Source organism: Paraburkholderia sp. USG1 (assembly GCF_031570135.1).
Taxonomy (GTDB): domain Bacteria; phylum Pseudomonadota; class Gammaproteobacteria; order Burkholderiales; family Burkholderiaceae; genus Paraburkholderia; species Paraburkholderia dioscoreae.
In genome coordinates, this window is sequence record NZ_JAMWXW010000003.1 from 172415 (window position 1) to 393410 (window position 220996).

At 62.9% G+C, this 220996-nt stretch carries 205 protein-coding genes (1 of these 205 only partly in view); 86 read left to right on the forward strand and 119 right to left on the reverse strand.

Translation table 11 applies throughout. The features are described 5' to 3' along the window. Both NE850_RS05440 and NE850_RS05445 read left to right on the forward strand, forming a co-directional pair. Positions 1-825, forward strand: partial view of a cation-translocating P-type ATPase gene (locus NE850_RS05440; protein ID WP_007176685.1) — the end only. It extends 1857 nt beyond the left edge of the window; 825 of the gene's 2682 nt are visible here — the last part of the coding sequence; its start codon lies off the left edge, out of view; its stop codon occupies positions 823-825. Continuing rightward, positions 822-1928, forward strand: coding sequence for an AI-2E family transporter (locus NE850_RS05445; protein ID WP_007176684.1), 1107 nt, complete (start codon positions 822-824; stop codon positions 1926-1928). The genes NE850_RS05440 and NE850_RS05445 overlap by 4 nt, the downstream gene beginning before the upstream one ends. A gap of 114 nt (positions 1929-2042) precedes the next feature. Here NE850_RS05445 and NE850_RS05450 read toward each other — a convergent pair whose 3' ends face one another. Continuing rightward, entirely contained in the window at positions 2043-3581 is a 1539-nt protein-coding gene (locus NE850_RS05450; protein WP_007176683.1) for an EAL domain-containing protein, read from the reverse strand. A 463-nt stretch (positions 3582-4044) separates the two neighbouring features. Next, positions 4045-4224, reverse strand: a complete 180-nt coding sequence (locus tag NE850_RS05455; RefSeq protein WP_232292829.1) for a hypothetical protein — start codon at positions 4222-4224, stop codon at positions 4045-4047. A gap of 1209 nt (positions 4225-5433) precedes the next feature. Between NE850_RS05455 and NE850_RS05460 the strand changes: the two genes are divergently transcribed. Further along, entirely contained in the window at positions 5434-7503 is a 2070-nt protein-coding gene (locus tag NE850_RS05460; protein WP_007176680.1) for a bifunctional diguanylate cyclase/phosphodiesterase, read from the forward strand. A 110-nt stretch (positions 7504-7613) separates the two neighbouring features. Then, the gene (locus NE850_RS05465; RefSeq protein WP_007176679.1) at positions 7614-8420 is read left to right on the forward strand and encodes a hypothetical protein; all 807 of its coding nucleotides are present in this window, start codon (positions 7614-7616) and stop codon (positions 8418-8420) included. A 12-nt stretch (positions 8421-8432) separates the two neighbouring features. Here NE850_RS05465 and NE850_RS05470 read toward each other — a convergent pair whose 3' ends face one another. The 4 genes from NE850_RS05470 to dapA all read right to left on the reverse strand — a co-directional run bounded on the left by NE850_RS05470 (position 8433) and on the right by dapA (position 11638). Continuing rightward, complete coding sequence (locus NE850_RS05470) at positions 8433-8867, reverse strand: polymer-forming cytoskeletal protein (RefSeq protein ID WP_007176678.1); 435 nt, start codon at positions 8865-8867, stop codon at positions 8433-8435. A gap of 127 nt (positions 8868-8994) precedes the next feature. Further along, entirely contained in the window at positions 8995-9393 is a 399-nt protein-coding gene (locus NE850_RS05475; RefSeq protein ID WP_165188071.1) for a hypothetical protein, read from the reverse strand. After that, positions 9386-10372, reverse strand: coding sequence for a M23 family metallopeptidase (locus NE850_RS05480; RefSeq protein ID WP_007176676.1), 987 nt, complete (start codon positions 10370-10372; stop codon positions 9386-9388). Before NE850_RS05480 ends, NE850_RS05475 begins: the two co-directional genes overlap by 8 nt. A gap of 342 nt (positions 10373-10714) precedes the next feature. After that, positions 10715-11638, reverse strand: coding sequence for a 4-hydroxy-tetrahydrodipicolinate synthase (dapA, locus tag NE850_RS05485; RefSeq protein ID WP_165188066.1), 924 nt, complete (start codon positions 11636-11638; stop codon positions 10715-10717). Positions 11639-12024: 386 nt separating this feature from the next. On the opposite strand from dapA, the gene NE850_RS05490 reads away from it, so the two are divergent. After that, positions 12025-13317, forward strand: a complete 1293-nt coding sequence (locus NE850_RS05490; protein WP_007176673.1) for an aspartate carbamoyltransferase — start codon at positions 12025-12027, stop codon at positions 13315-13317. Between the two features lie 69 nt (positions 13318-13386). Here NE850_RS05490 and NE850_RS05495 read toward each other — a convergent pair whose 3' ends face one another. Both NE850_RS05495 and NE850_RS05500 read right to left on the reverse strand, forming a co-directional pair. Then, complete coding sequence (locus tag NE850_RS05495; protein WP_165188064.1) at positions 13387-14238, reverse strand: alpha/beta hydrolase family protein; 852 nt, start codon at positions 14236-14238, stop codon at positions 13387-13389. Positions 14239-14371: 133 nt separating this feature from the next. Beyond that, positions 14372-15235, reverse strand: coding sequence for an NAD(P)H-dependent oxidoreductase (locus NE850_RS05500; protein ID WP_165188061.1), 864 nt, complete (start codon positions 15233-15235; stop codon positions 14372-14374). Positions 15236-15306: 71 nt separating this feature from the next. Here NE850_RS05500 and NE850_RS05505 point away from each other — a divergent pair, with 71 nt between their 5' ends. Further along, positions 15307-16215, forward strand: a complete 909-nt coding sequence (locus NE850_RS05505) for a LysR family transcriptional regulator (protein ID WP_165188059.1) — start codon at positions 15307-15309, stop codon at positions 16213-16215. A gap of 115 nt (positions 16216-16330) precedes the next feature. Here the strand turns inward: NE850_RS05505 and NE850_RS05510 are convergent, their stop codons facing one another. Then, on the reverse strand, positions 16331-17197 hold the full coding sequence (locus NE850_RS05510; protein WP_165188057.1) for an aldo/keto reductase family oxidoreductase: 867 nt from the start codon (positions 17195-17197) through the stop codon (positions 16331-16333). 103 nt (positions 17198-17300) lie between these two features. On the opposite strand from NE850_RS05510, the gene NE850_RS05515 reads away from it, so the two are divergent. After that, positions 17301-18203: a LysR family transcriptional regulator gene (locus tag NE850_RS05515; RefSeq protein ID WP_165188055.1), complete on the forward strand. Its 903-nt coding sequence runs from the start codon at positions 17301-17303 to the stop codon at positions 18201-18203. Between the two features lie 152 nt (positions 18204-18355). Continuing rightward, complete coding sequence (locus NE850_RS05520) at positions 18356-19573, forward strand: sensor histidine kinase (protein WP_310698512.1); 1218 nt, start codon at positions 18356-18358, stop codon at positions 19571-19573. A gap of 121 nt (positions 19574-19694) precedes the next feature. Here the strand turns inward: NE850_RS05520 and NE850_RS05525 are convergent, their stop codons facing one another. Both NE850_RS05525 and NE850_RS05530 read right to left on the reverse strand, forming a co-directional pair. Then, positions 19695-20066: a hypothetical protein gene (locus NE850_RS05525; RefSeq protein ID WP_007176666.1), complete on the reverse strand. Its 372-nt coding sequence runs from the start codon at positions 20064-20066 to the stop codon at positions 19695-19697. Positions 20067-20077: 11 nt separating this feature from the next. After that, positions 20078-21118: a hypothetical protein gene (locus NE850_RS05530; protein ID WP_310698513.1), complete on the reverse strand. Its 1041-nt coding sequence runs from the start codon at positions 21116-21118 to the stop codon at positions 20078-20080. 389 nt (positions 21119-21507) lie between these two features. Here NE850_RS05530 and NE850_RS05535 point away from each other — a divergent pair, with 389 nt between their 5' ends. From NE850_RS05535 to NE850_RS05560, 6 genes are all read left to right on the forward strand, one after another. Beyond that, positions 21508-22749 carry a helix-turn-helix domain-containing protein gene (locus NE850_RS05535; RefSeq protein WP_310698514.1) on the forward strand — a complete coding sequence of 414 codons (1242 nt, stop codon included), beginning with the start codon at positions 21508-21510 and terminating at the stop codon, positions 22747-22749. 666 nt (positions 22750-23415) lie between these two features. Continuing rightward, complete coding sequence (locus NE850_RS05540) at positions 23416-23691, forward strand: hypothetical protein (RefSeq protein WP_007176663.1); 276 nt, start codon at positions 23416-23418, stop codon at positions 23689-23691. Next, positions 23688-24737 carry a multidrug transporter subunit MdtN gene (gene mdtN / locus NE850_RS05545; protein WP_310698515.1) on the forward strand — a complete coding sequence of 350 codons (1050 nt, stop codon included), beginning with the start codon at positions 23688-23690 and terminating at the stop codon, positions 24735-24737. The genes NE850_RS05540 and mdtN overlap by 4 nt, the downstream gene beginning before the upstream one ends. After that, positions 24718-26748, forward strand: a complete 2031-nt coding sequence (locus NE850_RS05550) for an FUSC family protein (RefSeq protein ID WP_007176661.1) — start codon at positions 24718-24720, stop codon at positions 26746-26748. Before mdtN ends, NE850_RS05550 begins: the two co-directional genes overlap by 20 nt. Then, positions 26735-28300, forward strand: coding sequence for a TolC family protein (locus NE850_RS05555; protein WP_310698516.1), 1566 nt, complete (start codon positions 26735-26737; stop codon positions 28298-28300). The genes NE850_RS05550 and NE850_RS05555 overlap by 14 nt, the downstream gene beginning before the upstream one ends. Before the next feature lie 65 nt (positions 28301-28365). After that, positions 28366-29787 carry a mechanosensitive ion channel family protein gene (locus NE850_RS05560; RefSeq protein WP_310698517.1) on the forward strand — a complete coding sequence of 474 codons (1422 nt, stop codon included), beginning with the start codon at positions 28366-28368 and terminating at the stop codon, positions 29785-29787. 79 nt (positions 29788-29866) lie between these two features. Here the strand turns inward: NE850_RS05560 and NE850_RS05565 are convergent, their stop codons facing one another. The 4 genes from NE850_RS05565 to NE850_RS05580 form a co-directional block, all read right to left on the reverse strand. Further along, entirely contained in the window at positions 29867-30160 is a 294-nt protein-coding gene (locus NE850_RS05565; protein ID WP_007176658.1) for a DUF4148 domain-containing protein, read from the reverse strand. A 66-nt stretch (positions 30161-30226) separates the two neighbouring features. After that, a complete protein-coding gene (locus tag NE850_RS05570) occupies positions 30227-31231 on the reverse strand; it encodes a tripartite tricarboxylate transporter substrate binding protein (RefSeq protein ID WP_007176657.1) in 1005 nt (334 codons plus the stop codon). After that, the gene (locus NE850_RS05575; protein ID WP_007176656.1) at positions 31228-32094 is read right to left on the reverse strand and encodes an MBL fold metallo-hydrolase; all 867 of its coding nucleotides are present in this window, start codon (positions 32092-32094) and stop codon (positions 31228-31230) included. Before NE850_RS05575 ends, NE850_RS05570 begins: the two co-directional genes overlap by 4 nt. Before the next feature lie 82 nt (positions 32095-32176). Then, positions 32177-33181: a LysR family transcriptional regulator gene (locus tag NE850_RS05580; RefSeq protein ID WP_007176655.1), complete on the reverse strand. Its 1005-nt coding sequence runs from the start codon at positions 33179-33181 to the stop codon at positions 32177-32179. 91 nt (positions 33182-33272) lie between these two features. Between NE850_RS05580 and NE850_RS05585 the strand changes: the two genes are divergently transcribed. Then, positions 33273-34670 carry an FAD-binding oxidoreductase gene (locus NE850_RS05585; protein WP_165188049.1) on the forward strand — a complete coding sequence of 466 codons (1398 nt, stop codon included), beginning with the start codon at positions 33273-33275 and terminating at the stop codon, positions 34668-34670. Here NE850_RS05585 and NE850_RS05590 read toward each other — a convergent pair. The 3 genes from NE850_RS05590 to NE850_RS05600 all read right to left on the reverse strand — a co-directional run bounded on the left by NE850_RS05590 (position 34663) and on the right by NE850_RS05600 (position 37281). After that, entirely contained in the window at positions 34663-35646 is a 984-nt protein-coding gene (locus tag NE850_RS05590; protein WP_007176653.1) for a 2-hydroxyacid dehydrogenase, read from the reverse strand. The genes NE850_RS05585 and NE850_RS05590 overlap by 8 nt on opposite strands. A gap of 91 nt (positions 35647-35737) precedes the next feature. Further along, positions 35738-36319 (reverse strand): amino acid synthesis family protein, encoded by a 582-nt coding sequence (locus NE850_RS05595; protein WP_007176652.1) that lies wholly within the window; start codon positions 36317-36319, stop codon positions 35738-35740. A gap of 53 nt (positions 36320-36372) precedes the next feature. Then, complete coding sequence (locus NE850_RS05600) at positions 36373-37281, reverse strand: NAD(P)-dependent oxidoreductase (RefSeq protein WP_165188046.1); 909 nt, start codon at positions 37279-37281, stop codon at positions 36373-36375. 488 nt (positions 37282-37769) lie between these two features. Between NE850_RS05600 and NE850_RS05605 the strand changes: the two genes are divergently transcribed. Both NE850_RS05605 and NE850_RS05610 read left to right on the forward strand, forming a co-directional pair. Then, a complete protein-coding gene (locus NE850_RS05605) occupies positions 37770-38930 on the forward strand; it encodes a porin (protein WP_007176650.1) in 1161 nt (386 codons plus the stop codon). A 95-nt stretch (positions 38931-39025) separates the two neighbouring features. Further along, on the forward strand, positions 39026-39346 hold the full coding sequence (locus NE850_RS05610) for an NIPSNAP family protein (RefSeq protein WP_007176649.1): 321 nt from the start codon (positions 39026-39028) through the stop codon (positions 39344-39346). A 13-nt stretch (positions 39347-39359) separates the two neighbouring features. Here the strand turns inward: NE850_RS05610 and NE850_RS05615 are convergent, their stop codons facing one another. Genes NE850_RS05615 through NE850_RS05625 form a run of 3 tightly spaced genes read right to left on the reverse strand, consistent with a single transcriptional unit; the run spans position 39360 to position 41607 of the window. Then, positions 39360-40247: a 2-keto-4-pentenoate hydratase gene (locus tag NE850_RS05615; protein ID WP_310698518.1), complete on the reverse strand. Its 888-nt coding sequence runs from the start codon at positions 40245-40247 to the stop codon at positions 39360-39362. Next, a complete protein-coding gene (locus tag NE850_RS05620; RefSeq protein WP_007176646.1) occupies positions 40234-40590 on the reverse strand; it encodes an NIPSNAP family protein in 357 nt (118 codons plus the stop codon). Before NE850_RS05620 ends, NE850_RS05615 begins: the two co-directional genes overlap by 14 nt. A gap of 36 nt (positions 40591-40626) precedes the next feature. Further along, positions 40627-41607 carry a peptidyl-alpha-hydroxyglycine alpha-amidating lyase family protein gene (locus NE850_RS05625; RefSeq protein WP_007176645.1) on the reverse strand — a complete coding sequence of 327 codons (981 nt, stop codon included), beginning with the start codon at positions 41605-41607 and terminating at the stop codon, positions 40627-40629. Between the two features lie 381 nt (positions 41608-41988). On the opposite strand from NE850_RS05625, the gene NE850_RS05630 reads away from it, so the two are divergent. After that, positions 41989-42960 carry a tripartite tricarboxylate transporter substrate binding protein gene (locus tag NE850_RS05630; protein WP_007176644.1) on the forward strand — a complete coding sequence of 324 codons (972 nt, stop codon included), beginning with the start codon at positions 41989-41991 and terminating at the stop codon, positions 42958-42960. Positions 42961-43046: 86 nt separating this feature from the next. Here the strand turns inward: NE850_RS05630 and NE850_RS05635 are convergent, their stop codons facing one another. The 5 genes from NE850_RS05635 to NE850_RS05655 form a co-directional block, all read right to left on the reverse strand. Then, positions 43047-44015, reverse strand: a complete 969-nt coding sequence (locus tag NE850_RS05635) for a peptidyl-alpha-hydroxyglycine alpha-amidating lyase family protein (protein ID WP_007176643.1) — start codon at positions 44013-44015, stop codon at positions 43047-43049. A 145-nt stretch (positions 44016-44160) separates the two neighbouring features. Continuing rightward, positions 44161-45126: a tripartite tricarboxylate transporter substrate binding protein gene (locus NE850_RS05640; protein ID WP_007176642.1), complete on the reverse strand. Its 966-nt coding sequence runs from the start codon at positions 45124-45126 to the stop codon at positions 44161-44163. A gap of 101 nt (positions 45127-45227) precedes the next feature. After that, positions 45228-46082 (reverse strand): oxidoreductase, encoded by an 855-nt coding sequence (locus NE850_RS05645; RefSeq protein WP_007176641.1) that lies wholly within the window; start codon positions 46080-46082, stop codon positions 45228-45230. Between the two features lie 46 nt (positions 46083-46128). Beyond that, on the reverse strand, positions 46129-47007 hold the full coding sequence (locus NE850_RS05650) for an SMP-30/gluconolactonase/LRE family protein (protein WP_310698519.1): 879 nt from the start codon (positions 47005-47007) through the stop codon (positions 46129-46131). A 23-nt stretch (positions 47008-47030) separates the two neighbouring features. Beyond that, positions 47031-47927 carry a TauD/TfdA family dioxygenase gene (locus NE850_RS05655; RefSeq protein ID WP_007176639.1) on the reverse strand — a complete coding sequence of 299 codons (897 nt, stop codon included), beginning with the start codon at positions 47925-47927 and terminating at the stop codon, positions 47031-47033. 352 nt (positions 47928-48279) lie between these two features. On the opposite strand from NE850_RS05655, the gene NE850_RS05660 reads away from it, so the two are divergent. After that, the gene (locus NE850_RS05660) at positions 48280-49170 is read left to right on the forward strand and encodes a LysR family transcriptional regulator (RefSeq protein WP_007176638.1); all 891 of its coding nucleotides are present in this window, start codon (positions 48280-48282) and stop codon (positions 49168-49170) included. 189 nt (positions 49171-49359) lie between these two features. Continuing rightward, positions 49360-50235 (forward strand): SMP-30/gluconolactonase/LRE family protein, encoded by an 876-nt coding sequence (locus tag NE850_RS05665; RefSeq protein WP_007176637.1) that lies wholly within the window; start codon positions 49360-49362, stop codon positions 50233-50235. Positions 50236-50331: 96 nt separating this feature from the next. Here NE850_RS05665 and NE850_RS05670 read toward each other — a convergent pair whose 3' ends face one another. The 7 genes from NE850_RS05670 to NE850_RS05700 all read right to left on the reverse strand — a co-directional run bounded on the left by NE850_RS05670 (position 50332) and on the right by NE850_RS05700 (position 58067). Further along, entirely contained in the window at positions 50332-51324 is a 993-nt protein-coding gene (locus NE850_RS05670) for a tripartite tricarboxylate transporter substrate binding protein (RefSeq protein ID WP_007176636.1), read from the reverse strand. Between the two features lie 59 nt (positions 51325-51383). Continuing rightward, positions 51384-52943: a tripartite tricarboxylate transporter permease gene (locus NE850_RS05675; RefSeq protein WP_007176635.1), complete on the reverse strand. Its 1560-nt coding sequence runs from the start codon at positions 52941-52943 to the stop codon at positions 51384-51386. Positions 52944-52949: 6 nt separating this feature from the next. Further along, positions 52950-53438: a tripartite tricarboxylate transporter TctB family protein gene (locus NE850_RS05680; RefSeq protein WP_007176634.1), complete on the reverse strand. Its 489-nt coding sequence runs from the start codon at positions 53436-53438 to the stop codon at positions 52950-52952. Between the two features lie 130 nt (positions 53439-53568). Next, the gene (locus tag NE850_RS05685; protein WP_007176633.1) at positions 53569-54441 is read right to left on the reverse strand and encodes an oxaloacetate decarboxylase; all 873 of its coding nucleotides are present in this window, start codon (positions 54439-54441) and stop codon (positions 53569-53571) included. An 88-nt stretch (positions 54442-54529) separates the two neighbouring features. Next, positions 54530-55303: a 2-keto-4-pentenoate hydratase gene (locus NE850_RS05690; protein ID WP_007176632.1), complete on the reverse strand. Its 774-nt coding sequence runs from the start codon at positions 55301-55303 to the stop codon at positions 54530-54532. Positions 55304-55533: 230 nt separating this feature from the next. After that, entirely contained in the window at positions 55534-57036 is a 1503-nt protein-coding gene (locus NE850_RS05695) for an aldehyde dehydrogenase family protein (protein ID WP_310698520.1), read from the reverse strand. A 65-nt stretch (positions 57037-57101) separates the two neighbouring features. After that, a complete protein-coding gene (locus tag NE850_RS05700) occupies positions 57102-58067 on the reverse strand; it encodes a peptidyl-alpha-hydroxyglycine alpha-amidating lyase family protein (protein WP_007176630.1) in 966 nt (321 codons plus the stop codon). A gap of 384 nt (positions 58068-58451) precedes the next feature. Between NE850_RS05700 and gcvA the strand changes: the two genes are divergently transcribed. Both gcvA and NE850_RS05710 read left to right on the forward strand, forming a co-directional pair. After that, entirely contained in the window at positions 58452-59390 is a 939-nt protein-coding gene (gene gcvA, locus NE850_RS05705; RefSeq protein ID WP_007176629.1) for a transcriptional regulator GcvA, read from the forward strand. Between the two features lie 151 nt (positions 59391-59541). Continuing rightward, positions 59542-60447 carry a TauD/TfdA family dioxygenase gene (locus NE850_RS05710; protein WP_007176628.1) on the forward strand — a complete coding sequence of 302 codons (906 nt, stop codon included), beginning with the start codon at positions 59542-59544 and terminating at the stop codon, positions 60445-60447. A gap of 106 nt (positions 60448-60553) precedes the next feature. Here the strand turns inward: NE850_RS05710 and NE850_RS05715 are convergent, their stop codons facing one another. Continuing rightward, positions 60554-61456: an SMP-30/gluconolactonase/LRE family protein gene (locus NE850_RS05715; protein WP_165188034.1), complete on the reverse strand. Its 903-nt coding sequence runs from the start codon at positions 61454-61456 to the stop codon at positions 60554-60556. A 346-nt stretch (positions 61457-61802) separates the two neighbouring features. On the opposite strand from NE850_RS05715, the gene NE850_RS05720 reads away from it, so the two are divergent. Beyond that, positions 61803-62774 carry a tripartite tricarboxylate transporter substrate binding protein gene (locus tag NE850_RS05720; protein ID WP_310698521.1) on the forward strand — a complete coding sequence of 324 codons (972 nt, stop codon included), beginning with the start codon at positions 61803-61805 and terminating at the stop codon, positions 62772-62774. A 119-nt stretch (positions 62775-62893) separates the two neighbouring features. Here NE850_RS05720 and NE850_RS05725 read toward each other — a convergent pair whose 3' ends face one another. Further along, positions 62894-63799, reverse strand: a complete 906-nt coding sequence (locus tag NE850_RS05725; RefSeq protein WP_171915711.1) for a TauD/TfdA family dioxygenase — start codon at positions 63797-63799, stop codon at positions 62894-62896. Positions 63800-63857: 58 nt separating this feature from the next. Between NE850_RS05725 and NE850_RS05730 the strand changes: the two genes are divergently transcribed. Beyond that, a complete protein-coding gene (locus NE850_RS05730) occupies positions 63858-64802 on the forward strand; it encodes an alpha/beta fold hydrolase (protein WP_310698522.1) in 945 nt (314 codons plus the stop codon). A gap of 68 nt (positions 64803-64870) precedes the next feature. On the opposite strand, the gene NE850_RS05735 is transcribed toward NE850_RS05730, so the two are convergent. After that, positions 64871-65629: an SDR family NAD(P)-dependent oxidoreductase gene (locus NE850_RS05735; RefSeq protein ID WP_165188030.1), complete on the reverse strand. Its 759-nt coding sequence runs from the start codon at positions 65627-65629 to the stop codon at positions 64871-64873. Between the two features lie 331 nt (positions 65630-65960). Here NE850_RS05735 and NE850_RS05740 point away from each other — a divergent pair, with 331 nt between their 5' ends. Beyond that, entirely contained in the window at positions 65961-66860 is a 900-nt protein-coding gene (locus tag NE850_RS05740; protein WP_165188028.1) for a TauD/TfdA family dioxygenase, read from the forward strand. A gap of 158 nt (positions 66861-67018) precedes the next feature. Next, entirely contained in the window at positions 67019-67888 is an 870-nt protein-coding gene (locus tag NE850_RS05745) for a tripartite tricarboxylate transporter substrate binding protein (RefSeq protein WP_232064321.1), read from the forward strand. 48 nt (positions 67889-67936) lie between these two features. Here the strand turns inward: NE850_RS05745 and dld are convergent, their stop codons facing one another. After that, a complete protein-coding gene (gene dld, locus NE850_RS05750; RefSeq protein ID WP_007176620.1) occupies positions 67937-69676 on the reverse strand; it encodes a D-lactate dehydrogenase in 1740 nt (579 codons plus the stop codon). A 155-nt stretch (positions 69677-69831) separates the two neighbouring features. Here dld and NE850_RS05755 point away from each other — a divergent pair, with 155 nt between their 5' ends. After that, on the forward strand, positions 69832-70731 hold the full coding sequence (locus tag NE850_RS05755) for a LysR family transcriptional regulator (RefSeq protein WP_007176619.1): 900 nt from the start codon (positions 69832-69834) through the stop codon (positions 70729-70731). A gap of 400 nt (positions 70732-71131) precedes the next feature. Then, positions 71132-71512 (forward strand): DUF2917 domain-containing protein, encoded by a 381-nt coding sequence (locus NE850_RS05760; protein WP_310698524.1) that lies wholly within the window; start codon positions 71132-71134, stop codon positions 71510-71512. 195 nt (positions 71513-71707) lie between these two features. On the opposite strand, the gene NE850_RS05765 is transcribed toward NE850_RS05760, so the two are convergent. From NE850_RS05765 to NE850_RS05805, 9 genes are all read right to left on the reverse strand, one after another. Then, positions 71708-72292, reverse strand: coding sequence for a hypothetical protein (locus tag NE850_RS05765; protein WP_007176617.1), 585 nt, complete (start codon positions 72290-72292; stop codon positions 71708-71710). 505 nt (positions 72293-72797) lie between these two features. After that, positions 72798-74000, reverse strand: a complete 1203-nt coding sequence (gene pcaF, locus NE850_RS05770; RefSeq protein WP_165188024.1) for a 3-oxoadipyl-CoA thiolase — start codon at positions 73998-74000, stop codon at positions 72798-72800. Positions 74001-74463: 463 nt separating this feature from the next. Further along, positions 74464-75444, reverse strand: a complete 981-nt coding sequence (gene denD / locus NE850_RS05775) for a D-erythronate dehydrogenase (protein WP_310698525.1) — start codon at positions 75442-75444, stop codon at positions 74464-74466. A gap of 17 nt (positions 75445-75461) precedes the next feature. Beyond that, the gene (gene otnI, locus NE850_RS05780; RefSeq protein ID WP_007176614.1) at positions 75462-76250 is read right to left on the reverse strand and encodes a 2-oxo-tetronate isomerase; all 789 of its coding nucleotides are present in this window, start codon (positions 76248-76250) and stop codon (positions 75462-75464) included. Positions 76251-76319: 69 nt separating this feature from the next. Next, entirely contained in the window at positions 76320-77663 is a 1344-nt protein-coding gene (locus NE850_RS05785) for an MFS transporter (protein ID WP_007176613.1), read from the reverse strand. A 71-nt stretch (positions 77664-77734) separates the two neighbouring features. Then, entirely contained in the window at positions 77735-78397 is a 663-nt protein-coding gene (locus tag NE850_RS05790; RefSeq protein ID WP_007176612.1) for an aldolase, read from the reverse strand. Further along, on the reverse strand, positions 78394-79704 hold the full coding sequence (gene otnK, locus NE850_RS05795) for a 3-oxo-tetronate kinase (protein ID WP_007176611.1): 1311 nt from the start codon (positions 79702-79704) through the stop codon (positions 78394-78396). The genes NE850_RS05790 and otnK overlap by 4 nt, the downstream gene beginning before the upstream one ends. A 13-nt stretch (positions 79705-79717) precedes the next feature. Next, positions 79718-80608, reverse strand: coding sequence for an L-threonate dehydrogenase (gene ltnD, locus NE850_RS05800; protein WP_007176610.1), 891 nt, complete (start codon positions 80606-80608; stop codon positions 79718-79720). An 80-nt stretch (positions 80609-80688) separates the two neighbouring features. Beyond that, complete coding sequence (locus NE850_RS05805) at positions 80689-81393, reverse strand: FadR/GntR family transcriptional regulator (RefSeq protein WP_007176609.1); 705 nt, start codon at positions 81391-81393, stop codon at positions 80689-80691. Between the two features lie 207 nt (positions 81394-81600). On the opposite strand from NE850_RS05805, the gene NE850_RS05810 reads away from it, so the two are divergent. Further along, complete coding sequence (locus NE850_RS05810) at positions 81601-82425, forward strand: IclR family transcriptional regulator (protein WP_007176608.1); 825 nt, start codon at positions 81601-81603, stop codon at positions 82423-82425. 50 nt (positions 82426-82475) lie between these two features. On the opposite strand, the gene NE850_RS05815 is transcribed toward NE850_RS05810, so the two are convergent. From NE850_RS05815 to phnF, 4 genes are all read right to left on the reverse strand, one after another. After that, on the reverse strand, positions 82476-83666 hold the full coding sequence (locus NE850_RS05815; RefSeq protein ID WP_007176607.1) for a M20 aminoacylase family protein: 1191 nt from the start codon (positions 83664-83666) through the stop codon (positions 82476-82478). 249 nt (positions 83667-83915) lie between these two features. Continuing rightward, a complete protein-coding gene (gene phnN, locus NE850_RS05820) occupies positions 83916-84470 on the reverse strand; it encodes a phosphonate metabolism protein/1,5-bisphosphokinase (PRPP-forming) PhnN (protein ID WP_007176606.1) in 555 nt (184 codons plus the stop codon). 2 nt (positions 84471-84472) lie between these two features. Continuing rightward, on the reverse strand, positions 84473-85195 hold the full coding sequence (locus tag NE850_RS05825) for a DUF1045 domain-containing protein (RefSeq protein WP_007176605.1): 723 nt from the start codon (positions 85193-85195) through the stop codon (positions 84473-84475). Continuing rightward, positions 85192-85950, reverse strand: coding sequence for a phosphonate metabolism transcriptional regulator PhnF (phnF, locus tag NE850_RS05830; RefSeq protein ID WP_011491167.1), 759 nt, complete (start codon positions 85948-85950; stop codon positions 85192-85194). Before phnF ends, NE850_RS05825 begins: the two co-directional genes overlap by 4 nt. A 181-nt stretch (positions 85951-86131) precedes the next feature. Between phnF and phnG the strand changes: the two genes are divergently transcribed. From phnG to NE850_RS05865, 7 genes are all read left to right on the forward strand, one after another. Further along, positions 86132-86629 carry a phosphonate C-P lyase system protein PhnG gene (phnG, locus tag NE850_RS05835; protein ID WP_007176603.1) on the forward strand — a complete coding sequence of 166 codons (498 nt, stop codon included), beginning with the start codon at positions 86132-86134 and terminating at the stop codon, positions 86627-86629. Beyond that, positions 86629-87240: a phosphonate C-P lyase system protein PhnH gene (gene phnH, locus NE850_RS05840; protein ID WP_007176602.1), complete on the forward strand. Its 612-nt coding sequence runs from the start codon at positions 86629-86631 to the stop codon at positions 87238-87240. The genes phnG and phnH overlap by 1 nt, the downstream gene beginning before the upstream one ends. After that, positions 87240-88421, forward strand: coding sequence for a carbon-phosphorus lyase complex subunit PhnI (locus tag NE850_RS05845; RefSeq protein WP_007176601.1), 1182 nt, complete (start codon positions 87240-87242; stop codon positions 88419-88421). Before phnH ends, NE850_RS05845 begins: the two co-directional genes overlap by 1 nt. Next, positions 88418-89350: an alpha-D-ribose 1-methylphosphonate 5-phosphate C-P-lyase PhnJ gene (locus NE850_RS05850; protein WP_310698526.1), complete on the forward strand. Its 933-nt coding sequence runs from the start codon at positions 88418-88420 to the stop codon at positions 89348-89350. Before NE850_RS05845 ends, NE850_RS05850 begins: the two co-directional genes overlap by 4 nt. Further along, positions 89347-90117 carry a phosphonate C-P lyase system protein PhnK gene (gene phnK, locus NE850_RS05855; RefSeq protein ID WP_007176599.1) on the forward strand — a complete coding sequence of 257 codons (771 nt, stop codon included), beginning with the start codon at positions 89347-89349 and terminating at the stop codon, positions 90115-90117. Before NE850_RS05850 ends, phnK begins: the two co-directional genes overlap by 4 nt. 8 nt (positions 90118-90125) lie before the next feature. After that, positions 90126-90890, forward strand: a complete 765-nt coding sequence (gene phnL / locus NE850_RS05860; protein WP_007176598.1) for a phosphonate C-P lyase system protein PhnL — start codon at positions 90126-90128, stop codon at positions 90888-90890. 95 nt (positions 90891-90985) lie between these two features. Then, positions 90986-92119, forward strand: coding sequence for an alpha-D-ribose 1-methylphosphonate 5-triphosphate diphosphatase (locus NE850_RS05865; RefSeq protein WP_007176597.1), 1134 nt, complete (start codon positions 90986-90988; stop codon positions 92117-92119). Between the two features lie 66 nt (positions 92120-92185). Here the strand turns inward: NE850_RS05865 and NE850_RS05870 are convergent, their stop codons facing one another. The 3 genes from NE850_RS05870 to NE850_RS05880 are packed head-to-tail and all read right to left on the reverse strand — an operon-like array spanning position 92186 to position 95484. Then, positions 92186-94009 carry a diguanylate cyclase domain-containing protein gene (locus NE850_RS05870; RefSeq protein WP_007176596.1) on the reverse strand — a complete coding sequence of 608 codons (1824 nt, stop codon included), beginning with the start codon at positions 94007-94009 and terminating at the stop codon, positions 92186-92188. Continuing rightward, on the reverse strand, positions 94009-95148 hold the full coding sequence (locus NE850_RS05875) for an extracellular solute-binding protein (protein WP_405044800.1): 1140 nt from the start codon (positions 95146-95148) through the stop codon (positions 94009-94011). Before NE850_RS05875 ends, NE850_RS05870 begins: the two co-directional genes overlap by 1 nt. A gap of 18 nt (positions 95149-95166) precedes the next feature. Further along, a complete protein-coding gene (locus NE850_RS05880; protein ID WP_157187687.1) occupies positions 95167-95484 on the reverse strand; it encodes a hypothetical protein in 318 nt (105 codons plus the stop codon). Between the two features lie 167 nt (positions 95485-95651). Here NE850_RS05880 and NE850_RS05885 point away from each other — a divergent pair, with 167 nt between their 5' ends. The 3 genes from NE850_RS05885 to NE850_RS05895 all read left to right on the forward strand — a co-directional run bounded on the left by NE850_RS05885 (position 95652) and on the right by NE850_RS05895 (position 98329). Beyond that, positions 95652-95882, forward strand: a complete 231-nt coding sequence (locus tag NE850_RS05885) for a hypothetical protein (RefSeq protein ID WP_007176594.1) — start codon at positions 95652-95654, stop codon at positions 95880-95882. 290 nt (positions 95883-96172) lie between these two features. Next, positions 96173-96955: an ABC transporter substrate-binding protein gene (locus tag NE850_RS05890; protein ID WP_007176593.1), complete on the forward strand. Its 783-nt coding sequence runs from the start codon at positions 96173-96175 to the stop codon at positions 96953-96955. Between the two features lie 258 nt (positions 96956-97213). Next, positions 97214-98329, forward strand: a complete 1116-nt coding sequence (locus NE850_RS05895) for a succinylglutamate desuccinylase/aspartoacylase family protein (protein ID WP_007176592.1) — start codon at positions 97214-97216, stop codon at positions 98327-98329. A gap of 141 nt (positions 98330-98470) precedes the next feature. On the opposite strand, the gene NE850_RS05900 is transcribed toward NE850_RS05895, so the two are convergent. Beyond that, positions 98471-99226, reverse strand: a complete 756-nt coding sequence (locus tag NE850_RS05900) for a MetQ/NlpA family ABC transporter substrate-binding protein (protein ID WP_007176591.1) — start codon at positions 99224-99226, stop codon at positions 98471-98473. Between the two features lie 213 nt (positions 99227-99439). Between NE850_RS05900 and NE850_RS05905 the strand changes: the two genes are divergently transcribed. From NE850_RS05905 to NE850_RS05940, 8 genes are all read left to right on the forward strand, one after another. Then, positions 99440-100603: a porin gene (locus tag NE850_RS05905; protein WP_165188007.1), complete on the forward strand. Its 1164-nt coding sequence runs from the start codon at positions 99440-99442 to the stop codon at positions 100601-100603. A gap of 178 nt (positions 100604-100781) precedes the next feature. Then, positions 100782-101348: a TetR/AcrR family transcriptional regulator gene (locus NE850_RS05910; protein WP_007176589.1), complete on the forward strand. Its 567-nt coding sequence runs from the start codon at positions 100782-100784 to the stop codon at positions 101346-101348. Between the two features lie 158 nt (positions 101349-101506). Beyond that, on the forward strand, positions 101507-101935 hold the full coding sequence (locus NE850_RS05915) for an organic hydroperoxide resistance protein (RefSeq protein ID WP_007176588.1): 429 nt from the start codon (positions 101507-101509) through the stop codon (positions 101933-101935). A 43-nt stretch (positions 101936-101978) separates the two neighbouring features. Continuing rightward, positions 101979-103004 (forward strand): alpha/beta hydrolase, encoded by a 1026-nt coding sequence (locus NE850_RS05920; protein ID WP_007176587.1) that lies wholly within the window; start codon positions 101979-101981, stop codon positions 103002-103004. 135 nt (positions 103005-103139) lie between these two features. Continuing rightward, the gene (locus tag NE850_RS05925) at positions 103140-103820 is read left to right on the forward strand and encodes an alpha/beta hydrolase (protein ID WP_007176586.1); all 681 of its coding nucleotides are present in this window, start codon (positions 103140-103142) and stop codon (positions 103818-103820) included. A gap of 169 nt (positions 103821-103989) precedes the next feature. Further along, on the forward strand, positions 103990-104379 hold the full coding sequence (locus NE850_RS05930; RefSeq protein ID WP_035517100.1) for a DUF6232 family protein: 390 nt from the start codon (positions 103990-103992) through the stop codon (positions 104377-104379). Between the two features lie 167 nt (positions 104380-104546). Beyond that, on the forward strand, positions 104547-104891 hold the full coding sequence (locus NE850_RS05935; RefSeq protein ID WP_007176584.1) for a hypothetical protein: 345 nt from the start codon (positions 104547-104549) through the stop codon (positions 104889-104891). Between the two features lie 247 nt (positions 104892-105138). Further along, on the forward strand, positions 105139-106230 hold the full coding sequence (locus NE850_RS05940; RefSeq protein ID WP_007176583.1) for a hypothetical protein: 1092 nt from the start codon (positions 105139-105141) through the stop codon (positions 106228-106230). Positions 106231-106338: 108 nt separating this feature from the next. Here NE850_RS05940 and NE850_RS05945 read toward each other — a convergent pair whose 3' ends face one another. Next, on the reverse strand, positions 106339-108792 hold the full coding sequence (locus NE850_RS05945; RefSeq protein ID WP_007176582.1) for a glycogen/starch/alpha-glucan phosphorylase: 2454 nt from the start codon (positions 108790-108792) through the stop codon (positions 106339-106341). A 758-nt stretch (positions 108793-109550) separates the two neighbouring features. On the opposite strand from NE850_RS05945, the gene NE850_RS05950 reads away from it, so the two are divergent. Further along, complete coding sequence (locus tag NE850_RS05950) at positions 109551-112244, forward strand: enterotoxin A family protein (RefSeq protein ID WP_310698527.1); 2694 nt, start codon at positions 109551-109553, stop codon at positions 112242-112244. 275 nt (positions 112245-112519) lie between these two features. Continuing rightward, positions 112520-113887 carry an MFS transporter gene (locus tag NE850_RS05955; protein WP_197740304.1) on the forward strand — a complete coding sequence of 456 codons (1368 nt, stop codon included), beginning with the start codon at positions 112520-112522 and terminating at the stop codon, positions 113885-113887. A gap of 104 nt (positions 113888-113991) precedes the next feature. Here NE850_RS05955 and ltaE read toward each other — a convergent pair whose 3' ends face one another. From ltaE to NE850_RS05970, 3 genes are all read right to left on the reverse strand, one after another. Further along, complete coding sequence (ltaE, locus tag NE850_RS05960) at positions 113992-114999, reverse strand: low-specificity L-threonine aldolase (protein WP_035516512.1); 1008 nt, start codon at positions 114997-114999, stop codon at positions 113992-113994. A gap of 148 nt (positions 115000-115147) precedes the next feature. Then, entirely contained in the window at positions 115148-115918 is a 771-nt protein-coding gene (locus NE850_RS05965) for a peptidoglycan DD-metalloendopeptidase family protein (protein WP_007176578.1), read from the reverse strand. Between the two features lie 154 nt (positions 115919-116072). After that, entirely contained in the window at positions 116073-116384 is a 312-nt protein-coding gene (locus NE850_RS05970) for a cupin domain-containing protein (RefSeq protein WP_007176577.1), read from the reverse strand. A gap of 249 nt (positions 116385-116633) precedes the next feature. Between NE850_RS05970 and NE850_RS05975 the strand changes: the two genes are divergently transcribed. Both NE850_RS05975 and NE850_RS05980 read left to right on the forward strand, forming a co-directional pair. After that, entirely contained in the window at positions 116634-116954 is a 321-nt protein-coding gene (locus tag NE850_RS05975; RefSeq protein ID WP_007176576.1) for a hypothetical protein, read from the forward strand. 163 nt (positions 116955-117117) lie between these two features. Beyond that, on the forward strand, positions 117118-117876 hold the full coding sequence (locus NE850_RS05980) for a DUF2968 domain-containing protein (RefSeq protein WP_007176575.1): 759 nt from the start codon (positions 117118-117120) through the stop codon (positions 117874-117876). 176 nt (positions 117877-118052) lie between these two features. Here the strand turns inward: NE850_RS05980 and NE850_RS05985 are convergent, their stop codons facing one another. The 7 genes from NE850_RS05985 to NE850_RS06015 form a co-directional block, all read right to left on the reverse strand. Next, entirely contained in the window at positions 118053-118370 is a 318-nt protein-coding gene (locus NE850_RS05985) for a DUF4148 domain-containing protein (protein WP_007176574.1), read from the reverse strand. Between the two features lie 265 nt (positions 118371-118635). Then, the gene (gndA, locus tag NE850_RS05990) at positions 118636-120045 is read right to left on the reverse strand and encodes an NADP-dependent phosphogluconate dehydrogenase (protein ID WP_007176573.1); all 1410 of its coding nucleotides are present in this window, start codon (positions 120043-120045) and stop codon (positions 118636-118638) included. Between the two features lie 148 nt (positions 120046-120193). Continuing rightward, positions 120194-120826 (reverse strand): DUF938 domain-containing protein, encoded by a 633-nt coding sequence (locus tag NE850_RS05995; RefSeq protein WP_007176572.1) that lies wholly within the window; start codon positions 120824-120826, stop codon positions 120194-120196. A gap of 14 nt (positions 120827-120840) precedes the next feature. Then, positions 120841-121446: a pyridoxamine 5'-phosphate oxidase family protein gene (locus NE850_RS06000; protein ID WP_007176571.1), complete on the reverse strand. Its 606-nt coding sequence runs from the start codon at positions 121444-121446 to the stop codon at positions 120841-120843. Between the two features lie 41 nt (positions 121447-121487). Continuing rightward, positions 121488-122357: an NAD-dependent protein deacetylase gene (locus tag NE850_RS06005; protein ID WP_007176570.1), complete on the reverse strand. Its 870-nt coding sequence runs from the start codon at positions 122355-122357 to the stop codon at positions 121488-121490. A 121-nt stretch (positions 122358-122478) separates the two neighbouring features. Further along, the gene (locus NE850_RS06010) at positions 122479-122664 is read right to left on the reverse strand and encodes an oxidoreductase-like domain-containing protein (RefSeq protein ID WP_035517098.1); all 186 of its coding nucleotides are present in this window, start codon (positions 122662-122664) and stop codon (positions 122479-122481) included. Between the two features lie 77 nt (positions 122665-122741). Next, positions 122742-123506, reverse strand: a complete 765-nt coding sequence (locus tag NE850_RS06015; protein WP_007176568.1) for an SDR family oxidoreductase — start codon at positions 123504-123506, stop codon at positions 122742-122744. Between the two features lie 375 nt (positions 123507-123881). Here NE850_RS06015 and NE850_RS06020 point away from each other — a divergent pair, with 375 nt between their 5' ends. Then, complete coding sequence (locus NE850_RS06020; RefSeq protein WP_165187999.1) at positions 123882-124739, forward strand: polysaccharide deacetylase family protein; 858 nt, start codon at positions 123882-123884, stop codon at positions 124737-124739. 89 nt (positions 124740-124828) lie between these two features. Here NE850_RS06020 and NE850_RS06025 read toward each other — a convergent pair whose 3' ends face one another. Continuing rightward, positions 124829-126241 (reverse strand): DUF2252 domain-containing protein, encoded by a 1413-nt coding sequence (locus NE850_RS06025; protein ID WP_007176566.1) that lies wholly within the window; start codon positions 126239-126241, stop codon positions 124829-124831. Between the two features lie 90 nt (positions 126242-126331). After that, positions 126332-127345, reverse strand: coding sequence for a hypothetical protein (locus tag NE850_RS06030; protein WP_007176565.1), 1014 nt, complete (start codon positions 127343-127345; stop codon positions 126332-126334). A gap of 421 nt (positions 127346-127766) precedes the next feature. Between NE850_RS06030 and motA the strand changes: the two genes are divergently transcribed. The 4 genes from motA (at position 127767) to NE850_RS06050 (ending at position 130867) form a co-directional block, all read left to right on the forward strand. Then, on the forward strand, positions 127767-128636 hold the full coding sequence (gene motA / locus NE850_RS06035) for a flagellar motor stator protein MotA (protein ID WP_007176564.1): 870 nt from the start codon (positions 127767-127769) through the stop codon (positions 128634-128636). A gap of 14 nt (positions 128637-128650) precedes the next feature. Then, on the forward strand, positions 128651-129640 hold the full coding sequence (motB, locus tag NE850_RS06040) for a flagellar motor protein MotB (protein WP_007176563.1): 990 nt from the start codon (positions 128651-128653) through the stop codon (positions 129638-129640). Between the two features lie 90 nt (positions 129641-129730). Continuing rightward, positions 129731-130414 carry a Pr6Pr family membrane protein gene (locus NE850_RS06045; protein ID WP_165187997.1) on the forward strand — a complete coding sequence of 228 codons (684 nt, stop codon included), beginning with the start codon at positions 129731-129733 and terminating at the stop codon, positions 130412-130414. 165 nt (positions 130415-130579) lie between these two features. Then, complete coding sequence (locus tag NE850_RS06050) at positions 130580-130867, forward strand: CsbD family protein (RefSeq protein ID WP_007176561.1); 288 nt, start codon at positions 130580-130582, stop codon at positions 130865-130867. 55 nt (positions 130868-130922) lie between these two features. Here the strand turns inward: NE850_RS06050 and NE850_RS06055 are convergent, their stop codons facing one another. The 3 genes from NE850_RS06055 to NE850_RS06065 all read right to left on the reverse strand — a co-directional run bounded on the left by NE850_RS06055 (position 130923) and on the right by NE850_RS06065 (position 134277). Next, the gene (locus NE850_RS06055; RefSeq protein WP_007176560.1) at positions 130923-131735 is read right to left on the reverse strand and encodes an exodeoxyribonuclease III; all 813 of its coding nucleotides are present in this window, start codon (positions 131733-131735) and stop codon (positions 130923-130925) included. Positions 131736-131759: 24 nt separating this feature from the next. Then, positions 131760-131978 carry a hypothetical protein gene (locus tag NE850_RS06060; protein ID WP_007176559.1) on the reverse strand — a complete coding sequence of 73 codons (219 nt, stop codon included), beginning with the start codon at positions 131976-131978 and terminating at the stop codon, positions 131760-131762. A gap of 175 nt (positions 131979-132153) precedes the next feature. Next, positions 132154-134277 (reverse strand): D-(-)-3-hydroxybutyrate oligomer hydrolase, encoded by a 2124-nt coding sequence (locus NE850_RS06065; RefSeq protein ID WP_310698528.1) that lies wholly within the window; start codon positions 134275-134277, stop codon positions 132154-132156. 142 nt (positions 134278-134419) lie between these two features. On the opposite strand from NE850_RS06065, the gene NE850_RS06070 reads away from it, so the two are divergent. The 7 genes from NE850_RS06070 to NE850_RS06100 all read left to right on the forward strand — a co-directional run bounded on the left by NE850_RS06070 (position 134420) and on the right by NE850_RS06100 (position 142118). Beyond that, positions 134420-135172 carry a 2Fe-2S iron-sulfur cluster-binding protein gene (locus NE850_RS06070; protein ID WP_310698529.1) on the forward strand — a complete coding sequence of 251 codons (753 nt, stop codon included), beginning with the start codon at positions 134420-134422 and terminating at the stop codon, positions 135170-135172. Between the two features lie 12 nt (positions 135173-135184). Next, complete coding sequence (locus tag NE850_RS06075; RefSeq protein WP_007176556.1) at positions 135185-136186, forward strand: xanthine dehydrogenase family protein subunit M; 1002 nt, start codon at positions 135185-135187, stop codon at positions 136184-136186. Beyond that, positions 136183-138405, forward strand: a complete 2223-nt coding sequence (locus NE850_RS06080) for a xanthine dehydrogenase family protein molybdopterin-binding subunit (protein ID WP_310698530.1) — start codon at positions 136183-136185, stop codon at positions 138403-138405. Before NE850_RS06075 ends, NE850_RS06080 begins: the two co-directional genes overlap by 4 nt. Before the next feature lie 181 nt (positions 138406-138586). After that, positions 138587-139174 (forward strand): NTP transferase domain-containing protein, encoded by a 588-nt coding sequence (locus tag NE850_RS06085; RefSeq protein ID WP_007176554.1) that lies wholly within the window; start codon positions 138587-138589, stop codon positions 139172-139174. A gap of 137 nt (positions 139175-139311) precedes the next feature. After that, complete coding sequence (locus NE850_RS06090; RefSeq protein ID WP_007176553.1) at positions 139312-140826, forward strand: UdgX family uracil-DNA binding protein; 1515 nt, start codon at positions 139312-139314, stop codon at positions 140824-140826. 327 nt (positions 140827-141153) lie between these two features. Then, positions 141154-141858 (forward strand): PIG-L deacetylase family protein, encoded by a 705-nt coding sequence (locus tag NE850_RS06095; protein WP_007176552.1) that lies wholly within the window; start codon positions 141154-141156, stop codon positions 141856-141858. A 107-nt stretch (positions 141859-141965) separates the two neighbouring features. Then, complete coding sequence (locus NE850_RS06100) at positions 141966-142118, forward strand: hypothetical protein (RefSeq protein WP_007176551.1); 153 nt, start codon at positions 141966-141968, stop codon at positions 142116-142118. Positions 142119-142151: 33 nt separating this feature from the next. On the opposite strand, the gene NE850_RS06105 is transcribed toward NE850_RS06100, so the two are convergent. Genes NE850_RS06105 through aepX form a run of 3 tightly spaced genes read right to left on the reverse strand, consistent with a single transcriptional unit; the run spans position 142152 to position 146137 of the window. Then, positions 142152-143219: a 2-aminoethylphosphonate aminotransferase gene (locus tag NE850_RS06105; RefSeq protein WP_007176550.1), complete on the reverse strand. Its 1068-nt coding sequence runs from the start codon at positions 143217-143219 to the stop codon at positions 142152-142154. 21 nt (positions 143220-143240) lie between these two features. After that, entirely contained in the window at positions 143241-144404 is a 1164-nt protein-coding gene (aepY, locus tag NE850_RS06110; protein WP_007176549.1) for a phosphonopyruvate decarboxylase, read from the reverse strand. Beyond that, the gene (aepX, locus tag NE850_RS06115; protein WP_007176548.1) at positions 144401-146137 is read right to left on the reverse strand and encodes a phosphoenolpyruvate mutase; all 1737 of its coding nucleotides are present in this window, start codon (positions 146135-146137) and stop codon (positions 144401-144403) included. Before aepX ends, aepY begins: the two co-directional genes overlap by 4 nt. 211 nt (positions 146138-146348) lie before the next feature. On the opposite strand from aepX, the gene NE850_RS06120 reads away from it, so the two are divergent. The 3 genes from NE850_RS06120 (at position 146349) to NE850_RS06130 (ending at position 150554) form a co-directional block, all read left to right on the forward strand. Continuing rightward, a complete protein-coding gene (locus NE850_RS06120; RefSeq protein WP_165187982.1) occupies positions 146349-146549 on the forward strand; it encodes a hypothetical protein in 201 nt (66 codons plus the stop codon). Between the two features lie 195 nt (positions 146550-146744). Further along, positions 146745-148286 carry a methyl-accepting chemotaxis protein gene (locus tag NE850_RS06125; RefSeq protein WP_007176547.1) on the forward strand — a complete coding sequence of 514 codons (1542 nt, stop codon included), beginning with the start codon at positions 146745-146747 and terminating at the stop codon, positions 148284-148286. 534 nt (positions 148287-148820) lie between these two features. Then, entirely contained in the window at positions 148821-150554 is a 1734-nt protein-coding gene (locus NE850_RS06130; RefSeq protein ID WP_007176546.1) for a penicillin-binding protein 2, read from the forward strand. A 29-nt stretch (positions 150555-150583) separates the two neighbouring features. On the opposite strand, the gene NE850_RS06135 is transcribed toward NE850_RS06130, so the two are convergent. Beyond that, entirely contained in the window at positions 150584-151702 is a 1119-nt protein-coding gene (locus tag NE850_RS06135) for a diguanylate cyclase (protein ID WP_007176545.1), read from the reverse strand. A 256-nt stretch (positions 151703-151958) separates the two neighbouring features. Between NE850_RS06135 and NE850_RS06140 the strand changes: the two genes are divergently transcribed. Next, entirely contained in the window at positions 151959-152216 is a 258-nt protein-coding gene (locus NE850_RS06140) for a DUF2866 domain-containing protein (RefSeq protein ID WP_007176544.1), read from the forward strand. A 42-nt stretch (positions 152217-152258) separates the two neighbouring features. On the opposite strand, the gene NE850_RS06145 is transcribed toward NE850_RS06140, so the two are convergent. Beyond that, a complete protein-coding gene (locus NE850_RS06145) occupies positions 152259-152897 on the reverse strand; it encodes a 2-hydroxychromene-2-carboxylate isomerase (RefSeq protein ID WP_007176543.1) in 639 nt (212 codons plus the stop codon). Between the two features lie 325 nt (positions 152898-153222). Here NE850_RS06145 and NE850_RS06150 point away from each other — a divergent pair, with 325 nt between their 5' ends. Continuing rightward, positions 153223-153591: a hypothetical protein gene (locus NE850_RS06150; RefSeq protein ID WP_007176542.1), complete on the forward strand. Its 369-nt coding sequence runs from the start codon at positions 153223-153225 to the stop codon at positions 153589-153591. 66 nt (positions 153592-153657) lie between these two features. On the opposite strand, the gene NE850_RS06155 is transcribed toward NE850_RS06150, so the two are convergent. Then, complete coding sequence (locus NE850_RS06155; protein ID WP_007176541.1) at positions 153658-154284, reverse strand: LysE family translocator; 627 nt, start codon at positions 154282-154284, stop codon at positions 153658-153660. A gap of 242 nt (positions 154285-154526) precedes the next feature. On the opposite strand from NE850_RS06155, the gene NE850_RS06160 reads away from it, so the two are divergent. From NE850_RS06160 to NE850_RS06170, 3 genes are all read left to right on the forward strand, one after another. Next, positions 154527-155111 carry a YigZ family protein gene (locus tag NE850_RS06160; RefSeq protein WP_165189612.1) on the forward strand — a complete coding sequence of 195 codons (585 nt, stop codon included), beginning with the start codon at positions 154527-154529 and terminating at the stop codon, positions 155109-155111. A gap of 531 nt (positions 155112-155642) precedes the next feature. Further along, positions 155643-156182 (forward strand): hypothetical protein, encoded by a 540-nt coding sequence (locus NE850_RS06165; RefSeq protein WP_310698547.1) that lies wholly within the window; start codon positions 155643-155645, stop codon positions 156180-156182. 121 nt (positions 156183-156303) lie between these two features. Further along, positions 156304-156924, forward strand: a complete 621-nt coding sequence (locus NE850_RS06170; protein WP_007176538.1) for a LysE family translocator — start codon at positions 156304-156306, stop codon at positions 156922-156924. Between the two features lie 19 nt (positions 156925-156943). On the opposite strand, the gene NE850_RS06175 is transcribed toward NE850_RS06170, so the two are convergent. The 12 genes from NE850_RS06175 to NE850_RS06230 form a co-directional block, all read right to left on the reverse strand. Continuing rightward, complete coding sequence (locus NE850_RS06175; RefSeq protein ID WP_007176537.1) at positions 156944-157363, reverse strand: serine O-acetyltransferase; 420 nt, start codon at positions 157361-157363, stop codon at positions 156944-156946. Between the two features lie 44 nt (positions 157364-157407). Next, the gene (locus NE850_RS06180) at positions 157408-158097 is read right to left on the reverse strand and encodes a WecB/TagA/CpsF family glycosyltransferase (RefSeq protein WP_310698531.1); all 690 of its coding nucleotides are present in this window, start codon (positions 158095-158097) and stop codon (positions 157408-157410) included. Positions 158098-158202: 105 nt separating this feature from the next. Further along, positions 158203-159006: a heparin lyase I family protein gene (locus tag NE850_RS06185; protein WP_035516501.1), complete on the reverse strand. Its 804-nt coding sequence runs from the start codon at positions 159004-159006 to the stop codon at positions 158203-158205. 5 nt (positions 159007-159011) lie between these two features. Then, complete coding sequence (locus tag NE850_RS06190) at positions 159012-160166, reverse strand: glycosyltransferase family 4 protein (RefSeq protein WP_007176534.1); 1155 nt, start codon at positions 160164-160166, stop codon at positions 159012-159014. Further along, positions 160163-161263 (reverse strand): O-antigen ligase family protein, encoded by a 1101-nt coding sequence (locus NE850_RS06195; protein ID WP_310698532.1) that lies wholly within the window; start codon positions 161261-161263, stop codon positions 160163-160165. The genes NE850_RS06190 and NE850_RS06195 overlap by 4 nt, the downstream gene beginning before the upstream one ends. 196 nt (positions 161264-161459) lie before the next feature. Continuing rightward, on the reverse strand, positions 161460-162287 hold the full coding sequence (locus tag NE850_RS06200) for a glycosyltransferase family 25 protein (RefSeq protein WP_310698533.1): 828 nt from the start codon (positions 162285-162287) through the stop codon (positions 161460-161462). Then, the gene (locus NE850_RS06205; protein WP_232064316.1) at positions 162284-163585 is read right to left on the reverse strand and encodes a flippase; all 1302 of its coding nucleotides are present in this window, start codon (positions 163583-163585) and stop codon (positions 162284-162286) included. Before NE850_RS06205 ends, NE850_RS06200 begins: the two co-directional genes overlap by 4 nt. Positions 163586-163624: 39 nt before the next feature. Further along, the gene (gene wecC / locus NE850_RS06210; protein WP_007176530.1) at positions 163625-164869 is read right to left on the reverse strand and encodes a UDP-N-acetyl-D-mannosamine dehydrogenase; all 1245 of its coding nucleotides are present in this window, start codon (positions 164867-164869) and stop codon (positions 163625-163627) included. 276 nt (positions 164870-165145) lie between these two features. Further along, positions 165146-167356 carry a polysaccharide biosynthesis tyrosine autokinase gene (locus tag NE850_RS06215; protein WP_310698534.1) on the reverse strand — a complete coding sequence of 737 codons (2211 nt, stop codon included), beginning with the start codon at positions 167354-167356 and terminating at the stop codon, positions 165146-165148. Positions 167357-167359: 3 nt separating this feature from the next. Then, a complete protein-coding gene (locus NE850_RS06220; protein ID WP_007176528.1) occupies positions 167360-167797 on the reverse strand; it encodes a low molecular weight protein-tyrosine-phosphatase in 438 nt (145 codons plus the stop codon). Beyond that, positions 167794-168996, reverse strand: a complete 1203-nt coding sequence (locus NE850_RS06225) for a polysaccharide biosynthesis/export family protein (RefSeq protein ID WP_310698535.1) — start codon at positions 168994-168996, stop codon at positions 167794-167796. The genes NE850_RS06220 and NE850_RS06225 overlap by 4 nt, the downstream gene beginning before the upstream one ends. Positions 168997-169150: 154 nt before the next feature. Beyond that, on the reverse strand, positions 169151-170566 hold the full coding sequence (locus tag NE850_RS06230; protein ID WP_007176526.1) for an undecaprenyl-phosphate glucose phosphotransferase: 1416 nt from the start codon (positions 170564-170566) through the stop codon (positions 169151-169153). Between the two features lie 461 nt (positions 170567-171027). Here NE850_RS06230 and NE850_RS06235 point away from each other — a divergent pair, with 461 nt between their 5' ends. Beyond that, entirely contained in the window at positions 171028-172005 is a 978-nt protein-coding gene (locus NE850_RS06235; RefSeq protein ID WP_007176525.1) for a 2-dehydropantoate 2-reductase, read from the forward strand. Positions 172006-172108: 103 nt separating this feature from the next. On the opposite strand, the gene NE850_RS06240 is transcribed toward NE850_RS06235, so the two are convergent. The 3 genes from NE850_RS06240 to oxlT form a co-directional block, all read right to left on the reverse strand. After that, on the reverse strand, positions 172109-173560 hold the full coding sequence (locus tag NE850_RS06240) for an aldehyde dehydrogenase family protein (protein WP_165189608.1): 1452 nt from the start codon (positions 173558-173560) through the stop codon (positions 172109-172111). Positions 173561-173641: 81 nt separating this feature from the next. Continuing rightward, entirely contained in the window at positions 173642-174625 is a 984-nt protein-coding gene (locus NE850_RS06245) for a LysR family transcriptional regulator (protein ID WP_035517089.1), read from the reverse strand. Positions 174626-174655: 30 nt separating this feature from the next. After that, entirely contained in the window at positions 174656-175999 is a 1344-nt protein-coding gene (oxlT, locus tag NE850_RS06250) for an oxalate/formate MFS antiporter (protein WP_007176522.1), read from the reverse strand. A 410-nt stretch (positions 176000-176409) separates the two neighbouring features. Between oxlT and NE850_RS06255 the strand changes: the two genes are divergently transcribed. Both NE850_RS06255 and NE850_RS06260 read left to right on the forward strand, forming a co-directional pair. Continuing rightward, on the forward strand, positions 176410-177357 hold the full coding sequence (locus NE850_RS06255) for a LysR family transcriptional regulator (protein WP_007176521.1): 948 nt from the start codon (positions 176410-176412) through the stop codon (positions 177355-177357). A 96-nt stretch (positions 177358-177453) separates the two neighbouring features. After that, on the forward strand, positions 177454-177759 hold the full coding sequence (locus NE850_RS06260; RefSeq protein ID WP_007176520.1) for a hypothetical protein: 306 nt from the start codon (positions 177454-177456) through the stop codon (positions 177757-177759). Positions 177760-177824: 65 nt separating this feature from the next. On the opposite strand, the gene NE850_RS06265 is transcribed toward NE850_RS06260, so the two are convergent. The 5 genes from NE850_RS06265 to NE850_RS06285 all read right to left on the reverse strand — a co-directional run bounded on the left by NE850_RS06265 (position 177825) and on the right by NE850_RS06285 (position 182090). Beyond that, positions 177825-178748, reverse strand: a complete 924-nt coding sequence (locus tag NE850_RS06265; protein ID WP_007176519.1) for an NAD(P)(+) transhydrogenase (Re/Si-specific) subunit beta — start codon at positions 178746-178748, stop codon at positions 177825-177827. Between the two features lie 63 nt (positions 178749-178811). Further along, positions 178812-179630: a fumarylacetoacetate hydrolase family protein gene (locus tag NE850_RS06270; RefSeq protein ID WP_007176518.1), complete on the reverse strand. Its 819-nt coding sequence runs from the start codon at positions 179628-179630 to the stop codon at positions 178812-178814. Positions 179631-179648: 18 nt separating this feature from the next. Further along, entirely contained in the window at positions 179649-180896 is a 1248-nt protein-coding gene (frc, locus tag NE850_RS06275; protein WP_310698536.1) for a formyl-CoA transferase, read from the reverse strand. A 275-nt stretch (positions 180897-181171) separates the two neighbouring features. Beyond that, a complete protein-coding gene (locus NE850_RS06280) occupies positions 181172-181891 on the reverse strand; it encodes a GntR family transcriptional regulator (RefSeq protein WP_007176516.1) in 720 nt (239 codons plus the stop codon). Next, complete coding sequence (locus tag NE850_RS06285; protein ID WP_007176515.1) at positions 181869-182090, reverse strand: hypothetical protein; 222 nt, start codon at positions 182088-182090, stop codon at positions 181869-181871. Before NE850_RS06285 ends, NE850_RS06280 begins: the two co-directional genes overlap by 23 nt. A gap of 318 nt (positions 182091-182408) precedes the next feature. On the opposite strand from NE850_RS06285, the gene shiA reads away from it, so the two are divergent. From shiA to NE850_RS06300, 3 genes are all read left to right on the forward strand, one after another. Next, positions 182409-183728, forward strand: coding sequence for a shikimate transporter (shiA, locus tag NE850_RS06290; RefSeq protein WP_007176514.1), 1320 nt, complete (start codon positions 182409-182411; stop codon positions 183726-183728). Between the two features lie 358 nt (positions 183729-184086). Continuing rightward, positions 184087-185490: an OFA family MFS transporter gene (locus NE850_RS06295; RefSeq protein WP_007176513.1), complete on the forward strand. Its 1404-nt coding sequence runs from the start codon at positions 184087-184089 to the stop codon at positions 185488-185490. A gap of 10 nt (positions 185491-185500) precedes the next feature. Next, positions 185501-185629 carry a hypothetical protein gene (locus NE850_RS06300; RefSeq protein WP_007176512.1) on the forward strand — a complete coding sequence of 43 codons (129 nt, stop codon included), beginning with the start codon at positions 185501-185503 and terminating at the stop codon, positions 185627-185629. A gap of 109 nt (positions 185630-185738) precedes the next feature. On the opposite strand, the gene NE850_RS06305 is transcribed toward NE850_RS06300, so the two are convergent. The 4 genes from NE850_RS06305 to NE850_RS06320 all read right to left on the reverse strand — a co-directional run bounded on the left by NE850_RS06305 (position 185739) and on the right by NE850_RS06320 (position 193195). Beyond that, positions 185739-189464 carry a YadA-like family protein gene (locus NE850_RS06305; RefSeq protein ID WP_310698537.1) on the reverse strand — a complete coding sequence of 1242 codons (3726 nt, stop codon included), beginning with the start codon at positions 189462-189464 and terminating at the stop codon, positions 185739-185741. 428 nt (positions 189465-189892) lie between these two features. Continuing rightward, positions 189893-191113 carry a sensor histidine kinase gene (locus NE850_RS06310; RefSeq protein ID WP_007176510.1) on the reverse strand — a complete coding sequence of 407 codons (1221 nt, stop codon included), beginning with the start codon at positions 191111-191113 and terminating at the stop codon, positions 189893-189895. A gap of 248 nt (positions 191114-191361) precedes the next feature. Further along, entirely contained in the window at positions 191362-191787 is a 426-nt protein-coding gene (locus NE850_RS06315; RefSeq protein WP_165187974.1) for a DUF3830 family protein, read from the reverse strand. A gap of 484 nt (positions 191788-192271) precedes the next feature. Beyond that, positions 192272-193195, reverse strand: coding sequence for an AraC family transcriptional regulator (locus tag NE850_RS06320; RefSeq protein ID WP_165187972.1), 924 nt, complete (start codon positions 193193-193195; stop codon positions 192272-192274). A gap of 181 nt (positions 193196-193376) precedes the next feature. On the opposite strand from NE850_RS06320, the gene NE850_RS06325 reads away from it, so the two are divergent. Next, positions 193377-194378 carry an autoinducer binding domain-containing protein gene (locus tag NE850_RS06325; RefSeq protein ID WP_310698538.1) on the forward strand — a complete coding sequence of 334 codons (1002 nt, stop codon included), beginning with the start codon at positions 193377-193379 and terminating at the stop codon, positions 194376-194378. A 98-nt stretch (positions 194379-194476) separates the two neighbouring features. On the opposite strand, the gene NE850_RS06330 is transcribed toward NE850_RS06325, so the two are convergent. The 3 genes from NE850_RS06330 to NE850_RS06340 form a co-directional block, all read right to left on the reverse strand. Next, positions 194477-195238: an ABC transporter permease gene (locus NE850_RS06330; protein ID WP_007176505.1), complete on the reverse strand. Its 762-nt coding sequence runs from the start codon at positions 195236-195238 to the stop codon at positions 194477-194479. After that, positions 195235-196161, reverse strand: coding sequence for an ABC transporter ATP-binding protein (locus NE850_RS06335; protein ID WP_035517087.1), 927 nt, complete (start codon positions 196159-196161; stop codon positions 195235-195237). The genes NE850_RS06330 and NE850_RS06335 overlap by 4 nt, the downstream gene beginning before the upstream one ends. A gap of 130 nt (positions 196162-196291) precedes the next feature. Next, positions 196292-196681 carry a hypothetical protein gene (locus tag NE850_RS06340; protein ID WP_157187686.1) on the reverse strand — a complete coding sequence of 130 codons (390 nt, stop codon included), beginning with the start codon at positions 196679-196681 and terminating at the stop codon, positions 196292-196294. Positions 196682-196702: 21 nt separating this feature from the next. On the opposite strand from NE850_RS06340, the gene NE850_RS06345 reads away from it, so the two are divergent. Beyond that, complete coding sequence (locus NE850_RS06345) at positions 196703-197107, forward strand: hypothetical protein (protein WP_007176501.1); 405 nt, start codon at positions 196703-196705, stop codon at positions 197105-197107. A 167-nt stretch (positions 197108-197274) separates the two neighbouring features. Here NE850_RS06345 and NE850_RS06350 read toward each other — a convergent pair whose 3' ends face one another. From NE850_RS06350 to NE850_RS06360, 3 genes are all read right to left on the reverse strand, one after another. After that, positions 197275-198945, reverse strand: coding sequence for a tannase/feruloyl esterase family alpha/beta hydrolase (locus tag NE850_RS06350; RefSeq protein WP_007176500.1), 1671 nt, complete (start codon positions 198943-198945; stop codon positions 197275-197277). Further along, positions 198942-200075 (reverse strand): OpgC domain-containing protein, encoded by a 1134-nt coding sequence (locus NE850_RS06355; RefSeq protein ID WP_007176499.1) that lies wholly within the window; start codon positions 200073-200075, stop codon positions 198942-198944. The genes NE850_RS06350 and NE850_RS06355 overlap by 4 nt, the downstream gene beginning before the upstream one ends. Positions 200076-200194: 119 nt before the next feature. Then, positions 200195-200518, reverse strand: coding sequence for a hypothetical protein (locus NE850_RS06360; protein WP_157187685.1), 324 nt, complete (start codon positions 200516-200518; stop codon positions 200195-200197). Between the two features lie 116 nt (positions 200519-200634). On the opposite strand from NE850_RS06360, the gene NE850_RS06365 reads away from it, so the two are divergent. The 3 genes from NE850_RS06365 (at position 200635) to NE850_RS06375 (ending at position 203161) form a co-directional block, all read left to right on the forward strand. Beyond that, positions 200635-201810 (forward strand): acyltransferase, encoded by a 1176-nt coding sequence (locus tag NE850_RS06365; protein ID WP_007176498.1) that lies wholly within the window; start codon positions 200635-200637, stop codon positions 201808-201810. A gap of 217 nt (positions 201811-202027) precedes the next feature. Then, positions 202028-202822, forward strand: coding sequence for a sulfite exporter TauE/SafE family protein (locus NE850_RS06370; protein WP_007176497.1), 795 nt, complete (start codon positions 202028-202030; stop codon positions 202820-202822). 84 nt (positions 202823-202906) lie between these two features. Further along, positions 202907-203161, forward strand: a complete 255-nt coding sequence (locus tag NE850_RS06375; RefSeq protein ID WP_007176496.1) for a hypothetical protein — start codon at positions 202907-202909, stop codon at positions 203159-203161. A gap of 84 nt (positions 203162-203245) precedes the next feature. Here the strand turns inward: NE850_RS06375 and NE850_RS06380 are convergent, their stop codons facing one another. Together NE850_RS06380 and NE850_RS06385 are read right to left on the reverse strand one after the other, a co-directional pair. Further along, the gene (locus NE850_RS06380; RefSeq protein WP_007176495.1) at positions 203246-205156 is read right to left on the reverse strand and encodes an ATP-dependent metallopeptidase FtsH/Yme1/Tma family protein; all 1911 of its coding nucleotides are present in this window, start codon (positions 205154-205156) and stop codon (positions 203246-203248) included. 841 nt (positions 205157-205997) lie between these two features. Then, positions 205998-206270 carry a hypothetical protein gene (locus NE850_RS06385; protein ID WP_007176494.1) on the reverse strand — a complete coding sequence of 91 codons (273 nt, stop codon included), beginning with the start codon at positions 206268-206270 and terminating at the stop codon, positions 205998-206000. A 287-nt stretch (positions 206271-206557) separates the two neighbouring features. Between NE850_RS06385 and NE850_RS06390 the strand changes: the two genes are divergently transcribed. Continuing rightward, a complete protein-coding gene (locus NE850_RS06390; RefSeq protein ID WP_007176493.1) occupies positions 206558-207598 on the forward strand; it encodes an AraC family transcriptional regulator in 1041 nt (346 codons plus the stop codon). A gap of 3 nt (positions 207599-207601) precedes the next feature. Here NE850_RS06390 and NE850_RS06395 read toward each other — a convergent pair whose 3' ends face one another. Further along, entirely contained in the window at positions 207602-208912 is a 1311-nt protein-coding gene (locus NE850_RS06395; protein WP_165187970.1) for an MFS transporter, read from the reverse strand. Between the two features lie 242 nt (positions 208913-209154). Here NE850_RS06395 and NE850_RS06400 point away from each other — a divergent pair, with 242 nt between their 5' ends. Beyond that, the gene (locus NE850_RS06400) at positions 209155-209778 is read left to right on the forward strand and encodes an ABC transporter ATP-binding protein (protein WP_035516493.1); all 624 of its coding nucleotides are present in this window, start codon (positions 209155-209157) and stop codon (positions 209776-209778) included. 141 nt (positions 209779-209919) lie between these two features. Here the strand turns inward: NE850_RS06400 and NE850_RS06405 are convergent, their stop codons facing one another. The 7 genes from NE850_RS06405 to NE850_RS06435 form a co-directional block, all read right to left on the reverse strand. Further along, on the reverse strand, positions 209920-210234 hold the full coding sequence (locus tag NE850_RS06405; protein ID WP_007176490.1) for an antibiotic biosynthesis monooxygenase: 315 nt from the start codon (positions 210232-210234) through the stop codon (positions 209920-209922). 106 nt (positions 210235-210340) lie between these two features. Next, positions 210341-211300, reverse strand: coding sequence for a hypothetical protein (locus NE850_RS06410; RefSeq protein ID WP_007176489.1), 960 nt, complete (start codon positions 211298-211300; stop codon positions 210341-210343). 252 nt (positions 211301-211552) lie between these two features. Then, entirely contained in the window at positions 211553-211903 is a 351-nt protein-coding gene (locus NE850_RS06415) for a copper-binding protein (protein WP_007176488.1), read from the reverse strand. Between the two features lie 37 nt (positions 211904-211940). Continuing rightward, positions 211941-213236, reverse strand: a complete 1296-nt coding sequence (locus NE850_RS06420; RefSeq protein ID WP_310698539.1) for a copper oxidase — start codon at positions 213234-213236, stop codon at positions 211941-211943. Between the two features lies 1 nt (position 213237). Next, on the reverse strand, positions 213238-214668 hold the full coding sequence (locus NE850_RS06425; RefSeq protein ID WP_310698540.1) for a TolC family protein: 1431 nt from the start codon (positions 214666-214668) through the stop codon (positions 213238-213240). Further along, complete coding sequence (locus tag NE850_RS06430; RefSeq protein WP_007176485.1) at positions 214665-214991, reverse strand: hypothetical protein; 327 nt, start codon at positions 214989-214991, stop codon at positions 214665-214667. The genes NE850_RS06425 and NE850_RS06430 overlap by 4 nt, the downstream gene beginning before the upstream one ends. An 89-nt stretch (positions 214992-215080) precedes the next feature. Further along, a complete protein-coding gene (locus NE850_RS06435) occupies positions 215081-215521 on the reverse strand; it encodes a hypothetical protein (RefSeq protein WP_007176484.1) in 441 nt (146 codons plus the stop codon). Positions 215522-215673: 152 nt separating this feature from the next. Between NE850_RS06435 and NE850_RS06440 the strand changes: the two genes are divergently transcribed. Both NE850_RS06440 and NE850_RS06445 read left to right on the forward strand, forming a co-directional pair. Further along, positions 215674-215871 (forward strand): heavy-metal-associated domain-containing protein, encoded by a 198-nt coding sequence (locus NE850_RS06440; RefSeq protein WP_007176483.1) that lies wholly within the window; start codon positions 215674-215676, stop codon positions 215869-215871. 123 nt (positions 215872-215994) lie between these two features. Continuing rightward, entirely contained in the window at positions 215995-216390 is a 396-nt protein-coding gene (locus tag NE850_RS06445; RefSeq protein WP_310698541.1) for a DUF305 domain-containing protein, read from the forward strand. 158 nt (positions 216391-216548) lie between these two features. Here the strand turns inward: NE850_RS06445 and prpF are convergent, their stop codons facing one another. The 3 genes from prpF to NE850_RS06460 form a co-directional block, all read right to left on the reverse strand. Beyond that, a complete protein-coding gene (prpF, locus tag NE850_RS06450) occupies positions 216549-217736 on the reverse strand; it encodes a 2-methylaconitate cis-trans isomerase PrpF (RefSeq protein WP_007176481.1) in 1188 nt (395 codons plus the stop codon). Positions 217737-217870: 134 nt separating this feature from the next. Continuing rightward, the gene (gene acnD / locus NE850_RS06455; protein WP_007176480.1) at positions 217871-220468 is read right to left on the reverse strand and encodes a Fe/S-dependent 2-methylisocitrate dehydratase AcnD; all 2598 of its coding nucleotides are present in this window, start codon (positions 220466-220468) and stop codon (positions 217871-217873) included. A 301-nt stretch (positions 220469-220769) separates the two neighbouring features. Beyond that, a partial coding sequence (locus tag NE850_RS06460) for a citrate/2-methylcitrate synthase (protein WP_310698542.1) occupies positions 220770-220996 on the reverse strand: 227 nt, incomplete at its 5' end.

Genomic DNA, 220996 nt, shown 5'->3' on the forward strand with positions numbered 1-220996 from the left:
GCGATGACCGGCGACGGTGTCAACGATGCACCTGCCCTTGCGGCGGCAAACATCGGCGTGGCAATGGGCAAAGCCGGCACTGACGTCGCGCGCGAAGCGGCCAGCGTGGTCCTGCTCGACGACAATTTCGCGACGATAGTCGCGGCAGTCCGGGAAGGCCGAAGGGTTTATGACAACGTTCGCAAATTCATCCGTTACGTATTGACCGGCAACCTGGCGGAACTTTGCGCCATCGCGCTTGCACCGCTTTTCGGTCTTCCGATCCCCCTGCTGCCGATCCAGATCTTGTGGATCAACTTGCTGACCGATGGCCTGCCGGGGCTTGCACTGGCAGCTGAGCCTGGCGAACCAACCATCATGCAACGGCCGCCCAGGCCTCCCGACGACAGTCTGTTCGCACATGGACTATGGCAATACGTGGTGCGGATCGGCATCGTAATAGCAGCCGTAACGATGGGCACACAGTGGATTGCGATGGGGCTCGACGACGCACACTGGCGCACCATGACCTTCACCGTGCTGGCCTTGTCCCAGATGGGACATGTGCTCGCCATCCGTTCCGAGCAAACGTCGATCTTCACCCAGGGTTTGCTGTCGAACCGCCCGCTGGCTGCTGCGGTTGCGCTGACTATCGCGTTGCAGCTCGCCGCGATCTACGTTCCCGCGCTCAACAACATACTCGACACCGCGCCGCTGAACGCGCAGGAACTCGGCTTTTGCCTCTTCGTGTCCGCGCTGGTTTTCGTTCTGGTGGAAGCGGAAAAGTGGTTCATCCGTCACCGGTCAGCCGGCGTATCCGCAACCGCAAGCAATCCTCGCCAATGAAGCACAATCCGACCATGCCGGACCGCAAGCGTGTTATCCAGGCCGTGTTGCTCGCCGCAATCCTGGTGCTTGGTTACGTCGTTCTTTGGCCGTTCGTCATACCTGTCGCGTGGGCGCTCATCATCGCGTATGTAACCTGGCCGTTGTACTGCCGGCTCCATGCCTTGATAAGAGGCCGCGCATGGATAAGCGCTCTGTTGATGACGCTGCTGGTCGGAATGATTGCATTTATTCCGATCGCGTCGCTGATTTCGCCCGTCTTTCGCGAGTTCCTGGCACTCTACCGCAACGTTGCCGAATACGCGGCGTCCGGCCCGCTTCGCATTCCGGATTTCATCGCGCGCATTCCGTGGCTAGGACATGCGCTACAGCAGCTTGTCAGCGAATTCGCGGATGACCCTCAAAGACTGCATGCCTATATCACGCAGTCGGGCGACCGCTGGATCGGCGAACTCGCATCAATGGTCGGCAGCGTTGGGCGTAATGCGATCAAACTTGGTTTCGCCACCCTGACCCTGTTCTTCGCGTATCGCGACGGACACACCCTGCTCAGGCAGGTTCAACGTGTGATGCGGCCGGTTCTGGGAGATCGGCTCGATGGCTACCTGAGCGCGATCGGCGGCGTCACGCGTTCGGTCGTCTATGGACTCGCCCTCACCGCGATAGTGCAAGGCGCGCTTGCCGGGTTGGGTTATTGGGCGGCGGGTGTCGAGGCGCCGCTGCTCCTGACGATCATCACGACGCTGGCTGCGTTGATTCCGTTCGGCACACCGTTCGTCTGGATACCCGTAGGCATCGGACTGATCGCAAACGGCAACACGTTCGCCGGCGTGGGACTTCTGTTATGGGGCGCGCTGGTGGTGAGCTGGGTCGACAACCTGATACGGCCCGTGGTTATCAGCAATGCCGTGCGTGTTCCCTTTCTGCTCGTCCTATTCGGCGTACTGGGCGGCATCGGCGCATTCGGGTTTATCGGGCTGTTCGTCGGGCCGGTCGTGGTTGCCATCCTGCTCGCGTTGTGGCGGGAATGGTGCACGAGCGAGCCTGAAACAGGCTCCGTGGATAGTGCAGATCAGCCGTCGTCGTTGACGCGCCGGACTTGAGTCCGGGTTGCAGTTCCGTGCCGCGCGGGGCGAACCGGCACCGCCGACGCTGATTATCTGCCTGACGGGCATGCGGTGCCCGCTGCGTGGTAATGTAGCCGGCCAGATGCGCAATCATTGCCACAGGCGCACTTTTTTCCCACGTAAAGAGTTTCCGCCAGCGTTGAGGAACGTCACGAGGAGGCTCAAGATCATTGTGCGTCCGTAGAAAAACCCCTGACCGATTTCAGCTCCGGACCGGCTGACCACCCTATGGTGGCTGGCACTCTCGACTCCCTCGGCAACCACAATCGAGCCCAACTCCCGAGCCGCGTCGACTAAAGCCGCCAACCGTTGCCGGCGTTCGCCGTCGTCGAGCGCAAGGATCCGCCGATCGATCTTCAACAGATCGAAATGAAACGCTTCGTGAAGCGTGCTGTACATCTCGACACTGGTTGCACCTGACATCGCCAATCTCACTCCCCGCGCTCTCAACATGGTGACGGCATCGAGAACGCCTTTTGTCGGTCTGGCACAGTGTTCTTCAGGCAGATGCAACACCAGGCGGGAAAGGATCGATTCAGCCGAGCCGATCACGTCCGATACGAACGTCGGACTCTCGACATGCCTCGCGGCAACCTTGATTCCGATGTACAGGGATCTCGAAGCCACCAGCGGTCCGAGTTCGCGGACCGCCGTCGAAAGAATGAAACGCGTAACGGGCCCGATGAACGAACGCTGCTCGATACGACTCATGTAGTGATGGGGGCCCAACTGCCCGTACTCCACATTGTCCCATCGTATCAACGCATCGACCCCGACACAGCGCCCCTCGCTCAGGCTGACCAGCGGCTGGTATTCCACCCGGAACTCTCCCCTCTTTATCCCCGCTTTAGCAGCGCGAATGAGCTTCGCGTCGGGTGTCAGGTGTCGTTTGTAGAACATCCACGCACAGTGGATAAGCAGGCATGTCATCAGCCATAAAGCCAGCCAGGCCGCTAGTCCCACCAACAGGCGGCGACTTACGCGTGTTCGGGCGCCTGCAACCGGGCGCACATCCGGCTCGGGCTCCGGCTGCGCCGATTCGCTCGCCTCGCCAGGCGCGGCTCCGCCTTCGCAAGCCTGGCCGCGTTCGCATCCAGTCGGCCCCGTCAGATCCAGGTCTTCTTCGGGCGGAGAAGAACTCGAAGTTTCCGGCACAAGACCGGTGAACGCGGGACCAGAGGCTACCGACGGCAAGCCGCTCATATACGCCAACTCAGCGTCGGCGGAATCCTCCACCGGACCCGTAACGGGCTGCGGGACATCGGTCGCACGACCTGGTGACGAACGTCGAACGCCGGCCTCGGGCTTTGGCACGTCAGCGGAAAAACTGCATGCCAACCGTGCGCCATCGACAAGCTTCATTGGAGTTGCGGTCGCCCCAGCGAGCGTTGCCGGGATGAGGGCCAGAGGAGGATTCATGCAATCGGTGTCCGATTGATCGGATTGCGCGGACTGCAATGAGGTAGCGGTGTCGGATATAAGCGCTCGATGCTCCTGCGCATGAGCGCCCGTCATCGTTAGGACTACCGTCAAAGCAACCGGCAGCAACCACTGCGTTCGTCCCCTCTGAAGTTCCGGCACCGCCGGATCGGCAAACTTCGCCCAAAATGATTCCGATTCCCCTTTCATAGTACAACTCAGCCCTTTTGATCGGTTGTTGTGTATTGCAGCTCTGTGAAGTTCGCGCCTTCCAGGCAATGCATTTTCACGACGCCACGCAATCGTTTGCGCACCGGCGTCAAGAATCCGGCGGCTCGATGGACCGGCACAATGTCTTATGCCGTGTGATATGAGCGTCCGTTGGAGGAATTGCGATATCCGCGACCCGGGAAGCACAGCGCGTGAACGGCCGGCTTCCGATAGATCATGGGCCGCGCGCGGGATCGACCGTAGCGGACTTAGGCCCCACGCTTCGGCTACGGCGGCAAGCGCGGCCGAAGCACCTTGATCCAGGCCCATTCAGTAAAGAAGGCGCTTTCGTCCGCGCCGGGACTACGCCAGCGATGAAGGCGCGACTACGATCGTGCGCCAGCTCCCGGCAGATGCGCGGGATAGTGCGGAGACATTTCATCGGACGGCCGGGCACGTTCGCTTACTCTTGCCGTGCGATTTGCGAGACCAGATCACAATCGGCGACCATGTTCTCGGCACTTTCAGCAAGCGCAGTAATGATGTCGCGGCCAAATTCCTCCATCGCGGCCTGCCACTCAGCGGTGCCGACCGGGAAGTCGGCCGCGTCATTCTTTTGCTGTATTTTTCGCATCGTCTTCACGGATAGAGCAAGAGCGCGAGCCGTCGTGTGAAGAGATTTATCGTAGACAAATATCAAAATGTTTCCACAATTAGGCAATATTTTTCGGCGCTTTTTACGAACATCAGGATAAGAAATTCGATCGATTTAGACGCTTTCCGTTGAGATCGATACAGCTCAATTTCTTTACGATTTGTCATTGCAATCACAACAATTGTTTGTGTCACATAGCGATTGGTCGCTTTCCCGACGCTGATGAACCGGGGTTTCACTGTAAAATTCCTCCTGCTCGACTTCGCTCAAGGAATTCAGCAGACTTAGCGTCCGCTCATGAACCAGCATCCCGATCATCCCCGCCAACGTACAGCTGTAATGGCTCGCGAGCCTTTCCAGCTGTCGTTTTGTAGCGATCGGAATTACCGCGGTCAACCGCTCGTAGCTGCCACCAGATCCGAGATTGCGTGCCCTGAATCGGCGCTGCTTTTCTGCGTTCGATATTCCCATACGAAGCGTCTCCGGCAGTGGATCCTGTTCCTGCTAACCCATGACGGTATTCAGGCGCGTTTCTGTGACAGGTCTATCGGCAGCAGAGAACGTTCCTGAAGATAACCGGATCGGTTACGCCGTAACCATCTGCAATCCATGCCATTAAATTTATCGGCCAGTACGCTTTAAATGAGTGCCGTGCTGAAACTCGGCATACGTAAAAATTACGGACCGGATAAGAATCGGGCATTCCGACACAAATAATATGAAACAAACCGCTGAAGCTGCCTTGTGTCGTCTAGCTGGCGTGGCGATGAGGCCGCCGAGGATTGTCGCTTGGCGTACGCGTTGTTCACGAGACGAGATGGAGTGCCAACTATTCAGTCACCCGTTCCAAACGGTCGCTTGTGGTCGATATGTACAAGTGTCGGTTTCCCCTTGCCGCCGGACCCAGGCTGGATTCTTGCGAACGCTGCAATCCGCCATCCTGATGTCCACCCTCGGCCGAATATGCACTCGGATGGGTTCCGCGCAAGAAGACCGACTTTGCAAACCACATTTTTTGCCAAGCTGCGCCACGCGGCGTCCTCGGGTGAATGAGGCTGGGTTCAGGCCGGCTCAACGAAGGTGTCGGCCAGACACAAGCGGCACGCGCCGCCGAAATGGATCGAAAACTAATTAAATAAATCCCTCGAACGGTCGATAACCAGTTCAGCCGCTTCCCTTCCGGCGGTTGGACTAAACATGCAGAGCTCATACAACCTTTGGCTGGTAGCCATTTCATTCGTCGTCGCGACGCTCGCGTCGTATACAGCGCTCGATCTGACCGGCCGCATTTTCCTGCTGGCATCGCCGCGTCTGCGGCATGTCTGGCGCCTGGGCGGCGCCGCGGCACTCGGCGTCGGCATCTGGTCGATGCACTTCATCGCGATGCTCGCCTTTTCTCTGCCGATTCCGCTCGGCTACGACTTCGCGACGACCGCCGCTTCGCTCGGACTCGCGGTCGCTGCTTCGTACCTGGCGCTGCACATCACGACCCGTGAACAACTGACCGCAAGCCGCCTGCTGGCCGGCGGCGTAGTAATGGGATGCGGCATTGCCGGCATGCACTACGTCGGCATGGCCGCGATGCAGATGACGCCCGGCATCGTTTATCAGCCGGCATGGTTCGCCGGCTCGCTCGCGATCGCGATCGGCGCGTCGAGCGCCGCGCTGTGGCTGGCGCGCGCGCTCAGCGACGACGACGCGCGCCACGTGGTGCGCAAGCGTCTGGCCTCGGCACTGGCGATGGGCATCGCGATCAGCGGCATGCATTACGCCGGCATGGCCGCCGCCGGGTTTCCGCCCGGCGTCGTATGCGGCGCGGCCAACGGCGTCAGCACCACGTGGCTCGCGACTTCGGTGATCCTGTTCACCTTTGCCATTCTGATCGTCACGCTGATGCTGTCTCGTTTCGATGCGCGCACCACCTTTCTGGTCGGCGCGGTGTCGAACCTGAACGGCCAGATCGTGCGGCTCGCCACGCTCGACAGTCTGACCGGTCTGCCGAACCGCAGCACGCTGACCGAGCGGATCGAACACGCGATCCATCGCGCGCAGCGGCAGCGCTCCATGTGCGCGGTCCTCTTCATGGACCTCGACGGCTTCAAGACGATCAATGATTCGCTCGGCCACTCGGTCGGCGACCAGGTGCTGACCGCGTTCGCACAGCGCCTGCTGCTGTGCGTGCGCGCGAGCGACACCGTGGCGCGACTGGGCGGCGACGAGTTCGTGGTGCTGGCCGAAGATCTTGGTTCGCGCGAAGACGCCGGCGCGCTGGCCGAAGGTGTGCTCGACCGGATGCGCATGGGCATGTGGACCGACTCCCAGCCCCTCCAGGTGATGCCGAGCATCGGCATCGCGCTCTTTCCGCACGACGGCGACACGGTCGACAGCCTGCTGAAAAACGCGGACGCCGCCATGTACGAAGCCAAACGTGCGGGCCGCAGCACCTATCGCTTCTTCGAGCGCAGCATGAACGAGGCGGCCATGCGCACGCTGCAGATTCAGAACGCGTTGCACGACGCGCTCGCGGCCGGTCAGTTCTCGCTGCACTTCCAGCCGAAGTTTCACGGCGGCGGCGAGTCGCTGGCCGGAGCCGAAGCGCTGATCCGTCTGCATCACCCGCAACTCGGCGATCTGGCGCCGCTCGAGTTCATTCCGATCGCCGAGCGCTCGGGGCAGATCGTGCAGATCGGCTATTGGGTCGTGCGCGAAACGTGCCGGCAGATTCGCCGCTGGATTTCTCAGGGCCTGCCGTCGATGAAAGTGGCGGTCAACCTGTCGCCGCGCCAGATGCTGCAGCCGAACCTCGTCGCGAACATGCTCGAGATCGTCCAGGCCGAAGGCGTGCAATGCGAGCAGATCATGTTCGAGATCACCGAAACCGTAGCGATGCAGGACGCCCCCAAAACCATCGAGATGATCCGCCAGTTCCAGGCGTGCGGCTTCGAGATCGCGATCGACGACTTCGGCACCGGCTATTCGAGCCTCGCCTATCTGCAGCGCTTTCGCGTGAAGCAACTGAAGATCGACCGCTTCTTCACCAACGGTCTCGACGTGCATGGACCGGAAGGCAGCGCGATCGTTTCGGCGATCATCGCGCTCGCACATTCGCTGGAAATGGATGTGGTAGCCGAGGGCGTGGAAACCGAATCGCAACTCGACATGCTCAGGACCATGATGTGCGATGAAATGCAGGGGTTCCTGCTCGGCAAGCCGCTCAACGCCGACGACTTCGGCAACCTGCTGCGAGAGAGAATGGTAGCTGCGTGAGCGTCGCGATCTTCTGAAGCGGGCAGCGCGGCATTGCCGTTAACCGCGCCCCTTGGCGGATCGCGATTTACAAATGAACAATAACAGGCGGCTCTGGGGTTGGAGAGTTCATGAAATTCGACGTAGCGACGTTTACTTCGTTGTGGTTGATCACGTTTTTGTGCTGCGCCCTTATTACGACTGCGCTGTCGCATATGTTCGCGCGCGTCGTCGCGTTCCGCTTCTGGGCGGTCGGCTTCTATCTGCTGGCTGCGTCTTCGGCCTGCTTCGCCTTGCATTTCAGGTGGAATTACGACGTGTTGCTGATCGCCACCGCGACGCTTGCGCTGCAAAGCCGCCTGCTGATCTGGGCCGGCACGCGCAAGCTGTTCGGCGTGAGCGCGCCGTGGCGCGCCGGGCTTGCCGGCACAGCCGTATTCTGCGCGCTGTACACCTGTGCCCTGCTGTTCAAGGTGCCGCTCATGTTGCGCGCCGGCCTGCTCGTGCTGTTTTTTCTGCCGCTTCGCGCCGCCACATTGTATGAAGTGTGCCGCCGGCGCCGTCCGCAGCTCGGGCCCGCTCGCCTGATCGCGATGATCGGCGGCACGATCGCCACGCTCAATGCAATCGTGCCGCTCCTGCTCGTGCTGCTCGATCGCACCAATCTGTCGCTGCTGCTCGGCAATCCGCAGCATACCTCGGCGCTTTACGCGGTCGTGTTCGCGGGCGACCTGCTGCTGGCGAGCGGCCTGATCGTGCTCGCTTTCAAATTGCAGATGGTCGAAATGAACATGCTCGCCACGCTGGAGCGCGGCGCCGTGGAACGTCTCGCCACAACGCGGGCACTGCGCGCGGAACGCGATATGCGGCCCGCGCGCGGCGATGCGCTCGGCCACGACACGTCGGCGCAGCGCCAGTCGCTGCCGGGGCCGGTCTGATACGCCGCCCGCCTAGCCGGCCTTGCGCTCGTCGAACGCGCTGTCGGCCACCGACACCAGATGCGGCGTCGCCACCTGCGCCACGTCCTGTTTGGTGAGCTTGCCGTCCACCGAGGCGCCGCAATCCATGCGCAACTGCTGGTAGTAGATGTTGCCCGTCACATGCGCATTGCTCTGCAACTCGACGAAGTGATCGGCAATCACGTCGCCGACGATCCTGCCGTTGACCACCACGTCGTAACCGTGCACGTTGCCTTCGATCGAACCGCGATCGCTCAATACGAGCAGCGTCTGGCCGCCCGGCTCGCCGCTGACGTTGCCTGTGACGTGGCCGTCCATGCGCAGGCCGTTGCTGAACTGAAGGTCGCCGGTGATCCGCACGTCGTGGGCGACCAGGGTGGCGAGCTTGGTCTGCTGGATGCCCGCGGCTTTTTTCTTGTTGAACATAGCAATCTCTTGTGAATGGAAAGGGTCGTCGTGCAATGCCGGGCGCGGCGTCGAACCGGGTGTGGCTGGTGTGTTTGCTGGTTGTCGTGACCAGGTGACGTGGGTGGTTCGCGTAGGCCAGGAACGATCAGCGGCCCTCGGCTTCGGTCTGTGCCGACGGCCGGCCCTTGCTCTGGCCGCGCAGAAATTGCAACTCCGCGTTGAGCCGTGCAACCTCGGCTGCGGCGCCGTCCGCCGTTTTCTGCACCGCAGCGCGCGCCGCCGATTCTTCCGCCAACGCGAGCCGCGCACGCGTCAACTCGATCTGCTCGGTGCTCCTGTCGGCGGGCGCCGCGTTGCATGGCGCGAGCGGCGTGTCCGCGCGCTTCGCGTGCCAGAACGCCAGGCCGGCCGCACCCGCACAAGCGCACAGCACGCATGCCACGGCCCACACCATCACGCGAAAACCCAGCGAACGCGCTGGCCGCAGCATATAGGTGCGGTGAGTCAGGCTGCCCGCATTGCGCCGAAGACGTCGGTCAGCCATGAGGCGCGGGCGAAAAAAGCGCGAGGTAGGCAACCGGATTGACCGGCGCACCGTTGACCAGCACTTCGAAATGCAGATGCGGACCGGTGGAGCGGCCAGTCGAGCCGACATCGGCAATATATTGGCGCGGCAGCACCAGATCGCCGACATGCACGACAATGCGCGACGCGTGGCCATAGCGAGTCATGAGGCCGTTGCCGTGATCGATTTCGACCGCATTGCCATACCCCGATTTCTCGCCGGCGAGGACCACGCGGCCACCAGCCGCCGCGAGAATCGGCGTGCCGGTTTTCGCAACCAGATCGAGTCCCGGATGAAAGCTCAAACGATGCGTGAACGGATCGATACGATTACCGAATGGTGAGCCGAAGCGTGCGCCGTCGGCAGGCATGCGGCCGGGAAAGGCGGCGAACGCGACCGCGTGCCCGGCGGTCTGCTGTTCGAGCGCCGACAGCGTCGCGGCAATGCAATCCAGTTGCTGGGCGGTGCGCTCGGCATCGGCATGGCGGCTCGGCGCCGGCGCGAGTTCGCTGCAGCGAAGCGGCGGCAGCGAAGGGCCGCCCTCGCCTTCGTCTTCGCTGTCGGTGGCGGCCGTATCGGAGGCGGGCGCCGCAGCCGGCGAGGCAGGCACGACAGGCGCGCGCGGCGCCGGCCGTGGCATGTTCAGGCGTGCTTCGAAATCGCGTAAGTTGCCGACCTGCGCGGTCAGTCGCGCGATGCGCGGCTCGATCTGCGCCACTGAAGCATTCAGCTTGCCGAGCTGATCGATCGCATAGTCGTGCTCGACGTGAGCCGTCACCGGTTCGCCGGACCCGGCAACGTGCACCGGCCAGTGCGAGCCGATCGCAAAGCCCGCGGCGAGTGCGAGCGCAGACGCGCCGCCGGCTGCGCTCAAAGACAGCGTCAACGCAGTGCGGCGCGTGACGAAGCCGACCGAGCCGCTGGCAAGCCGATTACCGGCGCGAAACACGGAAGCCATTAGCGGCACCCCGCGCGCGACGGGCTCGCTGAACGCATTCGCCCGAACATGGCGCAGTGCGTGTTCGGAATGGACAACGCGTTCAGCGCGCTAAACGTGCGCCATGTGCGACACGTACCACGCGATTGCGAGCGGAACAGAAGATCGGCCATCGGGACTGACTGCATACGGCATCGACCGGATATACGCCGGCCGCGATAATGGGCAGAGGGCGCCGATTATCACCTGGCATCACGAAGCATCATCTCAAATACCAGGAGACCGGGTAATGTATATCTGCGACACGCCGTGACCGGCACGCCGCGCCATCACCCGCACGCGGCGCTGCAGCGGCCGCTCCGCTCAAACCGATGCTTCGGTCTCCTGCGCCTCGCTCCGTTCCCGTTCGGCCAACGCGGCGAGCCGCTCGCGCAGCGCCCCGCCGGAACGCGTCATCGGCATGCGCAGTTCGTCGCGTATCAACCCTTGCGCGGCCAGCAGTGCCTTGACGGGCGCCGGATTCGGCTCGGCGAACAGCGTCTGGATCAGCGGCGCGAGCGCGTGAAAAATGCGCCGGCCTTCGTCGAGCCGCCCCGCCGCGAGCGTGCGATATAGCGCGACAAAGCGCTCGGTCCGCACATGCGCGGATGCCGCAATCGCCCCGCTGCCGCCCAGACACAAGGTGTTGAAAATATTGATGTCCTCGCCGGCCAGCACTTGCAGGCGGCCATCCCGAATCAGCGCGAGCGTGATGTCGAGCGAACCGGCGCAATCCTTCACCGCCTGAATCCGTGGATGCGCGGCGAGCGCAAACAGCGTGTCGAGTTCGAGCCGCACGCCGGTTCGATAGGGAATGTCGTACAGCACGACCGGCTTCGCGCTCGCATCGGCAAGCGCCGTGAAGTGTTCGACAATGCCGGCCTGCGAAGGCCGGATGTAGTACGGCGCGGCCATCAGCACGCCCGCGATCGGCAGCGGATTCAGTTGCTCGATACGCTCGCGCATGCTCGCCGTGTGATTGCCCGACACGCCGACCAGCACCGGCAGCGCCCGCGCATCATGCGGGTGGCGAGCGGCGGCCTGCGCTTCGTCGAGAATCGTGGCCAGCACGGCGTCCTGCTCGGCGGCATTGAGCGCGGCCGGTTCGCCGGTGGTGCCGAGCGCGACCAGCCCGGCAATGCCCGCGCCGGCATAGCGGCGCACCAGTGCGCGCAAGGCGGCGTGATCGACGGCGCCGTCGGCGAACGGCGTGATGAGCGGAACCCACATACCCGAAAAAATAGACATGTCTTTACCTCGATGACGACCGTATCGATTCCGTGCAGCGTGCGAGGGAGGAAAGACAGGAAAGTGCCCAGGCGGGCGTTGACCGGCTGTTCCGTCGCATCTGACGGAACAGCGTGCTCCGGTCAGATGAGCGGCTGTTTTTTGGCTTTGGCGCCGACGTTCGAATCACTCGCGCGCGCGATCGCGACGCTCGCATGGGCGAGACGCGTGAAGGTCGACGGGCGGAGTCTGAACGTTGGGCCGGAGTGCATGAGACGCAGTGTAACCGCGACCGGCGCGGCCTGGCAAAGCCTGTCGCGAAAATCGCTTGACTTCTGGCGCGGGGAAATTAATATACGCAAAGCGTACATCGCGCCCACCATCCCCTCCTTCCGACAGGTGCCTCCATGAGCGTCCCGCAACAAGCCTTCTTACGCGACGCGATGCGTCGCCTGAACATGACGCGCGACACGTTCGCGAGCCGCATCGGCGTGTCGCGCCGGGCGCTCGATACATGGCTCCTGCCGGACGACTCGCAGGAATCGCGGGCCATGCCGGAGATCGTGGAGCGCTTCGTGTCGGAAATCGTGGTGCACGGCGAGCCGGGCGAAAAACATACGCAAAGCGTAGACTCACAGTCGCTCGCGAGCCAAATGCTTTTCGAGGGCAAGCCGCAGTTGCTCTCGGTGGATCAATTCTCGCGCGACTCGGTGGAAGCGCTCTTCCGCGTCGCCGACATCATGCAGCCGATCGCCCGGCGCCGCAAAATCTCCCGCGTGCTGGAAGGCGCTGTGCTCGGCAATCTGTTCTTCGAGGCGAGCACGCGCACCCGCGTGAGCTTCGGCGCGGCGTTCTGCCGGCTGGGCGGCTCGGTTTGCGACACCACCGGTTTCACGTTTTCGTCGATGGCCAAGGGCGAATCGATCTACGACACCAGCCGCGTGATGAGCGGCTATGTGGACGCCCTGGTGATCCGCCATCCGGAGCAAGGCTCGGTGGCCGAATTCGCGCGCGCGACCAATGTGCCCGTGATCAACGGCGGCGACGGGCCGGGCGAACACCCGAGCCAGGCGCTGCTCGATCTGTACACCATTCAGCGTGAGTTCTCGCGCCTCGGCAAAATCGTCGACGGTGCCCATATCGCCCTGGTCGGCGACCTGAAGTACGGGCGCACCGTGCACTCGCTGGTCAAACTGCTGGCGCTGTACCGCGGCATCAAGTTCACGCTGATCTCGCCGCCTATGCTCGAAATGCCGAGCTATATCATCGAGCAGATTTCGCGCAACGACCACGTGATCGAGCAGACTCACGATCTGTCCACCGGCCTGCGCGGCGCCGACGTGGTGTACGCCACGCGCATCCAGAAAGAGCGCTTTACCGACGAATCGTTCGAAGGCTATACGCCGGATTTCCAGATCAATCAGGCGCTGGTGGACAGCGTGTGCGGCGTCGATACGCTGATCATGCACCCACTGCCGCGCGACAGCCGCCCAGGCGCGAACGATCTGAGCGTGGACCTGAACCACGATTCACGGCTGGCGATCTTCCGGCAGACCGACAACGGCATTCCGGTGCGCATGGCGATTTTCGCGGTGCTGCTGGGCGTGGAGAAACTGGTTCAGCATTCCATGCGCGATGCGGCGTGGCGCCCGCCGGTCTATCTCGGTCCGGACGACGCGGTTTTTCATGGAATCGATTGATGGATCAGCGGGCGGCCTGAAGCCGCATCAAAGCGCGCCCCACAGCACACCCCACAGCGCGGCACGGTCTCAAGCCGTGGCGCTCGTGGCGCCGCTCCCGTTGCGCTTGAACGCCCCGGCGAAAAACAGCACCTGATACTGCACCGCATTGGCCCAGTACTTCCAGGTGTGGCCGCCGGGCCGTTCCGCGTAATCGTGCGGCACGCCAAGTTCGACCAGACGCTCGTGCAGCGTCCGGTTCGACTGCACGAGCGAGTCGTTCACCCCGCAGTCGATCGTGAGCGCGATATGCGCGGCGCCGAAGCTGCGCGCATTCTCGACGATCGCCTCGTTGTTCCAGAAGTCGGCATGCCGCGCCGGATCGCCGAATACCTGGTCGATGCCGGGCTCGTCCTCACAGCCTCGCGGATCCACCGCGCCGCTGATACTGCCTGCGGCACCGAACTCGTCCGGCCGGTCCAGCGCGATATGCAAGGCGCCGAATCCGCCCATGCTCAAGCCGGTAATGGCGCGCCCGCGGCGCGCCGCGATCGTGCGGAAATGCGCATCGACATACGTCACCACCTCCGTACCCACATAGGTTTCGTAACGGCTGCGCGGATCGACCGGGCTGTCGATATACCAGCTTTCGTGGCCGCCGTCGGGCATCACGAGTATCACGTGGTAACGGTCGGCCAGCTTGCCGATCTGCGAATTCGAGGTCCAGTCGGTATAGTCGCCGCCCGAGCCATGCAACAGATAGACCACGGGAAAGCGGTCAACCCCTTTCCCGCGCGCGTACTGGTCGGGCAGCACGACCGTCGCCTCGAGCGACTTGTGCATGGCGACGCTTGGAATCGTGACGACCCGGGACTGAAATGCCCAGGCAGGCGCCGTAAAAAGCAGCGTCAGAATGAGCCAGAACGCACGAGCTTGGTTCATGGTTTGTCGCTCTTCCCTATCTAGGTGTCCGAAGAACACTGTCCGGTATCCGGCGGCAAAATCCTTTCAAGGACTCTAGCAACGGCGACTTACAACCAAATTTCAGTCAGGCATACGGTCTCGTCAGCTTCGGTCAGTCCGGGATGGCGACGGGTGATGCAGAGGTGCGGAGTCTCGCGCTTGCGCCGTATGAAGAGCCTACTGCGTACCCATCCCGCTCCTGCTCGACATGCGCACCGAAGCCGACTTGATCCGGCGCAATATCGGCCCGCAAAGTCAGTTCCGGAATCGTGTACGCGCCGCCGTTCTGAGCCCGGAACGGAATCGGCGCCGTCGTCCAGAGTTTGTCCAGACGCTGACCAAGCGCATCTTGCACAGCGGGATAATTCGTTTCATCGATACGGCTCGTCCGGTAGATCACGAACGGCGGCAACACGTCGAAGCCGGGGTAATACAGAATGCCGTGCTGAATCGGGAACAGCACGTCGTCCATCGGACCATTGATGCCTCGCGAGCTATAGTGCGATTCCCAGCCACCCGTCGTGACCACCAGCATTGCACGTTTTCCGGCGAGCCGACCCTCGCCGTAGCGTTCGCCCCAGCGCGCATCGGAGTGCTCTCCGACACCGTACGCAAAGCCATAGGCGTACACGCGCTCCACCCATCCCTTGAGGATGGCCGGCATGGTGAACCACCAGAGCGGAAACTGCAGAATGACCGCATCTGCCCACAAGAGTTTCTCCTGCTCGAGCTCGATGTCTTTGCTCTGCAGACCATTCTCGAACGCATGCTTCGAGTCGCGGGACGGATAAAAAAGCTCGCCGGGTTCTTTCGCGAGACTGTCGTGCGCGTCGAGCACTGCTTTCCACTTCATCGCGTACAGGTCGGATACCTGAACCGTGTGTCCGGCATCTTGAAGGCGTTTGACGGTAAAGTCCTTGAGGGATCCGTTCAACGATTTGGGTTCCGGGTGCGCGTAAACAAGAAGAACGTTCATGACTGGGCCTTCGTGACTGAAAGAAACCAAAGATAGACCCTGCTCCGGTATATTGGAAATGAATTCCCAATATGTCAGGTATAGCCATGAATAATCTGAGAGGGTTGGACCTCAACCTGCTGGTCACGCTCGACGTGCTGCTGTCGGAACACAATGTGACCCGCGCAGCGCAACGGCTGAACTTCTCCCAACCCTCGGTGAGCGTGCATCTGGCCAAACTGCGGGATGCCCTGGGCGACCCGTTGCTGCTGCCCGGACCGCGCGGCATGCGGCCCACCGCCCGCGCCGAAGCGTTGCGCGAAGCCTTGCGCGAAGCCCTCCAGGCACTGGAGCGCGCGGTGGCGCCGACCCGCCCGTTCAATCCAGCCGAAGCAAATCACACATGGCGCATTGCCGCGAGCGACTACGCCGAATCGACGATCATCCTGCCCTCTTTGGCCGGCTTGCGCGCCGCGGCGGCGGGCACGCGTCTCGCCATTGTCGAAGCGGCTCCGCCACGCATTGCGCGGCAGGCAGAACAGGGAGAGATCGATCTCGCTTTTCATACGAGCGAAGGGGCGCCCGAAGGTTTGCGCCGCCGGTTGCTGTTTGCCGAGCGCTACGTGCTGGTCGGCCGCGCCGGTCATCCGCGCCTGAAACGGCGGCCGACGCTCGCGCAGTTCTGCAAGCTCGAGCATGTGATCGTGTCGCCGGACGGCGGCGGCTTTATCGGCGTGACCGACAACGTGCTCGCGCAGGCCGGCCTGACACGCCGGGTCGTGCTGTCCGTGCCGCACTTTCTGTTCATGTCATCGGTGCTGGAGAGTACCGACCTGGTGGGGATGCTGCCCGCGCGGCTCGCGCGCGCCAACAGCGCGCTGCGGATGGTCGAGCCGCCGGTGGAGCTGCCGGGCTACGAAATGGCGATGCTCTGGCACGAACGCTCGCATCGCGACCCGGCGCATCAGTGGCTCAGGGAGTACATCGCGAATTCGGTGTGAGACCGGCTCCGTGCGACGGGAGCCAGTACCGCTGATAGCACCGGCCGTCTCGAGTCGCCGTCAATCTTCGCGCGCGCCCAGCGTGCGGATCGACGCGTTGCGCCACCGGCCCTGGTCAACCGCCTATCGCATCCAGTTGCGCGCGCACCTCGTCGGTAAAGCTCAACTGCGACGCCTGCAGATTTTCCCGCAGATGCCCGAGCGTCGACGTGCCGGGGATCAGCAGAATGTTAGGGGACCGATGCAATAGCCAGGCAAGCGCCACCTGCATCGGCGTCGCGCCGAGGGTTTGCGCAATGTCCGACAGCGCGGACGACTGAATCGGCGTGAAGCCGCCAAGCGGGAAGAACGGCACATACGCAATGCCCTTCCCCGCGAGTTCGTCGATCAGCGCGTCATCTTCGCGGCGGACGAGGTTGTAGTGGTTCTGCACACAGACGATTTCCGCGATGCGCTGCGCCTCCGTTATCTGCGTCGCGGTGACGTTGCTCAGACCGATATGGCGCACGAGCCCGCGGCGTTGAAGTTCGGCGAGGGCCGTCACCTGCTTTTCGAGCGAACCTTCAGCGGGTTCATGCACGTTGCCCATCATCCGCATATTGACGACGTCGAGCACGTCGAGGCCGAGATTGCGCAGATTGTCATGCACGCCACGCTCGATATCCTCCGGTTCGAGCGCCGGCAACCACGCGCCATCGCTGCCGCGCACGGCACCCACCTTGGTGACGATCACGAGGTCGCCGGGATACGGATGCAGCGCCTCGCGAATCAACTGGTTGGTAATGTGCGGCCCGTAGAAATCGCTCGTATCGATGTGATTGACGCCAGAAGCCAGCGCCTCGCGCAGCAAGGCGACAGCGGCGTGACGATCGTTCGGCGGTCCGAATACGCCGGGGCCGGCCAGTTGCATGGCCCCGTAGCCCATGCGGCGCACCGGACGGCCGGCCAGCAGGAAGGTGTCCGGGGTGGTGGGATTCGACATGGTGCTCTCCTTGGTGAGTGGTCGAGCAGAGTATGGCGGTGGTTGCGCTGTTAAATAAAGACGTCTAACGTGTACAGGTTGTTTAATAATGTGAACAGTGATCATGGAATTGAACGATCTGGCTGCATTCGTCTCGGTCGCGCGCGCAGGCGGCTTTCGCGACGCGGCGCGCATCGGCAACGTTTCGGCGTCGAGTCTGAGCATCGCCGTGCGCCGTCTCGAAGCGAAGCTCGGTTTGCGCCTCCTCAACCGCACCACGCGCAGTCTCGCTCCGACCGAGGCCGGGTTGCGTCTGATCGAGAAGCTGACGCCGCTATTCAGCGAAATGGAAGCGGCGCTGGACGTACTGAACGTCTTCAGGGACAAGCCGGCCGGCACGCTCAAACTGAACGTGCCGTCGAGCGCCGCGCGCATCGTCTTGCCGGGCATCATCGCGGCGTTCCTGAAAGCGTATCCCGACATACGCGTGGAGGTGGTAGTCGAAGATGGTTTCGTCGACGTGTTGTCCATCGGTTGCGATGCCGGCATTCGCTATGACGAGCGACTCGAACAGGACATGATCGCGATTCCGATCGGACCGCGTGTGCAACGCTTCGCCACGGCCGCGGCGCCAGGCTATCTCGACGTGCACGGACGTCCCAAGCATCCGGGTGAGTTGCTCTCGCACGCGTGCCTACGTGGCCAGTTCGCCGGCGGCGCGATGCCGATCTGGTATTTCGAGCGCGATGGTGAAGTGTTGCAGTTGAATCCGTCGGGACCGCTGCTGGTGCGCCCCGGCGCGGCAATCGACCTCGCAATCAGCGCGGCCGTCGCGGGTGTGGGCGTCATTCATCTGTTCGAAGACATGCTGCGCCCGCATCTGGATAGCGGAGCATTGGAGCCGATTCTGGAGCCGTGGTGGCAGCGCTTTTCCGGCCCGTTTCTCTATTATCCCGGGCGTCGCCATTTGCCGGCACCATTGCGCGCGTTCGTCGATTTTTTGAAGGCGCTCAATCCGGCTGCGTGAAGCAGGTTAATAGGGAATTAATACCGGCAAAATTGACCGTATCAAAGGCCCGTCGTGTAGCCGGTCGTCTTCATTGACTTCCAGTCACGCAAGAGGTGTTCCATAGCGCGCGATTGCGGTGATAATGGCGGAACCGATCCCAATGCGACACCATGACCGATATACGTACTAGCCCCCTGCGCAATTTTGCCGATTTCATTCGCGCGGAACGAACCCGACTCACCCGGCAGTGGATGAACGCCGTATTCGGCGACGCCGATCTGATCGAAGCGGACAAACTTACCTATCAGCAACTCGCCGATCATCTGCCGGAAATTCTCGAAGGACTGTGTCTGGCACTGGATGTCGAAGATCTCGAACGGGTCGAGCCGGGCATCGAGAGCGATGCGAGAAAACATGGCAAGGTGCGCTGGCGCCAGGGCTATCGTATCGAGGAACTGGTGCGTGAGCTCGATCTCTTTCATCAGACGCTCGCCGACATGCTGGAAGAATTCGCCAGTCTCGATCAATCGTTCACGCGCCGCCACGAGAGTCGGGCACGGCGCCTGATTGCCGAAACGCTCAGTATGGTCACTCTCACGTCGGTCAAGGAAGTGGTGAGCGAACGCGACCGCAAGATCGACGAATATACCGGCCGGCTCGAACGCGCCAATCACGAACTCACGCTGAAACAGCGTCTGGTGAGCGACCTTTACGAGTCGCGCATGCAGATCACGCGCAGCGTGGTTCATGATCTGCGCAACTTTCTGAATGCCTTCACCATCGCACTGCAATTGATCGCGCGCGCGCCCGGCAAAGCCGATACCGCGTTGACGCTGGCGAACCGCCAGGCAGCGGATATGAAACAGCTCGTCGATCAGATCGTCGAGTACTCCGTCGTGCTCGGCGACGGCGCTCCGCTCACACTCGAACAGGTCGAACTGCGGGAACTCTACGATGAACTGGTCGCCTCTTCGCGTCCGTCGATCGAGGCGAAAGGGCTCACGTTGCATGCAGCCTTTGATCCTGCATTGACGGCGGTCACGTCCAATCGTCTCAAACTCAAACAGATTGCCGTCAATCTGCTTTCCAACGCAACCAAGTACACGAAGTCCGGCGGCATCGAACTCAAGTTCGCGATGGCCGACGAGTCGCACTGGACGATTCGCGTCTCCGATACCGGCGTGGGTATTGCGCCTTCGGACGCGGACCGCGTGTTCGACGAATTCGAGCGCGCTGCGGGCGAAGATATTCCCGGCACGGGTCTCGGTCTCGCGATCGTCAAGGAACTGAGCCGTGTGTTGGGCGGGCAGATCAATTTTGCGTCGCGCGAAGGTGTGGGGACTACATTCGAGATCCGCTTCCCGCTGGCACTCGCGGAACCGCAATAAGAGCGCGGGAGACTGACATTCGCGAGGCTGATCGCGAATTGGCCACACGTGATATAGCCGGTCCAGTCTCAACTCCGACGCTCACGCATACGCCCTATGGAAGCAACGCGGGCGCGAGTGTTCAGCGGGAGGGCCGCGCGGTCAGCGCGGCCACCGATCCACTGCCGCCCGTCGACACACACCCGCTCATCGCGCCGCCCCTGTCGTTCAGCCCGCGCACGACCACTTCGGACGACTTGCCATCACGTCTTGCCAGTTCCGCGAGATCGAGCAGCGCCACATACCGGGCGGAGCATTCCCGCGACGATCCCATCACATCGCGCGTGCCTGCTGCTGTCCCGAAGCGGCTGATTGCAATCACCAATCCTGTCGCAACGACGATCGCTGCCAGCGTGCCCGGTTTGTAGAATCGCCCGGGCCGCAATTCATTGAAAGCCGGTCTGAACGCAGTGCTTTCACTCTGCTCAACTGTCCCACGTGATTTGACTCGCATGGCGGCTCCCATCACGACCAGTGCGCAGGCACCCAGACACGCCCGATCCAATGGCCCGGCACCCAAACCACCGGACGCGGCGCCGGTGCGACATACACCACCCGCGGAGCGACATACACGGCAGGCGGCAGAGGCGGCGGTACGTAGACAATTGGAGGCGGCGGCACGTAGGCCACCGCTGGCGCGACCACGACCGGCTTTGGTGCAACCACGACTGGCGCAGGCGACACGACAACTGCGGGTGGCGGCACATACGCGACCAGCGGCGCGACGACAACCGGCTTCGGCGCCACGACGACCGTGGTACCGCCCGTCGCCACAACACCCGTGCTCGCCACAACCGTCCCGCCCGACGTCACCGTATTGCCGTGTACGCCCGTCACGCTCGACGAGGTCGTCACGACGCCCGACGCAACGCGCGTGGCCGAACCGGAGTGACTGACGATTCCGCCATCCGGTCCGCTCACCGTGCCCGAACGCGAACATGTTGAACCGGTGCAATTCGTCGACGCCGAATGACTAACCGTATTGCCGTTCGAACCAGTCACCGATCCCGACGACGAATACTGCCCCAGTCCGGTCTTCGTGACCTCGCCGGAGGTGGCGGCCGTCTTGCCGTCCGGCCCCGTGAGGGTGCCGGTATGCGAACACGTGCCACCGGCGCAGCTGGTATCGCCCGAGTGCTGGACGGAGTTGCCGTGGCGGCCCGTCGCGGTGCCCGAATTCGAGAACTGGCCCGGCGCGGTGCGAGTCACCGTGCCGGTGTTGGTGGCGAGGCCGCCGTAGGGGCCGACGACACCGCCCGCATGCGAACAGCTGCCGCCGCCGCACGCGCCGTAACGCGCGCCGTTATAAGTGCCGCGCGACGTATATGCGGTGCCGTGTTCGGACCACGCGAACGCCGATGCGCTGCCGAGCGTGAGTACAGCCGTTGCGGCGCAGAGTATGAGCTTGCGTAGCGCGCTGCGTGCGGACGAAGGCGGCGTCACCGGGGCGGGCACGGAGGCAGCGGCGCATGCGCCGGCCGGAACGACGAACGAACGATTCTTCACGATATATCCTTCCTGGATTCGGGCCACTTCGATCACTGCGGCGTGGCAACGAACGGACTATAGAAGGACGCGCCGACATAATCGACAGGGAAGATATGTCACGCTGTTTCACCGGCAGGAGGGCCGGTGAAACAAGGGTTTTGCGGGCGTTTTCCGCACAGCGTGACATATTTCGACATAGATTGAACACGCTGTTTCATTGGGCGAAGCCACAATGGCGTTGTAGATTGTCACAATCCAATTGACTACGCGCGTTTTGTTTTCCCACTTATCATTGCGCCAGTTGCAAACCGGCCCACACGAGCTGGCACAGAATGGGCCTTTCGACGCGAACCCCCGCTCGCCTGTGCTTCAACCAACGTCGAGCAGCCCCTGGAGGAGTGCAAAGCGTGACAATCCGCATACCTGAAATCTCCCCATCCTTACGTAAGTGGACCGAGAAAGCGGCTCTGGATCACGCGAGCGTCATCGATCGGGTCTATGCGGCGTTGATGAATATCAAGCCGTATGCCGACCTTGCTTTATCCGCCAAGCTGGATATCCGCAATTCGATCGCTCTGTCTTCGAAGCTATGGTTCGGCACGCTGTTGTCCGGGAGCGCGCCTTCCGGGGAGGAGCTTGAAACGTTCCGCGAGTACGGACGCCGGCGGGTTCAGCAGGGCGTACCCCTCGAAGCGCTGTTGCGTGCGTTTCGACTGGGCTCGCGCGAATTATGGTGCTTTTATATTGAGCTCGACGAGAAAGACGACAGCCTGCGGGATGAGCTGCTATTTCAGATCTCCCCGTATTTGATGGAGTTCTTCGACATCATGGCGCAAATCATCTCGCAGACTTACCTGGAAGAACAATACAAGCAGGCCCGCTGGCGTGAATCGCTGCGATATCAGTTACACAGCATTATTTTCAACTTCCCCGAAGACACCGAAGGATTCGCCAAAACGGCAGCCGCGCTACGCCTCGACGGGACTATTCCCCGCATAGCGCTGGCCATTGACGTCGACCGGATCGACAGCAATTCGCCCAGCTTCAAAAGCGAACTCGACCGGATCGTTGCCGCGACTGCCCGGCGCCTCAAATTGCCCGTCGACGAACTCGTCGCCATCTGGTTTCGTGGACAACTGCTCGTGTGGATACCCTCACGGCTCGGCGACCTGATGAGCATCAATGATCGTCAGGTAGGCAAACAGATAGCGTCCATCGCGGAGACATTGCCTGAAATCAGGGCGATTGGCGTCGGTCTCATGGGCGAAGGCGCGGCGGGCTGGGCCACGTCCGCGGACGAGGCAAGCCGGGCACTCGGCTTTGGCCGCGCTCGCAGCGGCGAAGAGCGCGTGCGTCTGTATTCGGAGATCGTCGTCGAAGAGAGTGTGCGTGGCGCGAAGAACGCGCTGCGCTATCTCGTCTCGCTGGTCGAACAGCTTGCCAGTGAGCCGGACCTGCTCGAAACACTCGGAACCTACTTCGATCAGCTCCAGCGAAGAAAGGTAACTGCAAGCGTGCTGGGTATTCATCCGAATACGCTCAACTACCGGCTGGAGCGAATCGAAAATATTCTCGGCGCAAGACTGGACGACGCCGGCTGGGTATCGAAGCTCGACATCGCCATCAAGCTGCGCGGCTCGCCCAAATAAAGATTGCCCGGTTATCCGCGCTTGGGAACGACGACTCCGGGCGCGTCCTTCAGCGCACGATAGAGCAGGCACGAGGGTTTTTCACCGCGTGCGCTGCCTCGTCGCGCCCGCAGCCAACTCTCCCCTAACGACACGGTAATTCGTAGGCGGATCTCGCGCGTATCGGCATTGTGAAAAGAGCTAACTCCATTGTGTGTTGTTACATATGCGAGAGGTCAGGATAACTTTAAGATCTGTCGTGCTCTCCCGTCCAGAGGTGATTGTCGAGTTTCCCGCGAGCGCCGCCAGATCGCTCACAGACCGGCACTGAATCATCCCGAGATGAAAATACCTTGAGCCAGAAGGCGGTCACTGATCCGCGCACGGCAGTCTTGATGATTAGGATGGCAAATATATCTGCAACGTCATCACCGCCTGCCCATTCAACGTTTGATGATCCCGATGCTCTTCTCTGTTCCGGCAAACCCGGCATCTGACACGAACTATGCCCCGCGGTTGACGAACCGTAACAGGCGCAGCATCGCAATCGACCTCAAATCAAGCGGGTGGCCACGACGAGTTCGCCGGGGCGCCCACACCGGCGGCGCGATGGTACACTCGGTGCCGTGCATTGGCAGCGACGGCGACCGACAACGCCGTTCTCGAAACCCGAATGACAGGATGGTCATGAGGCAACGACACGCACTCCTCATATCACTCACCCTGGGCACCCTGAACGGGTGCGCCACCCGCGGCGCACCTTCTTTCGCGCTGTTCGGTGCCTTCTTTCCCGCCTGGATGTTTTGCGCGGCGCTCGGCGTCCTTGCCTCGATCGGCGCGCGAGCGCTCTTCGTGTTCTCCGGGCTGGCCGACGTCCTGCCCTTTCAGCTCTTCGTTTGCACGGCGATCGGCGTCTGCGCGGGCCTGCTCGTGTGGGTGCTCTGGTTTGGGCACGGACCATGAGGGCTGCGGGCAGCCCTCGTCGCCCGCTCTGGGCCAAGCTGATTTCGCTTGCAATCGTCGCCGCCGCCGTACTCTTTGCACTCTATGTGTTGCACAGGAGTTCGGTCATGCCGTCCACCGACGACGCCACGATCGACGCCGATGTCGTCCACGTGGCGTCCGTGGTCGGCGGCCGGATCGTGGATATTCCGGTGGCCGAGAACATGCACGTCGCAAAAGGCGATCTGCTGTTTCAGATCGACCCGGTTCCGTATAGCCTGACGGTGGCGCAGACCCAGGCGGACCTGAGCGTAGCGCAAGCCGCACTGGATACCCAGCGGCGTGTGCTGTCGACCCAGCGGTCAACCGCGACCATCTCAGCGGATCAGGTGCAACGGGCCAAGGCCAATCTCGGCCTTGCGGAGCGCACGGTGGAACGGCTTGGGCCGCTGGCGTCGAAAGGCTACGTGCCGGCCCAGCAGTTCGATCAGGCGCAGACCGCAAGGCACGATGCCACCACCTCGCTCCAGCAGGCGCGCGAACAGCAAACGGCAGCCGTCCAGGCAATCGACACGGAAGCAGGCGCCGAGGCAACGGTGCGCGCGCGGCAGGCAGCGCTCGATATCGCGCGGCACGCGCTGAACGACACGACCGTACGCGCGACGCACGGCGGGCGCGTCGTCGGACTCAGCGTGCTGACCGGTGAGATCGTTGCACCGGCGCAGACATTGTTCACGCTGGTCAACGACGATGAATGGTTCGTGGTCGCGAACTTCCGGGAAACCGATCTGCATGCCATCGCCGTCGGCGACTGCGTAACGGCTTTCTCGATGATCGACCGCGCCCGGCCCATCAAGGGCACGGTTCAGGGTATCGGCGCCGGCGTACTCGACACCGACCGGATCTCCCTGCCCCGCTCGGTGCCCTATATCGAGCGTTCGCTCAATTGGGTCAGGGTCGCTCAGCGCTTTCCGGTGCGCATCCGCCTCGAGAATCCCCCGCAGCAGCTCATGAGACTGGGCGCTACAGCCGTCGTGGAGGTCAAGCATGGCTACGCCTGTCGATAACGAGCAGGCCTTCGCGGCGGAGCGGATTCGCGCCATTGTCGAACCGTTTCCCGGCCGGCTCGAATTCGCGATCCGGCTGGCTGTCATCTGTGCGCTGACGACGCTCGTCGTCGAGATCTATCAGACGCCCGAGCCGGCGCTCACCGCCTATGTCGCCTTCTTCGTGATGAAACCCGATCGCGCGACGAGTGTCGTCATAAGCGCTGTCCTACTTCTGCTGATCACGTTGATCGTCAGCACGGTCCTCCTGATCACCATGCAGGTGATCGACGCGCCGCTCTGGCGGGTCGTCGCGATGACGCTGGTGTCGTTCTGCATGCTGTTCGCGGCGTCGGCGAGCAAGCTCAAGCCGATCGCCGCCATCGTCGCGCTGATCGCGGCTTATGCTCTCGATCTGCTCGGCACGGCGCATATCGGCGAGATCGCGACCCGCGCATTGCTCTACGCATGGCTCTTCGTCGGCATTCCGGCGGGCGTTTCGATCGTGGTCAACCTCGTCGCCGGGCCGGCGCCGCGGCGACTTGCCGGGCGCGCGCTGGCGCATCGGCTGCGCGTCGGCGCAACGCTGCTTCGCTCACCCGATGAGAACACCCGCAGGCTTTTCCTCGCATGCCTGCACGAAGGGGCCGGCGAAGTCCCGGCCTGGCTGAAACTGGCCGGCGCGGAGAAGACCTCGCCCGCGCAGGACATTGCCGCGTTGAAGCAAGCCACTCAGGCAACCGCCGCGATCCTCGCCATGTTGGACGTCATCGCGCGCGAACCCGCAACGCCGCAAACCGGGCGCCTTTGCGAGCACATCGCGCAGACACTCGACGAGATGGCGGCGATTCTCCAGACGGGCAACTATCCGGTCGACATCACGCTCGCGCAGATCGACGGCGAGAGCGCGTTGTCGCCGCTCGTGGCGGCGGCGCTGGCGGAACTGCGTGCCGCGCTGGCCGGCTTCGCCGAGCCGCCGCCGACGGCCTTGCAACCGCCACCGGCAGCGAAGAGCACCGGAGGGTTTTTCGTACCGGACGCGTTCGCCAACCCGGCCCATGTCCAATACGCGCTAAAGACGACCGCTGCGGCCATGTTCTGCTATGTCGTCTATTCGCTGCTCAACTGGCCTGGAATCCACACCTGCCTGATTACCTGCTACATCGTTTCGCTCGGCACCACCGCCGAGACTGTCGAAAAGCTGACGTTGCGGATTGTCGGTTGCCTGATCGGCGCGGCAGCCGGCATTGCGGCGATTGTGTTCCTGATGCCGAACGTCACGTCGATCGGTGCGCTGATGGCCATTGTTTTCGTCGCCACGCTCTTCTCGGGCTGGATCGCGGCAGGCAGCCCGCGTGTTTCCTATATCGGCTTCCAGATTGCGTTCGCATTTTTTCTTTGTGTGATTCAGGGCCCGTCGCCTGCCTTCGACATGACCACCGCTCGCGACCGGGTGATCGGCATTCTCTTCGGCAACCTCGTCGTCGCAGTAGTGTTCACGCAGATCTGGCCGGTCAGCGTGGCGAAGCGCATCGATCCCGCCATTGCAGCCCTGCTTCGCCGCCTGGCCGCAATGGCCGGCTCCGACACGCAGCCGAGGCGCTGGGCGCTCGCCGCCGAGGCTCAGGCAGCGCTTGGCGCCATCGAGCAGGATCTCGATCTGTCGCGCTATGAGCCGTCCTCCATTCGCCCTGCGCCTGGCTGGCTCGACCGGCGCAGGCGCGTTGCGGATGCCGTCGCACTGCTGCAGGGGCCGCTCCTCATCGACTCCGCGCGAGAGCCTCTCGCAGTTGCTGCGCTCGCGAGCCGGCTCGATCGCCTGGCCGCAACATTTGGCCCTGACACGACAGGGCAAGCGACGCTGCCGGCGTCAGAACACGCGGATTCACCGCGCTACTCCGGAGACGCAGCGAAAGCGAATGCCCTGGGTGCAACGCATGCGCTCGTCGATCCCTTTCTCGCCAGGCTGGAAGACGCAGTCAACCGGCCAGTCGAAGACGAGAACGGGAGGGCCGACTATGTGCGTGCGTAACGGTTCCATCGGTTCCATCGGCTCCATCGGCTCCATCGGCTCCATCGTCGCCGTCCTGGCGTCGTTTCTGCTGGCCGGCTGCGCGACATCGGCGCTCGATATGGCGCCGCCCCGACCGGATCAGCCCTGGTCGCCCTCGACCACATCCAGCGGCGAAATCATCGCCGGCGAACGAAACCCGGTGGCAACGGCGAACGGCTATGTGCTTCCCGTGAACTCCGCGCTGACGAATATCCCGCCTGCTCCCGCTGTCGATCCCAACGAGGTCTATTCCCTGCCCAGGCTGATCGACGTCGCTGAATCGAACAACTCGGCGACACGCATTGCCTGGAACGACGCACGACGGGTGGCGCTCGCCGCGGGCATCGCCGAGAGCACCTACCTGCCAAGGATCACCGCCACGGCGATCGGCGGTTTTCAGGGCAACAGCGGCAGCGATTCGGTGCAAGGCGTGAACTTCAACAATAGCGGCTCCGCGAACGGCACCGTCTCGGCGGTATCTCTGCAATGGCTGCTATTCGACTTCGGCAAACGCGCGGCGGTGGTCGAGGCGGCGAAGCAGGCGTCGGTCATCTCGAACATCGCCTTTAACGCCACCCATCAGCAGGTCATCTACAACGTCACCCTTGCGTTTTACACGTATGCCGCCGCCAAAGCCCGCGCCGCGACCGCCGCGCAGTCGCTGAGCGACGCGCAAGCCGTTCAGAGCGCCGCGGAAGAGCGCTACAAACACGGCATAGGCACCGTGATCGAGGTCGCGCAGGCACGCCAAGGCACCGCACAGGCGAACCTCGCACTCGTGCAGGCCACCGGCGGCGAACAGGATGCGTATCTGGCCTTGTTGACGGCGATGGGCGTCTCGCCCCTCACCCGCATCAAGGTCGCCGATGTAGCGGGACGCAATCTGTCACCGTCAATGGCGACCTCGGTGGAAGCGATCGTTTCCGAATCGCTCGGGCGGCGGCCCGACGTGCTCGGCGCTTACGCGGCACGAAGCGCAAGCCTCGCGAACATTCGGGCGGCACAAGCCGAATTCATGCCGAAAATTTTCCTGTCGGCCATCGGCTCATACAACGAGGGAGGCCTGAATCTGACAGCGCTCCCCTCGGCCAGTCAGGAACCGCCGACCGTCAACGTCAACGGGCACCGTTTCAACGGCGGCATCTTCGTCGGCCTGACGATACCGCTCTACGACGGCGGCACGCGCTCGGCGGTACTGGCCCAGGCGCGGGCCGATGCCGATAACGCCGACACCCGCCTGACGCACGTGCGCGACGAAGCAGTCCGCCAGATCGTACAAGCCGACAATGCATTGCGCACGAGTCTTTCGGCATACCAGGCATCGAAAGCACTCGCCGGCGCGGCCCAAACCACATTCGATGCGGCGCTCGCGGCGTATCACAGCGGCGTCGGCTCCATCACGGACCTGACGTTGGCGAACAGCCAGCTTCTGCAGGCACGAAACGCATCCACCGACGCATACAGCACGGCTTTGTCCGCCGCGGCCATGCTGGCGCTGGCGACCGGCACGCTCGGCACCACACCTGAATAGCGCCGAAGGAGAACGAGATGAATCTGACTCTGCTCTCCGCCGCCATGCTGGTCGCGATCACGCTCGTGGGCGTGCTCGGGCTGCGGCGCTTCTCGGACAAAGTCCGTATCACGTTCGACGTCAGCTGCTTTCTCGTCATCAGTTTCTATTTTCACAAACAGGGCATCTTCTTTCCGGTATTCCCGCCCTTGCCCGATCATGCCGACAGCGGGGCGCTGTGGCTGCGAGCGATAGGCGGCGCATGGTGGCTGCTGGGTTCGCGCATCGTGGTTGGCGGCCTCTGGTTCGCACTCCATCGCGACCGGCGCTCGCGCGGGGCCCGGCTTTTCTCGGACCTGTTCGCAGCGGCTATCTATATCGCGACCGCCGCGATCGTGCTGAACTCGGTCTTCGCGCTGCCGATTACCGGCGTGGTCGCCACTTCCGGCGTCGTGGCGATCGTGCTCGCTCTCGCACTGCAGAATACATTGGCGGACGTCTTTTCCGGCATCGCAGTCGGCATCGAGGCACCGTTCAGCGTGGGGGATCGAATCCAGATCGCAGACAAGATCGAGGGCGTCGTCGCGCAGATCAACTGGCGGTCGATCCGGATTCACACGGACGGAGACGACATGGCGATCATTCCAAATAGCCTGATTGCCAAGGCCGAGATCGTCAACCGAAGCAGTCCGAGCCAACGCAGGGCCGCATCCGTCGAGATAGTCTGCCCCGAAAGTGCGGTTCCGGAACGCGTTATCGAAACCCTGCTTCACGCGACACTGCTGTGTCCGGATATTCTTTCGGTGCCCGCGCCGAGTGCCGTGCTCACTCAACTCGGTGCAAGGCGCAATGCCTACAAGATCTCTTTCTTCGTCGGGAATACCCGCCACCTTTCTTCTACTAAAGACATCCTGCTGCGGGCCGCGCGCCGTCAACTGCACTATGCCGGCTTTCTCGACCAGGACCGCCGGGACGAAACGGCAACGCTCAATCTCACCGATGAGGCGTTGACGGTCCGCAGACTGCTTCGCGACATCACCCTGTTCGAGTACCTCGACGAACGGCAACTCGACAGTCTTGCCGATCTTTTCGAATTGCTCCGGCTCGAACCCGGAGAGGCGCTTTTCTCGGAAGACGCAGCGGACGCCGCGCTCTACATGGTAGCCGCGGGAATTCTGGAGTTGACGCGAAAATCGGGAGCCGTAGCCGGAACGGTCGGCTGCATTGGTGCTGGAGAGTATGTCGGCGAAATCGGCATGCTCACCGCGGCGCCGCACGCGGCTACCGCGGTGGCACGCACCCATTGCAGGATCTACCGGCTTCCGCGCGAAGCGATCGCACCCCTGCTGGCAAAAAACACGGAATTGGCATTCGCTTTCGACAAGTCGGTACGTCGTGGCATGGAGATACTCCACCGTGAGGTAGCCGTTCGTGCCTCGCCCGACATCGGTCCGCAAGGGCAATTGCTACAGCGAATCCGAAGTATCTTTCACTTCGGCTCCGATTGATCTCGACGCGACGGGCAAACGAATCGATCTAACGCGTCAATGCAATTCGCCGCCGCGCATATTCTCCACGCCTGAAAGCTTACTGTCCCGACGCCGGCGCCGGATGTGCCGCCGGCCCGGACTTGCGCTCGGCGTTCTGAATATCTTGCGGATAGTTGGCCTGATCCTTACCCGGTTTATAACCATTGCTCTCGAGTTGTTTGAGTTCCGCGGTCCGATTGGCGCGCGCGGCCTTGCGCTGTGCTTTTCGAACTTGCTTTGGTGAAGATGCGCTCGTGTCCGTACCCTGTGCATCAACCAGCGGCGAAAACACGAAAGCGACCGACATCAACGCAGCAACGGCGGATACCCGTGTAGAAAAAAGGCGGATCATGGTGGCGTCTCCAGATGTAAGACGGACCTTGTTTGATCCGTCGAGAGAATTTCTTATCGGCTGCTTCTACTTTGCGACAATGCCACGCGAGCGGAAGAGCGCACTCCAGCTCTGTGCCTCGGAAGCCAGCCTGCGGGCGGCAGCATCTCCGGTACTACTGACTGCGGCAAATCCCAATTGCTCGAATTCGGCTCTCACCTCCGGTGTTTGAATGGATTTCACGAGTGCGGCATGCAACCGGGCGACGATCGGCGCCGCTGTCGCAGCGGGCACGAAAATGCAATTCCAGGTTGTGAACTGATATCCCGTAAGCCCCGCTTCTTCGAGACTCGGCACGTTGGGTAGGCGAGGCGCCCGTTGACGGCTCGTCACGCCCAACGCCAGCAACGTGCCGGCCTCGATGTTGCCGGCAACATCGGTTACGCCGCTGAATTCGAGGTCGGCGAATCCGCCCAGAACCGCCATCGTGTCTTCGCCGCCGCCCTTGTACGGAATGTCGGTTAAGCGCACGCCTGTCTTCTGCTCGAACTCCAGTTTGGCAAGTGCAACCGGACTGCCGATACCTGCCGTCGCATTGGTCAGCTTTCCGGGATTGCGGGTGGCGAAGTCAACCAGTTCACGGACCGTTCGCAGCCCGAGACCAGGTCGAACGGCGAGCACATAAGTCTGTTCGGACAGCATGCTCACCGGCTTGAGGTCGACCAGTTGATAACCGATGTCTTTATAGACGAGCGGATTGGTTTCGAAAAAAGTGTTGGAGCCGAGCAGAATGGTATAGCCGTCAGGCCTCGCTCTCGCAACGTAAGCGGAAGCGATATTGCCGCCCGCGCCCGGTTGCGCCTGGACAACGATCGGCTGGCCCAGATAGGTGTTGAGTGCTTTGGCAAGAATGCGCGCCTGTGCTTCGCTCGATCCTCCTGGAAAGGCAATTACAAGCCGGATCGGTCCTTCCGGCCACTCCGCCCGCGCGTCGGTCTGCGTAAGCGCGCCCGACACGCCAAGCACGACAGTGCAGGCCGCCAGCATGGCACGCCAGCGCCAGTGTTCCGTGCCGGTTCGAGCGGAACTCATGCCGCAACCATCTCGAACGCGTCGCTTTCAGGAACGCGCAGAATCCGGCCCACCGACGGCGTGGGGAAATGCGCCGCGCAGCACAGGGTCTCCGTTTCAGCGTAGCGCTCGAGAAAACGTCGGCGGGTTGCGGTCGCGACGAGCGGATCGAAATCGCGAAGCATCGACAGTTGCGGATGCCTCAACTGCAAGGGCGAATGAATCAGATCACCCGTGACCACTGCCGAATCACGGTTCCGTCCGAGTGCGATGCCGACATGATCGACCGTATGCCCTGGCGTGGGAATGAGGCGGACATGTTCGCTACATTCATGCGTATTGCGCACCAACTCCGCACGCCCGGCCTCGATCACGGGCAGGACACTATCGATCAGGTGCGGTACGGGTTGCTCCTGGTTTCGCGCGGCCCAGAACGCCATCTCCTTCGCCGAGAACAGATAGCGCGCGTTGGGAAATGTCGGCACCCAGCGTCCATTCTCGAGGCGAGTATTCCAGCCCACATGATCGACATGCAGATGGGTACACAACACGAAGTCCACATCCGCGGGCGTCATGCCGATGCGGGCCAGCGCGCGAAGATAGGTTTCATCCCGCCTGTGATGCCAATGCGGCCGCGTCTGCCGTTCCTTGTCGTTGCCGATACAGGTATCCACGAGCACGACATGGTTCGGTGTCTGGATCAGATACGACTGAAAACACAGCACGATGCGGTCATCCGGCGAGAGCGCGCCGATTCCCTGAAGCCACGAACGGTTCGCGGCGAGCACGTCTTCGGTGAGATCGGGAAACATCGTGGTTGCCGCGACCATCGCCCCCTGATAGTCGACAATACGATGGATCTTCAGTTCGTCGCAGTGGAACATCGCACTCACTATTCGTCAGGGATGGCGGGCAATCATGCACCATCATATTCACCACACCGCGAGGCTCACAAGTTCGTTTATGTCACGCACGAGGTGACGTGCAGGCCATGTCGGCCAAACGCAGATGCAGCGCGTCGCCGTGCGTACCTGAACGCGTAGCAGCGCTAAATGCAAGCGCTTCGGCCTCGCCGCCCAGGCTGCGCACAATCTGCTCTTCCACCACGGATATCACGGCACCACGCCGACGCACGACACCGACACTGCGCCAGATTTCCGGACCATCCACCGGGTGAAAAACGGTCGATGGCGTCCCAAACGCATGCGCGCATAGCGCCGGCAGTACCGCAATGCTTCCGCCCTGCGCGGCGAGCGCCACCGCCGCATGAACGGTCGACACTTCAATGCGAGGCCCGGCGTTTGCGCGAAATGCGACGGAGTCGTCGAAGAGTCGGCGCATGCAGTTCTCCTCGGTGAGCTCGACCAGCGTTTCGCCAGCGAGCATGGACCAGTTCAACGCACGCTCGCCGTACGCAAGGGGATGATGCTTCGCCATGAGCGCGCCGAACCGATCCGACAACAGCGGGCGCGCATCGAGCTCAGGTTCGCATCCGTCGAGTGTCGTCATGCCAAACGAAACTTCACCGCTTTGCACGAGACGCCGGACATGTTGCCCGCTTGTCTCGATGACGCGCAGCGTCAGATGCGGATGGCTCTCACGCAGTGCCGCGACGACCGGCGCAAGCAAAAGCGTGACGACCGAGCCGGCGGCCGCGATGGCTACGTGAGCGCATGGCTCGCGCGCGAGCGCGCAGACCTCGATCAACACTGCATCCATGTCGGCGAGCGCACTGCGCAGTCGCGGCAAGAGCTCGCGACCTGCCGGCGTCAGCGCGACACTGCGCGTGGTGCGCTCGATCAGCAAGACGCCTAACGCGCGCTCCAACTGTCGGATATAGCCGCTGACCGCTGGCTGCGTTGCATGCAGCGCCTGAGCGGCAGCGTTGAAACCGCCGCGCTCGGCAACTTCGCAGAACGCCCTCAACTGCTTCAGTGTCGCGCGCCGCGAGACCGTGCTTCCGTCATTCATCTCGTTCCCTTATCAACGCGCCGGAATTTGCGATTTATCGCGCGCCGCGTTAGCCGGTACAGTGGCCGAACAACTCAGCACGAGGTAGCCGATGTCGACCGACTGTCTGCAAGAACTCGAAAACGCGCTCGGCCGCGCCGCCATTGTGCGCGACGAAGACCGCGCACAGTACGATGTCGACTGGCGTGGCCACCTGCATGGCCGGTCACTCGCCGTGGTGTGTCCATCGCGAGTCGAAGACGTAGGCGAGACGATACGCATCGCGAAGCGACATCAGGTTTCCGTCGTTCCGCAAGGCGGCAACACCGGTTTGGCCGGCGGAGCGACCCCGGATTCGACCGGCGGGCAACTCGTTCTATGCACACGCCGCCTGAACCGCATTCGCGGCATCGATCTGCTCGGCAACTTCATCACGGTCGACGCGGGCTGCATCCTGCAGAACGTGCAAGATGCAGCGCTAAGCCACGACCGTCTCTTTCCGCTCAGCCTCGCCGCGCAAGGCAGTTGCACGATCGGCGGCAATCTCGCCACCAATGCGGGCGGCAATGCGGTGCTGCGCTACGGCAATATGCGCGAACTATGCGTGGGCATCGAAGCCGTCGACGCACACGGCCGCCTTATCGGCGACCTCAAATGCTTGCGCAAGAACAATACGGGCTATAGCCTGCGCGATCTGCTGATCGGTAGCGAGGGCACGCTCGGCATCATCACCGGCGCGGCGCTCCGTCTGTTTCCGCGCCCCTTTGCCCACGCCACCGCGCTGGTCAAATGCGCGAACATCGAACACGCGCTGCAATTGCTCGGCGTATTGCGCGCTCACTGTGCGGACTTTCTGAGCGGTGTCGAATGGATGTCGAACGGCTCGCTCTCCAATGTATCGACGCAGTTCCCGGACACGAGAATGCCACCCGGCTTCGACGAATCCTGTCTGTGTCTCGTCGAACTATCTGGATCGACGCCGCCCGGTCTGCTGGACGACATACTCGCCAGTGCGCTCGATCAGGCCATCGCCTCGGGCTTCGCCGCGGACGCCGCGCTCGCGTCGAGCCTTGCCGAGCGCGACGCATTCTGGACTCTGCGCGAACGTCTCCCGCTGGCCGAAGCACGGTGCCGTTCGTTGAAACACGACGTCTCGCTGCCCGCCGGCAATATGGGCGAATTCGTCGCGCATCTCGAAGGCTATCTTTCGAGCATGACGGAGCGCTGCGCGTGGGCCGGCTTCGGACACCTCGGCGACGGCAACCTGCACGCCAACGTGCTGATCCCGGATGCGATGCCGAACGCGCTTTGCGACCGCATTGACGAATTCGTGTACGGCGAGGTGCTGCGACTCGGGGGCAGCATTTCGGCCGAGCACGGCATTGGCAGCCGCAAAAACAATCTGCTGCATCAGGCGCTCGATGTCGCGAGCCTTCAGGCCATGCAAGCGGTCAAGAACGCGCTCGATCCGCACAATCTGTTCAACCCGGGCAAGCTGCTCTTCAATTGACCCGTGAGAGCAGCGGCTTGCCGGCAAGATGAAGCTTCGCATTCTCGATGAAACGCACGACTGAAGCGTGAATCGCCTGCGGCGAGATTCCGCCGACATGCGGCGTGAGCACCACGTTGTCGAACTCGAACAGCACTCGCGGCGGCTCGGGTTCGCCTTCGTAGACATCCAGCGCGGCGTTGTACACCCGCCCTTCGCGCAACGACTGCGCCAGCGCCGCCGTATCGACCACTCCGCCGCGCGCGACATTCACGAGCACGCCTTGCGGCCCCAACGCATCGAGCACCTCGGCGTTCACCATATGCTGCGTCTGCGTGCCGCCGGGAACGGTGACCATCAGGTAATCGCACCACGCCGCGAGGGCAACGACGCCGGTAAAGTAGCGGTATGGCACATCGTGCCTCGGCGCGCGATTGAAATAGCCGATTTCCAGGTCGAAGCCGACCCCGCGGCGCGCGATCTTGCGCCCGATCGCGCCGAGGCCGAGAATGCCCATGCGTCTTCCGGAGACGTGCGGCGGCCGTGGGATATCGTCGCGCCAGATACCTTCGCGGCATTGCCGATTCAGTTTTGGAACGCCGCGCACCGCCGCCAGCAGGATCGCCATCGCGTGGTCGGCGACGCAGTCGTCGTTGGTGTTGGCGGCATTGCAGACCGCCACGCCGCGTTGCCGCGCATGGTCGAGCGGCACGTTTTCGTAGCCGACGCCCAACGTACAAACAATCTTCAGGTTGGGCATCGCGTCGAGTTCATCGGGGGTAATGCCGTTGGTGCCGTTCGTCAGTACCACCTCGATTGCCGGTCCATGCGCGGCGATCTGCGCCGCGCCGTTCGAACGGTCCGCACCCAGCGCGGCGTTGGGCGCATAGATCAGATCGAACGATTGCGCGACCAGTTCACGATGTGCCTCGGTGATAAACACCAGCACGAGCGCAACGGGTTTGCCGGAGTTCTGCGATGTCGGTGCGTCGCCCATGTTATTGGTATCCAGAGTGATTGAGTGCGAGGCACGTCGCGGACCGTCCTGTAAAGTTTGCGGCGTGCCGCCCGGCGCACGGTTGACCGGGTTAGCGCTGTCCGTCGTTGACCGATATCTGCTCGACGCGCAGGCCGCCGAGACGTTCATGAATACGGCTGCCGGTCGCCATCACCAGCGCGTACAGCAGTTCGTCTGGACGCGGCGCGTCCACCACGCCCATGTCGAACGTATTGAAATGGCTGCGCACGTACGCGGCGCGAATGTGATGCAACGGAATCTGCAGGTGAAAGCCGGCCGACGCGACGACCTTCGCCGCCGGCACGATCGATTTGGCTTCGGTCAGTACCGCGCGCATGGCCCAGCCACCCGCTTCATGCCAGATTGCGCCATGCTCCAGTTCGCCGTTCAGACCGACGATCGCGCCCTTCCCATACGCTTCTATTCTGTCCTTGCCGCCGAGCGCCTCGACGAGTTCGGGCACCATCTCATTGGCCATCTCGCGCGCGTCGCGCACAAGCGGACTCAGGTCTTCGACGTAGCGTCCGGCAAAGGGGTTCTCGATAATGCACGCGATAGCGCCGAGCTTCAGCGGCACATCCGCGCGCGGCCCACCTTCGTGATAGACGGTTTCGATGGTGAGCAGTTTCTTGCGTATCTTGATCAACGACATGGGAGCCTCTCCGGTTAAACGTGGCAAACGCCGGCGAACGCAACGGACAGCCGCTATTCGCCGGATGTTTCGGACGTCGATCCGAACTGCACGCGCGCCCATTTTTCGAAATGCTCGATCGTGTGCGCATAGTCCTTGCCGCCGTCGCCCTGCGTGATCGCGAACGACAGAAACGCGCGCGCCGCCGGACTGACGATCATCGGCACGCCGAGTTTCTCGGCCTCTTCGATGCACAGCTTGACGTCCTTGTGAATCAGTTCGGTCGTGAAACGCATCGGGAAATCACGGTGCAGGATGCACTGCGGAATTTTTTCGAGGGTAGCGAACGAGCGCCCGCTGGATACGTTCAGAATGTCCAGCATCATTGCCGAATCGAGTCCCGCTTTCACGCCGAACACGAGCGCCTCGCAACTCGCCACCATGCCGACGGCACACAGCGTGTTGTTGATGATCTTCATGGTTTGCCCGAGTCCGGCGCCGCCACCCAGATAGAAGAGGTTCTTGCCGATCACGCGAAGCCAGGGTTCCACCGTTTCAAACGCTTCCATCGGGCCGGCCGCCATCACCGTGAGCGTTCCCTTCTCCGCGGCCACCGTGCCCCCGCTCACCGGCGCACCGAGAAACTGGATATGACGATCCGCGAGTTTGCGCGCAATGGCATTCGATACGCTGGGCCCCGTGGTGGACAGGTCGACTACGATGCGCACGCTGCTGCCTTGCGACACGCCGTGCGGACCCGTAGCCACCTCCTCGACGACGGAAGGAAGCGGCAGACTGAGGAACACGACCTCCGCGCGCGACGCGAGATCGACCGTGTCCTTCGCGAGTTCGGCACCCAGCGCGCCGAATCGCTGCATCGCTTCGTCGCGCGTGTCGTACACCACCAGCGGATGACCCGCGGCAAGAAGCCGGGTGGCGAAATGCTGTCCGATGTTGCCCAATCCGATGAGTCCGATTTTCACGTCGTCATGCTCCCGTTAAGCGTTTGTTCTGAGATCCGTATGGACGCTCATCGTCCGTGGCCGGTGCGGCTGAACCGCTTTGCGACCGTCCGTATGGAAATCTTAGGGATAGCGGTGACTTTCGTCGCATGCAAAAACAGCGGTCGGATATAACACGCGGTTAAGGCCCGGCGTTTTTCCGTGCGGCGGATTCGCTCCGCGCATTTGACGCACAGCCCCGCCCGTATTGGCTTACAGCGATAGAGCCGTGATCGTTGCTGCGCACTCCTCGCGATTTCGTCACATTCGCTGTGACTAAAACGCGCTTTGATCCGTTCATCCGGCCTGCCTAGCATGACTACAGCCCGCTTACGGAAGCACGATATTAAAGCCGGGTCCGCCGCGTGTCGTTGCAGACAAAGTTTCGTTCGGCGAAGGTGTACGGTAATGCGAAGAGCGGCTAAAAGGCGCGGTAGCTCGTCAAGATCAAATACTAAGGAGACCATTTCATGAACATGAAATGCGCGACATCATTCGTTCTGGTTTTATGTGCCGGCGCGGCCCACGCGCAAAACAGTCTGACGCTATACGGTATCGCCGAAACCGGTATCAACTACGTCAGCAATGCCAACGGCGGGCGCCAGTTCAACATGGTCAGCGGCGAGTGGTACGGCAGCCGGTGGGGCCTGAAAGGCACCGAAGACCTCGGCGCCGGTCAGTCGGTGATCTTCCGGCTGGAGAACGGTTTCGATATCGACACGGGCAAGCTCGGACAGAACGGCCTGCTGTTTGGCCGCGCGGCGTATGTCGGCATCGACTCGAAGCAGTTCGGCACGTTGACCGTGGGACGCCAGTACTCCACCGTCTATGAGTTCGTCGGCGCGAATCTCGTGGCCTCGAGTCGCTGGGGCGGCGGCTTCATTGCTCATGCCGGCGACGTCGACAATCTGAACAATACCTTCCGCGTGAACAACTCGATCCGCTACAACAGCATCAGCTATCACGGCTTCACGGTTGGCGGTTTGTATAGCCTCGGCGGCACGGGCGGCAATTTCAACAAGAATTCGGGCTGGGGTGCGGGCATCGGCTATACGGGCGGCGGGCTGCAGGCCGCGATTGCGTACACCGATATGCAGGATCCGTTCGTTTCCGCGTACAACAACGGCGCCAACGCGCCCGCTGCGATTACGTCGCCCGTCTATAACGCTTATGCGTCGGCCCGCGCCCTCGATATATTCGCAGCGGGAGCGATCTACACGATCGGCAAGCTGTACTTCGGCGGCACCTATACAAACAGCCGCTTTCTGCAACTGGGCGCTGATCCGGGCAACGCGGGCGCGGGTGCCCGTCTGCGAGGCACCGCGGCAATCAACGATTACGAAGCGGAAGTGGGCTACCAGTTCACCCCGGCATTTTCGACGACCGCCGCCTATAACTACACCCGGCGTGCGTCGGTAAACGGCGACGTCGGCGCGAAATACAACCAGGTGTCGATAGGGGCCGACTACATCGTCTCCAAACGCACCGACTTCTATCTGGTGGCTTCGTATCAGAAAGCGTCGGGCGTCAATTCAAACGGCACGCCAGCGGTGGCCGCGCTCAACTTCCTGTCGCCGTCCTCGGTCAATCACCAGGGCGTGGTCCGGCTTGCCATCCGGCATCTTTTCTGAGCGCGGCTTTTTTTCCACTCCCTGCCGCCGGACAGAAGCCCTCGCTGCTCTCTGCCCGACGCGCGTTTCACGCATGCCGCAGGACAGGAGCGCATATGATCATTGAAGAACGGACTTACGATCTGCAGCCCGGCAGGCTGGGCGAGTACATCGAGCTCATCCAGAACGAGGGCATCGCGATCCAGCGCCCGATCCTCGGCCGACTCATCGGCTATTTCCATACCGACCTCGGCCCGCTGAACCAGATCGTCCATATCTGGGCATACGAAAGTTACGCGGACCGAGCCGCACGCCGCGCACGGCTCGCCGCCGATCCCGGCTGGATGGAATACTCGAAGAAGGTGCGCGTACTTTCCATCCGTCAACGCAACCGGATTCTGCTGCCCATGTCGTTTTCACCGTTGCCGGAAGCATGACGGTACGCAAACCCTACACGAGTTGCACACTCACCTCGCCGAGCCCGCCGATCGCGACATGAATGCGGGTTCCCGTTCTCGCGACGTTGAAGCCCGTGCGGTTTCCGGTGATCACGACCTGCCCCGCGCGCAACGGCTCGCGGTTCCGCGCATTGGCCAGCGCGACAAGCGTGGCAAGCGGATCGGCGCCCTTGCCGCTGTCCACGTGATCGACGACCGTTTTGCCGTCGAGCATCATGCGCACGCGCAAAGCCGACCAGTCGATGGCGCGCCATCCACTCGTGCCCGCCCCCCAGACGATCGCGCCGTTGCCCATGCTGTCGGCCAGTTTATGCATCAAGGACGCGGCGTCGAAATGAACCATGCGGGGATTGCCGATTTCTATCGCTGCGTGGCAGCGGTCCACGGCGTGCGCGACCTCGTCATTCGAATACGGTTGTACTCGCGGCGGCAGGTCATGTGCGAGGGAAAACGCGACTTCGCCTTCCACGAAAGCCGTGGCCTCGCCCTCCGACGGCACACAGGGCAACCGATACACGGCCGGGCTCTCTAGCACGTCCGCAGCAAAGACAGCCGCGCACGTGAAGCGCACACCCGGTATCAGGCCCGCTTTCCAGCCCGCCACCGCGGCGCCCAGACGACGGCCGACCTCGCGCTGCACCGCCATTGCATCTTCGAACGAGAGCGGCACGTCGACGCATGGCAGCACCTGCAATGGCCGGCCGCATAGACGTGCACTCGCGAGCGCCTCGGCAAGCCGGGAGACATTCAACGGGACTGGTTCTGCGGCACCTTGCGCGCCGGCGTCGGGTCCGGTGTCAGCTCCGGCTCCAGCGTCAGCATCAGCGGCGGCGCCGGCGCCGGCCTGCGCGACATCGCGCGCGCCCTCAACGTCGCGCATGCTCGTCTTCGGGTTGCCACAGCGGCGGCAGTGGCGGCGAGAACGACATGGGCAGCAGGATCTTGTTCTGCATGCGCACGAGCAACGGCTGGATGTTCTTGCGCACATACTCCTGCCATTCGGGCATGGCCAGCAGAATCGCGCGGCGGCGCGCGCGATCCTCAAGATCTTCGTAGCCCCACAGGTGGACCACCTGATTCAGCGGACCGATGTCGGTATAGAAATAGCCGATCAGCCTGCCCAGCACCGGCCGCTGGATCGCAATGCCTTCGCGCTCGAAGTGCTGCGCGAACTCACGCGCGCCGTTCGGCCGCAAATCATAGATTCGTTCCTCGACGATCATCGCTGCCTCCTGTATTTCATCTCGAACCGGCAAGGGTCATTGCGCTACGGTCTGCGGCGCGATCTTCTGAAACTTCTGCAAACTGCGCAGCGTGGTCGGCATCGGCTTGTCGGGGAACAACAGCGGCCACGACGTATACGACGTTTCTCCCACATAGATATCGCCGTGCGAGTCGACCGCGACGCCATGCACCGAAAGAAATTGCCCCGGCGCCGTACCGGCAGACGGCGTGCTTTGAATCCGCACCAGCACCTCACCCTTGTTCGACAGAATCGACAGCCGCGGACCGAGGTTCGGCGCGCCGCGATTGAAACCGTACATGGGGCCCGTCTCGCCGACGTAACACAGTGGACACTTGCCGCGCGGCATATACATGCCATTCGGACGATGCAGGTTGTGCCATTGGGTCTCGAAGCGCCCGTCGCTGTCGAAGATCTGGATGCGGTGATTCTCGCGATCGGCGACGTAGAGCCAACCGTCCTCGTCGCAGGAAATGTTGTGCGGCAGGTTGAACTGGCCGGGCTCGCAACCCGGCTCGCCCCATGATTTGATCAACTTGCCGTCGGGGGTGTACTTGTGAATGCGCGCATTGCCGTAGCCGTCCGACACGAACAGGTCGCCCGCCGGAGAGAGCGCAGTGTGCGTGCAGTGATTGAACGGCAGGCCGCTCATGAACGGCGTCGGCTCGCGAGGCACGCCCACCGTCATCAGGGTCTTGCCGTAGAGATCGCATTTGTAGACTGCGCTGGCGCCGTCGTCGGTCAGATAGATGGTGTCGTCGGGCCCCATGTGCACGCCATGCGGACGTGCATAGAAACCCTCGCCCCACGAGCGCAGAAACTGGCCTTCGCGATCGAACACGATCATCGGATGTTCGCCGCGATTGAAAACGTAGACGTTGTCGTGCCGGTCCACGCCGACCGCGGCAACCTCGCCCATCTTCCAGCCGTCGGGCAACTGCGCCCAACCGTCCACGGTCTGATAGGTAAACTCACCGCTGCCCACAATGGTTGCCATGAAGTCGATCCTCGAAAGTCGGAACAGGGACACGTGCGTGCGGCGTGCGTACACGTGAATTGCCGCTGTGCACGCAACGTGTCCAGTTCCGTTACAGTCCCACGGCGAAAGACTCGGTCGCAAGGTTATTTTTTGCACGCCGCATATGACCTTCAGGTTGCCCAAAGCGGTTGTCGGCGCGCGGCGCCGAACCGTGGCGAGGCTTCCGTTTTGTGATACTCGCTGTGACTTTATCTGGCTTGTGAAAGGCTTTCATTGCCCGTTAGCATGACGTGTATCCGGTATCTCGCCGGAGCCGGGCGGATGGAGACGCCGCGCCCTCGCAGCGGTTCAGCAATGCGATAGGGCGCCGCCCGCAGAACAACACGGAGGACTTCAGCGATGGTTTCCCGACGCCAATTCGTCGCCTCGTTGGGCGCCACGGCACTGGCAGCCTGGCCCGCCCGATATGCAATGGCGGCCTACCCCGAAAGTCCGATCCGCTTTGTGATTCCATTTCCGGGCGGCACCCAGGAAGCGCAGGCCCGGCTGCTCGCCAAATCCCTGGGCAAGTACATCGGCCAGCCCGTGATCGTCGAAGCGCATCCAGGCGCCGGCGGCAACATCGGCGCCGCCTACGTTGCCAAGGCGCGCGGCGACGGTTATACGATGCTGCTCGGCGTCAGTACCTTCTTCGAGACCAATCCGTTGATCTACAAGGACATCGGCTACAAGCTGAGCAATCTGACGCCGGTGAGCCTGTTGTCCGAACAGCCGTTTCTGCTGGTGTCGCGGCCCACGCTGCCGGTCAGCAATGTGCCCGATCTGATTCGCTATGCGAAGCAGAACCCTGGCAAGATCACGGTCGCGACCGCGGGGCCAGGCAGTCCGCTCGATCTGGCGAACCGGCAGTTCATGGCGCACGCGGGCGTGACGACGACACCCGTGCCGTACAAGGGCGGCGGTGAAGACACCATGGCCGTGATGAGCGGATTCACCGACCTTGAGTTCGGCGGCATTCCGAACGTGGTCGGCAACATACACGCGGGCAAGCTTCGCGCGCTTGGCATCACCGGCTCACGCCGACTCGCGAGCCTGCCCGATATTCCCACCATCGCCGAGGCGGGCCTGCCCGGTTTCGACTTCTCGGTGTGGAGTTGCCTGTCCGTTCCCAGCACCACACCCGCGCCGATCATCCAGCAGCTCAACGCCGCCGTCATCAAGACGATTGCGGACCCCGAGGTGCGCAACGGTTTCGCGCAATTGAACCTGATACCCGTGAGCAGTTCGAGCGAAGCGGTCGTGCAGCGCATCGCGTCGGAGACCGCGCAATGGCGGTCCATTTTCGACAAGTCCGGGTTCAAGCAGATGTGAGCGCGGCGCAGAGCTTCGCGCACGGTTGATTGGGTGTCCGCATCTTTTCGACGCCGGAGCGCCGGCCGTGGCCGGCGCTCACTCATTCATGCGCCGACGCGGGCAAACTTCTGCAGACACCGCAGCCCTTCGTCCGGCATGGGCACTTCCGGAAATAGCGACGGCCACGCCGTATAGCCGACCTCACCGACATACACGTCGCCTCGCGAGTCGACCGCAAGCCCGTGCGGCGACAGAAACTGACCCGAACCGATGCCTGCCGCGGGATTGCTCGTAATCCGCGCGAGCAGCTCGCCTTTGTTCGACAGGATCGACACGCGCGGCCCGAGGTTCGGCGCACCGCGGTTGAAACCCCAGTACGGGCCGGTCTCGCCGACGTAGCAGATCGGACACTTGCCCGCAGGCATATACATGCCGCAAGGCCGATGCAGTTCGTGCCACTGCGTTTCGAAGCGCCCTTCGCCGTCGAAGACCTGGATGCGATGATTCTCGCGGTCGGCGACATAGACCCAGCCGTCCTCATCGCAGGAAATGTTGTGCGGCAGGTTGAATTGGCCCGGATCCGAACCGGACTCGCCCCATGAGAACAACAGCTTCCCGTCGGGCGAGTACTTGTGGATGCGCCCGTTGCCGTAACCGTCGGAAACGTAAATATCGCCGCGCGGCGAGAGCGCCGTGTGCGTGCAGCGGTTGAACGGCTCGCCGCTCATAAAGGGCGCGGCTTTGCCGGGCGTCCCCAGTGTCATCAGCAGCTTGCCGTCCGGTGTGCACTTCCTGACGGTGTGATCGCCGTCGTCAGTCAGATAGACGTCGCCGTCCGGCCCGATATGCAATCCGTGCGGGCGTTTGAACAGTTCGTCGCCCCATGCGCGGCGAAAGTTGCCGTCGCGATCGAACACGATCACCGGATGCGCTCCGCGGTGGAACACGTACACATCGTCGGCACTGTCGACGCCCACCGCGGCCACGTCGCCGAAACGCCAGCCGTCAGGCAGTTTTGCCCAATTGTCGACGAGCCGATACGTGTATTCGCCACTGCCGTAAAGTCTGTTCATGTGCTTCGCCCCATGTGGAAATGCCGGTCGTGTAGCTCAACGATCACATGGGGCATGAAGCGCCGGCAAGTCACATTTTCGTACAGCCGGTACAACCACGGTGAGGCATCGGCGCCATATCAACGCCACCCACGCCATACCAACGTTATACCGGCTCGACGCCCGCCTTGCGGAAAATCTCCCGCCACATCGGCGCTTCGGTTTCGATCCGGCGCGCAACGTCGGCGCCGTTCAGATGCAGCGGGAACAGCCCCATCTGTTCGAGGCCGGCGCGGCATGCAGGATCGGCAATCGCTTTCTCCGATGCCGCCTGCAGCCGCGTCACGACCTCGTCCGGCGTGCCTGCCGGCAGCGACAGGCAGGTCCATATCGTCACGTCATAACCGGGCACGCCCGCCTCGGCGATCGGCGGGATGCTGGGGAAATTCTTCAGGCGCCGGGTGCCCGTCACGCCGAGCGCGCGCATCTTGCCTGCCTCGATATTGCCCGTCACATCCGTCACGCTGCCGAACATCATGTCGGCGAATCCGCCCAGCAGCGCGAGCGTGTCTTCACCACCGCCCTTGTACGGCACGCTCAGTATCTTCGCGCCGGTGCGCGACATGAATTCACGGCTGCACAGATCGAGCGGACTGCCGAGTCCGCCGGTTGCGTTAGTCAGCTTGTTGGGATTGGCGCGTGCATACGCCACCAGTTCCTGCACGGAATGGATCGGCAGTTGAGGCCTGACCACGAGCACGAACTCCTGCTCGGACAGCAGCGACACCGGTCGCAGATCACGCGCCGTGAAGCCCGGATTGCGATAGATCAGCGGATTGATCTCGAAGAACGTGCTGACGCCGAGCAGCATCGTATAGCCGTCCGCGCGGGCTTTCGCGACATACGCCGCGGCAATGTTGCCGCCGGCCCCGCCTTGACCTTGCACGATGATCGGCTGGCCGAGAATCTGCCCGAGTGTCTTGGCGACGATACGCGCCTGCGCCTCGCCGGAGCCGCCCGGAAAGCCGACGATCAGCCGCAACGGACTGTCCGGATAGGCGGCGCGCGCGTCGAGCGCCCAGCTCATCAATGGCACGCCGAGTCCGGCGATGAACGCACGTCTGGTCAACATGATTGTCTCCTTGCATCCCGAAGATGCGCTGGCGCGGGCGGTTCCTTGTTATCCGGCCGCCTCGCAGAGCCTTCCTGCCGACCTCGTGCGCGCGGCCGCCGTTATGTAAGCGGGTCGTCAGTCCATACGGTCGTGCTCTCCCACGCCTCGAGGTCCGCCGCCACGCGCGCCAGTTTGCTTCGCACCATCGCGAGGCCGGCGCTGCCGAGCACGAGGTGCTCGGGCGGTTCGCGGTCAGTGACCGCGGCGATGATCGCTTCGGCGGCGCGCTCGGGACTGCCCGGTTGCCGGCCGCTGCGCTCGACCACCTGCGTGCGTCGCTTGCCGGCAATCGACGCGTAGTCATCGATCGGCGTTCCCGTCTGCTTCAGCGATCGTCCCGCCCAGTCGGTTCTGAACGGACCGGGTTCGACGGCCGTCACCCGGATGCCGAGCTCCGCCGTTTCGCGCGCGAGCGACTCGCTCAATCCTTCGAGCGCGAATTTGGTAGCAGCATAGTACCCGCTACTCGGATTGCCGACGAACCCGCCGACCGATGTGACGTTGACGATATGGCCCGAGCGGCGCGCGCGCATGGACGGCAAGACCGCCTTGATCATATTGACCGCCCCGAAGAAATTGACCTCGAACATGGCGCGCATCTCGGCGTCTTCACCTTCTTCGACTGCGGCGAGATAGCCGTAGCCCGCATTGTTCACGAGGAAATCGATCTGGCCGTAGGCGTCCAGCGTCCGGGCCACGACCGTTTCGATATCGCTTGCGCTGGTGACGTCGAGTCGTGCGGCAAGCGCATGCGTTTCGCGGCCCTCGACCAGATCCGCGATCGATGCCGGATCGCGCGCCGTGACAACCGTGCGCCAGCCGCGCGCGAGCACGGCGGCAGCCAGTTCACGGCCGAAGCCGGTGGAACATCCGGTGATCAACCAGACAGGTGGGGTCTCGACGGACTCGGACATGGGCGCTCTCCTTCCGGATGAGTAAGGCAACGGGGAAGGCGGCGGATTACTGCCATCCGGCGCCCGGGACATCCACTTCGATGCTTTCGATGCGGCCGTCGCGCAGCCCGGCCATCTGCGGTCCGCTCGACGTGTTGGTGACGATATACAGAGTACGCTTTTCCCGGCCGCCCAGCGTGCAGGTGTAGGCGCCGCGGCCCTGCTCGAAGGTGATCTCCCGCGCGATGCGGCCGCCCTCGAACACGCGCAGCACGCGCTTGCCGGCAGGGTCGGCGATCCAGATCGCACCCTCGGCGTCGAGAGCGATTCCGTCCGGATTGCAGCCGTCGATCTCCGCGAAAAAACGGTGTGCTGACAGATCGCCCTTGCTGTCGATATCGAACATGCTCACGCGGTGCGCGAACGTTTCGGCGACGATCAGATGCCGTTCACCCGGCGTGATCACCATGCCGTTCGGAAAACTGACCGCGCTGCCGGTCTGATGGATCGAGCCGTCCGGGTCCACGCGAATGATGCGCGTGAGCTTCGGCGGCTCGCCGTTGTTCTTGTCGTAACCGAAGTTGCCGACATACGCGCGTCCATGCCGATCCACCACCATGTCGTTGCACGGGCCGCCTGCCACATCGCGCAGATCGGCGACGAGCCGCGTCGTTCCGTCGGAATTGATGGCGAGCAGGCAGCGGTCGAGCATCGACACGACGAGCGGCGTGCCATCCGGCATGAAGCCGAGCCCCGAAGGACGCTGCGGCACCCGTGCAACGATTTCGGCGCGCCCTGTCAGATCGATGGCCTCGACCTGGTGGGTGTACAGATCGGAAAACCACAGCCTCCCGTCGTGCCAGCGTGCGCCTTCGGCGAACGACAGCCCGCTGCGAATCGTGTGAGTGATCGTGTGGGCGATCGTTCGAGTCAAGGATTCTGGCATGACGTCCCTCGCGCTTGCGCCGGCTATCCCGCCAACGCAATGGTTTTTGGACGGACCCACGTGAGGTCGTCGATGGTGGAGGCGCGATGCATCTCGCGCACGTCGGTATCAGGAAAATGACGGCGCGCGCGATGCATCAGCGAACGGTTGTCCCACATCACGAGGTCGCGGACCGACCACTCGTGCGTGTAGACGAACTGCGGCTGCGTGGCGAATTCGGTCAGCTCGCGCAGCAGATCGAGTCCTTCCGGAATCGGCCAGCCGACGACATGCGATGCGTGTCCGGACAGGTACAGCGACAGGCGTCCGGAAACCGGATGCCGCCGCACCAGTTTTTTATGGGTCGCCGGAAAGCGCCGCCGTTCTTCTTCGTCGAAATCCGTGAAGCCGGCCACCGCGCGCGAATGCATCACGTTGTGCTCCAGCGTCAGGTCTTCGACGAGCTCCAGCCACTCGGCGGGCAGCGCGTCGTACGCCGCGCGCATGTCGGCGAACTGCGTCTGCCCGCCAACGCGTGCGACCGTATACGCGAGCAGCATCGAATAGCGGTTCGGCGTGGGCAGATAGGAACCGTCCGTGTGCCAGCGCCGGCTGCTCAGGAAATTCATCCGGCGCCGGTCGCCGGCGGGGAACGTCCGGTTGTTCTTGTCGAGGTTGGAGATGTCCGACACCATCGGCGAGAGCCGATGATCGGCTTTCGCCGTATGAAACGAAACCACCGGCTGCAGCGGACCGAAGTTCTGACTGAACGCCATCAGCTGCGCGTCGTCGATCAACTGATTGGGGAAGATCAGCACAGGGTAAATGGCGCTTGCCTGGCCGATTTCATCGACCTGTTCGTCGCTGAACGGCTGGCGCAGATCCAGACCGCGAATGCGCGCTGCGATTGTTGGATGGGCAGGTTCGATATCCAGGCTCATTTGCAGATCTCTCTGATTGGGTTAAGCGGATTCCCACGCACGAGCAGCGCCGCAGCGCGTATGCCGGTGCGATGATTCAGGACTATCGTAGGCTTGCCGGTCGCGTCATCACAAGACAGATTAATTCACAGCATGCGTGACGTCCGATCTCCGGCAGGCGCTCACTGCCGCGTTTCAATGCACACCGAAGCAATCCGGTGCGCGCATAGGCACCAACCCGACTGGACGCGCGGCCAGATTTCTGTACGCTTGAAAAAGTGGTGCCGCCGCCCGCCGGGACGCCCAGCCATCAGCCTCGAAGCACCGCCCGGCGCCGGCCCGGAACAGGGCTGCCTGCCCGCTTGGAGACGTCATGGACTTCCGGCTGCGTCAAATGGAGATATTCCGCTCGGTCATGCTGACCGGGTCGATCAATGGCGCAGCCAAGCTGCTGTTCATTTCGCAGCCCGCCGTGAGCCGCATCATTGCCCATACCGAACAGACGCTCGGCCTGAAGCTTTTCAATCGCGCGAAAGGCAAGCTGATTCCGACACCCGAAGGCGTCGCGCTATTCCGGCAGGTCGATGAGTTCTACGAACACGCGCTACAGGTCAACAATTTCGCGCGCGATCTGGCGCAAGGCGCGACCGGTACGCTCAATCTCTCGTCCAGTCCGTGTCTGAGCTATACGGTAATGCCGCGCGCCATTGCCCAGTTCATTGCGCGCTATCCGAAGATCCGGGTGGTTTATCACACGTCGCAACTGAACTGCATGGCGACCGAGGTGCTCAGCAACAAGGTCGATGTCGCTGTCGCCGTGATGCCGATCCAGCATCCGAACGTGAAAGTCGAAGTGTTCACGACCGGCAAGATGGCCTGCGTGCTGCCCAAGGATCATCCGCTCGGCAGTCAGACCGTGCTGTCGCTCGCCGACGTCTCGGCGTATCCGCTGATCGTGCATCATCCGAGCATCACGTTCGGCAAACTCGTTTCGACCGCGTTTCGCGACGCGGGCCTCGAAATGCGCTCGCGCGTCAACGTGTTCCAGACCGACGTGGCGTGCTCGCTGGTGCGGGCCGGCGCGGGTATCGCCATCGTCGACGAATACACGGCGTGCGCGGGCGCATGGCACGACCTGATGCAACGTCCGCTTGCCGAGCCGATCACGTTGACGCCGTGCATCGTGCGCTCCGCGTTCGACAATCAGGCCACGCACGCCGACAAGTTCATCGAGATCCTGCGCAGTGTCGCCCACGCGCGCTGAGCGGGCGCCGATGGTCCGCGGCGCTCGGCCGCTTTGAAGCGCCAGCGTGGTCACACGCAATGTGCGTTTATTGCGCTTGCGAGCCTTTTACCGACTCTTAAAATCGGACCGCATAGGGGGCGGCATTGAGCTGCCGGCGAGTTGCCGGACAGGGCCGCCCCTCTCCTTCATGCGCGCACCGGAGTCAAGATGACCGCCGCTCAACGCGTCACAGAAACGACCGATATTCTCGGCGAATGCCCGCTATGGAGCGAGGCTGAACAGGCGCTGTACTGGATCGACATCCGGCGGCCGGGCATCCAGCGCTGGCATCCCGCAAGCGACGCGCTGCGCTACTGGCCCATGCCCGACCTCGTCGGCTCGATTGCGTTGTGCCGCGACAACCGCTTGCTGGTCGCGTCGCGATCACTGTTTTACCTGGACACGCGCACGGGGGAAATGACCCGCTTCGCGCCGCAGCGCGCCGAAGATCCGGCGCTGCGCTTTAACGACGGCAAATGCGACCGCCAGGGCCGCTTCTGGGTCGGCACGATGAACGACCGCACGCGCGAGCCGGTGGGAGAACTGTTTCGCGTGGACGAGCGCGGTGCCGTCAGTATCGAGGCGGGCATCCGGGTGCCGAACGGCACCTGTTTCAGTCCCGATGGCCGCACCATGTACTTCGCCGATTCCGATCTGCAGACCATTTTCACTTACGCGCTCGATCCCGGAACGGGCGCGCTCGGTGAACGCCGCGAGTTCGCGAAGACGACACTGCCCGCCGTGCCAGACGGCGCGACGGTCGACGAGCAAGGCCATATCTGGATCGCGGAATACGGCGGCTGGTGTATCAAGCGCTATGCGCCGGACGGCAGCGTGGACCGTGTGTTCGACATGCCCGTGCAGAACCCGACCAGTTGCACGTTCGGCGGACGCAATCTCGATACGCTCTACATCACCACCGCTTCGCAAAGACTCACGCCGGATGAACTGGCGAAGCAGCCGTTTGCCGGCGCCCTCCTCGCGTTCCAACCCGGCGTACGTGGCCTGCCGGAGCCGCTTTTCCGCGGCAACGCCAAAAGTTGACGCGCGTGCAGGGTGCTGCGCGACGCGTGCCGCGTGCCCGCGCCGCCGCCCGCGCGCCGGGCCGGCACGCGTGACGAACCTCGCCCGCCCCGCACCCTACTGCGGAGCAACCCCCGCCTTCTTCAGAACGCCGCGCCAGACCTCCGTTTCGGTCGCGATACGGCGCGACAGTTCGGCGCCCGTACCGCTCACCGGAAAGAACCCGATTCTGTCGAAGCCCGCCTGAACCTCGGGCGAAGCCATAGTCTGCACGATCGCGGCGTGCAACTTTTCGACCACGGGCGCAGGCGTGGACGCGGGCGCCGACAGGCAGTTCCAGACGCTGAAATCGTAGCCCTGCAAGCCCGCCTCGGCGATCGTCGGCAGGTCGGGAAAATGCGGCAGGCGGCGGCTTCCGGTCACGCAGATCGGCCGCATCTTGCCGGACTGGATCCCCGCCATGACATCCGCCACGCCGCCGAACAGCATGTCGCAGAAGCCGCCGAGCACGGCCATCGCGTCTTCGCCGCCGCCCTTGTACGGCACGTTGATGATCTGCACGCCGGCGCGCACCATGAACTCCTTGCCGATCAGATCGAGCGGACTGCCGGGGCCGGCCGTGGCATTGGTGACCTTGCCCGGCCGCGCCCTCGCATAAGCAATCAGTTCCTGCAAAGAGTGAACGGGCAGCGAGGCGTTTACGATCAACAGGAACGGCTGCTCGGAAATGATGCTGACGGGTTGCAGGTCCGCAGGCTTGTAGCCGATGTCACGATAGATCATCGGATTGGTCTCGAAGAACGTGCTCACGCCCAGCAGCAGCATATAGCCGTCGCCGCGCGATTTCGCCACGTAGGCGGCGGCGATATTGCCGCCGGCGCCCGGATGAGCTTCGACGATCACCGGCTGGCCGAGCTTCGCGCCGAGCGTCTTCGCGACGATGCGCGCTTCGGCCTCGCCCGCGCCCGCCGGAAACGCGATGATGATGCGGATCGGGCTGTCCGGATAGTCCGCTCGCGCCGCCGGTATCCACGCGCTCGCGGCAAGCGCGGCGAGCGAGGCGAGACAGGTGCGTCGCGTGACGACGTTTCTGCGCGTGGGCTCATCCATCGAGCGTGTCTCCGTTGATTCGTTCGCGTTGCGCAGAATGCCCGAAGGCATGCGCGCGATTATGCGTTGTCGTGCGAGGTGGTTTGCGTCGAGCCTGTCACACGAAAGGCCTTGGGTTTGCTCTTGCGTCTGCGGATCGCGGCACGAATCGCAAAGCCCACCTGCAAGGCGATCAGCAGCACGGAGATGGCGATGAACACCGCGCTGATCGGGCGCTGGACGAACACCGCCATATCGCCGCGCGAGAGCAGCAGTGCGCGCCGGAAGTTGTCTTCGACCATCGGTCCGAGCACGAAGCCGAGCAGAATCGGCGCGACCGGAAACGCCAGCGCGAGCAGAATCGCGCCGATCACGCCGAACGCCAGGACTTCACCCACTTCGAACAGACTGTTGTTCGTGCTGTAGACGCCGACCGCAATGAACAGCAACGCCGACGGATAGAGATAGCGATAAGGCACGCGCAAGAACTTGACCCAGATGCCGATCAGCGGCACGTTCAGCAGCATCAGCAGAATATTGCCCACCCAGAAGCTGGCGACAAGCCCCCAGAAGAGGTCCGCGTGATCGGTGATCAGTTGCGGTCCGGGCTGAATGCCCTGGATCATCAACGCGCCGAGAATCAGCGCCATGACGGCGTCGCCGGGTATGCCGAGGCTCATTGTCGGGATGAAGTCGACCTGGGTTTTCGAGTGCGAGGCGGCCTCGGGCGCGGCGACACCCTCGATCGCACCCTGACCGAACTTCTTCGGGTTGCGGGAAATCTTCTGTTCGAGTGCGTAAGCAATGAAGGTGGTGATCGTCGAGCCCGTGCCCGGCATGCCGCCGAACAGCGCGCCGACCGCTGTGCCGCGAACCATCGGGAAGAAGGCCTGCTTGAGCTCCTTCCAGCTCGGGCGCATGTCGCGCAATCGCACATGCGTGGCCCGGCTCACGACCTGCAGGCGGTTCACGTTGCGCAGGAAATCGGCCACACCGAACAGCCCCAGTGCGAGCGCAACGATCTCGACACCGTCGCCGAGCTTCGGGAAGCCGAACGTAAAGCGCATCGTACCGGTGTTGATGTCGGTGCCGACAACACCGATCAGCAAGCCGAACAGCGTCATCGCCACGCCTTTCAATACCGGCCCGCGCGACATCGTTCCGCCGGCCAGAAGACCCAGCAGCATGATCGAGAACAGTTCCGCGGGTCCGAACTTGAACGCGATGCTGACGAGCAGCGGCGAGGCGAAAATCATCAGCACGATCCCGCACGACGCCGCGAAGAACGACGAGATCATCGCGATGCCGAGCGCGGTTCCGCCTTTGCCCTGCCGCGTCAGCGGATAGCCGTCCAGACACGTCACCGCGTGAGGCGGATGACACGGCAGATTCAGCAGGATGGCGCCGATCGCGCCGCCATACTGCGACCCGTAGAAGATGCCCGCCAGCATCATGATCGCGGGGACGGGATGCATGGTGTAGGTAAGCGGCAACAGCATGGAGATGGCGGAAAGCGGCCCCATGCCCGGCAGCACGCCGATCAGGTTGCCCACCACCACGCCGAAGAACGACCACGCGAGGTTATGCCACTCCAGCGCGACGCCGAAGCCATACCAGAGATCGATCAGAGACTGGCTCATGCTTGTCTAGCCCCATTGAAAGAGCGGGAACTGCAACGACAGCGCCCACCAGAACACCAACACACAGAGCACCGTCATTCCGGCGGCGAGCAGCAACGCGCGCCATATCGTGTTCTCCCGATCGCCGAGCGCGGAAATGAAGACGATCGCGAAAGTGGCCGGAACGAGACCGCCATATTTACCGAGCACGATGAACGCAACGATGCTGCCGAGAATGAAGCACCACGCCTTGCGCTCGGGCGCCAGCTTCTTTTCGCCGTCCTGCGGCGCCGCATATCTCGCCACGACCGCGATCGCCACGCCCGTGCAGACGAGCGCCACGCCGATCGAAACAGGAAAGAAACCCGGCCCCATCTGGCTCAACGTGCCGATGCTGTAGCGTATGCCGTCGTAGATCGCGCCCAGCCCCACGGCGGCCATCAGCATGCCGGCGTAGTAGTCGCGGCGGCGCGCATTCACGTGTTCGGTCGAATCGGTCGATCCAGTCGCGTCCATCGCATTGCACTCCTGTGCGGGTCGTTGCTGCCGTGCGGTCGTCGTTCCGCCATCTACCGCCGTGTACTGCCATCTACCGCCGTGTACTGCCATGTACTGCCATGTACTGCCATGTACTGCCATGTACTGCTTATGCACCACCAACCAGGTACTGGCGGGTCCACTCGTCATATTCCGGAACGCCGGTCGCCTGTTCCAGCAATTGCTTCGACGCCTGGCCGGGCAGGTGCAGCGACAGCGTGCCCGAACGCACCAGTTGCATCGAATCGTGCAGCGCCTTGAGCGCGACCGAGAAGGTCTGGTGTCCCGCCGACCACGCCTTCACCCGGCGGGTAGCAAGATAGGCCGGATCGCATAGCGCTTCCGGTGCGCCCGCCATCAACAGCGGCACTTTGACCGCGTCCGAGATCGCGTCGATCTGTTCGCGCTGCTGCGGCCCCGGCAGAAAGATCGCGTCGACGCCTGCCGCTTCGAATGCCTTGAAACGCGCGACGGCGTCCTCGATACCGTTGATGGTCGCGGCGCTCGTGCGCCCCAGCACCAGCAGGTCGGAGTCGCCGCGCGCCGCGACGGCGGCCTCGACGCGCGCCACCGCTTCGTCGAACGAAACCAGCGCCGGTTTGCCGGAGCTTCCGTAAGGCCGCGGCAGCAGTGTGTCTTCGATCGTCACGGCCGCGGCGCCCGCGCGGTCCAGTTCGTGCACGGTGCGCATCACCGATAGCGCATTGCCATAACCGTGGTCGCCGTCCACGACGAGCGGCACGTCCGACACCCGCGTGCACCGATGCACCTGTTCGGCGAGCTCAGTCAGTGTCAGCACGATCAGATCCGGCGCGCCGAGCACCGCGTACGACGCGAGCGAGCCGCCCATCAGGCCCGCTTCATAGCCGAGTTGTTCGGCAAGCCGCGCGGAAATCGGATCGAAGATGGTGGCCATCGTCACGCAATCTTCCCGATCGAGAATCTGGCGCAGCCGTCTGCGCTGTGTAGTCGGTCCCAACAAGAGCCTTCTCCCGTGTTCGTTCAACATTGATCAGCAGTGTTCGAGTTTCCTGACAGCCGCAAAACACAGCCGCAAAGCGCGCCCGCGCCTATTCCAGTGTCACCGATACTTCGCCGAGACCTTCGAATGCAACGCGCGCTTGCATGCCCGCGCGCGCCGGATAAATCCCCGTGCACGTTCCGGTAATCACGACATGCCCCGCGCGCAAAGGCTCACGCTTATGCGGTGCGTTGGCAAGCGCCACCAGCGCATCGAATGGATTGCCCGCCGCATTGCCGCCGCAGGTTTCGGTCACCACCACGCCGTCGATCGCGAGCGTCACGCGCAAGCTCTCCAGCGCAATGTCCCGCCAGTTGCGCTGACCGCTGCCGTAAATCAGCGCACAGTTGCCCATGTTGTCAGCAATCTTGTGTTCGAGGGGAGCTTCCATGAAATTTCCGAGGCGTGGCGCACCAATCTCGATGGCGGCACATACGGAACTCACGGCGTCGGCAACTTCGTCCGGTGTATAGGGTGAGGCTCGCGGCGGCAGGTCGCGGCTCAGGACGAAGGCCACCTCGCCTTCGACGGCCGGCGCAGGGGATGAGGTCAGCCGGACCCGCGCGCCGCCCGCAACACACGCGTCGCGATAGACGGGGGCATGCGTGAGCCGCACGTCGCGCACGTAGCCGACCTTCCAGCCCGCGATCGGCTGACCGAGCAGCCGCGTCATTTCGCTTTGCACGGCGAATGCCTCGGCCATCGAGACGGATGCGTCCTGCGCTGCGAGCATGGGCAGCACATTATTCGAACGCCGTGCGCCGAGTAGCGCGTCGGCAATGTGCGCTATGCGCGTCACCTGCGCTGCGTCGATGTCGGCCAAATCCGTCTCCTGTTCTGTTCGCCGCATTCGCCGGTCGAAGTCCGCAGGCGCCGAGGTCATCGGTGCCTGCGTCCGCCAGTCGGATGCGTCGCGCGGCGTGTATGTCGCGACACGTCGTGAACCCAGTTTGCTCACACGGGCATGGACCCGCAACGTCATTTATGTCACAGCGCGCGTGCGATTTTCGAAAGCTTTTTGCATGTTTCGCATGCGCGGCCGGTCAACCTCGTTCAACGTGTGGGCCGCACCATCGACTGGCTTCGCCAGTAGTCGAACAGCGTCTCGACACTGTTGACGCCGCCGCCCATGCCGCTCCTGTTCACTCCCGCATACGGCACGCCGAGTGGAAACAGGTTGTGTGCGTTGATCCAGCTATTGCCCGCCACCATCGCTTCCGCAACCCGCGCCGCGCGTCTCGGGTCGTGGCTCCATACGCTGTTGGCAAGACCGTAGTCAGTGTCGTTCGCGAGCTCGACGGCTTGCGCTTCGTCCCTGAACGGCGCAAGAAAGGCGACCGGACCGAAAATCTCTTCGCGCGCGGCCACGTTCTCGAGCGAGCCCGCGAGCAACGCGGGACTCACGTAGAAACCGTCGTGCCCGGCCACGTCGACTGCGCCGCCCTTGAGGACGGCTCGCGCGCCGTCGCGTTGTCCGCGCTCCAGATAGCCGAGCACCCGCTCGCGCTGTTTCGCGCTCACGACCGGCCCCATCTCCGCGCCGGGGTCGAGTTGATAGCCGATCTTTGTGCGCTGCAACGCAGCGACGCTCGCATCGACGAAACGCTCGAAGATCGATTCGTGCACGAGCCAGCGAGTCGCATCGCAGCAGACCTGGCCCGTGTGGAATGTGATTGCGCGCGCAAGTTTGTCCGCGGTCTCCTCGATATCCACATCGTCGAAAATCACGGCTGCGCCCTTACCGCCCAGTTCGAGTTTGCATGGCACGAGATTTCTGCCGCAAGCTTCCGCCACCATGCGTCCGACTTCCGGCGAACCGGTAAACGACATGCGCTTGAGTCCCGGATGGCGCGACAATGCAGCGCCCGCTATCTCACCCAAACCCGTCACGACGTTGATGACGCCATCTGGAAAGCCGATCTCGCGCGCGAGCCGAGCCAGGTAAATGGCCGACAGCGGCGTGTCCTCCGCCGGTTTGATGACCACCGTATTGCCCGCCGCGAGTGCCGGAGAGATATTCCATCCGATCAGCACCATCGGGAAGTTCCACGGAACGATGAATCCGCACGCGCCCCAGGGCTGCCGCGTGGTCCACGCCTCGTAGCCGGATACCGGCAATGCCGAGCGGCGCTCCGTGTTCAGGGCCAGCTCGTTGAAGTAACGCAGCGTATCGACGAAGCTCTGCACGTCGCCTTGCGCCTGCTGTTCGATCTTGCCGGCGTCGAGCGCTTCGATCTGGCCGATGATCGCCTTGCGCCGTTCGACTTCGTCCGCGAGCCGGTGCAGCCAGATCGCGCGGTCGTTCGGGTGCATCGTGGCCCAGCCCGACCGGGCGAACGCGCGCCGTGCCGCGTCGACCGCACGATCGACGTCCGCGGATCTCATCGCGGCAACCGTCGCGAGATGTTCGCCGGTGCCGGGGTCCAGCGTCTCGAAGGTGGCGCCGTCGACGGCCTGTTCATCGCGGCCGTCGATCACGCCGCCGAGCGGCCCCGCGTCGAGAAAGCGCGCGACCTCGGGCAATAGTGAAACAGAGCTAGATGTCAGAGTGTGCATGAGGATTCTCCAAGGCTAAACCGGAATGGCGAATTCAGGCGTGGATCAGCGCGTGCATAGCGCTGTCACGCCGCGATCTTTTCGAACTTCTGCAGGCATCGCAAACGCGGCGGCGGCTCGACGCCTGGAAACAGCGACGGCCATGCGGTATAAGAGACCTCGCCCACGTAGATGTCGCCGCGCGAATCGACCGCGAGACCATGCGGCCCGAGAAACTGGCCGGGGCCCGTGCCGGCCGCCGGCGTCGTGGTGATGCGCGCGAGCAGTTCGCCCTTGTTCGACAGGATGCTCACGCGCGGTCCGAGATTGGGCGCGCCGCGATTGAAGGAATAGTAAGGACCGGTCTCGCCGACGTAACACAGCGGGCACTTTCCGGGTGGCATGTACATGCCGCAAGGCCGGTGCAGGTTGTGCCACTGCGTTTCGAAGCGGCCGTCGCCGTCGAACACCTGGATGCGGTGATTCTCACGGTCCGCGACATAGACCCAGCCGTCTTCGTCGCATGAAATATTGTGCGGGAGATTGAACTGGCCCTTGCTCGATCCTGGCTCGCCCCATGACAGGATTCTTTTTCCGTCAGGCGAATACTTATGGATCCGCCCGTTGCCGTAGCCGTCGGCCACGTAAATGTCGCCGCGAGGCGAAAGCGCCGTGTGCGTGCACCGGTTGAAAGGCATGCCGCTCATGAACATGGAAGGCTCGCCGGGCACGCCGATCGTCATCAGCAATTTGCCCTCGGGCGTGCATTTGCGCACGGTGTGATCGAAATCGTCGGTCAGGTAGAGCGCGCCGTCGTGGCCGATATGAATGCCGTGCGCGTGGCGGAACAGATCGTCGCCCCACGCACGCAGAAAGTTGCCGGCCCGGTCGAACACGATCACGGGATGGCGCCCCCGGTGAAACACGTACACCTGATCGTTGCTGTCGACGCCCACCGCCGCGACGTCATAGAGTTCCCAGCCGTCGGGCAAGGTGCCCCAACCCTCGACGATCCGGTACGTCATTGCTCCACTGCCCACCACGTTGCTCATCTGGAAGTGTCCTCAAAGGAGCCAGGGCGGCCGTTCGGGAGTGAAAGCCGCATTCGCAGACACCGGTCAAGGCATGCGGCGTTTCGCGTCGAACGGTGACTCCGGCGCCCCAAGAATCACACGTGCCAAAGCGGCGTCGCAAGACACTTTTTGGCACACGCGGTATGCGCATTATCGACGGGATGCCCGAGCGGCGGGGCTTTCAATGGAAAACCCTATCTTGATAATTAGTCGCGCGAGTGCGAGCCTTTTTTAGACAGTGAGACTGCGGCGCAGTTACTCGCTGTTCGAACCGACATCGATCCGCGTCAGATTCGTCGCTCGAAATAATTGGCGCGACCGGGACAGCCCCCACTGCTCCCGGATGATTGACGGAGACACGCGATGCCCAAACGCCGACTTCCTTCATTGAATGCGTTGCGCGCTTTCGAGTCCGCCGCGCGCAATCAGAGCATGACGCGCGCGGCGGAGGAGCTGTGCGTAACGCACAGCGCGATCAGCCGCCATGTCGCGAAGCTCGAGGACTACCTCAACGCCAAGCTGTTCGAGCGCGGCCACCAGCAGGTCGTGCTCACCAAGCGCGGCGCCGCTTACGCGTCCCGCTTGCAGGTGCTGTTCGATCAGATCCAGGACGTGACCGCCGAATACTTCTACGCGCGGCCGGACAATGCGTCCTTGCGTATCGGCGTGCTGTCCACATTCGCGATGCGCTTTCTGATTCCACGGCTCGCGCGCTTCAAGAAGCTATATCCCGAGATCACCCTTCAGGTCGAAAGCGCGCACGAACACGTGTCGCCGAGAGACGAAGAGGTCGACGTTGCGATCTGGTTCGGCAACGGCGACTGGCCGGGTCTGGTCAGCGAGCATCTGTTCCATGAAGAACTCGTACCGGTCGGCAGCCCCACGTTGCTCGCCGGACACGAACTTGGCAATCCGGACGATCTCGAATCGTTCCTTCTGCTGCACGCGGCAGCGCGCCACGACGACTGGCAGCGCTGGCTGAGCGCGACCGGCGCGACACGTGTGGACGGCTACAAGGGTTTGAAACTCGAATACTCGGGCCTCGCGTATCAGGGTGCGGTAGACGGTCTGGGCCTCGCCATGGCGCAAACGCTGTTCGTGCAGGAAGACCTTGCCAACAGGCGGCTGGTCGCGGCGCTTCCGCAGCGCGTGAAGACCGGCCGATCGTATTACCTCGTGCACAACGAAATGAAGAGCGAGCAGCCGGTCATTCTGCGCTTCTCCGAATGGCTCAAGGACGAGGTGCGCAAAACGATCGAAGAGATCGACCGGACCCAGGCCGAGCACATCGAAGTGGTGTAGCGCCGCCGCCCGACGCAACCTCACACCAGGTGTTCAATAAACTCGCTTGTGAGCCGCCGCATGCGGTCGGTACGATGGAATGGAGCGAACTCGTAGCGCGCATTCGCGCGTGCCTGACGAACTCCACCCTCGTCCGATACAAGGAACATCCATGAGCCTGAACGTCGAAGCCGTCCATCCATTCATCGCTGCGCGCATCCACGGACTCGATCTGTCAAAACCGCTTTCCGATGAGCGTATCGTTGAAATCGAGCAGGCCAGCGGCCAATATCCGGTACTGATCTTTCCGCGCCAGTACATCGACGACGACCAGTTGCTTGCATTCGCCGCCGGCTTCGGTCCGCTGCAGATTGCCGTCTCATACTCGACGCGCCCGGAGGATCACCGGCTCGCCCCGATGATCAACGACATCTCCAATCTCAGCAAGGAGAACCAGACCTACCGGCCCGGCGACCGCCGCAGGATGAACAACCTCACGAGCCGCCGCTGGCACTCGGATGCCTCGTATCTGCCGCTGCCCGCACGCTATTCGTTTCTGCTCTCGTATATCGTACCGGCGGTCGGCGGTCAAACGCAGTTCGCCGACATGCGCGCCGCGTATGACAACCTGCCTGATCATTTACGCAAGGTTGTCGAAGGCCTGAGCTGCCACTACGACATCATGGCGTCACGCGCGGCCGCCGGCTTCTACGACGCATCCGACGAAGAACGCAAGGCGCTCGCGCCGTGCATTCACGAACTGGTCCGCACGCATGCCATCTCCAGGCGCAAATCGCTGTACCTGTCGAGCCACGCGACGCATGTGGTCGGCTGGCCAGAGCCGGAAGGCCGCGATCTGCTGCGCGAACTGACCGAGTTCGCCACGCAGCCGCAGTTCGTGTATTCGCACGAATGGTCGGTTCGCGACCTCGTCATGTGGGACAACCGTGCGCTGATGCATCGCGGTCGTCCGCATATTCCGGAAACCGACGTTCGCGAGATGCATCGCGCAACGACGCTCGACGACCGCACGTGGACGCGCGGCAGCAATCAGCCCGTCGCGGCAAGCGTCGCCTAGTGTTGTGCGCCTGCCCGTCTGAAAGCTCGATACGGCCACGCCCTCGCTAATGCCACTGGGTGCATCAGCCTGGGCTTCGCGAAGGTGTTTTTTGTCGTGACGCGGTCTAGTCGTGCGAGTAAGGACGGGCGCCCTGAAGCGGCACCGCGGCGCGCAGAATCTGTCCGGATTCAGACTCCGTAATGTAGACCACACCGCTGTCGGCGGGATCGAATGCCACGTTCGAAGTCTGCAGCCCGGCACACGAACACACCCGGGCAACCGGTTCGCCGATCCTGTCAAAGAGCCAAACGGCGCCCAAGCCGATGTGCGCGACCGCAAGACTGCCGTCGACGGCGCACGCGAGACCGTCCGGCCCGGTGCCGCCGGACAATTGCAGATAGTGGCCGACCCGCGCGACCGAGCCGTTGCCGAACGGATCCAGCGGCACACGCCAGACGGCATTCGCGCGCGTTACCGCCAGATATAGCGTGCGTTCATCGGGGCTCAACGCGAGTCCGTTGGGACTTGGGATATTGTCGAGCAGCCTGTCGAGCCTGCCTTCGACAGTCAAACGATAAAGACACCCGAACGGCCGATCGAGGCCGGTCTGCCCCTGGTCCGTGAAGAACAGCTCGCCGGCGCGGTTAAATATCAGATCATTGGGACCGCGAAACGGTTCGAATCCGCCGGTCTTCACCAGATCTTCGACCGTGCCGCGCAACGGGTCCAGCACGACGATTCCGCGCAATTGATCGGCAATGAAGATGCGGCCGTCCCGATGAATCGCAATGCCGTTAGGCCGCCCATCGTACTGGCAGACGAGTTCGAATTGACCGCTCCGCGCGATCCGGAAAATACGGCCATAGGGTATGTCGACGCAATACAGGTTGCCTTCGCGATCGAATGCTGGTCCCTCCAGAAATGAGTCGCGAATCACGCCGAAGCGAACTTCCGCATGATCGGTTACACGAAAGGAGGCGGGCAGACTGGCGAAGACTTCCGTCTTGATTCTGGGTACATTGAACATGGCGGCACGCGAGCAGTGAGTGGATGATTTTTCACACGCCGGCCGCCGCCCTCTCCATGCAATTCGACATGGAATCTATCCGCGGCGCGACCGTGCAAATGTCTCACGCTCGCACCGCCGCCGAAGACCCGCAAGCGACTTTTCGGCACCTCGGGCGTGCCATGTGTACATCACAGCGGTTCATCACAGCAGTCGTGACTTATTCGCGCTTGTCAGGAAGCTCACGCGACAACTAGCATCCGTGCAAGCTGTCCGCATGCAAACGCATGGAACGATGCAAACCGGGCGTCCCTTCGGCGGAGCCCCGGAAATCAGACAGCGCAATAGCCGACGGAGATCACATGCAATGAACGCGCGGCGCGCTTTTCTTGCTGCACTGGGGTCGGCCGCGCTGTCCGGCGTATCGCGCCCGGTTTTCGCGGCGAACTATCCATCAAGCCCGGTGCGCTTCGTCAACCCTTATGCGGCCGGCTCCGACGACGTGCAGGCTCGCATCGTCGCCAAAGCATTGCAGAGCCTGCTGGGTGCGCCCGTGGTGGTCGAGGCGCATCCAGGGGCCGGCGGCAACATCGCGGCCCACTACGTGGCCAATGCGGCGCCCGACGGCTACACGATGCTGCTCGGCATCAGCGCGATCTTCGAAGCGAATCCGCTGCTGTACAAAACGCCAGGCTTCAGCGCGAACGACTTCCGGCATGTCAGTCTGCTGTCCGAGCAGCAGTTCGTACTGGTGGTGAATCCGTCGGTCCGCGCGCGATCGATTCCGGAGCTGATCGCTTACGCCAAACAGAACCCGAAGAAACTGACCAACGCAACGGCGGGCATTGGCAGCAATCTCTATCTCGCCGCACTGGAGTTCACGTCGAAGGCGGCAATCCAGTTGCAGGACGTGCCCTATAAAGGAGGCGCGGAAGACACCGTCGCCGTGTTGAGCGGTATTGCGGATATGGAATTCGGCGGTGTGCCGAACGTCACCGCGCATATCCGTTCGGGCAAGCTGCGTGCGCTCGGTGTTACCGGAAAGTCGCGAGTGCCCGTGCTGCCCGATGTGCCGACCATTGCCGAAGCCGGCCTGCCCGGTTACGCGTTCGCGGTGTGGAATTGCATCTCGGTGCCGCGAGCGACGCCCGATAAGGTAGTTGCAACGCTGCACGATGCCACGGTCAGCGCCATCGTGCAGCCGGATGTCCGGCGTAGTCTCGAACAGCTCGGCTTTCTGCCGGTCAGCAGTTCGCCGGGCGAGATAGATCAGCGCATTCGCACCGAAGTGCCGCTCTGGAGTCAACTTTTTGCACAGGCGGGTCTCAGGGCGCAATAACGGCGCGTTCTTTCTGGGTTCTTTCTGCGCTCTTTCCGATAGCCAGACGTGTGACATGCGTAGCGCCGGCGGCGGTTTTCTCGCAACCGCCGCCGGCGCATGTTTTACGCCACGCCACGTCACGTTCCCGCTTCGCTGCGCACGCTGCTGTCCGCTCGCGTCCACGCAGGATCGTCCATTACCGTCGCGCGATGCATCTCGCGCGGGTCGGTATCGGGAATATGGCGGCGCCCGCGGTGCATCAACGCGCGGTTGTCCCACATCACCAGATCGCGTTCGTGCCATTTATGGGTATAGACGAACTGGGGCTGCGTCGCGAATTCCATCAATTCGCGCAACAGGTCGCGGCCTTCGGGAATCGGCCAGTCCACTACGTGCGTCGCGTGCCCCGACAGATAGAGCGTCTTGCGTCCCGACACGGGATGCCGCCTGACGAGCTTGTGCTGCGCGGGCGGCAGCTTCGCCCGCTCCTCGTCCGGAAACTCGGTGTAGCCGCTCAGCATGCGCGCCCACAAGATGTTGTACTCGCAGCTCAGATCTTCGACTACCGGGCGAAGATCTTCAGGCATCTCGTCGTACGCCGCCCGCATATCGGCGAACTGTGTCTCGCCGCCCCGCTGCGCCACGGTATACGCCAGCAGGAACGAGTAGCGCGCCGGAATTGCTTCATATGAAGCGTCCGTATGCCACCGCTTGCTGACGAAGTTGTTCATCCGGCGATGATCACCGCGCTTGAACGTCTGATTGTCCTTGCCGAGGTTCGAGATGTCGGTGATCTTCGGCTGCAACCGGTGCTCTTTCTCACGCGTCTGATACGACATGGCGGTGTGGACCGGCCCGAAGTTCGCGCTGAACGCGAGCAGTTCGTCGTCGTTGATGAACTGCTTCGGAAAGATCAGAACCGGATAACGGCCGCTTGTCTGCTCGATCGCCTCGACATCTTCCAGCGCGACGGGTTGATGCAGATCGAGGCCGTGAATGCGGGCGGCCAATAACGGGTGCACGACCTCAACGGTAAACGCCATAGCTGCTCCATGATGCCCCACACGAGGCGAGTATTCAGCCATCGTAGAAGGTGTCGGCATGGGCTCACAAGCGCATTTAGATCACACCGCGTGTGAGCGCCGCGCGCGAATGCGCGCAAGTGCGCCGGATCGAGCCGCGGATAGCAGTCAGCGTCTGCAAAAGTCAGACCGTGTGTGTAAAAAACGGGCTTGTGGGAATCGCTGCCGGTGTGGGATCGTAAAACGCAGTGGCGCGACCGGCCACGATCGCGCACGACAGCTTTCAATCGAGGACGAAATGACATTCTTCAGAAAAGGCGACGTTTCGATCCGCTATGAACAATATGGAAGCGGCTTTCCCTTGCTATTGCTTCCTCCTGGCGGCATGCGGGCAACCATCGACGACTGGCAGCGCATGGCGTTCAATCCCGTCGAGATCTTCCGCCACGACTTTCGGGTGATCGCACTCGATCAACGCAACGCCGGCCAGTCCACCGGGCCGCTCGCCGACGGCAATCCGTGGGATCAGTATGCGGCTGACCATCTCGGCTTGCTCAACCACCTTGGTATCGAGCGCTGTCACGTAATGGGATGCTGCATCGGCGCGTCTTACGCATTGAATCTTGCGCGGCTCGCACCGTCGCGCGTGGCGTCGCTGGTGCTCCAGCAGCCCATTGGTATCGACGAAGCCAACCGTCAGGTCATGCCCAATTCATGGCGCAAGTGGGCCGATGAACTGACCGCCAATCGTCAGGACCTGAGCCCGACAGCGCTTGAGGATTTCGGCCGCAGAATGTGGGCTGGCGATTTCGTCCTGAGCGTGAGCCGGGAGTTTGTCGCCTCGTGCCAGACGCCCATGCTGATCCTGCCGGGCGCCGACCTGGAGCACCCGGCGGTCATTGCGGAAGAACTTGCGCGGCTGGCTCCGAGTGTCCGCACCCTGCAACCGTGGAAAGAGCCCGCCGGCTGCATTCCTTCCGCGGTGGCCGTGGTTCGCGATTTCCTCGCGAGAAACAGCCATTGAGCTTCGCGGCAACAACGAAGCACGAAGCAAGCCGCGTATCACGCGGCGGGACGCTTCCGAATCGACCATTAGTGCGCGTAAAAATGCATGCCGCCGTCCACTGGAATCACATCTCCCGTGATGTACCTCGCGCGCGGCGACGCAAGAAATGCCGCCAGATAACCGATGTCGAGCGGATCGCCGAAGTAGCCGATCGGCACGTTGCGCGTAATAAACGCCTGTTTCGATTCTTCGGTGGGATGCAGGCGCTTTTCGATTTGCTCGCTATGAATTCTGCCCGGCGGGATAGTGTTGATCGTGATGCCGTCCGCGGCAATTTCGCGCGAGAGGCTCTTGGCCCATAGATGCAGCGCCGCCTTCGCCGGACCACTGGGATTGAGTCCACGCGGTTCCATCGAACCGCTGATATTGATCACGCGCCCCCATTTGCGCGAGCGCATTGCCGGCAGAACCGCATGTGTCATGCGTCGCGCTGCGGTGAAATTGAGCGCGAACGCCTCTTCCCAGACGTCTTCGCCCGCATCGAGCGGCGCGGGCCGCGACGCGCCCGCATTGTTCACCAGAATATCGATCTGCCCCAGCGCGTCGGTCGCCTGCGCGAGAATGCGCTCGATGTGACCGGGCGCGGTGAGATCGCCGACGATCACGATCGGCCGCATGCCGCCCTCCGCCACGATCGACGCCGCCACCTCCTCCAGCAGTGCATCGCGCCGCGCGGTGATCGCAAGCCGCACGCCCTCGCTCGCCAGCGCCCTTGCAATGCCCGTTCCAATGCCCGTGCTCGCGCCTGTGACGAGCGCCGTGCGTCCGCGAAGTTCGAGGTCCATGCTATCTCCCATGCAGTGAATAAGCGGTTCAATACGGGTCATTCCAGCGCGCTGTCACCCTCCACACGCGGCATGTGTTGCGATGCTAGGGCGCAACGCCGCTCCGTCACAAGCGCGTTAAAGTCACACTCCGCGTCACAACCAGCCGCTCCCGCTTCACATCGATATCACATCGACATCACGCCGATATCACGCCGATATCACGCCCGCTGTGACTTAATCTCGCTTGTCGCATGAAGGCGCGCGCGCCTACGCTTGATCTGACCTGGCCCGCATCCGGCCGGCCATTCCGACAAGCAGTCTTTCCGTCATCTCCATCGATGAGGCGCTCATGACCTTCGCAGTCGAAGCAATCCAGGAACCCATTGCAGCGCGTATTACCGGCCTCGACCTTCGGCAACCTCTGTCGGCTGCCGACGCGCAAGCCATCGACAACGTAATTGCACAGTATCCGGTACTCGTATTCCCGGCGCAGGATATCGACGACAATCAACTGCTCGCGTTCAGCGAAAACTTCGGGCCGGTACAGGTCTCCGTGCAATACGCGACGCGTCAGAACGAACATCGCCTGCAGCCGCGCATCAGCGACATTTCGAACGTCGGCAAGGACAACGAGACGTTCAAGGCGGGCGACAACCGTCGCATGAATACGTTTGTGAGCCGCCGCTGGCATTCGGACCAGTCGTATCAGCCCATTCCCGCCCGCTACTCTTTCCTGCTCAACTACTCGGTGCCCACGAGAGGCGGCGAGTCCCAGTTCGCCGACATGCGCCTCGTCTATGACTCATTGCCGCAGGATCTTCGCGAGACGATTGAAAATCTCTCCGCGGAGTTCGACATCCTTCATACGCGAGCGATGTGCGGCTTCACCGATTTCCCGGAAGAAGAGCGCGCGATGCTCAAGCCGTCGATCCACCGGCTGGTGAAAACGCATCCGCTGTCGGGACGCAAGACGCTCTATCTTTCGGTGCATGCGACTCACGTAGTGGACTGGCCGATTCCCGAAGGCCGCGATCTGTTGCGGGAACTGATGGAGTTCGCCACGCAGCCGCAATTCATTTACACCCACCACTGGACTGTCAAAGACCTCGTGATGTGGGACAACCGGACACTGATACACCGCGGCCTGCGCTACTCGCCGCCGACGGATCGGCGCGAGATGCATCGCGCAACCGTCATGGACGAACCGGAATGGACGCGATCCGCCTCGCCGGCGAACGTCCCCGTGTGATGTGGCGCGGTAGGGCATGGCGGTTGTAACTCACACCGAACCGGAGAATATCGATGCGCGGCGTCCGTCATTGGCTTGTCCTCGCGCTGTCGTGCATAGCTTGCACACTCGCGACAACGGTTGCGCGGGCTGAATATCCCGACCACCCGATACGGATCGTGATTCTGTTTCCTCCGGGCGGCGAGACCGATCCGCTGGCGCGCATAGTCGGACAGGAACTCGGCAAGGCGCTGAACACCTCGGTCGTGATCGAAAACCGACCGGGTGCGGCGGGGAACATTGCAGCGGCACTCGTCGCTCATTCGCCGAAGGACGGCTATACGCTGCTGTGGGGACTCGGCACGCAGTTGACCGTCAATCCCATTCTGTACAAAGATCTGTCGTACTCGGTCGAAAAAGATCTCACACCGATCTCGATGATGGCCGAATCGGGTTTCGTGCTTGTCGTCAATCCGAAGGTGCCCGTTCACTCGCTTCAGGAACTCGTTCAGTACGCCCGCGAACATCCCGGCAAACTCAACGTGTCGACCGCAGGCGTCGGCAGTCCGCTGTATCTCGCGAACATGCTGTTCATGGCACGCACCGGCACTCAGACCGTGAACATCACGTATGCGGGGAATACGGCTTTACCGGTGCTCACTGGCGAGGCCGACCTCGTGTTCGGCAGCCTGTCGAGTTCGATCGGGTTTATCAAGGCCAACACAGTCAGGCCGCTCGCGGTAACGGGCGCGCAGCGCCTCGGACCATTGCCGGACGTGCCCACCATGAAGGAAGCGGGCGTGCCGAGTTACATCATGACGACATGGCACGCATTGCTCGCGCCCGCGGGCACGTCCAAAGAGGTCGTCGACAAATTGCACGACGCATTGGTGAGAGCCCTCGCCGCGCCCGACGTGCGCGGGTTCGCGGCTTCCCGCGGCATTACGCTGGAGACCAGCACGCCGGCTCAATTGCGTCAGCGAATTCGCGACGACTCGACCATGTGGAGCAAGATTCTCCATGACGCGGGCGTTGGCGCGTTGAATTGAGCTGGCGTTCAGCCGCCCTCTTCCAGTCACCTCCTCAATCGTGGCGCTTCAACCCGCCGCTTCGCGATAATTCGCGAACTTCGACATCTGTCCGATTCCCGGGTTGAAGCAGTTGCAAGGATCGAGTTGCTGATAGAACGCGGCGAGCTGCGGCTTCGCGTGATACAGATGCCCGACGTTATGTTCCGCCGGATATTCCGCGCCGCGGCGGTCCAGCAGCGTCCACATCTTGTGTTCGACTTCGAGGCAATCGTTGCCCTTCTTCACGATGTAATCCTGGTGGAACACGTGGCACAGGAAGTGGCCGTAGTACAGCTTGATGGAAATCGTCTCTTCGATCTCGGGTGGCAGCGTCTCGATCCAGTCGCGATCGTTGCGGCGCAACGCCACGTCGAGCGCGACGATGTTCTCCACCTCACGCGGATGCACCGCGCGGTAGCGAACTGCGGCGCCAGCGGCGGCGAAGCGATGCAGGAACGCTTTCCTGCCTTCTTCGTCGGTGCATTCGAAATAACCGCCGGTCGCGCTTTCGAAATAGCCGGAGAGAAAAGCGCGCGTTTCCTCGACGCTGCCAGCCGCCACCTTCAGCATCAGGTGATGCTCGTATTTGTCGCGATACTGCTTCATGCGCGGCGGCAGATGGCTCGGAAACAGCCGGCTCGCGGCCTGCATCACGCGGTCGGTGAAATGCGAAGGGAAAAAACCAAGGCGATCGAATAGCGCGTCGAAGCGGCTTTTCAGTCCGAATAGCGCGGGCAGCCTGGAAGTGCCGAGGTAATTGATCGCGAGGAAAGTATCCTTGCCGTACTCCTCCGCAATGTCGAAGGCATCGCGATGCAGGTATTCGCCAGAGATCGGCAGATGCTTGAAGTCGTGCAGCGCGTGGCGGCGGATCACCGTAAGCTCGTCCGGCCGGTTCGTGCCGATATAGAACACCTTGGCATTCTGCTCGATCGGAAAGGTGTCGAGCCGCACGCCGAACACCATCAGCTTGCCGGCGGAGCCCGACGCTTCATGGAGGCGCTGCGGATCGGCGTTAAAGCGCGCCGGTGTATCGGCATCGATCTCACGCACGTGTGTCGCGTAGCCGTGGTCGGACCCGGCGCCCGCGTCGTGCCGGACATCGGCAGCAGAAAACTCACCGCGTTCGAGTCGGCCGAGAATCTCGTCCGGCGTCTTGCCCAGTGAGATGCCGAGATGGTTGACCAGGTTCAGTCTGCCTGTCGCATCGACCTGCGCGAATACCGCCATTTCCGTATATGCCGGCCCGCGTTGCACCAGCGCACCGCCCGAGTTGTTGCAGACACCACCGAATACCGAAGCGCCGATGCAACTCGAGCCGATCACCGAATGTGGCTCGCGGCCGAGAGGCTTCAGCACTTTTTCCAACTGATCGAGCGTCGCGCCCGGAAGGCAGACCACCTGCTTGCCGTCGTCGATGACGTACACCTTCTTCATCCGGGTCGTGCTGACAATCAGGATGTCGCGATCGTAGTCGTTGCCATCAGGCGTCGAGCCGCCGGTGAGGCCCGTATTCGACGCCTGCGTAATGACAATCACGTTCGCCGCGATGCATGCCTGCAACACCTTCCACTGTTCGACGACTGTGCCGGGACGCACTACGGCGAGCGCCCTGCCCGCGCCGAAACGAAAGCCCGTGCAATAGCGATGGGTCGCACCGTCACCCGTCAGCGTGTGCTTCCTGCCGACGATGTTGCGCAAATCCGCAACGAGCATTTGGGCCGCGTTGGCCGGCAGGTTGGCTAGTGGTGTGCGCGCTGCGGACATCGAACTTCTCCTCGGGAAATGTTGGGTGAGATACGCGTCGATCCCGGCCGGTGGTTCGGGTGCGGCCTTTGAGCGCATCGGGTTGACGCAAAGGTTAGAATGAGCGCAGTCATTAGTCCAATATCTCGAAGTCACTTTCTGGAGACGAAAAAGATATGGAATTCCGCCAGTTACGCTACTTCCTCGCGGTCGCCGAGCACCTGCATTTCACGGACGCCGCAACGCACCTCGGCATCGCCCAACCGCCTTTGAGCCAGCAAATCCTGAAGCTGGAGCGGGAAATCGGCACGCGGTTGTTCATCCGCCATCCGCGCCGCGTCGAATTGACCGAGGCCGGGCGGCTGTTTCGCGAGCGTGCCCAGCGCATCGTGGAGGATGCGCGAGAGGCGTTTGTCGAAGTGCAGAACGCGGGGCGCGGAGAGACCGGGCGGCTTTCGCTTGGGTTCGCGGGTTCCACGGTGTTTCATCCCACCGTCGCGATGACGATGCAACAGTATCGGCATGCCTATGAGCGCGTGTCCATCAGTTGCGAGGAGAGCAACAGTTCGCTGCTGCTCGACAAGGTGGCTGAGCGGCAACTCGACGCCGCTCTGGTGCGCATGCCGCTGAACTGCCGGGATCTGGTCGTGGAACCGCTGGTCGACGAAGACATGCTGGTCGTGCTGCCGGCTAGCCACCGCCTGAGCCGGCGGCGGCGCGTCGATCTGGCGGGCCTGGCGAAAGATCCGTTCATCCTCTTTCCGCGGCCGATCGGCCCGAACCTGTACGACTCGATCATCAGCGCGTGCCGTGAGGCCGGCTTTGCGCCCGCCATCGGCATGGAGTCGCCGCAGATCTCGTCGGCGGCTAACCTCGTGGCGGCGGGATTCGGAGTTGCGGTGGTTCCCGCATCGATCCGGCAGATCCAGGTGGAAGGCGTGTCGTACCACGAACTGCAGGGCAAACCGCTTTCAACAGGTATCGCGCTGATTCATCGGCAACGCGAGAAGTCGCCGACCGTGCTGAACTTCGTGAAGGTGTTGCGGCAGCAGCGGGCTGCCTCGCGTGCGGCGTGAGACCGTCGCGAATACCGCATCGAGCAATCGGTACGATCTCAGGCGGCGCATCGCGGTCGATCATTGCTTGCTGGAGGTTGCCGCGGCTTGCTCGATCAGCTTCGCAACGTGGCCGGGAGGTGAAATGCAGGTTACGTGGTTCGTATAGCCGTCTGCATGGATTGCGATTTCCTGTTGACAAGACCCGCGGCAAAACGGCACACTCAATCCCATGTTGACGCACATCTCCATCGCTAATGCGATTACACACCCGAAGCGAGCCATGATCGGCTGGCCATTGGGGGTATGCGTGCGTTAGCAGTCTAATCTGCGTAACCAATCCCCAAGGCCCCGCCGGTAACGGAAGGGGCCTTTTGTTTTGTGCGCGCCTCCGTCCGCCGGCTTGATGACGGAGAGCAAGATGGATCAGGCAAGCCCGCAGTGCATGGATGACGACTCGAGTCCGGTTGCATATCAGCAGCACGAGCGTCTACCGAAGGTGGTGGTGCATTTTTCTGTAATGCCTGGCGCTACGCTGACCTGGCGTGTCGAAGCCGACAGCACGCTTGCAGTGAAAGACGAGCGCCTCTGGCTCACACGCATCAGTTCCCCTTACGATCATTGGCTCGACCCGGGACAGACATTCCAGTTGCAACGCGGTGAGCGCGTATGGCTCAGTACGGATAGCGAATGCGCCGCGCGGGTGTCATTGAGCTATGTGCTTGCGCCGAAAGTTGGCCCGTTCAGACGCTGGCTGGGAAGGCTCGCATGGTTGAGCCTCGGACCGCCTGCGCCGCGTTAGCAGCGCTGATGAACGCGCGATCGACGAGGCTTGCGCGCGCCCGATAAACAAACACCCCTGCTATGAGGGGTGTTTCGGTACGTCTGTCTGACGGGCTTGCGGACTCAGAACGACCCACATGCCGTCTTGCATGAAGGCATTGTCACGCTCGCGCGCATAGCGTTGATGTGAACGTTAGTGCGGGGGTGACGGCGATCACTTCGCCGCGTCTTGCGGCGTGACTTCCACCGCCGCTGCCGACACGAAGACCGCATGGATCGTATCGCCCACCTTGACGTCCTTCAGATCGACGTCCGGTCCGACCTGGAGCGTTTGCGTCTGATACGCGCCGCGCAGCGTGACCAGCCGTTTCTTGCGATCGATCTTCTGCACCGTGGCGAGCACCTCGACCTGGCGTGCCGATTCGAAGCCGCCCGAGGCCGGCGCGTACACCTGCGTATCGACGCGCGCACGAACACCCTTGTCTTTACCGCTGACTTTCTCGGCCTTCACGAGCAGCGCGTTCTTGTAGAGCACGTCAACCCGGTCACCCACTTTCAACTGGTCGAAACCGGCGACCTGCTGGCTCACCAGCACGACCACCGCGTTACCGTCCGGCCCTTTGAGCGTGAGCGTGCGGCTGCCCGGATCGATGCCGACGATCTGCGCCTTCACATGCACCGGCTCCACTGCGCTGACAACGCCCTGCGCGGCACTGGCCATCGAATCTTGCGCCCACGCCGGCTGAGCTGCGGCGAATGCCGCGACCATCAACGCTGCGCCAATTGTCGCTGCCTTCATATATGTGCTCCTTGAAAAATTATTTGATTCGGCGAGACGGCAATCTGAAACTCTGGAATGCCGATGTTTAACGCCGCGAGTACCCAGGATATCGTCAGGATGATAGTTTTTTAAAAGGTACGACGCGGACGATTTTACATGGCTTGCAGCGAACTTTGATTGATTGAATTGTGATTTTCGAATGAATGCTGGCAGTGCCGTCAGGCGCCGCGGCGTTGCGCCGCAGCGAAATGCCACCCATTGACAATACTGTGACATTTCCCGGCCGCTCTTAATGACCGGCATGTCTGAAATGCGGCCAGAATTAAATACATACTGCAAGACTGGCGAATGCGAAATCAATGTTCCGTGAAATTCGAACATAATCCGAATCAGACGCAAATTCGATATCCGCCTGATCTGCGCGCGGCACAAAAAAACAGCCTCGTCGCGTGAGCGAAGAAGCTGTTTCTTTTTTCTTGAACCAAAGCTTGAACCCAAGCGCGCCGGCTCGACCGCTAAACCCTCACACCCGTTCAATCGCGATCGCAATGCCCTGCCCGACGCCGATGCACATCGTGCACAGCGCAAAACGGCCCTGCGTACGATGCAACTGATACATCGCGGTGGTCACCAGACGCGCGCCGCTCATGCCGAGCGGGTGGCCGAGCGCGATCGCGCCGCCATTCGGATTCACGCGCGCGTCGTCGTCGGCCACGCCGAGTGCGCGCAGCACGGCGATACCTTGCGAAGCAAACGCCTCGTTCAGTTCGATCACATCGAATTGATCGACGGTCATGTTCAGACGCGCCAGCAGTTTTTGCGTGGCGGGCGCCGGGCCGATGCCCATCACGCGCGGCGCGACGCCGGCCGTTGCAATACCCAGCACGCGAGCACGCGGCGTGAGGCCGAAACGCTTTGCGATTTCTTCATTGGCGAGCAGCAGCGCCGCTGCGCCGTCGTTCACGCCGGAAGCATTGCCTGCCGTGACCGTGCCGTCCGGACGCACCACGCCCTTGAGTTTCGCGAGCGCATCGAGACTCGTCTCGCGCGGATGCTCGTCTTGCGATACCGTGACCGGATCGCCCTTCTTCTGTGCGATCGTCACGCCGACGATTTCCTGCGCGAGCGTGCCGTCGCGTTGCGCGCGCGCCGCCTTCTGCTGGCTGCGCAACGCGAAAGCATCCTGATCGGCGCGGCTGATGTTGTAGTCGGTCGCGACGTTTTCGCCGGTTTCCGGCATCGAATCGACACCGTACAGTTTCTTCATCAACGGATTGACGAAGCGCCAGCCGATGGTCGTGTCGTAAATCTCGGCCTGGCGCGAGAACGCGCTGGCCGCCTTGCCCATCACGAACGGCGCGCGGCTCATGCTTTCCACACCGCCGGCCACCATCAACGCGGCCTCGCCCGATTTGATGGCGCGCGCCGCAATGCCGACCGCGTCCATGCCCGAACCGCACAGGCGGTTCACCGTCGTGCCCGGCACGCCTTGCGGCAAGCCGGCCAGCAGCAGCGACATGCGCGCGACGTTGCGGTTGTCCTCGCCGGCCTGGTTCGCGCAGCCGTAGATCACGTCGTCGATCGCGTTCCAGTCGACGTCTTTGTTGCGCTCCATCAGCGCTTTGAGCGGCACGGCGCCCAGATCGTCTGCGCGCACCGACGACAGCGATCCCGCATAGCGGCCGATAGGGGTGCGAATCGCGTCGCACAGGAATGCTTCGGTCATGATGTCTCCAATGGATGTGCTGCATGCGCTGCGCCACGACCGGAATTGCGGCGCGGCGCGGCGCAGGCTGGATGCACGGATGCGCCGGCCCGGCGTCCTGCAAGTGGACTTGAACGCGACGGGAAGCAGCTGCGGGGCAGCCCTCACGTCAACTCAGCCTCGCGCGGATGATAAACGATGACCTCGGGACTGAGGCTATTTGTTCTTTACACGAACACACGGTCATATATCGAACAACCAGCCTCGATAATAGGCGCGCGGCCGAAACCATGTCAAGCGCGGCCGCGCCCGCACCAGGGAATACGTGCAGCCTGCGACGATTCTTGCAAAAGGATCTGACGATTGACGCGCCCGTGCCGGCGCGCCTTGGTCAAGGCGCCGGCACGAGGCTGGAAGACTGCCTGCGGCGTGCATGAGGACCGCTGTAGGGCTCTGTGCGAAACCGCGGCAAGCAGAACTACGACTAGCGGATCTGGATATGCTCGTCCGCGACATAACTGCGGATCACGTCGGCAAAGCTGCGCTCGCCGCTTAGCCCCAGCGCTTGCGCACGCGACGTATCCCACCGTCCCGGCCAGCTGCCCACGATTTTTTCGACTCGCGCATCCGGTTCCCACACGATCCGCCCGACGGCCGCGTCGCCCGCCACTTCGCGCAGCGCGGCGACCATTTCGTCGACGCTCACCGAAATGCCCGGCAGATTCAGCACGCGCTGGTTGCCGAGCGCGGCGGAATCGAGTTCGAGTCCGGCGATCAGACTCTCGATCGCCTTGCGCGGCGACAGCAGCCACAAGCGCGTCGAGCCCGCGACCGGGCACACTGCCGCTTCGCCGTTCAACGGCTCGCGAATGATGCCGCTCGCGAACGACGAGGCTGCGGCATTCGGCTTGCCCGGCCGCACGCTGATGGTCGGCAGCCGCAGCACCCGGCCGTCGACGAAACCACGCCGCGCGTAATCGTTGAGCAACAACTCCGCGATCGCCTTCTGCGCGCCATACGACGACTGCGGATTCAGCGCGGTATCGTCCTGCACGACGTCGGGCAGCTCGCCGCCATACACCGCCACCGAGCTCGTGAAGAGCACGCGCGGACGGTGGCCACGCTGCCGGCACGTTTCCAGCAGCAGCCGCGACGCATCCAGATTGATGCGCATGCCGAGATCGAAATCCGCTTCGGCCTGCCCGCTCACGATCGCGGCCAGATGGAAGATCGCCGACGTCCTGTCGTCGATCACGTGCCCGAGCACGCTGCGCTCGGCGATATCGCCAACTTCCGCGCGCACGCGGCTGTCGCCGAAATCGTTGGCCTTCACCACGTCGAGCAGCACGAGTTCGGTAATTGCTTGCGGCGTGCCTTGCGTGTCCTTCAGGGAACCGCGCGCGAGCAGCTCACGCGCGAGACGCTGGCCGAGAAAACCGGCGCCGCCGGTAATCAGTACTTTCATGATGTATTTCGTCCTTGTTAGCGGTTCGCGTTCAGATACGGTTTGAGCCAGCCGAGACCGGCCGAGGTGCCCGCGCGCGGCCGGTATTCGCAGCCGATGTAGCCGTCGTAGCCGAGCGAGTCGATCAGTTCGAGCAGATACGGATAGTTCAGCTCGCCCGTATCGGGCTCATGCCGCTCCGGCACGCCCGCGATCTGAATGTGGCCGATGCCCGCCATATCGCGTTTGAGTTTGAGCGCGAGATCGCCCTCCACGATCTGGCAGTGATAGCAGTCGAATTGCACCTTAAGATTCGGCGCGCCGACTTCCGCGCAGACCGCTTGTGCTTCGTCCTGACGGGTCAGAAAAAAACCCGGCATGTCGCGCGTATTGATCGGCTCGATCACGACCGTGATGCCTTCGGCCTGCGCGGCCCTGGCGGCATGCGCGAGATTGCTCAGGTATACCTCGCGATGCTTCGCGCGCGGCTGATCCGCGCCGATCAGCCCGGCCATCACATGCAGCTTGCGATTGCCGATCACGCGCGCGTAGTCGAGCGCCGTGTCGATGCCGCGACGGAATTCGTCCTCGCGGCCCGGCAGCGACGCAATGCCGCGTTCGCCGCCGGCCCAGTCGCCGGGCGGCGCATTGAAGAGCGCTTGCGTCAGACTGCTCGCGTCGAGCCGCGCCTTGATCTCGTCGGCACGGAAGTCGTAGGGGAACAGAAACTCGACCGCTTTGAAGCCGTCTTGCGCCGCAGCGGCGAAACGGTCGAGGAAAGCGTGCTCGTTGTACATCATCGTGAGGTTGGCGGCGAAGCGAGGCATGGCAGCGACTCCTTGAAAACGGTTTGATCCCGCGCGCGGCAGCGACTCATACCGCGCGCGAGTATCGGTTTATCGGTTGACCAGTTTGGGCGGCGTGAGCCACGTGGCGATCGCGCCGATCACGAGCATGCCGGCCAGCACGTACATGCCGGTCTGCGTGCTGTGCGTGAGATCCTTCAGATAGCCGATCATGTAAGGGCTCGCAAAACCCGCGAGATTGCCGATCGAATTGATGATCGCAATGCCGGCCGCGGCGGTCGCGCCCGACATGAACGCAGTGGGCAACGACCAGAACAGCGGCGCGCAGGTCAGCACACCGGCGGCAGCGAGCGAGAGAAACACGATCGACACCACCGTGTTGTCCGCAAACGACGCTGCCACCGTGAAGCCGATCGCGCCGAACAGCGCCGGCACGATCAGATGCCAGCGGCGCTCACGGCGCTTGTCGGCGCTATGTCCCATCAGATTCATCACCACGATCGCGCACAGAAACGGAATCGCGCTCAGCAAGCCGATATTGAATGCATCCGTTACACCGGTCGATTTGACCAGCGTCGGCATCCAGAACGTGAGGCCGTATTGTCCGGTGACGAACGCGAAATAGATCAGCGACATCAACCACGTGCGCGGATCGCGGAACACTGCGCCGACGGAATGTTTCTGCGTCTTTTCCTGCGGCTGCGCGGCGGCGATTTCATCGGTGAGCAGCCGCTTTTCGCGCTCGTTCAGCCACTTCGCGCTGGAAATGCCGTTGTCGAGATACAGGATCGTGGCGATGCCGATCGCGATGGCGGGGATCGCTTCGATCAGGAACATCCATTGCCAGCCCGCGAAACCCGAGCTGTTGTGGAACGTCTGCATGATCCAGCCGGACAGCGGATTGCCGAAGATGCCCGACACTGGAATCGCCGACATGAACACCGCAATGATCTTTGCGCGCCGATGCGACGGAAACCAGTAAGTCAGGTACAGGATCACGCCGGGATAGAAACCGGCTTCGGCGAGACCCAGAAGGAAACGCAAGATATAGAACTGCATGGGCGTCTTCACGAACACGAACACCGCCGATAGCAGCCCCCACGTGATCATGATCCGCGCGATCCAGATGCGCGCGCCGATCTTGTGCATCAGAATGTTGCTCGGCAATTCGAACAGAAAATAGCCGATGAAAAACACGCCGGCGCCGAGACCGAACACTGTTTCGCTGAATGCCAGGTCTTGCGACATTTGCAGCTTCGCGAAGCCGACATTCACGCGGTCCAGATAGGCGACCACGTAGCACAGCATCAGAAACGGCACGATGCGCCAGAACACTTTCTTATAGGTGCGCTCCACTTCGGCGGCGCCGGGTTGTCCCGCGGCAGCGGCGGCGGCTGCAATCGGGCGGCTGGATGCGGTCTGATACGAACTCATGCATTGTCTCCTTGAATGGATGGCCGGCGCGGCGCATCGGGCGCGGCCTGGCTTTGTTTTGTGAGTGTTGTCTACCAGCGCGCGCCGAACACGGCGCGCAGTTCTTCGAGTGCGGCTTCATCGAGCGGCGCGGGCCGCGGGTTAGTCATCAGCCACAAACGCGCGGTCTCTTCGAGTTCTTCGAGCGCATACGCGGCTTGCGCCACCGAGCGCTCCCACACCACCGGGCCGAGACGCTCCAGCAGCACGGCGCGAACGCTATCGGCAAGCGCGGCGATCTGTTCGGCGACTTGCGGATCGCCAGGACGCCTGTAACGAATCAGGGGGACGTGGCCCACTTTCATCACGTAGTACGGCGTGATGGGCGGCAGAACGTCGGTCTCGCGCCACACGCCCGCGAGAGTCAAGGCGACCAGATGCGTCGAATGGGTATGGACGATGCCGCGCGCTTCGCCGTTGCGCGCATAGATGCCGCGATGCAGTGCCAGCGTTTTCGACGGGCGTGCGCCGGACACCGCATTGCCGTCGAGATCGACCTTTGCGATATCGGCGGGATCGAGCCGACCGAGACAGGCATCGGTCGGCGTGATCAGCCAGCCGTCGTCGAGCCGCGCACTGATGTTGCCGGCGGTGCCCACCGTATAGCCGCGTTGATAAAGACTCGTGCCGGTCACGCAGATTTCTTCGCGCACGCGTGCTTCGTTCGTCGTATGGAGTGCGGGCGCACGGGTCATTGCATGTCTCCGTCCAGATGGCGCAGTGCCTTTTCGAAGAAGTCCGTCGTGCCGAAATTGCCGGATTTCAGGGCGAGCGCGAGCGGCTCGGCGCCGGTCGTCGCGGTGGCCGGCACGCCGGGATCGATCTGCGCACCGATTCGCAGCGTGTGCACGTCGAGCGCCTGTACCACCGCGCCCGAGGTTTCGCCGCCCGCCACCACGAACTTGCGCACGCCGCACTCGCGCAGGCCGCGCGCAATCGACGCCAACGTGGCTTCGACCAGATGCCCTGCTTCGTTCACACCGAGTTCGCGTTGCACCGCCTTGACTTCGTCGGGCGTGGCGGTGGCGTAGATCAGCATGGGTTCGCCCTTGTCGAGGTACGGTTGCGCGAAAGCCAGCGCCTGCTCGACGACTTTCTCGCCACGCGCCGCGGCGAGCGGATCGACGCGGAACGCAGGTCGTGTGGCACGCCACTCGGCCACCTGGGCGTTGGTCGCCTTCGACGCGCTGCCGGCCAGCACCGCCGACAATCCCTCGATACGCGGCAGTTGCGCGGCGTCCGCCTGGTCTTCCAGCAAACCCGCACGCCGAAAATTGGCCGGCAAACCCAGCGCAATGCCGGAACCGCCGGTAATCAGCGAGAGATCGGCGCAGGCTTCGCCGAGTATGTAGAGGTCGGCGTCGGACACCGCGTCGGCAATCGCCATGCGCACGCCTTCACGGCGCAACGTATCGAACGACTTGCCCACCGCCGACACGCCTCGCGCCACGGCGTCGTAACGTACGAGACCGACTTTCGATCGGGTCTGACGTTGCAGCACGCTCACGAGGTTCGCGTCGCGCATCGGCGTGAGCGGATGGTTCTCCATGCCGGACGCGTTGAGCAATACGTCGCCGACAAACAGATGGCCGCGAAAGATCGTGCGCCCGTTCTCGGGAAATGCCGGGCAGGCAATCGTGAATGCGCCGGCATTGCCGTCGGCGGATAACGCGTCGAGCAGCGCATCCGTCACCGGGCCGATATTGCCCGCATCGGTCGAATCGAAGGTCGAGCAGTACTTGAAGAAGAACTGGCGGCATCCTTGCGCGCGCAACCAGTCGAGCGCGGCGAGCGATTGCGCGACCGCGTCGGCGGCGGGAATGGTGCGCGATTTCAACGCGACCACCACGGCATCGGCCGCGATCGTTTCATCCGATGCGGGCACGCCGATGGTCTGCACCGTGCGCATGCCGCCGCGCACCAGCATGTTGGCGAGATCGGTGGCGCCGGTGAAATCGTCGGCGATACAGCCGAGCAGCGCGCGTTTCGTATTGGCCGTCATGGCGCGACTCCGGTTACTTCGCCGCCGGCACGTCGATGCCGGGGAAAATCTTGATGACCGCCGAATCGTCTTCACCGCCGTGACCGGCCGAGGACGCCATCATGAACATCTGATGCGCCGCGGCGGACAACGGCAACGGGAATTTCGAACCACGCGCGGTATCGAGCACGAGACCGAGATCCTTGACGAAAATATCGACGGCCGAGAGCGGCGTGTAGTCGCCGTTGAGAATGTGCGGCACGCGGTTTTCGAACATCCACGAATTGCCCGCGCTGTGCGTGATGACCTCGTACAGCGCATCCGGATCGACGCCCTCGCGCAAGCCGAGCGCCATAGCCTCGGCGGCTACCGCGATATGCACGCCGGCCAGCAACTGATTGATGATCTTCACTTTCGAGCCCGCGCCGTGTTCGGCACCGAGGCGATACACCTTGCCGGCCATTGCTGCCAGCACGTCTTCGCACGCGGCATAGGCCGCCGCCGGACCGGACGTCATCATGGTCATCTCGCCGGACGCCGCGCGCGCCGCGCCGCCCGAAACCGGTGCGTCGAGCATCTGCAAACCGGCCGCCTCGATCCGCTTGCCGAGTTCGATCGCGAAGTCCGGCGCCACGGTCGCGCTCGCGATCACCACGCCGCCCTTTTTCATCGCGGCGATTGCGCCCTGCTCGCCGAACAGCACGGCCTCGGTTTGCGCGGCATTCACGACCAGCGTGACGACCACCTCGCATTGCGCGCCGAGTTCGGCTGGCGTGGCCCAACCCACGCCGCCTTCCGCGACGAACGCATTCAGGACTTCGCTGCGCAGGTCGCACGCATGCACCCGCAGACCCGCGCGCAACAACGAGCGCGCGACGCCCAGGCCCATTGCGCCAAGACCGATGACACCGACATTTCTGGACATGCTTGACCTCTATGTATTCGTTGGACGTTCGCGGCCGTAGCCGAACCCGGACGCACCGCACTGAAGCCCTGTAATGAAGCTCAGCAAATCCCCGCTTCCGCGAGACGCCGTGCCGCGTTGTACATATGGGTTCGCGCCGCATTGCGCGCCGCCATCGGATCGCCGGCCCGAATCGCGGCGGCGATCGCGGCATGCTCTTCGCGCACCTGACGCGAAAAGTCTTCGCGCAACGCTTCGTTGTGGCGCGTGACGACCGTGCCGGCTTCAAGGTATTGGTTCAGGAACGTGAGGGTCTTGAGGAAATACGGATTGCCGGTGGCCGCCGCGATCGCGCGATGGAACGCGACGTCTTCCGCCACGCCGTCTTCGCCTTCGGCCACGGCTTCGTCGATCTTCGCGAGCGCCGCATCGATCGACACCATGTCGGCGTCGCTGCGGCGCATGGCGGCCTCCGATGCAACCTCCGCCTCGATGGCCCGGCGCAACGCGAGAATCTGCACCACCGAACCCGGCTCGACCGCTTCCGCGTAATCGATCCGCAGCGGCCGGATCGCGCCGTGCGCGGCGATGAACACGCCGCTGCCCTGGCGCGGTTCGACCACGCCCTCGTTCTTCAACCGCGAGATCGCCTCGCGGATCACCGTGCGGCTCACGCCGAACTGCTGCGCGAGCACGGCCTCGGTGGGGAGCTTGCCGCCGCGCTTGAAAGTGCCTTTATCGATCTGCTTCAGCAACTGTTGCGCGACCGTGTCGCTCAACGCCCGCGCAGGAATCTTGTCGAACATCGATGCCTCGATTGATCATGTTATCGGGTCATCATACAAATTTTGGATGCGACCTGCATCCATGCAAACCCTGGCATTTTTGCTCGCCAAGCGGCAAAGTTGGCGAAACAGAAGGCTTAAGCTATCGTCACGCCTTTGAGTCGCATTGCGCCGGGTGAACATGTGCGACGCGCGTCCGCCCTTTCTCGAACGCATCTTTCAAGGTCCATGAGCCAAGCCCTGCCGCCGTCTTCCGCCGTTCCCGCCAGCGCCGAACCGGCCCCGGACAAACCGGGCGACTCCTATGTGCAGTCGTTTGCGCGCGGCCTCGCCGTGATCCGCGCGTTCGACGCCACGCGCCCCGAACAGACGCTCACCGACGTCGCCGCCGCCACCGGCCTCACGCGCGCCGGCGCGCGCCGCATCTTGCTGACCTTGCAGACGCTCGGTTATGTGGAGGCCGAAGGGCGCCTCTTTCGCCTCACGCCGAAGATTCTCGACCTCGGCTTCGCGTATCTGACCTCCATGCCGTTCTGGAACCTCGCCGAGCCGGTGATGGAACAACTGTCGGCACAGGTTCACGAAAGCTGCTCGGCGGCCGTGCTCGATCGCACCGAGATCGTCTACGTGCTGCGCGTGCCGACGCACAAGATCATGACGATCAACCTGTCGATCGGCAGCCGCTTGCCGGCGTATTGCACGTCGATGGGCCGCGTGCTGCTTGCCGCGCTCGACGACGAAACGCTCGAGGCGACGCTGAATTCGGCGCCGCTCTATGCGCATACGCCGCGTACAGTTACCGACAAGGAAGAGCTGAAGAAGCTGATCGCGCAGGTGCGCCGCCAGGGCTGGGCGATCGTCGATCAGGAGTTGGAAGGCGGACTGATTTCGTTATCCGCGCCGATTCGCAACCGGCAGGGACGCGTGATCGCCGCGATGAATATCAGCGGCAACGCGCAGCGCAATTCGGCAAAGCAGATGGTGAAGGCGTTTCTGGAGCCGCTGCAGCACGCCGCGCAAACCGTCTCGGAGATGGTGGCGAGGCGCGGGTAATTCCGGCGGCGGGCGCCGCGACGGGCGATCGGCACGACTCGATGGCCGGATCACTGCCCCAGATAGCGCTCCACCAGCCGGGTCCAGAACGCCGCGCCAACCGGCAGATTGCGGTCGTTGAAGTCATAGTGCGGGTTATGCACCATGCAGCCGTCTTCGCCCGCGCCGTTGCCGATCCGTAAAAACGTGCCCGGCCGCTTCTGCAGCATGAAGGCAAAGTCTTCGCTGCCCATCAGAATATCGGTCTGCGCGACTACCTTGTCGTCGCCAACCAGTTCGCGTGCCACCCCCACCGCGAAATCCGTTTCGGCATCCGAATTGACGACGACCGGATAGCCTTCGATGTATTCCACCACCGCCTTGCCGCCATAGCTCGCGGCCTGGCTTTCGGCAAGTTCGGTAATGCGCTTCTTCAACAGCGCGCGCACTTCGGGGCTGAACGAGCGCACGCTCAGCTCCAGCTTCGCGCTGCTGGAAATCACGTTGTTCGCGGTGCCCGCATGCATGGCGCCGACCGTTACCACCGCCGGCTGCGACGGATCGACATTGCGCGCGACGATGGTCTGCAACGCCATCACGATGCTCGCCGCCACCACCACCGGATCGACCGTCAGATGCGGACGCGCCGCGTGGCCGCCCACGCCTTCGATCGTGATGATCGCCTTGTCGCCCGCCGACATGAACGGCCCTTTGCGAAACAGCAGCACGCCCGGCTGTTCGCCGGGATGGTTGTGCATGCCGAACACGGCGTCACAGGGAAAGCGCTCGAACAGGCCGTCGTTGATCATCTTCAGCGCACCGCTGTCGATGCCGCTTTCTTCGGCCGGCTGGAAGTACAGATGCACCGTGCCGGAAAAATTGCGTGTGGCCGCGAGGCGTTGCGCCGCGCCGAGCAGCATGGTGGTATGGCCGTCGTGGCCGCATGCGTGCATCTTGCCGTGCGTGCCGCTCGCATAGGGCAAGCCGGTTTGCTCGATGATCGGCAACGCGTCCATGTCGGCGCGAATACCAATGCTGCGCTTGCCGTCGCCCACCTTCAACGTGCCGACCACACCCGTCTGGCCGACGCCGCGCGTGACCTGCCAGCCCCACTGTTCGAGCTTTCCGGCGACCAGTTCGCCCGTCTGGTGTTCCTCGTAAGCCAGTTCCGGATGGTGGTGAATGTGATGGCGGATCTCGCGCAGGCTCTCGGCGGCAGGCGCCAGGTCGGACACTTCGGTAAAACGCGCGGCTTCGCTCATTTCTATGGCTCCGTTGATTCATGGCCGCGGCACAACGCGGCGAACAAGCGAGCACTATAGCTACGCCGCTTTGTTCGAACAAGATGCTGTTTTCTCATCCTGACCAACAACCGTCACGGAAGGGCTTATCCGAACGAAGCTGCAGCAGTTGCACGCATTCGCCACCGCAGCCCCATCATCGCTGCCCGCGCGCCGCCGCGCGAGCTCCGCGTGACGCAATCGGCCGTGACGCAAACCGGATAGTACGGGTTACTGAACGTCGGCTTCCGCCTTCAGGAACGCAATCAGCGCGTGGCCCGCTTCGTCCAGCGCGCCGGAGTTGTCGATCGTGGTGCAGCGCACGCCATCCGGCAACGAGAACGGCGCGCGGCGCGCGAGCCTCGCCGCGACCTGTTCCACCGACTCGCGCGCCCGCGCGCCGAGCCGGGCTTCGAGAATATGCGGCGCGGCGTCCACGTGCACCACTTCCATGTTCGGATAACGCGCCAGCGCGTGCTGCACATACTGACGCGAGCCGTTGACGACAACCGTGCAACCGCGCGCGAGCCATGCATCCAGTTCGATACCGATGCCATAGCGCAGCGAGTGGCTCGACCATTCGAGCGCGAACAGGCCGAGCACCGAGCGCACCGCGAATTCTTCGACGCTCAATGCCACGTGCGCTTCGCCATTGCCGCTCGGCCGCGTGATATAGCGGTGCGAGAACAGAATCGGTTCGCCCATCAAACGCTTGCGCGCGAACTCCAGCAACGAGTCCTTACCCGCGCCGGACGGTCCCATTACATAAACCAAACGACCTGTCATTGTTATTTCACCTCGTCGGTCTGAAACGGCACGCGCTGCCACAACACGAACGGCTCACCGGGCGCCGGTTCGACGAAGAGCGCAGCGTGGTCGACAATCAGCGGTCCGAGCGCGGGCGTTTGCGCCTGCCACCATGCAACCAGCGTGGCACGCTCCTGCGCATCCGCGAGCGAACTGGAGAGCGTCATGTGAAAACGGAATTCGTCGAGCACATACGGATAACCCCATTCGGCCAGCAGCGCGCGTTGCCGTTCGCTCAGCGGTGCCGCCGACCGGCGGGCTACCTCGGCGGCGGATGGCCGTGCACGTAATGGATAGAGCGTTTGTAACGCGCTCGTTGCCAGCTCGCGAATGCTAGTCTCCCCTTGCGCGGTGGACGGCCTCAGTGCGACGAAATCGCCCAGCGTCGCGGCTTCCACCGGCAACACAAAGGCACTCTGCGTCCGCGCCCATTCACGTGTGGCTTGCAGGACATGTGCCTGCGTGATGCCTTCGGCAAGCCGGAACGGCGCGACCAGGGTGCCGTGCCAACCGTAGCGGCGCGGCGCCCCGGTCAACGCTGCGAGCGGACGCGTCAGTTCCGGAGGTTGCGGCGCCGCGCACCGCTCGCCGCTTTCGGCGTCGCGCTCAAGCCACGCCGAGCCGGCCTGCCACCACGCCGATTCACGCGACGGCGCGTAATACACGGCAAAACGCGCCTCCGCGCCCCATGCGGCGCCGCTCACAGGTCGTGCTCCACCAGCAGTTGCACGCGATCCGCGGCAAAGTGCGTGAAGCCGTATTTGACCGGCGTGCCTTGCAGATCCACGTCGACGTTTTCGACCCACAGCACCGGCTGCTGACGGTTGATATTCAAACGCCGCGCCACTTCCGGTTCGGGCAGCACGCTGCCAATCCTGCTCCATTTGCGCAGATAGTCGTTCACGCCGAATTCCGCCATTGCCTTGGTGATGCCGCCGGTGCGCTCCAACACGTCGGGCAGGTCCGCAAAGCGCGCCGCCGGATACCAGTTGCGCGCGAACGTGAGCGGCACGCCGTCGGATTCATGCAGCGATTCGATCCGGTAGACCGGCGCGCCGGCCCGCAGACCCAGCGCCTTGGCGACGCTCGGCTCGGCCTTCACGCGCGCGGCCGACAACATGGTGCCCGCCGCCGCGTGATGCTGCTGGCGCAGGTTTTCCGTGAACCGCGTGCGGCGGCCAATCGTATAGTCGATGGCGCCGGGCTGCACGAAGGTGCCGCGCCCCTGCTCGACGCTGACAAGGCCCAACGCCGCAAGACCCAGCATGGCCCGGCGCACGGTATGCCGGTTCACGTCGAAGCGTTTGGCCAGCTCGCCCTCGCTCGGCAGGCGCCCTTCTTCGCCGAAACCGCTGGCGGCGATTTCCGCCGCCAGAATCTGCTCGATCTGCCGCCACACGGCAACGCCCGCGCCGCGTTCGAGCATCGTGCCCGGCGTCGCGTTGTCGTTCGATGTCATGGTGCTGTCATTCCCTTGGGTTCAAATATTCGCTATGACGTGCATTGTAGTGCGCAAGCCGTGATGAAAATGTGAAACGGCTCGCAAGCGCTATACGGCTCGACAAGCATACGCCTAAACGTCTAGACGTTTAGATGAATAGATGGTCAAATGTCCACTCACTGGATCAACAGGAAATTCGATGAGCGCCACTTCCGCCTCGCCTTCCTCCGTTGCGCCCGCGCCGGTCCGGCGCGCATGGATAGCCGTGCTGGCCCGCACGCCGCGCGACGATCTCGAAGCCGCGCTCGAACGCGCATTGCGGGACATCCCCGCGCCGCCGTACGACTGGCTGCGCCCGCCTGAAATCGGCCTCGCGATGGTGCGCGGGCGTATTGGCGGCAGCGGCGACCCGTTCAATCTCGGCGAAGCCACGGTCACACGCGCCACATTGCGTTTGCGCGCGCCGGCCGGTGCCGACGCGACGGTTGGCGTGGCGTGCCACCTGGGCCGCGACCGCCGCCGCGCCGAACTGGCGGCGCTGGCAGATGCGCTCTTGCAAATGCCGGAGCATCACGCCGTCTTGCATAAGCAACTGATCGAGCCGTTAGCCGCGCAGCAGGCCGTGAAACGCGCCGGGCGGCAGCAGGACGCCGCGGCCACGCGCGTCGAATTCTTCACGATGGTCCGGGGCGACTGATGGAAAACTCACAGATTGCATTGTCCACCTTGACGCCGGGTTTCGCAGACCCGGTGCACGACACGCAGGCGGTGTTCCGCACCTTGCTCGATGCGCTATCGCGTCCGGGCACGGTCGGCGTGGTCGAAAACGTGCTGCCTGAAGTGCGCGCCACGCGTGCCGAGCTCGCCGCCTTCGCCGCGCTGCTCGCACTGTGCGACTACGCGACGCCGGTTTGGCTCGCGCAACCGGATACGGCGCTCGGCTCGGCATTGCGCTTTCATACCGGCGCGCCGCTCGTTGATGAACCGGCACAAGCCGCCTTTGCCTATATCCACGACGCCGGCACCTTGCCGCCGCTGGAAAGCTTCGCGCTCGGCGCGGCGGAATCGCCCGAGCAATCGGTCACGCTGCTGATCCGCGTCGAGGCGCTCACGGGCGGCGCGCCGGTCGTGCTGAGCGGACCGGGCATCCAGCACACCGAGACGATTGCGCCGGTGGGCCTGCCCGGGCATTTCTGGCGCGAACGCGCCGCCCTCGCGCCGCTTTTTCCCTGCGGTGTCGACTGCTATCTCATCTGCGGCGCGCGCCTGATCGGCCTGCCACGCACAACTCAAGCGAAGGTGAACTGATGTACGTTGCCGTCAAGGGTGGAGAACGCGCGATCGAAGCATCGTGGCGTCTGCTCGACCAGGCACGCCGTGGCGACATGCGGCTGGCCGAGCTCAGCGTCGCGCAGATTCGCGAACAATTGCGCCTCGCGGTGGCGCGCGTAATGACCGAAGGTTCGGTCTACGACGAAGAGCTCGCGGCGCTCGCCATCAAGCAGGCCGCCGGCGATCTCGTCGAAGCGATCTTCCTGCTGCGCGCGTATCGCACCACGTTGCCGCGTTTCGGCTACACGCGGGCGATCGATACCGAAGCGATGCAGGTGGAGCGCCGCATTTCGGCGACCTTCAAGGACGTGCCAGGCGGGCAATTGCTGGGCGCGACTTACGATTACACGCAGCGTCTGCTGGATTTCGCGCTGCTCGCGGAAGGCCATGTGGATCGCGATGCGGCGGCAAGCGCGGCGGCAGCGTCTTCTTCGATTCAAACCGCTGCGTCTAAAGCAGAAGCTGATTCTGAAGCAATGCCGCGTGTCGTCAGCCTGCTCGACAAGGAAGGCCTGATCGAACAGGAACGTCCCACGCCGAATGCGCCCGAACCCGGCGACCTGTCGCGCGAACCGCTCGCCTTTCCCGCAAGCCGCGCCACACGCCTGCAAAACCTCGCACGCGGCGACGAAGGCTTTCTGCTTGCGATGGGTTACGCGACCCAGCGCGGCTATGCGCACTCACATCCATTCGCGGGCGAAATCCGCTTCGGCACGATCGCCGTGGAGATGGAACTCGACGAGTTGGGCGAAACGGTCGAAATCGGCGACATCGACGTGACCGAATGCCAGATGATCAACCAGTTCGCCGGCAGCGGCGATGTCCCGCCGACGTTCACGCAAGGCTACGGTCTCGCGTTCGGCCACTCGGAGCGCAAGGCAATGGCGATGGCGCTCGTGGACCGCGCGTTGCGCGCCGAAGAACTCGGCGAAACACTGGCCTCGCCGACGCAGGATATCGAGTTCATGCTCTCGCATAGCGATAACGTCGAAGCGTCCGGTTTCGTGCAGCATCTGAAGCTGCCGCATTACGTCGACTTTCAGTCGGAGCTTGAACTCGTACGGCGACTGCGCGCGCAGCACGCCGCGCACAGCGAGGATCAAGGCACGAACCAGCGCCTCGATCAAACCAACGGTCAGCAGGAGCAGGCAGCATGAATGCGCCCGACACATCTCTCGCCGGCGCGTCCACTGCGTCATACGACCGCGCAGCCGACGGCTACAACTTCGCGTACCTCGACGAACAGACCAAACGCATGCTGCGCCGCGCCCTGCTCAAGGCCGTTGCCGTGCCGGGTTATCAGGTGCCGTTCGCCTCGCGTGAAATGCCGCTGCCGTTCGGCTGGGGCACCGGCGGCATTCAGGTCACCGCGGCGATCATCGGCAGAAAGGACACGCTGAAAGTCATCGATCAGGGCTCCGACGAAACGACCAACGCGGTCAACATCCGCCGTTTCTTCGCGCGCACCACCGGCGTGGCGACCACGCGCCGCACCGTCGACGCGACGATCATCCAGACCCGTCACCGCATTCCCGAAACGCCGCTCACCGAGCGGCAGATTCTGGTCTATCAGGTGCCGATGCCCGAGCCGCTCTTTCGGCTCGAACCGCGCGTCGCCGAATGCAGAAAGCTGCACGCGCTCGCCGATTACGGCCTGATCAGCGTGAAGCTCTACGAGGACATCGTGCATCACGGCAGCATCGCGACCACCTACGACTACCCGGTGATCGTCAACCACCGCTATCTGGCTTCGCCCTCGCCGATTCCGAAGTTCGATAACCCGAAAATGCACATGAACCCCGCACTGCAATTGTTCGGTGCCGGCCGCGAACGGCGCATTCACGCGATTCCGCCATACACGCCGGTGCGCAGTCTCGACTTCGACGATCATCCGTTCGAAGTGCAGAAGTGGCAGCACGCCTGCGCGTTGTGTGGCTCGACGGAAAGCTTTCTCGACGAAATGATCGTCGACGATGCGGGCAAACGCATGTTCGTCTGCTCCGACAGCGACTACTGCCACGAACGCCGCGGCGACGCCGACTTCGATTTGCCGTTGCGCGAAGCAGGCAAAGGAGAACCCGCATGACGCCGCTGCTGAGCGCCCGCTCGCTCACCAAACAATACGGCGGCCGCAACGGCTGCCGAAACGTCAGCTTCGATCTGTATCCGGGCGAGGTGTTGTGCATCGTCGGTGAATCCGGCTCGGGCAAGACCACACTGTTGAATACGCTCGCGCTGAAAACCGCGGCCGACAGCGGCTCGCTTCACTACACGGCGACTCACGGCGACCAACTCGATCTGCTGGCGTTGTCCGAACCGCGCCGCCGTCTGCTGATGCGCACCGAGTGGGGCTTCGTCCAGCAGAATCCGCGCGACGGACTGCGCAGCGGCGTCTCGGCCGGCGCGAACATCGGCGAACCGTTGATGGCCGTCGGCGCGCGTCACTACGGCGATATCCGTTACGCGGCCACGCAATGGATGGAGCGCGTCGAACTCGATTCCTCGCGCATCGACGAATTTCCGGCGGCGTTTTCAGGGGGCATGCAGCAGCGTTTGCAGATCGCGCGCAATCTCGTGACCGGTCCGCGGCTCGTCTTCATGGACGAACCCACCGCCGGTCTCGACGTCTCGGTGCAGGCACGCCTGCTCGATCTGCTGCGCACGCTGACGTCCACGCTGCATCTGTCGGTGCTGATCGTCACGCACGATATCGGCGTCGCGCGCTTGCTCGCGCACAGGTTGATGGTCATGCAGGGCGGCGAAGTCGTCGAGGCAGGTCTGACCGACCAGGTGCTCGACGATCCGCAGCACCCGTACACGCAAACGCTGGTTTCCTCGGTTCTGCCGGTTTGAGGCTCACAATGCGATCCATTGAAACAGGCACTGAAGCGCGCGCCGGTGAGCGCGCGTTCATCGACAACGCGGCGCTGATGCTGCGCGCGGTCGATATCGGCAAAACCTTTATCCTGCATGGTCAGGGCGGCGTGCGGATCGAAGCGCTCGCGGGCGTCTCGCTCGAAGTCGAGCGCGGCGAATGCGTGGTGCTGGTCGGGCCGTCCGGCGCGGGCAAGAGCACGCTGCTGCGCTGCCTGTACGGCAATTATCTGGCGACGAGCGGCTCGATCGCGATTCGCGACGCAGCAAACGGCGGCCAGCCCGTCTCGATCACCGGCGCCGAACCGCACGACGTGTTGCGCCTGCGCCGCGGCGTGGTCGGCTACGTGAGCCAGTTTCTGCGTGTGATTCCACGCGTGCCGACGCTCACGCTCGTTGCCGAGCCGCTGCTCTCGCGCGGCGTGCCGGAACCCGAAGCACGCTCGCGCGCCGCCGCGCTGCTGGCCAGATTGAATGTGCCGGAGAGGCTATGGCTGCTCGCGCCCGCCACGTTCTCGGGCGGCGAGCAGCAGCGCGTGAATATCGCACGCGGTTTGATCGCGGAGCATCCGCTGCTTCTGCTCGATGAACCGACGGCCTCGCTCGACGCGGAAAACCGCAACGTGGTCGCGGATCTGATCGTCGAAGCGCGCGAGCGCGGCGCGGCGATCGTCGGCATCTTTCACGACGAAGATACGCGCAACAAGGTGGCCACGCGCCGCCTGGAACTGAAGCCGCCGCTTCGTCACTGAATATCACAAAACCGGCGCGCGGCGGCACTACACTGACGCACGCGGCGCTGCATAAAACGCCCACACTCAAGTCTGACTGACTACGGAGCAAGTCGATGTTGATCAGGAACGCTCGCATCGTGACGCGAGACGAAGTATTCACCGGCGTGGTACGCGTCGAAGACGGCATGATCCGCGAGGTCGAGCGCGGCACGACCGCGGCGCGCGAAGCCGAAGATTGGGACGGCGACTATCTGTTGCCCGGCCTGATCGAACTGCACACGGACAACCTCGAGAAGCATCTCGCACCGCGTCCGGGCGTGCAATGGAATACCGACGCCGCCTTCGTGATTCACGACGCCCAGGTGGCCGCGGCCGGCATCACCACCGTGTTCGACGCGCTCGCTATCGGTTCGCGCACGAACGTGGGATTGCGGGGCCGCGATCTGCAGACGCAATGCGCCGAATCGCTCACGCGCTTCTCCGAGCGCAAGCTGCTGCGCGCCGAACACTTTCTGCATCTGCGCTGCGAAATCGCCACCGCCGACGTGGTGGAAGTGTTCGATTCGTTGTGCGCGCATCCGTTACTGCGGCTCGCCTCGGTGATGGATCACACGCCGGGCCAGCGCCAATGGCACGACCGCGAACAATGGCGCCGCTTCCAGGAACGCAACGGCAAGCTGAGCGACGAACACGTCGCGACCGCGCTGACCGAACTGTCGGTCGAACAGGCACGTTACGCCGACGCGCACCGCCGCGAGATCGTGACGCGCTGCAACCGGCTCGGCATTCCGGTGGCGAGCCACGACGACACCCTGATCGAACACGTCGAGCAGGCCAAGGAGGAAGGCATCGTGCTCGCCGAGTTCCCCACCACGCGCATCGCGGCCGAGGCCGCGCGCGAGCACGGCATTTCGACCATCATGGGCGCGCCGAATATCGTGCGCGGCGGCTCGCATTCGGGCAACGTGTCGGCGCTCGAACTGGCGCGCGCCGGCTTGCTCGATATCCTCTCGTCGGATTACGTGCCCTCGAGCCTGATGACCGCCGTGTTCGAACTGGTCGACAAAGCGGGCTGGACCTTGCCGCGCGCCATGTCGACGGTTTCCGCCGAACCGGCGCGTAAGGCCGGTCTGCACGACCGCGGCGCGATCGAAACCGGCCTGCGCGCGGACTTCGTGCGTGTGACGATGCTCGACAGGCTGCCGGTGCCGCGCGCCACGTATCGCGGCGGGGCCCGGATCGTTTGAAGGTATGACAGACGCCGTTGTGCGGAACGCGCGCGGGTTGAACTGCCGCGCGGCTCACGGCGAGCTTCAGGCCGTCGGCTCGGCCTCGTGTCCTTCCGGTGCGCCTTCACCGGCGCGCATATAAGGCTGCCCGGCTTGCTCAGCCTGTTCGCGCCGGCGTGCTTCGAGCACATCGTGGTAACGCAAATACGCACAGCGTCCGCCGGATTTGGCCGCGTACATTGCCGCGTCGGCGTTGAGCAGGAGTTCCTCCGCCGTGCCGCTGTCGTCGGGGAACTGGCTGATGCCGATGCTCGCGCCCACCGTCATGCTTTGCCCGTCTATCCGCACTTCTTCGTTCAACGTCGCCATGATGCGCGAGGCGATCGCGGGCGCCGCTTCTTGCGAACGCGGCCCTTCGATCAACACGATGAATTCGTCGCCGCCCAAACGCGCCACCACGTCCGCGGAACAGAGCACCTGCTTCAGGCGGCGCGCCACCGCGGCGAGCACCTTGTCGCCGACGGAATGGCCGAACTGATCGTTGATCTGCTTGAAGCGGTCGAGGTCGACGAACAGCACGGCGAGGCACTCCTGACGCCGCGCCGCTTCCTCGATCGCGTTTTCGAGCTTCTCCATGAACAGGACGCGGTTAGGCAGTCCGGTCAGCACGTCGTGCGTGGCGAGATGCACGAGCTCACGCTGCTTGGCGTGCAGCACGTCCATCTGCGATTTGATTTCGCGGCGCAGCCGCTCGAAGCAGCGCGCCAGTACGCCGATCTCGTCGGTGCGGTTGAGCGGCAGCGTATGCATGGCATGTTCGGCGAACAGATGCGTCGCTGCGTGCGCGAGAATGTGCAGCGGCTTGGTCAGCGCGCGTGCGAACAGAATGGCGAGAAACAGCGCCAGCACACTGAAAATCAGCACCATGCGCACGATCTGGTTGCCGAGCAGATTCGCGCCGGACAGGACGTCGTCGAGCGGTTTGGCGAGACCGAGCACGATGAAGCGGTTGCCCTCCAGATCGCCGAACGGTCTGCGCACGAAAGCGAGCACCTGACCCGCGGCCTGCCGCGGCTGTGCAAGACCGTTTGCCAGCACCTCGCCCTGCGACTGTTCGAAGAGTGGTCTCGTGACGGAGAAACTGTCCTGCATCAGCACGCGCCGGCCCCGATCGAAGCCGAAGGTTTTCGAGGCGTCGGGATGAACGAGGAAATCGCCCCACTCGTTGGCCAGATAGACCTGATAGTCGCTCGGCAAATCGCTTTGCAGCCGCTTGAGCAAAACCGCCAGATCGATATCGATCACGACCACGCCCACCACCTCGCCGCTCGCGTTCGACACGGGCGTACCGAGCCGCAGTGTAGGCTTGCCCTGCGCAGCATGCGTGCCGTACTCGTGGTTGACCGAAATCGGCGAGGTGTAAATGCGGCCCGGCGCAAACGTCAGCGTGTCGAACACATAGGCAAACTGACCTTTTTCCTGCAGGTTGCCCCTTTCGACCCGCACGAGGCCGTCCGAGTCGCGGTCGAAGCGGACCAGTTCGAGCCCGTAGTGCTGGCGCGTGATCAGCCGGATTTGCAGGTATTCGAGGTGATGAACCATGAAACTGGAATACACCTGTGCCAGTCGTTCGCGTGCCACGTTCGGGCCGGCGCCGTCGTCGGTCTGCGCGACCTCCGCCGTGGATGGCATGCTCGCGAGTACGAGCACGTCGGCGCCGATATCGTCGATCGAGGCGGAGAAGCGCTGACCCAACAATTCCGTCGACGTGAGCAGGCTGCGCCCGGCCTCGTTCACGAGCATCGCGCGATTGGCATGATAGGCGTAGTAGCCGGTCGCGCCGGATGCGAGCACGCCGATGCACGCGAGCAGCACGGATAATTTGAAGGTCAGCCCCGGGCGTATCATCAAAAACGCTCCGACCGGTCCCCGGACACGATTCTGGCCCACAGATCCTCGCGCCGCTGAATATTTTCCACCGGCCCGATCCACACGATGCGCGCGCTATCGCTGCTTTCCACGGGCGCCGTCAATGTGTTGGCGAGTCCCTGGCGCTGCGTGAGCAATGCGCTGACGTCCGGTTCGAGCATGTAATTGATCCATGCGAGCGCAAGCGGCGGATCGGCCGCGGCGCGCGTCATCGACCAGCAATCCAGCCACGCGAGCGCGCCTTCGTCGGGAATCACGTAGCCCACGTCGGCTCCCGCGCGGCGCAGCAATTCGACCTGCTGGGTGCCGTAGTTGCCGAACATCAGCGCGACCTTATGCTGGATGAAAAAGGCGGTCGCCTCCTCGGGCAACGTGTAATAGGTCAGCAGATTGCGGCGCAGATCGACGAGCTTGTGAGCAATCGTGCGCATTTCCGTTGGGTCGAGCTGAAAAGGATGGGGATAGCCGAGCGCCAACGCCGTGAATGAGAAATTGTGCTGCGCGCTATTGAAGTCGAGCACCTTGCCGCGGTAACGCGGATTCCACAATTCGCGCATGGTGCGCGGTGCCACGGCGACCTGCTTGCGGTCGTAGATCAGCCCCATCGACGAATATGTAAACGGAATGGCGTAAGCCTTGCCGCCCGACGTGAGGCCGCCGATCGACGCGAGCGCCTGAAAACGCGGCAATTGTTTTCGGGTGTTCGGCAACCTGGCGAGATCGAGCGGCGCCAGCAGATTGGCCTCGGTATAGCGCTGGATTTCAGCGGTATTGGCGGCGAGCACGTCGAACGGCGGCGTTCCTTTGGCATGCATCTGAGCCCACAGCGCCTCGTCGGAATCGACCAGCGTGACTTCCACTCTGGCTTTGTAACGCGCTTCGAAATGATTTACCACGTCGGCGTCCGCGTAGCCGGGCCATGCCAGCACACGCAAAACTTTGTCGTCGGCTTTAACCGGCGCCGCCGAAAAAAGACTCAGGCAGAAAACCGCGGCGATCAGAAATGTCAAAAATCCCGCACAAACGCTGCGACGCAATAAATGCGCGCGCGCACATGCGGCGATTCGAAAGTGAAAGAATCGTTTACAAAGGCGCTTTTCATCTGCCATCAACATCATGTGCATATACAACACCGTTTAGCCGAAGGCCTTGTGACGAGCGTCAACGCGCGGAATCGACCCGCGAACGGCCGCCCGGCGGCTTTCTTCATACAGATATGCTCTGCATGAGGCATTTGGCCGGGCGCGAAGAGAAACGATGATAGCGCTAAGGAAACCATTTTTGGTTTTCGGCTTCACCGGAGTCGAAAAAATTCCGTCAGGTGAGATACAGCAATCGCGCTCATCTGCATTTGACGGCAATTTATTCGGAATCTTTAGCGTGCCGCCGGGTGGTGAAAAACGCAAAACCACGAAACGCGAGCGGTCTACGTGATAACACGCAATAGCCGCCATGAAATAGCGCCATGCGGAAATCCGGCGACACCGCTTCTAAAGAACCGCGGCGCGAATGCCGATAAACGTTCTCCTGCCCAATCCGCCGCCGGCGGTTAAAGGCAGCGTCGCCCGCTGCAGGGCGGCCTGTCTTCCGGGCAGTCGACGAGCCGGACAAAAAACAGACAATGCGTTTGAGCAAAATAGAATGGATGTGGGCGGCCGTCGCGGCCGGATCGATTGCGTGCTTCGGCAGTTGGCTTCAGGGCGAGATGAACCGTGCGGCACTCGCGCGCACCCAGCGCGAAACGCAGGACATGCGCGGCACCTGCGCGGGCATGTCCGCGCAGGATGCGCAGATGATGGACAAAGGCGAACTGTGGTGCGGTGCGGTCGGCAGCAGGCGTGCGGGCAATTAGCCAACTTCATTACTATGGCTTTACATCCCGAGGCGGGGCAGGTCCGTGTCACTCAATACGCATTAGTGCCATTTTTGCCTCTCCACCACATTCAGGCTTTAGAAGCTATTCTCGTGCGCCATCCGGTGTTTCACTAGCTACCCAATCTTTTTGAACTGATAAGCTTGGCGCGCGCTGCTGGCCGCCCCGGCTGGCAGCTTCAACCCAAGCCCGGTCGTGAGTCGCGCCGGGTGCCCCGCAGCGGCACAACCGCATGCGGGCGTATTTGAACTACACCGAGGAGTAAAACAGTGAAAAAACTGCTAGCGGCTTTGACGGTTGCTCTGCTTGCTACCGTCTCGATTGGCGCACACGCTAAAGATTGGTCGACTATCCGTTTCGGCGTTGACGCCAGCTATCCCCCGTTTGAGTCGAAGGGCTCGGACGGCAAGCTCGTTGGCTTCGATATCGACCTCGGCAATGAAATCTGCGCGCGCCTGAAGGCCAAGTGCGTGTGGGTCGAAAACGACTTCGACGGCATGATCCCGGCCCTGAAGGCGAAGAAGTTCGACGGCGTGCTGTCGTCGATGTCCATGACGCCGCAACGCGCCGAGCAGATCGCTTTCTCGTCGAAACTGTTCAACACCCCGACGCGCCTCGTGGCGAAGAAGGGTTCCGGCATCCTGCCGACGGCCGACTCGCTCAAGGGCAAGACGGTTGGCGTGGAACAAGGCACGATCCAGGAAACCTACGCCAAGACGTACTGGGAGCCGAAGGGCGCGAAGGTCGTGCCGTATCAGAACCAGGATCAGGTCTATGCCGACTTGCTGTCGGGCCGTCTGGACGCGGCATTGCAAGACGCGGTGCAAGCTGAGATCGGCTTCCTGAAGACGCCGCGCGGCGCCGGCTTCGACTTCGTCGGCAAGGATCTCGAAGATCCGAAGATCCTCGGCAACGGCGCAGGCATCGGCATGCGCAAGGAAGATACCGATCTGAAGACGAAGGTCGACAAGGCAATCGCCGAGATCATCAAGGACGGTACGTACAAGAAGCTCGAGAAGAAGTACTTCGACTTCGACGTGTACGGCAGCTAAGCTGGCAACCGGGCCGGCCATGCGCGTCTGACGGCGCGCGGGTCGGTTCGCAGAAACGGGCTCCGCCACATGGCGGAGCCCGTTTTCATTTGCGGCGCCCCATAAAACCACACACTGCGTCATATCGGCTAAGATCGTGCGATCGAGGCGATCACGCGGCGCCACCCGCCGGTTCGAGCCCAACCCGTCATCAAGCAAGTTCCCTACTGTTATCAACGAGATAGCGCGGCATGCCCCCTGGCCGCGGATTTGAAAACCATGCAAACCCAAACCCATCCGCTGATTGCCCCGACGCTCGGCACCGCCCGCAACCTGACGAGCTTCCACTACGGTCCCGGCAGCGGCCAGAAGATTTACATCCAGTCGTCGCTGCATGCCGACGAACTGCCCGGCATGCTGGTGTCGTGGGCGCTGCGCCGCAAGCTGGCCGCGCTGGAAGCGGCCGGCAAGATCCGCGGTGAAGTCGTGATCGTGCCGGTGGCCAACCCGATCGGCCTGAACCAGCACTTTCTCGGCCATCTTACGGGGCGCTTCGAAACCAACACGGCACAGAACTTCAACCGCAATTTCCACGATCTGTCGGCACTGGTGCAGCCGGTCATCGAGTCGCGCCTGACCGACAATGTCGACGCCAACCGCACGGCGATTCGCACGGCCATGCGCGAGGCGCTCGACGCGCAAAGCCCGCAAACCGAACTCGAATCGCAGCGCCTCGCGCTGCAAAAGCTCTCGTACGACGCCGACGTCGTGCTCGATCTGCATTGCGACTGGGAAGCGGCAATGCACATCTACACGAACCCGGACCTGTGGCCGGAAGTCGAGCCGCTCGCCTGCTATCTGGACGCCAAGGCGTCGCTGCTCGCGCTCAATTCGGTGGGCAACCCGTTCGACGAAATCCACAGCTTCTGCTGGTCGGATCTGCGTGGCCGCTACGGCGACCGCTTCCCGATTCCGAACGGCTCGATCTCGGTCACGATCGAATTGCGCGGCCAGCGTGAAGTGTCGTACGAGTACGCTGAGCACGACGCGCAGGCGATTATCGAATACCTGACCTCGCGCGGCGTGATCGACGGCACGGCCGCCCCGCTGCCGCCGCTCGAATTCGCCGCCACGCCGCTTGCCGGCGCCGAGCCGATCGTCGCGCCGATCAGCGGCGTGCTCGTATATCGCTGCGAAGTCGGCACGTGGGTCGACGTGGGTCATGAGATTGCCGATATCGTCGATCCGCTGACGGAGCAGGTCGTCACGCTAAAGAGCAGCGTGGCCGGCGTGCTGTATGCACGGCATTTGACGCGCTTTGCAACGGCCGGCCTGGAGTTCGCGCGCATTGCCGGTTCGAAGGCGTTCCGCAGCGGCTCGTTGTTGAGCAACTAAAAGCACAACGCGGGCCGGCGGCGTTGTCGCGCATCGCGGCGCATCGCATCAAGCGCGTTCGTAAGCGCTTGAGCCGTAACGTAAATCGCCCGCTGTTTCAGCGGGCGATTTACGTTTACGCGCCTTTTATTAGAACCGTGCTCAGAAAGCCGGAATGATCGCGCGTTTGAATTGCGTGTCGATGTACTTGCGCACTTCATCCGACTCGTACGCCGCCACTAGTTTCTTCACCCACGGCTGATTGCGGTCCTGCTCGCGCACCTCGATCAGATTCGCGTACGGACCTTTGAGGTCTTCGATCGCGATCGCGTCTTTGGTCGGCTGCAGGCCGGCCTTGACCGCGTAGTCGGTATTGATCGACGCCGCGTCGAGATCGCTGAGCGCGCGCGGCAATTGCGCGGCGTCGAGTTCCACCAGTTCGATCTTCTTCGGATTTTCGGCGACATCGAGCGGCGTGGCGTTCACGCCGTTGCTGCCGACGCCCGGTTTCAACCTGATCACGCCGTACTTCTGCAAAAGCAGCAGCGCGCGATTGCCGTTCGACGGGTCGTTCTGGATGCCCACCTTCGCGCCTTCCGGCAAGTCTTTGAGCGACTTGAGTTTCTTCGAATAGAAGCCCATTGGCGACCCGTAGGTCAGGCCGACGTTGACGATCTTGTAGCCGCGCTGCCTGGTCTGGCTGTCGAGAAACGGCTGGTGCTGAAAACCGTTGGCATCGAGGTCGCCTGCATCGAGCGCGGCATTCGGCTGCACGTAATCATTGAACTCGATGACCTTGAGGTTCAGCCCTTCGCGCGCCGCCACCTTCGTCACGACCGACCAGATTTGCGCATCCGGACCGCTCATCGTGCCGATCCTGAGTTGTTTGCCGTCAGCGTGCGCGAAATCGTTTTTCACGCGCTTATATGCACGATCTGGAAAAAGCTTATATGGGCGGCCCTTGCGTGACTCCGGCTTGCGCGGCCAGGCGAGTGTCGCGCCCGCGCGACAGATTTCGAAAATAACCGCGCTGTCACATACCTTACTCTGCGTTCCCTTAAATTGCGGGCCATCGCACGACCTTACCAAAGAGTTGGCGCGCGATCGCTTACTTTTTAATCGGAGAAAGTTTTGAACAAGAAAATATTGACTGCCGCTACTCTCGCTCTCTTCGCCACTGCTGCTCACGCGCAAAGCAGTGTCACGCTGTACGGCTTGATCGACGCCGGTATCAGCTACGCGAACAATTCGAAGACCGCAACGGGCCACGACAGCATCTTCAAGTACGACGACGGCGTCGCACAAGGCAGCCGTTGGGGCCTGCGCGGCACGGAAGATCTGGGTGGCGGCCTGAAGGCGCTGTTCGTGTTGGAAAACGGCTTTAACAGCGGCAACGGCACGCTGGGCCAGGGCGGCGCGCTGTTCGGCCGTCAGGCATTCGTGGGTCTGTCGAAGGACGGCGCCGGCTCGCTGACGTTCGGCCGCCAGTACTCGTTTTCGACGGACTATCTGGGCGGCAGCTACTCGAACGGCGGCCAGACCGTCGCGGGTAACTACGCTTACCACATCAACGACGTGGACCAACTGACGTCGAGCCGTATCAACAACGCAGTCAAGTTCAGCAGCGCGAATTTCGCGGGCCTGACCTTCGGCGCAATGTACGGCTTCTCGAACCAGGCCGGCGCATTCGGCGGCGCACCGGCAACCGGCCCGGCCGCTGCACCGGTGGCGGGTTCGTCGCGCGCTTACAGCTTCGGCGCGAACTACGCGAACGGCCCGTTCGGCGTTGGCGCGGCGTACACGGATATCCGTTTCCCGGGCCAGGCATCCCCGACGTTCTCGACGGCTCTCGCCAACGTGACGACGGGCACGGTCCGCGATCTGCGCACGTTCGGCGTCGGCGGCCGTTACTCGATCGGCGCCGCGACGCTGTGGGCGTTGTACACGAACACGCGTTTCGAACCGATCTCGGGCAGCTCGACGACGTTCACCGCGTACGAAGCGGGCGCGAAGTACGCGTTCACGCCGGCACTGACGGCAGCCGCGGGCTACACGTACATGCACCTGAGCGACGCGAACACGGGCCACTGGAACCAGGCGGACCTGAGCGTCGACTACGCGCTGAGCAAGCGTACGGACGTGTATGCACTGGGTATCTACCAGATCGCTGCGGGCCGCAACAAGGGCCAGGATCTGCAGGCGCAGATCGGTTCGAGCACGAGCTACTTCAACACGTCGGGCACGGGTTCGGACAACCAGTTGGCATTCCGCGTCGGTATCCGTCACAAGTTCTAAGCGAGTCTCTTTCGCAGCGGGGAACGCGAGTTCCCCGCTGGATCGGAAGTCCGGAAAACGCCCTGCGGGGCGTTTTTCTTTTAGGGCGACACTATCAACCCGACGTACCTCGTATCGCCTCGCAACCCGATGCAAGAAAGTGCTTGACTATCTATCTAGTAGTAGATAAAGTTCAGTCATGGAAACGACCCCGACAGTTCGCGAGCAGATTCTCGATCACGCCATCACGTTGATGATGCAGCGCGGTTACAACGGTTTCAGCTACCGCGATCTGTCTGAGCTGGTTGGCGTCAAAACGTCGAGCATCCACTACTATTACCCGTCAAAAGACGACCTGGTGCTGGAAGCGGTCAACGAATACAGCAAGGAAGTGCTGGCTTCGCTGTACGCTATCGACGCCAGACTGCCGGCCAATACGAAGCTCAGCAAGTACACCAGGCTTTTCGGCCGAACGCTGGGCGACGGCGACCGGATCTGTCTGTGCGGCATGCTGGCATCGGACATCGCGTCGTTGCCGGAAAATATTCGCGAGGCGATCCAGGCGTTTTTCAAAGCCAACGAAAAATGGCTGGCGCAAGTGCTCGCGCAGGGCGCGCAGGAGCACACGCTGGCGGTGAACGGCAAGCCCGAATCCGCTGCGCGCGCGCTGTACGCCGCTTATCAGGGCAGCGTGCTGGCAAGCCGGCTGTTCGGCACGAAGGCCCGGCTGGAAGATGTAGAAGCATCGTGGAAGAAAGCGCCGTAATGCTGTCATGGAGGTGGTCGCCCGCCTCCTTGTTTTTACCCTCAAATCTATCTATACGTAGATAGATTTTAATTCGAAATCATCGGCGCGAAGTACGCGTCATTTTTTAGCGTCCTTTATCTATCTAGTAGTAGATACCCACTTGTAAGGAATTGATCATGACCCGAATCGACAACGTGCTGTACCGCGCTCATGCCAAGGCAACCGGTGGCCGTGACGGCCGCGCTGTGGTGCCCGAAAGCAACCTCGACCTCAAGCTGACCACGCCGAAACAACTCGGCGGTGCGGGTGGCGAAGGCACCAACCCGGAGCAACTGTTCGCGGCCGGCTATAGCGCGTGTTTCGTCGGCGCAATGAAGTTCGTCGCGGCGCGCGAGCGCATCGCGATCCCCGCGGACGTCTCCGTGGAAGGCAGCGTCGGCATCGGCGCGATTCCGAACGGCTTCGGAATCGAAGTGGAGTTGAAGATCTCGCTGCCCGGCATGGCGCAGGAAGCGGCGCAGGCCCTCGTCGACAAGGCACATATCGTGTGCCCGTATTCGAACGCCACGCGCAACAACATCGCCGTCACGCTCACGCTCGTCTGAATCGAGACCCTCTTCCCATTTATCGAATGTCCCGGAGTTCATCATGAAGATCAAGTTCGTCCCTGTGCTGCTGGCTTCCGCCCTCGCCTTCGGCTCCGCCTTTGCAGCGAGCCCCGCTTCGCAACCCACGCCCGACCGTGTGACGTCCGGCTTCCTGAAAGCGCTCAACAGCGGCAAGGGCCCCGCGATCAACACCTTGCCGCCTGCTCAGGCACGGCAAGTTCTGGTGGATGCACAGAACGGCGTGAAAGTCGATCTGTCGGGTATCGACGTCTCCAATCGCACCATCGAGCAGGACGGCGTCAGCGTTTCGCTGACCATCGTCCGGCCGCACGGCGCGAGCGGGACGCCGCCTGTCTTCATGTTCTTCCACGGAGGCGGCTGGATACTCGGCGACTTCCCGACTCACGAGCGTCTGGTGCGTGATCTGGTGGTTCAGTCGGGCGCCGTGGCGGTCTTCGTGAACTACACGCCTTCGCCGGAAGCCCGTTATCCGGTCGCGATCAACCAGGCCTATGCCGCTACGAAGTGGGTGGCCGCGCACGGCGACGAGATCGGCGTCGACGGCAGTCGCCTTGCGGTGGTCGGCAACAGCGTCGGCGGCAACATGGCCGCGGTGGTGAGCCTGATGGCGAAAGAAAAGCAAGGCCCGGCGATCCGCTTCCAGGGATTGATGTGGCCCGTGACCGACAATAATTTCAACGACGGTTCGTACAATCAGTTCCAGGAAGGCCACTTCCTGACCCGGCCGATGATGAAATGGTTCTGGGACGCCTACACGAAAGATCCGAAGCAGCGCAACGAGATCTACGCGTCGCCGCTCCGTGCAACGACGGAACAACTGAAGGGCTTGCCGCCCGCGCTGATTCAGGTTGCCGAGTCCGACGTGTTGCGTGACGAAGGCGAAGCGTATGGTCGCAAGCTCGACGCAGCCGGCGACGAGGTGGCCACCGTCCGTTACGACGGCACGATTCACGATTTCGGCTTGCTCAACGTGCTGGCCGAAGACGCGCCGACCAAAGCAGCCACGCGGCAACTGGCCAACGAACTGAAGCAACGTCTGCAGTAACGCCTTTGGCAGGCGGCCGCGGCGCGGGTATCGTCGATACTCGCGCCGCGGCCGATCTGGTTCGTACGTCATGCGGTATCGTGTTCGTTCTGATCCCGCTCATCCGACCATGCCGACGCCAGGGAGTAGCACGCCATGAACAGTACGCCGCAGACCATCGAAATCGAAACCGCACCGAATCCTGAATTCGCCGTGATCCTGCTGCATGGTCTCGGCGCCGACGCCAACGACTTCGTGCCGCTGGTTCCGGAACTGCGTCTCGGCAACGGACCCGCCGTGCGTTTCGTGTTTCCCAACGCGCCGGAGATGGCCGTGACCGCGAACAACGGCTACGTGATGCGCGCGTGGTACGACATCCGTTCGTTCCAGTCGATCGAACGGCAGGTCGACGAGGCGGGCATCGAAGCGTCGTGCGCGACCGTGAGGCAACTGATCGCCGGGCAGAACGGGCGCGGCATTCCGACCTCGAAAATATTCCTCGCGGGGTTTTCGCAAGGCGGGGCGATGACGTACTCAGCGGGGCTCACACATCCGGCCACGCTCGGCGGGTTGATCGTCATGTCCGGTTATTTGCCCTCAAGAGCCTTCATCGAGAGCCGCCTCGCGCCCGCGAACCACGGCACGCCGATCTTTGCCGCTCACGGCGAGTACGACCAGATATTGCCGATCCAGCTCGGCGAGACCGCTCGCGACTTCGCGCTGGCGCAGGGCAGCAAGGTCGAGTGGCATGCGTATGCGATGGAGCATTCCGTATGCGGCGAAGAAGTCGCCGCACTGCGCGCATGGCTCGATGAGCGTATCGCGGCACTGGCCTGACGTGGCGGGCGGTTTGGGTTCGCCGGATTTTGTCGTGATTCTGCGCGGGCGGCGGGAAGCCTGGCGCACGGCCCTCGCGCTCTGCCTGACGGACATCAAAAAATCCGGCAACTTCATGCATTTGAAGTCTGGTACGCTGCGCCCTTTGCTACCGCTTGAATTGGACCCGATGGAAACCCCTTTCAATGATCGTGGCGTGTCGGTCACGCGCAACGCACTCTCGGCTGCCGGCCAGGTCTTTCCGCTGCGCGACATCGTGGGCGTGCAGGTCGTCACCGTGCAGAAGAACAAGGTCTTGCCGCTCACGATTTCGCTCGTCGGCCTCGTCGGCGCTATTGTCGGCGCGATATGGCGCTCGCCGGTGGGCATGGTGTGCGGCACGATGCTGGCCGTGGTCGGCTGGCTCACCTGGGTGACTCAGGACATCACCCATCGTCTGATGGTGCAAACCGCAAATGGCGAGCGCGAAGCGCTGATGAGCACCGATCGCGATTTCGTCGAACGCGTCGGCGCGGCCGTGAACGAGGCGAAGGGCGCAGCCGCCGCGCCGAAGGTCTGATACCGCAGTCAGCCGGGCAGCGCGCCGCATGGTGTGCGTCGGATTGCCACCCCACGCGTTAACACAAAATTGATTCGCCGCGCGGCAGCTTTTGCGTGTCCTTGAGACGCGCGCCGCTAGAGTGAACGGGTGTCAACAACGCGCGCCGCCTGCCGGGCGGCGCAATCATGATGCTCACTTCCGTCGCAACGTCCGATCTCCCCGTCACGCGCAACTCGCGCACGCCGCGCATGGCGCGCCGCACGCATGTCGTCGTGCCGCTCGTCATTATCGACGTCACCGTGCCCGGCACCTCGTCGGCAAACGGACGGCGCGCGCTGCACGCCGCGCTCGGCGACGATCTGCGCCTGTATATCGTCACCGTCGACCAGCAACACGAGCGCGTGACGTTTCGTGTGGAAGTGACTTCCCGCACCCTCGACGACGTGATCGGCCTGCTGACCGCCGCACTCGATCACGCCACGCTCGGCCGCGCGCACACGACCGTGATTCGCCGTCCCCGCGACCATTGACGCGGACGAAACCCGCACGCGCCCGCTGCCGGCCGCATGCAAACCCGCATCAAGCCTTCACACATCTTTGCAATTGCACCCGAGCGGCCATGTAGAGTCGCCGCTCCTGTTATTGCGTGTTCCCTCCCGCAGACCTGCGGGCGTCGCGGTTTCACTGCCCACGCCGCGGCAATCCGGTGGGATTGCCTCGACGTGCTTCGCGACGCCTGGACTTCGCCAGGGAACACCTTTTTGCAAAGCGTAATCTATGTTCCTGTCGTCTCATGGTGCCGCGCGCCGGCATTTGCGTCCCAGCCGGCGCCGTTTCGGCGCGGCCGCGCTCGTCGTCACCCTCGCGCTCGTTGCGCTAGGCGGTTGCGCCGTTACCTTCCCCACGCCCACGCCGCCTGCGCCGGCTGCCTCGCTGATCAACGGCGGCAACGACGGCCTACTGATTCCGCTGCAAGTGGATCGTGGCGACAAAGATCAGGCGCGCCTCGGACTGCCCATCCAACTCGACGGCAAGCCGGTGTATGTCGCGCTGGATACCGGTACGCAAGGCGTGCGCGTACTGAAGTCAGTCTTGCCCAACACGAACTATCCGAACGCCGGGCCGGTGAGTTCGCTGCCCTTGACGAACGGCGCACAAGTGTCCGGCGCGACCGTAAAATTGCCGCTGAGCATCGCGGGAACGAAGCCGGCGCAAATCGACGCGCAGGCCGTCGACGTGGTCAACTGCCAGTCCACCTCCCGGCGCTGCGTGGGCATGGACGGCTACACCGCCGAATTCGGCTGGGCGTTTTCGGGTCTCTTCGGCATCGGCGCAGCGCAACCGGACGACACATGCTGCACGCAACCGCTGCGTGCTTTGCCCGGCAACGTCGGGCAGCGCTATCTGGTGCATGCGAACTTCGCGAAGCCTTACCTGGTGCTGAGCCCGTCGAAAGCGATCACGAAGGACTACACGATGGTGCCGATGACCGTGCTGCAGGACGGTACGGCGCAATGGCCGAGAGGTTGCGTCAACGTGGCCGACAAGATGACCTTTTGCGCGCCGCTGGTGTTCGCCACCGCCAGCACCGACATGATCCGCATCGAAATGGACAAGGCGCCGAACTGGACCGGCGACGACGACGTCGGCAAGGTACTCAATCAGGGCAACTACAATGCGGCGATCGGATCGGGCAAATGGATGCACCGTTATGAAGGTGCGCAAGTCACGATCGTCAAGGTCAAACCAGGTGCCAACCGCATCGTGATCGGTCTGATGGGCATGCAGAATATCGACGTGCTCTTCGATTTCCCGCAGGGCCAGCTGGGCCTGCGGGCCGCGCTCGAGGCCGAGAAGCTCGTGCAGTAGCCGCCGCAAAGACGACAACGAGAGCCGCAACTCGCGGCAATGGAAAAGGCCGCGCTGCACAGTCACGCGGCCTTTACGCTTCAGAACCCGAACGAGGCAGTCCGCCCGCTATTCGATATTGAGCGGATTCACATGCCAGATGTCGCGGGCATATTCGCCGATGGTGCGGTCCGAAGAAAACTGCCCCATGCCCGCCACGTTCTCGATCGCGCTTTCGGTCCATGCACGCTTGTCGACGAAGCGCGCGTCCACGTCGTCCTGCGCCTTCGCGAACGCGGCAAAATCGGCCAGCACCATGTAGTGATCTCCCCAGTCGACCAGCGTGTGGAAAATATCCGCGAAACGCAGCGGATCGTCCGGCGAGAAGAAGCCCGAGCGGATCTGGTCGAGCGCCATGCGCAGTTCCGGATTCTCTTCGTAGATCTGCCGCGGCCGGTAGCCGGTGGCACGCAGGCGGTCCACTTCGTCCGCCGTGTAGCCGAAAATGAACATGTTCTCGCGCCCCACCGCATCGCAGATTTCGATGTTTGCGCCGTCCATCGTGCCGATCGTCAACGCGCCGTTGAGCGCGAGCTTCATGTTGCCGGTCCCGGACGCTTCCGTGCCGGCCATCGAAATCTGCTCCGACAGATCCGCAGCCGGAATGATCAGCTCCGCCACGCTTACGCCGTAGTTCGGCACGAACACCACTTTCATGCGATCGCCGATCAGCGGATCGTGATTGACCTTCTCGCTCACGTCGCCGATCAGCTTGATGATGGTCTTGGCCATCCGGTAAGCGGACGCGGCCTTACCGGCGAACAGCACCACGCGAGGCACCCAGTCGCGCTCGGGGTTCGCGCGAATCTGGTTGTAGCGCACGATCACATGCAGCACGTTGAGCAACTGCCGCTTGTATTCGTGAATGCGCTTGACCTGCAGATCGAACAGCGCATCGGGATCGAAATGCAGTTTGGTGTGATGCGCGAGGCGGTGCACGAGCCGCAGCTTGTTCTGCCGTTTCGCATCACGGAAAGCGTCGATAAAGCCGTTGTCGTTACGCAGTTCGCGCAACTGCTCCAGCTCGAACAGATTGGTGCGCCAGTGCTTGCCGATCTTCTGGTCGATCAGCGACGACAGCGGCGGACTCGCCTGGGCGAGCCACCGGCGCGGCGTGATGCCATTGGTGACATTGGTGAAGCGGTCCGGATAGATGCGCGCGAAGTCGGCAAAGATATCGCGAGTCATCAGTTGCGAATGCAGCTTCGATACGCCGTTCACCTTCTGGCTCGCCACAATTGCCAGATACGCCATGCGCACGCGCCGCTGCCCGTATTCGTCCACGAGCGAAATGCGGCGAATCATCTCGCCGTCATGACCCGACTGCTCGCTAACGAGCTTGAGGAACTGCGCATTGATCTCGAAGATGATCTCGAGATGCCGGGGCAACAGGCGCGCGAGCATTTCGACGTCCCACGTTTCGAGCGCTTCGGGCATCAACGTGTGGTTCGTGTACGAAAAAATCTGCGTGACATGCTTCCACGCCTTGTCCCACTGCAGATGGTGGACGTCCACCAGCAAACGCATCAGCTCGGGAATCGCCAGCACGGGGTGCGTATCGTTCAGATGCACCGCCACTTTTTCGGAGAAGCGCCCGAACGTGCTGTGCGTGCGCTGATAGCGGCGAATCAGATCCTGCATGGTCGCCGAAACGAAAAAGTATTCCTGACGCAGACGCAGTTCGCGGCCGGCCGGTGTCGAGTCGTCCGGATACAGCAAACGCGAAACGTTCTCCGACATGTTTTTCGTGTCGACCGCGTTGCGGTAGTCGCCGCGATTGAACGCGCCCAGATCGAGCTCTTCGGTCGCGCGCGCCGACCACAGACGCAAGGTGTTGGTCGCGTCCGTGTCGTAGCCGGGAATGACTGTGTCGTACGCGGTGGCGTTCACGTGCTCGGTGTCGATCCATTCGACATGGTCGCCACGCTGCACCGTGCGGCCGCCGAAATGAACCATGTACGTGACTTCTGGCCGCGGAAACTCCCACGGATTGCCCGCGCGCAACCAGTAGTCCGGCGCTTCGACCTGCTCGCCGTTGACGATCTGCTGACGGAACATGCCATATTCATAACGGATGCCGTAGCCGAAACCCGGAATGCCGAGCGTCGCCATCGAATCGAGAAAACAGGCCGCGAGCCGGCCGAGGCCGCCGTTGCCGAGCGCGGCGTCCGGCTCGATATCGGTCAACATCTGCATGTCGACGCCCAGACTCGCGAGCGCCTCCTTCATCTGGTCGTGGATACCGAGCGCCAGCAAGGCGTTCGTAAAGGTCCGGCCGATCAGGAATTCCATCGACAGGTAGTAGACGCGCTTCACGTCCTGTTCGTATTGCAGGCGCGTGGTCTTCATCCAGCGCGCGACCAGCCGGTCGCGCACGGCGAGCGCCGCGGCGTGCAGCCAGTCGTGCGGATGCGCGGTGACGGCGTCCTTGCCGACGCCATACATCATGCGGTTGGAAATTGAGCGCCGTAGCGCGTCGACGGTACTGTTGAGCTGGTCGAATTCCAGATCGACGGCTGTCATCGAAGCCTCCGGGGAAATGAGCGACGCGGCATACGCGAACCGCACAGATGACGGACGGGAGGCGCGTGCCGGTCAGGCGGGTTAAGAAACAGAGTAGGACATTTTACGACCACCGGAGACCGGCGAGCGCGAGCGCTTCTCACGCACATGCCATGCCCGGCTGCATAGGGCGGCGCGCCGTTTTTCCGCACACGAGCGGTGCAAGCCGCGCCTACATGGCACTGCGCGCGTGCATCGGCTGCGCAAACAAGACCAACGACTGCGAATCGCGTGATGCGCATTGGATGGGACACAACACGATTATTTTTTAGCGGCGTGACGCGCGGATGAACGACCCGATGGGCTCGATGCGTGTTCAAATCAGGGCGCCTAGCCTGCCGGGCGGTTGTGGAGCAAGGGCGTGCAGTACGCGGGGTGCCGGTCAGCTTGTGGACGCTGCGCGAACTTGACCGTTAGTTGCATTAATCAGGACTTTCTGACTTACCCCGTTACTACCTGTCACTCCGTCGTGTCTGGTTTCATGGTCACAGTTGCCCGCTCCGCTCAAGGGCGACGCGACCTGTGAGAAACCAGCGAGAGGTGCAGCGATGACGATTTCGGCAGCAGGTAACCGCCCCACGAATTTCAACGATACGAACCCGAATGCGACGCCGGACGGCCAGCTAACGGACCGGCAAACACGAGCCCCGTCATTTGGCGCATCGCGCGGCGCACGAACCGGAGAGGACGAGCGGAAGGGTTCGACGCAAATTCAAGGTGTGACGTCCCAGACGCAGAACGCAAGCACGCTCGCGCATCAGCCCCGCCCCCCATCCGCCTTTGCGAGCCTCGTCTTCAAAACGCGCCGGGCCGCCGCGACCATGCACCCGTCCGGCGCGGCACCATTGCCTCCGGACGTCGCCCGAAGGGAAGGGTCGGCCCACGGTGTCCGACCGGGCGCAGACGCTGCGGCCAACCGGCCGGCAGCGCCTCTGGTTGCGAGCGGTACGCCTCCCGACGCCCGGGTCAAGCGGCAGACGCCTCCCGTTCACGATCCGTTTGAGGACACTTACCAGGCTTACGCGGGTTCCGCCGCAGGAGAGAATGGCCTGAATATAGAAACCCTCGATTCGGCGGCCAGGCAGCCGGATGTGCTGGATGATCAGTGCGCGGGTCTGTCCTGGCTGGCCATGCACAAGATCATCGAGGGTCGCTCGCTCGACTTGATGGGAGCGACCGACGCTGTTTATCGGCGCCTTCTTGCGCCCTCAACGCGGTCGTCGACACTCGACGAAATTCACCGTCTGCAAACGGCGCACGAGGATGCGCCGCCGAGTGATGTGCCAGGCTACGAAATGCGCCAGGGCCGCAATGAATTGACAACCCCCGGAGCTCTCGTCAACGATTTGCAACGTCACTTTTCGACCCCACTTCCGTCGCACGACGGGTTGGGCACGGCGCAGGATACGTTCACGGACGTGACCTTGAGCTTTGGGGACGGAAGTCACCATGCGATCATCATCCAGCGAGTCAACCGGTCGGCAGACTACCGGAACGATGAATACCAGCTTTACGACACAAGTCACGGCGCGTTCAGATATCAAGGCTTCGACTCGCTCGCCACCGCCATCAACGCGCTCTACGAGCATGGTTACGCGAATTTCGGCGGCGTTACCGAGGCATGGACGACCTACTATGCAGACCCGCTCACCTGGCGCGCCTATACCGGCGTCGCGCCGGACGCCCACCGGGAAATGATGCAGAATGCCGCGCTTCGCGCTTTCGGCAACGAGCGGCCCCCCGTGCTCGCGCCGACGGATCCGGGCCAACTGCCTCCGCCTCCGGATTTCGACCAGCCGGACCCGTCAGGCTGGGACGGCGGACCACGTACCGAATTCAGGCGAGCCACCGGCGTGGACCAGCCTGATCATCCATTCGCGCTTTTCCGGCCGTCGCAGACGAGTCCCGCTCAGCTCAAGGAGCAGCAGGGCTTTTCGGTCGAAGACACCCCGCTTCACAATACCAACCTTGACCTGCACGACTCCATCGTGGCGGGCAACCCGGCGGCCACCGACGGCGGCGGCTACGTCGGCACGTTCACCGGACGGGCCGCGGCGCAGGCGCGTATCGATGCGACGGCCGCGAAGAAGGGCTACGTCTATTACGTTGCTCCGTCGCCCAACATGGTCGACGTACAGGGCAGTCTTGGCAGCGAGCACGCGCGTGCCCCGCGCGACGGCGAAGTGGCTGCAATGGGCCATCTCGACTACACGCAGATCCGCGGCTGGCAGAAGTACGAGAACGGCAAGCTGGGGCCGTACGTCGCCAACCCGGACTATCGCTGGGATATCTATGACGAGACCCGCACTGCCGGTGCGCAACCGCAACTGGCGCATTTCTCGCCGGACAACCCGGCGTGGGCCGACGCCGAGCATCGTCCGTTCGTCACCCCGTTCCAGCAGGACGGTAAGACACTCTACCGGCCGAACGAGAATCCCGCCCTGATGCAGGCGAGGTTCTACCAGCATGCAAATGCCGACATACAGCAAAGAGTGAATGACCAGGCGAATCATCTCGCCTATCGGGGCCCCGTGACCATCGGAACGGACTGGGCCAATGGCGGCGCCGACAATCAGGCGCGACTGAACTTCGCCGCAGGCTATCCCTCCATCGACCGGTCGCCGGCCAACGGCGGAGAAGACCGCTTCCGCATGGGCGACGACGGCCGCATCCATCTGGCAAGCGATTACAACAAGGTGCTGCGCATCGACGGCGACGGGAATGCATACATCGGTTCGAATCCTGGCGCCGGCAGCCTCAACGGCGTGTTTTTCCATGATCCGAAGACCGGTGCCATGATTCACGTCGAGGACCGCAAGCTGCTCACGGAAGGCGCCGTAGCCTATACGCCCTACGTCGCGCCGCCCCAGGGGCGGTCCGGACTGACGGCCCGGCAGAGCTGGCGGTTCAGCGATTCGTCCGGAAACAACGTGGAACCTCCGGTCCCCCTCGCCACGTTCAGGAACTCCACGGCAGGCAGTCCCGAGCAGCTTTACCGGTTCTACCAGAACCCGGACAGCGCGTTGCCGGACGGCGTGTCGCATTTCGTCACCAGCGTGCCTGGCGTGAAGTCGCAGCAGGGCTCCGGTTTCCTGTTTTATCCGGATCACATTGCGCAGGGCAATGCCGCCGCCGCCCGCCAATGGCTTACGGCGCACAACGCCGCGTGGCTGTTCAAGGATGGCTTCTACGCCGTAGCGAGCGGCCCCACTACGCTGGAGGTGCGCACGTTAGGCGGCACGCCGGTATGGCGCGCGCAGATCGATCCAGCGACGGGGCACGAAACCTACCTGATGCTGCAAAACGGGATCACGTCGAATTACGACACGCCCGCTCGAACGTGGCAGCGTGTGCTGGACAACGAGAAGCGGGACGACTTGCTGCGCCGGCGCACGGGTCAGAGCTACATGTGAATTGCCTGTGAGTGCCCGCGGTCGATAGCGGGAAATTCCGGCACGCTCAGCACGATTTCCGCGTCTCTGTAACAATCGCTACATTCGCCGCGCGCCCGCCTGAAAGCCTCGAAAGCCGTACTCAGGCCGTGCGCGCCTCACGCCACACAACCCTGCCGCTCCCGCGCCGCGCTCCTCGACTCGTGCGGTGCGTCGGCATGCTTAACCCGACGAGCCACGCCTTGTCCGACAAACCCAGTCTCTCCGCCACCCGGCCTTTCCCTGCGGACGCCCCGCTGTCCGCCGCCAACCGCCGAGCATTGGCCGCGATCATGCTCGGCGTCGCGCTCGCCACACTCGATACCGCGATCGCCAATACCGCGCTGCCCTCCATTGCCGCGGATCTGCATGCGGCGCCCGCGGCGTCGGTGTGGATCATCAACGCATATCAGCTCGCGATGGTCGCGACTCTGCTGCCGCTCGCCGCGCTCGGCGATATCGTCGGGCATCGGCGGATCTGCATCAGCGGGATTGCGCTCTTCACGCTGGCGTCGCTGGCGTGTTCGCTGGCGTCGACGCTGCCGCTGCTCGCTGCCGCCCGCATCATGCAAGGGCTCGGTGCGAGCGCGATCATGAGCGTGAATACCGCGTTGATCCGCTACCTGTATCCGCCCCACCGGCTCGGACGCGGCCTCGGCACCAACGCGCTGGTCGTCGGCGTATCGTTCGCGGTCGGGCCGACGGTGGCGTCACTGATTCTGTCGGTCGCGGCATGGCCGTGGCTGTTCGCGGTCAACGTGCCGCTCGGCCTGCTGGCGCTGGGTTTCGCATGGCCGGCGTTGCCGCACACCGAGCGCGGCAAGCACAACTTCGATCCGGTCGCGGCGCTTCTGAACGTCGTTACTTTCGCTGCGTTGATCTTCGCGCTCGGCGAGGCGGCCCAGCGTGCTTCGACACAACTGGTGCTGAGCGCGGCGGCGATCGCGGTGGTGTTCGGGCTCCTGCTGATTCGCCGCGAAACCGGCCACCCGGCGCCGATGCTGCCGGTCGATCTGTTCAGGCGGCCGGTGTTCGCCCTGTCGGCGGTGACGGCCGTATGCTCGTTCGCCGCGCAAGGGCTGGCGTTCGTCTCGCTGCCGTTTTACTTCGAGGGTGTACTGCATCGCAGTCAGGTCGAAACCGGCTTTCTGATGACGCCATGGCCGGTGGTGGTCGCGCTGGCCGCGCCGCTGGCGGGCAGCCTGTCCGATCGCTATCCGCCGGGCTTGCTCGGCGCGATCGGCCTCGCGGTGCTGTCGGCGGGCATGGCGTCGCTGGCGCTGCTGCCGGTTCATCCGCATGTTCTCGACATCGGCATCCGCATGGCGGTTTGCGGCGCGGGCTTCGGCTTCTTCCAGTCGCCGAATCTGAAAGCATTGATGGCGAGCGCACCGCCCGAACGCAGCGGCGGCGCGAGCGGCATTGTCGCGACCGCGCGGCTGCTTGGGCAGACCACCGGCGCGGCGCTGGTCGCGTTGAGCTTCGGGATTGCCGGCCGGCATGGGCCGACGCTGGCGCTCGGCAGCGGCGCTTTCTTTGCCGGCGCGGCAAGCCTGGCGAGCGGGTTGCGCCTGCTCGTGCCGTCGCATCGGTCGGGCGGGCATGCGAAAGCGTCGATGAAATGAAAAAACGGGCGCGCTGGGGTGCAATTCAGTGCGTCCGCTTTGTTCTGGCTGATTCCTGCGGCTTTACCTAACCGCGCCTAACCGCGCGCGACCGTGCCAAACACTCAGCGTGCCGCGAAATACGCTTTCACCGCGGCAATAAACGTATCGATATCCCCACGCGTCACATCCTTATGCGTCACGAATCGCGACGCGTACAGCATCTGCGTGAGAATACCGCGCTCCTTGAGCCACGCTTCGAGCGGCGCGCAATGCTGCTGCGGAAACTGCGCGAACACCATGTTGGTGGCGACCGACTGCACCTTGACATGCTCGATGCCTTCCAGACCCGCTGCCAGATGCGCGGCGTGTGCGTGGTCGTCGGCGAGACGCGCCACATTGTGATCCAGCGCGTACAGGCAAGCCGCCGCCAGGATGCCGGCCTGACGCATGCCGCCGCCCAGCACCTTGCGCCAGCGCTGCGCCACGTCGATCAGCGCCTGGCTGCCCACCAGCACTGAGCCGACCGGCGCACCCAGTCCCTTCGAAAAACAGATCGAGATCGAATCGAACGGCTCGCACAATGCGGCGACCGGCTTGCCCGAAGCAACGGCCGCGTTGTAGACGCGCGCGCCGTCGAGGTGAGCCGACAGGCCGCGCTGACGCGCCAGATGCACTGCCTCGTCCACATAAGCGGGCGGCAGCACCTTGCCGCCGATGGTGTTTTCCAACGCCAGCAGCCGCGTGCGTGCGAAGTGATTGTCGATGGGCTTGATCGCGGCGGCGATCTTCTCTAGCGGGATCGAACCGTCCGCGGCATTCTCGAGCGGCTGCGGCTGGATGCTGCCGAGCACTGCCGCGCCGCCGCCTTCGTACTTATAGGTATGCGCGAGTTGGCCGACGATGTATTCGTCGCCGCGCGCGCAATGCGCCATCAAGGCGGCCAGATTGCTTTGCGTGCCGCTCGGAAAGAACAGGCCCGCCTCCTTGCCGGCGCGCTCGGCAACCGTGGCCTGCAGACGCAGCACGGTGGGGTCGTCGCCCCAGACGTCGTCGCCGACTTCAGCGGCCGACATGGCCGCGAGCATGGCGGGAGTCGGACGGGTTACGGTATCGCTGCGCAAATCGATCATTGTGTGTCCCTGTGCGTCCATGAATGACCGCCTGCGGCGGCCGGTCGCCGCCGCTGCGCCGCTATCGACGCAGCGAACCTGCCGCAGGCAGTTTAGCCACACAGTATATTCAATTCGCGCAGCGCCGAAATCGCGCTAAAAAGATGCGTCACCCACCCGACTTCGGCAGCCACGCGAGCGGATCGACCGGCTGGCCGTTCTGACGGACCTCGAACTGGATCGACGCCACGCCGCGGCTGTCCACCCCGACTTCGCCGATGGTCTGCCCTTGCGCGACCGCGTCGCCCTCCTTCACCAGCAGCGTGCTGTTCTGCCCATACGCGGTGATCAGCGAATCGTCGTGTTTGATGATGATGAGCGGGCCATACGCCTCGATACCCGAGCCCGCATAGACGACGCGGCCGGTGGCGGCAGCCTTGACCGGATCGCCCGGTCTTCCGCCGATCACGATGCCGTTCGACTTGCCCGGCGCGAAGGCTTTCAGCACCGGTCCACGCAGCGGCCATTGCAACACGCCTTGCTGCGGTCCGGCGGACGCCGTCGGGGCGCCGGGCGCCGCGGGTGAACCATTCGGCCCGACGGCGACCGGCGGCGTCACCACGCTGCCCGAGGCCATCGGCGGAGACACCCGCAATACTTGCCCTGGAGTAACCGCGGCGTTGACCGCGAGGCCATTCCACGCGGCGATTTCCTGGGGTTTGCGACCGTAGGCCGATGCAATGCCGCCGATCGTGTCGCCCGGATTGACCCGGTAGAAACCGGCAGGAACGGGAACCGTGCTGAGCGTGGTCGGACGTGACGGCGTGCTGCTGTAAAACGGCGTGCTCTCCCACGGCATGGTCGTGCAGCCGCTGAACATCACGCCGAGCGCGGCCGCTGTGAGCCACCGGATCCCCGTTAATTGCCATGGTCTTGTCATGTGATTTTCCTCGACTCTTCGTTCAATCAATCGGATTCAATCGATGGCCAAGCATTTGCCATGCCGCCCGTCTCGAAGGCCCGGCAGCGGTTAACCATTATGCCGCCGTGCGCGGCGACGACCGCCCCACATGGCATCGGCCTTCCGCCAACGTTCAGACGCTGCCCTCTGCCTCCACCACCAGAATGCGCGCCGCGCCGAGCGGATGGGCCACATGTTCGGTGCCCACCGCAGCGTAAAACACGTCGCCCGTTTCGAGAACGGCCGACTGTTCGACACCGCCTTCGCGATAACGCATCTCGACGCGGCCATCGAGCACGGCAAACACTTCCTCGCCATCGTTGACATGCCACTTATAGGGCTGATCGGTCCAATGCAGGCGCGTCGTAATGCCGCCCATGTTGGCGATATCGAGCGCGCCCCAGGCGCGCGTCGCGGTGAAATCCCTGCTGCGAATGATCTTCATGGTCACCAGGCCGTGGAGGAAAGACAACGTCGCCAGTCACGGCCCACGGGGCATGGCGGGCCGCTCATGCCAGCGCGAGTCATGTATGGCTGGCCTCATTATAGGTGCGGCGGCTCGCCTGCTCGCTGGCGTCGGGCCGCGCGGCCCATTCGTGTGATTATTGAATCCTTTGAGCCCTGCCCTATACTCAGTCTTGCTGCCACGGCCCGCCGTACGCAAAAACGTCTGAATTCTGCAAGGGAGTTGAGGATGAACAAAGCCACTTTTCTGGCCGTGCAGCTCAACGTGGACGACATTGCGGCGTCGCCCGGTCTGGTGGAACTCCTGAACACACACCTGGTTTTCGCCGCCGACGTGGCCGAGGCCGCCGACGCGCTGGTACAGTTGGCAAGCATCGCGGGATTGTCGAGCGGCGTCGAAGCCAGCGTCGAGATCCCTGCCGTGGCGATCGAGCGGCTGCGCGAGGCGCTCGACAATCTGAGCGGCTACGACGAATCCTGGCTGCTCGCGCTCGAACCCAGCCGTGCGCTGTTCGATGAAATAGGCCGCCGGCATCGTCCGCTGCATTAGACGTTCGTTCCCGATTACACCCGCATTGCCGCGCACCCGGCGTCCGCTCACCGGCGCCGCTGGTCCGCCCCGTTTCACTCACCGCCTGGCCTGCCACACTACCCGGCCTGCTTCACTGTCGGCACCGTTTGCAGATTTCGGGCGACTCAACCGGAGGACCGCCGTGAAAAGTCTCCTGAACCGCCGCAGCGTGCTGGCAGGCCCATCGCATCTCGTGCAGGATGCGCGAGCAAGCGCCTGCGCTCCTTCATCGCCCGACGACAACGAGGGGGCAACGCTTGCCGCGGCAGCCGAGGCGGCTTGCGCGGACGCCGCGGCGCCGGCCTCGTCGCCGAGGCCGGCCCGTCCCGTGACGACCTTGCGGCCGGTGCCCGTGGTGCCGTCGCAGGTCAGCTCACGCGGCGTGCAGATCGCCGACACGGCGGAGGTCGAGTGGCTCGCCGAAGAAGAAGCGCTGACGCCGTTCCGCGTGTTCCGCAGCTTTGCGTATTCGGTCAGCCTGCTGTTTCACGCGAAGGAACTGGCGTACTACGTCGCCCTGTATCAGGACGGCTCGCTGTGGCGCGCGCTCAAAGCCGCCGATCTCGAAGCCGCCGAAGCCGCCTTTCATCATTTCGAAGAACAGGCGACGCGACTCTCGGACGGCGAAACGCGCCGCGCCCAGTTGGAGGCGCAGAACGAACAGCTGGCGCGGATGATCGCCCGGTCCGAGGTACAGGCTGAGCGGCTGCGCAGCGAGCTGCAAAGGCGCGGCACGCAGGAGCAGACGGTAGCGAGCCGGCAGCATCAGGTGCGCAAGGATGTTTCGCAACTGGAAGCACAACGCGTAGCCGCGCAGGCGCATCTGAACAAGACGCATCGGCAGATTCACCAGCTCAATCTGACTAGCAACGAAGCGATTCCGCATCTGCCGAGCCGCTGAATCGCCGGCGGCGAAAACCATGCGCCGCTGTTCGCAGCAATAGACAGATAGCGGCACATGCCTGCGGCCGTGCCGCGCCGTAAACGACAAACGCCGCCCGGCAATCCGGACGGCGTTTCCATTTGCGCGCCGCCTGCTATCCAGGCAGGCGGCGATTCCAACAGTTTCGGCGTGAATTAGTTGCCGAAGTAGACCGAGTTACGGTCGGTGCTGCTCACCGGGCGGCCAGCTTGCGAGGTGCCGACGGCGGGGGCGCCGTAACCGCTGTTCACGGCCTGAGCGGTGCCGTTTTGAGCATCGACACGCGCTTGGGCAGCCTGGATATTAGCCGGGTAGTTGATCTGATCGCCCGCCGGGTTGTAGCCGGCCTTTTCCAGTTGAGCCAGTTCAGCGCGAACTTGAGCGCGCGTAACCGGCTGATTCGATTGAGCAAACGAAGCGACCGGGGCAACCAGAGCGGCGGCAACGACAACTGCAGAGATAAGGGACTTCATGATGTAAACCTCCAGAACTTGTTTTTAATGCGCTTCGGACTTAGTGTCTCGCAGCGGTTAAGTAGAAGTTTAGGAGTGTCGACACCTAGGGGAAACCCCTAAAACGACGAAACTCTATTTCGAAAATCGCAATAGTAGCCGACGCGCCACGCCGTGCGGCTATCTGCCCAATAGCTTTCAGCAATAATTCGCTATCTCAATTTCAAGCACTGGCGCTGCCCGGCGCGCCTTGTCATAAGGACGCGCCGGGCAGCCATTCAAACGCTCAGCTCCAGTTCGCGTGAAAGCTGCCCGGCTTGTCGATACGTTCAAAAGTATGCGCACCGAAGAAATCGCGCTGCGCCTGCACGAGGTTCGCCGGCAGGCGTTCTGAACGATAGGCGTCGAAGTACGCGATCGCCGACGCGAAAGCCGGCACCGGCACGCCCGCGTTGACCGCCGCGATCACGACTTCGCGCAAGGCCGACTGGTAGTTCTTCGCGATGTCGCGGAAATAGGGATCGAGCAGCAGATTGGCGATCGCTTTGTCCTTCGTATAAGCGTCCGTGATCTTTTGCAGGAAGCGGGCGCGGATAATACAGCCGGCGCGGAAAATCTTTGCGATCGTGCCGTAGTCCAGATCCCACTTGTACTCTTCCGAGGCGGCGCGCAGTTGCGCGAAGCCTTGCGCGTACGAAATCACCTTGCTGAAATACAACGCGCGCCGCACCGATTCGATGAACGCCTCACGCTCGGCGCCGAGCGGCTTGGCCTGCGGCCCTTCCAGCACTTTGCTCGCGGCCACGCGCTGCGTCTTCAGCGACGACAGCACGCGCGCGAACACGGCTTCGGTAATCAGCGGCAGCGGCGCGCCGAGGTCGAGCGCGTTCTGGCTGGTCCACTTGCCGGTGCCCTTCTGCGCGGCGCGATCGAGAATCACGTCGACCAGATCCTTGCCGGTTTCTTCATCTTTCTTGCTGAAAATCTTCGCGGTGATTTCGATCAGATAGCTGTCGAGCTCGCCCTGATTCCACTCCGTGTAGACCTTGCCGAGCTCCTCGTTCGAAAGTCCGACCACCTGCTTGAGCACCGCGTAGCTTTCCGCGATCAGCTGCATGTCGCCGTATTCGATGCCGTTGTGCACCATCTTCACGAAGTGGCCCGCGCCGTCCGGTCCCATGTAGGCGACGCATGGCTCGCCGTCCGGCGCCTTCGCGGCGATCTCGGTGAGAATCGGGGCCACGAGGTCGTAGGCGTCGCGCTGGCCGCCCGGCATGATCGACGGGCCTTTCAGTGCGCCTTCTTCGCCGCCCGACACACCCGTGCCGATGAAGTGCAAACCTGACTTCGCGAGATCCTGATTGCGCCGGATGGTGTCGGTGAAATGCGTGTTACCGCCGTCGATCAGAATGTCGCCCTTGTCCAGCAGCGGTTTCAACTGGTTGATCGTGGCGTCGGTGCCCTCGCCCGCCTTGACCATCAGCAGAATGCGGCGCGGCTTTTCCAGCGACTCTACGAATTCTTCCAGCGTGAAGGCCGGCACCAGCTTCCTGTCCGGATATTCGGCGATGAGTTCGTCGGTTTTCTCGCGGCTACGGTTGAACACCGACACCGCATGGCCGCGGCTCTCGATGTTGAGCGCCAGATTGCGGCCCATGACCGCCAGCCCCACCACGCCGATTGCCTGTTTGCTCATGTGAATTCTCCAGAGTCCAAAAAATGTCGTGACGCCGCGCCGGAAGGAACATCAGCGGGACGTCGAGGGTGAAAGAATAAAAGAAATGCCGACTTGCCGCTGACCGGCAGCCGGTGGGCAGCGCGCCACTCGCTGCGTCGAACGTTTGTCAGACCCGCGCCGCGTCCGTGCGTTTCCGGAACACCAGACTGAAATTGTTGGCCGGCATGGCGAGCGGCTCATCGCACACGAATCCGACCGAAGCGCCCAGGCCCACCACGGTTTCCATGTCGCGCACGCCCCATGCCGGGTCGCGGCTGCGCAACTGCTGATCGAAAGCATCGTTGCTCGGCGACGTATGCGCGCCGCCGCGTTTGTAAGGACCGTACAGATACAGCACGCCGCCGCCGACGAGACGGCGGCTCGCCCCCGCGAACAGCGCCTGCGTCGCGCTCCACGGCGAGATGTGAATCATGTTGATGCACACCACGGCGTCCAACGTGTCTACGCCCCAGTCGGGCTGATGCACGTCGAGCGCGAGCGGCGCGCGCACGTTTGCGAGCCCTTCGTGCGCGATCCACGCGGCGATCGAAGCGCGCGCGGCAGGATCGGCATCGCTTGGTTGCCAGTCGAGACCGGGCATGGCGCGGGCAAAGCAGACGGCATGCTGGCCCGTGCCGCTCGCGATTTCGAGCACGCGGGCGGTGGCCGGCAGTGCTTCGCGCAGCACGGCGAGAATCGGTTCACGGTTGCGTTCGGCGGATGGCGAACGTTGCCGCAATGCCGCTTGGGAATCCGTCATGTTCACCTTAGGTTTCAGTACAAGGCCGTGCGCACACGTTCAGCGAGCTCGCGGTCATAGGTGGCCGCGTCGAACTGCATGCCGTTGATGCGCCGGTGAATCTCGCCCGCGCTCGGCAGCCGCGAACGTTCGACGTAATGCGCCGGATCCCACAGTTTCGAGCGCACCAACGCTTTCGAGCAATGAAAATAGACGCTGTCCACGTCGATCAGCAGCACGGTGCGCGGCAGTTTACCTTCGACGGCAAAACTGTCCAGCCATTGCGGATCATTGGTAATGCGGCCGCGGCCGTTCACGCGCAGGCTCTCGCCCACGCCGGGAATGATGAAGAGCAGCGCCAGACTCGGCTCGGCGATGATATTGCGCAGACTGTCGAGCCGATTGTTGCCGATACGGTCCGGCAGCGCGAGCGTGCGTTCGTCGACGATGCGCACAAAACCCGGCGCGTCGCCGCGCGGCGAACAGTCGAGGCCTTCCGGCCCGGCGGTGGCGAGCACGGCGAACGGCGCGACTTCGATGAACGCGCGATAGTCTTCATTGATGTACGGGATCTCTTTACGCACTGCGCGCTCGTGCGGCTGACCGTAGAGGGCTTCGAGTTGCGCGATCGTCGTCAGCATGGGTTGTCCTTTCGAGGTGCGTTTCTGTCGGAGCAGCCTGTTCAATCCAGCGCCAGCCGGGCGGCCAGCTCGGTCAGCGTATCGGCGCACGGCGCCGCGATTTTCAGCGACAGCAGCGGGTCCGCGCGCGTACGCCCCAGGTTGATCGCGACCACCGGCTTGCCCTGCTTCTGCGCCCACACGCAAAAGCGGAAGCCGGAGTAGACCATCAGCGACGAGCCGACCACCAGCACGGCGTCCGCCGCGTCAAGCGCATGCGAAGCCGCTTCTACGCGCTCCTTCGGCACGCTTTCGCCGAAGAACACCACGGCCGGCTTCAGCAAGCCGCCGCAGTTCGGGCAGGCCGGAACGCGGAAGCCGGCAAGATCGTGCCATTCGAGATGCGCGTCGCCGTCCGCGGCGGTTTCGGCCGTCACGTTCAGAAGCGCGGGATTGTCCGCTTCGAGCGTCTGCTGGATCGACGCGCGCGAGTGTTGCATGCCGCAGTCCAGACACGTCACACCGTTGATACCGCCGTGCAGTTCGATCACCTCGCGGCTGCCCGCCCGCTGATGCAAACCGTCGACGTTCTGCGTCACCAGCGTCGGCACGTGACCGGCCGCTTCGAGCCGGGCGAGCGCGGTGTGTGCCGCGTTGGGCTCGGCATGCGCGACCACCGGCCAGCCGACCATGCTGCGCGCCCAGTAGCGCTGGCGCATGGCGGGCGTGCCGAGAAACTCCTGGAGCGTGATAGGTGGCGAACGTTTCCATTCGCCATTGTCGTCGCGATAGCCGGGAATGCCCGAATCGGTGCTGATGCCCGCGCCGGTCAGCACGAACAGCCGTGGATAACGTTGCACGAAACGATGCAGATCGTCCAGCGTATGCGATTCATTGAGAGGTTCGAGAGGCGCGGACTGAAGGTCGGTCATGACGGAGCATGGTGAAGGGCTGCGGCGCTCGAGGCGAAACCCTGAGCGCCGTTCAACGGCGCGTGCGCGGCTTGCCGCGCCGCGCTGCCGTCATGCGCTGCGCTTGTTGCACCTATTGCACCTATTGCGCCTGTTGCCGTGTGTGCTGCCGCGCTTGCCATGCGGCGAACGCGACTCGATAACGTTCCAGCGCTTCGTCGTAGAGATCGAAAACACACGGATTGCAGCCGCTATGACAACAGTCGTCGAGATCGGGCTGCGCGGGAGGCACCGGCTGCGGGTCGTCCTCAAGTGTGGTTCGGGGCACGGCGAATCGCAATCCATCGGAGCGGAAAGCGCCCAGTATAAGTGGATCCCGCGCGGCTTGCTGTGCGCGCCGCGCCGTCAACCCCGGCCGACGAACGGCATCTTGCTCGCCATGATCGTCATGAACTGCACGTTCGCCGTGAGCGGCAGTTCGGCCATGTGCAGCACGGCGTCGGCCACATGCTGAACATCCATCAGCGGCTCGACCGCGATCTCGCCGTTGGCCTGCGGTATGCCGCGCGCCATGCGGGCGGCCATTTCCGTCGCCGCATTGCCGATGTCGATCTGCCCGCAGACGATGTCGTATTGGCGGCCGTCGAGCGACACGGCTTTGGTGAGGCCGGTAATGGCGTGCTTGGTCGCCGTGTAGGCAATGCTGTGCGGCCGCGGCGCATGCGCCGAGATCGAGCCGTTGTTGATGATGCGCCCGCCGCGCGGACTCTGCGTTTTCATCAGACCGAAGGCCGCGCGTGTGCACAGGAATACGCCGGTGAGATTGGTGTCGACCACCGAGCGCCATTCGTCGATATCCAGTTCGTCGATATCGACGGGCGAACCATTGCGGCCCGCGTTGTTGAACAGCACGTCGAGACGGCCGCGCCGTTCGCGGATCGTGTCGAACAAGGCGGCGACGCTACCCGCGTCGGTGACGTCGCACGCCACGGCGAGAGCGTCGCCGCCGAGATGCTGCGCCTCCTCGACCACGGCATCGAGCAGTTCCTGGCGGCGGCCGGCCAGCACCACGCTATAGCCGTGCTCCAGCATCCTGAGCGCGCACGCCCGGCCGATCCCGCTGCCCGCGCCCGTTACCAGCGCGACCTTCTTGATTCCCGTTCCCGTCACGACACGTCTCCTCGTTGTACAGATGGTGCGATTTAGCACCATACAACAGCGGGTCGTCCATCACAAATGCACGCGCGGCCGGTCTTCAAGTCGACGAACGATTCCGCGCGGTCTTCTGCGCTGATCAGGCGCACGTTCGTGTCCTTCTGATCGTTCGTCTGCCGCAACAGGCTCTCCGCGGAAGAGTGCCCACCCTGGTCACCGGCCTGCGAATCCATGCCGCCTTGTCACGTCTTTCAGCGCGCTTTCATCGGTAACTGTTCCTGCGGGCGGGCGCGTCGCGGTACGCATCGATGGTATCGTTTGCTGTTGCGCGTCACGCGCGCAATTCAAGGCCTTCCCAGGAAGGAGGAAGGAAGACAGGAAGCACGTTTTATGAAAGAACTCTCCACGCCGCCGCACGGCGCCCGCCACGCGCCGCTGTCCCGCTGGCCGCGCACCGGCTATCCCGCGATGCTCACGGCCACCGCCGCATGGCACGTGTTCGTGCTGGCCGGATGGCTGCTCGCGCCCGCCGCGTGGCGCTGGTGGCTAGCCGCGATTTTTGCGAATCACGCCATTTTCACGGTGGCCGGCCTGCTGCCGCGCACCTCGCTGCTCGGCCCGAACTGGACACGCCTGCCCGCTGCCGCGCGTAATGCCGACGCGATCGCGCTGACCGTCGACGACGGTCCGGATCCGCTCGTCACGCCGCAAGTGCTCGATCTGCTCGACGCCTTCGGCGTGCGCGCCACGTTCTTCTGCATCGGCGCAAAGGCACAGCTTTACCCGGACCTGACACGCGAGATCGTCGCGCGCGGCCATGCGCTCGAAAACCACTCGCAGGTTCACACGCATACGTTTTCCGTGACGTTTCCCGGCGCGCTCACGCGTGAGATCGACGCCGCGCAACGCACGCTCGAAGCACTGAGCGGCGAGCGGCCCATGTTCTTCCGCGCGCCGGCCGGCTTGCGCAACATCTTTCTCGAACCGGTATTGCGCAACCTCGACCTGCGGCTCGCGGCGTGGACGCGGCGCGGCTACGACACACGCGAGCGCGATCCCGACGTGGTCACACGGCGCCTGCTCGACGGCCTCGCGCCGCGCGACATTCTCCTGCTGCACGACGGCAACGCAGCGCTCACGGCCGAGGGCATGCCGCTGATCCTCGCAGTCTTGCCGCGCGTGATCCGCGCGGCAAGACTGCGGCATCTGCGTTTCGTGACGTTGCGCGAGGCGCGTCTCGACAACTGAGCACGAGCACGCACGTGTGTAAGGCGCAGCGCATGCTGGCTGCGCGGCTCGCTCGCAAAGCAGCCCGGCGAGCCATGCGAAAGCGGCGGCTACACGCGGAAATCCGCCGCCATGTCTTCGTCCGTGCGCGCTTCCAGCTCACCACCGCGGCATGCCTTCAGGAACACGTCGTAATCGCGTTCCACCTGGTCCGCGTAAGTCATCGCATATCCCGCGAGCGCTTCCGCGAACTGGTCGCCACGGCCGATATACGCGCTCACTTCGATTGCCTGCCCGCTCGCCTTCGCATGCGCGCGCGCCATGATCCAGCCGCATAGGCGCGCGTAGCCGTCCAGCAGGTCGTTGTCGAATAACTCGATGTTCGCCGACAGCTTCATGTCGCGTAACTGGCGAAAGTAAAAGTGCCGCCCGAGCGGCCCCGCCGCCCAGCCGAGAAAGATATCGCTTGCCGCCTGCAGCATGCGTTGTCCCTGCACGACGCGTTCGCCCTCATGCCTGATGGCCGGCGACTTGTAGAACTGCGCGATCACAGAGGGCCGCGCCTCCTTGATTTGCAGGAACAGCGGCTTGCCCATGTGATCGACCATCAGCATCACCAGGCAGCGCGTGCCGACGCTGCCGACGCCCACCACTTTGAACACGAGATCCTGCGCGGTGAAATGGTCCAGCAGTTCGCGCCGGTCGTGCGACAGCGTCTTCACGTAGTCACCCCACATGCGTTCGAGCATCTTGCGCCAGTTCGAGCCTCGGAACGCTTCGGTCTCCTCCGGTGTGAACAGCGTGTTGGCGCCCAGTACGTGAAACAGGGCCGGTGGCGCGTCGCGGATCGTCCAGCGGCCGCCGTCGTGCTCCGCCATTTTCTCGAGCAGGCTTTCGTGCGTCCGGCTCGCGGCCTTTTCCATGCCGCGCCGCACAGTGCGGCGGCGTTCGGGCGTCAACGCGGTCTCCGCCATCAACTCGAAGGTAATGCGGTCGTACCAGAGTTCGAGCGCGCCGCACTGCGCGTACTGTGCCATGCGATCGCGATATTCGGTAACCGCCGTCATCACCAGACTCTCCGCCGTGCCCCGGCTCAGACGCATGTGACGCGCGGCGACGACGAGGCTCGCGGTGAGACGTTTCAGATCCCACTCGAACGGCCCGACCGACACCTCGTCGAAGTCGTTCAGATCGAAAACGAGTTGCCGCTCGGGCGTGGCGAAACCGCCGAAATTCATCAGATGGCCGTCGCCGCAGATCGGCATGGTCAAACCCGTGTCGCCCACCTTGCTGAGATCGTGTGCCTGCAAGATGGCGGTGCCGCGAAAGAACGTGAAAGGCGACACAGCCATGCGTCCATAACGCAGCGGCACGAGGTTATGCACGCGGCCTTCGCTGCTTTGCTTGAGCAACTCGATCGGATTGCGATGCAGTTCGCCTACCGCTTTATGGCTCGAACGTTTCGAGTGCTCACGGGCGGCGCGGCCACGGGCCTCCCGCTCGGCGATGGTGCTGGCTTTCATGCTGTTCTCCGTTGTTCCGAGTCTTGACTTGCGGTTCGAGAGACTGCTTCTGCTGGCACGACAACACTTGACGCCTGACGCCGTGAGCCTTCACCAACGATAGCCCAGACCACCGAAAATCACGTCCGAATCACGATCATAGCGGGTCACGACGCGGTTCCATTCGAGCCGCGCGTCCCAGTGGTCGCTCAGGCGATACGAGCCCGCGATCGTAACGAGGCCGGAGAACTTGCCGGCGCCCGGTCCGGGCGTCGCGCTGTTCTCGTTCTCGTTGATCGCATAGTAGGCGCCGAGGCCGAGCGCCAGCGCGACCTTGTCGTTGAGAAACGCGCGGGTGGCCCACAACTGGCTGGTGAAACCGTCGCGGCGCGCCACCTTGCTGCTGCCTTCGTGAAGATAGCCGACCGTTACGTCGAGATACTTCGCGAGGCCGCGCCGGTACTCGATCGCGCCGCCGAACGCGCTCGGCGAACTGGTCGAATTCACAATGGTTTTGCCGAGATACAACGCCACTTCGTTGTTGGTGACCTTGTGCGTGCTGCCGCTTGCCCAGTCGCGCGGACCGGGCGAGCCCGGAGCGTCGAGTTGATAGCCGACGCCGAACATCACGCTGGTCGCATCCGGTCCGCGCTGCACATGCACGCGATTCAACTGGAGTTGCGTGATCCAGCGGCTCGACGCGTAGTACGCGGCGCGCACGCTATACACCACGCCCCAGCCGTGAGTATCGGAATAACTGCCGCCCTGGCCGGCGGTGGTCGTGTCGAAATACCGGTACGGGCCGACGCCCGCCTGCAGAACGAATTGCGGGCTGCCCACGGGAATGCGCCCCCACAACTGGATCATCTGACCGTCGCGGTGGTGATCGGGAATGTGCCCTTCGTTGAGCCACGTGAAGCTGGCGGCGAAATATTGCCCCAAGCCTTCCTGATAGTTGAAGGCCCACGTATAGGTGTTGGTACTGCCCGCACGCGAGCCGCCGCCGAATAGCGAGAACTCCTGAGCGTGACCGGGCGTTGGGACGAACAGCAGACTGAGGCCCGTCATGCCGGCGGCCGCCGTAGGCACCAGCCAACTTTGGACAGCAGATCTCAGTTTCCGCATGCGGCAATTCCTCCCCGGTTGAGTCGCTAGCGCTGCCGGTGCCGATAGACGACGGGGCCATCACGCGACGAAGCGCCGCGAGAACGGCCGTCGGTACAAATCGATCGTCATGCTACCAGACCGGTCGGTAAAAAGGTTACCTATCCGTTCTGGCAACAGCGGCATATTGCCCGGGCTTTTAGCGGAACAGCAAACACGAATTGCGACGGCGACATCGCAAGACGCGGACGAATTTACCTGCGTATAGTCAAAAAATTAACCGATCAGTGAACTTATTTCCCGTTTCAGCCAGACCAGCACTTCAGCACCATCGGATCACGCCGTTTACCAGTACATACAGAGATTTGTGACGCACCGGAAAACCCTTGAAGCAAGGGCTTTTCTGGTCGAACGTGGGCCGCGCAAGATAATCGGAGAGAGTATGTTTGTTGCAATCGGCTGGGTTTTGGTGATCGGTTCCGTGTTAGGCAGTTTTATCGGCGTGGGCGGCCATCTGCCGGCGCTCATTCAGCCATTCGAACTACTGTGCATCTTCGGCGCGGCAATCGGTGCGTTTGTCGTGAGCAACCCTACTTCCACGCTGAAGAAAACCATCAAGGCGATTCCGTCATGCTTCAAAGGCGGGGGCTATACCAAGGAAAAATACCTTGAACTGATCGCCCTGCTCTACGAGTTGCTTCAGAAGGCGCGCAAGGAAGGCATGATGTCGCTCGAAGCCGAAGTGGGCGCGCCGAAAGACAGCGTGATTTTTCAGAAGTATCCGCATGTGCTGGAGGATCATCATCTGCTCGACTTCATCGTCGACTATCTGCGCATGATGTCCGGCGGCAATGTGAACGTGCTCGAAGTACAGGATCTGATGGATGAGGAACTGGCCACGCATCACGCGGAATCTGCAGTCGCGGCCAACGCCATTCAGAAAATGGCGGACGGCCTGCCCGCTTTCGGCATTGTCGCCGCGGTCATGGGCGTGGTGCACACCATGGGTTCGGTCGGCGCGCCGCCCGCCGTGCTCGGCGAGATGATTGCGGGCGCGCTGGTTGGCACGTTCCTCGGCATTCTGCTCGCGTATGGCTTTATCGGCCCGCTGGCCGATCTGCTCACCGCCAAAGGCCGTGCCGAAGGCAAGCCTTACCAGTGCGTGAAGGCCGTGCTGCTCGCGTCGCTGTCCGGCTACGCGCCGGCGATCGCTGTCGAGTTCGGCCGCAAGGTGCTGTTCACCGCCGACCGCCCGAGCTTCCAGGAACTCGACGACGCCGTGCGCGCCACCAAGACGCCGAAGTCGGCCTGACGCGGAGCAGCATGATGAGCGAAAAAAACTCGCGCGCGTCGCAAGGGGAACAGGCGCTGGCACCTGTGATCGTGCGCCGCTCGAAGAAGGGCGAGGATCATGGCGGCCATCACGGCGGCGCATGGAAAATCGCGTACGCCGATTTCGTTACCGCGATGATGGCGTTCTTCCTGCTGATGTGGCTGCTCGGCTCCACGTCCAAGTACGACAAGCAGGGTATCGAAGACTATTTCAACACGCCGCTGTCGAGCCTGATCGGCGGTAACGAAGGCACGGCCGCGGCGCGGCCGAGCGTGGTGCAAGGCGGCGGCCGCGACATCTCCGATACGCGGCCCGGCGACGGCAAAAAGAGCCAGACGCAGCCGACTCCGCCCGCCACCGCCGCGCCGACGGTAGCGCCATCCGACGCGGCGCGCCTCGAACAACTGAAGGCGAAGCTCACCGCGCTGATCGAGCAGAGCCCCGCGCTGAAGGCGTTCAAGGATCAGATCCGCATTTCGATCACGAACGAAGGGCTGCGTATCGAGATCGTCGATTCGCAGAACCGGCCGATGTTTCCTTCCGGCAGTTCGAAGCTGCAGCCGTATGCGGAGACGATCCTCACGCAGATCGGCGCGGCGCTCAACGACGTCGACAACCGGATTTCGATTGCCGGCCACACGGATGCCGTGCCCTACACCGCGGGGCCGGAGGGTTACTCGAACTGGGAACTGTCGTCCGAACGCGCCAATGCCGCGCGCCGCGCGCTGGTCGCCGGCGGCATGCATGGCGAAAAGCTGCTGCAGGTGCGCGGACTGGCGGACGTATTGCCGCTGAACAGCAATATCGCCGATGAGCCGACCAACCGGCGCATCAGCATCCTGGTCCTGAACAAGGCCGCGGAACTGGCATTCTTTCATGACGGCGGGCGCACCGCGATCGACGAAGCCGTGCCGGCGAGTTCAGCGATTCCGGCGGTAGTCGGGCGCCTGCAGCCGGTGACCGGTTCGCATGGCACGCCGTAGTATTCTGTCGGCCTCGCGCGAGGCCGGTTCGGCGCATGCGCCCTGCAGCACGCACTGCAAAGCGCATGCGGTGTGTATAGAATCGAACGCATGCGCCCTGTCCTTTCCGAGCCGCGGGAGCCCGAGCTTCCGCTGCATACGCCCAGTGTTTCGTCGGTGACGCTGGCGGCGATCGTCGCCGTCATTGCGTGGATTTCCATCGTCGCGCAAGCCGACGTGACGATCGATCGCACGCTCGCGCGCGGGCTGACCGTGTTCGACGGGTTTGCGCGTATGAGCAGTTACCTCACGAATCTGACGGTACTCGCCTGCGCGATCTGTTTTACCTGCGTGGCCTTGCGTTCGCACAGATCGGCGCCTGCGCGGTTTTTCCGGCAGCCTACCGTCGTCACCGCCGTGGTTGTCTATATGGTGTTCGTCGGCATCGCCTATAACCTGCTGCTGCGCGGTTTGTGGTCGCCGGCAGCGTTCCGGTTGCTGCTCAACGAATCGCTCCACAGCGCCCTGCCGATGCTGGCCGCGCTCTACTGGGTGCTGTTCGTGCCGCGCTTTCATCTGAAGCTGCGGCATTGCCTGTTGTGGCTGGTATATCCGCTGGCCTATCTCGGGGTGACCTTCTGGCGCGCGAGTCTGTCGGATTTCTATCCCTATCCGTTCATCAACGTCGAGATGCTTGGGCTCAGGCATGTCGTGGTGAATTCGGCCCTGCTGTTCGGCGGCTTTATCATGCTGATGGCCGTATTCGTGGGAATCAATTCGCGGCGCCGGCGCTGACATCCGCAGCCGCTTTGCGGGTTCCTCCTTTGGCGGGCGCGCTTCTTGCGCCCTGTTTGGTGGACGTGAGCCGCGCTTTCCGGGCGGCATGCGCGAAACCCTGGTGTGGGCGTATTGCGCGCTGCAGTGGCTCACACGTAAATATGACAATGGGAGCAAAATCGTATGGACACCAATTCGGCAGCCAATTCGGCAGAAGGCGCAGTCAAGGAAGTCGCGGGCAAGGTTCAGGGCGCGGTGGGCGACGTATTGGGCGATCCCGGCACGCAATTGGCCGGCAAGGCTAGGGAGCTCAGCGGCAAAGCGCAGCAACTGTGCGCCAGCACCACCAGCCTCGTGCGCGAGACCACGGCGGAAAGCCCATTCACCGCCATTGCGGTGGTCGCGCTTGCGGGTTTCGTGGCCGGCGCGCTGTGGGCACACGGCGCCTCTGAGCGCGACTATCGCCGTTGATCTTCAACGCGGCCGATACCGGGCGATCTGCTTCACGCGATCGCCCGTTCTGCTTTCATGCGCCGCTTTTCTTGCGGCGTCCCGCACCCACCTCCAGTTCGACCCACGCCGGCGCATGATCGCTCGCGTGCGGCTCTCCGCGCACCCACCGGTCGACGCCCGCATCGCGCAAGCGCGGCGCGAGGTCGGCACTCAGCAGCACATGGTCGATGCGCAAGCCGGAATTCGTCTCCCAATGCCGGCGAAAATAGTCCCAGAAGGTGTAGACCCGTTCGGCGCCGAAATGTGTTCGCAGCGCGTCGGTCCAGCCCTGCGCAAGCAGTTGCCGGTAGCGCTCGCGGCTTTCGGGTTGCAGCAGCGCGTCTTTCAGCCAGGAGCGCGGGTTGTAGATGTCTTCGTCGGTCGGAACCACGTTGAAGTCGCCCGCCAGCACGACCGGATGACCGCTTTTGTATAGCTTCGCCGCGTGCCTGATCAGATGACCGAACCATGCGAGCTTATAGTCGAATTTCGGTCCCGGCTGCGGATTGCCGTTCGGCAGGTAAAGGCACGCCACCACGATGCCGCCGACAGCGGCTTCGAGATAGCGGCTGTGAGTGTCGTCCTCGAAACCGGGCAGGCCGCGGCGACTCTCCAGCGGCGCCTCGCCTTTCGCCAGGATCGCCACGCCGTTCCATGCGCTCTGACCTTGCCAGATCGCGCCATAACCGGCATCACGCAGTTCCTCGACGGGAAAGGCGCTGTCCGCCGCCTTCAATTCCTGCAAACAGACAATGTCGGGCGCCTCGCGTTCGAGCCATTGCAAGAGCGCCGGCAAGCGCGAGCGGATCCCGTTGATGTTGAAGGTTGCGATTCGAAGCCTGGCCACGACTTGCCCTCCCTGCAATGCGCTCTATTGCGCCGCCGCGTCGCACCACTCCATTGCCCACGACTTCGCGCATGAAATGGCATCGGCTTCGTTGACAAAGCCGTCGATGTCGCCGGAATCGTGCGACTGGACGTGCTCGTTTTTGCGCGGCACGCGAGTGATCTTCGCTCTCGCGTGGTACAGGCCGTCTTCCGCGTGACGCGCGCGGCAATCGATATGGAAGTGTCTGTAGTCGAACTGCATTCGCTCTCCTTTGAACGCGGTTTATTTCATCTGCCCTAGCATCGCTTATACCCGGACCCGCTTGCTCGCAGGCAACGATTCACGCATGCCGGCTCGCATGTGTGATCGCCGCTGCGAGCCGGTGCGTGCAGTCCGCGCGAGTCGGACTCAATTGCGTACGCTCAGCCGGGTACGCTTAGTTCGGCACATTCACCACGCCATTGGCCGCGGTGATCGCGTTGATGCCCGGACTCGCCGCGATCGGCGGCAGATTGGCCGTGGTCAGCGGCGGCGCGGCGCCGGGCGTGCCGCCGCGCGGTACAGTGTGAATCACCTGCGACGGCGGCAGCGGCGTGCCGTTTTTCAGATGACTCCACATCAGATTGAGCGCCTGAAGGTTGTAGTAATGCAGCGGCACGAAGCGCGAATCGAAGCCCGCCACGCCGAGGAACGCATCGAAATGCTGGGCGTTCGTCACTTCGTAAAACGACAGCTTGCTCGCCGCGCCTTCGCTTAGCTGATTCAAGCCGAGATACGGCCGCGACGCGTGGTTGATCGGCACCAGTGCATCCGCGCGGCCCTGCACGATGATGGCAGGCTTGCCATGCAGATTCGCATTCACGCGAATAGCGTCGACGCTGCCGGTCAGCGTGCCGTTCGTCCACAGCGTGCGCAGACACGAGGCGCCCGCATAGCTGCCGTCGGCGGTCGCCAGCCGGTGATCCGCCGCGCCTGCGCCCGAGTTGAAGACGAGGTTGATGCCGTTGGTCGGCGGCACCCCGTTGCCGTTGCCGAACACCGTGAGCATCGGCGACACCGCGGGTGTGACGCCCGCGGTCCCAGCCGCATTCGTCGTGCCGAAGCTGAAGTTGCAAAGGTTCGCGGTGACACTCGCTTTCGCGTACGCGTCGGCATAGGTCACGGCGACAGCCGGCACCGCTTGCGAGTCCCACATCGGCGCTTGCAGCAGGTCGGAGTCGGTCTGGTAGCCGTTCTGATGCAGCAGCGCAAGCGCGTTGGTCGCCTGGGTCGTCGCGTCCGCACCCGCGATCACACCGGCGGCCGCCAGCGACGCGCATCGCGCGGTGCGAATCGAGGTGGTCGTGGCACTCGGCAACGCCGTCAGATACGGCGCGCCGGCCGCGGCGGGCGCGAGCGCCGCGCACGGTTGCAGCATGTTGGCGAGCGTCATGTAGTCGGCGAGCGGTTTGCCGAATGCGCCGACCGGCACGCCGCCCTGCGCCACCGAGACCTGCTCGGGCAGCCGCAAATTGATCTGCGGCTCGCCCACGACCACCGCGGTGATCAAACCGGACGTGTCCTGTTCCGCCGCCGCGAGCGACGCGCCGCCGCCGTTGCTCACCGAAGCCGCGATGGTCGTGATACTTCCGCTCGCGTAACGCACATTACGCGTCGAGCCGTTGAGCGTGCCATAAGAATCGTTGAGCGCCCAGTACGCGAACTGGATCGCCTGCAAGGTATTCCTGCCCCAATCCTTCTCCGGATTCTGCTGCGAGTGCGCATGCTTGAACGCGTAGCGATTCGGGAACCTGCTGTTATAAGACGCGAGATCCGTGTTACCGAGGTTGGCCGTGAAGAGACTGGCCTTGCCCGCCGCGGTAGCGTCCTGCAAGGTGCCGTCGATCAACGTGACCAGGTTGGATGACAACTTATGCGCGCCGTTGCCGCTGCCTTTATCGGTGTAAGCCACCGCGCAGCCGCGCTTGAGACCCCACTCGCCGGCCGCCGAAATCGCGCCGTACACGCCGCGCGAACCGGACGACGTTGTCGTGACGATGCACGGCTGATCCGGATTGAAGCTCGCCGGAATCTGCACCAGCACCGTGACGTTCTGCGTGCCGCTGCCGTCGTCGGCGAAGGCGAGGTATTCCTTGCCGGCGATCTTGCCTTCGCCGAGCGTATCGTTGCCGTTCAGATCGACATTAGGTCCCCAGAAGCGTCCATAGCCGCCGTTCGCGGTCATGTCGACGAGCGCGCGATAGTTCGACCAGATGGCAAGCCGCCGCAATTCGGCGGCAGTGGGTTGCGCCGCGTTGGCAATGGCCGGCGCCGTGGCCGACGCGAGGCCGGTCTTGCCGAGGCCAGCGGTGAGCAGGTCGTCGGTGTTGCCATCGTAGGACTGGGTTCTTACCGAAGAAGCGGTAATAAAAGCCGGCAGCGCATTGGCCTGCGGCGGCGGATGATTGTCACTGCCGCCGTGGCAGGCAGTCAGCACGACTGTCACGGCCATCATGGCCGCCACGGTTCGCACCACGGGCACATGTCCTGACGCGGATCTGACTCTGAAAACTGATGTCATCTTGGCTGTCTCCGATATTTTCTAATACCGTTGTGTCTGCAACGGCACCGAAATTGCTGCGTGATGTCCAATGATCGCGACGCTTCGGATACCGACGCATCGCTAGCCTGCATCGACCTTTCAACGGAGTCAACAGAACGTCATGTCCACGCATAACGAATGTCAGGATCCGAGTGACGAGTCCGCCACCACCCCACCCCAACCTTCACGCCGCCGCTTCCTTCAATCGGCTGCTGCCGCAGCCACGGTCGGCGCCGCGCCGCATCTGCGCGCGCAAACCCAAACCCCACCCGCGCCGCCCGCTCAGCTTCAGCAAGCCGTACCGCCGCGCCCGGTCACGCTGACCGTGAACGGCCGCGCGTACACGCTGCAACTCGAGCCGCGCGTGACCCTGCTCGACGCGCTGCGCGAATACGCAGGCCTCATGGGCACGAAGAAAGGCTGTGATCGCGGACAATGCGGCGCATGCACCGTGCTCGCCGACGGCCGTCGCATCAATTCCTGCCTGACGCTCGCTGTGATGCACGAGGGCGAGAACATCACAACGGTCGAAGGACTCGCCACTAACGGCGCGTTGAGTCCGATCCAGCGCGCATTCATTGAACACGACGCCTTTCAGTGTGGTTACTGTACGCCCGGGCAGTTGTGCTCCGCGACCGCCCTGCTCAATGAATTTCGTACCGGCACCGCCAGCACTGTCACGGCCGATGTCCGCAGCCGCCCCGCCCAGCTCTCCGACGATGAAATCCGCGAACGCATGAGCGGCAACATCTGCCGCTGCGGTGCGTATGCGAATATCGTGGCCGCCGTGCGCGCGGTGCACGAAGGCGGTGGCCAGAATGGCAGCGCCGCCATCAACGAAACGAATGGCGGCGGCAACAGCCGCAACGCCTGAGGGGGCGACAGCATGGATGCGATCTCTTACGAACGCGCCGGCGACGTCGCCGGCGCAGTGCGGGCGGTGCAGCAGCCGGGTGCGGTGTTCATCGGCGGCGGCACCAATCTGCTCGATCTGATGAAGGGCGGCGTAGCGCGGCCGGTGCGGCTGATCGATATCACGCATATCGGCGGACTCGATACGGTCACGACGCTGCCTGACGGCGGCATCCGGATCGGCGCACTGGTGCGCAATAGCGACGCGGCCAACCACGCGCTGGTGCGCGAGCAATACCCGTTGCTGTCGCAAGCGTTTCTAGCGGGCGCCTCGTCGCAATTGCGCAATATGGCGACGGTCGGCGGCAATCTGCTGCAACGCACCCGTTGCGGCTACTTCTACGATACGGCCTTCACGCAATGCAACAAGCGCACACCGGGCAGCGGTTGCGCGGCGCTCGACGGCCACAATCGCACGCATGCGATTCTCGGCGCGAGTCCCCAATGCATCGCGGTGAATCCGTCGGATATGAGCGTGGCGCTCGCCGCGCTCGATGCCGTGGTGCGCGTGAGCGGCCCCGCTGGCGAGCGGACCATTGCGTTCGCCGATTTTCACCGGCTGCCTGGCGAACGGCCCGATGTCGATACGACCTTGCAGCCCGGCGAATTGATTACCGCCGTCGATCTGCCGCCACCGCTCTTCAGCGCGAACTCCCATTATCTGAAAGTGCGTGACCGCGCCAGTTACGCATTCGCGTTGGTCTCGGTTGCCGCCGCTTTGCAGATGGACGGCGATCGCGTGAGGACCGCGCGTATCGCGTTGGGCGGCGTCGCGCACAAGCCGTGGCGCGCGAGCGCCGCGGAACAGATGCTCAATGGCCAGCCGCTCACGCAAGCCACGTTGAAAAACGCCGCTGCCGCCGCATTACGCGACGCGCGGCCGCAACACGACAATCGTTTCAAGGTGCAGCTCGCGCAGCGCGCGATCGTGCGCGCAGTGAATCAGGCCGCCGGCCACGCGGGAGGTGTCGCATGAATCTGATCGGTCAACCGTTCGACCGCACCGACGGCCTGCTCAAAGTCACCGGCGAGGCGCGCTATGCCGGCGAATTTCCTGAGGCACGTCTTGCGCATGCGGTGCTCGTCACCAGCACGATTGCGCGCGGCACCATTGCGTCGATCGATGCGAGCCGCGCACAGGCGCTGCCCGGCGTGCTGCTCGTCATGACGTATCAGAATGCGCCGCGCTTGCCAAACGGCGGCAAGCCCGCGCTGGCGCCGCCGGCCGGACGCCGCCTGTCGCTGCTCCAGGACAACCAGGTTCACTACAGCAACGAGCCGGTCGCCGTGGTGGTGGCCGATACGCTCGAACATGCCACCGACGCCGCCCGCCAGTTGCGCATCACCTATCAGAGCGGCGCCGCGGTCACGGACTTCGCGCAGGCCAAACCGAACGCGCACGCCCCCGACAAGCCGCAAGGCCGGCAAACCGACACGCAACGCGGCAGCTTCGACGACGGCATGCAAACCGGCACGGTACACGTGGACGCGACCTACACCACGCCGATCGAACATCACAACCCGATGGAGCCGCACGCCACGATGGCGCGCTGGGACGGCCCGCAGCTCACGCTCTATGATTCGACGCAAGGCGTCAGCAGCGCGGCGCAGGCGGTCGCGAAGACGCTCGGCATTGCGCCCGCCGACGTGCGCGTGATTTCGCCGTTCGTGGGCGGCGGCTTCGGTTGCAAAGGCTCGTCGTGGTCGCATGTGTCGTTGTGCGCAATGGCGGCGAAACAGACCGGGCGGCCCGTGCGGCTCGTGCTCGAACGGCCGCAGATGTTCGGCCCGGTCGGTGCGCGTCCGCACACCGAGCAGCACTTCGTGCTCGCCGCGCGGCGCGACGGCACGCTGAGCGCGATGCGTCACGACAGTATCTCGAACACGTCGGTGATCGAAGACTGGACCGAGACCTGCTGCATGGTCACGCGCATGCTGTACGCGGTGCCCAATCAGGTGACCACGCACCGCATCGTGCCGCTCAATCTGGGCACGCCGACCTTCATGCGCGCGCCGGGAGAAACAACCGGTTCGTTCGCACTCGAATCGGCAATGGACGAACTCGCGGCGGCCTTGAAAATGGATCCGCTCGCGCTGCGCATCAAGAATTACGCCGATGCCGACCCGCAGGAAAACAAGCCGTGGTCGAGCAAGTCCTTGCGCGAGTGTTATCAGATCGGCGCCGAGAAATTCGGCTGGTCGCGGCACACGAGCGCCCCGCGCTCGATGCGCAACGGCGGCACGCTGATCGGCATGGGTATGGCCACCGCCACCTATCCGGCCAATCGCAGCGAAGCCAGCGCGATTGCGCGGATCTTGCCGGACGGCACCGCGATGGTCGCCTCCGGCACCCAGGATATCGGCACCGGCACCTACACCGTGATGACCCAGGTGGCCGCGGACGCGCTCGGCTTCGCGCCGGAAAACATCCACTTCGCGCTCGGCGATTCGTCGCTGCCCAGGGCGCCTGTGTCGGGCGGCTCGCAATCGGCCGCGAGCGTCTCGCCGGCGGTACGCGACGCGGCGAGCCAGGCGCGCAGCCAGTTGATCGCGCTGGCGCTCGCCGATCAAGCCTCGCCCGTGCACGGCATTGCGCTCGACGACATCACCGTGGAAAACGGCTGGGTGGCGAGCCGCTCGCAACCGGGCAAGCGCGATCCGGCAGCGGCGATCATCGCGCGCTCGGGCGGCAAGCCGATCGAGGCGATCGCAACCGTCAAGCCCGGCGACGAAAAGCAGAAGTACTCGTTCCACTCGTTCGGCGCGGTGTTCGTCGAGGTGCATGTCGACGCCGACCTCGGCACGATCCGGGTGGCGCGCGTGGTGGGCGTGTACGACGTGGGACGCGTGCTCAACCAGAAGACGGCGCGCAGCCAGTTGATGGGCGGCATCGTGTGGGGCGTCGGGGCGGCGCTGCAGGAAGAGAGCCCGGTCGATACCCGCTATGGCCGCTTCACCAACGCGAATCTCGCCGAGTATCACGTGCCGGTCAATGCCGATATCGGTTCGCTGGACATTACCTTTATCGACCGGCCGGATCCGTATATCAACTCGCTCGGGGTACGCGGCATCGGCGAAATCGGTATTACGGGCGTACCGGCGGCGATTGCGAACGCGGTGTATCACGCCACCGGCGTGCGCGTGCGCGACCTGCCCGTCACGCTCGACAAGGTGATGGGCACGATGCAGGTTTGACGCGCGCGTTCGCGTTCGCCGGCCGGTTTCAGTGTGACGCGGGTCCGTTTCGATTGACGTGACGAAGCCCGGCAAGCGCATGAGGATGTCGGACAGCAAGCGCCGTGCATATGCATTGGCGCTTGCCTACGGCTGCGTTGCATCGCACAATCGATCTTCATCTTTATACCGGTGCCTGCTCATGGTCTACGCCTCGCTCGCCACTGGCGTGTTGCTCGCCGCCGGCTTCGGTTCGCGTTTCGACCCGGACGGCCTGCACAATAAACTGCTGGCGCGCATGCCCGACGGCACACCGGTCGCGCATGAGGCCGCGCATCGGCTGTTGCGGGTCGTCTCGCAGGTGGTGGCCGTGGTGCGGCCGGGTTCGGACGCGCTCGCTCGGCTGCTCAACGACGCCGGTTGCGACGTGGTGTTCGCGCTGGACGCCGAACGCGGCATGGGCGCGAGTCTCGCAGCCGGGGTCGAAGCCTGCGAGGGCGCCGAAGGCTGGATCGTCGCGCTCGCGGACATGCCGCGCATCGCCATCTCCACCATTGAAGAAGTGGCGCGCGCGCTCGACGGCGGCGCTTCGCTGGTCGCGCCGTATTACCACGGGCAGCGGGGGCATCCGGTCGGCTTCGGCATCGAGCATCGCGACGCGCTGCTGGCGCTCGACGGCGATACCGGCGCAAGATCCCTGTTGATGTCGCAACAGGTCACGCGGCTGGACGTGGACGATCCAGGCATTTTGCGCGATGTCGATACGCCTGAGGATCTGCGCAGCGTCTAGGCGTGACGCCCGGCCGGGGTAGTTGTGACGCGACACGCTTGATCCGGACTGGCGTTCAGGCGCATACTGTATATTTATACAGTATTTTGTCCGCACGGGTTGGCGCTTTACGTGGCGCATGGCCGCGGCGCGCCCGCATGAAACGCATTCCAATCGAACCGACTTTCGCCGCATGGCGCCGCGCGGCGCGGGAACTGCTGCGGCAAGAGATCGAGCCGGAGCGGATCGAGTGGGTCGAGTGTGATTCGGACGCTTCGAGCCCTTTGAGCGATTCGCGCCCTTCGAGCAATCCCGGCACTCACAGCGCCGAGGTTCCGGCCAGCCCCGCCGCCACTCCGGCGGTCGCCACTCCCGTCATTCCTCGTGAACTGCTCGCCCGGCTGAAAACCGCAGCCTGCTTCCGCGCGCCGGACCGCTGGTCCCTGCTCTACCGCATTCTGTGGCGTTGGACTCGCGGCGAGCGCCACGTCCTCGATCTGGCGGATCGCGACGGCGCGCTGCTCGATCAACGCGTCCAGTCGGTGAAACACGAAACCGACGATCTGCTGCTGCTCACCCTGTTCAGGCGGCGCGATCCGTCTATGGGGCCGCCGGAATTCGTCGGCTGGTACGAGCCGAATCATGATCTGCTGGAGCGCGCCGCCGCACGCTTCGCCGAGCGCATGGGTGATTCCACATGGATGCTCGCGACACCACACGGCGCGGCTTTCTGGAACGGCATGTTGCTGCGAATCAGCCGGCCGGCAGCAGACAACGGCGAGCGCGCCGCGCATCCTTTTACAGAAAGCCAGCAGCAAAGTCCGCCGGCCAGCCAGGTGCTGCCAGCGGGTGTCATGGCCGGCGAAGCCACGACCAGCGAACCCACCGAGGCGCTGTGGCTCGCGTATTACGCCAGCGTCTTCAACGGCGCGCCGGCGTCCGTGCCATTGCGCTACTGGAGAACGCCGCCCGCGGGCCCGCCGCTGCCCGCGCACCTCGCGCGCGAGCGCAGCCGTCTCGGTGCGCAGAGCGGCACCGTCACCGTCCCGGAAATGCCACCGGTCGAATATTCGGCGGTCACGCCACCGTTGCGCGAGCCGACCGGCCCGCTGGCCACCTGCCGGCGCTGCGCGTTATGGCGCAACGCGAAACAGGCCGTCGCGGGCGCCGGTGCGGCTCAGGCGGCGATCATGGTGGTCGGCGAACAACCCGGCGAGGACGAGAACCAGAACGGCACGCCCTTTACCGGCCCCGCCGGTCATCTGCTGGACACGGTACTCGCACGCGCCGGACTCGAACGCGCCGCGTTGTATCTGACCTATGCCGTCAAACACTACAAATGGGAAACGATCGAGCAGCAGCGCGTGCACCGCACGCCCGCGCTGCGCGAGGTCGAGGCTTGCCAGTACTGGCTGGAGCACGAGTTCGCGCAGGTCGCGCCGCGCGTGGTCGTCACGCTCGGCGCGACCGCGCTGAAGGCGTTGACCGGCGCGCACGTCAATCTGTCGGAATATCTGGGGCAGACCATCTGTCACAGCGGGCGTCTGATCGTGCCCGCGTGGCATCCGTCGTATGCGCTGAAAATGGCTGACGGCCGGCTGCGTGAGGATATCGTCGCGGGTATGGTGGCGGCGTTCGGTCGCGCGGCGGCGTTGGTGGCGGAAGGGGCGTAGTCTTTTTGCCCCCTGGTTCCGTGTTGGTCGCGCGCGCGCCGGCTTCGTCGATTGACTATCCAACAACGCCTCTTCGCCGCGCAAAGGTGAGCCGATCCGGGAAACCCTCTCCCCTCACGGTGAGCTTCTACAGGACACCATCAACCCACCACCAACCGTCGTGCCCCTCAGGCACGCCACTTGCGCACCCCAAACCCGCCGCGCAAGCCCCGCCAATTCCGCCTAAGCTGATGTGACGCCGCATTTTCTCTGGCACCGGCGCGACGCTCGAGCCCCGGTCGATCAACCTCGTGCACGTCCCGCGCGTCGCAAACCATCACATGCCCCATGAGCGAAACCAGCCCACGTCTTTTCATCGTCTCGCCCCATTTCGACGACGCCGTCTTCAGTTGCGGCGCATTACTCGCCGCGCATCCCGACGCCGCGGTGTGCACGGTGTTCGCCGCGCCGCCCGAGCAGCCGATGCATACCGAATGGGATGAAAAATCGGGTTTCACGGACGCCCATCAGGCCATCCACGAGCGCACGCGGGAAGATAACCGCGCGCTGGAAGTGCTCGACGCGATTCCGCTGCGCATGCCGTTTCGCGACAGCCAGTATGCGGATTCGCCGTCCATCAGCAAGCTGGCGGCGGCGCTCGAAGAAACCATCTATCGCACCACCGCGAATACGCTGCTGATGCCGCTCGGCCTGTACCACGACGATCACGTGCGGGTGTTCGAAGCCTGCTGTGAAATTCTGCCGCGCCTGTCGCATCTGACCTGGTTCGGCTACGAGGAAGCGATTCACCGCCGCACGCCCGGGGTGGTGCAGGCGCGGCTCGCCGATCTCGCGCAGCGCGGCATCGTTGCGACACCGGCCCACCCGAGTGCCGGCCATACGATCGATCTGCAGCGCCGCGCGCAACTCAAACGCGAAGCCGTCAACGCTTACGAAAGCCAGTTGCGCGCATTCGGCGCGGGCAATTACGACGACATTTTCGCCACCGAGCGTTACTGGCAACTCAGCGTGGGCCGTCGCCTGAAAAAGTAAGAGACGCGGCGCGCCGGAAACGCGTACGCTTGAAGAGAACACCCGGCGTAAGTTCGACCGCGCCGCCCGTACCGTCCTCTTCCTCTTCTCCACCCAAAGGTGCCGTCATGAGCTACGACATGCATACCAGTCCGATTCCCGATCCGAACGCCGATCCGAACCGCGACCCGGAAGCCGATCCGCTGGTGCCGCCGTCGCCCGGCCACCACACCGAGGAACCGCAGCAGCCCGACGGCCCGCCGGACAAAGACCCGGTGTGACCGCATTGCGCGGCCGGCAACCGGAAACGCGAATCAGCGCATGAGTTCGCTGAAGCCTTGCAACAGACGGTCGACGTCGGCGGCGTGAATGTTGCCCATCGTCGAGATGCGGAACAGTTCCGCCGACAGGCCGCCTTGCCCCGCGTAGATGACGAAGCCGCGCGCCTTCAGCGCGTCGTGCAGTTGCGGATATGCGATGCCTTCCGGCAAGCGATACGCACGCAACACCACCGACGACTGCTCCGGCGGCAGCACGCTGCCGATGCCGCGCTCGGCAAGACCCGCCCGCGCCTGTTCGGCGAGCGCCGCGTAACGCGCATGACGCGCGCGCCAGCCGCCTTCGTCGGCGAGTTCGCGCAGCGCTTCGACCAGTGCGTAGTACGCATGCACCGAAGGCGTAAACGGCGTGTTGCGCTGATCCTGCAAACGCGCGAGACGTCCGAGATCGAGGTAGTACGTGCGGCTCGCCGCCTGCGCGAGCGCGGCGCGGCGTACCAGCACGAACGAGGCGCCCGGCACGCCATGCAGACACTTGTTCGCCGTGGCGGCCACGGCGTCGAGACTGCTGTCGGCGAAATCGATCGTTTCCGCGCCGAAACTGCTGACGCCGTCCACCAGCAGACGCAGCCCCCGTTCGCGACACAACGCGCCGAGTTCCGCCAGATCGTTCAGGCGGCCGGTCGTGGTTTCGTGATGGATCACGGCGACGTGCGTGAACGCCTTGTCCGCGTCGAGGTGGGCGGCGATCTTCGCGAGGTCGGGCGCCTGCATCCACTCGTGCTTCAGCGATTCATGCGCAATGCCGTACTGCGCGGCGATCTGCGAAATGCGCTCGCCATACACGCCGTTTTCCACGACGAGCAGCTTGCCGTTCTGCGGCACCAGCGCGGCGGTCATGCTTTCAACTGCCGCCGTGCCGGAACCGGTCATCAGCACGGCTTGCCATTCGCCGGCGTCGAGGCCGTAAAGATCGACGAGACGCGTGCGCGCCTCTTCCTGTAAATCGAAAAACTCGCTTTCGCGGTGGCACAAATCCGTCTGCAACAGGCTGTTGCGAACGCGTTCGGTGAGCGTCACCGGGCCGGGGTTGAGCAGCAGCATGGGCGCTCCTTGACGTTGACTTTAAGCGGCGCCGATGTGGCGCATGAGACGCGTCTTCACATCGGGCGGCGTGATGGTGGGACGCGGCAGCCCGTCGGGCGTGCCGCCGCGAATGGCCAGACGCGCGAAGCGCGGGCCGTCGAGGGGCGCGGCTTCGAACAGCGCGTCGATCACGTTCGCGTCGTCGCTTTCGACCGCCGACGCATAACCGCACGCCGCAGCGACGCCCGCAAACGAAACCTGCGACGACACCGTCGCCTGGCCGCCGGTGGAGTCATGCGCGCCGTTATCGAGCAGCAGGTGCGTGAGATTCGACGGACCGTATGCGCCGATGGTCGCGAACGCGCCCATGCGCATCAGCGCGGCGCCGTCGCCGTCGAGCGCGACCACGTGCAGATCGGGACGCGCGAGCGCAAGACCCAGCGCGAACGGCGTCACGCAACCCATCGAGCCGACCATGTACAACTGGTTCGGACGGTCCTCGATCGCGTAGAGTTCGCGCCCGCAAAATCCGGTCGACGCGAGCACTACCGTCGATTCGAGCGGCGTGTGCGCGATCACCTTGTTCAGCGCGTCGTGACGCGAAGCCAGCTCGCTCGCCGCCACATTCGTGAACTGCGATTGCGGCGTAACAGGCACGCGGCGCGCGCTCGCGCCGCTGTCCTTCAACTCATACGGCGCCACGCTGCCCTTCTGCATCACCAGCGCATAAGGGCGGCCGGTTTCATCCATATGCGCGATGGCGCGATCGAGAGCCGGGCCGATCGCGTCGGCTTCGGTCGGGAAGGTTTCCCACGGAATCTCCATTGTCTCGAGCATCGCGGGCGTGATTGGGCCCATCAACGCGTGCTGCGGTTCGTCGGCGACACCGGGCTGGCCGCGCCACGTGACGATCAGCAATTGCGGCAAGCGGAAGGTCCACGTGAGCGAGGTCAACGGGCTCACGGCATTGCCGAGCCCGGAGTTCTGCATCATGGTGATGCCGCGCCGGCCGTTGCGCGCGCCGAGCGTGACGCCCGCGATCAACGCGACGGCGTCGCCTTCATTGGCCGCCGACACGTAATGCAGCGACTCGTCCTGCAACACGTAGTTGATGAACGGCGTGAGATACGAACACGGTACGCCTGCATACCAGTCGAAGCCGCGCTCGCGCGCCGCCTCGACAAACTGTGCAGCCTCGATCATTGCGCGGCTCCGCTCGCTGCGCCCGTCGCTGCGCTGTTTGCCGAGCCGCCGGCCGCAGCCGCGAACGGCGCCTGCGCATGCGCGAAGTCGCCCGCACGGCGGAAATCTTCGAGGTCGTTCACGCCGCGCCAGTGGCCGTGCACGTATTGCACTTCGATCGATTCGCCTGCTTCGATCAGCGCGTTCAGCAACGCGGGCATGTCGAGCGACGCGAAATCCGGGCGCGCCTGCAACTGGCTCATGATCGCCTGCAAACGCTCGCGGCCTTCGCCACGCACGTTCAGCAGACCGACCCAGCGGCCATGCGGCGTTTGCGACGCGATGGCCGAGGTTGCGTCCTGCCCGCTCGATACGTGACGCAGCACGACCTTGTTGCCGAACAGACCGCGGTCGTCGGCCGCCGAGCACCACGCGAAATCGCGCACGCTGGCGTTTTCCGCATCGGTCAGCGACGAATCGACCACCACGCTGAACGCCGCTTCGCTCTCCACGAGATCGCGCAGGATATAGCTGCGGAACAGCAGATCGCCGTACGAGATCACCGTGTCGCCCGCCAGCTTGTCGACCGCGCAGGCGAGCGACGCGAGTTCGCCGGTTTGCGCGTGCTGTTCGTTGACCACCAGCTTGATGCCGGCCGTGTCGATCGCATCGGCGCGATAACCGCCGACCACGGTGATATCGTTCACGCCCTGCTTCTTGAATGCATCGACGAGCCAGCGCAGCAGCGGCTTGCCGGCGATCGGCAGCATCACTTTCGGACGGTCTTCGGTGACGGCTTCGAGACCCTTGCCGCGGCTTGCCGCGAGCACGACCGCGGAACCGGCCGCTCGGCCGCTCGACAGGTAGCGGTCTTCGGCTTCTGAATATTCGTCGGCATCCTGCAGACGGAAAATTTCATTGACGGCGGCGATGCTGTCTTCCACGTTGACGAGCGTTTCGCTCGAATGGATTTCCTTGGCGACGGCCTGCATGGCCGAGGTGGCCGCGCGAATCAGATGGTTCGCCCAGATCACGGTGCTGATGCCGGCTTCGCGGAACACTTCGGTGGGCGTGCTGTAGTACTTGGTCGGCACGATCACGAGCGGACCACGGCCCGCCCATTCGCGCGCGAACTCGAGAATTTCGTCGGGACGCGAGAGCTTGCTGTGAATCAGGATCGCATCCGCGCCGGCCTGGCGGTAGGCTTCCGCGCGACGCAGCGCCTCGTCCATGCCCCAGCCGGCGATCAACGCTTCAACCCGCGCGACGATCGAAAAGTTTTCGTCCGACTGCGAGTCCTTACCGGCTTTGATCTTGCCGCAGAACTCATCCATATCGGCGAGCGGTTGCGCTTCGCCGTTGATGAAGCTGTTGGTCTTGGGAAACTGCTTGTCTTCGATACACACGCCGGCAATGCCGCGCTGTTCGAGCTTGCGCACGAGACGGCGCACGTTGTTGAAGTTGCCGTAGCCGGTATCGCCGTCGAGCAGGATCGGCAGGTCGCTCGCGTCGGCCATGAATTCGAGCGTGTCGACGACTTGCGTCCAGCTTGCTTCGTTATTGTCGCGCACGCCGAATTGCGCGGAGATCGCGAGGCCCGAGCCCCAGATCGCCTTGAAACCGGCTTCGCGGACGATCCGCGCGGACAGGCCGTTATGGGCCTCCATCATGAATTCGAGTTCGTTGCTGACAAGCATCTGGCGCAGGCGCGCGCTACGGGAAGCGGAGATAAAGGCAGGTTCGCGGGCGTTCATTATTTGTACTCCTGGTGGCGGGCTTATTGGCGCTCTTCTTTTGCCCGACTGGCGGCTGGAAAATGGCGACTATAGCGGAATTTTTATTTATTCGTCTTCCCCGCGACGGCGGCTTTTCCCCATTTGCGGATAAGTGGAAAAATGTGTCGTTTTTTGCAAGCTGGGTAATGCATCGTCTGGCGTTTGTATTTTGTTGGCATTTTGTGGAATCTTGACGCAACTGCTTGCTGTGTTGCAGGTAGGCAGTGGATTCGTGCAGTTGGGTCGCAAGCCAATTGTGGCGATCTTGAGGCTTTTAATATCCGGCCTTCATTTATGGAATGCCCCGATTATTAATCTCGATTCGCAAGCACCGGCATTTTTAAACGGCAGTACAGGGAAAGCCGGATTGAATCAATACAAAATAAAATAATCCCTTCGAATCAAGCATGAAAATGCCATGCTGGCCGTAAAAAACCCTTTTAGTCAGACAAATAAAAATCTCCGACAGCGGGTTTCCCCTGCCTGTGGAGTCCCTGAAGCCGCGCCGTAAACACAGTCAGCGACAAGCCATTCGCCGCAAGCGAACCCAATCCTGACCGACACTGTGCGAAAGCAAAAAACCGCTATGACTTTGAACAAGAAACTGGCCTCGATGATCGGCGTCCTCTGGATCGGCCTGATCCTGATCGGCGGCTTCGGCGCATGGCAAAACCGCGCCTCGATGATTTCGGATCGCCGCGATCAGCTGCAATCGCTGATCGACCAGGCCAACCACATCGTCGGCCGCTACTACACGCTCGCGCAGCAGCACACAATCACTGAAGACGAAGCCAGAAAGCAGGCGCTCGCGACGCTGGCGGCCATGCGCTACGGCAAGGACGGCTACATCTCCGTCAACGACTCGCAGCCGGTCATGTTGATGCATCCGTTCAAGCCGGAAATGGTCGGCAAGAACCTTGGGCAGTTCACCGATCCGGCGGGCAACCATCTGTTCACCGATATCGTCACCGCGGGCAATCGCGAAGGCGGCGGTTTCATCGACTATCTGTGGGCCAAGCCGGGCAACGATAAGCCGGTGGCCAAAACCAGCTACGCGCTGCACTTCGCGCCGTGGGACTGGTATATCGTCACCGGCATGTATATGGACGACGTGCAAAGCGAGTTCTACGCCAGTCTGCTGCGCTGGCTCGTCATCACCGTCACGCTCGGCGCGATCGCCACCGTCGTCATGCTGCTGGTGCTGCGCAGCATTCGCCGCTCGCTCGGCGGCGATCTCGAAGCGGCCGTGGAACACGCGCAGTTAATGGCGGGTGGCAATCTCGCCACGCGCGTGCCGGTGCGGCCGGACAGCGCCGGCAGCCTGCTGCACGCGCTTCAGACGATGCAGGCCGGCCTCGTCGAAACCGTGTCGCGCGTGCGTCTCGGCACGGAAAACATCAATATCGGCGCGACGGAAATCGCCGCCGGCAACACGGATCTCTCGCAGCGCACTGAAGAGCAGGCCGCCGCGCTCGTCGAAACGGCTTCGAGCATGGACCAGATGACGGTCAACGTGAAGCAGAACGCGGACAGTGCGCAGCAGGCCGCCCACCTCGCCGGCCAGGCCGCGGACGTCGCCACGCGCGGCAGCCGCGTGGTCGACGACGTGGTGCGCACGATGGGCGAGATCACTACCAGTTCGCGGCAGATCGGCGACATCATCGGCGTGATCGACGGCATCGCCTTCCAGACCAACATTCTCGCGCTCAACGCAGCCGTGGAAGCGGCCCGCGCGGGCGAACAGGGTCGCGGCTTCGCGGTGGTCGCAGCCGAAGTGCGCAGCCTCGCGCAACGCTCGGCCACGGCGGCGAAGGAAATCAAGGCCTTGATCGAGACTTCGACGCATACGGTCGAAGCCGGCGCGTCGCTGGTCGCCAACGCGGGTTCGACGATGGGCGAGATCGTGCAGTCGGTGCGGCGCGTGAACGAGATCCTCGAAGAGATCAGCAACGCCTCGCGCGAACAGAGCGCGGGCATCGAGCAGGTCAATCGGGCGGTCGGCGAAATGGATCAGGTCACACAGCAGAATGCAGCGCTGGTCGAGCAGGCCGCGGCCGCGGCGCATTCGCTGAAGGATCAGGTGGGAGTGCTGCGCGAAGCGATCTCGAGCTTCGCGCTGCCGGCCTGACGGTTTCGAACCACCACCCGCAACCGACGCAATCAGTCACCCAAAAAAGAAGGCGCTCAACAGGCAGAGAGCGCCTCTTTAACACGCCGCGTCGGAGTCGACGCATTAATCGAACGAAAGAGCCGCGCGGATTTTTCAAGTCCGCGCGGTTTTTTTATGCCCGTACGCGGCTCGCCCATCTTCGGCCACTCATGGTCGACGTGGGGCCGCCTTGCGCGGCGAATGCTTACCTCACCCCGGAGCGCCGCCGCGTAGAGCCAGATTTGGCGTCGGCGAGTTCCCGGACGCGCCCGGCGGCGACACGGTGCGCGAAGCCCTACCCGGTCACGCCCCACTTGCGCGGATCTCCCATACGGATTACGTTCTCATTACAATTGAGCCGGCCTTCCTGGCGATCGGCCGCGACGTGCGGCCACGACGCGCCCAGCCATGTCGTGGCGCCGGCCGAGCGATTTCGCCGGCACTTCAGGAAGGCATTCGCCGCCGCCGATTCGGGCGACGCAAGTTAATCGAGCTGTTCGTTATCCGCCCCTAATGATCCAGAAGAAGAAATCGCAATCTCACGACCCCTACGCGCCCGTCGCGAAGAACCAGTTGCTGGCCGCGCGCCTGCCGATGTGGCGTTCGAAATTCATCGTCCTGCTGGTGTTCGGCGCGTTCGCCTCGCTGACGGGGCGCGCGTTCTGGGTGCAGGTGGTGAACCAGGATTTCTACGTCGATCAGGGCCAGAAGCGCTACCAACGCACCATCGAACTCGACGCGACACGCGGGCGGATTGTCGATCGCAACGGCTCGATGCTCGCCGTCAGCCTTGCGACCTACGAAATCTGGGCCTCGCCCAAGCTGATCGACGAAGCCGCGGTCGCGCCGCTCTCCAGGCTGCTCGATCTGCCGCTGGCGGAGTTGCGCAGGCGTCTGAACGGCGACAAGACCTTCGTCCTGCTCAAGCGCCAGGTGGACGCGGAGACCGCCGGGCATCTGTCCAAACTGGGCCTTGCCGGCATCACGCAGATCGCGGATTCGAAGCGCTTTTATCCCGAAGGCGAATCCGCGGCACACGTGGTCGGTTTCACGGATATCGAGGACAACGGCCAGGAAGGTATCGAACTCGCCGCCAATGAACAACTGCTCGGCGTGCCCGGCCAGCGCGAAGTGATCCGCGACCGTCTGGGGCGCGTGGTGTCCGAGACCCGGCCGCTGGTGCCCGCGCAGAACGGCGAAACTATCCACCTGACGATCGACCGGCGGATTCAGCAGCTCGCTTACGCGCAACTGAAGGAGGCTGTTGCCCGACATCACGCCGAAGCCGGCAGCGTGGTGGTGCTCGATGCCCGCAACGGCGAAATCCTGGCGCTCGCCAACTACCCGAGCTTCGATCCGAACGACCGCGCCCGCCTGACCGGCCGCCAACTGCGCAACCGCGCGGTGGTCGACACTTTCGAGCCGGGTTCGACCATCAAGCCGGTGGTCGTCGCACTGTCGATCGACGAGGGCAAGGTGCGGCCGCAGAGCATTATCGACACCGCGCCCGGCTGGTACAGGATCGGCCCGGCCGTGATTCACGACACCTCGAATCACGGCGCGATGAGCGTCGCCGAAGCGGTGCAGAAGTCGAGCAATATCGCGCTCGCCAAGCTCGCGCTGAATCTGCCGGCCGAAAAGATCTGGACCAAGTATCAGGAATACGGGCTCGGTCTGCGCCCCGAGCTGACCTTTCCGGGCGTAGCGTCGGGCAAGGTGCGGCCGTATAAACGCTGGCGTCCGATCGAACAGGCCACCATGGCGTATGGCTATGGGCTCTCCACGTCGCTATTGCAGATCGCACAGGTCTACACGGCCTATGCCGGCGACGGCACGATGCATCGCGTCAGTCTGTTGCGCAGCGGGGCGGGTAACGTCGAGCAATCCGCGGACGCGGGTCATGCGGTCACGACGCCGGCCACCGCGCGCGCCATCCGCTCAATGCTGGAAATGGCGACCGGCGTGGGTGGCACCGGGCGCGCGGCAACGGTGGAAGGCTACCGGATCGGCGGCAAGACCGGCACGGCGCGCAAACAGGTCGGCGCGACTTACGCGAAGAACCGCTACCGTGCGCTGTTCGTCGGCATGGCGCCGATGAGCGACCCACGGCTGATCGTCGCGGTGATGATCGACGACCCGGCGGGTAAGGCGTTCTACGGCGGAACGGTGGCCGGCCCGGTGTTCAGCGGCGTGACGGGCGGAGCGCTGCAGTTGCTCGGCGTGCCGCCGGATGCGCCGGCGATCTGAATGCGGCGAATTCCCGCAGCACGCGCCGCTCAACCGGCCGTGTGATCGCCGCTTGCGCTCACCAGCGCTTCGATGCGATTACGGCCGTTGCGTTTGGCCTGGTACATCGCGCGATCGGCTTCCTCCATGATCGCGCCGCCTAACGTGGCGGCTTCGGTCGGCGTGCCACTGACCATCCGCGACGCCACGCCGATCGACACCGTCAAGGCGATGCGTTCGCCATGATCGTCCTGCAAAGCCAGCCTTTCGACCGCCAGCCGCACGCGCTCGGCGACGGTGAGCGCGTCGGCCCGGTCGCCTTGCAGCAGCGCGGCAAATTCCTCGCCGCCGTAACGCGCCACGGTATCGCCCAGACGCACCTGCTGCCGCACACAAGCCGCCACCGCCGCCAGCGCGCGGTCGCCGGTCTGATGGCCGTAGGTGTCGTTGATCCGCTTGAAGCTGTCGATATCGATGAAAAGACATGCCACCGGCATGCGATAGCGGACGGCGCGCATGACTTCCTCGCGCAGCCGCTCGTCGAAATAGCGGCGATTGGCGAGGCCTGTCAACGAATCGGTCATGCCCAGTTGCTTGAGCCGCTCGCGATGCGCGACATTGTCGAGGCTCGCTGTCACGATGCTCGCGAAGCGCTCCAGAATGTCGGTGGCCATGCCTTGACCGAACCGCGCCGCGTCGTCACTGCCGAGCCAGAGATAGCCGCTGATCGTATCGCCGGAGGCAAGCGGCAGCAGGATCGCACTTGCCGGCACATCTTCCGCATCACCGAAGAAAGCGCGCCGCACGGTGTCGTTCAGTTCGCGCAGTGTGCCGAGCCACGGCCGGCCGTCTTCGCACAGACCTTGTGCCGCAAGGCCGCCTTCGCGCGAAGTTCGCAAGCGGGGCTGATCGAGTGCCAGCAAGGCGACCGGTTCGAGCAGTTCACGCAGCATCGGCGCGCGGTCGTCGAGCCAGAGCGTCACGCCCGCCAGCGAGAATTCCCGCGGCAACTGACTGAATAGCGTGTCGAGAAAGGACGCGAAGTCCTGCGCGCCGATCAACCGTAGTTCCACGTTCTGGAAGCGGCGTAGCGTGCGCTCATTGTGCTGCACGGTATCGACGAGCGAGCGAAGACGCTCGGCGAGCGGCGTTTGGGCGAGATTCGTCACGTTGTGAGGTGCAGGCCCGAAGGCGGAGCGGGGTTGGCGGCCCCAACCACTCTGATAACGGCCAATTTCGCGAGGGCTTGAGGGTGCGCACCGCCTACGCTTTTGCGCGATCTTAAGTCTCGCTTAATTCTTTGCTGTAACCATGAGGCACAACATCCCCTGTTGAAGCCGCCAGAACATCGGCGGCGCTTTTTCTCCGGGGTGTCGACGACGCGCCAGAAGACGGGCTGCAGGCCCGCGAAGAAGGAGTCAAATCATGGATGAAGACACGGTATTCGAGCATCTGCGCGCCATGCCCGACAACGAATGGGTCCGGCAGATTCACTCATGCAAGGTCTCGGACCCGCTGCAGCATCCTTGGGGGCGTTCGTACCGGCTCGTCGAATGGACCATGAAGCACACGCCCGAATCGAGCCGCCGGGTGGTGCCCGCCGAAAGCACGCCGCTTGAAATCGCTCAGGCTGTCGTCTCGCACGTTCCGGGCCGGCGCTTCTGCCAGCAGAGCGACGAGTAGTAGCATACGAAGGCGCAGGTTGCGTGCGACGCATTCATCGCGCTAGCCGTCTGGCGCGATCGATACGCAGTAGTCCAATGCATCGTCCAGCCGGTCGTTGCCCCAGAACATTTCATCGCCCACAAAAAATGTCGGCGCGCCGAAAATGCCCCGGCGCGCGGCCGCTGCGGTCTGTTCACGCAAGCGCAGTTTGTTCGCGTCGCTTTGCGCCTCGGTGATGATCTGCTGCGCGGGCAAACCCAATTCGCCGAGCGCCTCGCTCACCACCTCCAGCGAACCGATATCACGGTCACGCGCGAAGTTCAGTTGCATGATCTCGCGGCAATAGGCGGCCATCCATTCGCGATCCGCGCCGAGCAACGCCACGCGCATGGCGAGAAGTGCTGCACGTGGAAATGTGGTGGGACGCTTCAGTGCAATGCCATATTTGCGGCATTGCCGCTCCATGTCCTTCCACACATACGCGCCCTTCTCTTTCTGCAGCACGAATGGCGAATCGTCGAAACCGAGGCCGCGAAAAACAGGGCCCAGCAAGAAGGGGCGCCAGCAAATCCGCGCGCCTCGCGCCGCAGCCAGCGCTTCGATGCGCATGACGCTGAGATAGCTGTAGTTGCTGCCGAAGTCGAACCAGAACTCGATTTCCGGCGCACGTGTGGTCGCGCAAGCCGCGGCGTCGCTCATGTTTGCCCCTCCGATCGTATGCAGGTACATGGCGACCGCCGATGCCCCGCGTCTTGCAAAGCTTAACAGTCGCGTGGTGCGCTTATCCCTATGATGGCTCTTCGCTCCGCCACGTCAGATGGTCATACATCATGCGCTATCCCTACGACATCCTTACCGCCACGTGTCTTTTCATCATCGTGGTCTCGACGTCCATCATGCTGGCGCTGTGCTGAGCCAATCGGGCCGCCTTTCGCGCAGGTGGTAAGCCCGCGAAAGTGCTCTACGCGGTTCCGTAAAGAGACGGGATATACTGTACGCATATACAGTACTTTTCGTCTGAGCAATGCGCCTTCCACACTTCGAACCTCCCACGCTCGCCGAATTGCGCGCCTGGTGGCGCACCCGCGACGAGCAGGCCGTTCAGCGGCTCATCCTCGAAATCCAGCGGCAGCGGCTCACGCTACTGGAACTGCGCAATCTGATCGACTGCGGCGTCCAGCAGGCGCGCGCAGCGGACCGCACGCTGGTTGAACGCGGCGAACCGTTGATGACGCTGCGCATCAGGATCGCCCAGGAAGTGCTGCGTGTCGGCGACATCGACGATACGCAGCAGATGAGCCGCACCCAACAGGAAAGGCTCGCGGTTCGCACCGAAGGCCAGATGGAATATGCGCGCGAAGGCCGTCTCAGGCGACAGCGCCGCAATATCTAGCCACAACGCGGTCGCGCTACTCCCGCAGTGACGGGCAGCAACGTGCGCGGATTGCTCAACGCGTTTTCAACGCGTTTGCGTCGCCACACGCAGGCCGAGCGAAATGAACAGTACGCCGATGATCCTGTTCTGCCAGCGCGTCAGCCACGTCAAACGCTTGACGAGTTTGCCCAGCGGACGAATGGTCAGCACGATCAGCGTCGTATAAAGCGCACTCATGCCGACAAAGATCAGCCCGAGCGTGGTGAACTGCAAGAACGTGGAACCGTGTTCGGGATGAACGAATTGCGGCAGAAACGCGAGAAAAAACAGCGCAGTCTTAGGGTTCAGCACTTCGGCGGGAATGGCCTGAAAGAAAGCCTTCGCGGCCGATACCGGCGCCACGGCCGGCATATGCGCGCCCGCCTGTTTCTCGCGCAACGCGCGAACGCCCAGATAGACGAGATAGGCCGCACCGACGAACTTCACCGCATTGAAGGCCAGCGCGGAGGTCATCAGAAGCGCCGAGAGGCCGACCGATGCGCCCAGCGTATGAATGAAATCGCCAACCGCGATACCGAGCCCCGTGAGAATGCCGGCCTGGCGGCCGCCATGCACCGTGCGCGTCAAAACCAGCAGCACAGCCGGACCGGGAATCAGAAAAAGCCCGAGTACAACGGCAACGAAAGTCCCTAACGTGGATAGATCCAGCATGCTGTCTCCTTGATGACGCGCGCCGAGTTTCGCGGAAGGGCGCGCGCGTTCAGCAAAAGATTGTAGACGAAGGCGTGCAATTTCATTGGAGCGCGGCAGACGATAGTCACCACGGCGAAAAACACGGCGCTCAAGGCGCGCATGCGCCGCGACGCCAGATCCATCAGCAGGCGCCGATCCGTTACCATGACGGGCACGGTGCCGCACGCGGCCCGTATTTTTCATCCACCGAAGTCTTTGCCTTGCCCACTTATACGCTGCCCGCGCCGTTGAGCGCAGAACTCGAGATTCGCAAGAGCCGATTTATTGCGTATGCGATACCGGTCGCCGACCGCGACGCCGCGATGGCCGAATTGCGGCGTCTGCGCGACGAGCATCCCGCCGCGACGCATGTCTGCTGGGCGCTGCTGGCGGGCGGCCAGTCCGGCATGTCCGACGACGGCGAGCCGTCCGGCACCGCCGGCCGGCCGATTCTCGAAGTACTGCGGCATCACGATCTGGACGGTGTGCTGGCCGCCGTCGTGCGCTACTACGGCGGCGTGAAGCTCGGCGCCGGTGGACTCGTGCGCGCGTACACGGACGCGATCGCTTCGGCTTTACTGGATGCGCCGCGCGTCGAACGGATCGCTCAGGTTTCGCTGACCGTCGAAGTGAGCTACGCCGACGAGGCGAAAGTGCGCCGATGGATCGATGCCGAAGGCTATGCGCTTGTGGACAGCGCCTACGCGATGCTGGTGAAGATGACGATCCGCTTGCCCGTCAACGCGGTGGATAACGCCCAGCGAGCGCTGGTGGACATGACGCAGGGGAAAGCCGGGTTCTTCTGATGGCTCGACGATCCGCAGGCCAGACCGCTGCTCGCTTCTTTGCAACCCTCGCCTGACTATGCGAGCGGTTCGATCTCATAGCAGTCGCTGTTGCCGTTCGCCTGATCATTTGATATGTCATCCTGAGTACTTTCCGAGCCACGCGAGCAAGCCCTGTGCGTGTCCGATGCGCACAGTTTTCATGCGCCGCGGTTATTGTCGTGAGATAACGGCATTCGCATCGATTTGGCTCGGGCGCCGATCGATGCGTGGACGCCATCCTCTATTGACGCTGTGTCTCTTGCAGCGCCTGCTGGCTATGATGGGCACACCCGTTTAAACCTCCGCGAATCCGGGCCGCGACCTCATTAAGAGACGCACGGATCCAGGTCGCTGTTACCATGTCGTTTATTCCCCGGAATGACTCAATTTAAAAGGGTAATCCCTCTGACTTCGACCGCCGCTTTTTCCAGCACAGCGCCTGAGTCGCCGCATTGGAGCGCGCCTCTGCCGCAATCGCTCAGTCCTACCCATTCACCCCTGGCAACGACCATGCTCAAGGGATGCGGCACGATCGCGCTACCGCTGATGCTCTCTGCCTGCTCGTGGTCGTGGTTCGGCCTGAATAGCGCGCCGCGCGCGGCGGCGCATCCGACCGGCTGGCTCAGCGTCGCCCCCGCCCGTGACTTCCCCTACATTCCGGCCCGCAATGGACAGGTCTCACCGAACCGCATCGAAAACACGGCGATGACAGGCATCGTGCTCAAAGACGATATCAACGAAACCGTGCGCAACGGCATTGTGAACAGCCTGAAAATCGCCGGCTTTCATCTCGACTCGGGCAAACGGGTTCTCAGCGGAAGTATTGAAAAATTCACGGTGGACGACACGCGCTCCACAGCGTTCTGGACGCTGAAAATGCGTTATGTGGTAACTGATGCCACGACCCAAAAGGTCGTGTTTTCAACCACCAAAACGGTTAAACAGAAATCACCCAAATTCACCAATAACACCATCGCCATTGAAGACACGGTCAAGCTGAGCGTCGACGCGTTGATCGGCGATCCGGGCTTTGTCAAAGCGGTGAATTGAGGGCGCCGACCGCGTAGCCCCGGACCGGTTTCGCTACAATGAACTGGAGGAAGATATATCGCGCGGGCCGCCGTCTTGCCGTGTGATAGATCTCCAGCGTCCATTCACCGCGCGAGCCGTCATGTCCATCACCGCCTGGCTGTTCTTTCTGCCCGCCTGCTTCGCGATCAATCTCGCACCCGGGCCCAATAATCTGCTGTCGATCAATGTGGCGGCGCGCCATGGTTTCATGACCGCGTTCGTCGGCGGCACGGGTCGCCTGATCGCATTCGCCATGATGCTAGTGCTTGCAGCGACAGGCCTTGCAGTTGTGTTGCACGCGTCGGAGTGGTTCTTTCTCGCGATCAAGCTGGCCGGTGCCGCCTATCTGATCTGGCTCGCCATCCAGCTGTGGCGCAGCGACGCGCCTACCCTCGACACGGCACAGCAGCACGATGCCTCGCTTGCGCGGGTCACTCGGCGAGAGTTCCTCGTGGCCGCCGGCAACCCGAAGGCCATTCTGGTGTTCACCGCGTTCCTGCCGCAGTTCGTCGATATCGCCAAGCCTATGCTGCCGCAGTTCGCGGTGCTGGGTCTCAGTTTTCTGGTGCTGGAATGGTTTGCTATCGCGCTGTATTCGTGGGCGGGGATGTATCTCGGGAAATGGCTGGTGCGCGCGCGGGTTCGGAGGTGGTTTAATCGCTGCTGTGGGTGTTTTCTGGCGGCGATCGGGGTGGGGTTTTTGATGGCCAGGCGGGGGTGAGCACATACGGGCAAGGCATTCAACTGCCCTGCCGTGGCTTGACGATTCGAGCAGGGACGCCTGCCACCGTTACATTCGGCGGTACGTCGAACGTGACCACGGCATTCGCTCCGATCTTCACGTTCCGCCCAATCGTCACCGGCCCCAATATGCATGCGCCCGCGCCGATCAGAACGTTGTCCTCGATTATCGGCGCGCCAGGCTGGCCGCGGCCCCCAATTACCACGTTGGGTGCAATGACGATATCGTTACCTAGCACCGCGTGCCGGTGTACCACGATACCGAGCCCCTGATAGCCGAATATCACGTTGCGCCCCACTATTACCGACGGCGGCAAGGATACAGAAAAGACCACGCGGTTAAAAACCTTCAACGCCCAAGGCAGAAAAGGCACGTGCAGCCGATAAAGCAGATGCGCAATGCGATAAATGTGCAGCATGAAAAACTTCCCTTTCCACAGTCCGTGCAACTGGTCTACCCCGGCTACCGCTGGACGATCAAAGCCTTACCCAACATCAGTGCGAACTTGCTGTTCGTGACCAGATAGCGGCGCCACATACGACGCGGTTCCTGCAGGACACGGAAGAACCACTCCAGACCGGCTCTTTGCATCCACCGAGGCGCGCGGCTGACTTTACCGGCCACGACATCGAACGTTCCGCCAACCCCCATTACGAAATCGACACCGAGCGCGGCCTGCCAGCGGTTGATAAAATTTTCCTTGGTGGGCGAGGTAATCGCCACGAACAGCAGTCGTGCGCCTGACTCGCGGATCCGGTCGACAACGGATTGCTGGTCGTCGCCGAAATAACCGTGATGGTATCCGGCGATTTGCAGACCGGAATAGCGGGCTGTGCATATCGTGGCGACGCGTGTGACGACCTCATCGGTCGCGCCGAGCAGAAACACCGGAAGTCCAAGCTTCGCCGCCTCCGCCAGCAAGCGGTCGAATAGATCGACGCCGGCAACGCGCTCAGGCACCGCGTGACCAAGCATTCGCGCGGCCCAGATCACGCCCATCCCGTCGATATTGATCAGATCGCAATCCTGCACCGACTTTGCCAGTTCCTTGTCGGCCTGCATGTGTACGAGCTTCGCCACATTGACCACGACATGCTGGGTGAACTGCCTTGCATTGACGCGAGTTACGATTTCGGCAACCGTTTCGTCCATTGTCGCCGCATCCATCGGACATCCAAACACTTCAATACGCTTCATAACACCACTCTGTTAGTTCCCTGACACCCACCCATGAATAGCTTGCCGCGGGTGTAGTCTTTATTTCTTCGACACCGAGACCGGTCCATAAAACAACGTGATCTCGCTGACGTCCGACACCGAACTCTTCCACCCAGACTTGTACAGCCCCATTTTCAGATACGCGTCCTGTACGCCTATATAGGCGTTCGGCACCCCTTGCGACGCGAACACCAGATGTCCGTCCTTCCACAACTGAGTCGAAGCGTGGTAACCAGAATCGTCGGCAACATAGCGCAGCGACCAGTTGACCCACTTGCCCTTGTCAACGTCGGCGCAGCACAACCACTTGCCTGCGGAAACGGTCGCAGTATTCACCCCTCCCCGCTCCGAAATGGCGTACTGCTTACCCTGCAAACTCAGCGCGATTGTCGGGCCGCCCGTCCATTCGCCCTGGTGTACCTGAGTGATGATGACCGCCTGTTTGGCGTCGAAGGTAAATCCAACCGGTATGAGCGTGCTCCATCTGATCAGATAATCCGGTCCTTGCGAAAAACTCACCGCTTTCGGAAAGATCAATTCCGCGCGGGGCACGCCGTTCGCGATCCTCGAAAAGTCCTCGGATTGGAACATATGAACTCGTAAAGCCTTTCGTCCGCCCACCACGGGATCGTCGACCACGGTGATATCGCCGGGATTTGCCTGAACGCCGATGCCGGCATCGATACCGTGGTCCCATCCGGTCGAGAAAATCCTGTCATACGTGCTCGCCAACGCGGTCATTTGCGGATCGGTCCAGGCAATTCCGATATCCTGGGCGCGAGCAATACTTAAGGTTCCTAAAAGACAAATTAGCGTCAATCGATATGCCCATCTCTGCCTCATATAAGTCACGCCCCCCTGAATCCGCTTACTTGCCGATAACAACGAACATACTGACTGACAATCGCGTCAACCGAATAACGGCTCAAGGCTCTTGATACCGCCTGCCGCCCCATCGCACGCGCAAGTTCAGGACTCTCCATCAAATGCCGGATTCTCTCCGCGAGTTCGTGTGCGTCGCCGCAACGGACGAGATAGCCTGTCACGCCCTCCTCGACCAGATCGAAGAATCCGCCGACGCGCGTGCCAATCACGGGGCGTCCGATAAACATCGCCTCCAGTGTCGAGATGCCGAACGCTTCAAAATGACTCGGCATGCAAAATACGGCCGCGTCGCGATAGAACGCGAGTTTTGCATCGCCCTGCAACCAGCCGACAAAGCGGACCTGGTCGCTTACGCCGTATTCGATCGCTGCGCGAGTCCACCTATCCGTATCGCCCGCACCGGCTAGCCGCAACTGAACCTTAAGGCCCTGCCGATTCAGCGCCGCAATCGCCCTCAGCAATTCGTCGAGCCCCTTGCCTTCCGTGAATCTGCCGGCAAAGGCGACATATCGCGTCATGTCCGCGCCCTTCCCGTCCGAGGACTCGGGCAAAGCCGCACCGGCCGCCAACTCGGCGCTATACGCCGTATTCCCGATCACATACAGATTGTGCGTAATGCCTCGATGACCCTGGAGCTCTGACGCAATTGCTGACGACACAGCCACCACGGCGTCCGCCCCGCGAATGAAGCACGACACCGCTTTACGAGTAGTCGGTCCATTACTCGCCCAGAAATCCTGGAAATTACCCGCATGCAGATGAAAAATGGTCTTCTTGCCGAACAACCGGGCAAGAAGGTACAACAGGAATTTCCGATAGAACGACCCACGGACCGACACATGGAAATGAATCAGGTCAACACCTTTGAGCACCGCAAACAGAAAGCGAGGAATGTCGACTAGCGCAAAACACAGCAGCGATCTCATGCTCTGGAAACCATGTGTTTCGAAGATGGCCACAACGACGCCCGCATGCCGAAACCTCGCCCGCTGTGCGCCGAGTTCAGCGAGAACAGATGCAATGCCGCCTCGCTGACCTTGTCCCGGTCCCACGTGCAGCACGCGTAACGGCGCCGCTTCGTGAGACAGGTTTGGGTTATCGTCCTGGCGCTTACTCATCGTTCCACCTTTTCGTTAAAGGGCGGCGATGCCGCGGCGCGTTCGACGAGCACGGCGATCATGGCCAGGTACGGGCTGACGATCGCCGACACCAGCACGTGCCCCGCCGTGCAGGCCATTGCCATCAAGACGATATAAAACCACTTGCCGAAACCCGGCGCCGCACCGCATCCACCATGCAAAAATGCCTTCGCCACGCCCCACAAATAGAAGATACCGACCGGCACACCCATCGCCAACATCAGATCCGGAACATCGATCTCAACCAGATAACGCACTACCGGATAACCGCCCGTGAACAGCGGGACATAGGCTTCCTTTGCTACTTCGTCCCATACGTTTGAAAACTTGACATCACGCCCGGACAAAATCATGGTAAATACTCCACCGTTGCCCGCGTGATCACGTTGATACATGAAATAATTCAGACTGAGATCGACGGCGCTTTGCACGCCCGGCAGCGACAGATAGACGGCCACCGTGACGCCAACCAGTACTGCAACGAGTGTCAATGCGCGGACGGTCGCTTGCGGCACCTTATGTCGGCAGTAGAAATATGAACATGTCATGGCAACCGCTCCGGCCATCGCCGCTTTGGTACCCACGAGGCAAGAGGCCAGCACGATGCTGCACACCAGCGCGCCATTCCACGCCGACCAGCCCGACTTCAAAACTCTCAACAGGCTGTAGCCCAGCCCCACGATCATCAGCGCGGATGCTTCGTTCTGTGCGTACACAATGCCCTTGTAGCCGGAACGGATCTGCGTTTCAGCCCAATAGCTACGAAACATATCGATCGAGAACATTGCACCCGCCACGATCGCTAACGCGTAGGCAAGCAACGTGAACCGCATGATCGGTTCCAGCTTGCCGAGTTGCCGGTCGCTCATTCCCGAGAGGGCTGCAAGGCAAACAAAAAAGGAGAACGACTTGAGAACGAAAACCGTCTGCTGCACGAACTCTGCGCTCGACATATCCCCGAATGCGCACGTCCCAGCCGATGCCACGACCGCCAGCACGGCCAGCAGCGCCGTGCGCCAACTCGAGAGCCTCATCCGGCCGCTTGCCAACAGAATCAGTAGCAGCCCCGTCACCATGCTCCCGCGCACGAACAGCGAGTAGCGCGCCTCGCCGCCCGCAGCCTCGATTCCATGCGCGGCCCGGACTGACAGATAGTCAGCGAACGGCGACAGTGCGAGACCGCCGGCGAACACCATCCATATCAACGATCCCGGAAGCAGACGTGTCGGCTTCAGTACCGTCAATCCGCTTTGCCTGTGCAGAAATACGCTGTTAATCATGGCGCGCGCTTGCCGCTTCGTTTACCGGCGAAAACCGCTGCAACGCAACCACACTCCAACGCGCCGCGGTGCGTGCAAGACGTAGCGGCCAAAGCGCCACGTCATGCCAGGACGCGCGTGAACGTATATTCGCTCTACGCTCATCCTCGATACTGCTTGGCAACCGGTCAAAGTCTTCCCACACCGCGTACGGGCGCAATTCGACTACGCGAGCACCGCCTTCGTCGCGATGCCACGGCCAATCATCGAGCAGCGCGCCGAGTGGGCGTTCCGAGTATGCGAGGGCCCGACGGGCGGCGTGCGCCGAGATCCAGTAGCCCACGGCTCCCGACGTCCACTGTTTGAACGGGACACCGACACGCAGCCCGCCGACTCCGGTGACCCGTCTGAGCGGTTCATTGAAGTAGGTCCACGACGACGCGGTGCGGCGCAACTTGGATCGTCCCAGGAGAACAATGTCGGCAACGGCGGACAGTTCGGGCTCGTTCGCACGCAACACGTGTTCAAAGAAAGCCGGTTCGAGCATCGCATCGTCTTCGAGGACCACTGCGGCGCGCCCTGTCTCGACAATCTTGCGCCACACCGAACGATGGCTCATGAAGCACGCCACCTCTGCACGGGTCATCGAACGTCCGTAACGACGGCGAGCCGCAGCGTCGTCATAGACGGCATCCAGTTCGCTTTGCGCAAGCGAACGGCCATCCACTGCGTCCTCGATTCGAAATGCGGCGCCATGATCGGTCAAGAACCTGGCGATCGCGTCGCGACGGCCAGAACGGGACAGGGATATGACTTGAACGGGTACCAGGCTTTCCATCATCGAATCAACAGTTGGGTAAAGTGGTGGCGTAGCGATGGTTTGCCGAGGATCATCGCGACATATACAGCGAGCAGCGCTGCCTCTGCGGCGAGCACCGACACCGCAGCGCCCTCGGCGCCGAAACGCGGTGTCAGAACGATCGCCAGTCCGACGTTCAACGCGCCGGCGGCCAGCATCAACAACGAACGGGTACGGGCACTCCCGAATGGCACCAGCACCTGCAATCCGAGGAAATAAGCCAGGTTGCCGAATACCGTTGCCCCGCAAAGCAGCTTCAGCAGCGACGCCGAGCCGGCATAGCCCGCACCCAATATCAACGCAGTAAGAGGCACCGACGCACAGGCGATGACAGCCAGGCCGGCAAGTGTCGTCGCCACAGTGGCAAGTGCGCCGATAACCGTAAGCCGCGCAGCCGAGCGGGGCTGCGCCTTGAACAACGAAGCGATGCGCGGGTAGCAAACCGTGTTGATTTGAGCCGGCACCATGTTGGCCACGGTTTTGAGCTTGTCGGCGGCCGTATAGATGCCCACCTGATACGGCGTTGCCATTGACGCGAGAATGACCGCGTTGGTAACGCCGAAAAGACTCGCTGACGCCGACGAGACGAACATGTCGGCGCTTTCCCTGACGCGCTGGCAAACCGAGCGTACCGAGGCCGAGGGAAGACGCAACACACCCATGCGCCGTGCGGCAACCAGAGAGAACAGGCCGGTCAGAACCGCCGCTCCTCCCTGGATTCCCGCCGCGAAAGCAACGTCGCCACTATCGCGAACGAAGATGAACGTCAGCGGTAACGCCGCAAAGCGTCCCGCCAACGCCACTGTCGCAAACACCGGGAAGCGCTCCAATCCTTGCAACAGCCAGTTCAACGTAAAGACATTCCCGATCGCCATCGGCCACGCGGCGAGTACCACGGGAAGAACCGAAGCCAGCTTTCGATCAAAGTGCGCGACGACCAGTAGCACCGCAAACGAGAGTGCGCATAGGCATCCCTTCGCGGTCATCGTCGACCAGACGAGCTCGTTAAGCGCCTCCGGTCGCTCCCGGCGTTCGACTACCGCCTTGGGACCACTGAGAAAAAACCCCCACTCCGTCACCAGCATTCCGTACGTGGCGACCGCCATCGCATACCCGAGCACGCCGAAATTCGCCGCGCCGAGCACACGCGTCAGATACGGAAACGTCGCCAGCGGCACGAGGTAATTCCCGATCTGCCACACCATCATGGCGAGGAAGTTCGTGCGGATGCGCGGCGCCTTCACCGCCGGCTCCGCGCGCGTTGCATATTGATCGCTCAATCGATGCCTCTGCGTGCGGGCCTTGAAGAACACGACGGCTTACGCATGCGCCAGAACGCCGCGCGTATCGATCACGACCTTCGCCTGGAATCGAACCGGATCCACGCGCCGGAACTGCGCGTGATCGACCAGAATGACGATAATGTCCGCCTCCAGCAGCGCTTCGTTCAATTCGCAGAGCCTGACCTTGCCGTCGAGCGCCGCGGGCAACGTTCTGACATTGGGTTCGACCACCACCACCTGGCCCGCGAATCGCTCCGCGAGTTCGTCGGCGATTTCGACCGCCGGACTTTCGCGCAGGTCGTCGATATTCGCCTTGAAAGCCAGCCCGAGGCACGCAATCACCGGATCCTTGAAGCGTCGCGCCGCGCGTTCGACGCGGTCGATCACATAGCCCGGCTTGGAGTCGTTGACCGTTCGCGCGGTACGAATCAGGCGCGCCTGCTCCGGTGCGGAATCCACGATGAACCAGGGGTCGACGGCAATGCAATGACCGCCCACGCCGGGCCCCGGCTGCAGGATGCTCACGCGCGGATGCCGGTTCGCAAGGCGAATCAACTCCCACACGTTGATATCGAGCTTGTCGCAGATAATCGAGAGTTCGTTGGCAAAGGCGATGTTGACGTCGCGGAACGAATTCTCGGTGAGCTTGCACATCTCGGCTGTCCGGGCATCCGTCAGGATGCAATCGCCGCGCACGAAGCTTTGATAGAGTTCGCGCGCCAACTCGCTGCACCGGGGCGTCATGCCGCCGATTACGCGGTCGTTCTCAACCAGTTCCCGAATCACGTGACCGGGCAGCACGCGCTCCGGACAATGAGCGATGCGGATATCCGATTGTTCGCCTGCCTGTTGCGGAAAAGTGAGATCGGGACGCACTTGCGCCATCCAGGCTGCCATCTGTTCGGTCGTGCCGACCGGCGAAGTCGATTCGAGCACCACCAGATCGCCCTTCTTGAGCACCGGCGCGATCGCCTGGCTCGCCGCCTCGACGAAGCGGAGGTCCGGCTTGTAGCCGTCCGAGAAAGGTGTCGGCACGGCAATCAGAAACGCATCCGCAGGCTCGGGCGTGATCGTTGCGCGCAGATAGCCTTGCGTTACCGCCGCGTGCACCAGCATGTCGAGCTCTGGCTCGACAATGTGAATGGCGCCGCGGTTGATCGTGTCGACCGCATGCTGGCTGACGTCCACGCCAATGACGCGCTTGCGGCGTGCTGCAAATGCGGCCGCTGTTGGAAGTCCAATGTAGCCGAGGCCAACCACCGAAACAGTTTCAAAATCCATTTCTTTCCTATATCCGTAAGCAGATTGCGTTCGCTCAGACCGCTAGAGCCGAACTGAAACGTTTTGCAAATAACGCATTGGCAATGCGAGGGCAGGCATGGTCATCGCCATATGGACGATGGGTTTCATCACACCTGCGTCGAAGACTTCTTTCGGAAGATGCGCGAAATCCGTTTGTTCATAGGCGAGCCGTGCACTGATCGCGCGTCGTGAAATGACGCGCGACGATCTTCGTGGAAGGCCCTGTTTCAGTCCGGGCTGATTTGTTGAAATCCATTACCTGGCCTTCTGCGCCCCATACTCGGAGAACGCGCCGTATGTACTGGCTCGCAGGGGTACGCCGTTCAACAGGACTCCATCGACTGCACGGCCGGCGCTACTCAGTTGACGCGCGCTTTCCTGGAGCTCGGCGGCCGAGTGACGTCCGTGACGGACCACGAGCAATGTCAGGCCTGCATGTTTGCCGACCAGCACCGGGTCGGTCACAGCCAGAACCGGTGGCGAATCCACGATCACTACGTCGTACTGCTTGCTGAACTGTGCGAGCAATCTGCCGAAGGAATCGCTCATCAGCATTTCAGCCGGACTAGAGGCCACACTGCCGCTCGTCAATACGTCGAGGTTCGGCAGAACCTGGCGGTGGACGGCGCTGGAGGGCTCGACTCCGCCGATCACATCGGACAGGCCCGGCTTACTGGGAAGCGAGAAGTATCTGTGCACGTTGCCCCGACGCATGTCCGAGTCGATCAACAGCACGCGCTTGCCGCCTGCCGATAGCACCGCCGACAGGTTCACCGAGAGGAACGACTTGCCGACGCCTGGCCGCGGCCCCGTCAACATCACGATGTTGTTGTGCGATTTGAGCAAACCGAATTGCAATGCCGTTCTCAAACTGCGGATTCCCTCGACCGCGATATCGTCGGGCTGAACCGCCGCAAGCACGTTCAATCCCGGAGCGCCGCCACACGCCGCCTGCTGTAGCGCCCGCTGCCGCGTGCTCTTCGAGACGATCGCGTACACCGGCACACCCACTGCGCCTTCTATTTCCGACGGCGTCTCCAAGCCTCGATTCAGCGTGCCGCGCACAAATGCGATGGAGCATCCGAGCAGCAAACCGATAACGCCTGCCAATGCAATCACCAGGGTTTTCTTCGGCTTGACGGACCTTTCGGCCACCTCCGCATAGTCGACGGTGCGAACGTTACCCAGTTGACCCGCCTTCAGGACATGCAATTGCTGCGTGCTATCCAGCAGCTTCGTGTACAGGTCCGTATCAACCCGCACGTCGCGCATCAGACGGAGCGCCTGTTGTTGCACATTCGGCAGGGCCGCGACTTTTTCGTTGAAAGCACCCTGCCGTTTTTTCAGATCCGCGATCTGGGCGTCGATGGCCTGCACGGAGGGATGTTCCGCCGTGTACCGTTGCGCAAGCGCGGAACGTTGTTGTTGCAACTCGACTAACCTGGTCTGGCTATCGACGATCGACTGCAGGAGAAGTCTGCCTTCGGCCTCCAGATCGACAGTGCCGTTCCGGGTACGGAACGCGTTATATTTCGCCTCGGCTTCGTCGAGGTCCGCGCGCAACTGGGGGAGTTGTTCACCGAGGAACTGCAACATCTGCTGCGCCTGCGCGGACTTTCTGTCCACATTTCGCTGAACATAAATGCTCGCAATACGGTTGACGGTCGCAGCGGTCCTCGCAGCGTCCGCGCCTTCCAGCGAGATTGCGACAATGCCCGACTGTTTCGCCTTCTCGCTGATATCGAGTGCACTTTGCAAATCCGCTGCCGTCAGTTGCGTCGAAGCCCTCGCCAGATTGAACGACGTACCGGCGCGCGCAACCATGCGGTTCACCCTTAGTTGCACCAGCCCATACCGCGTCTTGCCCTGCGCCGCGACGCCGACAGCGCCGTGTAACACCGGTCGGCCATCGGGATCGTGGAGTTCGAACGTCTGGTTCGGTCCCACCATCAATTTGAAAAACCGGTCGTAGAGCGCGGCGGGGACGTCGAATTGCGTCACCTCCAGACTCTCGCCGCCCCACGCGAAAGTACTCATCCCCAAGATGGGATTCGCGGGAGCGCTTGCGGGCATATACCGTGCGACAAGCGCGCCGATTAGCGGAAATTGGTACGGCGTTGCCTTGACGTCAAGATGCAAACTTCGGACCGCTTCTTCGACCACCATTCGCGAACGGATCAGCTCAATTTCAGCGTCGGTCGACGCCTTGCTCTGGAACAACGACGCAAGATCGCCGAGCTTGTCGTTGAGCGTCTCGCTGCCGGGGTCGCTGTCGACCTGAATCATCACATCGGCTTTGTACAACGGCGTGGCGACGAACGCATAGGCCACGCCGAGAAACAGCATTGCCGCAGTGATCAACGCAATCAGAAGCCGATTCTCGCCCAACAGGCCAATGACCTCGGACAGCGTGATTTCCTTTTCGCCTGGCGCTTCGGCCGAGCGTTCCTGATCAAGTAATTTCATGATTCAATGCATCAGCCTGGCAAGGTCTTCGCACCATTTCAAAACGCTGTGCTCGATTTGCGCGAAGGCCAGTTCAAAAATGACGCGATGCCGCTGATACGGATCCACAATATCGAGTTGCTCATGTTCGCCCAACCGGAAAACCTTTCCCCTGGCGGATGGGAATCGATCGAGAATCAATGCGCGCTGGATGCCGGTCATGGTTAGCACGACATCTGCCGCGCGCACGTGTTCGTTGCTCAGTGCCGCGGCCACATGACCGCTAATATCCATGCCGTGCTCGCGCGCAACCTGAACCGCCAGCGGATCCGCATGCCTGCCAACGAGCGCACGCGTACCCGCGGAACTCACCGAGACGCGCGGCAAAGCCCGCTCGAGAAGTGCCCGCGCCACCGGGCTCCGGCAAACATTGCCCTCGCATACCATCAAAATCCGGGTCATTTCGCAATCACCCCCGCAGTCAGCCCCGTGCTGATCAACGGCATCAACAGACTCAGCACACGGTTGAAGCGAACCAGGCCGCTGCCGTCCACATACACCACGTCTTTCGGTTGCAATTCGAAATCCTTGGCGAGCAGCATCGCGACCGGCGAATGGCCGTCGAGGTGGAACACCTGCGGCGATCCTGTCAGCGAGCCGCGGATCACGAACATCTGTGCAGCGTCGGCGGTCGAAGCATTCACGCTGCCGGCCTGTGAAAGCGCGTCGGCCAGCGTCATGCGCCCGGTTCGGCGCGGAATCGCGGAGACAGGCTTGTTCACTTCCCCCATCACGTATGCGCCGTTTTCGTCACGCGACACCACGCGCAGCAGATCGCCGGGTTTCAGATAGAGGCGCGACGGGCTCAATCCCTGTGCAAGCATCTGCGTCAGGTTCACGCGATAAGACCGTTCGCCGCGCACCAGAACCAGGTCGCTCTGGTCGGCGGCTTCGCTGAATCCACCGGCGCGGCCGACTGCTTCGTAAAGCGTCATGGGGACGTCGTTGACAGCCAGTGCGCCGGGGCTGTGCACTTCTCCATCGACATACACCTGGTGCGCGCGATAAGACGCCATGCGTACAGTGACTTGCGGCTTGACTAAATATCTGCCAAGCGCGCCGCTCAAGCGTTGCTGTATCTCTTCGGTGCGCAGACCGGCTACGCGCAGCGTGCCCGCATACGGAAATGTCAGGCTGCCGTTCTGATCGACGACGAATCCAGCAAGCGGATCGCCGGGCCGCGAGGAGGATTGCGTTTGCGAAGACCCGAGCGCCGCCGCGAATTCCGGATGATCCCAAACGACAATTTGCAGTACATCGCCCGCCCCAACCGTGTAAGCCTGGGGCTCCCCCGAGAGCAATTGCGATAGTTCGAGTTGCTGCTGTTTCCGGCTTCGAGCCAGTTGCGAGAGCAACTCCGCATCGACCTCGGTAATAGCGATGTCCGGCGTGCCAGCCGTTGCATCGGCCTTTTCGCTTATTCCACCTTGCACCGCTTCTCCGGCAATGCTCGACGTACCGGATGCACCCGACGTGCCCTGCACACGCGACGTTTCCATTCGCATACCCGGCGCCACCGCACATGCACTGCTCAACACGGCCACCGCCGTCGTCAAAACCCCAAGCCTGAACGCCGGCCGGGTCAAAAATACCGCTAACATCGTACTCAACCTATTCAGGAAAACGTGCCGAAGCCACGTTCTCGCTGCCCACCATCGGGCAGATTTGATTCATGTTCCACTGGGATATGCATCATCTTTCCAATCAGTAGTACTTCATAATCGATCTGATTGAAGGCAATCTTGACGACGCATTTCAATATGCATTCCGATGCAGCAACCCCCTCACCACCGTGGCAAAAACAATGCGCATATCCAACCCGAACGACCAGTTACGCAAGTAGTACAGATCGTGTTCCACGCGCGCCTGCATCTTTTCGATCCGATCCGTCTCGCCGCGAAAGCCATTCACCTGAGCCCACCCGGTGATGCCCGGTTTAATCCGGTAGCGATGGATATAACCGTCGACGATGCTCCGGTACTCGTCGTCGTGTTCGATCGCGTGCGGCCGTGGCCCTACTACCGACATTTCGCCGCGCAACACATTCAGAAACTGCGGCAACTCATCAAGACTCGTACGACGCAGAAACGCGCCCACCCGAGTGACGCGCGGATCACCGCGCGTGGCCTGGCGAACCACACCGGGCCGCGCCGCGTGCTCGCGCATGGAACGAAACTTGTAAATGCTGAAGACACGCCCGTCCGCGCCTTTGCGCCGCTGGGTAAACAACACCGGCCCCTTCGACGTCGCCTTGACCGCAACGGCAATCGAGAGCATCACCGGCGCCAACGCCAGTAACGCGGCGATCGCAAACAGCCGGTCGAATACCGCTTTCTGAATCAGGGCGTACGGTGTCATCGGCGAGGCCATCAGATTGATGGCCGGCGCGCCGATCAGATCGATCACGTTCCGATCGAACATTGCAAGACTGCGCACGTCAGGAATGAAGCGCACATTGACGAGGTCGCCGCTGAATTCGTCGATGATCCGCAATACGGTGTCCTCTTCCGACATCGGCAATGCGAGCCACACCTCTTCGATCTGTTCACGGCGCACCCAGTCCGCGAATTCCCGCAGACGCCCGAACGACGGCAAGCCGGGAAAATCCGACTCGCTTGCCTGCCGCGTGTTGAATGTGGCAACGGCCCGAAAGCCCGCGTCCGGCGACCGCACAATGTTGGCGATAACCCGGTCGCGATGCGCTCCGGCACCCACCACCGCCACCATTCGCAGATTCTCTCCTGCCCGCCTCAGGCGGCCGAGGACCGCATGCACCAGCAACCGTGAAGCGACCAGCCCAACCGCCGTGATCGCGGTCCAACTCAAGCACCAGAGCCGGGACACAGACGAGGCACGGTGAAGCAGGAACAACACCGCGAGACCGCAAACCTGCACCGCGATCCAGCCAAGTACGATGCTGATACTCAGACGCCATTTCGAGCGGCCGCGCCATGAGTCGTACACGCCGAACCACGGCAGCAGCAAAATGGCGAAGGCCATGTCGAACGCGACGAAAGCACCCTCAAGGATCGACAGCCCCGCGTGGGGCGTAAGCCCGAACGAGGCCAGCGCCGCCCCCAAAGCGATCAGCATCACGTCGAGCAGACGAGCCAGTACGCTGTCCACGTCCGCGAAATTCCGGCTGGCAGGTTGACGAATTGCCGTTCGCATTGAGCTTGCCCTACCACCCGGTAGCGTTGCGGCGCTGAACGCCGGCTTCGACGCTGAGTAACCGGTTCACCGGTGCCACATGCGCAAACATGACGGAATAGTCCAAAACAATTCTCGGCTTCATGGCATCACTCTCAATACGGTCCGTTTGCAATGCCAACCGAATGCATCACTTTTCAAAGAGATCGCATTCTGCGCCCATCAGGATTGCCCAAAAACGGGAAATTTCCGAATCAACCGCTGCATTCGTCAGCTTCCGAGTCCAGTTTTCGGATCGGCTCTGAAATATCTAAAGCAGTCCGGTCTCTCGCTGTCCATAACCTATCCCTAATGGACTCGTCGAGAAACTTTAACTATCTGCAATCTTCACGCGCCCTTATCCTCGAACACTGACCCAGAGACCGTGCGCGGCGACATACGGCACCGGGCAAGCGACTATTCATCGTCAGAGGAGCGGCATCATGAAGATCTGTATCTTCGGAGCGGGAGCGATCGGCGGCTTGATGGGTGTGCAACTCGCCCGCGCCGGCGCGGATGTGAGTTTCGTCGCGCGCGGCGCGCATCTCGCAGCCATGCGCGAACATGGCGCGCGTCTGATCATGGACGGCGAAACGTTCAGTTCGCCGGTGCGCTGCACGTCCGACCCGAGCGAGCTCGGTGTGCAGGACTTCGTGATCGTCACGCTGAAAGCGCATTCGCTGCCCGGCATGGTCGACGCCATGCAGCCGCTGCTCGGCAAACACACGGCGATCGTCACGGGCGTCAATGGCATTCCGTATTGGTACTTCTATCAGCACGGCGGCAGGTTCGCGGGCACGCGCCTCGCCAGCGTCGACCCGGACGGCGGTCAATGGACGAAACTCGGCCCTGAGCGGGCGATCGGCTGCGTGCTGTATCCCGCCGCCGAAATCGTCGAACCCGGCGTCATCAAGCATGTATACGGCAAGAAATTCCCGATCGGCGAGCCGAGCGGAGAGCGCACACCGCGCATTCAGCAATTGCACGAAGTCATGCAGGCGGCCGGTTTCGACGCGCCGATTCGCGACAATATCCGCGACGAAATCTGGCTCAAGCTATGGGGCAACCTGTGCTTCAATCCGATCAGCGCATTGACGCATGCCACGCTCGACGTGCTCACCAGCGACCCCGGCACGCGCGCCGTGTCGCGCACGATGATGCTGGAAGCCAAGCGCATTGCGGACCAATTCGGCGTGCACTTTCGCGTGGATGTGGAAAAGCGCATTGACGGCGCGGGTGCGGTCGGCGCGCATAAGACCTCGACCCTGGTGGACCTGGAGAATCGTCGGCCGATGGAGATCGATCCGCTCTTGACCGTCGTGCAGGAAATGGGACGCCTCGTTGCCGAGCCCACGCCGACTATCGACGTGGTGCTGGCACTCGTCAAATTGCGCGAACGGATGGCGTTGCAAGGGAATTGAGATTCCGAAGGAAGCGTCAGAAGACTTTTTCCACCAGACGGCCGCAAGCAAAAAGAGGATCGAATGCTACGCGCATTCGGTCCTCTTTTATTGGCCGCTACTGCTACTGGTCGATAGCGAGCCACACCGCCTTGGGCTCCGTGAAGTTTTCGATCGCGACGTCGCCGTGTTCGCGGCCGAACCCCGAGTCGCCGGATCCTCCCCACGGCAGGCGCACATCGGTGTAGCCATAGGTATTGATCCACACGGTCCCCGCCCTCAGATCCCGCGCAACCCGGTGTACGCGGCCGATATCCGCGCTCCACACACCCGCGGCGAGGCTATATAACGTGCCGTTAGCAATCCGTATCGCATCGGCTTCGTCGTTGAAGCGGATCACGCTCGCCACCGGCCCGAAGATCTCCTCCTGCGAAATGCGCATGTCATGCTCGACATCGGCAAAGACAGTCGGCTCGACAAAGAAGCCGCGTTCGCCCACCCGCGCGCCACCGGTTACGAGCGACGCCCCTTCGGCGCGACCCGTTTCGACATAGCCCAGCACCGTTTTCATCTGTGCCGCGGAGATGAGCGGCCCCATGGACGTTTCGCGTAACGACGGATCGCCGACCTTGATCGACTTCGCACGGGCAGCGAGGCGCTCGACCACTTCGTCGTACACGTCGCGATGGGCGAGAATGCGCGAGCCCGCCGAGCACACCTGTCCGGTATTGAAGAAAATCCCCGCCGCTGCGGCGCGCACCGCGTTGTCGAGATTGGCATCCGGGAAAATCAGGTTGGCCGATTTGCCGCCGAGCTCCAGCGTGACGCGCTTGAAATTGCCGGCCGCGCCTTGCAGAATGCCGCGCCCCACGGAGGGCGAGCCCGTGAACGTCACCTTGTCGACGCCGGGATGCGCAACCAGCGCGTCGCCGACCACGCGTCCCTTGCCAGTGACGATATTCAGCACGCCCGGCGGCATGCCCGCTTCGAGTGCCAGTTCGCCGACGCGCAATGCGCTCAGCGGTGTGATCTCGGCAGGCTTGACAATCACCGTACAACCGCACGCGAGCGCCGGCGCGATCTTCCACATGCCGATCATCAGCGGGAAATTCCACGGCACGATCGCGGCGACCACGCCGACCGGCTCACGCAACGTGTACGTCAATGCATCGGGCCGCACCGGCACGACCTGGCCGTTGATCTTGTCGCACCAGCCTGCGTAATATTCGAGCGTATCGATCGCGGCCGGAATGTCCTGGCGCATCACCGCGGCAATCGGCTTGCCCGCGTCGAGGCTTTCGAGCGCGGCGAGCTCGTCGAAATTCGCGCGCATCAGGCCGGCAAGACGCATCAGAATGCGGCCGCGCTCGGCGGCCCGTATCGCGTTCCATACTTTCAGTGCGGCACGCGCCGCGTGCACGGCCGCGTCCACGTCGGCGGCGCTGCCTTGCGCAACCAGTGCGATCGGCTCTTCGGTGGCGGGGTCGATGTCGACGGAATACTCGCCGCTGCCGGGCGGCAAACGCTTGCCGTCGATCAGTAAATCATGGCGCCTGAGGTCGGTTTCAGTTTCCATCATGAAGCTCCTTGCTTGAAATGCTGGCTGGGATAGTGAATGGGCTGAATACTGCGAACCGGCTCGGGATAAGAAGCGTGGCTAGGGCTCATGGAGCACGGCGCCGTCGCGCGCGACGCTCGACGCCATTCGCGTTGGCGAAGCGGACGGCGACATGTCGGCGGCATTCGAAGTCGCGCCGGCTGGCGCGGAGAACTGTGCCCAGGCGGCCGCGGCGTTGGGTCTGAGAGAACGGTTGCGGCGATGCACGAGGAGCGTCGTCAGATTCATAGCGGGCGAGAGCGGCCGGCTGACGAGCGACGGGCTCACTTCGGGCCAATGTCCGTCGACGGGTAATACGCCGATGCCGAGCCCCAGTTCGACCATGCGCAAGACCGCGGCGACATGCCCGAACTCCTGGACCGGTCTGCGCTTCACACCGTTCGAGTTAAAGGCAAGTTCGAGCGCTGAGCGCACGCCCGCGTCGCCATTCAGCGTAACGAGCGCCCATTCGTGCAACGCGCTCCATGCAACGGTGGCATGGCGTGCAAGCGGATGCGCGGACGGCATCACCGCATGCAGCGGCGTCGTGAAAACCACTTGCGCGCGCAACAGATCGCCGGCGAGCGGCTCCGCCAACGACACCACGCCGAAGTCCACCTCGCCTTGCTCGACACTCGCGAGCACACCGCTTTGCGGCTGATCCCTGACGGAGACGATCAACTCCGGATAAGCCGCCGCGCATCGTGCAAGCCCCTGTGCCACCCAGCCCGACGACAGCACCGGATTGCTCGCCAGCACCACCACACCGGTGTGTCCGTCGTAAGCAGCCCGTTCTTCACGCAGCGTCAGTTCGATTTCATCGAGCAGTCGGCCGATCCTTCGTTCGAGACTCGCGCCCGCATGAGTCAGTTCAACCTGGCGCGTGGTACGGTCGAAGAGTTTCAGTTCCACGGCTTCTTCGAGTTCGCGCACACAACGGCTCACTGCCGACTGCGTCAAATCGAACTCGCGCGCCGCGCGCGTGAAGCTGCGCTCACGCGCGACGGCGACGAACACCTTGAGTTGCTGCAACGAAACATTCATGACGCCGCCGCCGGGCACGGGCCGCTCACCCTATTCCCCTGTCTGCTCAGGCCAGCGACTCAGCCGCGAGGCCTGGCCGGCGCCGGCCACCGCCAGCACGCCTTGGGGCTCGTTGTGTGTTTCGATCCAGCGTGCGCGCATGGGGGCGAGTATGAATTTCGCCGAGATACCCGCCGCGATGGTCACCACGGCGGAGACGATGAAGACGAGACTCCAGCCGCCGGTCGCCGACAGGACCGAAGCGATCGGCACCAGCAGCGAAGCCGTGCCCTTTGCGGTGTACAAAGTGCCCGCATTGGCCGCCGCATATTTACTGCCAAAAGTATCGGCACAGATTGCCGGAAAGATCGAGAAGATCTCCCCCCAGAAGAGGAAGATCAACGCGGCGAATGTCATGAACGCATACGGATTGGTACCGTATTGCATCAGGCCGAGCAGCGCGAGACCCTCGCCGATAAAGATCACGAACATGGTGTTTTCACGACCGAGCTTGTCGGAGATGAAACCGCACAGCGGACGCGTAAAGCCGTTGCACACATTGTCGATGGAAAGCGTGGCGGTCAGCAGCGGCAAGGTCATGCCGAAGATCGTCATCGGAATGCGGGCAAGCCCCCAGTCTTTCGCGATCGGACCGATCTGCGCGGTCGCCATCAAACCGCCCGCGGCCACCGCCACGAACGACACATAGATCACCCAGAACACCGGCGTCCTGATCATCTGGCCGGGCGTGAAGTCCACCTTCGAAACGGCGAACTTTTTCTTCGCCGCGGGTTGCTGGCGCAAATTCGGCTTCTTCAATAGCAACGCGAGCGCCAGAATGCAGCCGCCTTGCAGAATGCCGAAGAAGAAGAACGTGTGCTCATAGCCCGAGCGCGTAATCATGTTGGCAATCGGAATCACCGTCACCGCCGCGCCTGCGCCGAAGCCCGCGGCCGTGAGACCGGCGGCGAGACCGCGCCGGTCCGGAAACCATTTCAACGCGTTACCCACGCACGTGCCGTACACGCCGCCCGCACCGATCCCGGCGATGACCGCTGAGACGTACAGCATCGGCAGGGTCGTCGCATACGAATTCATCACCCATGCAATGCCCGCGCATACGGCGCCGCCGGCGACCACGGGCCGAGGTCCGAACCGGTCGACGAGCCAGCCTTCGAGCGGCACGAGCCACGTTTCGGTCAGAATGAAGATGGCGAACGCAAGTTGAATGGACGCCTCGCCCCAGTGATGCCGCGCGTTCATCGGCGTGACGAACAGCGTCCACGCGTATTGAAGATTGGCGACGAGTGCCATGCACACCATGCCGATGACGAGTTGCCACCAACGGTTCGCCCAAAACACCCGGGCCTTGGTCTGCTGAGTGATATCGTCCATGAGCCTTGTCTCCACTATTGATTTAGTGCAGCCGGCCGACGTCCCGAAGGAAATCCCCTCGGGATATGCCGCGCTGTATGCGTCCCACCTTATGGTTATGACCCGAAAAGCCGTGCTCCCGGGAATATCTGATATTTGCGTCTTTAATCCGCTGCTTTAAATTCGTCCAGCTTGAATTCTTCGCTTTTCCGGAAAGTGCTTTATTCCGATCAATTAATGCTTTTTCACTGTGATGAAGCGCCGGGCCTATCGCCGGATAGGCCTTGAATCCAAGCGTTAACCCGAGTACTTTGCCGATCGTTGCGGCGGTATTTCCGCTTTCTTATACAGAGCCATGCTAGGGTCATTGCTGAATTACTAATAATTAAAGTTTGTTATTATGTTGATTCACTTTTGCTTATACATCGGCCATGACGATGCGAAATGCGACGCTGCGGCAACTCAAGGTTTTCGAAACGGTGGCGCGCCACCTGAGCTTCTCGCGCGCCGCCGAAGAATTGCATCTCACACAGCCGGCCGTCTCCACCCAGGTCCGCCAACTCGAAGAACACGCGGGGCTGCCGCTGTTCGAACAACTCGGCAAGAAGATCTATCTGACACCGGCCGGCACCGAGATGCTTCACTACAGCCGCGCGATCATCCAGCAGTTCCACGAAGTGGACGAAGCGATGAGCCAGCTCAAGGGCGTCTCCGGCGGTAAGCTGAATGTCGCGGTGATCAGCGCGGGCGACTACTTCTTTCCCCGGCTGCTGGCCGAATTCACGCGCCGCTACTCGGGTGTGGTGCTCAACCTCGCCGTGCACAACCGCGAAGAACTGCTGCATCAGCTCGCGACCAATCAGACCGATCTCGCGGTAATGGTGCGCCCGCCCCATGAAACCGACGCGACCAATGAGCCGTTCGCGCCGCACCCGTACGTGATCGTGGCGGCGCCCACGCACCCGCTTGCGCACAAGCGCAGCATCAAGATCGGTCAGTTGGCGAGCGAAGCCTTCATCGTGCGCGAACGCGGCTCGGACACGTGGAATTCGATGGAGGAAGGCTTTGCCGGACGCCTCGCCAACCTCAAGATCGCCATGGAAATCAAAAGCACCGAGACGATCAAGCAGGCCGTGATCGCGGGCATGGGCATCGCTTTCCTGTCCGCGCATACGATCAGCCTCGAACTGCAGCTCGGCCATCTGGTCGTGCTCGACGTCGAGAGCTTTCCGGTCATGCTCAACTGGTACGTGGTGCACCGCAAAAACAAGCGCCTGCCGCCGGTGGCGGTCGCGTTCAAACGCTTCCTCATGGAGGAAGGCGCGAACCTGATCGAGAAGATCACGCGCGTCAAGGAATTGAGCGTGTATAAGCAGTAGGCTATGGAGACCCAATGAAACTTTAACTATTGCGGATTCGTCAGGACTTCTATGCTGCAAGCGAGTTCCCTCACTCGCCAGCCCAGGAGGCCGATCATGAATCACGCTTCGGTTGAGTCTCGTAGCAGCGCGCACACTGCCCGTGTTGCCGCGATCCATCCCGACGATGCGCATCTGAGCGCTTACAACGCCGCTTTCAGCGACCTCGGCCTGCGTTTCCGCTGGGATCGCGCCACGCTCGACGTGCTCAAGGAGTTCAACAGCGAAGCTGCCCGGATCACCGCCTATATCGAGCGGTTTCACAGCCATCTTCACCGTGCGTACGATGCTGACTTTCTCGCTCAACTGATTCTGCACAAGAAGGCCCAGTACTTCAGCGAGTTCGCGGCGACAGGCGGCTGAGAGCGCTGGCGGGATCTCGCTGCCGCTTTGCGCCCTACTCGCCGTTTCATCTATGCGTGCCTTCATCAGGCACGCCGCGTTGTGGCGCGAGTCGCTCGAAGGTGGGCGCACATGCGTTGCCGGCCGTCCACGCTCACTCCATGCCGCTCGCTTCGACAACGTGAGTAGGCTGCCGTGCGCACATCGCCTCGCGTTATGTCGCGCAGCGTCCACGTCTGCTCTTCGCCGCCGCGCCATACGATTCGCGCCAACAGCCCGCGTTTGCCCGTCGTCAGACTATGGCTATGACTACGGCAACGCGCGGCAAAGGCAAGCGTGCCTGAATCATGTCCGCCGGACTCGTGGCCGTCGGAATACTCGCGGCTCATCATCAGATGCACACCCATCGCGCAGGCCAACGCGCTCATCGCGAGTAGCGCAGCGAATCCGAACGGCTGCGCCTGTTCAGTGACGAAACCGTAGCCGAGCCAACCGCACAGCAGCAGCGCAAGCAGATTGACGATGTCATGGCCCGGACGCGCCACCGCCGCCGGTTCCAACGCACCGCGCAGTTTGCAGAACGCAATCGCCGATGTGGCAAAGATCAACGCGCCAATGAACACGGCGACATAGAGTCCGATGCGCTCGACGTTGGCCTGCGCCGCCGACGACAGATAACGCGCAAAGCCGCCCGACATCACAGCGAGCCCCATGCCGCTGCCCAACAGGGCAACCAGGCACGGCCGCCGCGTCAGGTTGCGTCGGCGCGCCAGCCACGCGCCGGGCACCGCGCCCGCCACCGCGGCGCCGATCACGCCGTTGCTCGCGCCCATCCCCACCGCAAAAAGCCCTGCAAGTGCGGCGGCCAATGCGCCGGCGTGCCAGTCCGGTCGACGCCTCGGTCGTCGATCGAACTGCAGTTGTCCGACTGCAGCAAGCGCGACAGCCAACACGGAAGCAAACAACACAGCCAGCGAACACCACACGGTACTGTCATACGCTAGCGGCATGCATACTCCTTCGTGTCGGAATGCATGGGCACGTGCCCGATGGATCGCGCGATCGGCCGGCCGTCAGCCGGCGCTTGCCACCACCGGCTCCGCGCCGGCCACGGCCGCCGCGCGCGCGGCGTTCAAGCTGTTGCTGAGCGTGCCGATCCCCTCGACCGTAATCGATACCGTCGCGCCATCCCTGATCGACCCGACGCCGACCGACGTGCCGCACGCGATCACATCGCCCGGTTCGAGCGTGAGATCCTGCGAGATCAGACTCACCTGCTCGGCGGGCGAGAAAACCATGTCGGCGAGCGGATAGTTCTGCCGCTCCACGCCGTCGAGCGTCGTGACAAGACGCGCTCGTTGCCAGTCGAAACCGGAGACGATCGCCGGCCCGATGCAGCAAAACGTATCGAAGCCCTTCGCCCGGCACCATTGCGGAAAGTGCGGATTCTCGTTCAGCAGGTCGGCAGCGGTGACGTCGTTGACGAGCGTGTAGCCGAAAATCGCTTCGGCCACCTCTTCGACGCTCGCATCGCGGCAGCGCCGCCCGATCACGATACCGAGCTCGCCTTCATAAACGATCCTGCCCGCGTAGCTGAGCGGCCGCTGGATCGGCTCATCCGCGCCGATCACCGAACCGGCCGGTTTCAGCAGGAACAGCGGATGCGTCGGTACGGGCTTGCCAAGCTTCGCCGCCAGCGCGTGATAGTTGTTCCACAGCGCGACGATCTTGCCGGGCGCGCACGGCGCAAGCGGCGTCAGCGCACGCGTCGACAGCACGGCGCCGGTCGGCACCGGCTGATCGAGACTTTCATATTCGTGCAGATATCCCCCCTCCACACGGCCGAACACGACGCCGCCGTCGCTCGACATGAATCGCATCCACGTATCCATACGTCGCTCCTTGTGCGCCTAGATCGCGCCGGCTGTGCGCAGTGCACTGATCTGTTCGGGCGAATAGCCGAGTTCGGCCATGACTTCGTCGGTATGTTCGCCGAGCAGCGGTGAACGCATGACTTCGGTCGGGCTGTCGGACAGTTTGATAGGATTGCCGACCGTCAGGTATTTGCCGCGAGTCGGATGATCCACTTCGACGATCGTGCCGGTTTTGCGCAACGAAGGCTCTTCGGCGATTTCCTTCATGGATAGGATCGGTCCGCACGGAATGTCGTATTTGTTGAGAATCTGCATGGCCTCGAACTTGGTCTTCGTCATGGTCCAGCGCTCGATCTCGGCGAAGATGTCCTTCAGGTGAGGCAGACGCGCGGCGGGCGTCGCGTAATCGGGATCTGTCGCCCACTCTTCCTTGCCGATCACATTGCAGATCTTCGCCCATACCGGCGCCTGCGTGATGAAGTAGATATACGCGTTGGGGTCCGTCTCCCAGCCCTTGCACTTCAGGATCCAGCCCGGCTGACCGCCGCCGGATGCATTGCCCGCGCGCGGCACCGCTTCACCGAACTGTCCGTTCGGATATTGCGGATACTCTTTCATCGTGCCGGTGCGTTCGAGCCGCTGCTGATCGCGCAGCTTCACGCGGCACAGATTGAGCACGCCGTCCTGCATCGCGGCGAGCACGCGCTGGCCGCGTCCGGTGTGCGTGCGCTGATAAAGCGCAGTGACGATGCCGAGCGCCAGATGCAAGCCGGTGCCGCTATCGCCGATCTGCGCGCCCGTCACGACCGGCGGGCCATCGTCGAAGCCTGTGGTCGAGGCCGCGCCGCCCGCGCATTGCGCGACGTTCTCATAGACCTTGCAATCCTCGTACGGCCCTGGGCCGAAGCCCTTCACGGAAGCGACGATCATGCGCGGATTCAACTCCTGAATCCGCTCCCACGTGAAGCCCATGCGGTCCAGCGCGCCCGGCGCGAAGTTCTCCACCAGAACGTCGCATTTCTGGATCAGCGCTTCGAGTACCTGCTTGCCTTCGGGGTTTTTCGTATCGATCGTGACCGAGCGCTTGTTGTGGTTGAGCATCGTGAAGTAGAGGCTGTCCACCTCGGGAATGTCGCGCAACTGCTCGCGCGTGATGTCGCCCGCGCCCGCCCGCTCGACCTTGATCACATCCGCGCCGAACCATGCCAGCAGTTGCGTGCAGGTGGGTCCGGATTGCACATGCGTGAAGTCGAGAATGCGCACACCGTCGAGTGCTTTGCTCATGTCCTGTCTCCTGAAGGGCCGGGCTTATTTGTGCATGGTTTGGAAAAGCGGTGAACGCGCGAGGCCGAACTGGAGGAAGTACTACGCTAAGATCCCGATTCGGCACGTTTGATATATCACATACCATATTTTTAACATCGTCAAGCGGGGTTTATCCCGCACTACGACTGCCACGCGATCATTTCGGCCAGGCGGCGCAAACAAAAAAAGCCCGCGGCGCTTCCGCCGCGGGCCCTTCTTGCCAACTTGCCGATCAACCGCCGCCCAGCCGAGCGTCAGTCCAGAAAATCGCAATTCGCCTCGACAAATGCGGCGAGATCCAGCGAGTGCTGACGCGTGAGACGCTCGGCCAGTTCGGTATCCCGCTGCTCCAGCGCCTCGATAATGCGCAGGTGGTCGACGATCGAGCGCGAAGCGCGGTCGCTCTGCGAAATGGTCATGCGGCGAATCGCCCGCACGTGAATGAAGATGTTCTTGATCGTGTCGAGAATGATCTGCGACCTGGATAGTTCGACGATCGCCTGATGAAAGGCGATATTGGCGTCCGAATACTCGGCGATATGCTCAGCGGGCGTCGCGTCGCGGAAGTTGTCGAACATATGGCGCAGGCGGGCAATTTCCTCGTCTGTGGCGTGCAAGGTGGCAAGACGCGCCGCCATGCTTTCGAGCGCGGCCCACATCTGGATCATTTCGACGATTTCGCGCTTGCTCTTGCGCACGATATAGATGCCGCGCCGCGGCACCATACGCAGAAAACCTTCCTGCTCGAGCAGCGTCATGGCCTCGCGCACCGGCGTGCGGCTCACGCCGAGCGATTCGCTCAGCACGCGCTCGTCGAGACGGATTTCCTCGCGGTTCTGGTAGATGTCCGCGTCCGCAATCGCCTGGCGGAGCATGGCATACGCCTGATCGCGCAGGCTCGCGCTCGCGCCGATCGGCTGCAATGACAACGTTAAAGGGGTGGCCACTGCTTCAGTTTGAAGTTCTGACGACATTCATCGCCTCTTGTTGAACATGTGCACGGTACGGGGCCGGCATGGCTGCGCCGCGTTGCTCGCCCAAGCCCACGAACCGACCATGTTGCGCTGCAAGCTGCGCAACCGGTTGCGGAATCCAGCGAGTCAGCAGAACCGTGGCCGCAGCGCCCAAACCCACGACAGCAGCAGCAAACAGCGAGAGAGGAACAAATTCCATTTGTAACTCCGAATGATTGAGTGAAGGAATGACTCAATCATATGCTGCAATGCCGCAAAAATCAATATTCCGTATGTAGTATATCAGTGACTGTGGTATCGAGATCGAACCTTCAAGGTAGCACGGCTGCCCTACAGACGGTTCCTCGCGGCGCCCGAACCTGGCGACGCTCGGTGTAAACGCGCAATATCGATCGAAGGCGGATTGTGGGATCGGTCTCGCCTCATTAACCTTCGGACATCCTGCGACCGATCGCGAGCGGCAACGCCCCTCTTCCCGCGCGACTGCGGCAGTCAGAAAGTTCAAGGAGACACTGTGATGAGCACCACCCTCCCAACGGCCGCGATGGCCGACAACCGCAACGCGCGCAGCCGGGCCCGCAAAGCGGCGCTCGGCAGCTTCGTCGGCGCCGTGGTCGACTGGTACGACTTCCTGCTGTATGGCATCGTCGCCGCGCTCGTTTTCAACGCCGAGTTCTTCCCCAAGGTCAGCCCGGCGATGGGGACGCTTGCCGCGTTCGCTACCTTCGGGGTCGGTTTTCTGTTCCGTCCGCTCGGCGGCTTCGTGTTCGGACACTTCGGCGACCGCTTCGGACGCAAGCGCATGCTCGTGCTCACGGTCATGATGATGGGACTTTCCACCGCCGCGATCGGCCTGCTGCCGTCGTTCGCCACCATCGGCTGGCTGGCGCCGGTGCTGCTCGTGACATTGCGCGCGATGCAGGGCTTCGCGGTGGGCGGCGAATGGGGCGGCGCGGCGCTGATGGCCGTGGAAAGCGCACCTGAGAAGAAGAAAGCGTTTTACAGCAGCGGCGTGCAGGTCGGCTACGGTGTGGGCCTCGTGCTCTCGACCGGGCTGGTCGCGCTCATCAGCCGTGCGATGGATAACGCCTCGTTCCTGAGCTGGGGCTGGCGCCTGCCCTTCCTGTTCAGCGTGGTGCTGGTGCTGATCGCGCTGTGGATCCGCTCGAGCATGGAAGAGTCGAAGGAGTTCATCGAGAAAGTCGGCGAGCACGGTGAACACAGCGTGCGCCTGCCGATTGTCGAAGCGTTGCTGCGGCACCCGAAGGCTTTCCTGCTGATCATCGCGCTGCGACTCGCCGAGTTGTTCACGATGTATATCGTGACCGCCTTCGCGCTTAACTACTCGACGGCGAACCTGCATATGCCGCGCGAATTTTTCCTCAGCATCGGTCTGCTGGTCGGCGCGCTGAGTTGCGTGACGATTCCGTGCTTCGCCGCGCTGGCGGATCGCTTCGGCCGCCGCCGTGTATATATGATCGGCGCGCTGGTCGGCATGCTGAGCGCAGTGCCGTTCTTCCTCGCGCTGGAAGCGCGCTCGACGGTATGGATCGTGGTCTTTGCCGTCATGCTCGCCAACCTCGCGCACGACATGGTGGTGAGCGTGCAGCAGCCCATGTTCACGGAACTGTTCGGCACCGAGTATCGCTACAGCGGCGCGGGTGTGGGCTATCAGGTGGCGAGTGTGGTTGGCGGCGGCTTCACGCCGTTCATTGCGGTGGCGCTGGTCAATTTTGCCGGCGGCTCCTGGCATCCGGTGGCCGCTTATCTGGCGGTGGGCTGTCTGATCTCGTTGCTCGTGGCGGCCAGGATGAGAACCGGGCGCACCGTCGCCTGATGCTCTGATACAGCACCGCCAGAAACGGGCCGGCGTGGCGAAAGATGCCACTGCCGGCCCGTTTCGTTTCGGGTATCCGGTAGTTTATTCCGGCCATTCGCTCTGCGGTGCCGCGCTTCGACGGGGTACGGTCGTGTTTCACCCAGGCAAACACCTTATGTTTTTTCATCTCATATTGCAAAGGCCATGATCGCCCCCTATCGTTCATCGGTGCTATTTTTGTCGTGGATTTGAGCGCTTGATATGTAATTTGAATACATATATCGACGGCTTCGAAATCCGCGACTTATACGCCGCGACGCCTAAAGCATTCGTAATGAAGCGCCGATAACAACTAATTCGTCACCGGAGACCGACCATGAGTAGCATCACCGAGCCGAGCGGGAATTCAGGCTCTGCCCCATTCTTTTCCAAACAGGCCACCGTTGCGAAACCGGGTTTTTCGCGCTGGATGGTTCCGCCCGCAGCCCTCGCCGTCCATCTGTGTATCGGCCAGGCGTATGCCTTCTCCGTGTTCAACGGCCCGCTAACCAAAGTCATCGGCATTACGCAGTCCAGCGCGGATGACTGGTCGCTGACTTCGCTCGGCTGGATCTTTTCGCTGGCGATCGTGTTCCTCGGTTTGTCGGCGGCCTTCGCCGGTAAGTGGCTCGAACGCGTCGGCCCGCGCCGCACCATGTTTACCGCGGCCTGCTGCTTCGGCGGCGGCTTCCTGGTTTCCGCGCTCGGCGTGTATCTGCATCAGATCGTCCTGCTCTATCTCGGCTACGGCGTGATCGGAGGCATCGGGCTGGGCCTCGGTTATGTGTCGCCGGTGTCCACGCTGATCCGCTGGTTTCCGGACCGCCGCGGCATGGCGACCGGCATGGCGATCATGGGCTTCGGCGGCGGCGCGATGATCGCCGCGCCGTTGTCGGTGGCGTTGATGAACCACTTCCGCAGCGCCACCAGCATCGGCGTGGCGGAGACGTTCATCGTGCTCGGCATTGCGTACTTCATCTCGATGACGATCGGCGCACTCGCAATCCGCGTACCGCCGGCAGACTGGAAGCCGGCCGGTTGGACGCCGGCCGCGACCGGTCAGAACAAGATGATCTCGCGTAACCACGTGCATATCGACCAGGCGCTGAAGACGCCGCAGTTCTATCTGATCTGGCTCGTGTTGTTCCTGAACGTGACGGCCGGCATCGGCATTCTCGGCCAGGCCTCCGTAATGATTCAGGAGAGCTTCAAAAACACGGTGACGGCAGCGGCGGCAGCCGGTTTCGTGGGTCTCCTGTCGCTCTTCAACATGGGCGGGCGTTTCGTATGGGCGTCGGCGTCGGACTGGATCGGCCGCAAGAACACCTACTTCATCTTCTTCGCGCTCGGCGCGGTGCTGTATTACCTGGTGCCGGGTTTCGCGGCGTCCGGTCAGATGGCCCTTTTCGTGCTCGCCTACTGCGTAATCCTGACGATGTACGGCGGCGGCTTCGCCACCGTGCCCGCATATCTCGCCGACATGTTCGGCACGGCGTTCGTCGGCGGCATTCACGGCCGACTGTTGACGGCGTGGGCCGCGGCGGGTGTCGCCGGCCCGGTGCTGGTGAACTACATTCGCGCCTATGAAGTCGCGCACGGCGTGGCCAAGGCGGACGCCTACACGATGACCGTGCACATCATGGCCGTGCTGCTGGTAGTCGGCTTCGTCTGCAACCTGCTAGTCAAGCGTGTGGACGACAAGCACCACATGACCGACACTCAACTCGCCAAAGGCGCCTAAGGAGACTTCCATGTCGACCGTTCAAGCAGCGAATCAAACAAGCAAGGTCAAACTCGCCGTCTTCTGGCTCTACGTGACGCTTCCGCTGGCATGGGGCGTGGTCAACACGCTCTCGCAGGCAATGAAACTTTTCCAGTAAATATCCTGTTCGGCACCCCGCGTGTTCAGACGGCGGGGTGCCGGCAACGAGCGTGACTCGCCGCCTGTCTATCGGCGCATATCCAATGCGCCGATCCCCTGCCTTCCCGCTACCACTGATACGCCGCGCCCGCCGTGACCGCCGTCGTGGCGGAACTGATGCCCGCGCCGAGCTTCACCTTCAGACTCTGCGTGACTCGCGCCGACAATCCCACCGCCACCGCCTGATAGCCCTTGTAACCGGCCGTGCCAACCCCGATTGCAAGGTTCTTGCTTGAATCGACTTCGGGGATCGCGGTCAATGCCAGCGCCGATGCCGTTCCGGAGTAAGCATTGCGCGCCATGTCGCTCAGGCCGCCCTGGAACTGCTGCATGTTCACGGCATCCGTAGGTGCCTGGCCTGGCGCGACATTGGTGATGCGGCGCTCGCTGCCGGACGAGCCCACGGAAACCGTGTTCGTCACATCGGCCACCGAGCCCTCGCCGATCGCCACCGAGTTCGGCGCGGACGCTTTCGCGCCGCCGCCGATCGCGACGGAACCGTTACCGATCGCCTGCGCCGCGTTACCGGAACTGTTGACGGATACATACGGCGTGCCGGTAGTCTGATTGTTCCGCACGGTCTGGACCAACTGGTTCAGCGTGCTGACATCCTGGTTGGTGTTCCAGAGTTGCGCTCCGGTCACTGCGTCGGTGCTGGTGGCCGATAGATTGGCGTCCTTCAGGTTGGTCAGTTGCACCTTCGGCACATTGACCGCCGTGCCGCCGAGCGTGATCCTGTCGTGCGCCGAACTGTCGTACTGCACCGCGTTCGCGACCGCCCCGTTGAGACTGCCGATGGTGGTTTGCAGACCGGCGATATCGCTGCTATTTTGCGTGACGCGACCATCCAGGTTGGTGATCGCACTGCCGACATTGTTCACCACGGTGCCGCCCACGCTATACGACGGCGCCGTCATCGAACCGTCCGCATTGACAGTGGCCCCGCCGCCCAGCGCCACCGCCGTGCTCGCGGCCTGCGCATGCAGTTGCGAGCCGTTGACCGCGTCGCTGCTCGTCGAACTGACGGCGCCCGGCGCCACGCCCGTGACGATCCGATTGCCCGCCGTACCCGACATATTGATCAGATTGCCGTTCGTCGTCGCACCGACACTGATGACGCGGGATACCGGATCTTGCGTCACCATGCCGATGCCGCCGTTCTCCATGTTCTGCTGCAACGTGCTGAGGCCGTTGTCGAGCGAACCGAGCGCGTCGCCGACCGTGGTTTGCGTGCCGCCTTGCATGTGATAGCTGGGGCCGCTCAGCGAACCGTCGGCATTGATCTGCGCGCCGCCGCCCAACGCGGCCACCATTGGTTTGAACTGCGCGAGATTGACCGCGGAAGCCTCCGTGGTGCCTGCCGCGATTCCGGTCAGCTCGCGTGCGCCGCCGGTGCCGGCGAAGTCGACGCGGGCGCCGTCCGTGCCCTTCGCCACGGTGAGATTGCGCGACGCCTGATCCTGTTGAACAAGCCCGATCTCGCCGTTCGTGATCTGGTTCGTGATGTTGGTCACGTCGCCTTCGATCGTGGTGGTGCGCTGGTCGAGATGGCTGATGTTCGTCGTGTTGTCCGTCACGCGCTGGTCGAGACTGCTGATGTTCGTCGTGTTGTCCGTTACCCGCTGATCGAGGTTCGTGATGCTGCCGGTGTTCTGCGCGACAGCCTGATTGGTGGCAAAGAGTTGCTGGCCGTTGACAGCGTCCGTGCTGTCGGCGGCGAGATTCGCGGCGCGCACGTTGGTGAGCCGAACCGGCGCGGCACCGTTGCCGAGCGTGATGATGTCGTGCGTTGCCGAATCGTACTGAACCGAATTAGCGCCCGCCTGGACACTGGTGGTGACGGCAGCAGCGAGCGCGGACCCCACGTCGCTGTAAGTGCTTCCTCCGATGCTGTACGCCGGCCGTTTGAGCGACCCATCCGCATTGACGGTCGAGCCGCCGCCCAGCGCCGCCGCCGTGCTGGCAGTGTTCGCATAGAGTTGCGCGCCGTTGATGGCTTCGCTGCTGGCCGCACCGACCGCGCCGGCCGTGAGGCCGCCGATCACGCGATTTCCACCCGTGCCCGCCACGCTGACACGCGTGCCGGTCGTGGATGCGCCGATAAGAATGTCGTGAGAAGCGGCATTCTGCGTGACGAGTCCGACCGTGCCGCCGCTGATCTGCGACTGCAACGATGACAGGCCCGTATCGAGCGAACTGAGCGCGTTGCCGACCGTGGTCTGCGTGCCGGCTTGCACGTGATACGTGGGGCCGGCTACCGAGCCGTTGGCATTGACCGTCGCGCCGCCGCCGAGCGCCGCGACGACCGGGCTGAGCTGGGCCAGATTCACCGCCGAGCCCGCGCTCGTACCCGCCGCCACGCCGACCAGCTCGCGCGATCCCGTCAATCCGGTGAAGTCGACGTGCTTGCCGTCCGTGCCCTTCGCCACGCTCAGATCGCGCGTCACGGAGTCCTGCTGAACCAGCCCCGTCTTGCCGTTACTGATGTTATTGACGTTGTTGGTGATGTTGGTGATGTCCGCGGTATTTTTCCCGACCGCCTGATTGGTGCCGTAGAGCTGCGCGCCCGTCACCGCGTCCGAACTGGCTGCGCTCAAGGTAGCGTCCGCGACGTTGGTGAGCTTGACCGGCGTGACGGTGTTACCGAGCGTCGCGACGTCGTGCGCCGGGGTGTCGTAACGCAGCGCGTCCGCACTGCCGGCGGCGCTGCCTGAAACAACCGCCGCGAGTGCCGCGCCCACGTCGTGGTACGTTGTCCCGCCGACGGTGTAGGCCGGCGCGACCACCGCACCGTTCGGATCGATCAGCGCGCCGCCGCCCAGCGCTTCGGCCACGCCGGACAGCTGGCCGACGTTGGCCGCGTCGGTGGGCCGCGTGCCGGCTGCGACGTAGGTGATCTGGCGGCCCTGCGTCAGGCTGCCCACCGACACGACGTTGACGCGATCGGCGATCGAATCGGAGCCCAATGCGACTGAACCCGTACCGCTGGCCGATGAATTCCCGCCGATGACAATCGAACCCTTAGCGGTGGGATTGATGAACGAGTTGTAGCCGATCGCCACGGAACCACTCGAAGCAGCACTCGCGAAGGAGCCGAGCGATATCGTATTCATTGCGGCTGACCGGGAGTTGTAACCGACCGCCACCGAGTTATTCGAAAGGGCGACCACCATCGCGCCCGCACCGACGGCGGTCGAATTCACCGAACCCACTCCTGCCGCCGATCCGACTGCGGTCGAAGCGTCGGAACCGGCAATCGAGGCCGAGCCGACGGACAACGCGTTAAAGCCGGTTGCCGCGGCCGTTGGGCCGATCGCCATCGCGTTCAGGTCGGTCGACGCGCTGGTGCGCGCGCCCAGAACGACATTGGGGCTCACGGCTATATAGTCGGTCACTGGCGTAGTCACGGCCGCCCCCAGCAAGCTGGTCCGGTTCGAGCTGACCGTGACTGGCGGCGTCGCCGCGTCGAGCGCCGGATTGCCCGTGAATACGTGCGCATTATCGATCGCGGCTGCCAGGTCTGCGGGCCTCGCGGCATCGTCCGTGGCCGGCGGCACGGCCGGGCCCGCCGCCAGCGCCTGCGCGACGCTGAGACAGTCCGGCTCCGATGACGCACATTCCCCGGCGGCTGCCGGCTGCGAAAACGCCAGCGCACCGAGCAGCCCGGCACTCGCCGCTACCAGCGAACCACGCACCGAAGCCCCTTTTGCACCGAGACTTTTCGTCATTTCGGACGCGGCTGCATATGTGCGGGTCGTTTTGTTCCACACGGTCTTATAGGACTTGTTCAACATACCTCCCTACTCTTTTTATAGAAGACTCAAGCACAAGGTTTTTCTTATGCAATCCTAACTATTTAGCTAGAACCATTAGAAACTTAAGATGGCATCGCGCTTCGCCTCGCCGCAAAGCCGCAGAACACGAATATACCTTGTAGAGCTATTTTTTAGCTTATATTAGAAAAGCGGCATAGCCCATTTAAGACGCAAAATGCCAAACGTCTTAAATTGCGCCGAGTGTTTTTAGTCTTTTCTAAGACACAGTTCTAATTTGTCCAAAAACAGCACATCGGGATAGTGCGAATCGCGGCTGAAGCTTTCAAACGGACGAGCATCGACCGCAACGAGTCTATCCTCGATAGCTAAACAGACGTCATACAAGAGAACCACACCGAAGAAGCGGGAACTGATACGGCGGACCACGCCGTGTCGAGACAGATCTGTCAGCCGCCCACAGCCTGCAGGTGCATCGGGAAAGTGATTTCGAAGATCGTGCCCTTGCCTTCATGCGAGTCGAAACGAATCTCGCCCTCCAGCACCCGGCACAACTCCTTGACGATCGCGAGGCCCAGACCGGCGCCGGGAATGTCGTCGGCGGCGGCGCGCTCGAACTCCTTGAATACGCGCTCCCGGTCCGATGAGTCGATGCCCACGCCCGTGTCGGACACACGCAGGCACCAGCGATCGTCCTGCGCGGCCGTCATGCTCAATTCGACCTGCCCGGCCCGGGTATATTTGGTCGCGTTGGTCAGCAGGTTGAGCGCGACCTGCTTGAGTTTGAGACGGTTGGACACGACCATCTGCAGCGCGCCGTCGAAGACCGTCTGCAAGCGCAGCCCTTTGCCTTCAATTGCGGGTTCACACGAGATCACCAGCTCGTCGAACAGCTCACGCAGCGAGAAGCTTTCCAGCACGAGCGGACTGGCGTCGCCGAGCACCACTGAATACTCGACCAGTTGGTCGACCAGCGTTTTCATATCGGCGGCCTGACGATTCGCGAGCGCGAGCGCCGTGTCGATTCGGGACGGCGCCCTGCTGATCACTTGCAGCGCCATCGAAAACACGTTGAGAAAGTTGCGCAGATCGTGCACGACGCTGCGCGTGATCTGCATGCGTGATTCGTACAGATCGCCGACCAGCCGCTGTTTGAGCGTCAGTTCGTGATTGGCGAGCTCGAGGCGCCCGGTGTAGTCGTCGATTTTCCGGTCGCGCTCGTTGACGACCTCGCGGATCGAGGTCAACGTGACGAAGCTGACGGCTTCGTCGATGAAATGCCGCGCCCGCTCCTCATGACGCCGCGTGAAATACGGCCGGGCTTCGCTGAATTCGACGATCGCGCCGGTCAGCATCTGCCGGAACAGATCGAGCTCGCGCACCAGTTCGTCGATCCGATAGCCCTGCTTCCAGCGCAATTTGCCGTGCAGGCGCGCGTCGCGCTTGATCGCGCCCTCGGCGTGGTCGAGATCCTGGTTCTCCAGCACGCTGCAGATTTCGTCAAGAATGTTCGGGATATGATCGGCCAGTTGTTCGTAGGTCAGCCGGTCTGATTCGGTCAATTCTGCGTCGTGAAAAACGGCCTTCATCCACCGCTCGGTCAGATCGACCTGTTGCAGACGCAACTGTTTGGCAAAAGCGGTAAGCGGCAGTGCGTGCGAGTCCGTCATGTGGGAGACCTGGCGCCGCATGGCGGCGAAAATAGGTGTTCCGCGCCACCCCGACGAACGCTTCGGGGTATACCTGACGCGACCGCAGGGACTGCAAACCGCGCTCAGGAGGCAAAGAGTGAGCGCTTCGCAAGCCGCCCGGGCGCCTCCAGTATGCGCGATTTGCGGAACAAAAATTAACCAGGGTAAGGACGCGTCCGAACCGCCGCGCCGAAAGTAGTTGCCTTTCAGGCTTGCGCGCCGCGCCTTCAGATCTTTTCGAACAGCACGTCCTGTGCGCCTTCCCACAACACCTTGGCGCCGAGTTCGCGCAGCCTTTCCTTGCCTTCGACAATGGTCAGAAAGTGATTGCCCGCGAGTTGTCCTAGCTTGCTCGCGAAGCAACACGAGCCGTACGCGAGAATGATCTCGGTTTCGCTGTAGCCGCCAGGGTAGAACAGAATGTCGCCGACCGACGGATGGCTCGTGTGGTTCTCGAAGCCGACCGCCACGCCGTCGTTCTCGAGCTTGAAGTCGCCGAGCGGCACCCAGCAGCCTTCGCCGCTCCAGCGCACGTGGATGATCTTCTGCCGGTACGGCAGGAGCCTCAGGAAGGCCGCCACGGTATGCGGCGCGTCCGGATGGGTTTCGGCGGTAAAGACATGGCCGCAGGAGGTGATTCGAAGTCGGGTCATCGCCAGGTTTCCAGTGTGACGGGTTGAATGGAATGGTCGGTCGGACGCGAGGCGAGGCGGGCCAGGCAGCGGGCGCACTATTCTGTCGTCCTGTGCAAGGCTTCGACAGATACAGTTGCTGTTTTGCCGGTCGGGCCAATTGAACCCAAGCCCGCGTTCCGTGCGGATGGCGCCCGCCCGGCCATGACGGCACGCGCATGCCAGGTCGCACTGTCCGATCGCCACGAAAGTTCGTAGTTTGCAAGCCGCGCAATGCGCAGCACACTGCGCAAAGTGCGTGATTCCCAAGGCGGCTCATCGGACAGTCCCTCCCGGCGACCCAAGGCGGTCCGCCGTCAAAGACAGCACGACAGCACTGCGGCATTGCCCGGAGGCGAAAGCGGCAAGGCTCCGGGTGCCCTCATCCGGCTGTCTTGACGCTTATGCCGCCGTTCCGCCACTGCCCGCTGACCAGCCGGCCACTTCCGGCCGCGCAATCCGTACTTCAGCCGCGCAGCCGGTAGGCGAGCGGCGTCACGCCGTAGTCACGCTTGAACTGCACGGAGAAATGACTGGCATTCTCGAAACCAACCGCAAGCGCGATCTGCAGCACGGTCTGATCGGTCGCATACAGCAGCCGCGCCGCTTCCTCGAGCCGCAAACGCGTGACGAACTGATGCGGCGTTTCACCGGTCTCGCGGCGAAACACGCGCGCAAAGTGAAAGCTGCTTAACCCCGCCTGTGCGGCCAGTTCGCTGATTGCCAGATCCCCGGCGAGATTGGCGCGGATATAGTCGGTCACACGGCGGATCCGGCGCGGCACGAGGCGTTCCGGGCACGCCGGCAATCCGGCCGGTGATCCCGCCAGCGCAGAGCGGCCGCGCGAATAATGCTGCAAGAGATGCGCGGCAAGCGCGTGAACCAGCGCATCGACATAGAGACGCGAGTCGGCGGGATCCGCAGCGGCGCGATGCAATGCAGCAAGCATCGCGGCGACCACCGGGTCGCGAAACTGCATCGCGTCGCCGAGCGACAGCTCGCGGGAGCCGCCAAGCTCCATCTGATCGGCGACGCTGTCGATCAGACTGCGCTCGATGTGCAAGTGGACGGTCGACAGCGGCTCATCGCTGATCGAACGCCAGCGCCATGAGATCGGCACGGGCGGCACGAACCAGACGTCGCCCACCCGCAGATCGGCGCTCTCCCAGCGCCCGTTCAGGTTGCGTTCGAGATGCTCGGCGCCGCTCGCGAGGGTCATCAGCGTGAGGTCCTGGAGGCCGGGCGCTTCCAGCAGTTCCTGCTCGACCGGTTCGAGGTACGAGCGCAGCACGAGGTGCCGCCACGGGCGATTCACGCTCGAGACCAGTTTCTGGCCTGCCATGTAGCGATCGTAGGCAAGCGTCGTTGTCAGCTTTGGAATTCGTGCCATCACGTCCATTCCCAGGAGGTGCCATATGAAGAGTGAACCCCGCCATACCCGTGTTGCCAATCCGCTATCGGAGCAAGAACTCAAAAATGATAGCAAGGAACCGGCTACCGTAATTTCTGGAAATAGCTAATCATTCAGCTTGTCGTCTTTCACGCGTTTCGAACGCTGGAGCTACCGTTTAATGGAACACGAATGCGATACGCTGCCGCACTGGCTGACCGGCTCGCCGCAAGGCGAAGCCGGGCACCCGTCGGCAGCTTGCAACTCGACGGTTGCCGCCCAACCGGCCTACCCGGCCGGCACGCGGCAACCCGAGAAATCAGCCCACGCGGCTGAAGCATCCAGGGCACACAACCGCACTGCAACAGGCGTCGCGCCCACGGGCTTTCTCACACTCTTCACCGAGGAGGAGATCGGCACGCCCTCGCCCGCCGCGCGGCGCGCCGCACCGGTCATCAGTCCGCTGGTGCGCTTTGGCAGCGCGCAGGACCGCATCGAATTCGTGCGGCAGCGCATCAGGCAACTGGGCTTCGACTCGTTCAGCTATTCGGCCACGCGCACGTCGGCGCATCACAAGACGATGTTCGTGCTGACCAGCTACGAGTCGCAGAGCTGGCTCATGCGCTATTTCCGCGAGCGTTATTTCGAACTCGACCCGCGCGTCGCACTCGCCTCGCCGACCGGTATGCCGTTTCTCTGGAACACGGCCGACATGCGCGCCGATCTGCCGCGCGCGCAAATGCGCAGCGAGCGGCTTGGCGGCCTGATCGACATGCTGGAGGCGACCGGGCGCAAAAGCGGGATCCTCACGCAAATGCCGCTGCCCGAACCTGAGTTGAGCGCGAGCCTGTGCTTCAACTCGGAGACCGGCAATCCCCGCTGGATGACCGAATCGATCGTGGCGGAAACGCTAATGTTCGCGCACATGATCCACGAATTCATCTGGACGCACGCGAAGAGCGTGATCGGCATCGCGCCCGCGCAGCAGCAGCGCGTCACGCTGAGCGAATTGCAGCATGCGGTGCTGCGCGCGGTCGTGCAGGGTCAGCGGGACAAGGAGATCGCGTACTTCCTCGGACTGTCGCCGCATAACGTCGACTATCACCTGCGGCGTCTGCGGCAGTTGTTCAACGTGCGCAACCGCGTCCAGTTGATCAATGTCGCGCAGGCGTATGTGTCGTAGAAGTTAAGCTGGAAAGAGCGCCGTGGCCGGCATGCCGGTGGGGGTCGGCACAGGAAACGATGGCGAACCGGCCGTGCGCCGGTTCGCCATCCGCCCGGTTAGCTCTTGAGCCGGTAGCCGGTCTTGAAGATCCACGCAACGATCAGCAGAAACACCGCGAGGAACAACGCCGTCATGCCGAGGCTCACCTCGACGTTCACGTCGGCGAGCCCATAGAAACTCCAGCGGAATCCGCTGACCAGATAGACGATCGGATTGAACAGCGTCACGACCCTCCAGAAAGGCGGCAGCATATTGACCGCGTAGAAGCTGCCGCCGAGGAAAGTCAGCGGTGTGATGATCAGAAGCGGCACCAGTTGCAGTTTCTCGAAGCTGTCCGCCCAGATACCGATAATAAAACCCAGCAGACTGAACGTGAGCGCCGTGAGTACGAGAAACAGGATCATCCAGAACGGATGCTGCACCTGCAGCGGCACGAACAATCCGGCTGTCGCGAGAATGATCAGCCCCAGCAGAATCGATTTGGTGGCCGCCGCGCCCACGTAACTCACCACGATTTCCAGGTACGACACCGGCGCGGACAACAGTTCGTAGATCGTGCCGGTAAAGCGCGGAAAGTAAATCCCGAACGACGCATTCGAAATGCTTTGCGACAACAGCGACAGCATGATCAAACCCGGCACGATAAACGCGCCGTAACTAATGCCGTCCACTTCCTTGATGCGCGAGCCGATCGCCGCGCCGAACACGACGAAATAAAGCGAAGTCGAAATCACCGGCGCGATGATGCTCTGCATCAGCGTGCGCCAGGTGCGCGCCATCTCGAACTTGTAGATCGCGCGGATTGCGTAGAGATTCATTGGTCACCTCGGAGCAGACTGACGAAGATGTCTTCGAGCGAACTTTGCGTGGTCTGCAGATCCTTGAAGCGGATGCCGGCGTCGTCGAGCGCCTTGAGCAGCGCGATGATGTCGGTGCGCCCGCCCTCACCCTCGTATGTGTAGATCAACTCGTTGCCGCCCTTCGCGACGGCGAGCCCGTAGCCGGCGAGCGAAACCGGCACTTGCGCGAGCGGGCTCTCCAGTTGCAGCGTCAACTGCTTTTTGCCGAGCTTGCGCATCAACTCCGTTTTCTCTTCGACCAACATGATTTCGCCCGCGTTGATTACGCCGATGCGGTCGGCCATTTCTTCGGCTTCGTCGATATAGTGCGTGGTGAGGATGATCGTCACGCCGCTCTGCGCCAGCGAGCGCACCAGTTTCCACATGTCGCGGCGCAACTCCACGTCCACGCCGGCAGTCGGTTCGTCGAGGAACAGCACGCGCGGTTCGTGCGAGAGCGCCTTGGCGATCAGCACGCGGCGCTTCATGCCGCCCGAGAGCGTGATGATCTTGCTATCGCGCTTTTCCCACAGCGACAGGTCGCGCAGCACCTTTTCGACGTATGCGGGGTTTTTCGGCTTGCCGAACAGGCCGCGGCTGAACGACACGGTCGCCCAGACGGTTTCGAAGGCGTCGGTGGTCAACTCCTGCGGCACCAGGCCGATCAGCGAGCGCGCGGCGCGATAGTCGTTCGCAATGTCGCGGCCGTCCACCGTTACGCTGCCTTCGCTCGCTTTGACGATGCCGCAGATAATGCTGATGAGAGTCGTCTTGCCCGCGCCGTTCGGGCCGAGCAACGCAAAGATTTCCCCACGGTTGATCGCCAGATTGATGTTCTTGAGTGCATGAAAACCGCTGGCATAGGTTTTCGACAGGTTCGTGACCGAGACGATTGGCTGCATGGAATCGATGATGGCAGACACCGTTGTTTGATTGGAAGGAGCGGTGTTGAAGCGCCGCCGCACCCGCAATGTAATGGAAAGTGCGAAAGCGTGCAGCGCATTGCGGCGCAGCATCGGGAACACGTGGGGTTCAGGCTGGGGTGCGCGCCTGGCGCAACGCGCCCGGAAAGCGGCTGGCAGTCACGCGCTGAATTTCTTCGGTCGACACTGGCTTCAACAGATAGCGGTCGAAGCCCGCTTCGCGCGAACGCTGGCGGTCGGTTGCCAGCCCATCAGGGCTGGGCGAGACGCGTTCCGCCGGCGTTTCCACACTATCTCCCCGGTCGGTTTTTTCGGCGAGCGGCGCGATGTGCAGCCGATGCCTACCTTTCTGCCGCTTCTTCGGCATTCGCCAGGAATGGCCCATGCTCGCTATCAAGCATGCTGCCGTGGCCTTCGCGTTAAAGCGGACACGCTCAAGCAAGGCACACCGCTTGCGGCAGTTCATGCATGTGAGCGACAAGCGCTTGCGTGAGATCAAACCGACTTATGGAGGTCAACCATGAAACACGTTACCAGGATGGTTTTTGCTTCGGCGCTCGTGATGGCATTATCGGGCGGAGCATACGCACAGGCCGGCGGCGGTGCGGGTGGTGGTGGCGGCGCGGCAGGTGGTGGAGGAACCGGCGTGGGTGCCGGCGGCGGCACGACAGGGGGAGCCGGCGGGATCGCAACGCCCGGCGTGGGCGCCGGATCGATGAAGAGCCCGAGCGATTCGGGCTACGGTACGCCCGGCGTGACGGGCACTGGCGGTGGCGTGGGCACGGGTACTGGCGCATCGCCGAATAGCCCGTCGACGAACCGTTCCAATAGCGGCATGAGTAACGGCATGAGCAACGGCACTCGCAGCGGTACAGGCAATGGCATGAACAACGGTGCTGGCGGCACGATGCAAAACGGCCAGTAAACTCTGGTCCCGCGCATGCTTTGAATTGCTGAGTTCGAATGGGGCGGCGGCGCCTTTGAGTGGCGCCGCCCTTCTCTTTGTGCAACCGGAGCCTGCTCCGGAGCTGCAACCATGCATACCGGCTTTTCAATTTCCACGACGCTTCTTGCAATGCAAGACTCTGCCGGTCACGGCTCAGCACAGACAAAGCTGCTGGCCAGGTTCACATTGCCCTTGCCGACGTAGCGAGGAAACAGCGGATAGCGGCACAGCGGACGTGAGCGGCCATTGGTCGGCGCCGCGATATCGGTCGCCGTCAAGGTCTCGGGCGAAGCGCCGCGCGTCACCCAGTTATCGAGCGCGCCCAGCAGATCGACGGATGGAATGAACACGCCGCTGCCGTGCTGGAATCCCGGCACCATGTACAAGCGCATGAAATTATTGACCTGGTCGATGCCGAACCGCTCGACCAACGTGTCGTAATAGCTAATGGTCTGGTTCGGGCTGATGACTTCGTCGGCGAGGCCTTGCAGCGTGATGAGCTTGCCGCCGCGTGCAATGTAACGCGTAAGGTCGGGGTTCATCGCGCCGATCGTCTGCGACAGCGCGACCAGTTGCGCGCGATATTTTCCGGGGTGTTGCGGGTCGAACCGGAGCGAGTCGAAGCCGGCGTCGCGCGCAACGAAATAGCGGATGTAGCCGTCGCCCTGCGCGAACAGATAACCATTGGCGAAGAACGTCGGCACCGGCAGGCGTTCCGGCTGATGCGCGAGGCCGAGCAGGCCGTTCAGACGCGTGCCCTGAAAAATGTTGTAGCCGCTATAGCCGCTCACGTCCCAGGCCAGACGGTAGGGCAACGAGAGTCCGTCGCGCATCACGAGCAAGGCGGAGAGTTGCGTGTCGGTGAGGCATTCATCGTGAGACGGCGTGCGTCCGGCGCAGCGCAGCGAGGCGATGATGTCGGCTTCGCGCTCGCGGCACGCGGCGACGTCGCTGACAATGCCGTCCGCCGCGCCGTCGAGCCGGTCACACGTGGCGACTGTGCGTTGATAGACGTGTTCGAGCAGCAACGGCGGGATGAAGCCGCCGGGCGTGTTGTACTCCGCCTGGCCGAGCTTCACGCCGAGCAGACGCACGCCGGAAAAATTGAGTGCGGGCGAATTGGCGATCACGCCGTCGTAGTCGTCAGGAAAACGCTGCATCACGGTGTAGCCTTCGCGGCCGCCGGTCGAGCCGCCGGCGAAATACATCCGTTGCGGCGGGCGGCCATATGCGCGGGCAATCAGCGCAAGTGCGGCGTCGTGCGTTTTCTTCAGATGCGCAAAGCCGAAATTCGTGACCGCCTCATCGACAAGACCGAAGACCGCGACCGACGAATCGCCGACATGCCCCGAGTCGTCGCCGAACGTGGCGTACCCCTGCGCGAGCGGCGCGCGATTCGGCGAAAACGGCATCACGCCGGTTCCGCTGACCACAACGCCGTTATAGCCGCCGCCGCCGATCTGCAATGCGCGACCGTTCCAGCGTCGCGGCAGATTCAGATCGAAACGGATGTCGGGTGTGGTGGCTTTGACGCCCTTGATACGGCCGGTGATACGGCAATACTCGACGCCCTGCTGATTGCCCGGCGCGGTGGCGCTCACCATGGCCGCGCTTTCGATCTGCGCACCGGCGGTCGGCAAGGCAATGAGTTCGGGCGGCAGAATGGCGCCCGCGAATTCGGCGCAGCGCATGGCGAGCGGCGCCTCTTTGGGCGCGGCGAACGCCGGGTGGGCGGCGAGCCACAACAGCGCACCGGCAACCTGGATGGCCGCGCGCGACTCGCGCGCGGCACGCGCAGGATCCCAACTCGCCCTCATCCGTAACCTGCGCCATTGGCAGCCGCACCCGTCTGCTGCCCTTTCCAGCCACGCCAGCCGCGCGCGATCATGAGTACGGCGCCGATGGCGACGAGATCGCCGCCCAGTCCGATCAGCACCCCGCGAAAGCCATGAAATGTGTGCGGCGTCGCCGTATCGACGATCAGGGACACGAGCGTGCCCGCCACGAAACACACGAGCCCGGTGCGGCCGACCGTAACCACGGCGGGCAACCGCCGCGCGAGCCACGCGATGCTGCCCATGCGCACGAACTGCGCGGCGACCCAGGCAATGACGATGAAATTGATCACGCGATCGGGAGAAAGGTTCTGTTTAAACGTGCCGGGCAACGGTTGCGTCAGCACGAAGAGTTTGACGATAGCGAACGCCAGCACGGCCACGGCCGCGCCCCACGTGCACCAGCGAGCGGTGCGGGTAGCATGGAAGCGCTCGCTGACGGGCTGCACCCGGGACAGGATTCCGAGCACGAACATCAACTGCCATGCAAACGGATTAAAAGCCCAGTCGGCCACCTCGTCAATGCTGAACAATGCGGCCAGCGGCCGGGCGAGCGCCCAGATCGCCACGCTCAAACCCAGCGCCAGCAGCGGCGAACGCCGGGCCAGCGGCACCGCGAACGGCACGCACAGCGCGAAGATCACATACATGGGCAGCACGCTCGACAGATAAGGCTGGCGCCGCAGCAGCATGATATCAAGCGCTTCACGCAGCGGCTGAACCGCGAAAAGCGGCCATCCGGTCAGGTCGACCATGGGACGGTTCAGGTTCAGCATGGCGAGCACGGCGCCGGACAGCAGAGTCAGCACCGCCGTCAACAGATAGGCGCGGTAGATTTCCCAGCACCGCCGGACAAAGCGCAACTTCGCCGCACTCTCGCCACGTTTTGCGAGCACCGCCGTATAAGCCGCCGCCGACGCATAGCCGCCGAGAAACACGAACACTTCTGCCGAATCGCACAGCGCGTAGGCGTGCAGCATCAGATGCGAGAGCGTGCTGCCGGGAATATGGTCGAGCACGATGACGATCAGCACCACGCCGCGGAAGAAATCCACTTCGATAGAGCGTCCCCCAAGGGGATCTCCTCCCAGGCGGCCGCGACGGGTTTCCATTCAGGTTCTCGCAGGAATGGCGCACCCATGTCGTGCGCCGTTTTTCGTAGGAACACCATGACAATAAAACGTTCCCGCCGATGCCGCGCGGCCCATCCGCGCGCGCTGACAACCGGCCTCTAATTCCACATCGCGCAGCGGCAATCTGAAATACGGCTGTCGGCATGCGGTAATACTGAGTCGTCACCTGTTCCGCCTATTCGATTCGCGGCAAGAATTGCGCTTTTAAAGCGCCGGCCGAGAATGCAATCGGTAATGGGCGCGGAAAATAAATCGCCGGATGCGATGCACGATTTTTTTCGCTTTTTTTCATCGTAGGATGATTTCATGCACGCCCGTCGGACCTCGCGCATTTCAAGCGATGCCACCTTCGACGGCGGCCACTCATGTGGACCGGACACGCGGTCAGCCGATCCGCGATCGGCAGGCACGTCGAGCGTCATTGCGACGCCTTCTATTCGCCGCGGCTGAGCTGAGCGTCACCGAGCGCCCCGGTCCTTCCATTACCGTCCAGAACGGCCGCGCCGCGCGCGCTACCTTCGCACTGGAAGACGACCACATGAACGACAGAATTGCCGGCTTCGACGGATTGCGTGCGATCGCAGTCCTGATGGTATTTTTTCAGCACCGCCTGTTCGGCGACATCGGCGAGATCGGCCATCTCGGCGTATGGATCTTCTTCGCGCTGAGCGGATTTCTGATCATCGGCATTCTTTCCGCTCAACGCACGCGCATTGAAAACGGCGCCAGCCGATTCGGCGCCGAATTGAAGCGGTTTCTGTTTCGCCGGACCCTGCGCATATTTCCGATTTACTACCTGATGCTGCTGGTGATGTGCGTACTGATGGCGTTCGGCCTGGCGAGTCCCGAACTGGCGAGCGGCATGCCGTTTCATTTTGCTTACCTGTCCAATATCTGGATCGGCTCGGTGCTGCACTACTGGCCCGGGCGCTACTCGCATTTGTGGAGCCTCGCGATCGAGGAGCAGTTTTATCTCGTGTTCGCGCCGCTATTGTTGCTGCTTGCCTCGAGACGGCATCGCGCGGTGTGCCTTGTGATCGTCGTGGCCGGACTTGTTTCGCTAATGGCGATGCGCGCGGCGCATTGGCAGGACATCACCATCTACACGCACCCGCTGACGAACTTCTGGCTGCTCGCGTTGGGCGGAATCGGCGGCTTGATGATCGCGGGCAAAGAGCGCCGCTTGCGAGCGTGGCTCGGACACGGTGCGACGCTCTTCGCGTTGAGCCTCGGGCTCGTGGCCTTCTGCGCGACCGAACCGATGTGGAGCGAGCTGGGCAACCCCATGCTGTTCACCGCAGTCAGTGCCGCGTACGGCCTATGCATCGCGGCGCTGGTGTGTTCGATTGCGTGCTGCCGCAACGCGGTGATCATCGGCCTGCTCGAAACGGGCTGGCTGGTGAGCTTCGGGCGAATCAGCTATGGCTTTTATCTCTATCACAACCTGATCCCCGACCTCACGCGCAATCATCACGCCGCCGCGCTCTTCGGCGGCGTGGTGCCCTTGTGGGCGCACGTCGCGGGCATTGCAGGGTCGTTTGCGATTGCGCTCACGATGGCAGTTCTGTCATGGCGGCTGATCGAGGAACCGATCCTGCGGTTGAAGACGCGGCGTGCGGCGGGGCCGGCGTATACGCCGGCCGCATTGCCGTCGCGTCACGAGCGAGTCGAGCCGCCATTGACGGAAGAGCGCACCGCGTCGGACGCGGTCTGACATCGGCAGGTCTTACGTTTCGCTTGCACGCGGCGCATGTGAGGGCGCGGTATCATGCGGCCTCACTTAGCCGGCTGCTTCGAATCTCGCGCGACACTCGGGACCGAACTGGCCAAACGATAACAACAAGCCACCGCCCGCGCGTTGTCCGGTCGATCCGATCCGCGCGCCGGCTCGCGGACTCCAACTCGCGGTTTGCAGCCCGCGTTTTTCAGACATGCCTCATTTCACTTTCGCCGACGGCGTTCTCGGCGCGAGCCTGCAAGCGCTCGACTTCTACGCATTGCTAGGCATTGCCGCCGCGCTCCTGCTGGGCGGCATGGTCAAGGGCGTGGTCAGCATCGGCGTGCCGCTCGTGGCGATGCCGATCCTCAGCCACTTCCTGCCGATCAAGGAAGCGGTTCTTCTGCTCTCGATGCCGATCATCCTCGGCAATATCCCGCAGGCACTCGAAGGCGGAGAGCTGCTGCCGACCGTCCGGCGCATCGCCGCGCCGCTGATCGGCACCGTGATCGGCAACATCGTCGGGGTGAGCGTGCTGATTTCGCTGGCGCCGCATCGCGCGCAAGCGGCTGCTGGCGCGTTGCTGATGATCGCGGCATTGCTGTTGCTGGCGTCCCCGCGGCTTACGCTGTCGCCGACATGGGCGAAGCCGGCGGGGTTCGTGCTGGGCTTCGGCGCCGCGCTCATGGAGAGCATCGCTTCGGTGCCGGGCCCTTTGCTCGCGATGTATCTGATCGCCACGGGCGCCACGGGTAAAGCGTTCACGAAGCAGATCGCCATCATTCTCGTGGTTTCGATCATTACGCTCGTCGCGACATTCAGCGGCGGCGCGCATGCCCGCTGGACGGATCTGGCCATATCGGCCTGCGCGAGCGTGCCGGTGATCGTGGGAATGCTGCTGGTGCGGCCCTTGCGGGACCGGTTGCCGCCCGGCGCGTTTCGGGCGCTCGTGCTCGTATTCGTGGTGGCCGCCGCGGCGCAGATGATCTGGAAATCGGGCGTTTTATAAGCCTGACCGCTGCGCCGGTTCGAAACGGCCGTGGTACGCGCATTGCTGCCCAATGGTGTCATCCTCACCAACCGGAGAGATCTCGTGGCAACCAAGGCCAATTCCCCGAACGAACACGAGCCCGAGCGCCAGGCCGAAGAAGACCCCGGCAGCCGGCCTACCGAGGTTTCCAAGCCTATTGGCGACGCCATTCCTACGCCAGTCGAACCGGGTCTCGATCAGCCGCTGCCGAAGAAAGGTGAAACGCCACCGCCTGCCGATAAAGCCAAGGACGAGGCGTTGGGCGACACTGACACGCCTGCCGGTGTTCCACCGCCCGGGCCGTCGGATTTTGCGTAGCGCGGATCGTCAAAAGACAACGGGCGGCGCCGATTGCCGGCGCCGCCCGCGAGATGTCACACAACCGCGCAGTCAGTCATTCGTTCAAGCCGCCGCCGGCTCGTGGACGATTTTCAGTGTGCTTTTGTGCTCCCTGATCAACCGGTACACGGTTTCTCCGGGCACAGTCTCCTGCTCGAGCAGTTCGTCGGCAATAGCGCGCAGCACCGGTTCGTACGCATGCAGCAGCGCATGGCACAACTCGTTCAATTCCTTGAGCAGCACGTTCGCGTGTTCGATCGCACTCTTCATCTGCAACCCCGCATACTGCGACGGCAGTGCCGCAAGGCTGAACAGGTTGCCTTCGGCGTTAAAGCCGAATTTCGACACCATGTCCAGACTGATGCGCGAAGCTTCCTGCAAATCCGAAGCAGCGCCGCTCGATGCTTCGGAGAACGTGAGAATTTCCGCGTTGCGCCCGCCGAGCAGCACCTGGATTTCATTGCGGATCTCGCTCTCGCGATACAGGTGCTTGTCCTGCGCTTTCGTGATGAGCGCAACGCCCAACGCGCCGCCGCGCGGCAGGATCGTGACTTCTTCCAGCACTCCCGTGCCCAGCAGCGCGGCGACGAGACCATGCCCCGCTTCGTGCACGGCGATACGCGTGCGTTCGTCTTCGCTCAGTGCGCGCTCGGCGCCGCTCACGTCGCCGATGCGCGCAATCTTGATCGCCTCCATGAAATGCTTCGAAGCGATTTCGGTGTCGCCGGATTTGCGCGCGACGAGCCCCGCCTGATTCACCACCATCGCCACCGTTGCCGGCGACAGGCCCGTGGTCAGTCTCGCCAGTTGGTCATAGTCGATGTCCGCGGACTTCGACTTCAGCTTCTCGGCATAGAAGCGGAAAATCTTCGCGCGGTCTTCGCGATCGGGCAAACGGACCTGCACCGTGCGATCGAAGCGGCCGGGCCGGCGCAATGCCTCGTCCAGATTGTCGGGATGATTGGTCGCCGCAACGATGATGACCCCTTCGTTCGAAGCGAAGCCATCCATCTCCGCCAGCAACTGATTGATGATGCGGTTGCTCTCGGCTTCGACCGGACCGCCGCCCGTATCCGTGCGTTTGGCGAGACCGTCCGCTTCGTCGATGAAAATCACCGTGGGCGCATTCTTGCGCGCCAGTTCGAACAGATGCTTGACCTTCTGGATGCCGACGCCGTAGTACTTCGCACTGAAATAACTGCCCGTGATCGAAATGAAGTTCGCGCCGCACTCGCCCGCCAGCGCCTGAGCGAGGCGCGTCTTGCCGACACCCGGTCCGCCCACCATGAGAATGCCGCACGGCGCGCGCACGCCCATCGACGTGAACTGTTTCGGGTCGGACAGATAGCTGCGAATGTCCGCGAGTGCCGCCTTCGCTTCAGACGCGCCGATCACGTCGTCGAAACGCAGCGCGGGCGCCCTGTCGAGAAGCCTCGCGCCGCCGCGCATTTCGCGCCGCATGAACCACACCATGCCGCCGATCAACAGCAGCGGAAGCAGCACGCTGATGGCGTCGCGGGTCTGGTCGAACACCTGCAGCCAGCGTGAGCCGCCGGTACGAATGTCCGCGTCGGGAAGCCAGACGAGCTGGTATGCGGCGGCCTCGCCGGATTTGGGTTCGCCGAGCAGAAGCGCATGCGAGAACGTCGCGTTGTGGTCCGTGACGAAGTATTTCGTGCCGTCGCGCCTCGAGATCAGGATCGCGTTGGGACTCACGCCAACCGCGGCAACGTGGCCGTCGTGAATATCGCGCAGCATTTGCGACGCGTCTTTCTCTTCATGCGTCCATGCCGAGGCATCGCGGCGCATCTGGTTCGCGACGCCGGTCAGCGCCGGCGCGACCTGCGCCGCGCGTTGCTGGTAATGCCACACGCCGAATGCGAACACCCCCCCGATGAGTGCTGCCGCCACCGACATGGCGATCTTGCGTCTGCGTGTGCGTCTTTTACCAAGCGAGTTCTTTCCCGGCTTCATGAGTCACTTCCAAAAACGGGCTCAAGGCGAGCCCCGATACTTGTCAAAATCAGATGGGCAGAGGTTGGCGAAAGGGAATCGACAGAGGCGACACCGTGCATGACCCAGAAGAAAGGACACCCAACCATGCGTCCCTTTTAACGGACAGAACACGGTCAAGTATGCCGTGCCGCCGTTTCTTCAAAATCGCGGAAAAAGCCTGTTTCTACCGTCTATCCGGCGATTTGGGCTACCGGATTGCTGGGGAGCGGGCGTTGCGCGCATTGCAGTCACGAGCCGCTCCAGCGCACAGTTTATCAGCGCTAAATTCGTCGCGTATTCTGCATACCTACATTTAACCGCTCCCCAATTAAAGCGGTCAGAATTACAGTAGGACCCTCTTTTTCGACGGCCGATGCCGGCGCAACGTTGTGTATGGATTTAGTGCTAGCGCTCGCACCGCGCAGCAAACGGCGTGAGATGCCAAGCCATTGCACGCGATGGAGAATGACCAACAATCGGCATGTTTTCGCCACCGCAAAATACTGCGGGCGATCAGGAAGGAATCACGTTGTGCGCGAGGGAATTGTTCGGCGCTAATCGAGCGATGCGCACCGTTGGCGGAAGTCATTCACCGCCTCATGAGCGAGAAGGTCGTCGGAGGCCGACCCCGCAGCACGGAGTCGCGCCGCGAATGTCGATTGCAGGTCAGGCTGGGCGGATGTGCGACGGGCCTCTGCGGGCCCGTTCGCACCCTCGCCACTTTCTCTCAGGTTCTTCAGTTTTTATTACCGATGCCGGCATGCATCGATCTGGTCCTCCTCTGCTCAACCCCGGTTCTCGTGCTTGTTCTTCGGTCGGTTCAGGCGGCCGTGCGCGGCTTCAGCGCGATCGGCGCGTCACTCGCGAGTCTTTCGAGGAGTTTCGTCACACGCTGCCGCTGGGCGGCAATCAGTTCGTAAGTCTCTTCCAGCGCCCGAATGCGTTTTTCCCAATACCCGTGGTCGAGCGAATGCAGCCCGCCGGACGCGTCCCCACGCGTCACGTACTCCACCACGCTCTCGAGATGCCGCAGTTGGCCGTCCACCAGCGTGGCCGGACGCCGCGCGGTCGGCCGCCTGTCCGTGCCGCCCATTCTTGATACCCCGTGAATTGCCTGCCGGCAAAGTCTGTTTTCGCTCCCCGCGCCGCTGATAGCGGATCGGCGCGCTTTCCATGCGCAGTTGCGATTCCGATACGGCGGCAGCGGTCCACGGCGTGCCGCGCCGTCGGCGAAAACGGTCTGCATCTAGTCGCGCAACATTAATGCAGCTTTTTTGTTAGGCTTGACCATCCGTCTCAAATTTATGGCGACGGCGATAAATCTCCCATGCATTGCGCATACTCGCCGAAACCGCACTCCTCGCTCGCAGCCATCGATTCATGAATCAGCGCTCACTGCCGCATCACCTGGCCGCAGCCGCAGCCGCCCATTCGCGCTCCGCCATTTCGACAAGCCGTTTCAGCACGCACGGCCTCGCGCCCGACGAACAGTTCCTGGCCTGGCGCCAGCGCGTGGGACATGTGGTCGACGCGCCGCCGTCGAAGGCGCAGGTTGCCGGGGGATTTCGCGGTGAAATCGATTTATACGCGGTCGGCGGCATGGTGCTGACGGACTGCAGTACCGATTCGATGCTGCTGGAACGCTCGGTGGCGCGCGTGTCCACGGACTCGCGTCGCGATTACGTATTTCAGCTCTTCGTGGAAGGGGAAGTCGGCCATGTGACCGGCATGCGCAAGAAGCGCAGCGAGCCGGGTTCGGTGCAGGGCATCGTCGCGTTCGACCTGAACCAGCCGTTTCGCGCCGAACGCCCTGAATGCCGCCTCCTGAGCCTGTTCGTGCCGGCCGCCGTGGTGGACGAGGAGTTGCGCGACGGCGCCGCGATTCACGGCCGTATCGTCCAGCAGGGCTCGCCGCTGACCGGCGTCGTGCTGGATCATATGACGGCTCTCGCCCGCGAAATTCCCAACCTCGATCCGGCCAGCGCCGTCGAGGCGCTGCACGCGGGCGCGCAGTTGATGGTAGGCACGTTTCGCAAGGACGCGCGCCTGAGCGGCACGGGCCGCGCCGCGCTGCAAGCTGCGGTGATGGGCCGGGTACGCCGCTATATCGAGGCCAATCTGCATCAGGGCGACCTCACGCCGACCAGCGTGGTCCAGGCGCTGCAGTTGAAACGCGCGACGATCTATCGCTGGTTCGAGCATGAAGGCGGTCTTGGCGCCTACATTCGCCATCGGCGCCTGCGGGAGGCGGCGGACGAACTAGTTCGTTACCCGCACCTTCAGGTGACGGAAATCGCTTTCGGCCTCGGCTTTCAGAGCGCCTCCGACTTCACCCGCGCCTTTCGCCGCGCTTTCGACATGAGTCCGCAAGACATGCGCGCCCGCGCATTCGACCTACGGCAATTGCGCAGCGCGGCCTAGCGCTCAGGCGAGCGGCGGCGCAACGCTGGCGGCGCGGACGCCCGCTTCCGTCTGCTCTGGAAACGCCTTCAGCGCCGCGAGCGTGAACGCGGTCGCGCCCATCAGATACCACGCCGGAACCATCGGATCGCCGCTCCGGTTGATGAGCCACGTCACCAGAAACGGTGAAAATCCACCGAACAGGACCACGCCGAAGCTGTAGATCACCGACAATCCGGCCGCGCGCCGGTGAGCGGGGAACGCCTCCATCATCAGCACCGAACCGGCACCGGCGTTGTTCACCGCGAGCGCCACGTAAGCCGCGATGATCACGAGCGACACGAGATTGCCCGCGCCGTGCGTCAGCGCCCAGAAAGCGGGCCAGGCCGCCGCCAGCGAAGCCACGAGCGATACGTACTGCAGCGTCTTGCGGCTCGCGAGCCGGTCGGCCGCGAGCCCGATCAGCGGCGTCACCACGAGAATCACGAGGCCGGACAGACAGGCCGTCAGCAGGCTGATGGTCGGCGGCCGGTGCAATGTACGGACCAGGTAGGCCGGCATGTAGAACACAGTGACGTAGATGCTCACCGAAGGCGCCGCCATCATCAGAAGTCCGCAGACGAGCGGGCGCATGTGCTCCGCGAACAGACGCCGCGGGCTGAGCCGCGTACGCTGCTGCGGCGCCGCTGCCGGCATCCGGCGCCGCAGATACCAGCCGACCGGGCCGATCAGCCCGCCCAGCACGAACGGAATGCGCCAGCCCCATGCATGCATGGCGGCGGGCGACAGCAGCGCAGTGGTGCTCGCGCCGACCAGCGCGGCGGCGAAAGCGGCCGCGCCCTGGCTGGCGCCACGCCAGCTCACCATGAAACAGCGATGCCGGTAGCCGGCCGACTCCATCAGCGACGCCGACGCCGGGCCGATTTCGCCGCCCGCCGCGAGCCCCTGCATCAGGCGCGCGAGCACCATCAGCACGGTCGCGGTCGGACCGATCGAGGCGTAACCCGGCAGGCACGCGATCAGCCATGTGCCGAGCGTCATCAAGGCGAGCGATGCGGTGAGGCCGGCTTTACGGCCACGGCTGTCGGCAATGTGGCCGATCATGATCGCGCCGAGCGGACGCATCACAAAGCCCGCGCCAAAGGTGGCGAGCGAGAGCAACAGCGACGACGCGGGATCGTGCGACGGAAAGAACAGATTGCCGATCGCGACAGCCGCAAAGCTATAGACGGTAAAGTCATAGGCGACGAAACCATTGCCGATCACGATGGCGGCAACGATACGCCCGAGTTCTGCGCGGGATAGTGGAACCGCTTTGCCGGCAGCAGTGTGCATGAGGTGCAATCGACGAATCCGTCGAGGTATTCAGGAAGGTGGCGAGAAAAACGAGGTTGCTATTCTAACGGCCCAGGCGGGCGCAACTTTACGTCATGCAGCGGGTTCTTTCAGCCCCTGGTCTACTACAGGCTTACATGCTCTTACTCCGACGCGGCTTCGAGGCGACGGCGGAGGCCACCCACGCTGCTACACTTGCGCCACGCTACCCTGTAAAAGACACCCGGCACACGCTCCAACCCATGCTTCGATTCGAAAACCTCAGCAAGCGCTACGGCGAACGCCTCATCTTTCAGGGACTGCATGACGACATCACCTCCGGATGCGTGGCGTTGAACGATGAGTCCGGCAGCGGCAAATCGACCTTACTCGGCCTCCTTGCGGGCACGATCGAGCCCGACGCCGGCGAGGTGTGGCTCGGCGGCCATTCGTTGCGCACTGCGCCGCTCGCCGCGAAATCCGTGCTCACTTACGTGCCCGAAGACTGCATGACCTATCCGGATCAGACCGGTCGCGAATATCTGAACAAGGTGGCATCGGCGAGAAAAACCGCGGTAACGGGCGATACCCTGGACCTCGCGGACCGCTTCGGCCTGACGCCGCATCTCGACAAACGCTTCGAGCAGATGTCGTTCGGTACGCGCAAGAAGATTTTCCTGACTGCTGCCGTGCTCGGTGAGACCCGCGTTCTGATCGCGGACGAACCCGTCGGGGGACTCGACGCCGCCGCGCGCGCCGTACTGGTTGATCTGTTCAGAACCCTCGCGCAAACGCGCACGGTGTTTTTCTCGAGCTACGACACGGTTTTTACCGATGCGTGCGAGGCACGCAGTGTGACTTTCGCCGACCTCGGCGGGCGCGGCTAGGTCGTCCTGCTGGTGCCGTCGTGCACGAGCGCCCACCATGAACGGATCGCCGGTTTTGAACTGCGCTCGCGGCCGCGAACGAAACCCAACGCAAGGCGCCCCTTGGGTGACGTACGCGGCCCAATAGCCGAAGTCACGCGTTCATTTGACGGTCTGAATGACCTCGAAGCCTTCGAATTCCGGATGTCCGAGATAGAGCACCCGGTTGTCTCCACCGGCGTTGCGATGCGCCGCGCGAAAGGCCTCGGATTTCGTCCAGCCTTCGAAGGACGCGTAGTCGTTCCATATCGTATGGCTGGAATACAGAACGTGATCTTCCTTCTGTGGCCCCTTCAGAAGATGAAATTCCACGAAGCCCGGCACCTCTTTCAGATGCGTATCGCGCGTTGTCCAGAGATGTTCGAAAGCGGCTTCGGATCCGGGCGTCACTTTGAAACGGTTCATGGCAATGTACATGCTGAAGGCCTCTTTGCAGTCACGATAGATCTCGCGGGCTTTGATTATATGCCCGTCAATCTTCCGATCAATGTCACGACCGCGAGACAGCAGAAAGCGTCCGTTTTCAGGCCGCTTTGTCTTGCGCCACCTGTTCGAGCCAGAGCCGGCTGTCCGGAAACCAGAATGCATCCGGCCGCGGCGGCGATACGAGTTTCACCGGCAGCGACGGGTTGAATATTCGGGACCATGCCGATAGATACGATGGCGTCTTCACCAGATATCCGCAACGGGATAACAGCAGACTGCAGACCAATGCTTCACGACCGATTTCGAGCCCAGGGTAGCCGCTGAAATGAACCGGCGTGTTGCCGCTCGCGAGCAATTTCGCGGGCGCCACCTTGACCGGCTTGCGAAATGGCCAGGCAACGAAGAAGTCGAGAAAGGCCTGTTCGTCGCTTGAAACGAAAATGTTAGTGAGGTGCGGGTTTTCAGCGAGCGTCGTTTCCATGTGGCGACAGAAATCGCTCCATGAAACCGGAATGGCTTCCAGCGTCTTGTCCGTGCCTCTGAAATGCGCGCCGAGCGTCGACATGCCGATTTCGAGTTGCCGGCAGATGGTGTCGACCTCGTCCTGAATATGGCCCGCTGGCCGGTAATGTGCGAAGAATAGCTCGCTGGCGCTCCCGAGTTGAAGCCGGGCCTCGTAGCGTTGACGAAATCCCAGTTGCACGAGATCGCGAACCGTAGACTTTCTCACCTTGCGGGTGAGCGACGCCGTGGCCTCGCCATGCATGGAATCGAAGAAGGCCGAGAACCAGTCCATCTTTCCTTCAGGATCGCCGTAGAGCCCACCGCGAGCACTAATGCACGGCGACAGGCATTTCTCTTCGCAATACATCAGGATAAACAGGACCATTTGCATCACGGAGAAAAAACCGGAGTTCTCCTGAATTTCAATGGCAAAGATTCCCCTGTTCAAACGCTGTGTAGCATGAAGCGAAATGCGACGTGGTGTGGCCACGGAATGCTTGAACCCCTCGCTGCGTCGGATCTTTTTCGCCCGATCGACTACCTTTCTCAGCATGCCCGTCTCCTGATGGGATCTAGGTATTCTTTGAAGTCGCCCGCGTCTGTGCACAATGAAGTTCACGACGCCCGAGAATAACATTTCAAAAGCGCGCGTCGAGTAAGTTCGGCTCGACTTGGTGAGCTACCGCACAAAAGAGGCGGTAAGACTTCCCGTGAGAGACCTCGACCATGCCTGCCCAAGCTGCCTTGCCGTCCGGGAAACGCTTGCCGTCTGGCTCAGCGGGGCCGGGCAGGCATGCCGGGCCCGCTATCGCTTCTCCAGTTTCATCACCGTCAGCGCCCCGTCCACCTCTTCAGCGACGAAGTCGATGCTATCTCCGGACTTGACCTGCGAGAGCATTGCCGGATCTTTCACCTTGAACGCCATGGTCATCGCATCCATGCCGAGGTTTTCCAAAGGACCATGCCTGATGGTCAGCTTGCCGGCAGCCAGATCCACTTTCCTGACCTCGCCATGCGACATACCGGCCTTCGCGTCACCGCCCACCTGAGCGCCGTCCGCACTCGCCGCTGCATGGCTCGCCGGTTCCGCCGCATAGCTCGAAGCGGAAATCGTCAGCATGCAAACCGTCATCATCGAAATCAATACATTCTTCATCTCACCCTCGCCAAAGTTAAATATGTTCGTCACGACATCAACCGTCCGGCAACTCGCCGGTATATTCATAAGCCACTGTTCCCTTGGGATGCGCGAACCAGCCCGGATCGCGGTAATCGTCTCGCCCTAACCCTTCGCGTACTTTCACCACCGTGAACATGCCGCCCATTTCGAGCGCGCCGAATGGTCCGGTGCCGGTCATCATCGGCAGTGTGTTGTCGGGCAGCGGCATTTCCATTGCGCCCATCGAACCGCCCGTGCTACCCATCGCCATATAGTCGGGCACCAGCCGGTTGATACGTTTCGCCAGGTCTTTCTGCGGCACGCCGATCATGTTCGGAAACTGATGCCCCATCGCGTTCATCGTGTGATGCGACTTGTGGCAATGAAACGCCCAGTCGCCCGGACGATTCGCCGTGAACTCGATAGCACGCATCTGCCCGACTGCGATATCGGCCGTGACCTCGGGCCAGCGCGCGGAAGGCGGAATCCAGCCGCCGTCCGTGCCCACTACTTCGAAGTGATAGCCGTGCAGATGAATCGGGTGATTGGTCATCGTCAGATTGCCGACGCGGATACGCACGCGATCGCCCGCACGCACCGGCAACGGATCGATGCCCGGAAACACGCGCGCGTTCCATGTCCACATATTGAAGTCGGTCATCTCGTTCACGCGCGGCGTGAAGCTGCCCGGATCGATATCGTAGGCGGACATGACGAACACGAAGTCGCGGTCCACCTGCATCACGCCCGGATCTTTCGGATGAACGATGAACATGCCCATCATGCCCATTGCCATCTGCACCATCTCGTCGGCGTGCGGGTGATACATGAAGGTGCCGGGCTTTTCCAGCCGGAATTCGTACACGAACGTCTTGCCCGGCGGAATGTGCGGCTGCGTGAGGCCGCCCACGCCATCCATGCCGCACGGCAGCAGCATGCCGTGCCAGTGGACCGTGGTGTGCTCCGGCAACCGGTTGGTCACGAAAATGCGCACCTTGTCGCCTTCAACCGCCTCGATGGTCGGCCCAGGCGCCTGGCCGTTGTAACCCCATAGATTCGCGTTCATGCCCGGCGCGAGTTCGCGCACCACCGGTTCCGCGGTCAGATGAAACTCCTTCCAGCCGTTCTTCATGCGCCACGGCAGCGACCATCCGTTGAGCGTGGCGACCGGCGTGTAAGGCCGGCCATTCGACGGCGCGCGCGGCGCCTGCATGGCGGCCGTGGCCATCGTGGGCGCTTCGGGCAGCGACGCGGCGCCGGCCTTGCTGACCAGCGCGGCGCCTAGCAAAGCGGCTCCCGAGCCGCCGATAAAATGTCGACGTGACACCATGTCATTGACCTTCCGATTCAGTGGACGACGCCGCTTGCGTCGTGAATGCGAGCGGCGTCGCGATAGCAGCAACCGGCAACCGGCCGCCGAGCGCCTGTTGCAAATCGGTTTGCGCGAGCCAGTAGTCTTTCAGCGCGTCGATAGCGCTATTCACCGCGCCGATCTGCTCGCGTGAATCGGCCAGCAGTTCGAACACGCTCGCGAGCATGCCGTTGTAGCGAAGCAGCAGTTCATCGGAGATGGTTTTGCGCACCGGCACGACTTCGTCCCGATAGTGCTTCGCCAGGTCGTAGCCGGACACGTAGGCCGAATACGATTCGCGCACTTCGGAGCGCGCGTCGATCGCGGTCCCGGCAAGGCGATTCACCGACTGCATGTAGATCGCTTCCGCACGCGCCGCTTTGGCGCTGCCCCAGTCGAAAACGGGAATCTCGACGCTGATCTCATAGCCCTGCTCGCGGCCGTCCGAAGTCGTGAAATTGTTCTGATAGCCGACGTCCAGCGCATTGATGAAACGCGTCGCCTTGCTCAAGCCCAGTGCACCGGCTACGCTTTGCGTTTGCAGCTTCGCGGCCTGGATGTCGAGCCGGTTCTGCATTGCGAAGGCTTCCAGATCGTGCAGTTCGGGGCGCGTGGCTGGCAGATCGGGGAGACGCGCAGGCAGTTTGTACTGTGCTTGCGAACCCCAGAGCCCCATCGCGCGAGTCAACTTTTCTCGCGCGGACACCAACTGTTGTCGCGCTCTTGCTACTTGCGCCATCGTTTCCGCGTAAAAGGCCTGCTCGCGCGCGTAATCGAGCTTGCTGAAATTGCCGGCCTGCTGCATGCGTGACGCGAGTTCGGCGCTGGCCTCGGCCGAGTCCTTCACCTGCTCCGCGTAGACCGCCGATTGCCCGGCCGCAACTGCGTTGATGTAGGCGCGCCGGGCATCGGCGGCGACTTTGAGCATGGCGTCCGCGGTGAGCAAGCGGGTCTGCTCGAAACGGCGGCTTTCGATGCGCGTCGTCAGCGGCATTGTCAGCACCCGTAGCACGCCGAGCGTGAATGTGCGGCTGATACTCAGGTCATCGCCACCATGCGTGCGGCTGAACGAGAAGCCGGGATTCGGCAGGCGGCCTGCCTGAACGAGGTCCGCTTCAGCGATGCCGAGCTCGCTATACGAAGCCTGCAGACCGCGGTTGTTCAGCAGTGCGATCTGGACCGCGTCGTCCATGCTGAGCGGCGTGGACAGCAGTTCTTGCGTGCGGCTGGCGGCGGTGCGTCGATCTTCATCCGTTTTTATCTGCACGGCGTCTTTGCCAAGCCGCTCCGAGGCCGCGGTCGACACGGCGCCAAACCCGCCGTCTTTTGAGAATGTCGTGCAGCCGGCGAGCAATGCCGCTGCAATGGCGATTGCAATCGCACGGGGAAAAGGGAACAGGCGCGGCTTCATTTTGCCGCCCCTTCGTGGTGGGAGCCGTGGGCATCGTCTTTGGCTTCGGCGATACCCGGATTGACGCCCGAATCGACGCCCGAATGCATCGTGCCGTGGCTCATTCCAGCGCCATCAGAAGGATTGGTCACCGCGCGATTGAGCGCCTGCCAACTCGTTGTTTGCTGCTCGCGGTACGGCCGATAATCGGCCAGGGCGGACGGCACCTCGACCGCAGGCACGGATACGGCCGCATCCGCTGGATCGGGAAATATGGGCATGGCGTGCACGAGCGCCGGCAGATATGCCGTCGCGCCGAGCAGCGCCGCAATGAACATTCGCATGGATAGTCTCGTCGTAGACCGTGCCGATGGACGACACACGGCCGCCATCGAGACGAAATGGAACACCGCAGCGCGGGGCTGCGAGAGAACTAGACGAGAGGAAGTCGGGGAGGACGTTCGACGCCGTCGGTCAGAAACGACGCGACGCGCACAGCGGGAGGCAGAGGAACAGCGAACTGAATGGCGCTAGCGGACAGAGAGGCCGCCGGCGTGATCGGCAACGCGCCGCCGAAACAGCAGGACGCGCAGGCGGAGCAAGCGTGCACGTGATGCTCGCTGCTGCCCGGGTTGTAATGCTGAAGGTGAGCACCGGCGATAGGGTCGGCTTGAGCGGCCTCCATCCCGGCATGGTCATGATGTTGAGCCATTGAACCGGCATGCTCGTGATGCGTGGGCGCCCCATCGCCCACGTAATGCGAAGACTCGCATTTCATGGAGAGGGCCGCGAACGACTGAACCGGAAGGCTCAGCGCAAGCAGCACGACGATGAAGAGTTTGCGCCAGCAGGACATGGGTACGAAGTCTAGCATGCGGTTCCGGGAAATCGTATGACCGGGACCACGCCGCGTGTGCCCGCTTTTAGTGCGGCGATACGGTTTCGACCTGCCCGCAAAAAGACGCTTGACCTTACCGCCGTGGGAAGGTTCACGCTTAAGCCATGACTTCTCATCGGAGGTAGGAAATGGAATTCACCGTCCCGGACATGTCGTGCGGCGGGTGCGCCAACGCCATCACACGTGCTGTCACGAGTCTCGACCCGGCTGCAAAGCTCGAAGTCGATCTCCCCGTTAAAATCGTCAAGGTCATGTCGACGCTGGCACCCGCGCAATTCATCGAGGCCATCGAAGCGGCGGGCTTTCATCCGTCGCTGAGAACCTGATCACCTGAAAGCCTGACCACCTGATAGGATCGCCGCCGGGAAGCGGAAGCGGGAGCACGCCGCCGTTTTCGCTTGCCTGCATCAGCGTCGTTCGAGACAACCTTTTCCCAATGGACATCCGCTATGAAAAACCTTCGCGCCTTTCGTGCCCTCTGTCTCGTCGGCGGCTTTGCGTTTGCTGTCGCTGCCGCGCCCGTCCACGCCCAGCAACCGGCGGCCATGCCCGGCATGGATATGTCCGGTTCGGCGGACGCCGGCACCGGCGAGTCGACGCAAGCGTTCAAGGCCGCCGACGACAAAATGATGCAGGACATGAGCGCCGACTACACGGGCAACACCGACAAGGATTTTGTCGCGCACATGATTCCGCATCATCAGGGCGCGATTGAAATGGCGCAGGTCGAGTTGAAATACGGCAAGGATCCGGAGCTGAAGCGGCTGGCAAGGAACATCATCAAGGCACAGCACGAAGAAATCGCGTTTATGAAGGGATGGCAGGCGAAGCACGGGGTGAAGTGAGCGGGCGTGCCGCCCAGGTCCGATTTCCGCTACCTCGCCCCAGCACCTCCAAACCCGCTTTCCTTCCCGACTTCGTCCTTTCTGGACGAAATCGGGAGGTCCGCAAGCTCGCGTGCCGGCGAATCGTCGATATGATGCTGACGGCGCCGGCAAGCTCCTCACCTCTCCTGCGGCACCCGCACCCAGCCTTCCATCAACACCCGCGCGCTGCGGCTCATGATCGCCTTCGTGACCGTCCACTCTCCGCCGCTCTCGCTCGCCTCGGCGCCAACCCGCAAGGTTCCCGAAGGATGCCCGAAGCGCACCGACTTCTTCGCCCCGCCGCCCGCCGCGAGATTCACCAGCGTGCCCGAAATCGCCGCCGCCGTGCCGATCGCCACCGCGGCCGTGCCCATCATCGCGTGATGCAGTTTGCCCATCGACATCGCCCGCACCAGCAGATCGACGTCACCCGCGCTGATGCGCTTGCCGCTCGACGCCACATAGTCGGCCGGCTTCGCAACGAACGCGACCTTAGGCGTGTGCTGGCGCGTCGCGATCTCGTCGAGATGCTTGATCAGCCCCATGCGCAGCGCGCCGTGCGCGCGAATGGTTTCGAACATCGCCAGCGCTTTTTCGTCGCTATTGATGGCGTCCTGCAATTCCGTGCCCTTGTAGCCGATCGATTCCGCATCCACGAAAATGGTCGGAATACCCGCGTTGATCATGGTCGCCTTCAGCGTGCCGACACCCGGCACTTCGAGGTCGTCGACCAGGTTGCCGGTCGGAAACATCGAGCCGCCCGCGCCCTCTTCTTCCGCGGCCGGATCCATGAATTCGAGTTGCACTTCAGCGGCCGGAAACGTGACACCGTCGAGTTCGAAATCGCCGGTTTCCTGCACGGCGCCATTGGTCATCGGCACATGCCCGATGATCGTCTTGCCGATGTTCGCCTGCCAGATGCGCACGGTCGCCACGCCGTCGCGCGGAATCCGGCTCCGGTCGACGAGACCCGCGCTGATCGCAAACGGTCCCACGGCGGCCGAAAGATTGCCGCAATTGCCGCTCCAGTCGACGAACGCCTTGTCGATCGACACCTGCCCGAACAGGTAATCCACGTCGTGATCGGGCCGGCTGCTTTTGGCGATGATCACCGTCTTGCTGGTGCTCGACGTCGCGCCGCCCATGCCGTCGATCTGCTTGCCGTACGGATCGGGGCTGCCGATCACACGCATCAACAGCGCATCGCGCGCGGCGCCCGGCACCTGAGCGGCCTCGGGCAAATCCTGCAAGCGGAAAAACACACCTTTGCTGGTGCCGCCGCGCATATAGGTGGCGGCAATCTTGATCTGAGGTTGGTGGGCCATGAAAGTCGTGTCCTGATGTGGGCGGACGGTCCCCAAGGGGACTTCCGGCAGAGGGCGTACGGCATGCCGCGCCGTATCGCCCTGTCCCGCGTTAAAACGTTCGCTGCTTCAAGCGATCTGAAAACCAGGCGGCCTCAAGCGGCCGCTTTCGTCGATTCGAGGAAGTCCTGCGCAAAACGTTGCAGCACACCGCCGGCTTCGTAGATCGAGACCTCTTCGGCAGTATCGAGCCGGCACGTGACCGGCACTTCCACGCGCTCGCCGTTCTTGCGATGAATCACCAGCGTGAGGTCCGTGCGCGGCTTGCGCTCGCCGATCACGTCGAAGGTTTCCGTGCCGTCGATACCGAGCGTGAGCCGGTTTACACCAGGCTTGAACTCCAGCGGCAGCACGCCCATGCCCACCAGATTCGTGCGGTGAATGCGCTCGAACCCTTCGGCGACGATCGCTTCCGTGCCGGCAAGACGCACGCCCTTCGCCGCCCAGTCACGCGACGAACCCTGGCCATAATCGGCCCCGGCAATCACGATCAACGGCTGCTTGCGCTCCATATAGGTTTCGATCGCTTCCCACATGCGCGTGACCTTGCCCTCGGGCTCGATGCGCGCCAGCGAACCCGCCTTCACCTTGCCGTCTTCGAGCACCATCTCGTTCTTCAGCGTGGGGTTCGCGAAGGTGGCGCGCTGTGCCGTCAGATGGTCGCCGCGGTGAGTCGCATAGGAATTGAAGTCTTCTTCCGGCAGGCCCATCTTCGCCAGATATTCGCCCGAGGCGCTGTTCGGCAAAATCGCGTTGGACGGCGACAGGTGATCGGTCGTGATGTTGTCGCCGAGCACGGCCAGCGGGCGCATGCCCTTGAGCGTGCGCTCACCCGCGAGCGCGCCTTCCCAATACGGCGGACGGCGAATGTACGTGCTCATGGGGCGCCAGTCGTAGAGCGGGCTGGCCTTCTCGCCCGTGTCGACCGTGACCGCGAACATCGGCTCGTACACCTTGCGGAATTGCTCCGGCTTCACGCTCGACGCCACGATCGCATCGATCTCCGCGTCCGACGGCCAGATGTCCTTCAGCGTGACGGCATGACCGTCGGCGTCGATACCGAGCACGTCTTTCTCGATGTCGAAGCGGATCGTGCCCGCAATCGCATAAGCCACCACCAGCGGCGGCGACGCGAGGAATGCCTGCTTGGCGTACGGATGAATGCGGCCGTCGAAGTTGCGGTTGCCCGACAGCACGGCGGTCGCATACAGATCGCGATCGACGATCTCTTTCTGGATCGCCGGGTCCAACGCACCGGACATGCCGTTGCACGACGTGCACGCATACGCGACCACGCCGAAGCCCAGTTGCTCCAGATCGTGCAACAGCCCGGCTTCTTCCAGATACAGCGTGACCGCCTTCGAGCCCGGCGCGAGCGAAGTCTTCGCCCACGGCTTGCGCGTCAGTCCGCGCCGGTTCGCGTTACGCGCCAGCAGACCGGCCGCGATCATGTTGCGCGGATTGTTGGTGTTCGTACAGCTCGTGATGGCGGCGATGATCACCGCACCGTCCGGCATCAGGCCAGGCTCGTTCTCCACCTTGCCGCTGATGCCGCGCGCCGCCAACTCCGACACCGGCAGACGGCGATGCGGATTGGACGGACCGGCCAGCGTGCGCACCACGGTGGAGAGGTCGAACTTCAGCACGCGTTCGTACTCCGCATGCTTGAGGCTGTCCGCCCACAGGCCGGTTTCCTTCGCGTAGGTTTCCACCAGTTTGACGAGCTCGTCGTCGCGGCCGGTGAGCTTGAGGTACTTGATGGTCTGTTCGTCGATATAGAACATCGCGGCCGTGGCGCCGAATTCAGGCGACATGTTGGCGATGGTCGCGCGGTCGCCGAGCGTGAGGTTGGCCGTGCCGGGGCCAAAGAATTCGAGGTACGCGCCGACCACTTTTTCCTTGCGCAGGAATTCGGTCAACGAGAGCACGACGTCGGTCGCCGTAATGCCTTCACCCGGCTTGCCCGTCAGTTCCACGCCGACGATATCCGGCAGGCGCATATACGACGCGCGGCCCAGCATCACGCTTTCCGCTTCGAGTCCGCCCACGCCGACGGCTATCACGCCGAGCGCGTCCACCATCGGCGTATGGGAATCGGTGCCGACCAGCGTATCGGGAAAAGCCACGCCGTCTTTCACCTGCACCACCGGGCTCATGCGCTCGAGGTTGATCTGATGCAGGATGCCGTTACCCGGCGGAATCACGTCGACGTTCCTGAACGCGCGCTTGGTCCAGTTGATGAAGTCGAAGCGGTCTTCATTACGGCGGTCTTCGATCGCGCGGTTCTTCGCGAATGCATCCGGATCGAAGCCGCCGCACTCGACAGCGAGCGAATGGTCGACTACCAGTTGCGTCGGCACCACGGGGTTGACCATTGCCGGATCGCCGCCTTGCGCGGCAATCGCGTCGCGTAGACCGGCGAGGTCGACCAGAGCGGTCTGGCCGAGAATGTCATGACAGACCACGCGCGCCGGGAACCACGGGAAATCCAGTTCGCGCTTGCGTTCGATGATCTGCTTGAGCGACGCGACGAGCGTGACCGGGTCACAGCGGCGCACGAGATTCTCTGCCAGCACGCGCGACGTGTACGGCAGCTTGTCGTATGCGCCGGGCTGAATGGCTTCGATGGCGGCACGCGTGTCGAAGAAATCGAGCTGGGTGCCGGGAAGGCGTTTGCGGTTTGCGGTATTCATGGCGTAGGGGACAAAACAGTAATGATCCGGGGACGATGGCGGCGGCCGATCACAATCAGCTGCCCCTTTTTCTAGCGCTTCCCTGGCGGGCCGGTCAGGTACGTGTAGTTTAAGCTCGCGGCAGTGTGCCGGTTGGATTTGCCGGCGTTCACGTCGACGCGCCGCAAAAAACAGCCTTGGCTCGGGGTTCCAGCGAGCCAAGGCCCAATTTCATTGCGTCGCGCTCTCGAGACGCAATGAAGGAAAAGCACTTGCCCTGGCGCGTCGACCCTTTGCGCGCCGAACAGTACTCACGGCGTCGTCAAACACGCTTTGCGAGCGGCACGAACGGCAGATCGTCGGGCCCGGTGTAATTCGCGCTCGGACGGATGATCTTGTTGTCGATACGCTGCTCGATGATGTGCGCGCTCCAGCCCGCCGTACGCGCGATCACGAAGAGCGGCGTGAACATGGCGGTGGGCACGCCCATCATGTGATACGAGACCGCGCTGAACCAGTCCAGATTCGGGAACATCTTCTTCGCGTCCC

Excerpts from the sequence above, each read along its gene's own strand:
- NE850_RS05445 (WP_007176684.1), top strand. The coding sequence starts at position 822 with ATGAAGCACAATCCGACCATGCCGGACCGCAAGCGTGTTATCCAGGCC.
- NE850_RS05450 (WP_007176683.1), bottom strand. The coding sequence starts at position 3,581 with ATGAAAGGGGAATCGGAATCATTTTGGGCGAAGTTTGCCGATCCGGCG.
- NE850_RS05460 (WP_007176680.1), top strand. The coding sequence starts at position 5,434 with ATGCAGAGCTCATACAACCTTTGGCTGGTAGCCATTTCATTCGTCGTC.
- NE850_RS05465 (WP_007176679.1), top strand. The coding sequence starts at position 7,614 with ATGAAATTCGACGTAGCGACGTTTACTTCGTTGTGGTTGATCACGTTT.
- NE850_RS05470 (WP_007176678.1), bottom strand. The coding sequence starts at position 8,867 with ATGTTCAACAAGAAAAAAGCCGCGGGCATCCAGCAGACCAAGCTCGCC.
- NE850_RS05475 (WP_165188071.1), bottom strand. The coding sequence starts at position 9,393 with ATGGCTGACCGACGTCTTCGGCGCAATGCGGGCAGCCTGACTCACCGC.
- NE850_RS05480 (WP_007176676.1), bottom strand. The coding sequence starts at position 10,372 with ATGGCTTCCGTGTTTCGCGCCGGTAATCGGCTTGCCAGCGGCTCGGTC.
- dapA (WP_165188066.1), bottom strand. The coding sequence starts at position 11,638 with ATGTCTATTTTTTCGGGTATGTGGGTTCCGCTCATCACGCCGTTCGCC.
- NE850_RS05490 (WP_007176673.1), top strand. The coding sequence starts at position 12,025 with ATGAGCGTCCCGCAACAAGCCTTCTTACGCGACGCGATGCGTCGCCTG.
- NE850_RS05495 (WP_165188064.1), bottom strand. The coding sequence starts at position 14,238 with ATGAACCAAGCTCGTGCGTTCTGGCTCATTCTGACGCTGCTTTTTACG.
- NE850_RS05500 (WP_165188061.1), bottom strand. The coding sequence starts at position 15,235 with ATGAACGTTCTTCTTGTTTACGCGCACCCGGAACCCAAATCGTTGAAC.
- NE850_RS05505 (WP_165188059.1), top strand. The coding sequence starts at position 15,307 with ATGTCAGGTATAGCCATGAATAATCTGAGAGGGTTGGACCTCAACCTG.
- NE850_RS05510 (WP_165188057.1), bottom strand. The coding sequence starts at position 17,197 with ATGTCGAATCCCACCACCCCGGACACCTTCCTGCTGGCCGGCCGTCCG.
- NE850_RS05515 (WP_165188055.1), top strand. The coding sequence starts at position 17,301 with ATGGAATTGAACGATCTGGCTGCATTCGTCTCGGTCGCGCGCGCAGGC.
- NE850_RS05520 (WP_310698512.1), top strand. The coding sequence starts at position 18,356 with ATGACCGATATACGTACTAGCCCCCTGCGCAATTTTGCCGATTTCATT.
- NE850_RS05525 (WP_007176666.1), bottom strand. The coding sequence starts at position 20,066 with ATGCGAGTCAAATCACGTGGGACAGTTGAGCAGAGTGAAAGCACTGCG.
- NE850_RS05540 (WP_007176663.1), top strand. The coding sequence starts at position 23,416 with ATGAGGCAACGACACGCACTCCTCATATCACTCACCCTGGGCACCCTG.
- mdtN (WP_310698515.1), top strand. The coding sequence starts at position 23,688 with ATGAGGGCTGCGGGCAGCCCTCGTCGCCCGCTCTGGGCCAAGCTGATT.
- NE850_RS05550 (WP_007176661.1), top strand. The coding sequence starts at position 24,718 with ATGGCTACGCCTGTCGATAACGAGCAGGCCTTCGCGGCGGAGCGGATT.
- NE850_RS05555 (WP_310698516.1), top strand. The coding sequence starts at position 26,735 with ATGTGCGTGCGTAACGGTTCCATCGGTTCCATCGGCTCCATCGGCTCC.
- NE850_RS05565 (WP_007176658.1), bottom strand. The coding sequence starts at position 30,160 with ATGATCCGCCTTTTTTCTACACGGGTATCCGCCGTTGCTGCGTTGATG.
- NE850_RS05570 (WP_007176657.1), bottom strand. The coding sequence starts at position 31,231 with ATGAGTTCCGCTCGAACCGGCACGGAACACTGGCGCTGGCGTGCCATG.
- NE850_RS05575 (WP_007176656.1), bottom strand. The coding sequence starts at position 32,094 with ATGTTCCACTGCGACGAACTGAAGATCCATCGTATTGTCGACTATCAG.
- NE850_RS05580 (WP_007176655.1), bottom strand. The coding sequence starts at position 33,181 with ATGAATGACGGAAGCACGGTCTCGCGGCGCGCGACACTGAAGCAGTTG.
- NE850_RS05585 (WP_165188049.1), top strand. The coding sequence starts at position 33,273 with ATGTCGACCGACTGTCTGCAAGAACTCGAAAACGCGCTCGGCCGCGCC.
- NE850_RS05590 (WP_007176653.1), bottom strand. The coding sequence starts at position 35,646 with ATGGGCGACGCACCGACATCGCAGAACTCCGGCAAACCCGTTGCGCTC.
- NE850_RS05595 (WP_007176652.1), bottom strand. The coding sequence starts at position 36,319 with ATGTCGTTGATCAAGATACGCAAGAAACTGCTCACCATCGAAACCGTC.
- NE850_RS05605 (WP_007176650.1), top strand. The coding sequence starts at position 37,770 with ATGAACATGAAATGCGCGACATCATTCGTTCTGGTTTTATGTGCCGGC.
- NE850_RS05610 (WP_007176649.1), top strand. The coding sequence starts at position 39,026 with ATGATCATTGAAGAACGGACTTACGATCTGCAGCCCGGCAGGCTGGGC.
- NE850_RS05615 (WP_310698518.1), bottom strand. The coding sequence starts at position 40,247 with ATGCGCGACGTTGAGGGCGCGCGCGATGTCGCGCAGGCCGGCGCCGGC.
- NE850_RS05620 (WP_007176646.1), bottom strand. The coding sequence starts at position 40,590 with ATGATCGTCGAGGAACGAATCTATGATTTGCGGCCGAACGGCGCGCGT.
- NE850_RS05625 (WP_007176645.1), bottom strand. The coding sequence starts at position 41,607 with ATGGCAACCATTGTGGGCAGCGGTGAGTTTACCTATCAGACCGTGGAC.
- NE850_RS05630 (WP_007176644.1), top strand. The coding sequence starts at position 41,989 with ATGGTTTCCCGACGCCAATTCGTCGCCTCGTTGGGCGCCACGGCACTG.
- NE850_RS05635 (WP_007176643.1), bottom strand. The coding sequence starts at position 44,015 with ATGAACAGACTTTACGGCAGTGGCGAATACACGTATCGGCTCGTCGAC.
- NE850_RS05640 (WP_007176642.1), bottom strand. The coding sequence starts at position 45,126 with ATGTTGACCAGACGTGCGTTCATCGCCGGACTCGGCGTGCCATTGATG.
- NE850_RS05645 (WP_007176641.1), bottom strand. The coding sequence starts at position 46,082 with ATGTCCGAGTCCGTCGAGACCCCACCTGTCTGGTTGATCACCGGATGT.
- NE850_RS05650 (WP_310698519.1), bottom strand. The coding sequence starts at position 47,007 with ATGCCAGAATCCTTGACTCGAACGATCGCCCACACGATCACTCACACG.
- NE850_RS05655 (WP_007176639.1), bottom strand. The coding sequence starts at position 47,927 with ATGAGCCTGGATATCGAACCTGCCCATCCAACAATCGCAGCGCGCATT.
- NE850_RS05660 (WP_007176638.1), top strand. The coding sequence starts at position 48,280 with ATGGACTTCCGGCTGCGTCAAATGGAGATATTCCGCTCGGTCATGCTG.
- NE850_RS05665 (WP_007176637.1), top strand. The coding sequence starts at position 49,360 with ATGACCGCCGCTCAACGCGTCACAGAAACGACCGATATTCTCGGCGAA.
- NE850_RS05670 (WP_007176636.1), bottom strand. The coding sequence starts at position 51,324 with ATGGATGAGCCCACGCGCAGAAACGTCGTCACGCGACGCACCTGTCTC.
- NE850_RS05675 (WP_007176635.1), bottom strand. The coding sequence starts at position 52,943 with ATGAGCCAGTCTCTGATCGATCTCTGGTATGGCTTCGGCGTCGCGCTG.
- NE850_RS05680 (WP_007176634.1), bottom strand. The coding sequence starts at position 53,438 with ATGGACGCGACTGGATCGACCGATTCGACCGAACACGTGAATGCGCGC.
- NE850_RS05695 (WP_310698520.1), bottom strand. The coding sequence starts at position 57,036 with ATGCACACTCTGACATCTAGCTCTGTTTCACTATTGCCCGAGGTCGCG.
- NE850_RS05700 (WP_007176630.1), bottom strand. The coding sequence starts at position 58,067 with ATGAGCAACGTGGTGGGCAGTGGAGCAATGACGTACCGGATCGTCGAG.
- gcvA (WP_007176629.1), top strand. The coding sequence starts at position 58,452 with ATGCCCAAACGCCGACTTCCTTCATTGAATGCGTTGCGCGCTTTCGAG.
- NE850_RS05710 (WP_007176628.1), top strand. The coding sequence starts at position 59,542 with ATGAGCCTGAACGTCGAAGCCGTCCATCCATTCATCGCTGCGCGCATC.
- NE850_RS05715 (WP_165188034.1), bottom strand. The coding sequence starts at position 61,456 with ATGTTCAATGTACCCAGAATCAAGACGGAAGTCTTCGCCAGTCTGCCC.
- NE850_RS05720 (WP_310698521.1), top strand. The coding sequence starts at position 61,803 with ATGAACGCGCGGCGCGCTTTTCTTGCTGCACTGGGGTCGGCCGCGCTG.
- NE850_RS05725 (WP_171915711.1), bottom strand. The coding sequence starts at position 63,799 with ATGGCGTTTACCGTTGAGGTCGTGCACCCGTTATTGGCCGCCCGCATT.
- NE850_RS05730 (WP_310698522.1), top strand. The coding sequence starts at position 63,858 with ATGGGCTCACAAGCGCATTTAGATCACACCGCGTGTGAGCGCCGCGCG.
- NE850_RS05735 (WP_165188030.1), bottom strand. The coding sequence starts at position 65,629 with ATGGACCTCGAACTTCGCGGACGCACGGCGCTCGTCACAGGCGCGAGC.
- NE850_RS05740 (WP_165188028.1), top strand. The coding sequence starts at position 65,961 with ATGACCTTCGCAGTCGAAGCAATCCAGGAACCCATTGCAGCGCGTATT.
- dld (WP_007176620.1), bottom strand. The coding sequence starts at position 69,676 with ATGTCCGCAGCGCGCACACCACTAGCCAACCTGCCGGCCAACGCGGCC.
- NE850_RS05755 (WP_007176619.1), top strand. The coding sequence starts at position 69,832 with ATGGAATTCCGCCAGTTACGCTACTTCCTCGCGGTCGCCGAGCACCTG.
- NE850_RS05760 (WP_310698524.1), top strand. The coding sequence starts at position 71,132 with ATGGATCAGGCAAGCCCGCAGTGCATGGATGACGACTCGAGTCCGGTT.
- NE850_RS05765 (WP_007176617.1), bottom strand. The coding sequence starts at position 72,292 with ATGAAGGCAGCGACAATTGGCGCAGCGTTGATGGTCGCGGCATTCGCC.
- pcaF (WP_165188024.1), bottom strand. The coding sequence starts at position 74,000 with ATGACCGAAGCATTCCTGTGCGACGCGATTCGCACCCCTATCGGCCGC.
- denD (WP_310698525.1), bottom strand. The coding sequence starts at position 75,444 with ATGAAAGTACTGATTACCGGCGGCGCCGGTTTTCTCGGCCAGCGTCTC.
- otnI (WP_007176614.1), bottom strand. The coding sequence starts at position 76,250 with ATGCCTCGCTTCGCCGCCAACCTCACGATGATGTACAACGAGCACGCT.
- NE850_RS05785 (WP_007176613.1), bottom strand. The coding sequence starts at position 77,663 with ATGAGTTCGTATCAGACCGCATCCAGCCGCCCGATTGCAGCCGCCGCC.
- NE850_RS05790 (WP_007176612.1), bottom strand. The coding sequence starts at position 78,397 with ATGACCCGTGCGCCCGCACTCCATACGACGAACGAAGCACGCGTGCGC.
- otnK (WP_007176611.1), bottom strand. The coding sequence starts at position 79,704 with ATGACGGCCAATACGAAACGCGCGCTGCTCGGCTGTATCGCCGACGAT.
- ltnD (WP_007176610.1), bottom strand. The coding sequence starts at position 80,608 with ATGTCCAGAAATGTCGGTGTCATCGGTCTTGGCGCAATGGGCCTGGGC.
- NE850_RS05805 (WP_007176609.1), bottom strand. The coding sequence starts at position 81,393 with ATGTTCGACAAGATTCCTGCGCGGGCGTTGAGCGACACGGTCGCGCAA.
- NE850_RS05810 (WP_007176608.1), top strand. The coding sequence starts at position 81,601 with ATGAGCCAAGCCCTGCCGCCGTCTTCCGCCGTTCCCGCCAGCGCCGAA.
- NE850_RS05815 (WP_007176607.1), bottom strand. The coding sequence starts at position 83,666 with ATGAGCGAAGCCGCGCGTTTTACCGAAGTGTCCGACCTGGCGCCTGCC.
- phnN (WP_007176606.1), bottom strand. The coding sequence starts at position 84,470 with ATGACAGGTCGTTTGGTTTATGTAATGGGACCGTCCGGCGCGGGTAAG.
- phnF (WP_011491167.1), bottom strand. The coding sequence starts at position 85,950 with ATGACATCGAACGACAACGCGACGCCGGGCACGATGCTCGAACGCGGC.
- phnG (WP_007176603.1), top strand. The coding sequence starts at position 86,132 with ATGAGCGCCACTTCCGCCTCGCCTTCCTCCGTTGCGCCCGCGCCGGTC.
- phnH (WP_007176602.1), top strand. The coding sequence starts at position 86,629 with ATGGAAAACTCACAGATTGCATTGTCCACCTTGACGCCGGGTTTCGCA.
- NE850_RS05845 (WP_007176601.1), top strand. The coding sequence starts at position 87,240 with ATGTACGTTGCCGTCAAGGGTGGAGAACGCGCGATCGAAGCATCGTGG.
- NE850_RS05850 (WP_310698526.1), top strand. The coding sequence starts at position 88,418 with ATGAATGCGCCCGACACATCTCTCGCCGGCGCGTCCACTGCGTCATAC.
- phnK (WP_007176599.1), top strand. The coding sequence starts at position 89,347 with ATGACGCCGCTGCTGAGCGCCCGCTCGCTCACCAAACAATACGGCGGC.
- phnL (WP_007176598.1), top strand. The coding sequence starts at position 90,126 with ATGCGATCCATTGAAACAGGCACTGAAGCGCGCGCCGGTGAGCGCGCG.
- NE850_RS05865 (WP_007176597.1), top strand. The coding sequence starts at position 90,986 with ATGTTGATCAGGAACGCTCGCATCGTGACGCGAGACGAAGTATTCACC.
- NE850_RS05870 (WP_007176596.1), bottom strand. The coding sequence starts at position 94,009 with ATGATACGCCCGGGGCTGACCTTCAAATTATCCGTGCTGCTCGCGTGC.
- NE850_RS05875 (WP_405044800.1), bottom strand. The coding sequence starts at position 95,148 with ATGATGTTGATGGCAGATGAAAAGCGCCTTTGTAAACGATTCTTTCAC.
- NE850_RS05880 (WP_157187687.1), bottom strand. The coding sequence starts at position 95,484 with ATGGCGGCTATTGCGTGTTATCACGTAGACCGCTCGCGTTTCGTGGTT.
- NE850_RS05885 (WP_007176594.1), top strand. The coding sequence starts at position 95,652 with ATGCGTTTGAGCAAAATAGAATGGATGTGGGCGGCCGTCGCGGCCGGA.
- NE850_RS05895 (WP_007176592.1), top strand. The coding sequence starts at position 97,214 with ATGCAAACCCAAACCCATCCGCTGATTGCCCCGACGCTCGGCACCGCC.
- NE850_RS05910 (WP_007176589.1), top strand. The coding sequence starts at position 100,782 with ATGGAAACGACCCCGACAGTTCGCGAGCAGATTCTCGATCACGCCATC.
- NE850_RS05915 (WP_007176588.1), top strand. The coding sequence starts at position 101,507 with ATGACCCGAATCGACAACGTGCTGTACCGCGCTCATGCCAAGGCAACC.
- NE850_RS05920 (WP_007176587.1), top strand. The coding sequence starts at position 101,979 with ATGAAGATCAAGTTCGTCCCTGTGCTGCTGGCTTCCGCCCTCGCCTTC.
- NE850_RS05925 (WP_007176586.1), top strand. The coding sequence starts at position 103,140 with ATGAACAGTACGCCGCAGACCATCGAAATCGAAACCGCACCGAATCCT.
- NE850_RS05930 (WP_035517100.1), top strand. The coding sequence starts at position 103,990 with ATGGAAACCCCTTTCAATGATCGTGGCGTGTCGGTCACGCGCAACGCA.
- NE850_RS05935 (WP_007176584.1), top strand. The coding sequence starts at position 104,547 with ATGATGCTCACTTCCGTCGCAACGTCCGATCTCCCCGTCACGCGCAAC.
- NE850_RS05940 (WP_007176583.1), top strand. The coding sequence starts at position 105,139 with ATGTTCCTGTCGTCTCATGGTGCCGCGCGCCGGCATTTGCGTCCCAGC.
- NE850_RS05945 (WP_007176582.1), bottom strand. The coding sequence starts at position 108,792 with ATGACAGCCGTCGATCTGGAATTCGACCAGCTCAACAGTACCGTCGAC.
- ltaE (WP_035516512.1), bottom strand. The coding sequence starts at position 114,999 with ATGATCGATTTGCGCAGCGATACCGTAACCCGTCCGACTCCCGCCATG.
- NE850_RS05965 (WP_007176578.1), bottom strand. The coding sequence starts at position 115,918 with ATGACAAGACCATGGCAATTAACGGGGATCCGGTGGCTCACAGCGGCC.
- NE850_RS05970 (WP_007176577.1), bottom strand. The coding sequence starts at position 116,384 with ATGAAGATCATTCGCAGCAGGGATTTCACCGCGACGCGCGCCTGGGGC.
- NE850_RS05975 (WP_007176576.1), top strand. The coding sequence starts at position 116,634 with ATGAACAAAGCCACTTTTCTGGCCGTGCAGCTCAACGTGGACGACATT.
- NE850_RS05985 (WP_007176574.1), bottom strand. The coding sequence starts at position 118,370 with ATGAAGTCCCTTATCTCTGCAGTTGTCGTTGCCGCCGCTCTGGTTGCC.
- gndA (WP_007176573.1), bottom strand. The coding sequence starts at position 120,045 with ATGAGCAAACAGGCAATCGGCGTGGTGGGGCTGGCGGTCATGGGCCGC.
- NE850_RS05995 (WP_007176572.1), bottom strand. The coding sequence starts at position 120,826 with ATGACGGATTCCCAAGCGGCATTGCGGCAACGTTCGCCATCCGCCGAA.
- NE850_RS06000 (WP_007176571.1), bottom strand. The coding sequence starts at position 121,446 with ATGCTGACGACGATCGCGCAACTCGAAGCCCTCTACGGTCAGCCGCAC.
- NE850_RS06005 (WP_007176570.1), bottom strand. The coding sequence starts at position 122,357 with ATGACCGACCTTCAGTCCGCGCCTCTCGAACCTCTCAATGAATCGCAT.
- NE850_RS06020 (WP_165187999.1), top strand. The coding sequence starts at position 123,882 with ATGAAAGAACTCTCCACGCCGCCGCACGGCGCCCGCCACGCGCCGCTG.
- NE850_RS06025 (WP_007176566.1), bottom strand. The coding sequence starts at position 126,241 with ATGAAAGCCAGCACCATCGCCGAGCGGGAGGCCCGTGGCCGCGCCGCC.
- NE850_RS06030 (WP_007176565.1), bottom strand. The coding sequence starts at position 127,345 with ATGCGGAAACTGAGATCTGCTGTCCAAAGTTGGCTGGTGCCTACGGCG.
- motA (WP_007176564.1), top strand. The coding sequence starts at position 127,767 with ATGTTTGTTGCAATCGGCTGGGTTTTGGTGATCGGTTCCGTGTTAGGC.
- motB (WP_007176563.1), top strand. The coding sequence starts at position 128,651 with ATGAGCGAAAAAAACTCGCGCGCGTCGCAAGGGGAACAGGCGCTGGCA.
- NE850_RS06045 (WP_165187997.1), top strand. The coding sequence starts at position 129,731 with ATGCGCCCTGTCCTTTCCGAGCCGCGGGAGCCCGAGCTTCCGCTGCAT.
- NE850_RS06050 (WP_007176561.1), top strand. The coding sequence starts at position 130,580 with ATGGACACCAATTCGGCAGCCAATTCGGCAGAAGGCGCAGTCAAGGAA.
- NE850_RS06060 (WP_007176559.1), bottom strand. The coding sequence starts at position 131,978 with ATGCAGTTCGACTACAGACACTTCCATATCGATTGCCGCGCGCGTCAC.
- NE850_RS06065 (WP_310698528.1), bottom strand. The coding sequence starts at position 134,277 with ATGACATCAGTTTTCAGAGTCAGATCCGCGTCAGGACATGTGCCCGTG.
- NE850_RS06070 (WP_310698529.1), top strand. The coding sequence starts at position 134,420 with ATGTCCACGCATAACGAATGTCAGGATCCGAGTGACGAGTCCGCCACC.
- NE850_RS06075 (WP_007176556.1), top strand. The coding sequence starts at position 135,185 with ATGGATGCGATCTCTTACGAACGCGCCGGCGACGTCGCCGGCGCAGTG.
- NE850_RS06080 (WP_310698530.1), top strand. The coding sequence starts at position 136,183 with ATGAATCTGATCGGTCAACCGTTCGACCGCACCGACGGCCTGCTCAAA.
- NE850_RS06085 (WP_007176554.1), top strand. The coding sequence starts at position 138,587 with ATGGTCTACGCCTCGCTCGCCACTGGCGTGTTGCTCGCCGCCGGCTTC.
- NE850_RS06090 (WP_007176553.1), top strand. The coding sequence starts at position 139,312 with ATGAAACGCATTCCAATCGAACCGACTTTCGCCGCATGGCGCCGCGCG.
- NE850_RS06095 (WP_007176552.1), top strand. The coding sequence starts at position 141,154 with ATGAGCGAAACCAGCCCACGTCTTTTCATCGTCTCGCCCCATTTCGAC.
- NE850_RS06100 (WP_007176551.1), top strand. The coding sequence starts at position 141,966 with ATGAGCTACGACATGCATACCAGTCCGATTCCCGATCCGAACGCCGAT.
- NE850_RS06105 (WP_007176550.1), bottom strand. The coding sequence starts at position 143,219 with ATGCTGCTGCTCAACCCCGGCCCGGTGACGCTCACCGAACGCGTTCGC.
- aepY (WP_007176549.1), bottom strand. The coding sequence starts at position 144,404 with ATGATCGAGGCTGCACAGTTTGTCGAGGCGGCGCGCGAGCGCGGCTTC.
- aepX (WP_007176548.1), bottom strand. The coding sequence starts at position 146,137 with ATGAACGCCCGCGAACCTGCCTTTATCTCCGCTTCCCGTAGCGCGCGC.
- NE850_RS06125 (WP_007176547.1), top strand. The coding sequence starts at position 146,745 with ATGACTTTGAACAAGAAACTGGCCTCGATGATCGGCGTCCTCTGGATC.
- NE850_RS06130 (WP_007176546.1), top strand. The coding sequence starts at position 148,821 with ATGATCCAGAAGAAGAAATCGCAATCTCACGACCCCTACGCGCCCGTC.
- NE850_RS06140 (WP_007176544.1), top strand. The coding sequence starts at position 151,959 with ATGGATGAAGACACGGTATTCGAGCATCTGCGCGCCATGCCCGACAAC.
- NE850_RS06145 (WP_007176543.1), bottom strand. The coding sequence starts at position 152,897 with ATGAGCGACGCCGCGGCTTGCGCGACCACACGTGCGCCGGAAATCGAG.
- NE850_RS06150 (WP_007176542.1), top strand. The coding sequence starts at position 153,223 with ATGCGCCTTCCACACTTCGAACCTCCCACGCTCGCCGAATTGCGCGCC.
- NE850_RS06155 (WP_007176541.1), bottom strand. The coding sequence starts at position 154,284 with ATGCTGGATCTATCCACGTTAGGGACTTTCGTTGCCGTTGTACTCGGG.
- NE850_RS06165 (WP_310698547.1), top strand. The coding sequence starts at position 155,643 with ATGCTCAAGGGATGCGGCACGATCGCGCTACCGCTGATGCTCTCTGCC.
- NE850_RS06170 (WP_007176538.1), top strand. The coding sequence starts at position 156,304 with ATGTCCATCACCGCCTGGCTGTTCTTTCTGCCCGCCTGCTTCGCGATC.
- NE850_RS06175 (WP_007176537.1), bottom strand. The coding sequence starts at position 157,363 with ATGCTGCACATTTATCGCATTGCGCATCTGCTTTATCGGCTGCACGTG.
- NE850_RS06180 (WP_310698531.1), bottom strand. The coding sequence starts at position 158,097 with ATGGACGAAACGGTTGCCGAAATCGTAACTCGCGTCAATGCAAGGCAG.
- NE850_RS06185 (WP_035516501.1), bottom strand. The coding sequence starts at position 159,006 with ATGAGGCAGAGATGGGCATATCGATTGACGCTAATTTGTCTTTTAGGA.
- NE850_RS06190 (WP_007176534.1), bottom strand. The coding sequence starts at position 160,166 with ATGAGTAAGCGCCAGGACGATAACCCAAACCTGTCTCACGAAGCGGCG.
- NE850_RS06195 (WP_310698532.1), bottom strand. The coding sequence starts at position 161,263 with ATGGTGACGGGGCTGCTACTGATTCTGTTGGCAAGCGGCCGGATGAGG.
- NE850_RS06200 (WP_310698533.1), bottom strand. The coding sequence starts at position 162,287 with ATGATGGAAAGCCTGGTACCCGTTCAAGTCATATCCCTGTCCCGTTCT.
- wecC (WP_007176530.1), bottom strand. The coding sequence starts at position 164,869 with ATGGATTTTGAAACTGTTTCGGTGGTTGGCCTCGGCTACATTGGACTT.
- NE850_RS06215 (WP_310698534.1), bottom strand. The coding sequence starts at position 167,356 with ATGAAATTACTTGATCAGGAACGCTCGGCCGAAGCGCCAGGCGAAAAG.
- NE850_RS06220 (WP_007176528.1), bottom strand. The coding sequence starts at position 167,797 with ATGACCCGGATTTTGATGGTATGCGAGGGCAATGTTTGCCGGAGCCCG.
- NE850_RS06225 (WP_310698535.1), bottom strand. The coding sequence starts at position 168,996 with ATGTTAGCGGTATTTTTGACCCGGCCGGCGTTCAGGCTTGGGGTTTTG.
- NE850_RS06230 (WP_007176526.1), bottom strand. The coding sequence starts at position 170,566 with ATGCGAACGGCAATTCGTCAACCTGCCAGCCGGAATTTCGCGGACGTG.
- NE850_RS06235 (WP_007176525.1), top strand. The coding sequence starts at position 171,028 with ATGAAGATCTGTATCTTCGGAGCGGGAGCGATCGGCGGCTTGATGGGT.
- NE850_RS06240 (WP_165189608.1), bottom strand. The coding sequence starts at position 173,560 with ATGGAAACTGAAACCGACCTCAGGCGCCATGATTTACTGATCGACGGC.
- NE850_RS06245 (WP_035517089.1), bottom strand. The coding sequence starts at position 174,625 with ATGAATGTTTCGTTGCAGCAACTCAAGGTGTTCGTCGCCGTCGCGCGT.
- oxlT (WP_007176522.1), bottom strand. The coding sequence starts at position 175,999 with ATGGACGATATCACTCAGCAGACCAAGGCCCGGGTGTTTTGGGCGAAC.
- NE850_RS06255 (WP_007176521.1), top strand. The coding sequence starts at position 176,410 with ATGACGATGCGAAATGCGACGCTGCGGCAACTCAAGGTTTTCGAAACG.
- NE850_RS06260 (WP_007176520.1), top strand. The coding sequence starts at position 177,454 with ATGAATCACGCTTCGGTTGAGTCTCGTAGCAGCGCGCACACTGCCCGT.
- NE850_RS06265 (WP_007176519.1), bottom strand. The coding sequence starts at position 178,748 with ATGCCGCTAGCGTATGACAGTACCGTGTGGTGTTCGCTGGCTGTGTTG.
- NE850_RS06270 (WP_007176518.1), bottom strand. The coding sequence starts at position 179,630 with ATGGATACGTGGATGCGATTCATGTCGAGCGACGGCGGCGTCGTGTTC.
- frc (WP_310698536.1), bottom strand. The coding sequence starts at position 180,896 with ATGAGCAAAGCACTCGACGGTGTGCGCATTCTCGACTTCACGCATGTG.
- NE850_RS06280 (WP_007176516.1), bottom strand. The coding sequence starts at position 181,891 with ATGTCGTCAGAACTTCAAACTGAAGCAGTGGCCACCCCTTTAACGTTG.
- NE850_RS06285 (WP_007176515.1), bottom strand. The coding sequence starts at position 182,090 with ATGGAATTTGTTCCTCTCTCGCTGTTTGCTGCTGCTGTCGTGGGTTTG.
- shiA (WP_007176514.1), top strand. The coding sequence starts at position 182,409 with ATGAGCACCACCCTCCCAACGGCCGCGATGGCCGACAACCGCAACGCG.
- NE850_RS06295 (WP_007176513.1), top strand. The coding sequence starts at position 184,087 with ATGAGTAGCATCACCGAGCCGAGCGGGAATTCAGGCTCTGCCCCATTC.
- NE850_RS06300 (WP_007176512.1), top strand. The coding sequence starts at position 185,501 with ATGTCGACCGTTCAAGCAGCGAATCAAACAAGCAAGGTCAAACTCGCC.
- NE850_RS06305 (WP_310698537.1), bottom strand. The coding sequence starts at position 189,464 with ATGTTGAACAAGTCCTATAAGACCGTGTGGAACAAAACGACCCGCACA.
- NE850_RS06310 (WP_007176510.1), bottom strand. The coding sequence starts at position 191,113 with ATGACGGACTCGCACGCACTGCCGCTTACCGCTTTTGCCAAACAGTTG.
- NE850_RS06315 (WP_165187974.1), bottom strand. The coding sequence starts at position 191,787 with ATGACCCGACTTCGAATCACCTCCTGCGGCCATGTCTTTACCGCCGAA.
- NE850_RS06320 (WP_165187972.1), bottom strand. The coding sequence starts at position 193,195 with ATGGCACGAATTCCAAAGCTGACAACGACGCTTGCCTACGATCGCTAC.
- NE850_RS06325 (WP_310698538.1), top strand. The coding sequence starts at position 193,377 with ATGGAACACGAATGCGATACGCTGCCGCACTGGCTGACCGGCTCGCCG.
- NE850_RS06330 (WP_007176505.1), bottom strand. The coding sequence starts at position 195,238 with ATGAATCTCTACGCAATCCGCGCGATCTACAAGTTCGAGATGGCGCGC.
- NE850_RS06335 (WP_035517087.1), bottom strand. The coding sequence starts at position 196,161 with ATGCAGCCAATCGTCTCGGTCACGAACCTGTCGAAAACCTATGCCAGC.
- NE850_RS06345 (WP_007176501.1), top strand. The coding sequence starts at position 196,703 with ATGAAACACGTTACCAGGATGGTTTTTGCTTCGGCGCTCGTGATGGCA.
- NE850_RS06350 (WP_007176500.1), bottom strand. The coding sequence starts at position 198,945 with ATGAGGGCGAGTTGGGATCCTGCGCGTGCCGCGCGCGAGTCGCGCGCG.
- NE850_RS06355 (WP_007176499.1), bottom strand. The coding sequence starts at position 200,075 with ATGGAAACCCGTCGCGGCCGCCTGGGAGGAGATCCCCTTGGGGGACGC.
- NE850_RS06360 (WP_157187685.1), bottom strand. The coding sequence starts at position 200,518 with ATGACGCTCGACGTGCCTGCCGATCGCGGATCGGCTGACCGCGTGTCC.
- NE850_RS06365 (WP_007176498.1), top strand. The coding sequence starts at position 200,635 with ATGAACGACAGAATTGCCGGCTTCGACGGATTGCGTGCGATCGCAGTC.
- NE850_RS06370 (WP_007176497.1), top strand. The coding sequence starts at position 202,028 with ATGCCTCATTTCACTTTCGCCGACGGCGTTCTCGGCGCGAGCCTGCAA.
- NE850_RS06380 (WP_007176495.1), bottom strand. The coding sequence starts at position 205,156 with ATGAAGCCGGGAAAGAACTCGCTTGGTAAAAGACGCACACGCAGACGC.
- NE850_RS06385 (WP_007176494.1), bottom strand. The coding sequence starts at position 206,270 with ATGGGCGGCACGGACAGGCGGCCGACCGCGCGGCGTCCGGCCACGCTG.
- NE850_RS06390 (WP_007176493.1), top strand. The coding sequence starts at position 206,558 with ATGAATCAGCGCTCACTGCCGCATCACCTGGCCGCAGCCGCAGCCGCC.
- NE850_RS06395 (WP_165187970.1), bottom strand. The coding sequence starts at position 208,912 with ATGCACACTGCTGCCGGCAAAGCGGTTCCACTATCCCGCGCAGAACTC.
- NE850_RS06400 (WP_035516493.1), top strand. The coding sequence starts at position 209,155 with ATGCTTCGATTCGAAAACCTCAGCAAGCGCTACGGCGAACGCCTCATC.
- NE850_RS06405 (WP_007176490.1), bottom strand. The coding sequence starts at position 210,234 with ATGTACATTGCCATGAACCGTTTCAAAGTGACGCCCGGATCCGAAGCC.
- NE850_RS06410 (WP_007176489.1), bottom strand. The coding sequence starts at position 211,300 with ATGCTGAGAAAGGTAGTCGATCGGGCGAAAAAGATCCGACGCAGCGAG.
- NE850_RS06415 (WP_007176488.1), bottom strand. The coding sequence starts at position 211,903 with ATGAAGAATGTATTGATTTCGATGATGACGGTTTGCATGCTGACGATT.
- NE850_RS06420 (WP_310698539.1), bottom strand. The coding sequence starts at position 213,236 with ATGGTGTCACGTCGACATTTTATCGGCGGCTCGGGAGCCGCTTTGCTA.
- NE850_RS06425 (WP_310698540.1), bottom strand. The coding sequence starts at position 214,668 with ATGAAGCCGCGCCTGTTCCCTTTTCCCCGTGCGATTGCAATCGCCATT.
- NE850_RS06430 (WP_007176485.1), bottom strand. The coding sequence starts at position 214,991 with ATGCGAATGTTCATTGCGGCGCTGCTCGGCGCGACGGCATATCTGCCG.
- NE850_RS06435 (WP_007176484.1), bottom strand. The coding sequence starts at position 215,521 with ATGCTAGACTTCGTACCCATGTCCTGCTGGCGCAAACTCTTCATCGTC.
- NE850_RS06440 (WP_007176483.1), top strand. The coding sequence starts at position 215,674 with ATGGAATTCACCGTCCCGGACATGTCGTGCGGCGGGTGCGCCAACGCC.
- NE850_RS06445 (WP_310698541.1), top strand. The coding sequence starts at position 215,995 with ATGAAAAACCTTCGCGCCTTTCGTGCCCTCTGTCTCGTCGGCGGCTTT.
- prpF (WP_007176481.1), bottom strand. The coding sequence starts at position 217,736 with ATGGCCCACCAACCTCAGATCAAGATTGCCGCCACCTATATGCGCGGC.
- acnD (WP_007176480.1), bottom strand. The coding sequence starts at position 220,468 with ATGAATACCGCAAACCGCAAACGCCTTCCCGGCACCCAGCTCGATTTC.